Consider the following 230686-nt stretch of genomic DNA (forward strand, 5'->3'; position numbering starts at 1 on the left):
CCAGAGTACCTGCGGGTCGCAAACCGTGACTGGCCCACTGATTGCCATTCCTGTGACGGAGCTGACGACGGTCATAGAAGATAATAAAGAGATCAAAAAAGAGAGCAGATTCATTCGTTACTATCTGCCGGAGAATCTCAGCGTTGTGGGAAAGCAGACCGTTGAACCGCGCCATATTGGTATTTATGAAGGGCAGATTTGGCGAACAGGTTTAATGCTGGATGCCAGTTTTAATCGCCAACAACTGAAAGGTGATGATGGCGTAGAGACCCGTTTCGGGACTCCTTATGTGGTGCTGGCCGTTGGAGACTCACGCGGTATTGGCAAAGTAGGTGAGCTGAATATTAACGGTCAGTCTTACCCCATCGAACCTGGAAGTAACTTACCCGGCGTTGAACAGGGATTGCACGCGAAAATCCCTCTGGAACTGCTTCAGAGCGACAAACTTACGTTACGTTTCACGCTGGATTTAATGGGCACAAAACAGCTTGCCGTCGTGCCGCTTGGGCGCAACAGCCAGTTCAGTCTGACCAGTAACTGGCCGCATCCTAATTTCATTGGCGATTTCCTGCCACAGCAGCGCACCGTTTCTGACAGCGGCTTTACTGCAAGCTGGCAGAGCACATGGTTTGCCAATAACCTCAATACCAGTTTTGCGGATGCCCGTTTGATTGATGTTAGCCGACTGCCGACTTTCAGCGTCACAGTGGTAAATCCCGTTGACCAGTACCAGTTGACGGACCGTGCGGTGAAGTACGCTATTTTGCTGATTGGTTTGACGTTTATGAGTTTCTTCCTGATGGAAACTCTGACCGGTTTACGCGTTCACCCAATGCAGTATTTACTGGTCGGGCTGTCGCTGGTGATGTTTTATCTGGTACTGCTTGCGGTTTCGGAACATACAGGATTTAACGGTGCATGGTTACTGGCGAGTTTGGTCTGCGCGGGGATTAACGGTTTTTATCTTAAAGCGGTTCTGAATAGCTGGAAAGCGAGCGTGATGTTTACTCTGGGGTTGTTGATACTGGATGCGGTGCTCTGGCAACTTCTTCAGTCTGAAGACAGCGCTTTGCTGCTTGGCACGGGAGTCCTTTTCGCTTCGTTGTCAGCCATTATGCTGCTAACGCGAAATATAGATTGGTATCGTATGGGGAGCAAAGTGCAGACTCAGGCCGTAGATGACAGGCAGGAGGATCCCGAGCGTTTCAGGTTGTGGAAGTGACAGTTTTATAGATAAAAAAAGAAAAGGGCGGATATTATCCGCCCTTTCAAATCATGTTTGATTACAGGTTTATTCCTGTAAATCGCCGCAGAAGCGATAACCTTCACCGTGGATCGTGGCGATGATTTCAGGTGTATCTGGAGTCGACTCGAAGTGCTTACGAATACGACGAATCGTAACGTCAACGGTACGGTCGTGCGGTTTCAACTCACGGCCTGTCATCTTTTTCAGCAATTCAGCACGAGATTGAATCTTCCCAGGGTTTTCACAGAAGTGCAGCATGGCGCGGAATTCGCTACGCGGCAACTTGTACTGCTCACCATTTGGGCTAACCAAAGAACGGCTGTTGATATCCAGCTCCCAACCATTGAACTTGTAGCTTTCAACGGAACGACGTTCTTCGCTGATTGCACCCAGGTTCATAGTACGAGACAACAGGTTACGCGCACGGATGGTTAATTCACGTGGATTGAATGGCTTAGTGATGTAGTCATCTGCGCCGATTTCAAGACCAAGGATTTTATCCACTTCGTTGTCACGACCCGTCAAGAACATCAACGCCACATTGGCTTGCTCACGCAATTCGCGTGCCAGCAGCAGGCCATTTTTACCTGGCAAGTTGATATCCATAATGACCAGATTGATGTCATTATCGGAAAGGATTTGATGCATTTCAGCGCCATCTGTCGCTTCGGATACATCATAACCTTCAGCTTCAAAAATGCTCTTTAACGTGTTGCGTGTTACTAATTCGTCTTCGACGATAAGAATGTGCGGGGTCTGCATGTTTGCTACCTAAAATTGCCAACTAAATCAAAACAGGAAGTACAAAAGTCCCTGACCTGCCTAATACATGCCATAAATTAACATGTCTGGCGTAACATGACTAAAGTACGTAATTGCGTTCTTGATGCACTTTCCATCAACGTCAACAACATCATTAGCTTGGTCGTGGGTACTTTTCCCTCTGGACCCGACGGTGTCAAAAACGGTTGTTATCCTAACCATTTTAACAGCAACATAACAGGCAGGACCGCTTTAGACATCTGATAAAACTACGCTTCGTTGACATATATCAAATTCAATTGTAGCACGTTAACAGTTTGATGAAATCATCGTAGCGTTTTGCGAGCTTGCGTCACATTTTTCTAATAATCAATATAGTTACCTGAATTGATTATTAAACAACGCAAATCTGAAATTTCAGCGCTATTTTGTGTATTTTTAATCAAATAAAACAATGCGATAATGCGAATGTGATCACCTTGCGATGCTGGTCTAACCATGAAAATGTATTCAATGTGTTTATGATTCGCATTGAGTGTATTTTATAAATGAATGTTACTTTAATGTAAATTTTTGCCGCGTATTATCATTTGAATTTTGTGATTGTCCGTTTCTGGATACTTTTTTAAAGAGAGCATTAATGCGTTTTTTAATTATTTTGGTCGCTCCAGCTCGAGCTGAGAATGTGGGGGCTGCAGCCCGCGCCATGAAGACCATGGGGTTTGCTGAATTGCGTGTTGTTGACAGTGAAGCTGACCGTCAACCGGAAGCCCGTTGGGTCGCGCATGGTTCCGGTGATGTGCTGGATAATGCCCAGCATTTCAACACGCTGGAGCAAGCGTTGCATGACGTCGATTTTACCATTGCGACAACGGCACGTAGCCGCGCAAAATTCCATTACTACGCCACGCCGCAGCAACTGGTTCCGCTACTCGAAGAAAAGCGCAATTGGGTGGGAACGGCCGCATTGGTCTTTGGTCGTGAAGATTCGGGATTAACCAATGAAGAGCTCGAATTGGCCGATGTACTAACCGGTGTGCCTATGGTGGCCGATTATCCGTCGCTCAATCTCGGCCAGGCCGTGATGGTTTACTGCTATCAGCTGTCAGCTTTGATGCAGCAAGCTGCGCCAGAGCATGATGTGGTGGATGCTCAACAACTGAGTGCACTCCGTGCCAGAATCACGTCACTACTCGAACGAGTGGAAGCCAGTGACGACCAAAAAATGGTCGACTGGTTGCAGCAACGTCTTGGACTTTTGGCACAGCGTGATACGGCAATGTTGCATCGTTTGCTTCATGATATTGAAAAAAAACTACCAGAACAAAATGCTGAAAACTGAGTTGATACTAGTGAAGTTGCGGTGTGTTTTCCCGCTTTTTTCAGCGCAATGATCCCGTTTTTTGATGTTTTATCAGCGTTCAGCGGTAGCCTTGTTCATATCGCTAAAATTAAAAATAAATTGACTTAACCTGCCGGATACTTTAGTCAATATAGGTAAATAAGATTACGAGCACACAACATCCATGATTCGCATCAGCCCAATGACAACAATTATTACAACCACTATTACCACAGGTAACGGTGCGGGCTGACGCATACAGGAAAAACGAAAAAAGCCCGCACCTAAACAGTGCGGGCTTTTTTTTGGACCAAAAACTCAAAGGTAATAATAAATGCGAGTGTTGAAATTCGGTGGTACTTCAGTGGCAAATGCGGAGCGTTTTCTCCGTGTTGCCGATATCCTGGAAAGCAATGCCAAACAGGGGCAGGTCGCAACCGTGCTGTCTGCCCCGGCGAAAATTACCAACCACCTCGTTGCCATGATTGAAAAAACCATCGGCGGCCAGGATGCAGTACCGAATATCAGCGACGCAGAACGTATTTTTGGTGAACTCCTGAAGGGGCTTGCTGATGCACAGTCTGGTTTCCCACTCGAACAACTCAAAGCCGCTGTTGACCAGGAGTTTGCTCAGCTGAAGCATGTTCTGCATGGCATCAGCTTACTGGGCCAATGTCCGGACAGCATCAACGCCGCGATCATTTGCCGGGGTGAAAAACTCTCTATCGCCATCATGGCTGAATTGCTCAAAGCTCGCGGGCACAACGTGACGGTGATTGATCCGGTCGAGAAACTTCTCGCTGTTGGGCATTACCTTGAGTCTACCGTCGATATTACTGAGTCCACTCGCCGCATCGCTGCCAGCCGTATCCCTGCGGACCATATGATTCTGATGGCAGGTTTCACTGCCGGAAACGATAAAGGCGAGTTGGTAGTGTTAGGACGTAACGGTTCTGATTATTCTGCTGCCGTGTTGGCCGCCTGTTTACGCGCTGACTGTTGTGAGATCTGGACTGATGTAGACGGCGTATATACCTGTGACCCACGCCAGGTTCCAGACGCCAGGCTGCTGAAATCGATGTCGTATCAGGAAGCCATGGAGCTTTCTTACTTCGGCGCTAAAGTTCTTCACCCACGCACTATCACCCCCATCGCTCAGTTCCAAATCCCATGCCTGATTAAAAATACCGGAAACCCTCAAGCACCAGGCACCTTAATTGGTGGGGAAAGTGACGAGGACGGTCTGCCGGTTAAAGGCATCACCAACCTGAATAACATGGCGATGTTTAACGTCTCAGGCCCAGGCATGAAAGGCATGGTCGGTATGGCGGCACGTGTATTCGCCGCGATGTCCCGTGCCGGAATTTCCGTCGTGCTGATTACTCAGTCATCTTCTGAATACAGTATCAGCTTCTGCGTGCCGCAAGCCGATTGCGCACGTGCTCGTCGCGCGATGGAAGATGAGTTCTATCTCGAACTCAAAGAAGGCCTCCTGGAGCCGATGTCCATCATGGAGCACCTGGCGATCATCTCCGTGGTGGGTGACGGCATGCGTACCTTGCGTGGTATCTCCGCCAAGTTCTTTGCCGCACTGGCTCGCGCAAACATTAATATCGTGGCGATCGCTCAGGGCTCTTCAGAGCGCTCTATCTCTGTCGTGGTCAGTAACGACGATGCGGTGACCGGCGTTCGCGTTACGCACCAGATGCTGTTTAATACCGACCAGGTCATCGAAGTGTTCCTTATTGGGGTTGGCGGTGTAGGGGCGGCATTGCTGGAGCAAGTCAAACGCCAGCAGGCGTGGCTGAAGAAAAAGCACATCGATTTGCGTGTGTGCGGTGTGGCGAACTCCAAAGCGCTGCTGACAAACATTCACGGCCTGAATTTAGAGAACTGGGAAGAAGAGCTTGCTGCGGCGAAAGAGCCCTTCAATCTTGGGCGTCTGATCCGTTTAGTGAAAGAGTATCACCTGCTGAACCCTGTGATTGTCGACTGTACCTCAAGCCAGGCGGTTGCCGATCAATATGCTGATTTCCTGGGAGAAGGTTTCCACGTCGTGACGCCGAACAAGAAGGCGAACACTTCCAGCATGAATTACTACCATCAGATGCGTAATGCGGCGGAAAAATCGCGCCGTAAATTCCTCTATGACACCAACGTTGGCGCAGGTTTACCGGTTATCGAAAACCTACAGAACTTGCTGAATGCGGGTGATGAATTACAACGTTTCTCCGGCATTCTTTCAGGTTCGCTGTCGTTCATCTTCGGCAAACTTGATGAAGGCATGAGTCTGTCAGAAGCCACCAAAGTGGCTCGCGAAATGGGTTATACCGAACCCGATCCGCGTGATGACCTGTCCGGTATGGATGTGGCACGTAAGCTGCTGATTCTGGCTCGTGAAACAGGCAGCAATCTTGAGCTGTCAGATATTGTCATTGAGCCTGTTTTACCTCAGACATTTGATTCCAGCGGCGATGTTGAATCATTTATGGCACGCATATCGCAACTGGATGACGAGTTCTCCGCGCGTGTGGCACAGGCCCGCGACGAAGGAAAAGTGCTGCGATATGTTGGCGTGATTGAAGCTGATGGGAGCTGCAAAGTTAAAATTGATGCGGTAGATGGTAATGACCCATTGTATAAAGTTAAAAACGGCGAAAATGCCCTGGCATTCTACAGCCACTACTATCAACCGTTGCCGCTCGTGCTTCGCGGTTACGGAGCCGGAAATGATGTGACCGCAGCCGGTGTTTTCGCCGACTTATTGCGCACTTTGTCATGGAAGTTAGGAGTTTAAGATGGTTAAGGTATATGCCCCGGCTTCCAGTGCCAATATGAGTGTCGGGTTTGATGTGCTGGGTGCGGCAGTTGCGCCAATTGATGGCTCGCTACTTGGGGATTTTGTGACTGTCGAAGCGGCAGACACCTTTAGTTTGAGCAACATTGGGCGCTTTGCCAGCAAATTACCCGATGAGCCGCGCGAGAATATTGTGTATCAGTGCTGGGAGCGTTTCTGCCAGGAAATCGGTAAAAATATCCCTGTGAAGATGACGCTGGAAAAGAGCATGCCGATTGGCTCCGGCCTCGGTTCCAGCGCATGTTCAGTTGTCGCAGGCTTAATGGCGATGAACGAATACTGCGGTAAGCCGTTGAGTGACACCCGATTGCTCAGTCTGATGGGCGAGTTAGAAGGGCGCATTTCGGGCAGCGTTCACTACGATAACGTTGCCCCGTGTTTCCTGGGCGGCATGCAATTGATGATTGAAGAAAATGGCATCATCAGCCAGTCTGTTCCGGGTTTTGATGAATGGCTGTGGGTGCTGGCGTATCCGGGGATTAAAGTCTCTACGGCTGAAGCGCGCGCCATTCTTCCTGCGCAGTATCGCCGTCAGGATTGCATTAGCCACGGTCGCCATCTGGCAGGCTTTATTCACGCATGCCACACCCGTCAGCCACTGCTTGCGGCAAAGCTGATGCGTGATGTTATTGCCGAGCCGTACCGTGCAAAACTGCTGCCGCGCTTTAATGAGGCACGTCAGGCCGCAGCGGACATTGGTGCTCTGGCGAGTGGTATTTCGGGTTCCGGCCCAACTCTATTTGCGTTGTGCGATAACACGGATACCGCACAACGTGTGGCTGACTGGCTCAGCCAACATTATTTGCAGAACCAGGAAGGTTTTGTACATATTTGCCGTCTGGACACGGCGGGCGCACGAGTTCTGGGATAACGCATGAAACTGTATAACCTTAAAGATCATAACGAGCAGGTCAATTTTTCCCAGGCAATCGTGCAGGGGTTGGGTAAACAGCAAGGGCTGTTTTTTCCACACGATTTACCGGAATTTGAACTGACCGCAATCGACGAAATGTTGAAGATGGATTTTGTCACCCGCAGCAGCAAAATTCTGTCTGCTTTTATCGGTGATGAAATTCCGCAAGAAATTCTTGAAGAACGTGTTCGTGCCGCTTTTGCTTTCCCGGCTCCGGTGAAAAGCGTTGAACCTGATGTTGGCTGCCTTGAACTGTTCCACGGCCCAACGCTGGCATTCAAAGATTTTGGCGGGCGCTTTATGGCGCAAATGTTGACGCACATCAGCGGCGACAAGCCGGTCACTATTCTGACGGCGACCTCTGGCGATACTGGTGCGGCGGTGGCTCATGCGTTTTATGGTCTGAAAAATGTGCGCGTGGTGATTTTGTACCCGCGTGGCAAAATCAGCCCATTGCAGGAAAAACTGTTCTGTACGCTGGGTGGAAACATCGAAACCGTGGCTATCGATGGTGATTTCGATGCCTGCCAGGCGCTGGTGAAACAAGCATTTGATGATGAAGAACTGAAGGTGGCGTTGGGTTTAAACTCGGCTAACTCCATAAACATCAGCCGCTTGCTGGCACAAATTTGCTATTACTTTGAAGCGGTTTCACAACTACCTCAAGAAGCGCGCAATCAACTGGTGGTTTCCGTACCAAGCGGCAACTTTGGTGATTTAACGGCTGGCCTGCTGGCGAAATCGCTCGGTTTGCCAATCAAACGTTTTATCGCGGCGACTAACGCGAACGATACCGTCCCACGTTTCTTAGCCAACGGCGAATGGGCACCGAAAACCACGGTTGCGACACTCTCTAACGCGATGGATGTCAGCCAGCCAAATAACTGGCCGCGTGTGGAAGAGCTGTTCCGCCGTAAGATTTGGCGTTTGTCCGATCTGGGCTATGCGACCGTGACCGACGAAACCACTAAAGCCACCATGAAAGAGCTGAAAGCCGTGGGCTACGTTTCAGAACCGCACGCGGCGATTGCTTATCGTGCGCTGCGTGATCAGCTCCAACCGGGTGAATACGGCTTGTTCCTCGGGACTGCGCATCCGGCGAAGTTCAAAGAGAGCGTGGAAGAGATCCTCGGTGAAACGCTGCCGTTGCCCGCTGAGCTCGCCGAGCGTGCTGATTTACCGCTGCTTTCCCATAATCTGCCAGCGGATTTTTCCGCGCTGCGCAAATTGATGATGAGCAAAGTGTAATTTTATAAAATTACTCCACTGAATAATGCCGCTCGCTTAACCGCGAGCGGCATTTTTTTGTTATTGCAGCTGGCAGCCCGGTTCCACGCTTTGGCTAACCACGCGCGTGAACGTCGTTAATGGGCAATATCCTTCAGCCGTCTGGTCGCTACAGCCAGGAATTTTTAACTGCACACTTCCCGCGGGTTCTTTAAGGCTAAGGGGCGTTTGCGCGCGTAACTGCTCGAGCGTCTGATACACCATACTTACGCTAACATATTGTTTCCCTGACTTATCAGCCAAACGCTCAAAGACCAGAGCACCGCCTGGTGGGGTGTTATCTGGCTGCCCTGGCAATGTCCAGCTTATGTTGAGCATGCCTGAAATATTGGCGATATTGGTATCGTGCCCGGCAATAAACAGGATCTTATTATCCGGCGAGCTACCAGGCAGTTTGCTTGTGGTGGCGTTCGGCTCCAGCGCGTTGCTGATGGTCTGCAATAAAGGCGTTCCGTTATGTCGGGCGATATAAGGCGTGCGCGCCATCAAATCAAACTGAGCGTTATGCAGTTTCAGCAACGACGCCCACTCTTGCTCTGAATGAATATTTCCCCACGCCGCTTGCGGCATCCCTTGTGCATACTCAAGCAGGAAAATTTCAGCCAGCGTAGATGAAAGGCCAACGGCACCGTCGAGGGCAACTTTGTTGCTATTATCGTTTATCGACAGTTTGCTCGGCATGGATTGCCCTAAATCACAGCTTTTATCCGCGCTATGCTTCTGGCACCAGGGCGATTTCGAAAAGTTGAGAGCCTTATTCATCAAGGCCAGAGAAGGAAGATAGTGCTGGTTCAGGTTATCAACAGGCGTTTTAGCTTGTTTTTCAACAGCCTGTTGGATTTTGGCTTTCTCCATTGAACAAGTACCCGCTTTCACCGGGTGGAACAACGGATCGGCCTTGTCGAGATTTTGCTGGTGGTGAATAGTCAAACCACATTGCGGGGCAAGCCCTGCGAGGAAAGCTTCTCCCGTTTTAAGCGTGCGCTGATCGACATCTGCCCAGACATAAACCGAGTTTGGGGCAGGGCAATCGTCCTGCGATAAAATTCCCTGCTGTTGAAATTTCTCGCGATAAAACTCACCCATCAGGCTAATCAGATGCTCGCCGCGGGGTGTGATGTAACCTAGTTTTACCGGCCATTCGGGCCAGGCATCAGGCGTTACGTCACGGATGGTTTGCGTCATCTTAGTGGGCGCTCGCACGCCGTGGCGGCTGAGTATCACCACTTTTTCAACCTGATACCCTGAAGCGGGCGTTTCGTTGGCATACGCCGTTGAACCTAATGAAAATGTGGCGCTAAGCGCGACGATCAGACTGCTGAGAAGCGTGAGTTTTTGGTGCTTAAAGGCAGAGATTGTCATTTACAGCCTCTATATTTTTGGAATGTTTTAGTCCGACAAATATACTCCAGAAGCAAAGGGGCAACCGCGAGTTCGTCTCGTTGTGGGGGTTTTGGTGTGCAAAAGAAAAATCCACGCTGGCGCGTGGATTTTAAAGAATAGGGATTAGATGCTGAAGAGGACGTTAAAGCCCACGTTTCGCCATCATTTCCGCCAGGTCGACCAGGCGATTAGAGAAGCCCCATTCGTTATCGTACCAAGCCAAAATCTTGACCAGATTGCCCCCAATCACCAGCGTTGAAAGCCCGTCGATGATAGAAGATCGCGGATCGCCCTGGTAATCACTCGATACCAGCGGTTCATCGCTGTAGCCCAAAATTCCTTTTAGCGGGCCGCTTGTTGCAGCTTCCAGGAATGCGGCGTTCACTTCTTCGACGGTGACCGGGCGTTTTAAGGTCACGGTTAAATCCACGATAGAAACGACCGGTACGGGGACGCGTAATGAGTAACCCGTCAGGCGTCCGTCCAGTTCAGGGATGACTTTACCTAACGCTTTCGCAGCACCGCTAGAATAAGGAACAATCGAAAGTGCGGCGGCTCGCGCACCACGCAGGTCCTTTTCCGGCTGATCGTGCAGTGCCTGGCTGTTGGTGTAAGCGTGAGTGGTATTCATCAGGCCGTGTTCAATACCAAACTGCTGATGCAAAACCTGTGCGGCAGGCGCAAGGCCGTTGGTGGTGCAGCTCCCGTTGCTGACTACGAAATGGCGCTCGGGATCGTACTGCTGGTGGTTAACGCCCATCACTATCGTCAGGTCGTCATCTTTACCCGGTGCCGAGATGATGACGCGTTTGGCTCCGCCGCTATTGATGTGTACAGCGGCCTGTTCGCGGCTGGTAAAGAAACCAGTCGCCTCGATAACAATATCGACACCTGCATCACGCCACAGGATCTTTGCCGGATCTCTTTCGCTGAATACCCGAATAAGTTTGCTGTCTACCTGCAATTGCCCGTCGGCCGCCTCAACCGGAACCGGCAAGGTGCCCATCAATGAATCGTATTTCAGCAGGTGAGCGAGGGTTTTACTGTCTGTTAGATCGTTGATTGCTACAATCTGAACGTCAGCGTTACCCAGCGCGGCGCGTAATACACTACGACCAATTCTGCCGAAACCATTAATACCGACCTTAACCATGATTGACTCCCTCTGTGAAATGTCTGAAGTCACTGTAGGCTTCTGTCAAAATGGCGTAAACGACAAAAAAGGATCAATTCACGCCATTTTACGGCAGTGAAAGCGTTCGCGATATTCGCCTGGAGTGAGATGTAACTGGCGCTCAAAGGCGCGGCGCAGGGTGATGGTGTTGCCAAATCCGGCTTTGCTCGCAATTTGATCGAGCGTTTCTTTAGTTTGCTCAAGGCGATGCCGGGCGGCGGCAAGACGAGCTTCTTCAACGTAGCGGGCTGGGGTGACACCCGTTTCTTTGGTGAAAACACGAGTGAAGTTTCGGGGGCTCATCGCTACCCGCTCAGCCAGTTTCTCAACTGACAAATCGGCGGAGAGATTCTCAAGTAGCCAGTTTTGCAATTGGCCTATCGGAGTGGAGGCGTCGCTTTGCTGGAGATGATAACGACTGAATTGCAACTGTCCGCCTGGGCGACGAAGAAACATCACCAGCTCCTGTGCTACGTCGCGAGCGAGCGTAAAGCCATAATCTTCTTCGATAAGCGCAAGGGTCAGGTCAAAGCCTGAGCTTACGCCACCGGAAGTCCAGATGGGACCATCCTGAAGATAGAGCGGGCCACTTTCGACTTTGACCAGCGGCCAGGTGGATTGCATGGTTTCGAGCAATCGCCAGTGGGTTGTTGCACGGCGACCGTTAAGGAGTGCTGCCTGCGCCAGAAGCAGCGCTCCGCCACAGATGGAAACAATGCGCTGGGCGTGAGGTGCTGCAAGCTTTAGCCAGTCGACCACCGACGTACCTTCCTGCTCATTTAATCCTCGTCCCGTGATCATAATGGTGTCTCGGGGTTCATAAGGATCCAGTTCGTGCAGGCGATGGTCGGCCAACAAATTTAGCCCGGACTGACCGTGGATAACCTGGTGAACCTGAGTGGTCGCCAGGCTTATCTGATAGCGAGGTTCTGACAGACCTTCCGTCTGTAAGCGATTGGCCTGCATCAGGATATCGGCAATCCCAGCGGATTCGAACAGCATTCCGCCGTCAGGGACAATAATTAAAAATGTTTTCATGTCCTAAAAAGTACGCTTTTGACAAAATAAGTCAATATGGGAAAAGGGCTGTCAGGCCTTTCACTGTGGGCCTGAATCATGGAGAAATTGTGCAATAAAAAAGGAGGGAAAAAGGAGGGATTCCCATTAAATGCGGGAGATTGCAGATTAGGATTGCGGATAATAACAACACTGACTTATTCGGCATATGCTCTCCTTAACAACCCATAGCGGGTGTGAATGTTGTAAGGAGTGACTTATGTTGAAATCAATGATGTTGGCATTATCGATTCTGGTGGTGACTCCGATGGCTGTGCAGGCTTCTGAAATCACACTTATTCCGGCAGTGAAACTGCAAATTGGCGATCAGGACCGTGGGGGAAACTACTGGGACGGTGACCACTGGCGCGACCGTGGCTGGTGGGATGATCACTATGAGTGGCGTGATAACAGATGGCATCCGCATGATCATCACTATGACAATGATCACCATGACAAGGGGCATCATGATAAAGATCATCATGACAACGGTAATCACAACGGCCACTACAAACATCACTAAATCAAACGCCAGCATAGCGCTGGCGTTTTGTTTTACTGTTCGTGGCGCTTAAACACTAACTCATTTTTACCCGACGCGGCCTCATCAAAGAAGTATCCGTCTGTATTAAAGCCGGTCAGTTGTTCAGGTTTGGTGAGTCGATTTTCGATGATGTAGCGACTCATCAAACCGCGAGCTTTCTTGGCGTAGAAGCTAATCACTTTGAATTTACCGTTCTTCTCATCAAGGAATACTGGCTTGATAATTTCTGCTTTGAGCTTTTTCGGTTTTACCGATTTGTAATACTCATCCGATGCCAGGTTAATCACGATATTATCGCCCTGAGCTGCCAGCGCCTGATTCAGCTGTTCGGTGATAGTGTCGCCCCAGAAGTGATACAGATCTTTGCCCTTCGGATTTTCAAGCTTAATGCCCATTTCCAGACGATATGGCTGCATCAAATCCAGTGGGCGCAACACGCCATATAAGCCGGAGAGCATGCGTAAATGCTGTTGGGCGAAATCGAAATCTGCATCGCTAAACTCTTCGGCTTGTAAGCCCGTATATACATCGCCTTTGAATGCCAGAATAGCCTGACGCGCATTTTGCGGCGTGAAATCTGGGTGCCATTCGTGAAAACGGGTTTCATTCAGCGATGCCAGTTTATCGCTAATGTGCATTAGTGATGAAATTTGCGGTGCGCTAAGTTTGCGCGCCACCGCGATCAACTGCTGCGAATAATCCAGCAGTTCGGGCTGGGTAAAACGATCGGTAGGAAGATCGCTTTGATAATCCAATGTTTTTGCAGGTGAAATTAGAATGAGCATATCTGTTCCTTGCCGCCGCGATGTCACTCGACATATTTTGGCTACATGGTAGCAAATTTACGGATAGTATCCGCCAATGGTTGCGATTAGCGCTTGGTTTCAGGGGGCTTTGGTGTGTCCCAAATACCCGGTGCAAGCTGGCTTTTAATTTCCGGAAAACGGTTCGGGTCAAAAACTGGCGTCACGCCGAGCCGCAGCTGGCGCAGATAATCATTACTCAGCTCGCGGGCGACGGGTGAGAGCAGCAAAATCGCCGTGAGATTGGTGACAGCCATAAATGCCATTGCCACGTCAGCCATTTGCCAGACTAACGGTAATGGCGAAAGGGTGCCAAACATGACCATCACGAGCGCAAGGCAGCGGAATAAAACGGTGGCGAATGGGCTTTTTTGTTGCAGAAACATCAAGTTGTTTTCTGCATAGGCATAGTTAGCGATTATTGATGTGAACGCAAACAGCATAACAATAAACGCAATGAACCCGGCTCCCCACGAGCCAACCACACTGCTCAGTGCTTGTTGAACCAGTGCGATGCCATTCATGTTCGCGTTGGGCGTATCCAGAATTCCTGAAAAAAGGATGATTCCCGCGGTAGCAGAACAGATGATTATCGTATCGATAAACACGCCAAACATCTGCACCAACCCTTGCGAAGCGGGGTGCGGAGGCCATGCCGAAGCGGCTGCAGCCGCATTAGGTGAGGAACCCATTCCAGCTTCGTTAGAGAACATTCCGCGCTGGAAACCGTTGGTGATCGCCTGGCTGATGGTGAACCCCAGAGCGCCAGATGCCGCTTCTTTCCAGCCGAACGCGCTTTTGAACACCAGAGAAACGACATCTGGCAAACGCTCAATGTTTATCGCCATGACCACCAGGCTCATTAACACCCAGATAAGCGCCATAAACGGAACCAGCCATTGTGAGATGCGCGCAGTGCCACGCATCCCTCCCCAAATAACGCCTGCCGTTAAGACAACGAGCCCGATGCCAATCCAGGTTTTAGGGATGCCAAAAGCAATGTTCACCGCGTTGGCGATTGAGTTTGCTTGCACCGCATTAAAAATAAGCCCAAAGGCAATCATCAGGAAGATGGAAAACATCACGCCCATCCAGCGCATTCCCAGACCGCGTTCCATATACCAGGCTGGGCCGCCGCGGTAATTGCCTTCGTCGTCGCGAGTTTTATAAAGCTGGGCAAGGGAGCATTCAACAAAGGACGTCGCCATACCGAGCATGGCAACCACCCACATCCAGAAAATAGCGCCGGGGCCACCAAGCGTTAGGGCAAGTGCGACACCCGAAAGGTTGCCGCTACCCACGCGTGCGGCAAGGCTTGTGCAAAGTGCCTGAAATGAGGAAATTCCGGAAGGATCGGCCTCATTTTTCGACATGATGAGGCTACGTAATTTCGTCAGATAACGAAATTGTACAAAACCGCATCGCCAGGTGAACCAAAGGCCCGTCCCGACTAATAAATAGATGAGGATTGAACCCCAGAGTATTTCATTGATAAACAGAAAAAAATCTGCCATTAACATCTCTCGTTTGCTTGAGTTACAGGCATTGTGGCCGCATATAGTCCTTTACATTGCTGGGGAATAATACACTGGATTTACCAGTTTAGCGTTCAGTTCCTACCGATGTATCACTGCGGTTGCACCTGACTTACGTCGTGATATCATCAGGCCAGACCGGTTACATCCCCCTAACAAGTTCCACCTAACGAGAAACACTATCATGACGGATAAATTGACCTCCCTGCGTCAGCTAACCACAGTTGTTGCGGACACCGGGGATATTGCGGCAATGAAGCTGTATCAACCGCAAGATGCTACCACCAACCCATCTCTGATTCTGAATGCTGCGCAAATTCCAGAATACCGCAAACTGATTGATGATGCGGTTAGCTGGGCGCGTGAGCAGAGCAGCTCTCATGCACAGCAAGTTGTGGATGCAACTGACAAGCTGGCGGTGAATATTGGTCTGGAAATCCTGAAACTGATCCCGGGTCGTATTTCTACTGAAGTTGATGCGCGTCTGTCCTATGACACCGATGCCAGCATCGCTAAAGCAAAACGCCTGATCAAAATGTACAACGATGCGGGCATCAGCAATGACCGTATCCTGATCAAACTGGCTTCTACCTGGCAGGGCATCCGTGCCGCTGAACAGCTGGAAAAAGAAGGCATCAACTGCAACCTGACTCTGCTGTTCTCCTTCGCTCAGGCTCGTGCATGTGCAGAAGCAGGCGTGTTCCTGATTTCTCCATTCGTAGGCCGTATCCTGGACTGGTACAAAGCGAATACTGATAAGAAAGAGTACGCACCGGCAGAAGATCCTGGTGTCGTTTCTGTTTCTGAAATCTACCAGTACTACAAAGAACACGGTTACGAAACCGTTGTTATGGGCGCAAGCTTCCGTAACCTGGGTGAGATTATCGAACTGGCAGGTTGTGACCGCCTGACCATCGCTCCTGCTCTGCTCAAAGAGCTGGCTGAAAGCGAAGGTGCGGTTGAGCGTAAACTGGCTTACACCGGCGAAGTTAAAGCGCGTCCAGAGCGTATGACAGAATCCGAGTTCCTGTGGAGCCACAACCAGGATCCGATGGCTGTTGATAAACTGGCTGACGGCATCCGTAAGTTTGCTATCGACCAGGAAAAACTGGAAAAAATGATCGGCGACCTGCTGTAATCATTCGTGTGGCCGGAGCATTCCGGCCACGCTTTTTAGTGTTTCACCCTGTCTGCAACACACTTCGCCGTGTATCATTCCGTTAAAGTTTTGACTCTCCGGGAATGATATGAATACCTTACGCATTGGCTTAGTTTCCATCTCTGACCGCGCTTCAAGCGGTGTCTATCAAGATAAAGGCATTCCGGCCCTTGTTGACTGGCTGGAAAAAACCTTAACCACTCCTTTTCAAATCGAAACCCGCTTAATCCCTGATGAACAACCGCTTATTGAACAAGCGCTGTGTGAGTTGGTGGATGAGATGGCGTGTCATTTGGTGTTAACCACGGGTGGCACTGGCCCGGCTCGTCGTGATGTAACACCGGATGCGACACTTGCCATCGCTGACCGCGTGATGCCCGGATTCGGCGAGCAGATGCGCCAGATCAGCCTGCAGTTTGTGCCAACAGCGATTCTTTCGCGGCAAGTTGGTGTTATCCGTAAGCAGGCATTGATCCTGAATTTACCAGGCCAGCCGAAATCGATTCAAGAAACGCTCGAAGGCGTCAAAGATGCTGATGGCAACGTTGTCGTGCCGGGAATATTCGCAAGTGTACCGTATTGTATACAGCTTCTGGATGGCCCTTATATCGAGACTGAGAGCAAGGTAGTAGCAGCTTTTCGCCCTAAAAGCGCAATTCGTGAAATAAAGAGCTAAAAATAGGTTGTTTGTGACATAAGATGTAGTGGCTCTGGCATGTCGAGTGGGGATCGTTATAGTAAGTTTTGCTTTACAGCAAAATGGAAACTAAAAACCACACTCATTTTCATGCGCAGGTTCTTATGTCACAACAATTACATTCAACACAACGCACAAGACCTCTGAATCGTCAGGATTACAAAACCCTGACTCTTGCCGCCCTCGGTGGCGCCCTCGAATTCTACGACTTCATCATCTTTGTTTTCTTTGCCACTGTCGTCGGGGCACTCTTTTTCCCTGCGGATATTCCTGAATGGCTTCGCCAGCTACAAACCTTCGGCATCTTTGCTGCGGGTTATCTGGCTCGTCCGTTAGGCGGCATTATCATGGCCCACTTTGGCGATCTTGTCGGTCGTAAAAAAATGTTCACCCTGAGCATTTTGCTGATGGCGTTGCCAACTTTGGCGATTGGGCTGTTGCCAACCTACGAAACTCTTGGCATTGCCGCTCCGGTATTACTGCTTCTGATGCGTGTGCTCCAGGGGGCGGCAATCGGGGGGGAAGTGCCGGGTGCCTGGGTATTTGTTGCCGAGCATGTCCCTTATAAACGAATCGGGATCGCATGCGGTACGTTAACGGCTGGCCTTACGGCGGGGATCTTGCTGGGTTCTGTTGTCGCGACCATTATTAATACCTCGATGACGCAGCAGGCCATTCACGATGGCGGCTGGCGTATTCCCTTCTTCCTGGGCGGTATTTTTGGGCTGGTGGCGATGTATCTGCGCCGCTGGTTGCAAGAGACTCCGATCTTTATTGAGATGCAGCAACGCAAAGCCCTGGCGGAAGAGTTGCCGTTGAAATCGGTCATCGTGAACCATAAAAAAGCCGTGGTGGTTTCGATGCTGTTGACCTGGTTGCTGTCCGCGGGGATTGTGGTCGTCATATTAATGGCGCCAACCTGGCTACAAAAACAATTGGGTATCGCGCCAGCATTGACGCTTCAGGCGAACAGTATTGCGATTGTCATGCTGTGTATCGGTTGTATCGTGGCGGGGCTGATTATCGACCGTATTGGTGCGAGCAAAACCTTTATTATCGGGAGTTTGTTGCTGGCGATATGCAGCTGGATGTTCTATCACCTGACTGCCAGCCATCCTGAGTATCTGTTCTTTTTATATGGCCTGGTCGGTTTAAGTGTCGGAGTCGTCGGCGCTGTGCCGTTCGTGATGGTCAGAGCATTCCCGGCGGAAGTGCGATTTAGCGGGATCTCGTTCTCTTATAATATGTCGTATGCGATTTTCGGTGGCCTGACACCTATCTTCGTCACCATGTTATCGGCTGTATCGCCAATGGCTCCCGCCTGGTATGTGCTGGCACTGTCGATGGTTGGGCTGGGGCTGGGGGTTTGGCTGCGAAATGATTTAACGCATGAAGATAAAGTGGTTCAACGGCCGCTACAGCATTCATAAATAAAAACGCGGAGCTTGGCTCCGCGTTTTGTATTCACACTACCGCTACGCGGGAATTAGTGTTTTTCACCAATTGGCAATACGGTGCGGCCAAACTGCTCATTGAGCACTTCGCCCATCGCCAGGTAAATGGCAGAGGCGCCACAAACCAGACCCACCCAGCCAGCAACGTGAATGATGCTTTCGCTATCAGCAAAGTGTCCGATAGAAAGCAGAGCGAACAGAACGGTCAGGCTTGCAAACACGAACTGCAGCATGCGGGAAGCAACCAGTGTTCCAAAGAACATGAACAGGGTGAAAATGCCCCACAGACCTAGGTATGCGCCCATGAAGTGTGCGTTTGCAGCGTCTGCAAGGCCCATCTTAGGCATGATCAAAATGGCGACCAGAGTCAGCCAGAAAGAGCCATAAGAAGTGAATGCTGTCAGGCCGAAAGTATTACCTTTCTTAAATTCCAACAGGCCAGCAAAAATTTGTGCGATACCACCGTAAAAAATACCCATTGCAAGAATGTTGACATCAAAAGGGAAGATGCCGGTGTTATGCAAGTTAAGCAGGATGGTCGTCATACCGAAGCCCATCAAGCCCAGGGGAGCTGGATTAGCCAACTTAGTGTTGCCCATAGTTCCTCTAAAATTCGTCTGAAAATGGATATATGTAAGCGCCTCGTAGCCGCGAAAGGGCTGCGGGGCGCGGCATCATAATCAGGTGAAGGTCCCGAGTCCATGATCTAAACAGGTGTGAAGATGAAAATTTTTTTTACCTTGCCCCTTGATGGAGAGCTTAGTGACCCCATCTTGTATGCAACCGCAGTTGATGGACCTGAAAAAAAGCGTGTTTGGGCAGTTGAAAGACTCTTGTTTGCCCGCATAACAGGTTCACGACCATATGACGACAAATTTTAAGTGGAGACGTTTAGATGGGTAAAATTATTGGCATCGACCTGGGTACTACCAACTCTTGTGTAGCGATTATGGATGGTACTACTGCTCGCGTTCTGGAAAACGCCGAGGGTGACCGCACCACTCCTTCTATCATTGCGTACACCCAGGATGGTGAGATTCTGGTTGGTCAGCCGGCTAAACGTCAGGCAGTGACTAACCCGCAGAACACTTTGTTCGCGATCAAACGCCTGATTGGCCGCCGCTTCCAGGACGAAGAAGTCCAGCGCGATGAAGCTATCATGCCGTACAAAATCATCGGCGCTGATAACGGCGACGCATGGATTGATGTAAAAGGCCAGAAAATGGCACCTCCGCAGATCTCTGCTGAAGTGCTGAAGAAAATGAAGAAAACCGCTGAAGATTATCTGGGTGAGCCAGTCACTGAAGCTGTTATCACCGTTCCTGCATACTTCAACGATGCACAGCGTCAGGCAACTAAAGATGCTGGCCGTATCGCAGGTCTGGAAGTAAAACGTATCATCAACGAACCAACCGCAGCGGCTCTGGCCTACGGTCTGGATAAAGAAGTTGGCAACCGTACTATCGCGGTTTATGACTTGGGTGGTGGTACTTTCGATATCTCTATTATCGAAATTGATGAAGTTGATGGCGAGAAAACCTTCGAAGTTCTGGCAACCAATGGTGATACCCACCTGGGTGGTGAAGACTTCGATAGCCGTCTGATCAACTACTTAGTGGAAGAGTTCAAGAAAGATCAAGGTATCGATCTGCGTAACGATCCACTGGCTATGCAGCGTCTGAAAGAAGCTGCTGAAAAAGCGAAAATTGAGCTGTCTTCTGCTCAACAGACCGACGTGAACCTGCCGTACATCACAGCAGACGCGACTGGTCCAAAACACATGAACATCAAAGTGACTCGTGCGAAACTGGAATCCCTGGTCGAAGACCTGGTAAACCGTTCTATCGAGCCGCTGAAAGTTGCACTGCAAGATGCTGGCCTGTCTGTTTCCGATATCCAGGACGTTATCCTGGTGGGTGGTCAGACTCGTATGCCAATGGTGCAGAAAAAAGTGACCGAGTTCTTCGGTAAAGAACCACGTAAAGACGTGAACCCGGACGAAGCTGTTGCAATCGGTGCTGCTGTTCAGGGTGGTGTACTTGCTGGTGATGTGACTGACGTACTGCTGCTGGACGTTACCCCGCTGTCTCTGGGTATCGAAACCATGGGCGGTGTCATGACTTCACTGATTAACAAAAACACCACTATCCCGACTAAACACAGCCAGGTGTTCTCCACAGCTGAAGATAACCAGTCTGCGGTGACCATCCATGTGATTCAGGGTGAACGTAAACGTGCTTCTGATAACAAATCTTTGGGTCAGTTCAACCTGGATGGTATCAGCCCAGCACCACGCGGCATGCCGCAAATCGAAGTGACCTTCGATATCGATGCTGACGGCATTCTGCACGTTTCCGCGAAAGACAAAAACAGCGGTAAAGAGCAGAAAATCACCATTAAGGCTTCTTCTGGTCTGAACGAAGAAGAAATCCAAAAAATGGTGCGTGATGCAGAAGCTAACGCAGAAGCTGACCGTAAGTTTGAAGAACTGGTTCAGACCCGTAACCAGGGTGATCACTTGCTGCATAGCACTCGTAAGCAAGTTGAAGAAGCCGGTGACAAACTGCCAACTGATGACAAAACTGCAATCGAGTCTGCATTGAGCGCGCTGGAAACTTCTCTGAAAGGCGAAGACAAAGCTGACATCGAAGCGAAAATGCAGGCACTGGCACAAGTTTCTCAGAAACTGATGGAACTGGCTCAGGCACAGCACGCTGAACAGCAAGCAGGCAACGCGACTGATGCTGGCAACACTGCTAGCAAAGACGACGATGTTGTTGATGCTGAGTTCGAAGAAGTTAAAGACAAAAAATAATCGCCCTTTGAGCGGTTTGTAACTGGCACGGGCGTCGAGGTTTTCCTCTACGCCCGTGCACGCATGTTAGGGGCAGACAAAAAAGATGGCGAAGAGAGACTATTACGAGGTTTTAGGCGTTCCGAAAAGCGCGGAAGAGCGTGAAATCAAGAAAGCCTATAAACGCCTGGCAATGAAGTTCCACCCGGATCGTAATCAGGGTGACAAAGAGTCTGAGGCGAAGTTTAAAGAAATTAAAGAAGCCTACGAAATCCTTACCGACGAGCAAAAACGTGCCGCGTACGACCAGTATGGTCATGCTGCGTTTGAGCAAGGCGGCATGGGTGGTGGCGGTCACGGTGGATTTGGTGGTGGCGGCCAGGACTTTGGCGATATTTTTGGCGACGTATTCGGCGACATCTTCGGTGGTGGCCGTCGTCAACGCGCTTCCCGTGGTGCCGATTTACGCTACAACATGGACTTAACGCTGGAAGAAGCGGTTCGTGGCGTCACCAAAGAGATCCGCATCCCAACGCTTGAAGAGTGTGGCGTTTGCCATGGTAGCGGCGCGAAAGCGGGCTCCAAGCCGCAGACTTGCCCGACGTGTCATGGGCAAGGTCAGGTGCAAATGCGCCAGGGCTTCTTCACGGTGCAGCAAAGCTGTCCACACTGTCAGGGTCGCGGTTCGATTATTAAAGATCCGTGCAATACCTGTCATGGACATGGTCGCGTAGAAAAAACAAAAACACTGTCGGTGAAAATCCCGGCAGGTGTTGATACCGGTGACCGCATTCGTCTTGCAGGCGAAGGGGAAGCGGGTGAGCACGGTGCACCATCAGGTGATTTGTACGTTCAGGTTCAGGTTAAACAACACCCAATCTTTGAGCGTGAAGGTAATAACCTGTATTGCGAAGTGCCAATTAACTTTGCAATGGCTGCATTGGGCGGCGAGATTGAAGTGCCAACGCTTGATGGCCGTGTAAATCTCAAAGTTCCAGGCGAAACGCAAACGGGCAAATTGTTCAGAATGCGTGGCAAAGGGGTGAAATCCGTACGTGGCGGAGCTCAGGGCGACCTGCTATGCCGCGTTGTGGTGGAAACACCTGTCAGCCTGAACGAAAAGCAGAAGCAGTTACTGCGCGATCTGGCTGAAAGTTTTGGTGGGCCAAGTGGTGAGAAGAATAGTCCGCGTTCAAAGAGCTTCTTTGATGGCGTGAAGAAATTCTTTGATGATTTAACCCGCTAAACACCGTTCTCCTTTGTGCAGTTAAAAGCCTGAATCGAATATCTTTGGTTCAGGCTTTTTTATGCGTCATTTTGATTAGCGTAATGAATGGTAAGTTTCGTTTTTTACGATCTATTCATGCAATATAATCTACTTTTATCGATGTGTCATAACCATTACTCTAACAACCTATTAGCGGCTTAACTGTTTTTTGCTGCTTGTTTGGGAGATGAAGGGATGATCAAAACATTACAGCGATTTTTTCACAGTGAGGCCGCAAGCGGCATCTTGCTGATCATTGCTGCCTCGATGGCCATGATATTTGCCAACCTTGACGCGACCAGCGCTTTTTATCACGCGTTTTTAGAAACGCCGGTTGAGGTACGCATTGGCGCGCTGGATATCAGTAAAAACCTGGTGTTATGGGTTAACGATGCGCTGATGGCCATCTTCTTCCTGATGGTTGGCCTGGAAGTAAAACGCGAAATGGTTAGCGGCTCGCTTGCCAGCATGCGTCAGGCGTCGTTCCCGGTGATTGCTGCGTTGGGTGGCATGGTGATCCCTGCGGCAATTTATCTGCTGTTCAACTTCCAGGACCCGGTTACTCGTGAGGGATGGGCGATTCCGGCGGCAACGGATATTGCCTTTGCGTTGGGTATTCTGGCACTACTGGGAAATCGTGTGCCGGTTGCACTCAAAGTATTCCTGATGGCGTTGGCAATTATTGATGACCTGGGCGCGATTGTTATCATTGCTCTGTTCTACACCAACGATCTTTCTGTGCTTTCGCTGGCTGTCGCCGCAGGTGCCATTGCAATCCTGGCCTTGCTGAATATCTGCAACGTTCGCCGTACCGGTTTGTATATCCTGGTCGGTGTGGTGTTGTGGACCGCAGTGCTGAAATCCGGTGTCCATGCAACGCTTGCAGGGGTGATTATCGGTTTCCTGATTCCGCTTAAAGAAGTGAACGGGCATTCACCGGCAAAATCTCTTGAGCACGTGCTTCATCCTTGGGTCGCGTTCTTGATTCTGCCTTTGTTTGCTTTCGCCAATGCGGGCGTCTCTTTGGATGGTGTCACGTTTGCGGGCTTAACCTCATTGTTACCGATGGGAATTATGGCGGGTCTGTTTATCGGCAAGCCTCTGGGCATTAGCCTGTTTTGCTGGGCGGCTCTCAAGCTGAAGCTGGCGACGTTGCCAGAAGGAACCACCTGCAAGGAAATCATGGCGGTCGGTGTGCTGTGCGGGATTGGTTTTACCATGTCGATTTTCATCGCCTCGCTGGCGTTTGACGGGGCAGACCCGGCACTGATTACCTGGGCAAAACTGGGTATCTTATTGGGGTCACTGCTTTCGGCGGTGGTGGGTTACTGCATGTTGAGAAGCCGTTTCAGCTCGCAGTTACAGCATCATTAATTTTGCCACTAACGGCTCCTTAAGGAGCCGTTAGTGAATGGATTGTTTATCAGGGAGCGAATATGTCACACATCAATTACAACCACCTCTACTACTTCTGGCATGTCTGCAAAGAAGGTTCTGTAGTCGGTGCCGCTGAAGCACTTTATTTAACGCCACAAACCATCACTGGCCAGATCAAAGCATTAGAAGAGCGTCTGCAAGGTAAACTCTTTAAGCGCAAAGGGCGTGGCCTCGAGCCTTCTGAACTGGGCCAGCTCGTTTTCCGTTATGCGGATCGCATGTTTACCCTAAGCCAGGAAATGCTGGATATCGTGAACTATCGCAAAGAGTCCAGTCTGTTGTTTGACGTCGGGATTGCGGATGCCTTGTCAAAACGTCTGGTCAGTGGCGTGCTCGATGCGGCGGTCGTTGAAGATGAACAAATCCACCTGCGCTGTTTTGAATCGACTCATGAAATGCTGCTGGAGCAATTGAGCCAGCACAAGCTGGACATGATCATCTCCGATTGCCCGATTGACTCAACCCAGCAAGAAGGGCTGTTCTCGGTGAAAATCGGTGAGTGCGGTGTTAGTTTCTGGACTCAGAATCCAGTACCTGAGCTGCCTTTCCCGGCGTGTCTTGAAACCCGACGTTTATTAATCCCAGGCCGCCGCTCGATGCTGGGGCGCAAGATCCTCAACTGGATCAACACTCAGGGATTGAACGTTGAAATTCTTGGGGAGTTTGATGATGCCGCGTTGATGAAAGCCTTTGGTGCTGCGCACAATGCGATTTTCGTTGCCCCGACGCTGTACGGTCAGGATATCTATAACGATGAGAACATTGTTGAGATTGGGCGAGTTGAGAATGTGATGGAAGAGTATCACGCGATATTTGCGGAACGTATGATCCAGCATCCGGCAGTGCAGCGCGTATGTAACCGGGATTATTCTGCGCTCTTTAAGTGAGTGACAAATTTTAGATATAAAAAAACCGGCATAAGCCGGTTTTTTTCAAGCTAACAACAGAAAGGCGATTAAGCCAGTTTGTTGATTTGCGCTACAAGGTTAGCCTTATGACGCGCAGCTTTGTTTTTGTGGATCAGACCTTTGCTAGCCTGACGATCCACGATTGGTTGCATTTCGTTAAATGCTTTCTGTGCAGCAGCTTTGTCGCCAGTTTCAATCGCTGCGTATACTTTCTTGATGAAAGTACGCATCATAGAGCGACGGCTTGCGTTGTGCTTACGAGCCTTTTCAGACTGTACAGCACGTTTCTTAGCTGATTTGATATTAGCCAAGGTCCAACTCCCAAATATGATCTATGTAGACAATTCAAAGGCCGAGGAATATGCCCTCTTAGCCTTCTTTTGTCAATGGATTTGTGCAAATAAGCGCCGCTAAACTTACGACACCTCTTACGTTGTGATGGTGCGGATTCTACCAGCATCGGGCTTGCGAATACAGCCTTTAGCTAACAAAATTCGTTCAAAAGCGCGTCTTCGCACTGAAACACCCCCTCAGCATAATGAAATCCTTACGGCTTTATATCAAAGGGGGCAATCGCCGGTTAACCTTCACCGCGGTAATTGATATAATCCGCCGATTTCCACTGTTTTGAGCCAGCCATGAAGCTGATACGCGGCATACATAATTTACGCCAGAACCACCACGGGTGTGTCCTCACCATTGGTAATTTCGATGGCGTTCATCGAGGCCACAAATCCCTGCTAAAAGGGCTGTGTGCGGAAGGGCGTGCGCGCAATCTGCCGGTGATGGTCATGATCTTTGAACCGCAACCGCTTGAATTGTTCGCGGGCGATAAAGCTCCGGCGCGCCTGACACGTCTGCGCGAAAAGCTTCGTTATCTGGCCGAATGTGGTGTGGACTACGTGCTATGCGTACGGTTCGATCGTCGCTTTGCGGCATTCACTGCACAAAACTTCGTCAGCGATCTGTTGGTTGACCGCCTCGGGGTAAAATTTCTCGCGGTGGGGGATGATTTCCGCTTTGGCGCTGGTCGTCAGGGGGATTTCTTGTTATTACAGAAGGCTGGGCAGGATATTGGCTTTGATGTCACCAGTACGCAAACTTTCTGCGAGGGTGGCGTGCGCATTAGCAGTACAGCGGTGCGTCAGGCTCTGGCCGAAGACGACTTAGCTCTGGCCGAGAGTTTACTGGGTCATCCGTTTAGCATCTCCGGGCGAGTAGTCCACGGCGATGAACTAGGCAGAACCATTGGTTTCCCAACGGCGAATTTACCGCTTCGTCGTCAGGTATCCCCGGTAAAAGGGGTGTTTGCGGTAGAAGTCGCAGGCCTTGGCGATACACTGCTACCCGGCGTTGCCAACATTGGAACACGCCCAACGGTGGCGGGCTTGCGTCAACAGTTAGAAGTCCATTTGCTGGACGTTGCAATGGACTTATATGGGCACCATATTGATGTGGTGCTGCGTAAAAAAATACGTAATGAACAACGGTTTGCTTCGCTTGATGAACTGAAAGCGCAAATCGCCAAAGATGTGGTAACCGCCCGCGAATTTTTCGGGCCTAATACCTGAGCAAGCTAACAACGGAACCGAGAATCTAATGAGTGACTTTAAATCTACCCTGAATTTACCGGAAACAGGGTTCCCGATGCGTGGCGATCTCGCTAAACGTGAACCGGGCATGCTGGCTCGCTGGAATGATGATGACCTGTACGGCATTATCCGTAATGCAAAGAAAGGCAAAAAATCCTTCATTCTGCATGATGGCCCTCCATACGCGAACGGCAACATTCATATTGGTCACTCAGTAAACAAGATTCTGAAAGACATTATCGTCAAGTCCAAAGGACTGAGCGGTTTTGATTCTCCGTATGTTCCGGGTTGGGACTGCCACGGTCTGCCTATCGAGCTGAAAGTTGAGCAACTTATTGGTAAGCCTGGCGAGAAAGTGTCTGCGGCGGAATTCCGTGCAGCCTGTCGTAAATACGCGGCAGAACAAGTTGATGGTCAACGTGCTGACTTCATCCGTCTGGGTGTGTTGGGTGACTGGTCACGTCCGTACCTGACGATGGACTTCAAAACCGAGGCGAACATCATCCGTGCGCTCGGCAAAATCGTGGGCAATGGCCATCTGCATAAAGGGGCTAAACCTGTTCACTGGTGCGTCGACTGCCGTTCAGCGCTGGCTGAAGCAGAAGTTGAGTACTATGACAAAACTTCGCCGTCCATCTTTGTTAACTTCCAGGCTGTCGATGCCGACGCGGTAAAAGCTAAGTTTGGCGCAACGCAAGTTAATGGCCCGGTATCTCTGGTTATCTGGACCACCACTCCGTGGACACTGCCTGCTAACCGCGCTGTTTCTTTGAATGCAGAATTTGAATACGTTCTGGTACAGGTTGATGGCCAGGCACTGATCGTTGCAAAAGATTTGCTCGAAAGCGTAATGAAAAGCGCAGGTATCGCCGAATGGCAAGTTCTGGGCACCGTGAAAGGTGCAGAACTGGACCTGATGCGTTTCAAACACCCGTTCTTAGATTTCGACGTTCCAGCGATTCTGGGTGAGCACGTTACGCTGGAAGCCGGTACGGGTGCCGTTCATACCGCGCCAGGCCACGGCCCGGACGACTACGTCATTGGCCAGAAATACGGCCTGGAAGTGGCTAACCCGGTTGGCCCGGATGGCTGCTATCTGCCTGGTACTTATGAAGGTCTGGACGGTGTTCAGGTCTTCAAAGCGAACGACCTTGTGGTCAATATCCTGCGTGATAAAGGCGCACTGTTGCATGTTGAAAAGCTGCTGCACAGCTACCCGCATTGCTGGCGCCACAAAACCCCAATCATCTTCCGTGCGACACCTCAGTGGTTCGTCAGCATGGATCAAAAAGGCCTGCGCGAGCAGTCTCTGAAAGAGATCAAAGGCGTGCAGTGGATCCCTGACTGGGGCCAGGCGCGTATCGAATCGATGGTCGCTAACCGTCCGGACTGGTGTATCTCTCGTCAGCGTACCTGGGGCGTGCCAATGTCTCTGTTCGTACACAAAGACACTGAAGAGCTGCACCCGCGCACGTTGGAACTGATGGAAGAAGTCGCTAAACGTGTGGAGCAAGACGGTATCCAGGCGTGGTGGGATCTCGACCCACGCGACATCATGGGCGATGACGCTGATAACTACACCAAAGTGCCAGATACCCTGGATGTGTGGTTCGACTCCGGTTCAACGCACTCCTCTGTTGTTGATGTGCGCCCTGAATTCAACGGCCACGCGGCAGACATGTATCTGGAAGGTTCGGATCAGCACCGCGGCTGGTTCATGTCTTCACTGATGATTTCGACTGCGATGAAAGGCAAAGCGCCTTACCGCCAGGTACTGACTCACGGTTTCACCGTGGATGGTCAGGGCCGCAAAATGTCCAAATCCATCGGTAACACCGTTTCTCCGCAAGATGTGATGAACAAACTGGGCGCGGATATTCTGCGTCTGTGGGTGGCATCTACGGATTACACCGGCGAAATGGCCGTTTCTGACGAAATCCTGAAACGCGCTGCTGATGCTTATCGTCGTATCCGTAACACCGCACGCTTCCTGCTGGCGAACCTGAACGGCTTCAATCCAGAAACCGATATGGTGAAACCAGAAGAGATGGTGAAACTGGATCGCTGGGCCGTTGGCTGTGCGCAAGAAGCGCAGGCCGATATCCTTGCAGCCTATGAAAACTACGACTTCCACGAAGTGGTGCAACGCCTGATGCGTTTCTGCTCCATCGAAATGGGCTCGTTCTATCTCGACATCATCAAAGACCGCCAGTACACCGCGAAAGCCGACAGCGTGGCGCGTCGTAGCTGCCAGACTGCGCTGTTCCACATTGCAGAAGCGCTGGTTCGCTGGATGGCACCAATCATGTCCTTCACCGCTGACGAAATCTGGGCTTACCTGCCAGGTAACCGTGAGAAATACGTCTTTACCGGCGAATGGTACGAAGATCTGTTCGGTTTGGCTGATAGCGAAACGATGAACAATGATTACTGGGACACGCTGTTAACCGTGCGTGGCGAAGTGAACAAAGTTATCGAACAAGCGCGTGCTGACAAGCGTGTGGGCGGTTCTCTGGAAGCCGCAGTGACGCTGTATGCCGACAGTGACCTGGCCGCGAAGCTCAATAGCCTGGGTGATGAATTACGATTTGTCCTGTTGACCTCCGGCGCGGATGTTGTCGATTATGCACAGGCAACTGAAGACGCACAGCAAAGCGAAATCCTCAAAGGGTTGAAAATTGCTCTGCGTAAAGCTGACGGTGAGAAGTGCCCGCGCTGCTGGCATTACACCACCGACGTCGGCCAGGTAGCGGAACACGCAGAAATCTGTGGCCGCTGTGTCACCAACGTAGCCGGCGACGGCGAAAAGCGTAAGTTTGCCTGATGAGTAAATCGATTTGTTCGACTGGTTTACGTTGGCTGTGGCTGGTGGTCGTGGTTCTGATCGTCGACCTGGGTAGCAAATACCTGATCCTCCAGCATTTCATGCTGGGGGACACCGTATCGCTGTTCCCATCGCTGAACCTGCATTACGCCCGTAACTACGGTGCTGCGTTCAGTTTCCTTGCGGATAAAGGCGGCTGGCAACGCTGGTTCTTTGCAGGAATTGCCATCGGTATTTGCGTGATTCTGGCGGTGCTGATGTATCGTTCCAAAGCCACGCAGAAGCTGCATAACATCGCCTATGCTTTAATTATTGGCGGTGCACTTGGCAACTTGTTTGATCGCTTGTGGCACGGTTTTGTGGTCGACATGATCGATTTTTATGTCGGCGACTGGCACTTCGCCACGTTTAATTTGGCCGATACGGCAATCTGTATCGGTGCGGCGCTGATTGTTCTGGAGGGGTTCTTTGTCTCCTCCGACAAGCCCGCAAAGCAAAAAGGGTAATCCATGGCTGAGTCTATCCAGGCCAATAGCAGAGTTTTGGTGCACTTCACGCTGAAACTCGAAGATGGTTCCACTGCCGAGTCAACGCGCAATAATGGCAAACCGGCACTCTTCACGCTGGGCGATGAAACATTGTCACCAGGCATGGAAGACCAGCTTGTCGGTTTGAAAGCAGGGGACAAGAAAGCATTCTCTCTGGCACCGGAGTCGGCGTTTGGTATTCCAAGCCCTGACATGATCCAGTATTTCTCGCGTCGTGAATTTATCGACGCGGGCGAACCGGTGCCGGGTGCAATTATGTTGTTCACCGCAATGGATGGCAGCGAGATGCCTGGCGTCGTGCGTGAAGTTAACGGGGATTCCATCACCGTTGACTTTAACCACCCGCTGGCCGGGCAAACCATTCATTTTGATATCGAAGTACTGGAAGTTAACCCGGTACTGGAGGCGTTGAATGCAGATCCTGTTGGCTAACCCTCGGGGTTTTTGTGCCGGGGTAGACCGCGCTATCAGCATTGTTGAAAACGCGCTGGCCATTTACGGCGCGCCGATTTATGTCCGCCACGAAGTGGTGCATAACCGTTACGTGGTAGACAGCCTGCGTGAGCGCGGGGCTATTTTCATCGAACAAATCAGTGAAGTGCCAGATGGCGCAATCCTGATCTTCTCGGCTCACGGAGTTTCCCAGGCAGTGCGTAGCGAAGCTAAAGGCCGTGATTTAACGGTGTTTGATGCGACCTGCCCGCTGGTGACCAAAGTGCATATGGAAGTCGCTCGCGCCAGCCGTCGTGGTGAAGAATCCATTCTGATTGGCCATGCCGGTCATCCGGAAGTGGAAGGCACCATGGGCCAGTACAGCAACCCGAAAGGTGGAATGTACCTGGTCGAATCACCGGAAGATGTCAGCAAGCTGGATGTAAAAAACGAAGCCAAACTTTCGTTTATGACCCAGACCACGCTCTCTGTGGATGACACTTCTGACGTGATTGACGCGTTGCGTAAACGCTTCCCGAAAATCATCGGCCCGCGTAAAGATGACATTTGCTACGCCACCACTAACCGTCAGGAAGCAGTGCGAGCGTTGGCAGATGAAGCTGATGTGGTGCTGGTTGTGGGTTCGAAAAACTCTTCTAACTCCAACCGTCTTGCCGAACTTGCACAGCGTATGGGGAAAGCGGCGTATCTGATTGATGATGCGACGGATATCCAGGAAGAGTGGGTTAAAGGTGCTGGCTGTGTAGGTGTCACTGCGGGAGCGTCTGCGCCAGACATTCTGGTGCAAAACGTTCTGGCACGTCTGCGTGAACTCGGCGGCAGCGAAGCCCGTGAGCTCGTTGGACGCGAAGAAAACATTATTTTCGAAGTGCCGCGCGAATTGCGACTGGATATCAAAGAAGTCCAGTAATACCGCACTTTTTACACTATTGAATGGGGAGCTTTGGCTCCCCATTTTTTTTGGCTGCTTTTTACCCGGCAAATTGATCAGAGTGGGAAGTCACTCAGGAACCGTTCAATTAACTGCTGATCTTCGGCGGTCAACTGCCAACCGGGACGGCGGCAGTAGTCGGTCGCAATTATCCCGCGCCGCGCGAGAATCGTTTTCTCAACCTGAATGATGTATTCACAATGGGTCATCCAGCGCTGAATGTATGGCAGGAGTTTCTGATGCAAAGCTTCAGCCTGCTGTTGCTCGCCGTTCTTCCAGTGGCGATAAATACGCACGTAGACTTCGGTAAACGAACAGCCAGGCATCACGCCTTTGCCGCCTGCCGCCAGCATTTGCAGCATATACAGCCCGGCGTAACCGTTGAGTACGCTGGCCTGTGGCGCTTTGGCTAAGAACTCGCGAGTGTAATCCACTGGCGGGTTACATTCGATTTTAAATACCGCATGCGGGTAGCGTTCTGCGACGGCGGCCAGCTGTTCTGGTGTGATAGCCAGACCGGTTTCCCCCGGTGCGTACTGCACCATGACCGGAATATCTACCGCTTCCAGCACCGCAAAAATATGCTCCTGAATTGCCTGTGGGCTCGGGCTCAGGAAAAAAGGTGGCAGAAGCATTAGCGCGTCCACGCCTAGTTTTTCGTAGTAGCGTGCACGCTTAACGGCCAGTTCGGTGCTGTGGTCGGTGACCGACATCGCCCGATAAAGCGGGCTGCCTGCCAGCGTTGAGACAAACATTTGCGCCAGGCGGTCACGTTCCATGTCATGCAACTTTGGAAACTCACTGGCGATGCCGAACAGCGTAGTGCCTTGCGCGCCACTGGTGGAGAGATGTTCCAGCAGACGCGCAAAACTGCGTTCGTCAATCTCTCCGCTGGTGGTAAATGGCATCGCGGTAATCGGGTTAACGCCAATAATTTCCTGCGCGGTAAAGTGCTTAGCCATTAGTCATCCTCCCTGTCTGCCAGCACCGCACCTTGCGCGGCGGGCAACGCCCAACGGCGATACAAACGCAGGAAACCACGTGGTACTTCTTTGTTCACTGGCTTCCAGTTTTCGCGACGTGTCGCCAGGATTTCTTCGGAAACGTGTAACGTCAGCATACGCGTTGGGATATCAATCGAGATTTCGTCGCCGTCCTCCACCAGCCCCAACTCGCCACCGTCCACCGCTTCCGGTGAAATATGGCCGACGAACAATCCACGGTTAGATCCAGAAAAACGCCCATCGGTGATCAGCGCACAGGAATCGGAAAGCCCCATACCTTCTAGCGATTTCATTGGTTTGTACATTTCCGGCATGCCCGGCCCGCCTTTTGGCCCTTCATAACGCAACACCAGCACGCTGCCCGGTTGGATTTCCCCGGACATAATCGCATCAACGGATTCTTGCTCGCTGTTGAACACCACCGCAGGGCCACGGAATACCATCAGGTTTTCCGGTACCGCCGCCGGTTTCACCACACAACCCAGCGGGGAGAGATTGCCGTGAAGCACGGCAACGCCCGCTTCGTTACGCACGGGGATCGCGAGCGTATGGATGACTTCCGGGCGGCGGCTGCGTTTTCCTTCGGCATGCAATTCGCGTTTGGTTTTACCCGCGACAGTCAGTGCGTCCAGATGCATCAGTGTGCTGATTTCATGCTCCACTGCCTGCACGCCGCCTGCTTCCCAAAAGTCGATCATGTCGTGCTCAGAAGCTGGGTAAAGTGAGGCAACCAAAGGAACCTTGTGGCTCAGTTTGTCAAAGGCTGAAAGCGGCAGATGGCCCAGCTCGGCTTCGTAATAAATCGCCTGGAGATGCAGAATCGCGTTGGTTGAGCCACCGGTTGCCAGCAGATAAACCATCGCATTATGAATGGACTCTGCCGTAATAATCTGGCGAGCATTCACGCCATTTAGCACCAGTTCCACCGCCTGACGGCCCGTTTCTACGGCGCAATCCCTGCGTTCTTGCGAGACAGCAGGCAAGGTACTGCTCCCCGGTAGGCTCATGCCCAGCACTTCACCAATACAGCACATGGTGTTCGCGGTGCCGTACATGGTGCAGGAACCCGGCCCTGGTTCTGCGATATTTTCTATATGAGCGAACTCTTCTTCGCTGATTTCACCGCGTTTTTTCCAGCCAATGGCTTCGGTAACAATGTTGCCGTCCCAGTGTTTGCCTTTGTATTCAGCTGGATACATTGGGCCGCCGTTGACCATAATCGCCGGGATATCCAGCCGTGCTGCGGCCATGAGCATTGCCGGTACAATTTTGTCGCATGAACCGAGCAATACCATGCCGTCGAAACGGTGGGCGCGCATCATCACTTCGATGGAGGCGGTAATCACCTCGCGGGCGGCGAGAATATAGCGCATCCCCAGATGCCCTTCGGCGATCCCGTCGCATGGCGCGATGGTGCCAAACACCATGCCAACGCCACCGGCTTCTTCAATACCTTCCAACACTTTTGCCGTGAGTTCATTCAGGTTGGCATGGCCTGCGGTGGCATTGGTGTAACTGTTAACCACGGCAATCACCGGTTTGCGTAATTGCTCGTCGGTATGCCCCATGGACTTATACAGCGCCCGTTTCAGCGCGCCGTCGTCACCTTCAAGGATTGGGTTGAAATGCGTGCCACAACTGGCACATCCGCCACATCCGCCACATCCACTCATATGCTTAATCTCTTTCTCGCGTTAACGACTAATGTGATGGGCAGCTTCAGACTGCGCATCGTTCTGTTCAGGTGAAGCGATCACTTTTTTCGGGTTCGCCAGACGTGCGGGTAGCGTCAGGATGAGCGGCACACACAGCAGCAGGAAGCCCGCCAGAATGTATAAGCCGATGTCCGTGCGACCGGTGGTGTCTTTCAACCAGCCCAGTACCGTTGGGCCAAAGAACCCGGCAAGGTTGCCGATGGAGTTAACAAAGGCGATGCCCGCAGCGGCGGCAGTGCCTGATAGCAACGCGCCGGGGAGGCTGATATACGTTGGGATTAGCGCCAGGGTGCCGGACATCGCCACGCAAATCCACGCCATCATCCAGAAGGTGGAACCGCTGCAATACGCGCTCAGCGTCAGCCCAATACAACCAATCAGAGCCGGGATCGCGATATGCCAGCGGCGCTCTTGCTTCAGGTCAGAGTGACGGCTGTTCCACACCATAAATACGGCACCGAAGACGTATGGCAGGGCAGCCAGCAAGCCGATATGGAAATCGTCGCTCACACCGGAGGTTTTGATAATCGACGGCAGCCAGAAGTTGATGCCGTAGTAGCCAATGTTGAAGCTGAAAAATACCAGCGCCAGCAGCCAGACATAGCCATTTTTCAGCATCCCTTTCAGGCTACTGTCCACTTTGCCTTTATTGGCGAGCGCCCGGTTGGCTGCGTCTTTGGCGAGATCATTAATGACGACCTGTTTCTCAGCATCGCTCAACCATTTGGCTGATTTTACGTCGTTATCGAGATAGCGCAGAACCACGAAGGCCAGCAAGAAGGAGGGGATCGCTTCGACCAAAAACAGCCATTGCCAGTTATGCAGATGACCGACACCTTCAAACACTTTGAGGATCAGGCCTGAAAGCGGGCTGCCAATAATGGTCGACAGCGGGGTCACCAGGATAAACAGCCCCAGCGTGCGGGCCGAGCGCCATGACGGGAACCACAGCGTGAGATAAAACACGATCCCTGGGAAGAAACCGGCTTCCGCCACACCGAGCAAAAAACGCACCACGTAAAACTGTGTGGGCGTGGTGACGAACATCATGCCAGCGGAGAGCACCGCCCAGGTTGCCATAATGCGAGCAATCCAGAAGCGCGGACCAAATTTTTGCATCAGCAGGTTGCTTGGCATCTCAAATAGAAAGTAGCCAATAAAGAAAATGCCCGCGCCAAGCCCATAAACCGTATCGCTGAAATTCAGCGCATCCTGCATATGCAGTTTGGCGAACCCGACGTTAACGCGGTCCAGATAGGCGAAGAAATAACACAAAATTAAAAACGGGATCAGCCGCCGGGTAATCTTGTTGTAGACCTTTGATTCAGCAGTGGAGTCCGCTGATTTTCTTTCTATTAATTCACTCATGTTGTTCTCCAGTTGTAGGGGAGGCTGAGTTCAGGGCTCAGACCTTTTATAGTTTTATTGGTAAATTATTGCTGGGTTACTGCACACACTTGCGCCAGGCGTGTTGATAAGCCTGCGCACGTTCACGCAGCAAAGTCAGGCTCATTCCTGCCTGATAAAGCCCGCCGCCAAGGCCAAAACCGTTGGCACCTGCCTGCATGTAGCTACGCATTTGCGCGGCATCAGGCGTAATACCGCCAACCGGTAACAACGCCACTTCACGTGGCACCACCGCGCGAAAAGCTTTGGTTATCACAGGGCTGACATGTTCGGCTGGAAAGAGTTTCAGGGCGCTGGCACCGGCGGCAATGGCGCTGAACGCTTCGCTGGGTGTCATGATGCCCGGCATGCTGATTAGCCCGAGTTTACTGGTGTGGCGGATAACATCAGGGCAGCAGTTTGGAGAAATAATCAGTTGCCCACCGCATTCGGCAACCGCATCAACCTGCTCAACCGTCAGCACCGTGCCTGCGCCTACGTAACCGCGTTCACCCACGACTTTGCGCATCAGGGAAATGGATTCCAGCGGGGAGGGGCTGTTGAGCGGAACTTCAAGATAACTGAAGCCGCATTCCAGCAAGATTTCTGCCGCCTCGGCAGCGTCGGTAGGGGTGATGCCGCGCAAAATGGCGACCAGCGGTAATGGCTCGTTTTGCCAAAGGGCGATGAAATTTTCCGGGATCATGACGGATTTCCTTGAAGCAGGGTAAAGAGGTGCCACAGGCCATGAATGAAGCAGTCATCGCCGTTGGCAGGGGAAAGATTGAGATCCAGCAAGCTTGCCGCCAGCTGATAGCGAGCGCTTAACGACGGGCTGCCCACGATCCAGGACTGTTGCCCAACAGGCAACGCCAGTAATTCGTAGCCAATCGTTAAGCCGGAGAGATAACTGTGGACGCTGGATTCAGGGATTTCACCCGTCAGGCGGCGCGTGCGCGCTGAGAAAATTAAATGGGTAAATGGCGCACCCTGTTTTGCGTTTTTCACGCCCAGCAGAAACGCATCTTTGTCATCCTGCTGTTCCGGCAAAGCGCGGCCAAGAATCGAATGTTGGGATAACAGCGAGAAAATTTCTCCGGTCATATAAGTGGAGAAAGACGTTATTTCGCCGTTGTGCATTTGCGCGTGTTTGCTGTGCGTGCCGGGCAGCAAAGCGCTCAGTTGGTCTGCCGGATGGCGTGCCGCCAGCCCTAACAATTGCACTTCTTCACCACGCATCACATCTGGCTGCCCAAACTGACTGATGCCGTTAGCACCGGGAATTATCCAGGCCTGGCTTCCCCAGGGAGTGGTGAAAGCCAGTGTGCGTGAAGATAAATCGCTTGCGCTGCACGGCAGCGGTGCGTAAGGCACCTCATGCCAGCCTTGCTGCGAACCCACCATCCCCGCCATCACAATCGGCAAATTGCCATATTGCACAAGCCAGTTTTGCAGCAGGCTGTGCAGCGTGGTGGCAAATTGATTTTTTTCTACGGACAACAGCCCGCAGGCTTCACTAATACGGGAAATCGGCTGCGAACCCTGCATTAAAAATGCACGGAAGTTAGTGGTTCCCCAATCGATGGCAATCCAGTTTTTGTTCATTCAAGTAATACAAACCATGCAATCTTGTAATACAAGAATGCTAGAACAAAAAAACGCCACGATGTGTGAGGGAGATCGAAATTACATCAGATGAGGATCAAATAATGTGGTCGAACATTTCCGGCCGATCTTGCCAGATCCGTTTTTTGGCGGCATTGAGCAGAATATTGCGCATTTGCAGGCGAGCATTATCGATTTGTTTAAGGCGAATGGCATCAAACAGCAGGTAGTGTTCATCGACGGCAGCTTTCGTCTGGCGCACGTCTTTTTCAAGCGTTTGCCGGAAGGAGAGCGCCATGGCTGCGGAAAGTGCATTTCCGAGGGCTAAAAGAAAGGGGTTATGCGTGGCGCGTAATAAGGCATGGTGAAACGCCATATCGCCTTCTTCAAACAAGGATTTTTGTGCTTCAAGCTGACCTTTACGCATCAGTAAGAGTGCATCTTCCATTGCTGCCAGATCGTGGCCGTTGGCATTGAGTGCCGCAAGCGTTGCCACGTTTGGCTCGAAGATCAGACGCGTCACGATCAGTTGCTCAACCAGTTTCAGGTCGAGTTCCCCTTCAGCCAGCCAGCCTAATACGTCGATATCCAGCAGGCTCCACTGCTCGCGGCTGTTCACTGTGCTGCGTTTTTTGGCCTGGATCGAGATAAGTCCTTTTGCCGCAAGAACCTGGAGCGCATTGCGCACGGAAGTGCGTGAGACTTCATATTCAACGGCCAGTTCGTTCTCACCAGGCAGTGAAAGCCCCGGCGCGAGATCGCCGTGCATAATTCGTCGCGCAAGATGTTGAGTGACGGATTCTGAAATGCTTGCCTGTGGGGTTTTCATCGTTTTTCTCGACCAGACCAAAAAATAGAAGCGAGCTACATAGTAAGCTAATCGCCACCTATGTACCTAATAAGCTTAAAAGAGAAGAGCGCGATTTATGGACAAAACTTCAATCATTCTCGATACCGACCCTGGCATTGATGATGCCGTCGCGATAGCCGCCGCGATTTTTGCCCCGCAGCTGGATTTAAAACTTCTGACGACAGTCGCAGGCAACGTCAGCATTGAGAAAACAACGCGCAATGCCCTGCAATTAATGCACTTCTGGCAGAAGAATATTCCGGTTGCACAAGGTGCCGCCACCCCGCTGGTGCGCAAACTGCGTGATGCAGCCTATGTTCATGGTGAGTCCGGCATGGAAGGTTATGCGTTCGTTGAACATCAACGCCAGCCGCTGGATAAACCGGCTTTTCAGGCCATTTATGATTGTTTAAATGCATGTCCTGAGCCCGTCACGCTGGTGGCGATTGGCCCGTTGACCAACATCGCTTTGTTGCTCACTCAGTACCCAGAGTGCAAACCGAAGATCAAACGTCTGGTGATCATGGGCGGATCGGCGGGTCGCGGTAATTTCACACCGAACGCTGAATTCAATATGGCTATCGACCCTGAAGCAGGCGCGCGCGTCTTTGAAAGCGGGCTGGAGATCGTGATGTGCGGGCTGGATGTGACCAATCAGGCGATGCTTAGCCCAGCATATCTGGCAACACTTCCTGAACTGAATCAAACCGGGAAAATGCTGCACGCGCTGTTCAGCCACTATCGCAGCGGAAGTATGTCTACGGGTTTGAGAATGCATGATCTCTGCGCTATCGCCTGGTTGGTGAAACCTGAACTCTTCCAGACCCAATCGTGCTTTGTCGCGGTAGAAACCCACGGCGAGTTTACGGCGGGAACCACGGTTGTCGATCTGGAGGGTCGTTTACAACGACAGCCCAATGCGCAGGTAGCAATGGATTTAGACGTAGCAGGTTTCCAGGCGTGGGTGGCAGAGGTGCTGGCGCTGGCCCCGTAATATTTAACGCGATGCAGATCGACTTTCTCCGGTCCAACTATTCGGTTAATCGATTAACCTTGCTATGCTGATTCAGCAGTTCTCCTTGGGCCGGAGAAAAACTATGAGCATTACCTTCAATAAGCCACCGAGCGTGGCGTTCCTTACGGGCCAATTCACGGCTGAAAATGTGATTAAAAAAGTCACCCGCAGCGGTGATTTGAGCGGCGTATTTCACGATATCGCCGCCTGGCAGGCTATTCCATCCGATACTCCGATTTATGAAGTCGAAATGCTCAATTCCCTGCAAGGGGAAGGTGAGTTGTATGTTGGCATGACGCATCTGCATCCGGGCCGTGTGGGCAATGAATTCCATATGACTCGCGGGCATTTCCATCAGCGCCGCGAGCAGGGAGAAGTGTATTTCGGGATACGGGGAAGTGGCTTGCTGCTGTTGCAAAACGAGCAGCGCAAAGCTTGGCTGGAGCATGTCTCACCGGGTTCCGTGCACATTATTCCAGGGGATACCGCGCATCGGCTGATCAATACCGGCAGCGAAGTGCTCTCAGCGCTGGCTGTTTGGCCGAGCATTGCGGGCCATGATTACGGCTCGCTGGCGCAGGGTTTTGCCTTACGCGTTATTTTGCAGGACGGAAAAATTCAGGGCAAAGAGGTGCAAAATGGCTAAGTCGCACCTGCATTTCGGGCTGGATATGCAAGTGCACCACCAGCCAATGGGCTTTAGCTACGGCGAAGAAGTGATCGGGCCGGTGCCGGAGATCCGCAAACTTGAAAGCATCCGCGCTTCGTTACGCGATCCGCACTGTGATGGGCCGGAAGATGTTTATGCCATCGTGATGGATGTGGCGCGTTTGCAGGACAGGGAAGAGCTCAAAAAACGTATGTTGCTGTTTGGCGTGGTGACGTACGCCTCTGGGCGCTTGGGTGATGAACCCATACGTAGCCAGGGACATATTCACCGCATCAGCAGCCATAGCGGTTGGTCGCCGCCTGAGCTGTATGAAATCTGGCAGGGCAAAGCGATTATCTATATGCAGGAGTATGTTGCTGACGATCCGGGGCGCTGTTTTGCCGTTCTCGCAGGCCCCGGTGAAAAAGTGCTGGTACCGCCGGGTTGGGCGCACGCCACGATTTCAGCATCGCCCGATGAACCACTGACGTTCGGTGCCTGGTGTGACAGAGAATACGGTTTTGAATACGAGGCGGTTCGCGCTTACAAAGGGTTGGCGTGGTATCCGTTGTTACAAGATGAACATATTGCCTGGCAGCATAATCGCCATTACATGCCGGGGCGCTTACAGGTGACGTCGCCGCGTTGTTATACCGAGTTTGGTATAACAGATGAGCCGTTATATCAGCAATTTATAGACGATCCTGCGCGGTTTCAGTTTATTTCTAAGCCGGGGATGGTGAGTCAGAAGTGGGTGAATTTTCATCCTTAAAAAATACCCTCACCCTAACCCTCTCCCTGAGGGAGAGGGGACGTACGGTTTCCTCCCTCTCCTTTGGGAGAGGGCGGGGGTGAGGGGGAAAGTAACACGACAATTAACTAAACAATCCAACTGCCACACCTGCCGCTGCCAGCACCAACAACAGCAACATCGCTTTCACCGGCGAAACACCGCGTTTAGCCATCAAATACCAAGTGCCAATCACGACCAGCAACGGTAACAAATTCGGGAAAATTCCATCCAGCATCTGCTGCACATGAATATTCACGCCATCTTTGGTGACAAACTCAAGCCCGGTCCCCAGCTTCACATAACTTGCCGCCACGCCACCCATTACGAATACGCCGAGTAACGATAGCGCTTCCCGCAGGCGCGTTGATTTGCTGCTCACCAGCATTTCAACAGACGTTGAACCCATGCGGTAACCTTTCAGGAACAGGAACCACGATCCGGGAATGATGATCGCAAGCCAGGCAACGCAATAAAACAGCGGTCCGAGGATATTCCCGCCTGCCGCAAGCGCCATGCCGATACTGAGAAGAATCGGGATTAGCATCCCAGGGATCATTGAATCACCAATGCCTGCCACTGGTCCCATCAATCCCACTTTCAGGGTGTTGATGGTTTCGCCGTCAATTGGTTCACCATTGGCGCGCTTTTCTTCCAGTCCCAGCACCATGCCGTTCACTATCGCACCCAACTGTGGCTCGGTGTTATAAAACGACGCGTGGCGCTTGAGCATTTCCTTACGTTGCTCCTCATCGGGATAGAGTTTTTTCGCCACCGGCAGCATGCTCAAACAAAAACCGAATGACTCAAGGCGCTCAAAGCTCATGGACGAGAGGTTGTACATCATCCAGCTACGCCAGCAGCGGCGTAAATCCTGGCGAGTGAGTTTACGTTCTTCCATCAGAATTCATCCTCATCATCAGTGGCGGTTGAGGCTACACGTTCAGCCTGCGGCTCGGGTTTGTAGTTGTAGTGAATTAACGCCAGCAGCGCCCCGACAATCACCAGCGCCACCATGTTTAACTTCAGGAAAACGATGCAGATAAACCCCACCAGGAAGTAAATCAGCATGCTGTAATTTTTGATGATTTGTTTGAGAAGAATCGCGATACCGACCGCAGGCAGAATGCCGCCCAGCACGTTCATCGTGGAAAGGACGATATGCGGCAGGCTGTCCATAAAGGCATTGATATACTGCGCGCCAAAATAGACGGCAATAAACGTCGGCACAAAGCGCATCACAAAATTGGTGGCTTGTGGCCAGATGGCGCTGTTGAGGTACACACCGCGTTCGTCACCTTTCTCAAGTGCCACGTCTGCTCGGTGGTTCCACCATGAGTTCAGTACCATCATGGCGTTGAACAATACAGTCCCTGCAATACCGATAGTGGCGGCTAACGCCACGGCGACTTCCGGGCCTTTATTGGAAAGGATACCCAGCGCGATGGCCGGGAAAGCCACAAAGTTCAGATCGGCAGGCATAGATCCACCGGGGGTTACCATCGCGATGTACACAGCCTGAACCGCCACACCAATGATAATCCCGGTTTGAACATCGCCGAGAATAAATCCTACCAACATTCCTGAAACCAACGGGCGAGTAATCAAATACCAGCCACCAGTAAGCCCCAGCAGCCATGGGCTGCTCAACGCACCGAGGTAACAGAGAATGCCGATCAAAGCCGCTTCAAAAGCCATAATGCACTCCTTTATTTGAGTTTTTGGCGAGCGTCCTGCCAGCTATAGCTGCTGGCATCAGGAACCAGACGAAATTCAATCTGGTGCCCGCGGCTTGAGAGGTAGTCGAACGCGGCTATCTCTTCCGGGTTTACAGACTGATTAGGGCCAATGGTTGTGGTGGTGGCACGTGCGCTCATCGGGCCAACGTTGATTTTTTTATTGCTGTTTTGCAGGCTGATCCCCGCTTCTTCGATGCGTTTTAGCGTGACGGGGGATTTGCCAATCACGAAATACTGCTTTTCGCTGGCGATGATCTTTGGCAGTTTTTCAATCGCCGTTGCGGTATCAAACAGCCAAACTTTGATGTCCTGCACTGCACCTTTCATGACTGAGGAAAGTAGAGGATCCGCGGCGACTGCATCGTCAATCGCGATAATCCCCTGGCATGGCAACTCTTTTGCCCAGCGAGTCACTAACTGGCCGTGGATCACCCGATCGTCGATACGTACAAATGAAATACTCATCGTGCCCCCTTAAAAATCATCCGATTGCGCAGCTTCAGCCAGGCGTGCCTGTACCAGCGTTTCTTGCGTTTGCTCCAGCAATTGCGCGGCAGCGTGCTCAACATCTTGCAGATCTTTTACTTCATCGCTTAACAGCAGCATCGGGAAATTCACCCCACCGAGAACCGCGATTGGTGGCTGTGTTTGTGGGTCGAACGCATGATGACAGGCGATGTTCCACGGCGTACCGCTTTGCAAATCACACAACACCAGCACACCATCGGCTCCTTTGCTTGCCTCTTTCAAAACAGCGGAAAACTCATCAGCAAAACTATTGATGCCTTTGTTTTCCGTGAGCATGACGGGGAAAACATGCGGCAACTCGCCGTATACCATGCGCGAACTGGTGAGAAGCGCCTCTGCCAGTGAGCCGTGTGTTGCCAGAATCACATTAATCATTTTTATCCCCTTACCCAGGCTTTCATGGTGGCGAGTTGTTGATGAGCACCGTGACCGTACGGTGAAATTCGGTATTCCCCAACGGCTGCGGGAATGATGAAGGTTTCGGCGTAGTGCACGACAAACGGTTCGAATGCGCCGCTTGGGCTGTCAACCAGCGCTTCGTCACCTTCTACCAGGTTCAGCACGTTGACCCCGCCGTTGGTATGGTGCGTTACGGGCTGAGTAAACCAGTGGCGACGTGTTTCTATAAACTCCCGTTCATGCAGGCCGGTACGTTCTTCGCGCCAGCCGTCGCCTTCGGCAATCGGCTCGAAATGGTTCACCAGGTGCTCGGTCACCCATTGGGTATCACGTTGCCAGTCAATGACTTGCGCGCCATGTTCCAGATGCACCGGACGCGGCAGACCATCGAGACCTAATCGGCCCCAGTCCCATAATTTAAAGGTGAAAATGTACGGCGTGGCGCTGATTTCCAGCACCATCGCGCCCGATCCTGAACAGTGCACGGTGCCCGCAGGGATCAGGAAATGATCGTGTTTACGGGCCGGGAAGCGGTTAACGAACTTCTCATCATCAAACGCTTTTTCTCCACGCTGTGCGGCGGCAAGGTCATCGAGCATTTCTTGCGGATCGATGCCCGTTTTAGTCCCGAGGTAAACTTCCGCACCCGGTTCCGCTTCCAACAGGTAGTAGCTTTCATCTTGCGTGTAGTGCATCCCGAAATGCTGCTGGATGTACTCCGTTATCGGATGCACCTGGAAACTTAAATTCTGCCCGCCGATGGTATCGAGGAAATCGAAACGGATCGGGAATTCCGCACCAAATCGGGCATGAACGCGCTCACCAAGCAGCGGGCGAGGGTAAAGCAACACCAGATCCTGAGAGGGGATCTCGATCCGCACATCACCAAAACGCAGTAACAGGCTGTTCTCCTCGGGCACACAGTCAAAACACCATGCGTAATTTGGCTTTGAGGGATCGAGATTGAATTTGTCTTTCATCCATTGGCCGCCCCAGACTCCTGGGTCGAAGAAGGGCACCACGCGGAAAGGCTGTTGCGTGGTTTGTTGCAGGCCGTGGCGTAGCGCTTCACCACTGACCATGGCGGGTTGTTCAGGGTTGTTGGTATCGAGCAGGAAATCTGCCCGTTTTAGCAACGGGGTTTTATGGCGGTCAAACACGCGCCACTCAATGAAAAAGGCACGTTTATAGCGGCGCAGAATATCTTCATCACAATTATCTACGCCCCAGTTGCCCAATTCACCCCGACGAAAACGCTGTTGGATTTCCCAGCGCGCAAGATCGGCATAGACCAGCATGTCACCCTGGTGGATCAATGCAGCCCCTGGGCCGTAAATCACGACCAGACCGTTGTTGACTTCAGCAACCTGCTGCTGGGCGTGGGCCAGTTTTTCCGGGCAGAAAAATTCGGGTAGTTCGTGGCAGGAAAGCACGCCGAAGACGCGGTCATCGGTCAGGTTATACGCCAGCAAGTCATGCAGATGTTGCTCGCTCAACCGCGCTGATCCTGCGTTGATAACCAGATCCGGATGCAACTGCGTAATGAGTTGTGAATGCAGTTCGTCAAGTTGAACACCGGGGTAGCAGTCAATGACTAGCACGGTTTTTTCGGTGCGCGTGAGTTGCTTATCAAGCATGTGCTTGATAGCTGACCAGCCCTGAGTTGCCTGATGGTCAAACCCTGAAACCCTGACTTCGGGATACTTATCGTATGATGCCGGATGCATAATATTCTCCCTGTTTCTGATAGATTAAGATTAATCGATTAACCCATTTTGAACAGTGTGGTAAACGCGATTAACCCACCACTTTTAGCAATAGATTGCGAATAATTGAGTTATCTGTGATGGCTTTCACATGGCAGAGAGTAATTTTTTGGTTATTCGATTAATCTATTGGGAAATGCTTAATTGTAAGGAGTGTCGATGAGCACCGTTACCCTTGCCCAGGTTGCAAAACAGGCGGAAGTTTCAACCGCGACCGTTTCGATGGTGTTGCGTAATCGAGGCCGAATATCTGACGCCACCCGAAGTCGCGTACTCAAAGCCCTGGACGATCTGGGTTATGTTTACAACCAGACGGCTGCGAATCTACGCAATCGCACCAGCAACCAGGTCGGATTATTACTGCACGACATCACCAACCCGTTTTATGGCGAAATGACTGCCGGGCTGAGTCAGGAAATGGAGCGCCACGACTTGCTGCTGTTCCTCGCCAATAGCGAGGAATCGGGTGAACGCCAGCAAAAGTTTGTCGATTCTCTGATGCGTAACAACGCCTGCGGAATGGTGTTGTGCGCGGCAAGAGAGACGCCGCCGCTGTTTTTCGAAACTCTGAAGCGGCGGAACATTCCGGCGATTATGGTGGTGCGCCCAATGGACGACGTTGATTTCGATTTCGTCGGCACTGACAACTTTTTGGGTACGCAACTGGCGACACAGCATTTGCTGCGTCTGGGCCACCGGCATATCGCATTTATCGGCGGCAGTGAAAACTCCATCAGCCGCGCCCAGCGTATTGGGGGCTACAGCAGTAAATTGCTGGAACATCGTATCCAACCGAAAAGCGAATGGGTTGTTTCATCGCTCGCCAGCCAAAGTGACGGCGCGCGGGTGGCTGAAGAGTTGTTTAGCCGTTATCCGGAAATCACAGCGGCAGTCTGTTATCAGGATATTGTGGCGCTGGGTGTGATGCAGACGCTACGGAAAATGGGCCGCCAGCCAGGTGTGGATTTTGCGCTGATAGGATTCGACGACATCACCGAAGCGTCTCTGGTACAGCCTGCACTGACGACGGTTTCCGTCGCGGCCAAAGAGATTGGACGCAAAGCGGGGGAGTTATTGTATAGGCGAATTCAGGGCAACGACGAACCGCCAAAACGGATAATCCTTCCGCCTACGTTGGTGGTAAGGGAGTCGTGCGGGTTTGCAAAATGACTGACTTAAAACCCTTTGATTGTCAGGTGATTCATAGGTTTTACTGATAACTTTAGCCGTTTGTCATTAATTTCTTATTATCGGTGTTTTCGAGTGGCGAGGCTGCTTTGGGCTAGTTAACCTGAGTATACCCGACAGGCTTCGAGACGCTGGTGCATAGGTTGCAATCGAGTTATTTGGGTACACGAATGTTTATTAAAGAAAAGAGAGTGAATATGGATGAGTCACAAGTCCGTGTAGCAATCGCGGGTGCGGGTGGTCGCATGGGGCGACAATTGATTCAGGCCGCAATACTGATGGATGGCGTCAAACTGGGTGCTGCGCTTGAGCGTCCGGGTTCATCCTTAGTAGGAAGTGACGCTGGTGAACTAGCAGGCGTTGCCAAAACAGGCGTCATTGTCAGCGACAGCTTGGATGCGGTCGTGAAGGATTTCGATGTGTTTATCGATTTCACTCGTCCTGAAGGCACATTGAATCATCTGGCTTTTTGCCGCCAACACGGCAAAGGGATGGTTATTGGTACCACTGGTTTTGATGATGCGGGCAAGCAGGCGATTACGGATGCCTCAGCTGACGTCCCCATTGTCTTTGCGGCAAACTTTAGCGTGGGTGTGAACGTGATGCTCAAGCTGTTAGAAAAAGCGGCCAAAGTGATGGGGGATTATACCGACATCGAGATCATCGAAGCCCATCATCGCCACAAAGTGGATGCGCCGTCAGGCACCGCGTTGGCAATGGGTGAAGCCATTGCACATGCGATGGACAAAGATTTGAAAGAGTGTGCGGTTTACTCCCGTGAAGGGTACACCGGCGAGCGCGTTCCAGGCACTATTGGTTTTGCTACGGTGCGTGCGGGCGACATTATTGGTGAACATACGGCGATGTTTGCGGACATCGGCGAGCGCATTGAAATCACGCATAAAGCTTCAAGTCGCATGACTTTTGCAAATGGCGCAGTTAGATCTGCTTCATGGCTGAAATCAATGAAAAATGGTCTTTATGATATGCGTGATGTGCTGGATCTGAATAGTTTGTAAATCTTATTACCCATCGTGATGTGGTTATTTCAATCATAAAGTATTGATTGATAGGGCAATATTTTATTGCCCTTTTTATTTTGTAATTTTATTGGTGTATTTCATCGTTATAGCCATCTAACCTTCATTAAATGCGTTCTTCCTGTCTATTTTTGCTGTCTCATGATTAATTTTGACCATTTGGTCCACTTTTCACCCCGGAAATCGTTAGTTTCCTATTCATCCAGGTCCGCAACCGTTTACGCGCTATAAGTTAGTTGTTGATTTCATCGGTCAATTCCACTTTTTCCACTCAGAGTGGCAAAAAACACATAAAAAGTTGCGCTTGTGGTAGACTTTTCCCCGGTCTCTCACTAGAATGCCGCCGTTTGTCAAAAATCCAAATGACAGGCTGTTTTGCATTGATTCAGGAAATGGTTTTGAATTAATATGCAAATAAATTGACTGTTTATTCCCTGGAGGGCGTTTTGATTAAGTCAGCAATATTGGTTCTGGAAGACGGAACCCAATTCCACGGTCGGGCCATTGGGGCATCGGGGTCGGCAGTGGGGGAAGTCGTTTTCAACACTTCTATGACCGGTTATCAAGAAATCCTCACTGATCCTTCCTATTCCCGCCAAATCGTCACTCTTACTTATCCTCATATCGGCAATGTCGGCACCAATGCTGCTGACGAAGAATCCTCCCAGGTACATGCGCAAGGCCTCGTTATCCGTGACCTACCACTGATTGCCAGCAACTACCGCAATACCGAAGACCTTTCTTCCTACCTCAAGCGCCATAACATTGTGGCCATCGCCGATATCGATACCCGTAAGTTGACCCGTATTCTGCGCGAGAAAGGTGCACAGAACGGCTGCATCATCGCCGGAGATAACTTAGACGCGGCATTGGCGCTGGAAAAAGCGAAAGCATTCCCAGGCCTCAACGGTATGGATCTGGCGAAAGAAGTGACCACGAAGGAATCTTACGCCTGGCAACAGGGGAGTTGGACGCTGGAAGGCGAATTGCCTGAAGCGGCTAAAGAAGAAGATTTGCCATTCCATGTTGTCGCTTACGATTACGGCGTGAAACGCAACATTCTGCGTATGTTGGTTGACCGCGGCTGCCGTCTGACGGTGGTTCCGGCACAAACGTCCGCTGAAGATGTGCTGAAGTTAAATCCAGACGGCATCTTCCTGTCTAATGGTCCTGGTGACCCGGCACCATGCGATTACGCCATCAGCGCAATTAAATCTTTCCTAGAAACCGACGTACCGGTGTTCGGTATTTGTCTGGGCCACCAGTTACTGGCTCTGGCGAGCGGTGCGAAAACCGTGAAGATGAAGTTTGGTCACCACGGCGGCAACCACCCGGTTAAAGACCTCGACCGTGATTGCGTGATGATTACCGCTCAGAACCACGGTTTTGCGGTAGACGAAGCCACGCTGCCAGCGAATCTGCGCGTGACCCACAAGTCATTGTTCGATGGCACGCTGCAAGGTATTCATCGCACAGATAAAGCCGCATTCAGCTTCCAGGGGCACCCAGAAGCAAGCCCTGGCCCGCACGATGCGGCGCCGCTGTTTGACCACTTTATCGAATTAATTAAGCACTACCGTCAGTCTGCGAAATAATCAGGAGCTAAGAAAATGCCAAAACGTACAGATATAAAAAGCATCCTGATCCTCGGCGCAGGCCCCATTGTTATCGGCCAGGCGTGTGAGTTCGACTATTCCGGTGCGCAGGCGTGTAAAGCGCTGCGTGAAGAGGGTTACCGTGTTGTTCTGGTGAACTCCAACCCGGCGACCATCATGACCGACCCAGAAATGGCGGATGCGACCTACATCGAGCCGATTCACTGGGAAGTGGTTCGCAAAATCATTGAGAAAGAGCGCCCGGACGCTGTGCTGCCAACCATGGGCGGCCAGACCGCACTGAACTGTGCGCTGGAACTGGAACGTCAGGGCGTGCTGGCTGAGTTTGGCGTCACCATGATTGGTGCGACCGCCGACGCCATTGATAAAGCCGAAGACCGTCGCCGTTTCGACGTGGCAATGAAAAAAATTGGCCTCGATACTGCGCGCTCCGGCATTGCTCACAACATGGAAGAAGCGCTGGCTGTTGCGGCTGACGTGGGTTATCCGTGCATCATCCGTCCTTCATTCACCATGGGTGGCACCGGCGGCGGTATCGCTTACAACCGTGAAGAGTTCGAAGAGATCTGCGAGCGTGGTCTGGATCTTTCCCCAACCAAAGAGCTGCTGATTGACGAATCGCTGATCGGTTGGAAAGAGTACGAGATGGAAGTGGTGCGTGATAAAAACGACAACTGCATCATCGTTTGCTCTATCGAAAACCTTGACCCGATGGGCATCCACACGGGTGACTCCATCACCGTGGCACCGGCTCAAACACTGACCGACAAAGAGTACCAAATCATGCGTAACGCCTCGATGGCGGTACTGCGTGAAATCGGCGTGGAAACCGGTGGTTCTAACGTACAGTTCTCGGTTAACCCGAAAACGGGCCGTCTGATTGTTATCGAGATGAACCCGCGCGTGTCACGTTCTTCCGCGCTGGCATCCAAAGCTACCGGCTTCCCGATTGCGAAAGTGGCGGCCAAACTGGCTGTCGGTTACACCCTCGATGAACTGATGAACGACATCACAGGTGGTAAAACGCCAGCTTCGTTCGAACCGTCCATCGACTACGTTGTGACTAAAATTCCACGCTTTAACTTCGAGAAATTCGTTGGTGCGAACGACCGTCTGACCACCCAGATGAAATCTGTCGGTGAAGTGATGGCGATTGGCCGCACACAACAGGAATCACTGCAAAAAGCGCTGCGCGGCCTGGAAGTGGGCGCGACCGGTTTTGACCCGAAAGTGAATCTGGATGACCCGGAAGCCCTGACCAAAATCCGCCGCGAGCTGAAAGACGCCGGTGCCGAGCGTATCTGGTACGTGGCCGACGCATTCCGTGCAGGTCTGTCTGTTGATGGCGTATTCAACCTGACCAATATTGACCGCTGGTTCCTGGTACAGATTGAAGAGTTGGTTCGTCTGGAAGAGAAAGTGCAAGAAGTCGGTATCACCGGTCTGGACCACGACTTCCTGCGCATGCTTAAGCGTAAAGGCTTTGCCGATGCGCGTCTGGCAAAACTGGCAGGTGTTCGCGAATCTGAAATCCGTAAACTGCGCGAACAATACAAACTGCATCCGGTTTATAAGCGCGTTGATACCTGTGCTGCGGAATTCTCAACCGACACCGCGTACATGTACTCAACGTATGAAGATGAGTGCGAAGCGAACCCGAACAACGACCGTGACAAAATCATGGTACTGGGTGGTGGCCCGAACCGTATCGGACAGGGTATCGAGTTTGACTACTGCTGCGTACACGCCTCTCTGGCGCTGCGCGAAGATGGTTATGAAACCATCATGGTTAACTGCAACCCAGAAACCGTTTCTACCGACTACGACACGTCTGACCGTCTGTACTTCGAGCCAGTGACCTTCGAAGATGTGCTGGAAATCGTGCGTGTTGAGAAACCTAAAGGCGTTATCGTGCAGTACGGCGGCCAGACCCCGCTGAAACTGGCGCGTGAACTGGAAGCCGCAGGCGTACCGATTATCGGCACCAGCCCTGACGCTATCGACCGTGCTGAAGACCGCGAACGTTTCCAGCACGCTGTTGACCGCCTGAAGCTGAAACAGCCAGCCAACGCCACGGTAACCACCATCGAAATGGCCGTCGAAAAAGCGGCGCAGATTGGTTATCCGCTGGTGGTTCGCCCATCCTACGTACTGGGTGGACGCGCAATGGAAATCGTCTACGACGAAGTCGATTTACGTCGCTACTTCCAGACTGCGGTTAGCGTGTCTAACGACGCGCCAGTGCTGCTGGACCGCTTCCTCGACGACGCGGTAGAAGTGGATGTCGATGCCATCTGCGACGGTGAAACCGTGCTGATTGGCGGCATCATGGAGCACATCGAGCAGGCGGGCGTTCACTCTGGTGACTCTGCATGTTCTTTGCCAGCTTATACCCTGAGCCAGGAAATCCAGGACGTGATGCGCCAGCAGGTGCAGAAACTGGCTTTCGAATTGCAGGTTCGCGGTTTGATGAACGTGCAGTTTGCGGTGAAAGATAACGAAGTCTACCTGATTGAAGTGAACCCGCGTGCTGCGCGTACCGTACCGTTTGTTTCCAAAGCAACCGGCATGGCGTTGGCGAAAGTGGCCGCGCGCGTGATGGTAGGGCAAACGCTGGTTCAGCAGGGCATGACCAAAGAAATCATCCCGCCTTACTACTCCGTGAAAGAAGTGGTACTGCCGTTCAACAAATTCCCGGGCGTTGACCCACTGTTAGGGCCAGAAATGCGCTCCACCGGTGAAGTCATGGGTGTTGGCCGTACCTTCGCTGAAGCATTCTCGAAAGCGATGCTGGGTAGCCAGTCTACAATGCGTAAACCAGGTCGTGCGCTGCTGTCGGTTCGTGAAGGCGATAAAAAACGCGTGGTGGATCTGGCAGCCAAACTGCTGAAACAGGGCTTTGAGCTGGATGCGACTCACGGCACTGCGGTTGTGCTGGGTGAAGCGGGTATCAACCCACGTCTGGTGAACAAGGTGCATGAAGGTCGTCCGCACATTCAGGACCGTATCAAGAATGGCGAATATACCTACATCATCAACACCACCGCGGGCCGTCAGGCGATTGAGGATTCCAAGCTCATCCGTCGCAGTGCGCTGCAATATAAAGTGCATTACGACACCACGCTGAACGGCGGCTTTGCCACCGCGATGGCGCTGAATTCCGATGCAACTGAAAAAGTCATTTCAGTTCAGGAAATGCACGCGCAGATTACTAAGTAATCTTCGGGTTGTTTAGTTTAATAAGGCTCACTTCGGTGAGCCTTTTTTTGTTATGTAGATCACACATGTAGGCTGGATATCGTTAAGCGACTACACTGTGATGATTACGCATATGGACAAGCAACCCTATGATTCTGATTATTTATGCACATCCGTACCCGCATCACTCCCATGCAAACCGAAAAATGATAGAGCAGGCTTCACTTTTGCCCGATGTAGAAGTGCGCTCTCTTTACGCTTTATATCCTGATTTCAATATTGATATTGCTGCTGAACAAGAGGCATTGAGCCGCGCCGATCTGGTTATCTGGCAGCATCCAATGCAGTGGTACAGTACGCCGCCATTGATGAAATTGTGGATTGATAAGGTGCTTTCTCACGGCTGGGCGTATGGCCACGGTGGTACGGCATTACACGGTAAAAACGTGATGTGGGCTGTCACCACGGGTGGCGGTGATAACCATTTCGAACTGGGTGACCATCCAGGTTTTGACGTCCTCGGCCAACCATTACAAGCCACCGCGTTGTATTGCGGTATGAACTGGTTGCCGCATTTCACTATCCATTACACCTTTGTTTGCGACGAAAACACCCTCGAGGTTCAGGCTGAAATGTACAAGCAACGCTTGCTCGACTGGAAGGAGGCGAATCATGGATAGCCACAGCATGATTCAGGCGCTGATTTATCTCGGCTCCGCGGCAATCATTGTGCCGATTGCGGTGCGTCTTGGGTTGGGGTCGGTGCTCGGCTACCTGATTGCAGGCTGCATTATCGGCCCGTGGGGGTTGCGGTTAGTGACCGATGCCGAAACTATTCTGCACTTTGCGGAGATAGGCGTGGTGTTGATGCTATTCGTCATCGGTCTGGAGCTGGACCCGCAACGCTTATGGACCCTGCGTGTGTCGGTATTTGGCGGTGGCATGTTGCAAATGGTGGCGTGTGGGTTGCTGCTCGGCTTGTTCTGCATGTTCCTCGGGTTACGCTGGCAAGTGGCGGTCTTAATCGGCCTGACGCTGGCGCTCTCTTCCACCGCCATCGCCATGCAGGCGATGAATGAGCGCAACCTGACGGTTTCGCAAATGGGGCGCAGTGCATTTGCGGTACTGCTGTTTCAGGATATCGCCGCCATTCCGCTGGTCGCCATGATCCCCTTACTAGCCAGCAGTGGCACAACCACGACCTTTGCCGCGTTTTCGATTTCCGCCCTTAAAGTGGTGGGGGCACTGGCGATAGTCATATTGTTAGGTCGCTATGTTACGCGCCCATTACTGCGGTTTGTGGCGCGATCTGGCCTGCGGGAAGTATTCAGCGCCATGGCGTTGTTTATGGTGTTCGGCTTTGGCTTATTGCTCGAGGAAGCCGGGCTTTCCATGGCGATGGGCGCGTTCCTGGCGGGGGTTTTACTGGCAAGTTCTGAGTATCGCCATGCGCTGGAAAGCGATATTGAACCCTTCAAAGGATTGCTGCTGGGGCTGTTTTTCATCGGCGTGGGGATGTCGATAGATTTTGGTACGCTGCTGGATAACCCGTTACGCATCATCGTGCTGCTGTTCGGTTTCCTGGCAATTAAAACTGTTACGCTTTGGACCGTGGCAAAAACCCTTAACGTACCGCGTAAACAGCGTCGTTGGTTTGCCGTTCTGCTGGGGCAGGGAAGTGAGTTTGCCTTCGTCATTTTTGGTACAGCCAGAATGGCAGAGGTGCTGGACGACAGCTGGGCAAAATCGCTCACGCTTGCCGTCGCACTCTCTATGGCGGCAACGCCACTTCTGTTGGTATTGCTTAATCGTCTGGAAAAATCAGGCAAAGAGCAGGCGAGGGAAGCCGATGAAATCGATGAAGAACAACCGCGCGTGATCGTTGCCGGTTTCGGGCGCTTTGGGCAAATCGCTGGGCGCTTGCTACTGACTAGCGGAGTGAAAATGGTGGTTCTCGATCACGATCCAGACCATATCGAAACGCTGCGTAAATTTGGTACCAAGGTGTTTTATGGTGATGCAACCCGTGTGGATTTACTTGAATCTGCAGGTGCGGCAAAAGCCGAAGTGCTGATCAACGCCATCGACGATCCAGATGCCAATATGCAGTTAGCCGAACTGGTGCAGGAGCATTTCCCGCATCTGAAAGTGATTGCCCGCGCACGCGATCTCGACCACTTTATTCGACTTCGTCAGTTGGGGATCGACCAACCTGAGCGTGAGACATTTGAAGGGGCGTTGAAAGTGGGGCGCAGAGCGCTCGAAGGGCTGGGTGTAGGGAGTTACGAGGCACGGGAACGAGCTGACCATTTCCGCCGATTCAATATGCAAATGGTGGAAGAGATGGTGCCAGCTCCAGACTGGTCAGCACGTGCTGATGTTCTCAAGCGCACCAGCGCTATGCTTACTGATGTGATTAACGAAGACCGCGCGCATCTCAATGTGATTCAGCGCCATGGCTGGCAAGGAACGGAAGAGGGCGTTCATTCAGGGAAATTGGCGGATGAGCCACCTGTAAAACCTGAATAGTGATTTTGGGCGGGGTTTAAACCGCCCATAAACTCAGCTCAAAGCCACTTTAATTCCTAGCGCTATCAGCATCCCACCCAGCAACTTATCGACAATCTTCTGTGCTTTCGCCAGACCCCGGCGAACCGGTTCGCTCTGAATCAGCACCACTAAAAGTGGCCACCAGACAACGGACAGAACCAGAATCACCCCCGCGTACCAGAGTTTTTCCATGGTGCCGGAATTGATGCTTAACACCTGGGTGAATACCGAAAGGAAGAACAGTGTCGCTTTTGGATTCAGCAGGTTGCATAAATAACCTTGCAGGAAGGCTTTTTTAAGCGTGGTTTGCTGGCGTTCAACATTACTGACATCCATTTTACTGCTGCCGCGAGCGAGCAGAGCGTGGATGCCAATCCAGATCAGATACACTGCACCGGCGTATTTCAGCAAACCGAATAACCAGGGCGTCGTAGTGATAAGTACGGCCAGGCCTGCCACACAATACGCCATATGGGTCGCCACACCGCTAATCACCCCAATGGAGGTCATCATCGCCGCCGCACGCGGGTAACGGGCTGCATTTTTAATGACCAGGAAGAAATCGGGGCCAGGAGAAAGCATCCCCAGAGTGGCAATGGTGGCGGCAAAAAGTGTGGTTTCCAACATGGGATTGTCCGGCAAAGAGGGATATAGGTGAACTATACCGCAGCTATTACATTGACTCATAGTCGGTGGCGATACGTAGTTAAGAATTTTTTACGTTACTTCTGGCACTTTTACGCTAACTCATTGTTCCTGCTCTATCAGGAAGCAATACGTTACGGGTTTACAGTCGCAGAACAAAAAAATTCTTACAGACAGGCGTGCGGACAGTCGACGAAAGAATATGCTTTCCGTATAGTGGCGGCAAATTTTTCACCATCCTTGGGTTAATAGAATGATCAGTCTGATTGCTGCATTAGCGGTAGATCGTGTAATTGGCATGGAAAACGCCATGCCCTGGGACTTGCCTGCCGATCTGGCCTGGTTTAAACGTAATACACTGAATAAACCTGTGGTTATGGGGCGTTTGACCTGGGAATCTATCGGTCGACCGCTGCCTGGACGCAAGAATATCGTCATTAGCAGCAATCCTGGCGCCGATGACCGCGTTCAGTGGGTATCGTCTGTAGAAGATGCCATTAAGGCTTGTGGCGACGCAGAAGAGATTATGGTGATTGGTGGCGGGCGTGTTTACGAACAGTTCCTGCCAAAAGCACAGCGTCTGTATCTGACGCACATCGACGCAGAAGTGGAAGGCGACACGCACTTCCCGGATTACGAACCGGATGAGTGGCAGTCTACTTTCAGTGAATTCCACGACGCAGATGAAAGTAACTCACACAGTTACTGTTTCGAAGTGCTGGAACGTCGTTAAGTAAAAGTAAAAAGCCCGGTGATATATATCACCGGGCTTTTTTTATGAAGCAATAGCCGTTTCACCGCCGCCGGTATCTTGCTGTCGATTCGATGGCTGAACGAAGACCATTTTATCTTCCCAGCGCAGACAGGTTAAGTCTCCGCCCCAGCAGCAGCCAGTATCTAACCCGTAAATCCCTTCAGGTGTACCTTTGCCTTCCAGTGACGCCCAATGCCCGAAGATAACTGAATACTCATCAGTTACTGGCCCTGGTATCGCAAACCACGGTTTCAGCGGAGCAGGAGCGCTTTCTGGCGAATCTTTGCAGTACATATCCAGTTGCCCGTTTGGGAAGCAGTAACGCATACGAGTCAATGAATTAGTAATGAACCGCAGGCGAGCTAACCCTGATAGCTCAGGCGACCAGTTATTCGGCATATCGCCATACATCGCGTCGAGGAACAACGGGTAGCTGTCGCTGGATAACACCGCTTCGACATCACGCGCACAGGCCATCGCGGTAGTGAGATCCCACTGCGGAGTTACCCCGGCGTGAGCCATCACAATCTTTTTATCTTCATCAACCTGAAGCAGAGGCTGGCGGCGTAACCAGTTAAGCAGTTCGTCGGCATCGGGCGCTTCAAGTAATTGGGATACGCGATCTTTAGGTTTATTGCGGCTGATACCTGCATAAACCGCGAGCAGATGCAGGTCGTGGTTGCCCAGCACAAGGCGCACGCTATCGCCAAGCCCGCGCACAAAACGCAGGACTTCGAGTGAAGCCGGCCCACGAGCGACGAGATCACCCGTAAGCCATAAAATATCTTCGCCAGGCTTAAAATCAACCTGTTGTAGTAGGGCGACCAGTTCATCGTAACAGCCGTGAACATCGCCAATCAGGTATGTAGACATTGTATTAGTGAATGAAGGCTGGAATAGCCAGACGGAACACGGGAATAGCAACGCGGAAAGCGTCGCCCTGAGAGTCAACCATTTCGTAATGGCCTTGCATGGTGCCAAGCGGTGTTTCAAGAACAGCACCGCTTGTATAGCTGTATTCGTTGCCCGGTTCAATATGCGGCTGGACGCCAATCACGCCTTCGCCCTGAACTTCAGTTTCATGGCCGTTGCCATTGGTGATAAGCCAATAGCGGCCAAGCAATTGCACCGGTGTTCGCCCCAGGTTACGAATGGTAACGGTATAAGCAAAGACGAAACGCTCGTGCTCAGGAGAGGACTGGGATTCGATATAGACGCTTTGTACCTGAATACATACGCGGGGCGAATTTAACATCGTTAACTCTCCTTCGGCTGCTGCGGATGCTCAGCCAAATAGTTTGCCAGTTGGCAATACTGTGCGACTGAGATGTTCTCAGCACGCAGGGTTGGGTCGATTCCCAGCCCCGTCATCACTTCAACGCTAAAGAGATGGCCAAGGCTATTACGAATCGTTTTGCGACGTTTATTAAAGGCTTCCGTGGTGATGCGGCTTAAAACACGCAGTTCGTTCACGGGGTGCGGTATTGTTGCATGTGGAACCAGACGAACTACGGCAGAATCCACTTTTGGTGCCGGTGTGAAAGCCGTTGGTGGCACTTCAAGCACTGGGATGACATTGCAATAATACTGCGCCATGACAGATAAACGACCATACGCTTTACTGTTTGGGCCAGCAACTAAACGGTTTACCACCTCTTTTTGCAGCATAAAGTGCATGTCAGCAATGGCATCAGTATAGCTAAAGAGATGGAACATCAATGGCGTGGAGATGTTATACGGCAGATTGCCAAATACGCGCAACGGCTGACCGATTTTTTGCGACAGCTCTCCAAAATCCATGGTCATGGCATCTTGCTGATAAATTGTCAGTTTGGGTGCCAGGAAAGGATGCGTTTGCAGACGGGCTGCAAGATCGCGGTCCAGCTCGATAACGGTCATCTCATCCAGGCGTTCACCCACAGGCTCGGTTAATGCGCCGAGGCCGGGGCCGATTTCAACCATTGCCTGGCCTTTCTGTGGATTAATTGCTGAGACAATACTGTCGATAACGAACTGGTCATTAAGGAAGTTTTGTCCAAAACGTTTACGGGCTAAATGGCCCTGGTGGACACGAGTATTCATTGAGTATTAGTAATCATTTTGATGGCGAGATTAAGCGCCGTAATAAAACTGCCGACCTCAGCTTTCCCCAGACCGGCGAGTTCTAGCGCGGTTCCATGGTCAACTGAAGTGCGGATAAAAGGTAAGCCTAGCGTGATATTTACCGCCCGGCCAAAGCCCTGGTATTTCAGTACCGGTAAGCCTTGATCGTGGTACATCGCCAGTACTGCATCGGCGTTATCAAGATACTTTGGTTGAAACAGCGTATCTGCCGGTAGCGGGCCAGAAAGTTTCATTCCCAGACCACGCATTTCATTCAGTACTGGAATGATGGTATCAATTTCTTCGGTGCCCATGTGGCCGCCTTCCCCGGCATGGGGGTTGAGGCCACAAACCAGCACATGCGGCTGCGCAATACCAAACTTGGTTTGCAGGTCATGATACAGGATGGTGATTATCTGGCGTAATAAATCTGGCGTTATCGCATCAGAAATGGCTTTTAGCGGCAAATGCGTGGTCGCCAGTGCAACCCGCAGCTCTTCGGTTGCCAGCATCATCACGACTTTTTCACTGTGCGAGCGTTCTTCGAAAAACTCGGTATGACCGATAAACGGAATACCCGCATCGTTGATTATGCCCTTGTGAACGGGCCCCGTGATGAGTGCGGCAAATTCACCGTTAATACACCCATCACAAGCTCGAGCCAGTGTTTCAACCACATACTCACCGTTTCTCACATCCAACTGCCCCGGAACGACTGGAGCGCGTAATTCGATGGGAACAACCGTCAGTGTGCCCGCAGGTTGCGGGCTTGCAGGGATATCGGGCTGGTAAGTTCGAAGCTTGAGAGGAAGGCCGAGGAGGGCAGCACGTTCCTTAAGAAGTTCTGGCGAAGCCACGACGACCAGTTCAACAGGCCATTCGCGGCTTGCCAGCGCGATGACCAGGTCGGGGCCAATCCCGGCGGGTTCGCCGGGAGTGATGACCACGCGATGGAAATTAACCATTGCTACCTAAAATTTTCACGTAAGCAGATGCACGCTGTTCCTGCATCCAGGTTTGTGCTTCTTCAGAGAACTTACGGTTGAACAGCATGCGATAGGCACGATCTTTCTGAGCGACATCGGTCTTATCAACCTTGCGAGTGTCCATCAATTCAATCAGGTGCCAACCAAATGAAGAGTGAACAGGTGCACTAATCTGACCTTTTTGCATTTTTGACAGCGCATCACGGAAAGCGGGATCATAAATGTCGGTAGATGCCCAACCTAAATCGCCACCCTGGTTAGCAGAACCTGGGTCTTCAGAGAACGATTTTGCCGCCTCAGCGAAGGTTGTTTTGCCGCTCTTAATATCAGCCGCAATGGCGTTCAACTTAGCACGCGCTTGATCGTCACTCATAATTGGTGAGGATTTCAGCAAAATATGGCGAGCGTGAACTTCGGTCACAGAAATGCTCTGGCTTTGACCACGCAGGTCGTTCACTTTCAAAATGTGGAAGCCCACACCTGAACGAATCGGCCCGATCACATCACCTTTTTTCGCCGTGCTTAATGCCTGAGCGAAAATGGACGGTAATTCCTGAATGCGTCCCCAACCCATTTGACCGCCTTTCAGGGCTTGTTGGTCAGCAGAGTAGGTGATGGCCAGTTTGCCGAAATCAGCGCCGCTTTGTGCTTGTGAAGCAATATCACGCGCTTGTTTTTCCGCATCATCTACTTGTGCAGATGTTGGGTTTTCCGGTAATGGAATCAGGATGTGGCTTAAGTTGAGCTCGGTGCTGCTGTCGTTTTGGCTACCCACTTGCTGTGCGAGAGCATCGACTTCTTGCGGCAAAATAGTGACGCGGCGACGTACTTCGTTATTACGCACTTCCGAAATCGTCATCTCTTTGCGGATCTGAGCACGGTAAGTGTTGTAATTGACACCATCATACGCCAGACGACTGCGCATCTGGTCCATGCTCATTTTGTTTTGTGCCGCGATATCAGCAATGGCTTTATCAACCTGCTCATCGGTCACTTTGACGCCCATTTTTTGACCCATCTGCAGGATGATTTGATCCATGATTAGACGTTCAATAATTTGATGACGCAGCGTGTTGTCGTCAGGAAGTTGCTGCCCGGCTTGTTGGGCACCCGTCTTCACTGATTGCATCATGCCATCAACGTCACTTTCCAGTACTACACCGTTATTCACTACGGCTGCAACTTTGTCGACCACTTGTGGGGCCGCGAAAGAGGTATTCGTCACCAGGACGATACCGAGAAGCAGCGTTCTCCAATTCTTCATACTTTTTCCATTTTTACTTAGCCGCGAAGCGGATTACGTTTTCTAGTCAAAGCGAATTACATCGAGCTTTGATACGGCAGAATGTTCGAACGCAGCATCTGCTGTGTGCCCAGGCCGTAGTTGGAGCTCAGGCCACGTAACTCGATGTTAAAGCTAATTGCGTTGTCGTATATGCTTTCGTTGTTTTCCCAGCCATTAATTTTACGCTCGTAACCCACACGAATCGCATAACAGCAAGAGTTGTACTGTACCGCCAGCATAGAGTCGGCGGTTTGTTGCGCATTAGTGTCGTAGTAATAAGCCCCGACGACAGACCAGCGGTCAACGATCGGCCAACTTGCCGTCATTCCAACTTGCGAGATACCGTCTTTATACTGTGAAGCGTTGGTATTGATGCCAGGTATAGTGGCACTAATATACTCAGGGCTTGCATAGCGATAGTTGAACTGCAACAGACGATCAATATCCTTACGATATTCAATAGCACCATTGCCGGTTGCCACATTATCAAGTCGTGTATCGTACTGCATACCACCGCGTAAACCCCATCGGTCAGTCATGCGCCAATAAGTATCACCAGCCCATACTACCGAGCCAGTTTCGTTATTGTTTTCACTACTAATTGTTTCATCACCAGTACGCGACTGAGTGAAGTAGTAGATTTGACCCACAGAAATGTTAAAACGTTCAACCGCTGCATCATCATAAATACGGGTTGTTACACCGGTTGTGATTTGATTGGCTGAAGCGATACGGTCAAGGCCACCGTAGCTCCGGTCACGGAACAAGCCATAGTAGTCAGACTGCAACAGTGCGGAATCGTAGTTATTAATATTGCTTTGATCGCGATACGGCACATACAAATATTGTACACGTGGTTCCAGTGTTTGCATCCAACCTGCGGCAGAGTCCATATTGCGGTCAAAAATCAGCTTACCATCCATTTTGAACTGAGGTAGAACACGGTTAACTGTTTCATCCAACTGATTATCAGGATTCGCGTTGTTGTATGCATCCAGATTGCTCTGCTGATAATGTGTCGCCATCAGTTTAGCTTCAGTATTCAGACCCGCCCAGCCGTTTGATAATGGCAGGCTAATGACGGGCTCAATATGGAGACGGGTCGCTTCGGGCTGGCTGTCACTGACGTTCGTAAAATGAACGGCCTGGCCATAAATTCGCGTATCAAATGGTCCTACATCATTTTGGTAGTAATTCATATCCAACTGCGGTAATGCGCTGTAGGAATTATTACCTCTTTGCGAATCAAAGACCTGGAACTGCTTGGCCGAAAGCGCGGCGTCGAAGTTTGTGTCAGCATAACCGACGCTAAATTTCTGCGTCGCGTAACCGTCGGTACTGGAGCCGTATTGCGAACTAAGGTCGTTAAAGTAATTAGGATCGCTGACTTTGGTGTAGTCAATGTTGAAACGCCACACCTGATCCATTACCCCACTGTGGTTCCAGTAGAATAACCAGCGGCGCTCATCCCCTTCCGGGTTTTTGGCCGTATCGTTTTTATATTCTTTATCTGAAAGCATGTAATCGAATTCGATGACGCCTGAACCGGCTTTGGTCAGATAACGGAATTCGTTTTGCCACTGCGTACCACGTTCTTCCATGTAGTGCGGAGTGATCGTGGCATCAAAGTTTGGCGCGATGTTCCAATAATACGGCAGCGTGAACTCAAGACCGCTATTGCTACTGTATTTCGCATTTGGGATCAGGAAACCAGAACGGCGTTTGTCACCGATCGGCAGCTGTAAATAAGGGCTGTAAAACACCGGAACCGGACCCACCTTAAAGCGGGCGTTCCAGATTTCCGCAACTTCTTCTTCGCGGTCCTGAATCACTTCACTGCCTACTACGCTCCAGGTGTTCGAACCCGGTAAGCAGGACGTAAAGGTGCCATTTTCCAGAATGGTATAGCGGTTATTTCCACGCTGTTTCATCAGGTCGGCAGTACCGCGGCCCTGACGATCAACCATCTGGTAGTCGCCTTCCCAGACGTTAGTATCTTTGGTGTTCAGGTTTGACCAGGCTTTTGGCCCTTTAAGAATGACCTGATTATCGTCGTAATGTACGTTGCCCACAGCATCGACGGTGCGAATAGGATCAGGTTGACCTTCAACTTGTTTCTGGTGCAGCAGAACTTCGTCAGATTGCAGGCGGCTATTGCCTTGCTGTACATCCACATTGCCACTAAACACCGCATCGTCAGGATAATTTCCTTTTGCGTGATCGGCATTTATAGTGACAGGCAGGTTGTTGGTGTCCCCTTCAACCAACGGACGGTTGTAACTGGGAACGCCAAGCATACATTGCGACGCGAGATCAGCCGCCATGCCTTGTTGACTATACAGCGCTGCGCCAATCAAGGTGGCCAGCAAGGTGGGAATACGTTTTTTCATACGTGTTATTCGTTGTTCCGTCATCAATGGCTTATACCCATCATCATTCGAGATGTAGAGGCGTTGGCGGCACTGAGTTATTTGACTCATCGTGAGCCTCACCCTTTCGGGGCCGCTCTAAGCAGCGTTCAAATCTGTTCCGAACAGATTTGTGGTTCCTGTCATTGGGTTAACTAAATGACGGGATATTTTGTCACTTGCCGCTTTGCTTCGTATTGAATGCTATAGGGTATAGCGTCGGCAAACGGTCAGAGACTAACTTACTCATCACTACAGCGCTAGTGTTAATCCTGCCCGTTCAATAGTCTGCCGTTAGGCACTGCTATCAATGACGGGTATGATAAAGCAAATTCTAGCCGACGACATGACGATTTGGGGAGTATATGCAGTATTGGGGAAAAGTACTCGGTGTCGCAATAGCACTTATTATGGGCGGTGGCTTCTGGGGTGTAGTGATAGGGTTGCTGATTGGCCATGCCATCGACAAGATGCGCAGCCGCCGTCAGTCCTGGTTTTCTAACCAACAGCAGCGTCAATCATTGTTTTTTAGCACCACATTTGAAGTGATGGGTCACCTGACGAAGTCAAAAGGGCGCGTCACAGAAGCGGATATCCAAATTGCATCACTATTAATGGATCGCATGCAATTACATGGTGATGCACGTAGTGCCGCGCAGCATGCGTTCCGGGTGGGTAAAGAAAATGGCTACCCGCTGCGTGAGAAAATGCGTCAGTTACGCAGCGTATGTTTTGGGCGATTTGACCTTATTCGGATGTTTCTTGAAATTCAAATTCAGGCGGCATTTGCTGACGGTTCTCTGCATCCTAACGAACGAGAAGTCCTGTACGTTATTGCTGAAGAGCTCGGCATTTCGCGTATGCAGTTCGATCAGTTCTTACGCATGATGGAAGGCGGCCAGCAATTCGGCGGGGGTTACAGCCAATCGCAAGGTGGATTCCAGCAACAGCGTGGGCCAACGCTTGAAGATGCCTGCAATGTTCTGGGCGTTAAGAGCAGCGATGATGCTACGACCATTAAGCGCGCATACCGCAAATTAATGAGTGAACACCATCCTGATAAACTGGTTGCCAAAGGTTTACCGCCAGAAATGATGGAAATGGCCAAACAGAAGGCGCAGGAAATTCAGAAAGCGTACGATCTGATTAAGACGGCCAAAGGATTTAAGTAAAACGAATGCCCCTCACCCTAACCCTCTCCCCCTAGAGAGGGAATCACTCGGTTTTCCCCCTCGCCCTCAGGGAGAGGGCCGGGGTGAGGGGAAAATCAGAAGTCAGCCGGTGCGCGAAACGTCATCGGCGTTCCATACTCAGGATGAGTGATGGTCAGCATTTCCGCATGGAGCTGCAAACGCGGAGCCATTGCCAGCGCTTCAGGCGTGGCATAGAAGCGGTCACCCAGAATCGGATGACCCAACGCCAGCATATGCACACGCAGTTGATGCGAACGCCCGGTAATCGGTTTTAGCAGCACACGCGCGGTATTGTCCGCGGCATACTCCAGCACTTCATACTCCGTCTGCGCCGCTTTGCCGGTTTCATGACAAACCATCTGCTTTGGCCTGTTCGGCCAGTCGCAAATCAGCGGTAAATCCACCAGACCCGTTTCCGGTTTTGGATGACCCCAAACCCGCGCCACATATTGTTTCTTCGGTTCACGTTCACGGAATTGACGCTTTAACTCGCGTTCTGCGGCTTTAGTCAGCGCTACAGCGATCACGCCGCTGGTCGCCATATCCAGACGGTGTACGGATTCAGCCTGCGGGAAATCACGCTGAATGCGCGTCATCACGCTGTCTTTGTGCTCATCAAGACGCCCAGGCACCGACAACAAGCCCGAAGGCTTGTTGACGACCATAATATGCTGATCCTGGTAGAGAATATTCAGCCAGGGTTCAAGAGGCGGGTTATAGGGTTCCATAATCATTTACTCTGCATCCTTCAAGCCGCAGCGGCGTTGGCTGCTTTCGTTCACCCCAGTCACTTACTTGAGTAAGCTCCTGGGGATTCTCTCTCTTGCCGCCTTGCTGCAACTCGAATGATTTGAGTAAAGCGGAATGGATTTTACTGATGCGTCACCACAATCAAACGCAGCGCATCCAGTCGCCAGTTAGCTTGCGAGAGGCTTTCCAGCACTTGTTTACGATTGCTCTCGATGGCTTCGAGTTCATCATCACGAATGTTTGGGTTGACCGCTTTTAGGGCTTCCAGGCGGGAAAGTTCTGCACTCAATTTCTCATCAGCTTCTTCGCGAGCCGCTTTAATCAGTACTTGCGCAGCCTCTTCCACTTTATCTTCTGCCAACTGCAAAATTGCGTGAACATCCTGCTGCACCGCGTTTACCAGCTTGCTGCCAGTATGGCGATTCACCGTGCTTAACTGGCGGTTGAAGCTTTCAAACTCGACCTGTGCGGCGAGGTTGGTGCCGTTTTTGTCAACCAACATACGAACCGGCGTTGGTGGCAGGAAGCGGTTAAGTTGCAGTTGCTTCGGCGCTTTCGCCTCAACGACATACACCAGTTCCAACAGTAACGTACCCACTGGCAGCGCTTTGTTTTTCAACAGTGACAACGCACAGCTACCGGTATCACCTGAAAGAATCAGGTCCAGACCATTGCGGATGATCGGGTGTTCCCAGGTCACAAACTGCGCGTCTTCTCGGGACAATGCCACATCACGTTCAAACGTAATGGTGCAACCGTCTTCCGGCAGGCCAGGGAAGTCCGGCACCAGCATGTGGTCGCCCGGCGTCAGCACAACCATATTGTCACCGCGATCGTCCTGGTTTATGCCGACGATGTCGAACAAGTTCAGAGCAAAGCTGACCAGGTTGGTGTCGTTGTCCTGCTCAGAAATAGCCTGAGCCAGTGCTTGCGATTTCTCACCGCCGTTGGAGTGGATTTCCAACAAGCGGTCACGACCCTGTTCCAGTTGCAGTTTCAGCGCATCGTGCTGTTCACGGCACTGTTTGATAAGCGCATCGAAGCCATCCGTATTTTCAGGGGCGGCCAGATACTCAATCAGTTGTGGATAGACGTTGTCGTAAATCGCGCGGCCAGTCGGGCAAGTGTGCTCGAATGCGTCCAGACCTTCGTGGAACCATTTCACCAGCACGGACTGAGCGGTTTTCTCAAGGAAAGGCACATGAATCTGAATATCGTGCGCCTGACCGATACGGTCCAGACGGCCAATACGCTGTTCCAGCAAATCCGGGTTAAACGGCAGATCGAACATCACCAGGTTACTGGCGAACTGGAAGTTACGGCCTTCAGAACCAATCTCAGAGCACAGCAGCACCTGAGCGCCAGTGTCTTCTTCGGCAAACCAGGCTGCCGCACGGTCACGTTCAATAATGGACATGCCTTCATGGAACACCGCTGCACGAATACCTTCGCGCTCACGCAGCACTTGCTCAAGCTGCAGTGCGGTGGCGGCTTTCGCACAAATCACCAGTACCTTTTGAGAACGATGGCTGGTCAGATGGCCCATCAGCCATTCCACACGCGGATCGAAGTTCCACCATGTACCGGTATCGCCTTCAAATTCCTGGTAAATTTGCTCTGGATAGAGCATGTCGCGTGCGCGTTCTTCCACCGATTTACGTGCCGCCATAATACCGGACACTTTAATCGCGGTTTGATACTGCATCGGCAGAGGCAAACGAATGGTATGCAGCTCGCGTTTCGGGAATCCTTTCACGCCATTACGCGTATTACGGAACAACACACGGCTGGTACCGTGGCGGTCCATCAGCATGGAAATCAGTTCCTGACGCGCTGCATCGCTCCCTTCACGGTTGCTGTTCGCGGTTTGCAGCAGCGGTTCGATATCCTGCTCGCCAATCAGTTCACTTAACATATTGAGCTGATCGTTTGTCAGGTGATTACCCGCAAGCAGTAACGCAACGGCATCAGCCACCGGGCGATAATGCTGCTGTTCTTCAACAAATTGCTCGAAATCGTGGAAGCGGCTTGGATCCAGCAAACGCAAGCGCGCAAAGTGGCTTTCCATACCCAGCTGTTCTGGCGTTGCGGTTAACAGCAAGATACCAGGAATGTGTTCGGCAAGTTGTTCAATGGCCTGATATTCACGGCTTGGTGCCTTTTCGCTCCACACTAAATGGTGAGCTTCATCGACGACCATTAAATCCCATTCGGCTTCGCACAGGTGCTCAAGGCGTTGCTTGCTGCGACGTACGAAATCCAGAGAACAGATAACCAGTTGTTCTGTTTCGAATGGGTTATCGCTGTCGTGCTGGGCTTCGGCGTAGCGCTCGTCATCAAACAGAGCAAAACGCAGGTTAAAGCGACGAAGCATCTCAACCAGCCACTGGTGTTGCAGGGTTTCCGGCACCACGATCAGCACGCGCTCAGCGCTGCCAGCCAGCAGTTGCTGGTGCAGGATCATCCCGGCTTCGATGGTTTTACCTAAACCAACTTCATCCGCCAACAACACACGTGGCGCATGGCGACGACCCACATCATGGGCAATGTTCAACTGGTGGGGGATTAGGCTTGTGCGCATGCCGCGCAGACCGCTCCATGGCTGACGATACTGTTCGCTTTGGTAAACGCGGGAACGATAACGCAGGGCGAAACGGTCCATCCTGTCAATTTGCCCGGCGAAAAGACGATCTTGTGGCTTACTGAATACCAGTTTGCTGTCGAGGAAAACTTCGCGCAGCATCGTACCCGCTTCTTCTGTGTCCAGACGCGTTCCAATGTAGGCAAGTAAGCCGTTTTCTTCTTTAACTTCATCAACTTTCAGCTGCCAGCCTTCATGGCTGGTAATGGTGTCGCCTGGGTTGAACATCACACGGGTGATAGGCGAGTCATTTCTGGCATACAGGCGATTTTCACCGGTGGCAGGGTAAAGCAGGGTAACCATCCGTGGGTCTAAAGCGACCACAGTTCCCAGTCCCAGTTCGCTTTCAGTATCGCTGATCCAACGTTGACCAAGTGTAAAAGGCATAAGATTTCGGCTCTATTATCAGTTACTAAGATTTGCAGGCAATAGCATAACGACCGCACATAAAAGGGGGGCGGTTGTCAAAAAGTAGATTTAAGGGTACTTCAGGAGGGCGCTATGGTACTGGAACGGAACAATATAGTCACCGTCAAAATAGCCCCAATTGCCCTGTCATCAGTGTAGCAAAGTCATCTTCAAGGAAAGGTAAAATTCCTTCGGCCACCGGCTGGATTTGACGCGTCAGATAGTGATCGTAGTCCAGCGGTGACTCCTGGTAATCCAGCGGTTCAGGGCCATTGGTGGTTATCACATATTTGATAGTGCCGCGGTTTTGATACTGTGGTGCGCGGCCAAGTCGTTGATTATGCTCATCAGCAAGACGTGCGGCACGGACATGTGGTGGCACGTTTTTTTGATACTCGCTTAAAGGGCGGCGCAGCCGTTTACGGTAAACCAGTTGCTCATCCAGTTCCCCGGCCATCAAACTGGCGATGGTTTCACGGATATAATCCTGGTACGGCTCGTTGCGGAACACGCGTAAATAAAGTGTTTGTTGGAAGGTTTGCGCCAGCGGCGTCCAGTCCGTGCGCACGGTTTCCAGCCCTTTAAACACCATGCGCTGCGATCCATTTTCCTGAATCATTCCGGCGTAGCGCTTTTTCGAGCCTTCAACGGTGCCGCGGATCGTCGGCATCAGAAAACGGCAATAATGGGATTCGTACTCAAGCTCAAGCTGGCTTTCCAGTTGTTGAGTCTCTTGCAGATGGGCTTTCCACCACGCATTCACATGGTTCACTAACTGCTTGCCAATCCGGGCGGCATCCTCTTCTGAATGCGCTTTTTTGAGCCACACAAACGTGGAATCGGTATCACCGTAAATCACGTCATAACCCTGAGCTTCAATTAGCGCTTTGGTTTGCAACATGATTTGATGCCCACGCATGGTTATTGACGAGGCCAGGCGAGGATCAAAGAAGCGACATGCGCTGGTGCCTAATACACCATAAAAGGCGTTCATGATGATTTTCAGCGCCTGAGATAACGGCTTATTACCGTGGCGTTTGGCCTCGTCACGACCAGACCAGATTTGCCCGACGATTTCCGGCAGGCAATTTATGGTTCTGGAAAAATGCGCACCAAGAAAACCGTCAACTGAATGTTCAGGTTCCGGGTGCGCCATACCTTCGACCAAACCTACGGGGTCGATAAGAAAAGTGCGGATAATCGACGGATAAAGGCTTTTATAATCCAGCACTAATACCGAGTCATAAAGGCCGGGACGTGAATCCATCACGTAACCGCCAGGGCTGGCCTGTGGTGGCACTTCCCCGAGATTGGGGGCTACATAACCGGCACGGTGCATGCGAGGAATATAAAGATGACCAAACGAGGCGACCGAACCGCCGTGCCGGTCGAGAGGTAAACCGTTGACTGTTGCCCGCTCAAGCAGAAACGGCATCAATTCCGTTTTATGAAAAATCCGCGTCACCAGCTCGCAATCTTTTAGATTGTATTTCGCCAGTGCGGGCTTATCTTCAGCGAAACGCCGGTCAATTTCGTCCATCCGTTGCCACGGGTTATCGATCGCTTTACCTTCGCCGAGCAGTTCCCGCGAAACGGTTTCCAGGGAAAATGAGGAGAAATTCCAGAAGGCAGATCGCAGAGCTTCGATGCCATCGATGATTACGCGGCCCGCAGCCTGCGCGAAAAACACCCCTTGTTTAAAGCCGTGTTCACGCCACTCCAGCAGATTATTCTCGCGACCCAGACGCAGCGGGACTTGATAACGATCGGCCATTTTTTGCAGCACCCGTAAGTCAAACTGCACCACGTTCCAACCGATTAATACATCAGGGTCGTGTTGAGTGAACCACTCGTTGAGTTTTTCGATAAGGAGTGGGCGGCTGGCGACATATTCCAGCGTAAAATCCAGCCCGCTGGCGTCACCATTTTCCGGGCCAAGCATATAAACGATACGCTGCCCGCAGCCTTCCAGCCCGATGCAATAGAGCTCGCCATGGCGGTTAGTTTCGATATCCAGCGACACCCATTTTAGCGGTGGGCGGTAATCCGGCGCGGGTTTCAGCTTTGTTTCAACGAGCAGGTTGTTTTGCCGATCACCGCTAAACCAGACGGGAGCCGTGATAAAGCGCTCCATCAGAAAACGTTCAGGTGGGCGAATATCCGCTTCGTAAACCTGGACTCCTCCATCACGTAGCAGCTTTTCAAACCGCATAAGCTGGCGATGCTGGCGGCAATAAAGCCCGCAAACGGGCTGGCGGTGAAAATCTTTGAGTGGCAGCGGTGTGAGGCGGTACTGGCTTTCATTGGCTAACAAACGCGTGGCTTCGGCTTGTTGCGACTGCGGAATAAACGCTACGGATTCTTGGCGCGGCAGACGCACCTTAACCGGGCCATCGTCCGTTGCCAGCCAAAATTCAACTTCAGTACCGAGCGGGGTGTCTCGCCAGTGACGCGTTAACAAAAACCCCTGACGAGCTTGCGACACGCTGCGTTCTCATAACAGGAAAAGTGGACTGATTATAGACCACTTTGCGGAGATTTACTGATTTTATGTACAGTGCTTGGCCGAGGAGATTAAGCTATCTCGAATGGATAATGATCTCTAAACTCAATGTATGATCATAAGAAACAATAAGGTATTCGTCTCCAGTATTATTCACACTATGTTTTTGTATCCCTTGTTCTGCCAGATAATCTTCTAACACTACCTTGGCAGAAGTAATATTGCTAACTTCTTCCCATGTGACTTTATCTCTGGTAAAGCCATAGTTATCATCACCTTGGGAGTAGTAAGATGCTTTATCAGAAATGTAAGGTGCGTTTTTTATTATCGGAGGTGCAAGAAAATGATAGTCGAAAAAATTCTCTTTTGAATATTCAACGCCATCTAATGAATAGGAAACGACAAAAATTAAAGAAATAAATAAAGCAAACATCAATGTGAATGAAAATGCAAAAAATATTAAAAAGCACTTGTTAAATCTACTCATCATAGATTTTCCTTGTGTAGAATATTAATAATCATTTAAAATAGTAAAAAAATCGATGCTCATTGGTATATGTTCGGCAATGTGAATGTTTTGTGGCATGTTTGTATTCTTTTTTCCATTTGTTATATCCCATCCTTTTTCCCTCATCGAAACATAAAGCTCTTGGTTCATCCTATTTGAGTCATTAAAGAATTTTTGTGAAGGAGTATTTCCATATCTGTTCAGAGTATGGGGATTTTCCAAATTCGGCAGGGGTTTTATATAGTTCAACCATGAAGGTATAAGACCTTTTCGTGGAGAGTTTCCGGTATAAGGGGAGGGTTGTGGAAAAAGCAATGGCCTAAATTCTTTATTTTTAAAATTACCTACAGGTCCATAGTGATCCCAAATCCACAAAGCATATTCTTTGCTTGTGGGTTGAGCGAGAATGATTGGGTCAATTCCTGCTCCAAAGACACGATAAAAACCTACCAAATCGGATACTAAATCTTCACCGCTGAAACCACTATCTGAACGCAGAGTAAAAGGTGGAAATTGCTGAAAGGCTTCAAATCTGTTTGCTGTTTTCATCATGATTGTCAGGGCTATTCTTTGTTTCATGCTCCAACTTAGGCAAGAGCGAACCATTAAAGGGCTATGAACGCCTACTCGCAACTCAATTACATGCCCAAAGGCATCCTTGTTTGCCCCCATTTCTTGATAGTAATCAACAGGGAAGTACCAATCCTTGAACTCAGGAAAAAACGTGCAACCTTTTTCCTCTAGCAGTATAGATTTTAGTCGACGTGCATCGTTTGCTTGAGCATGGCCGAGATCAATCCAACCAAGAATTTTGGTATAGATCAATCCATGACCGAGCGATAATGCTACTGAAGCACTCATTATATCTTGCCGCTTGCTCATTAAGTCCCCTTAATATACGTTCTCTTCCCAAATGCTATACCCAGAAGTGCCCGCTAGATGATGTTGCCAGGTAATGCTTTTAAAACTAAGAATGAGTGTTTCTTCAGGTTGAGCATCATTGTGATCAATTGCGTGTGGAAAATTGATAGAGATATCTGCCAGATGTGCATCTTTTAATTCAATGGAGTAAAATTTTTCACTTAGACCTGAAGCTGACGTGCGATATGCCTCGATAAGACATTGGAGATTCTCATTGTTGGATATCGCTATTCCTAATAATGGAGATGACTTATCTATGGGTTTGGTAATAGTGACGGGTTGATGATTGATATGCTGTTCACGGTGAGTGCCACACGTTAATGCAAGTACAAAAATTTGGTCTTTGTGTAATGCCTGGTATTTGTTACCCATGGAGCTATAAGTTCCACAGTTCTGTGATATGAACCCTTGTTTTTCGCCATTAAGCGTCATGTAGATTAAATTTGCCATATAATTTCTCCTGTGAGAAATTATATAACGCAGAATAATATTAATAACAAATGCTTAATTTGAATGTTTGAAATGAAGTTAATATGTCTGTGTTATGTTTGCAGGGTCTTTATATCAGGTGGTCATAAAATTAAAAGTGGCGCTTATTAGCGCCACTTTTAACTACTGCCCGTAATAAGCCTTTTCGCCATGCTTGCGCAAATAATGTTTATCCAGCAGCGTTTGTTGCATATCGGGTAATTCAGGTGCGAGTTGGCGGCAGAATATGCCCATGTAAGCGACTTCTTCCAACACAATGGCATTGTGTACGGCATCCACCGGATCTTTACCCCAGGCAAATGGGCCGTGTGAATGCACCAGCACGCCAGGCATTTGTGCGGCATCGATCCCACGCTCAGCAAACGTTTTCACGATAACTTCACCGGTTTGCCATTCGTAATCGCCATTAATCTCTTCATCGGTCATTTTGCGGGTGCAAGGAATGGGGCCGTAGAAGTAATCCGCGTGAGTGGTTCCGGTTGCCGGGATGGATTGCCCCGCCTGCGCCCAGATCGTCGCATGGCGTGAGTGGGTGTGCACAATGCCGCCAATATGCGGAAATTGAAGATACAGCAAGCGGTGAGTGGGGGTGTCTGATGACGGTTTTTTATCCCCTTCAACCACTTCACCTGTTTCAAGGCTCACAACCACCATATCTTCGGCAGTCATAATGCTGTAATCGACCCCAGAGGGTTTGATGATCAATACGCCGTGTTCACGATCAACGGCGCTGACGTTGCCCCAGGTCAGGGTTACCAGATTATGTATGGGCAGCGCGAGGTTCGCTTCCAGCACCTGACGTTTCAGATCTTCTAGCATTTTTGATCCTTAACTTGTAAGTCCACCCTCACCCTAACCCTCTCCCTGAGGGAGAGGGGATGGACCGGTTTTCCCCTTACCCTTAGGGAGAGGGGATTGTCCGAGCGAGATTTTGCTTTCCCCCTCTCCTTTGGGAGAGGGCCGGGGTGAGGGGAAATATAACTAGCGTTTAAAACCGTAATAAACCTCGTTCCAGCGCAGTGAATCTTTAAACGCAGGCAAGCGAGTGTCGTTATCAATAACGGTCAGCTCAACGCCGTGCAGTTCGCTGAACAGGCGCATATCGTCAAGTGTTAAGCTCTGGCTAAACACCGTGTGGTGTGCGCCGCCAGCCAGAATCCACGCCTCAGACGCGGTAGGGAGATCCGGTTGGGCTTTCCACAACGCATTGGCGACCGGCAGTTTTGGCAACTGATGTGGGGCTTCGACGGTATCAACGCAGTTCACTAACAGACGGAAACGATCACCCAGATCGATAAGGCTGGCATTCAGAGCAGGGCCGGTTTGGGTGGAGAAGATCAAACGAGCCGGATCGTCTTTGCCGCCAATCCCCAAATGTTGCACATCAAGAATCGGTTTTTCAGCGGTTGCGATCGACGGGCAAACTTCCAGCATATGGGAACCGAGCACCATATCGTTGCCGTTTTCGAAGTGATAGGTGTAGTCCTCCATAAAGGAGGTGCCGCCCTCAAGGCCTGTTGACATCACTTTCATGATGCGAAGCAGTGCGGCAGTTTTCCAGTCGCCTTCGCCCGCAAAACCGTAGCCTTGTTGCATCAGGCGTTGCACGGCAAGGCCAGGAAGTTGTTTCAGGCCATGCAGGTCCTCAAATGTGGTGGTAAATGCGCTAAAACCACCTTGTTCAAGGAACTGTTTCATCCCCAGTTCAATGCGCGCGGCATCAATCACATTCTGACGTTTCGCGCCGTTAATCTGTGCGGCGGCAGTCAAGCGGTAGCTGCTCTCATATTCGTCGATCAGCGCGTTCACATCTCCGTCACTGACGGCATTGACCACTTGAACCAGGTCGCCCACCGCGTAGGTGTTCACAGCAAAACCAAACTTCATCTGCGCCGCGACTTTATCGCCGTCAGTCACGGCAACTTCACGCATGTTGTCGCCGAAGCGAACCACTTTAAGCTGGCGGGTATCTTGTTTTGATACCGCCTGGCGCATCCATGAACCAATACGTTGATGCGCCTGCGGATCTTGCCAGTGGCCTGTCACCACGGTGTGTTGTTGACGCATACGCGCGCCGATGAACCCGAACTCACGGCCGCCGTGCGCGGTCTGATTCAGGTTCATAAAGTCCATATCAATGCTGCCCCACGGGATTTGCGCATTGAACTGAGTGTGGAATTGCAGCAGTGGCTTGGTGAGAATGCTCAGGCCATTGATCCACATTTTTGCAGGCGAGAAAGTATGGAGCCACACGACCAAACCGGCGCATTTATCGCTGTAACTGGCATCACGGCAAATAGCGGTGATTTCGTCAGGGGTTGTACCCAGCGGTTTCAGCACCAGCTTGCACGGCAGTTTGGCGTCTTTGTTCAGCGCATTGACGACCTGCTCGGCGTGCTGATTAACCTGACGCAACGTTTCCGCACCGTAGAGATGCTGGCTACCAATTACAAACCACACTTCATATTGTTCAAAAATGTTCATCGTCATGTCCTTAATGGGCGCTGTTCGCCGCTACAGGGAGATAGTGTTGTTCCGCGCTGACAGCCCACTGCTGATAGCGTTGATAAAGCTGTTCAAAGCGCTCAGCGCGTTGAGGAGTCGGTTGCAAGGTGTTTTCGATTTGGCTCGCCATCGCAAGCTGCGCCTGGGAAATATCAGCGTGTTTTCCTGCGGCTACGGCGGCAAAAATGGCCGCACCCAGTGCGCAACACTGATCCGAGGCGACGATTTGCAATGGACGGTTAAGCACGTCACAGCACACCTGCATGATCACTGGCGATTTACGAGCAATTCCGCCCAGCGCCATGACGTTGGTGACGGGAATACCTTGTTCGGTAAAGCACTCCATAATTGCGCGGGCACCAAAGGCGGTGGCGGCAATCAGGCCACCGAACAGCGCTGGCGCATCGGTCGCCAGATTCAAATCGGTAATCACGCCTTTCAGTCGCTGATTGGCATTCGGCGTGCGACGACCGTTAAACCAATCGAGCACCACGGGCAGATGTTCGAGAGAGGGATTTTTCGCCCAGGCTTCTGTTAGCGCCGGGAGCAGCTGTTTTTTACTGGCATTAATCTGTTCACGCAGCTCGGGATGTTGCTGCGCCAGTTGTTCCAGCGGCCATCCCAGTACGCGTCCAAACCAGGCGTAAATATCGCCAAAAGCAGATTGCCCGGCTTCAAGGCCAATGAAATCAGGCACCACGCTGCCGTCAACTTGCCCACAAATCCCTTTCACCGCACGCTCGCCAACGGTCGGTTTATCAGCGATTAAGATGTCGCAGGTAGAAGTGCCGATGACTTTCACTAGCGTATTGGGTTGTGCGCCAGCCCCAACTGCCCCCATGTGGCAATCAAACGCCCCACCGGAAATCACCACGCTTTGCGGCAGACCCAGGCGCTCAGACCATTCGGCAGAAAGAGTTCCTACCGGAATATCCGCAGTCCAGGTTTCGGTGAACATCGGGTAAGCCAGATTCTGGTTAATGACGGGGTCTAACTCATCAAAGAAGCTGGCTGGAGGCAGGCCGCCCCAGCTTTCATGCCACAGTGATTTATGCCCGGCGCTACAGCGGCCACGGCGAATATCTTGCGGGCGAGTGGTGCCGGAAAGCAGCGCTGGAACCCAGTCGCACAACTCAACCCACGACACCGCAGCTTGCGCCACTTTTGGGTCGGCACGGGTGACATGCAGGATTTTCGCCCAGAACCATTCGCTGGAATAAATACCGCCAATGTAGCGGGAGTAATCATTGTTGCCCGGCTGGTGGCATAAGTGGGTAATCGCTTCAGCCTCTTCAACCGCGGTGTGGTCTTTCCACAGCACAAACATGGCGTTGGGGTTGTCGGCAAATTCTGGATTCAGAGCCAGCACATTGCCTTTGGCATCAATGGGCGCGGGGGTGGAGCCGGTGCTGTCAACGCCAATACCACACACTCGGGCACGTTGCTCAGCGGTCAGTTCAGCAAGAACGGTTTTCACTGCCCGTTCCATGGACTCTATGTAGTCTCGGGGATGGTGGCGAAATTGATTATTAGCAGCGTCGCAGTAGCGATTTTCCTGCCAGCGGGGATACCACTCCACGCTAGTCGCAAGTTCTGCTCCATTTTCGCAATCTACAGCCAGCGCACGAACAGAATCACTACCAAAATCGAGGCCCAGCGCGATCGACATTTTTAAACTCCCTGACCTGGTTATCTATGAAAATGACATTAGTTTTTATGCAGAAAAACCGTCAGGTCGTATTCGCTGTAGTTATGGAGAAATGTGCTGTGCCGTTGAGAAGTGTGACGCCCCGCAAATAATCGATGTGGACATTTCTGCTACTTTTATAAACACTTTGGTTATCTTCGAAAAACCCTCTCATCGACTGATGAAAAGCATGCGACCAGTTAAATTGCGGCTTTATGATATAAATCGGGCTGTTTGTTGTTTAGGCAGCATAGTGCGGGTGTGAAACTGCATGGATATGGACAAATTGTTTCTGTTATCCCCTTTGAAAAGCGAGCTTGATGATGCCTGAAATGCAAAATGACCCCTTGTTGCCAGGGTACTCTTTTAACGCCCATTTAGTCGCAGGATTAACGCCGATTGAAGCTGAAGGCCCGCTGGATTTTTTCATCGACAGGCCATTGGGAATGAAAGGCTACATCCTGAATTTAACGGTGCGGGGTGAAGGTGTTATCAATAACCAGGGGAAAAACTACGTCTGCCGACCCGGTGACATTCTGCTGTTTCCGCCTGGAGAAGTGCATCACTATGGTCGGGAGCCTTCCAGCAAAGAGTGGTATCACCAGTGGGTGTACTTCCGCCCGCGGGCTTACTGGCAGGAGTGGTTAAACTGGGATCCCATCTTTGCGCAAACGGGTTTTTTCCGCCCGGATGACGCGCATCAGCACAGTTTTTCTCAGCTGTTTGGTCAGATTATTGACGCCGGGCAGGCGGAAGGGCGCTATGCGGAATTACTGGCAATTAATCTGTTAGAGCAGTTGCTGTTGCGACGCATGGAAGTCCTGAGCGCCTCACTCAATCCGCCGCTTGATAACCGTGTACGGGATGCCTGTCAGTTCATCAGCGACCATCTGGCCGACCACCGTTTTGATATTGCCAGCGTCGCTCAGCACGTCTGTTTGTCGCCGTCACGCTTGTCACATCTGTTCCGCCAGCAGCTGGGTGTCAGTGTTTTGAGCTGGCGTGAAGACCAGCGCATCCTGCAGGCCAAATTGCTGTTGAGCACCACGCGCATGCCAATTGCCAGCGTCGGGCGCAATGTCGGTTTTGAAGATCAGCTCTATTTTTCGCGCGTTTTTAAGAAATGTACGGGTGCCAGTCCGAGCGAGTTTCGTGCAGGGTGTGAATAGAAACTATTATGTATCTATACAAATGATGGCTTGACGCTTCATTCCACACTCAGGAGAATCGCCCACTCGTTTCTCGACGGACGCTTTATGGAAGCTTTGCTGGAACACTTTATTACTCAGTCAGTAGTGTATTCGCTTTTTGCGGTGATGCTGGTGGCCTTCCTCGAATCGCTGGCGTTGGTCGGGCTTATCCTTCCTGGCACCGTGATGATGGCAGGGCTTGGTGCGCTCATTGGTGGGGGGCAGGTCGATTTTTATCACGCCTGGGCTGCGGGGATTGTCGGTTGCTTACTTGGCGACTGGATTTCATTCTGGCTGGGTGGGCGCTTTAAAGGGCCACTGCATCGCTGGTCGTTCATGAAAAAGAACAAAGCGCTGCTGGATAAAACCGAACATGCACTGCATCAGCACAGCATGTTTACTATTCTGGTGGGGCGTTTTGTCGGCCCGACGCGGCCACTGGTGCCAATGGTGGCGGGCATGCTAGATCTGCCCGTGTCCAAATTTATCATTCCGAATATTATTGGCTGCCTGTTCTGGCCACCGATCTACTTCTTGCCGGGGATTCTGGCGGGTGCGGCGATTGATATTCCTGCGGATATGCAGAGCAGCAACTTTAAGTGGCTCTTACTGCTGGTGGCATTGATTATCTGGCTGGCGGCATGGTTGTGCTGGCGCTGGTGGCGTAGCGGCAAGGCAACATCCGATCGCCTGACGAAATACCTGCCACGTGCGCGTTTACACTGGCTAGCTCCCGTCATGACGGCGCTCGCGGTGGGTGGTTTTGTCGCGATTCAGATGCACCCGATGATGCCGATTTATCGCAGTATTCTGTGGAAAGTGCTCACCGGCCACGCTTAACGGCCGATCCCCAGCAGTGCCGATGCACTGGCTTCTCCGCTCAATAACGTTGCCGTGTCGCCATCCCAGGCGATACGGCCATCAACCACCACCAGGCTTCTTTCGGCGATTCGTGCCGCATCTTCAATACTGTGTGACACCATCAACAGCGTCAATTGTTGCTGGCGACACAGCTCATCAAGCAGCGCGAGCATTTCCTGGCGCAGCGCCGGGTCGAGTGCTGAGAACGGCTCATCAAGCAGCAAAATAGGTTGTTCACGTACCAGACAGCGGGCGAGGGCGACACGCTGACGCTGACCACCTGAGAGTTGTGACGGAAGCCGGTCGAATAAATCGCTAATCGCCATCTGGCTGGCAATCGTCGTGAGCCGCTCTTGTTGTGTCGCGTTGAGTTTAAGCCCTGGATTTAACCCAAGGCCAATATTCTGGCGCACCGTCAGATGGGTGAAAAGATTGTTCTCCTGAAACAGCATCGATACCGGACGCTGTGCCGGAGCGCTGTGCGTATGATCTTCGCCATACAACATAATCTGCCCGCTCGCGGGAGTGAGAAATCCCGCAATCAAACTCAGTAGTGTACTTTTCCCTGCGCCACTCGGCCCCAGCACCGCCACGCGTTCACCGCTGCCAATCTTCATCGAAAAGCGCATTGGCAGATGGTGATAGAGCCAGGTTATATCATTAAGAATCAGCATGGCGTCCCGGAAGTTTTTCAATCAAAGTGAATAAAGCAAAGCACAGTATCAGCAGGATAAGCGCGGTGACGGCTCCGTCCTGGCTGCGATATGAACCAATTTGTTGATAGAGATAAAACGGCAGCGTGCGGAAATCCTCATTGCCAAACAAAGCCACGACACCGAAATCGCCAATCGATAACACACAAGCAAACGCCAGTGCCTGCGCCAGTGGGCGTTTGAGTGCGCGTAACTCGATAAAACGCAGACGGTTTACGCCACTAATATTTAACGACTGGCAAAGCCTGGTATAGCGTTCAGCAACGTCCAGCATGGGGTTTTCCAGCACTTTTAGTGCGTAGGGGATTGCCATCAGCGCATTAGTGAAAATCACGATGCCATCAGCCGTTTGCGGTAAACCCACGGTGCTATTGAGGAGCAGGAAAAAGCCGGTCGCCAGCACGATACCGGGCATTGCCAGAATCAACATTCCGCTAAGTTCCAGCGCCTGGCCTGCAAAGGTGCGGTTACGCAGGCGTAACTCCCGCGAGCTCCACAGCAACATTACCGTAATTATCACGCAGATTAATCCGGCACCTACGGCAATTCGTAATGAGGTGAACAATGCCTGCCAAAGCACCGGCTGTGACAACACAGCGCTAAAGCCACTATTGAGGCCATCAATCATCACCGCCAACAATGGTGGCAGTAACAGTAACAGCGCGAGGATGATGAGCCCCGCGTCGCACAGTTTACGACGCAGGTTATCCTGACGGTCGCGCCAGCCGTGCATCAGGCTATTCCCCACGGGAATTGCTCTGCTAAGTCGCTGGCTTAATAGCACCAACGCTAAACAGCAGACCATCTGGATCATCGCAAGCAAGGCTGCTCGAGCGGGATCGTAGTCGTAGCTCAGCGCCTGGAAAATCGCCAGCTCGATGGTAGTCGCTTGTGGCCCACCGCCTAGCGAGAGCACGGTGGCAAAGCTTGCAAAACAGAGCATAAAAATCAGCGCTGCCGCCGGGAGAATCTGGCGGCGCAGCCAGGGCCATTCCACAAAGCGGAAGAAATTCCAGCCCTGCATCCCGAGTTGTGCGGCAACCTGTCGCTGTTCGCTGGGGATATTTTCTAATGCCTGAAGCAGCAAACGTGTCGCCATTGGCATGTTAAAAAAGACGTGTGCTAATAAAATGCCTTTTAAACCGTAGGGCGAGAAGGTCCACTCGATTCCCAACCCTGCGCATAGCGAGGCCAGCCAACCTTCGCGCCCGTACACTGTCAGAATACCGAATACCGCCACCAGCACCGGCAAAACCAGCGTCATCGCGCACAGCCGTAAAAGGGCTAAACGACCAGGGAAACGGCGACGATAGAGCGCACGAGCCAGAAAAATTGCCGGGAATACGGAAAGTGCGGCGGAGAGAAACGCCTGCCAGAACGAGAAACGCAGTACGTGCCACAAATAGCTATCCTGCATCAGGGCGCGGATATCTGTTTGCGGCGCGTTAAACCACAGCGCCATAAAAGCCGCCAGGGCTACGGCCACCACCAGTGTGGCGGCACAAAGCCCTGGGATCAGCCAGCCGGGAATTAGCGGCTGACGGCGCGTTGCCATTCGCTAATCCAGTTGGCGCGTTGTTTAGAGACTTCTTGCGCGCTGTACTCAAGGGTGTTCTGCGGTTTGACCAGGCCATTAAAGCCTTCAGGCAATTTCACATCGGTCACAGGGTACATCCAGTTTCCCGTCGCAACGGTATTCTGGAAGCCGGGTGAGGTGATAAAAGCCATGAACTTTTCAGCCAGTTCCGGCTGTTTGCTTGACGCCAGACGTCCGGCAACTTCCACCTGCAAATAGTGGCCTTCGCTAAAATTAGCCGCTGCGTAGTTATCTTTTTTCTCTTCGATAATGTGATAAGCCGGAGAAGTGGTGTAACTCAGCACCAAATCGCCTTCACCTTTCAGGAACAGACCATAGGCTTCGCTCCAGCCTTTAGTCACGGTGACGGTTTTCTTCGCCAGTTTTTGCCACGCTTCAGGCGACTTGTCGCCATACACTTTTTGCATCCATAACAGCAAGCCCAGGCCCGGCGTGCTGGTGCGCGGATCCTGATAAATCACTTTCCACTTTTGGTCGCTTTCGACCAGCTCTTTCAGGCTTTTCGGCGGGTTCTTCAGTTTGTTTTTATCGTAGACGAAAGCGAAATAGCCGTAATCGAACGGCACGAAGGTCTCGTTGCTCCAGCCGCCAGGGACTTTCAACGCACTGATGTTTGTTTTGCTCGGTGCAAATAATTTCGTCTGGGTGGCCGCTTCCAGAAGGTTGTTATCCAGCCCCAGAACGACATCAGCTTTACTGTTTTTACCTTCCATTCGGATGCGATTAAGCAACGAAACGCCATCTTCGAGTGCGACGAATTTCAGCTCGCAATTACAGTCCGCTTCAAAGGCCTTTTTCACCGCAGGACCTGGCCCCCAGTCGGCGGCAAAAGAGTCGTAGGTATAAACAGTCAGCAGGGGTTTGGCAAAAACAGGTGCTGCGATGAGCGCAAGCAACGGCAATAATTTTTTGAACACTTTGCACCTCTTGGGATTAGGGGTGGCAAAGGACTTTGAGAAATGAGCCTCAAATCCCTTCGCCGGCGTTATCCGGATCAGGTTCGACGGGTATTATCTCAGCCAGACTTTCGCCTTAGCACCCCGTTGAGAACGCGTGCATTGTAGAGATTTTGTAAATATTACGAAAGAGGTATTGGTTCTGGTGGTGCAAACCATGCCGACTTAAAGTCGAACCATCCCAACGTGTTCATTCTCACACCGCGCATACTGCGTTGTCCTTCAATGCGCAACCAGTGGTGGATTAACGGCAAAATATCATTATTTTCCACGCGACTCTGGCACCACTCAGGCAGAGAAAGCTCTCCGTTATGCCATTTACCCGTATCCGTTTCCCAGTCAATGGCGAGGCATTTTTGAATCAACGGCACTTCATAAAGGTGCGAATAGAGTGAAAACTCTAACGGTAGAGTGAAGTTCGCGCTATTAAGCCAGATATCACTTTCAGCATCCCCCTGATGCCACTCTTCATAGCTCACCTCTTGCACCACAAGCTCTACACCCACGCGCGCCAGCAGCTCTTCCATGAATTTAGCTATCACCCGATGCTCAACGTGATCGCGATAAAATGTCAGCGTAACGGACTCCAGCCCGGCGGGTTTTTCGAGTGTCGGCTGGGGGCGTGCATGGTGCCAGCGCGGTAGCAGTCCGTAGGCTGGGAACCAATATTGCTGATTTTGGGCGCCTGCGCTGTAAAGCAGATGGATCGGTGCCAGAACATGGCTCAACCAACGGCGTACTTCTGTATTGCTACCCAATGTTGAGCGGCTATCGAACAAAATATAGTAGCAGCCTTCTTCGAGACGACTTTCGATGGCTTTCTCACTGTCGGGCATTCCTGACAATTGCACCGCACAACTGATTTCTTCACCAATTTCCGGCAGCACCCAAAAATTGACCTCGTCAATCAATGCCCGATAACCGAAGTAATCATCGTAGGCCTGAATTTTCAGCTGATTGGTGTTGTTGCGTACCACCGAATACGGGCCGGTGCCGACCGGCTGACGAGCAAAATTGGTTAAGGTCTGCCATTCGCGCGGCAGGATCATCGCATTGACGCTGCCCAGTAACCACGGTAGCCATTTGTCGGGTTGTGAGAGGGTGATATCCAGCGTCCAGGCTGTAGGCGAGGTAATTTCCTTAATATGCGAATAAAGCGGCAAAGTGCTGATACGTTGCAAGGATGTCGTCACATCCAGCATATCCAACTCACGCCCATGGTGAAAATGAATGCCGGGGCGAAGATAAAAACGCCAATGTAATGGGGAAATTTGTTGCCAGTGGTGGGCAATATCCGCTTCCAGTTCCCCATTTTCCTCATTTATACGGATAAGCCCGCTGAAAATTTGCCGGGCAATATGAGTTTCTGAACGACGTAGAGCGGAACCGGGTAACAGATTTAGCAGTGGGCGGTAGTAGAGAACGCGCAGTATATGCCGCCCTTGCCGAAAGCTTCGACCAAGATGAGAAATCAGCATCTGGCGAACGGCAGCTTTATCGCCAACGATCTGCACCAGTTGATCAATCCTGTCCTGCTCAAGCAGATCTTCTGCGCGCTGTTGCTGGAGCGCAAGGCCTGTGTACAAAAACTCAAGCTTTGATCGCTTGCCGCGCCCGGCTTCGGCTTGCCAGCTTAACCAGCCATTTTCCTGCATCGCACTGAGTAACGTCCGCATATGTCGGCGGGAGCAATTCAGCAAATCGGCCAAATCATTCAACGTCGTTTCTTGCGGCTTTCCTTCGAAGCTTTGCCACAGACGGATGAACTGTTGTTGTAGACGACCACTAGACATATACCCTTCATCCTTCAAGTTGCAGGGGTGTTGGCTGCGTTTGCTCACCCCAGTCACTTACTCAAGTAAGCTCCTGGGGATTCCCTCCCTTGCCGCCTACCTGCAACTCGAATGCTAAAGGGTAGAAAAGAGGAACTCCCGGCAGAAACTCATCAATTTAACTTTCCTCATATTACGCCAATAATCATCAACGATGAAAGCGAGGAGGTACATATGAAACGGTCACCGGTTGTTAAGTTTTATCAACAGTATTTTGCCGCAACACAAAGTGTTTCTGCTGGATGGCTGGCTCGCCAGACAGCGTCGCAACGTCTGAGGATGCTCGAGGACTTAATGCAGTGGGAAGTGAACACTTCCGCAACCGTGAAGTACTAACTCGTTGATTCATGTGTGACTGAGAATTGGTGATGTTCACCAGGCCAGTGGTTTTTACCGCTGGCTTTTTTATACCCGTCATACTTCAAGCCGCAGGGGTGTTGGCTGCACTCACAAACCCCAGTCACTTACTTTAGTAAGCTCCTGGGAATTTGCTCCCTTGCCGCCTACCTGCAACTTGAATTATTTAGGGTATAGTGGACGGCTTGCACATTTATCACCCGCTCAAGCAAAAGGATCTCTCTGCATGGCCTGGTTTCTGACAAAAGGACGACGCCTGAATCCGGTTTACACAGCATTTATGCTAGTGGCTTTTATGATGGGCATCGCGGGGGCACTTCAGGCACCTACGCTGAGCCTGTTTTTAACGCGTGAAGTGCAAGTGCGGCCATTCTGGGTCGGGTTGTTTTATACCGTCAACGCGATAGCCGGTATTCTGGTCAGTCTGATGCTGGCGAAGCGCTCTGATAGCCGGGGCGACAGACGAAAGCTGATTATGGTTTGCTGTGCGATGGCCGTGGCAAACTGCATTTTGTTTGCTTTTAACCGTCATTATCTGACGCTAATTACCCTGGGCGTCATGTTTGCCTCCATTGCTAACACGGCAATGCCGCAAATCTTCGCCCTGGCCCGCGAGTATGCAGATAGATCCGCACGTGAAGTGGTGATGTTCAGCTCGATAATGCGTGCCCAGCTGTCGCTTGCCTGGGTCATTGGCCCGCCGTTGTCGTTTATGCTGGCGTTAAACTACGGCTTTACCACCATGTTTCTTATTGCGGCGGGGATTTTTGTTATCTCGCTGGCGCTCATCTTCTTCGCACTTCCGTCGGTTGAGCGAATTGAACAGCCCGCCGATCTGGCGCTTACCGAAGTCAGCGGCTGGAAAGACAAGAACGTCCGCATGTTGTTCATTGCCTCAATGCTGATGTGGACCTGCAACACCATGTACATCATTGATATGCCGCTGTGGGTCAGCAGTGATTTAGGGCTTCCGGAATCGCTGGCAGGACTGCTGATGGGGACGGCGGCGGGGCTTGAAATCCCGGCGATGATCCTTGCGGGCTATTATGTGAAGCGTTTTGGTAAGCGGCGCATGATGGTGATTGCGGTGGCAGCGGGCGTGTTGTTCTACGTCGGGCTGATTTTGTTCCACAGCCGCACGGCGCTGTTGTTGCTCCAGTTGTTTAACGCGGTGTTTATTGGCATTGTCGCCGGGATTGGAATGCTATGGTTCCAGGATTTAATGCCGGGCAGGCCGGGGTCGGCAACCACATTATTTACCAACAGTATTTCTACCGGCGTGATTCTGGCTGGCGTGTTGCAAGGGGCGCTCGCGGAGAGTTTCGGGCATTATTCGGTGTATTGGTTAATTGCAGGATTGGCGGTGTTGGCGTTGATTTTGACCAGCAGGGTCAAAAACATTTAAAAGATATCGGGGCGGCTATTCGCCCCGATATTTGATTACTCGGCCAGGAAAATCTCTAATAGCGAATTCAAAAACAGCTTACCGTGCTCGGTTATCTGCCAGTAATCTTCAGTTTCTACCAGATAATTTTTAGCAATTGCTTCATCCAGCTGCGCACGGATCACCGTTTCGTCCAGCCCGGTATACAGGCTAAATTCATTGCGTGGTGCGGCTTCCAGCAGGCGGAAACGGTTCATAAAGAACTCGAACGGTTTATCCGCTTGCTCAACATCGTGCTGGCGATCGAGGTATTTGCCTTCCATATAGCCACGCGGGTGGCGCGTTTTGGCGGTACGCATGATGCGCCCGTCTTCGAACGTCACTTTACCGTGTGCGCCACAGCCAATTCCCAGGTAGTCGCCAAAACGCCAGTAGTTCAGGTTGTGCTGACACTGATAGCCCGGTTTTGCGTAGGCCGAGGTTTCGTATTGCTGATAACCCGCAGCCGTCAGCAGTTTGTCGCCCTGTTCGAAAATATCCCACAGCGCGTCGTCGTCCGGCAGTTTTGGCGGACGTGAGCTAAACAGCGTATTAGGCTCAATTGTCAGCTGATACCAGGAAAGATGCGGTGGATTCAGCTCAATGGCCTGTCGCAAATCATCCAGCGCCTCTTCCAGCGACTGGTCTGGCAAACCGTGCATCAAATCCAGATTGAAACTACGCAGCCCTAATCCGCTAGCCAGATTTGCCGCACGTTTCGCTTCACCGGAATCATGGATTCGGCCCAGGCGTTTGAGTTTTGTCTCGCTAAAACTCTGCACACCGATAGAAATGCGGTTCACGCCAGCACGTTGATAGCCAACGAAGCGGTCGGCCTCAACGGTGCCAGGATTCGCTTCCATGGTAATTTCTGCATCAGCTGCCAGCGGCAGGCGCGCACGCACGCCATCGAGCAACGTTTGCATCGCCTCGCTTGAAAGCAAGCTAGGCGTACCGCCACCAATAAAGATGGTCTTTATTTCACGTCCTTGTGCCATTGGCGCGTCGTTGTCCAGATCGCGCAACAGGTGGGCGACATACTCGTCATGCGGGACGTCGCCTTTTAGTGCATGAGAATTGAAGTCACAGTAGGGGCACTTCTGCACGCACCACGGGATGTGAATATAGAGACTCAGTGGTGGCAAATTAGCCATTTTTCATTGCTTCCAGTAACAGTTTTAGTGCTTGCCCACGGTGGGAAATCGCGCGTTTTTCATCACGAGTGAGTTCAGCCGCAGTTTTGCCCTCGGTAGTGACAAAGAAAATCGGGTCGTAGCCAAAGCCGCCAGCCCCTGCGGCTTCGCGGGTGATCTGACCTTCCCAACTGCCGTGACACACCAGCGGTGTGGGATCTTCTGCATGACGCATATACACCAGCACACAATGGAACCGCGCTTTGCGTTGATCGTCCGGCACATCTTTCAGTGTCGCCAGCAGCTTTTCCAGATTCTGCTGATCCGTTGCCTCAATGCCTGCGTAACGTGCCGAGTAAATACCCGGGGCGCCGCCCAGAACATCTACGGCCAGACCAGAGTCATCGGCAATGGCGGGCAAACCCGTAATCTGCGCCGCGTGGCGGGCTTTCAGAATGGCGTTTTCGATAAACGTCAAGCCTGTTTCTTCGGCAGACTCCACGCCTAATTCAGTTTGTGCCACAACATCCAGACCAAAATCGCCCAGTAAATCGGCAAGTTCACGCACTTTACCGGCGTTACCGGTCGCGAGGACAACTTTTTGCATAGTGAGATAATCCTGTGAAATTCGGTAATTATTCGAGCAATGCCGCGACTTCCGTCGGGATTTGTTGCGGGTCGATAATCTTAACTTGCTTATGACGGCCCAACTCGCCTTTCTCAACCACAACTTGGCTTTTGGCGACGCGGAACTGTTTAGCCAGATATTTTACCAGATGGGCGTTGGCTTTGCCGTCAATTGGCGGCGCGGTGATGGCGACTTTTAGTTCGTCGCCATGCAGCCCAATAATGCTATCCCGGCTGGCTTTAGGCTGAATATACAGCCGTAAAACCAGCCCGTCTGCGGTTTGACTCACTGCACTCACAGCAAATACCACAGCCCCGGGAACAGATCCATGCCAAGGTAATTCAGTGCATACAGAATCAAAATCACGACCATCGCGGAGAAATCAATGCCGCCCATTGCCGGAATAACACGGCGAATTGGCGCCATCATTGGTTCGGTCAATTGCATCAGCACGTATTCAATTGGACTGCGACCCTGGCTAATCCAGCTCATCAGCGAACGAATGATAATGACCCAGAACACCAGCGTACCGGCGGACTTGAGCAACGATAACAGGCCGACCAGCAGATTCATTGGATCAAGCGACAGCGCGCCTACTTGAATCAGCAGCAGAACAGGGTACTTCAGCGTGGTGAGAATAAACGCCACCAGCAATGAAGAGGTATCAATCGGCCCAATCGAAGGGATTATCCGGCGCAATGGGCCAACAATCGGCTGGGTAATTTTGACGATAAATTGGGCAAAAGGATTGTAAAAATCACAACGCGACCACTGCATCCAGATGCGAATTAGCAGCACCATCACATACAGTTCAATCAGTGTTTTGACCAGGAAAGTCAACGTTAGCATGGTGTTCCTCAATAATAAGCCCTTCATCTTTCAGGCTGTAGAAGCGTTGGTTGCCATCTGACAGTCTGAAATCTATTGGGCTACGGTTTAGCTGGCGGAGTAATCCCGCGCGCCGAAAATAGCGGTTCCAATGCGCACCATGGTGCTGCCTGCGGCAATCGCGGCGTCCATGTCATCGGTCATGCCCAGAGACAACGTATCAACCGTTGCATAGCGGTTTTTGAGCGATGTGAAAGCGGCAGCCATTTTCTGGCAAACCGCTAACTGATGCTCGTAATCAGGTTCAGGGGCAGGGATCGCCATCAAACCTCGTAGAACCAAACCCGGTAGTACAGCGACGTCAGCCGCCAGCGTTTCAAGCTCGCTTAACGCAATACCAGACTTGCTTTGTTCATCACTGATATTTATTTGAATCAATACGTTAAGCGGAGGCAGTTCGGCCGGACGCTGTTCGCTTAAACGGGTGGCAATACGAAGCCTGTCGACGGTGTGGCACCAGTCAAAATGTTCAGCGACCAGACGGCTTTTGTTCGACTGTAAAGGTCCGATAAAGTGCCATTCCAGTGTGGCTTCGCTGTTCTCGGCAAAGTAACGAATTTTATCCACGCCTTCTTGCACGTAGTTTTCACCGAAAGCGCGTTGCCCGGCAGCAATCGCTTCTGCGAGCGCGCTCGCAGGCTTCGTTTTGCTTACTGCAAGCAAAGTAACTTCCTCTGGAGCACGGCCGCAGCGTTGAGTTGCCGCTAAGATTTTGTGCTGAACCTGTGCCAGATTGTGCGTTATCTCATTCATAGGTTGGAAAGTGATATGGATATCGAAGAAATTGTGGCCCTTAGTGTAAAGCATAATGTCTCTGATCTACACCTGTGCGCGCACCTTCCTGCTCGCAGGCGTAGGCAAGGGCGGCTGGAACTGCTGCCTGGAGGCGCTCCTGAACCGGATGTATTGCTAGAAGACTGGCTGTCGAAAGCACAAAAGGTGCAACTGCAAGAAACCGGGCAGGTCGATTTTGCCGTGACTCTACAATCAGGGGTGCGATTGCGGGCTAACGCTTTTCATCAGTTGCACGGGCACTCTCTTGCCTTGCGGTTATTGTCTTCAAACTGCCCCAAACTCGAGGCATTAAATGCCCCGCCACTGATACCCGAATTGCTACAGTCGCCAGATGGCCTGATTCTGGTCACAGGTGCGACGGGCAGCGGTAAATCCACCACGCTTGCGGCAATGGTTGATCATCTCAACCATCAGCTTGATGGGCATATCCTGACGCTGGAAGATCCGATTGAATTTGTTCATTCCTCTCATCGCTGTCTGATTCAGCAGCGTGAACCCGGCACGCATTGCCGCTCTTTTGCCGCCGCTTTACGTGCCGCATTACGTGAAGACCCGGACGTGATTTTGCTGGGGGAATTACGCGATAGCGAAACTATCCGTCTGGCGCTCACTGCCGCGGAAACCGGCCATCTGGTACTGGCAACATTGCATACTCGCGGTGCAGCACAAGCGGTGGAACGGCTGGTGGATGTCTTTCCTGCAGAGGAAAAAAGCATGGTGCGCAGCCAACTGGCCGGTAGCTTAAAAGCGGTGCTCGCGCAGAAATTACAACCTGACGCTCAAGGTGGAAGGGGGGCGCTGTTTGAATTATTGGTAAATACTCCTGCCGTGGCGAGCCTTATTCGCGAGGGGAAAACGCATCAGTTACCCGGGCTGATTCAAACCGGCCAGCAATATGGCATGCAGAGTTTTGCGCAAAGCGAGGCGTTGTTTGTTGGGAAAGGTCAGCTTGCAGCGGCGGAGTGCGAGGTTACGAATGCACCTTCCGCCGTAGAGGTAACAATCAAGGGTTATAGTCAAACCAGCTTTCAAGAATGATGACTGCGGAGGCTGAGTCAATGCTACCTTTGTTTAAAGCCCGGAAACCGCCGTGTTCAAACAAGCCAGCACGGGCTTCAACGGTGCTCAGGCGCTCATCTTGCAGAGAAACTTTTACGCCAAAACGCCCATGCAGGCGGTTGGCAAACTTACGCGCACGGGCGGTAAGTGGCTGTTCAGTGCCATCCATATTCAGAGGTAAGCCAACGATGACTTCATCGGGCTGCCACTCTTTAAGGATTTTTTCGATAGCATTCCAGTCCGGCGTGCCATCTTGTGCTTTCAGCGCGGTTAAAGGGCGCGCCGTTCCGGTAATACGCTGCCCGATGGCGACACCAATACTTTTAGTGCCGAAATCAAAGGCTAACAATGTCCCACTGCTCATTATGCGTGCCCCGCTTCGCTTGGCATATTGTGAATATCAATGCCGATTAATTTTGCGGCTTCACGCCAGCGTTCGGAAATTGGGGTGTGGAAAATGATCGATGCATCGGCTGGTGCAGTTAACCAGGCATTGTCCAAAATCTCTTGTTCCAGTTGCCCTTTTTCCCAGGAAGAGTAGCCCAATGCCACAATCACATCCGTAGGTTGTTTGGCTGTGCCGATAGTTTCGAGCACATCACGGGAAGTGGTGATCACCGTTTCATCAGAAATACAGATGCTTGAAGCAAAACAGTCTGGTGGCGAGTGCAAAATAAAGCCACGGTCTTCCGCTAATGGGCCACCGATAAAAACAGGTTTATCAAGACGAATGGATGGGTCGCGTGGTTCTGGTTCGATTTTTAATTTTTCAAGAACACCGTCAACCTGAAGATTTTCGAGGGGTTTATTGATGATTATCCCCATAGCGCCTTCGTCGCTATATTCACAAATATAAACGACTGCTCGCTTAAACAGAGGATCCTGGAGCGCGGGCATGGCAATCAGAAAGTGATGCTGTAAATTCATTGTCAGAGGTTTGATCCCGGTTGAAAAAGCGACAGCACCCAGTATGCGGGGAAAGCAAGATGCTGTCACTCTGGTGTTATTTAGCCAGACGTTTCTCGATAGCGTCGAACAACATTCCGGTGATCGATACCGGGAATTCGGCTTCGATTTCGCGAATACAGGTTGGGCTTGTCACGTTAATCTCGGTCAGGCGATCGCCGATGATATCCAGACCAACAAAGATGAGCCCTTTGGCTTTCAATGTTGGGCCGACGCGACGGGCAATTTCCCAGTCGCTGTCGGTCAGCGGACGCGGTTCACCACGACCACCGGCGGCCAGATTGCCACGGGTTTCGCCACCTTGTGGAATACGAGCCAGGCAATACGGAACGGGTTCGCCATCGACAACCAGAACACGTTTGTCGCCATCGACAATAGCAGGCAGGTAGTTTTGCGCCATGCAGTAACGATTACCGAGTTCAGTCAGCGTTTCAGCAATGACGCCGATGTTAGGATCGCCTTCTTTAACGCGGAAGATTGATGTGCCACCCATGCCGTCCAGCGGCTTGAGAATGATGTCGCCGTGTTTTTGCCAGAACGCTTTAAGCTGCGCTTTGTTGCGGGTTACCAGCGTTTCTGGGGTCAAATCAGCAAACCAGGCGGTGAACAGCTTTTCGTTACAGTCTCGCAGGCTTTGCGGTTTGTTAACGATCAGCGTGCCTTGTTCTTCTGCGCGCTCAAGAATGTAGGTCGCGTAGATAAATTCGGTATCAAACGGCGGATCTTTACGCATTAAAATAACGTCGAGATCGGCAAGCTGAATATCTTGCTCGCTGCTAAATTCGTACCACTTATCGTAGTTCTGCTCGACAGTCAGAATGCGGGTGCGTGCGTGCGCTTCACCATTGATCAAATACAGATCTGCCATTTCCATATAATGGAGTTCGTATCCACGGCGCTGTGCTTCAAGCAACATGGCAAAACTGGAATCTTTCTTGATATTAATATTTGCGATGGGATCCATCACGATGCCGAGCTTGATCATTGTTTTTCTCCTTTAGCCCAGGTCGCCAAAACGCACTTGCAGCGCGGTAATGGCGGTGAGCGCGGTAGTCTCAGTACGAAGAACGCGAGGTCCCAACAGAATATCAGTAAACTGATGGCGTGCGGTCATCGCAATTTCATCAGCCGTCAAACCCCCTTCAGGGCCAATCAACAAACGTACACGCTCAACGGGTTGTGGCAACGTGTTGATACTGGCGCTGGCGCGGGGATGCAGATTTAACTTCAAACTGTCATCAAGTTCTGCGCACCAGTCTTCAAGATCCATCGCCTGGCGAATTTCCGGCACGATATTACGGCCACATTGCTCGCAGGCAGCAATGGCAATTTTCTGCCATTGTCCGAGCTTCTTGTTCAGACGCTCGGCATCCAGTTTTACGCCACAGCGTTCAGAAAACAAAGGTGTAATCACGTTCACGCCGAGTTCGACAGCCTTCTGAATCGTGAACTCCATTTTCTCACCGCGAGACATGACCTGACCAAGATGCAGATGCAGCGGGGATTCACGGTCGTCTACGCTTGCGCTAAGTACTTTTACCCGCACGCTTTTCTTATCAGCCTGTACGATTTCTGCGTCAAAGACCTGATTGCTTCCGTCAAACAATTGCACGGCGTGGCCTGCGCTCATGCGCAATACGCGGCCAACGTGGTTAGCGGCATCTTCGCAAAGAGCCACGTCCTGGCCGACGGTGAGGTGTTCGGGGTGATGAATGCGGGGTATACGCATGATTTAGAAGGATCCACTTGCTAAGGCGAACTGCTTTGATCTCCTCTCCTTTGGGAGAGGGTTAGGGTGAGGGGATATTCGCTAACACATCCCTCACCCCGGCCCTCTCCCTCAGGGAGAGGGAGAAAACATCGCACGGTAATCAATATGACCGCTAGTGTAGGTTAGCTGTTTTGTGCCTGGCAAGCCCGCAGCACATAAGGGTTATGATTGCCCTGAACTTTAGCGATGCGCTCATCGCGTTCACACTCCCAGGCCGTGACCGGATATTGCTTATTCCATGCTTCAAATAGCTGGGTCTGCTGGCGAGAAAGGTTGAGCTGATACTGGTCACGCATGTAGAAGTAGGTGCGAGCAATAGCGCCGCGAGCCCGCGCTGGTGGCTCGGCAATCTTATCTTTAAAGTCGACTTTCATTTCACACTGCCCGTATTGCCCTTCACCGCCGTTCCACTGGCTGTACATGAAGTTGTTACGATCAGCATTCACTTCGCCTACTGCGGGTTGCAGGTTGTGCATATCGCTTTCCATCTTGCGATATTCTGGGTCTTTGGCACAGTTTTTACGGCCGCCATCTTGCCAACACTGGCGCTGATGACCGAACTGCCAGGCCGGTACGACGTGCTCCCACTCGATTCGCGTCGCACGGTTTTCATTCTTCCGGACTTTGTAGCCGCAGGACTCAAGATCGGGAATACCCTTTTTTCCTTCCCAGCTGATTTTACATCCACAATAGAAGTCGCCTGGCGCGTCGGCATTCACTTTGGCGCCAGCAGCTTTGGCTTGAGAGAAATTATTGATACCAGCACTGAGTGCAGAAAAAGAGGAGAGGGCTGCAATAACTGCAACAGCCAAAGAATATTTGCGAGACATTTCCAGAATCCTTACTAAAACGTGCCTGAACCCTACCTGATGCATTATTGGGATTCAATCAGCTAAATCAGGAAACTTTAAGATTAATATTTTTAATTACAGGGAGTTGTAACGTCTGGCTTTAACAGGTCGCCGCATTGAACACAGCGGTATTCCGCTTCACCCCGTATGACACGGTTATGTCGCCTGACCGTAAGTTGGTGTAGTTGGCAGCGGCAGCGATAAGGGAAGGTGTTTTTACGCACTGACTGCACTTCAAATTTGTGTGTGCGCCTTGCGGGAACGCCAAGCACGCTTTCCATCATCCATTTCCACTCTTTGCCGTGGGGGGCAACGCGGCCAAAGTGTTTCCAGACCAACAAATGAGCCAGTTCGTGCGGGACAACTTCATCAATAAAGGTTTGCTGATTTTCCATCAGTAACACCGGGTTTAGACGAATCTCGTAGCTATCCATCCATGCAGTACCCGCAGCGGTGCCACGCTGCTGATAGACCAGTTTCGGTTCGGGATAATTTCGTCCCAGGTGTTGATTGGCCTGTTGCAGTTTTTCACGCAGGCAGCGCATAACGGCCTGTTGGATTGCGATGGGGAGTCTTGGGGATTTCATAGCGGGCAAGAATAGTGCGAGGTGGGGCAGGGTGCAAGCCCCTATCCGCAGTGGATAGGGGCGGGAGTGATTTACTCGTGAGCGCCAATCTCGCGTAAGCGGCGGCCTTTCATTAAGTTACGTTCAATGTGTTCCAGGGAAACGTGTTTGGTTTCTGGAATCAACCACAGCGTCAGCACAATAAAGAACAGGTTTAGCGCCGCATAGACCCAGAAGGTATTCGCGTTGCCCAGCGTGTTAAGCATGGTCAGGAATGTTGCACCGACAATCATGTTCGCAATCCAGTTGGTGGCGGTCGAGCAAGTGATACCAAAATCACGGCCTTTCAGCGGCTGAATTTCAGAACACAGTACCCAAATCAGCGGACCAGCACTCATTGCAAAACCTACGATGAACATCAACAGCATCGCGATGGCGAAGTATTGTGCACCCTGAGAGTGAATCCCGATGTGCAGCATAGTGCCCAATACGCCCATACCCACCGCCATCACCATGAAGCCCAGCACCAGCGTAGGTTTACGACCCCATCTGTCTACCAGACCGATAGCAATAAAGGTCGCCAGTACGTTGATAAGTCCAACGATGACGGTGCCCCACATTTGCTGAGTGGTGTTGGTGAAGCCTGCGATTTCAAAGATCTTCGGTGCGTAATACATAATCACGTTCATACCGGTGAACTGCTGCATCACCTGAAGCAGGATGCCAAGGAACACCGCACGACGGAAGTTGCTGTTGTCTTTAAACAGTGACCAGCCGCTTTGTTTAACCTTCAGGCTTTCACGGATTTCTTCCAGTTCACGTTTTGCTTCTGCACTGGTATCACGCAGACGCATCAGTACGCGTTCGGCATCGTGGAAACGGCGTTTCGCAGCGAACCAGCGCGGGCTGTCCGGGAGGAAGAACACGCCTACCAGTAAAATCAGGGCCGGAATAGTGATAACGCCCAACATCCAACGCCATGAACCGCTGTAGCTGAAGGCGGTATCAGAAAGGTAAGCTCCGAGAATACCGATGGTAATCATCAACTGGTACATCGAAATCATGCTGCCGCGAATTTTTTCTGGAGCAATTTCAGACAGATAAAGCGGTGCGGTATATGACGCAACACCGACCGCCAGGCCCAACAGTACGCGGGAGAGGATCAGGATTTCAGTATTCGGTGCGAATGCAGAGCAAAGCGAACCGGCAACGAACAGTACTGCGCCTATCATCAGGCTGTACTTACGCCCAATGCGGAAGGAGAGCCAGCCGCTACCAACAGCACCAACAGCGGCACCAAACATCATTGAACTGACGACCCATTCTTGCTGGTGCGCGGTTATCTGGAAATCTTTAGCGATAAACGGCAGTGCACCGGCGATAACTCCGATATCAAGGCCAAATAACAAACCGGCCAGGGCTGCAAGGAAACAGACGAAAAAGGTCATGCTTTTGTTCGAGCGCCCTTGTTTTTTTGTATTAGGCATACAGCTCTCCAGTTGAGTGATTCTTCGTATCTGACTCTAGGGTAGGTTAACGCCGCATGAATTTGTGTGATTAAACTCACGTTAGTGTAATCGATTACACAAGTGTCAAGAAGTGTATGTGATATTTTTTAATATAAAACAGTGAGTTAGCAGTGTAAAATTAAATCAAAAATTTATACTCAGGACTATTCTGAAATGATATGTAACTAGCACGGCAATGCTATGTTGCAATAAAGAATCATCTTAATTAACGATTGGTAAATTGCGATGTAACCGCTTTCATTGGTGATTATTTGTTTATGGGGAATGGTCGCAGAGAGGGGAAGAGTGTTTTCGGCAAAAAAAAAGGCCAGCATTAAGCTGGCCCTGAGAGTTTAGCTACAGGCAGGTTATTTCAGACCGGCAGCTTCACGCAGCAATTCTGCTTTGTCGGTTTTTTCCCAAGGGAAATGTTCGCGACCAAAGTGACCGTATGCCGCGGTTTCTTTGTAGATTGGGTGCAGCAGATCCAGCATCTGAATCAGGCCGTATGGACGCAGGTCGAAGAACTCGCGCACTAGCAGGGTCAGTTGTTCGGTAGAGATTTTCTCAGTCCCGAAGGTTTCAACCATGATGGAAGTCGGTTCTGCCACGCCGATGGCATAGGAAACCTGGATTTCACAACGATCTGCCAGGCCCGCAGCAACGATGTTTTTCGCCACATAACGCGCCGCGTACGCTGCAGAACGGTCAACTTTAGAAGGATCTTTACCGGAGAACGCACCGCCACCGTGACGCGCCATGCCGCCGTAGGTATCAACGATAATTTTACGACCGGTCAGACCGCAGTCACCCATTGGGCCACCGATAACGAAACGGCCAGTCGGGTTGATGTGGTATTTGGTGGAAGCGTTCAGCCATTCTGCTGGCAGAACCGGTTTGATGATCTCTTCCATCACCGCTTCTTGCAGTGTTTTAAGCGCAACGTCTTCTGAGTGCTGGGTAGACAGAACCACGGCGTCAATACCGACGATTTTACCGTCGTCGTACTGGAAAGTGATCTGGCTTTTTGCGTCCGGGCGCAGCCATGGCAGTGAGCCATTCTTACGGACTTCAGCCTGGCGTTGAACCAGACGGTGTGCGTAAGTGATTGGCGCAGGCATCAGCACGTCAGTTTCGTTGGTTGCATAACCAAACATCAGACCCTGGTCGCCAGCACCTTGTTCCAGTGGATCGGTACGGTCAACGCCCTGGTTAATGTCCGGTGACTGTTTGCCGATTGCGCTCAGAACAGCACAAGAGTTGGCATCAAAGCCCATATCAGAATGGACATAACCGATTTCGCGAATCGTTTGACGAGTGATCTCTTCGATATCAACCCATGCGCTGGTGGTGATTTCGCCACCGACCAGCACCATGCCGGTTTTAACGTAAGTCTCGCAAGCTACGCGTGCTTTTGGATCCTGCTCGAGGATCGCATCAAGAACCGCGTCTGAGATTTGGTCAGCGATTTTATCGGGATGTCCTTCTGATACAGACTCGGACGTAAAGAGGTGTTTGGCCATGTTTTATTCACCCTAAGAGAATTAGGTTAGTGCAGACTGCTGCTAATTGGCGCTCGTATCAGTGCGATGTACTGATATCTGGAGTTCTAGCCACAGGATTAATTTCAGGCAGTCTAACAGTTAATCGGTATAGATGGATTAACATCTGGACGTCTATTCTAGGTTATCCATTAATCAGATTACCAGTGATTTTTGTGCTCGCAAGTTTCTACCGATAATCTGGCATGGAAATTTTTACTGACAGCGCCGCAAAGTGGGGATTTTTGTTTTGCATTTTTTAGCCGTTGTCGGTATAAAGCGGCGCGCGCGGCTCATTCAACAAGCACACATTTCTTCGTGTTGCCCACTTCCAGCCGGGTTGAGCAAATTTCTTAGCTTTGGCTTGTCGCATGCTTCTGGTATGCGTGGAGGTGTCAGGATTGAAAAACCGCTGTAATTCGCAGAATCTGGCTCACCGTTCTGGTGCGCATTTACTCCTCGCAACCTGCATTCCGTGCATCTATCCCTGCCGATGTTATACCCATCTCGGCGCTTCTCAGGACTCTCGGGCCGGTCATCTCACTCCGTGATAACTGAACAAGGGCTCTCTTGTCTTTGACAGGAGTATTCTCGTGGTTTCACCGACCCGTTAAACGGAGTTCGGTAACGTGTTTACAATGATATGAAAAAGAAACCGGTCGCACAGTTAGTCTGTCAGCGTCTTATGCTGCCGCTACGCGCTGTTAATGGGTTGTTATTGCGGGATACCCCTGCGATAGTAGTCAACTGTTTTGCACATTTGTATAAATTTGAGGTTCGCCATGTCTGACAAAATCTCTTCTGTTTCGGGTTCGTCAGTGGGCGAGCAGGATGTACACCGCTCCATGCAGGAGGTTGCCATGAGCTCCCAGGAAGCCAGCAAAATGCTGCGTACTTACAATATTGCCTGGTGGGGCAATAACTATTACGACGTCAACGAACTCGGTCACATTACCGTTTGCCCGGACCCCGATGTCCCGGAAGCGCGTGTTGATCTCGCTGAACTCGTAAAAGCCCGTGAAGCGCAGGGGCAGCGTTTGCCTGCACTGTTCTGTTTCCCGCAGATTTTACAGCATCGCCTGCGTTCGATTAACGCCGCGTTCAAACGTGCTCGTGAATCTTACGGCTATAACGGTGACTACTTCCTCGTTTACCCAATCAAGGTGAACCAGCACCGCCGCGTCATTGAATCGTTGATTCATTCTGGCGAACCGCTGGGTCTTGAAGCCGGTTCTAAAGCTGAATTGATGGCTGTGTTAGCGCATGCGGGCATGACGCGTTCAGTTATCGTGTGTAACGGCTATAAAGACCGTGAATACATCCGCCTGGCGTTGATCGGCGAGAAGATGGGCCACAAAGTTTATCTGGTCATCGAGAAGATGTCAGAAATTCGCATCGTGCTGGAAGAAGCCGAGCGTCTGAATGTGGTGCCGCGCCTGGGTGTGCGTGCGCGTCTGGCGTCGCAAGGTTCCGGCAAATGGCAGTCTTCTGGCGGCGAGAAATCCAAATTTGGTCTGGCGGCGACGCAGGTTCTGCAACTGGTTGAAATGTTGCGTGAAGCGGGCCGTATCGACAGCCTGCAATTGCTGCACTTCCACCTCGGTTCGCAAATGGCGAACATTCGAGACATCGCCACTGGTGTGCGTGAATCAGCTCGTTTCTACGTTGAATTGCATAAGATGGGCGTCAACATTGAGTGCTTCGATGTGGGCGGCGGTCTGGGTGTTGATTACGAAGGGACGCGTTCTCAGTCCGATTGTTCAGTCAACTATGGTCTGAATGAATATGCTAACAACATCATCTGGGCGATTGGCGACGCATGTGAAGAAAACGGCTTGCCGCACCCAACGGTAATCACCGAGTCTGGCCGTGCGGTGACCGCGCACCATACGGTGTTAGTGTCTAACATCATCGGTGTTGAACGTAACGAATACACCACGCCAACGGCTCCTGCTGAAGACGCATCGCGCGCGCTGCAAAGCATGTGGGAAACCTGGGGCGAAATGCACGAGCCGAATAACCGTCGCTCGTTGCGTGAATGGCTGCACGACAGCCAGAACGATCTGCATGACATCCACACCGGCTACTCGGCAGGGAGCTTCTCGTTGCAGGAACGTGCCTGGGCCGAGCAGCTTTATCTGAGCATGTGCCATGAAATTCAGCGCCTGCTGGATCCAAGTAACCGCGCGCATCGCCCGATTATCGACGAACTGCAAGAACGTATGGCGGATAAGATTTACGTCAACTTCTCGCTGTTCCAGTCAATGCCGGATGCATGGGGTATCGACCAGTTGTTCCCGGTACTGCCGCTGGAAGGGCTGAACCAGATCCCTGAGCGTCGCGCAGTGTTGCTGGATATCACTTGTGATTCCGACGGTGCTATCGATCACTATATCGACGGTGACGGTATTGCGACCACCATGCCAATGCCAGAATACGATGCGGAAAACCCGCCTCTGCTGGGCTTCTTTATGGTGGGTGCTTATCAGGAAATTCTGGGTAACATGCACAACCTGTTCGGCGATACTGAAGCGGTTGATGTGTTTGTCTTCCCTGACGGTAGCGTGGAAGTTGAGCTTTCTGATGAAGGCGATACCGTTGCGGATATGCTCCAGTATGTACAGCTCGACCCGAACACGCTGCTGACTCATTTCCGCGATCAGGTGAAACAGACCGATCTGGATGCTGGCTTACAGCAGCAGTTCCTTGAAGAGTTTGAGGCGGGTTTGTACGGCTATACTTATTTAGAAGACGAATAAACCCCCTCACCCTAGCCCTCTCCCTGAGGGAGAGGGGATCGATCGGCGTTATTGCTTTTCCGAGGGAGAGGGGACAGCATGGTTTTCTCCCTCTCCCGGGGGAAAGGGTCGGGGTGAGGGCGCTAATGAATGTATAAATTACGCACTATTGAACCCGAGCGAAATTACGGCGATAATTCGCGCCAACAAGCAGTCTGAATGAATACAGTCCCTTCCTCGTCGGGTTTAACGACGCGGAAGGGACTTTTTTTTGACATAAATTCAACTATTCACCTACATCACATGAGGTCAGGTAATGAGCACATTAGGCCATCAGTACGACAATTCCCTGGTATCCAATGCCTTCGGTTTTTTACGTTTTCCGCTGAACTTCATGCCCTATGACAGTGATGCTGATTGGGTTATTACTGGCGTTCCTTTTGACGCGGCAACGTCTGGTCGTGCGGGTGGACGCCACGGCCCTGCGGCTATTCGCCAGGTTTCTACCAACCTGGCATGGGAAGGCAACCGCTTCCCGTGGAACTTCGACATGCGTGAGCGCCTGAACGTTGTTGACTGTGGCGACCTGGTGTACGCCTTTGGTGACGCGCGTGATATGAGCGAACGTCTGCAAGCTCACGCAGAAAAACTGCTGGCTGCCGGAAAACGTATGCTCTCCTTCGGTGGTGACCACTTCGTGACTCTGCCGCTGCTGCGTGCTCACGCTAAGCACTTTGGCAAAATGGCACTGGTACATTTTGATGCGCACACTGACACCTACGCGAACGGCTGCGAGTTCGACCACGGCACCATGTTCTACACCGCGCCAAATGAAGGTCTGATTGACCCTAACCATTCTGTGCAGATTGGTATTCGTACCGAGTTCGACAAAGACAACGGTTTTACCGTGCTGGACGCGGGTCAGGTGAATGACCGTACCGTTGACGACGTGCTGGCGCAGGTGAAGCAGATTGTTGGGGATATGCCGGTTTACCTGACATTTGACATCGACTGTATTGATCCTGCTTTCGCACCAGGTACCGGAACTCCGGTCATTGGTGGTCTGACAACTGACCGTGCGCTGAAGCTGGTTCGTGGTTTGAAAGATCTCAACATCGTCGGTATGGATGTTGTGGAAGTGGCTCCAGCTTACGACCAGTCTGAAATTACGGCGTTGGCAGGTGCAACGTTAGCGCTGGAAATGCTGTACATTCAGGCCGCTAAAAAAGGCGAGTAATCGAGCTACGGCATCCTTGTTTTGCACCCTCTCCCTGAGGGAGAGGGTTGGAGTGAGGGTATGGTTATTTCAAGCCATCTGCTGCCATACGATCGCGAATATGCTGCGCGCGTTCAGCAGAAGCCGGGTGGTCGTCAAGCATTGAGCTTTGGCGACCCTCTTCCTCTTTGGCTAATTTCTCAAAGCTGGTTGCCAGACCGATTGGGTTAATCCCACGTTTTTTCAGTAAATCATACGAGTAGTCATCGGCTTCAGACTCCTGGCGCTGGGAGAACTGTGCATTCACCAGTTTTTCACCTAAATCGCCCAACTGTGACTGTGACAAACTACCCACCACACCTCCCGCTGAAGCGGCTGCAACACGCGCGGCATTCGTGCCTAACGCCACTTGCATCCCTTTCTTCACGTGGCCCAGTGCAACGTGGCCCATTTCGTGGCCGATAACTGCTTCGACTTCGTTATCGTTCATCATGTCCATCAGGCCGCTGTATACACGAATACAGCCGTTGGCCATCGCAAAGGCGTTCACGTCTTTGGTGACGTAAACCTTGTAGTTCACCGGCATACCGTTGATGTTGTCGCCCAGCGCTGAGGCTATTTTATTCAAGCGCTGCGTGTATACGCTGTTGGCTGGCGCAATCTGCGCTTTGCTATCCAGCTCGGCGCAGGATTTATCGCTCAGCGCTTTGACTTGAGCATCACTTAATGTGTACGCCTGAAATGCTTCCGCACCGGAAGCCAGCAGGCCACTGGAATCCATATTCTGGCAACCGCTCAGTAGGGCAGCAACGCTCAGGCTCAGTAAAATTGGGCGCATTTTCATGCCGATATCCTTAATAAATGACAACTGCTCAGAAATGTTTTAGCCACACAAAACGGGCTAGTTTCTTTAGTATAAAGAAGTTAGCCAGACTCGCGCAGCTACTTGCGCAACTTGCGAGCAGGTTCCAGAGATTTCTTAACCGGACAAAAGGATGCTCCATGTACATGGCACACGGCTTGCGGTACATTGATGGCAATTTTTTGGGCGTAGCCCATTACGCATAGTAGTCAAGGCCTGACCTTCAACCATCCGATCTGGAGTCAAAATGTCCTCTCGTAAAGAGCTTGCCAATGCTATTCGTGCACTCAGCATGGACGCAGTACAAAAAGCCAAATCCGGTCACCCGGGTGCCCCTATGGGTATGGCCGACATTGCCGAAGTCCTGTGGCGCGATTTCCTGAACCATAACCCGCAGAACCCTGCATGGGCTGACCGCGACCGTTTCGTTCTTTCTAACGGCCATGGTTCAATGCTGATTTACAGCCTGTTGCACCTCACAGGTTATGACCTGCCGATTGAAGAACTGAAAAACTTCCGTCAGCTGCATTCCAAAACTCCGGGTCACCCGGAAGTGGGCTACACCGCAGGTGTAGAAACCACCACCGGCCCACTGGGTCAGGGTGTTGCGAACGCAGTCGGTATGGCAATTGCAGAACGCACCATGGCGGCACAATTCAACCGTCCAGGCCACGATATCGTTGACCACTTCACCTACACATTCCTGGGTGATGGCTGCATGATGGAAGGCATTTCCCATGAAGTTTGCTCTCTGGCGGGTACGCTGGGTCTGGGTAAACTGGTTGCTTTCTATGATGACAACGGTATCTCTATCGACGGCCACGTTGAAGGCTGGTTCACAGACGATACGGCTAAACGTTTCGAAGCTTACGGCTGGCATGTCGTACGTGGCGTTGACGGCCACGATGCTGACGCTATCAAACGCGCAGTTGAAGAAGCCAAAGCAGTTACCGACAAACCTTCACTGCTGATGTGCAAAACCATCATCGGTTTCGGTTCTCCAAACAAAGCCGGTACCCACGATTCCCACGGCGCGCCACTGGGTGATGCAGAGATTGCTCTGACTCGTGAAGCACTGGGCTGGAAACACGCTCCATTCGAAATTCCACAAGACATTTATGCTCAGTGGGATGCGCGTGAAGCAGGCCAGGCTAAAGAAGCGGCATGGAACGAGAAGTTCGCCGCTTACGCAAAAGCCTTCCCACAGGAAGCAGCAGAATTTACCCGTCGTATGAAAGGCGATATGCCTGCTGATTTTGCGGCGAAAGCGCAAGAGTTCATCAAGAACCTGCAAGCTAACCCTGCAAAAATCGCTAGTCGTAAAGCATCCCAGAACACCATCGAAGCATTCGGCCACTTGCTGCCAGAATTCCTCGGCGGTTCTGCTGACCTGGCACCTTCTAACCTGACTATCTGGTCTGGTTCTAAAGCCATTAACGAAGACTTGGCCGGTAACTACATCCATTACGGTGTACGTGAATTCGGTATGACGGCGATTGCTAACGGTATCGCGCTGCACGGTGGTTTCCTGCCGTACACCTCTACCTTCCTGATGTTTGTTGAATATGCCCGTAACGCGGTGCGTATGGCAGCATTGATGAAGCAACGCCAGGTGATGGTGTACACCCACGACTCTATCGGTCTGGGCGAAGATGGCCCAACTCACCAACCGGTTGAGCAATTGGCTGCCTTGCGCGTGACACCAAACATGAGCACATGGCGCCCATGTGACCAGGTTGAATCTGCGGTTGCGTGGAAATACGCAGTAGAACGTCATGACGGCCCAACCGCTCTGATCTTCTCGCGTCAGAACCTGGCACAGCAGGATCGCACTGAGCAGCAACTGGCGGATATCGCTCGTGGCGCATACATCCTGAAAGATTGTGCAGGTCAGCCTGAGCTTATCCTGATTGCGACCGGTTCTGAAGTTGAACTGGCGGTTGCAGCGTGGGATCAACTGACTGCTGAAGGCATCAAAGCGCGCGTGGTTTCCATGCCGTCTACTGATGCATTCGACAAGCAGGATGCGGCTTACCGTGAAGCGGTTCTGCCGAAAGCGGTTGCTGCCCGTGTTGCTATCGAAGCCAGCATCGCTGACTACTGGTACAAATACGTTGGCCTGAACGGTGCTGTTGTAGGCATGACCACCTTCGGTGAGTCAGCACCTGCAGAGCAGTTGTTCGAAGAGTTTGGCTTCACCGTTGAAAACGTGGTGAAACAGGCTAAAGCAGTTCTGTAATTGCTTCAGGTAAAACCAACGGGTCGCTCATGCGGCCCGTTTTTCTTTAGCGTAATTTTCAACTTCTTCACTGTTTACTATTCGTCCTTCCCTTATAATTCGTTGCAGTTATTCCATCAAAAATGTGACCTGTGTCAGAAGTTCAGTTGCCTGTGTGGGGGTAACGTTCCATTTATTCCCTGTATCGCTTACCATAGCTGAAGCGTTTCAGTCGAATAAATGTTCGACAAATAAGCAAACAATTGCAGTTTCGATAGTGCGAGGATTCCCCTCAGACGATTGCTGGATTACTCTGTCAGCCACTTAGTCTCAGGGATTCTGGCAGGAGAGATATGACCGTACGCATAGCAATTAATGGCTTCGGTCGCATTGGGCGCAACGTGGTACGTGCTTTGTACGAATCCGGTCGCCGTGCGGAAATAACCGTCGTAGCAATCAATGAACTGGCTGATGCTGAGGGTATGGCGCATCTGTTGAAGTATGACACCAGCCATGGCCGTTTCGCCTGGGACGTTCGTCAGGAACGCAACCAGTTATGGGTGGGTGATGACACCATCCGTATCTTGCACGAACCGGAAATTGCTCATTTACCGTGGCGTGAGCTGGATGTGGATGTGGTGCTGGATTGTACTGGTGTGTTTGGTTCCCGTGCAGACGGTGAAGCGCATCTGGCTGCCGGTGCCAAAAAAGTCCTCTTCTCTCATCCCGGTGGTAACGACCTCGACGCCACCGTTGTTTTCGGTGTGAATCATGAAAGTGTGGTTGCTGAACATTGCATCGTTTCTAATGCCTCCTGCACCACAAACTGCATTATTCCCATTATCAAATTGCTTGATGATGCATACGGTATTGAGTGGGGTACGGTGACCACCATCCATTCTGCCATGCATGATCAACAGGTTATCGACGCCTATCATCCGGACTTGCGCCGCACGCGTGCCGCCAGCCAGTCCATTATTCCTGTCGATACGCGTCTTGCTGCTGGTATTACACGTATATTCCCGCAATTTAACGACCGATTTGAGGCGATTGCGGTACGTGTTCCGACCATAAATGTCACGGCAATCGATTTAAGCGTGACAGTAAAAAATGCCGTCAATGCCAATGAAGTCAACCGGTTGCTGCAAAAAGCAGCACGTGATTCATTTCATGGTATAGTTGACTATACGGAATTACCGTTGGTCTCGACTGATTTTAACCACGATCCGCATAGTGCCATTGTTGATGGCACGCAAACTCGGGTCAGTGGGCAACATCTGATTAAAACTTTAGTCTGGTGTGATAACGAATGGGGCTTTGCTAACCGAATGCTCGACACGACGTTAGTCATGGCTGCAAGTGGTTTCAGGTAAGGCACATAAAGTGTCTGCAAAACTTTAAGAGTCAATTGAGAGGATTCACCATGTCTGTAATTAAGATGACCGATCTGGATCTGGCTGGTAAACGCGTTTTCATCCGTGCCGATCTGAACGTACCAGTTAAAGATGGTAAAGTGACCAGCGATGCGCGTATCCGTGCTTCCCTGCCAACCATCGAGCTGGCACTGAAACAAGGTGCAAAAGTGATGGTAACTTCTCACCTGGGTCGTCCGACCGAAGGCGAGTACAACGAAGAATTCTCTCTGCTGCCAGTTGTTAACTACCTGAAAGACAAATTGTCTGCTCCAGTTCGTCTGGTTAAAGACTATCTTGACGGCGTAGAAGTTTCTGCGGGTGAACTGGTTGTTCTGGAAAACGTTCGCTTCAACAAAGGCGAAAAGAAAGACGACGAGACCCTGTCTAAAAAATACGCTGCACTGTGCGACGTGTTCGTAATGGATGCTTTCGGTACTGCTCACCGTGCGCAAGCTTCTACTCACGGTATTGGTAAATTCGCAGACGTCGCTTGTGCAGGCCCACTGTTGGCTGAAGAGTTAGACGCGCTGGGTAAAGCCCTGAAAGAACCCGCTCGCCCAATGGTTGCTATCGTTGGCGGTTCTAAAGTTTCTACCAAACTGACCGTTCTGGATTCCCTGTCCAAAATCGCTGACCAGCTGATTGTTGGTGGTGGCATCGCGAACACCTTTGTTGCTGCTCAAGGCCACAACGTCGGTAAATCCCTGTACGAAGCAGACCTGGTTGACGAAGCTAAACGCCTGCTGACCACTTGTGATATCCCAGTTCCTGCTGACGTACGCGTAGCGACTGAGTTCTCTGAGTCCGCAGCAGCAACCCTGAAATCTGTAAACGACGTGAAAGCGGATGAGCAGATTCTGGATATCGGTGATGCATCTGCACAGCAACTGGCTGAAATCCTGAAGAATGCAAAAACCATTCTGTGGAACGGCCCGGTTGGTGTGTTCGAATTCCCTAACTTCCGTAAAGGGACTGAAATCGTTGCTAACGCCATCGCAGACAGCGAAGCGTTCTCTATCGCAGGCGGCGGTGACACTCTGGCAGCTATCGATCTGTTCGGTATTGCAGACAAAATTTCCTACATCTCCACTGGTGGCGGCGCATTCCTCGAGTTCGTGGAAGGCAAAGTTCTGCCAGCAGTAGCAATGCTCGAAGAGCGCGCTAAGAAGTAATGATTACGGGCAGGTTATCCTGCCCGTTGAATTTTTGCCGCCATGAAGTCTTAGGTGGCACAAACGTTTTTTCTAACGGCCGATGATACAGGACAACAAACATGTCTAAGATTTTTGATTTCGTAAAACCAGGTGTGATCACTGGTGATGACGTACAGAAAGTTTTCCAGATTGCAAAAGAGAACAACTTTGCTCTGCCAGCAGTTAACTGTGTAGGCACCGACTCTATCAACGCCGTGCTGGAAACCGCTGCAAAAGTTAAAGCCCCCGTTATCGTTCAGTTCTCTAACGGTGGCGCTGCATTCATCGCGGGTAAAGGCGTTAAATCTGACGTTCCTCAGGGTGCTGCAATCCTGGGTGCTATCTCTGGCGCACACCATGTTCATCAGATGGCAGAACATTACGGCGTGCCAGTCATCCTGCACACTGACCACTGCGCTAAGAAACTGCTGCCGTGGATCGATGGCCTGTTAGACGCGGGTGAAAAACACTTCGCAGCTACCGGCAAACCACTGTTCTCTTCTCACATGATTGACCTGTCTGAAGAGTCTCTGGAAGAAAACATCGAGATCAGCTCTAAATATCTGGCTCGTATGTCCAAAATCGGCATGACCCTGGAAATCGAACTGGGTTGCACCGGCGGCGAAGAAGATGGCGTAGACAATAGCCATATGGACGCTTCTGCTCTGTACACTCAGCCAGAAGACGTTGATTACGCTTACACCAAACTGAATGCAATCAGCCCGCGTTTCACCATCGCTGCTTCTTTCGGTAACGTACACGGTGTTTACAAACCAGGTAACGTGGTTCTGACCCCAACTATCCTGCGTGATTCTCAGGACTATGTTTCTAAGAAACACAACCTGCCGCACAACTCCCTGAACTTCGTGTTCCACGGTGGTTCCGGTTCAACTGCTCAAGAAATCAAAGATTCCGTGAGCTACGGTGTTATCAAAATGAACATCGATACCGACACCCAGTGGGCTACATGGGAAGGTATTCTGAACTACTACAAAGCTAACGAAGCTTATCTGCAAGGCCAGTTGGGTAACCCTAAAGGTGAAGACCAGCCGAACAAGAAATACTACGATCCACGCGTATGGCTGCGTTCTGCACAGACTTCTATGATTACTCGTCTGGAGCAGGCTTTCAAAGAACTGAACGCAGTCGACGTTCTGTAATTTGAAGCAGTAAATGCTTGAATCAAGCCCGCCTCGTGCGGGCTTTTTTTTGCAATGTTGAGAGGGCAATCGTTTTTATCTCAACAATTATTATTGAAATATTTAAGCGGATTCATTTTTATTATTTCATCGATCAAATCTTATACATAACTATTTAAATAAATAGTTATGATTTTTGTATTAATTAATTTTTAAAAACAACAAAATTATTTTAATATATTGAAGTTAGCCTAAGATAAATCTTCTCTTGCTATTGTAAAAAACAGCATAAACAGCGCCTTAATTAAGCTTATATGTTTAAATTATCTCCATAACTTAATTTTATTAGGGCATACAAGGTTGATATTCATCATGTTAAAGGCAAATAGTGATTTTATAACTACATGTTTTTAAATGGTATTTTTTGATTGTTTGCTTTGCGTGCAACTGTGAGTCGAGTATTTGTGAGTCAAGCCACATAACATCTACAGTGCAATTCGTTATGATCTGCTGCATGGAACATTAATTGGGTGCAGAACTTCATGGACAATAATACATTACCTAAAACACAACAGTTGCTTGTCTTTCAGGAAGTGGTAAGGAGTGGTTCATTTGGTTCTGCTGCAAAACAACTTAGTCTGACTCAGCCTGCTGTCAGCAAAATTATCAGTGATATGGAAGCCTATTTTGGCTTAGAACTGATCATCAGAAAAAACACCGGTGTAATATTAACTGAAGCGGGAAAAGTGCTACTGACTTACTCAGAATCCATCACACGTGAACTGAAAAACCTGTGTAGCGAAATGAATCGAATGGTAGGTAACAGCGTGGTCGACGTATCGTTCGGTTACCCTTCTTTGATTGGTTTTACTTTTTTGCCAGGGATGATGAAAGAGTTTAAAGAGGTTTTCCCGCAGGCACAGGTTTCGATGTTCGAAGCCCAATTATCCTCTTTCTTACCTGCTATCCGTGATGGTCGTCTGGATTTTGCCATTGGCACATTGAGCGATGAAATGCTGCTACAGGATTTGCATATCGAACCGCTGTTTGAGTCGGAGTTTATTCTGGTAGCAAACCGAACACGGGCGATTCAAGGGACGAAAACACTCAGTGAGCTGGCTCAAGAGCAATGGGTGTTACCGCAAACGGAAATGGGATATTACAGTGAGCTTCTCACCACGCTACAAAAAAATAATATTAAAAGCGAAAACATTGTTAAAACAGATTCAGTCGTCACCATTTATAATCTCGTATTGAATGCCGATTTTCTGACTGTTATTCCACGAGACATGATTTCACCTTTTGGGTCCAACTTATTTATTAAAGTCCCCGTTGAAGATAAATTACCTATCGCTCGCTATGCTGCCGTGTGGTCTAAAAACTATAGCATTAATCAATCAGCAGCAACATTAGTCGAGCTTGCAAAAAAACATTCATTACGTAGCAGATTCCAATTTAATCAATTAACTGAAGTTGCTTAATTCAATTCAGTAGTTGATAACGAACTCTATAAATAATTTCAGGTGATAATTTAATAATATTGTCACTACCCCTATTTTTGTTTTTAAATGTTGAGGTCAACATGCATATCGACTATGAACTTCCTGTCACTATTATTGATGTACTTGAAGCAAAAAAAAGACTGACTGGTTATATCTATAAAACAGGAATGCCGCGCTCTAACTATCTTAGCGAATGCTGCAAAGGCGAAATATTTTTAAAGTTTGAAAACATGCAGCGTACAGGTTCATTTAAAATACGCGGTGCTTTTAATAAGCTCAGCTCGTTAACCGAAGAAGAAAAAAGCAAAGGCGTTGTGGCGTGTTCTGCAGGTAACCACGCGCAGGGGGTTTCATTATCCTGTGCCATCCTGGGAATTAATGGCAAAGTGGTTATGCCGAATGGCGCACCTAAATCTAAAGTAGCCGCCACATCTGACTACTCTGCACAGGTTGTGATGCACGGCGATAACTTCAACGACACCATCGCTAAAGTGAGCGAAATCGTTGAAATGGAAGGGCGCATCTTTATTCCCCCGTATGATGATGAAAAAGTGATTGCAGGCCAGGGGACGATTGGACTGGAAATACTTGAAGATTTATACGACGTCGATAACGTGATTGTGCCCATTGGCGGCGGCGGATTAATTGCAGGCATTGCGTTGGCGATTAAATCCATCAACCCGACCATCAATATCATCGGTGTTCAGGCAGAAAACGTCCATGGCATGGCGGCGTCATTCTATAAAGGCGAATTAACGTCACATCGTACATCAGGTACTTTAGCTGATGGTTGTGATGTCTCCCGTCCGGGTCGTATCACCTTTGAAATTGTCAAGAAATTAGTCACTGATATTATTTTGGTTAGTGAAGATGACATTAGAAATAGTATGGTTGCATTAATTCAACGTAATAAAGTCGTCACAGAAGGTGCGGGTGCATTAGCCACTGCAGCATTATTAAGCGGTAAATTAGACCATTATATTAAAGGGCGTAAAACAGTTAGCCTTATCTCTGGTGGAAATATCGACCTTTCTCGCGTTTCGCAGATTACAGGCTCAGCAGATATTTGATATATTCGCATGCTTCAAGTTTCATGTGCGTTGGCTGCTCTCGCTCATCCCAGGAACTCACTTTAGTCAGTTTCTGGGGATCATCTTCTTTGCCGCCGTCCTGCAACTCGAATTATTTAGAATATAAAATTACTTAAGGAATTTAATCATGAGTAATGTAGATACCACTGTTATTGGTCAAAAAGTTACATCGCAATGGCGAAAATCTGATACCACATGGACATTAGGTCTATTTGGAACGGCTATCGGTGCTGGGGTTTTATTTTTCCCTATTCGTGCAGGTTATGGCGGTTTAATTCCAATTCTCATCATGTTGTTCCTTGCCTTTCCGATAGCATTCTACTGCCACCGTGCGCTTGCTCGTCTGTGTCTTTCCGGCAGCAATCCTTCAGGAAATATCACTGAAACGGTAGAAGAGCATTTTGGTAAAACCGGCGGTGTGGTGATTACCTTCCTGTACTTTTTCGCCATCTGCCCGTTGTTATGGATTTACGGCGTCACGATAACTAATACGTTCATGACGTTCTGGGAAAATCAGCTCCAGCTTATGCCGCTTAACCGTGGTGTAGTGGCGTTGTTCCTGCTGCTGTTGATGGCTTTTGTTATCTACTTTGGCAAAGATCTTATGGTCAAGGTCATGAGCTATCTGGTGTTCCCATTTATCGCCTGCCTGGTCTTGATTTCCGTATCGCTGATCCCTTACTGGAACTCTGCGGTTATCGATCAAGCCAGCCTCAGTGATATTTCGTTTACCGGAAGCGATGGCATTCTGGTGACCGTGTGGCTGGGCATTTCCATCATGGTCTTCTCCTTTAACTTCTCACCGATTGTCTCCTCATTCGTGGTTTCCAAACGTGAAGAGTATGAGAGTGAGTTTGGCCGTGAATACACCGAAGACAAATGCTCCAAAATCATCTCCCGCGCCAGTATGCTGATGGTTGCCGTTGTCATGTTCTTTGCCTTCAGTTGCCTGTTCACGCTGTCACCACAGAATATGGCTGAAGCGAAAGCACAAAACATTCCGGTGCTTTCATACCTTGCGAACCACTTCTCATCGATGACGGGTACAAAATCGACCTTCGCAACCTCGCTCGAATATGGCGCGTCGATTATTGCGCTGGTGGCCATCTTCAAATCCTTCTTCGGTCACTACCTCGGTACGCTGGAAGGGCTGAACGGTCTGATCCTCAAGTTCGGTTACAAAGGTGATAAAACGAAAGTTTCTGGTGGTCGCCTCAACCTTATCAGCATGATTTTCATCATGGGTTCAACCTGGGTTGTCGCTTACGCGAACCCGAACATCCTTGATTTAATCGAAGCGATGGGTGCACCGATTATCGCATCACTGCTTTGTTTGTTGCCGATGTATGCCATTCGTAAAACACCTGCACTCGCAAAATATAAAGGAAAAACAGAAAACATTTTCGTCACCGTCATTGGTTTGCTGACCATTCTTAATATTGTCTACAAGCTGCTCTAGTTATTTACAATTCATATCAAAAATAATTCGAGTTGCATGAACGTAGCCTACGCGCATGCAGCTTGAAGTATGACGGATAAACTCAGGATGAGTGGAATTTAAAGATGAATGATTACCCAGTAGTGTTGACGATTAACTGCGGTTCTTCTTCGGTTAAGTTTTCAGTGTTAGATGCAGAAACTTGCGATGTACTTTTATCTGGAATTTGTGAAGGTATTAATACTGAGAAAGCATTTTTAACCGTCAATGATGGAGAGCCCGTTATTCTGGCTCACCAGAATTATGAAGAAGCATTATCTGCAATAGCGGCTGAACTGGAGATTCGGAACTTAATCGATAGCGTCGCTTTTGTTGGCCACCGTATTGCCCACGGCGGATCTTTATTTAGTGAGTCAGTATTAATTACCGACGAGGTTATAGAACAAATTCGTCAGGTTTCACCTTTGGCTCCGTTACACAATTATGCCAATTTACATGGTGTGGAATCAGCGCGGCTTCGTTTCCCGGGTATTCCACAGGTCGCGGTATTCGATACCAGTTTCCATCAGACCCTGAAGCCTGAAGCTTATCTGTACGGTTTACCGTATCGCTACTTTGAAGAATACGGTGTGCGCCGTTATGGGTTCCATGGTACGTCGCATCGCTATATTTCTCAGCAAGCACGCGAGTTACCCGGTCTGGAATCAGCAAACTCGGGGTTGGTGATTGCTCACTTAGGAAATGGGGCTTCGGTCTGCGCGGTGCAAAATGGCGAAAGTGTCGATACCTCGATGGGGATGACGCCGCTCGAAGGGCTGATCATGGGCACGCGTTGCGGTGATGTGGACTTTGGCGCAATGGCCTGGCTTGCCCGCCAAACTGAGCAATCAATGGATGACCTGGAACAAGTCGTCAATAAAGAATCCGGGCTATTGGGGCTTTCAGGAATATCTTCAGATTTACGAACTCTGGAAAAAGCCTGGCATAACGGCGATGTGCGCGCGCAATTAGCCATTAGAACGTTTGTCCATCGAATAGCCCGAACTATAGGGGCACATGCCGCTTCGTTAACTCGTTTTGATGGCGTTATTTTTACCGGCGGTATCGGTGAGAACTCAATACTTATTCGTCGCCTGGTGGCAGAACGTTTACGCGTTTTTGGTATTGAGTTAGATATTGAGAGAAATAACCAACCTAATAGAATAGGACAGCGAATTATTTCCAGTGACTTCTCACCCATTGTTTGTGCGGTAATTCCGACTAACGAAGAAAAAATGATAGCGCTTGACGCTCTGCATTTAGGTAGAGAATGCCATCTCGCTGAATACGCCTGATATACCCCTCATCTTTCAAGTTGCAGGGGTGTTGGCTGCACTCACAAACCCCAGTCACTTACTTTAGTAAGTGACTGGGAATTTGCTCACTTGCCGCCTACCTGCAACTCGAAATCTAAAGGTTATATATTAATAATGTGCTTTAAAGGAATGAAGTAATGAATGTGGATGTTTATATTACCAACGATAATTATTCCCATGCCTGGCAACAATTCTCAGGCGTAGAATGGAAAAACAAAATTAATGTTCGGGATTTTATTCAGCAGAACTATACGCCGTATGAAGGTGATGAATCATTCTTAGCGGGAGCAACGCCTGCGACCACCGCGCTGTGGGAAAAAGTGATGGAGGGTATTCGCATTGAAAATGCCACCCACGCACCCGTCGATTTCGATACCAATATTGCCACGACAATTACTGCACATGCTCCCGGTTATATCGTTAAAGAGCATGAAAAAATCGTAGGATTGCAAACCGACAAGCCGCTCAAACGCGCTCTGCATCCGTATGGCGGCATCAACATGATCAAAAGCTCGTTTGAAGCTTATGGTCGTGAAATGGACCCTGATTTCGAATACCAGTTTACTTCGCTGCGTAAGACGCATAATCAAGGCGTCTTTGACGTTTACTCACCGGATATTTTGCGTTGCCGCAAATCAGGCGTGTTGACAGGCTTGCCTGATGGTTATGGACGTGGCCGCATCATTGGCGACTATCGCCGCGTGGCGCTGTATGGCATTGCGTATTTAGTGCGGGAACGTGAATTGCAGTTTGCTGACCTGCAGAATCAGCTCGAGCGGGGTGAAAAGCTTGAGGATGTCATCCGCCTGCGTGAGGAGTTATCGGAGCATCGCCGTGCCTTGCTGCAAATTCAGGAGATGGCGGCAAATTATGGCTTTGATATTTCGCGGCCGGCGAGCAATGCACAGGAAGCATTACAGTGGCTCTATTTTGCCTACCTGGCCGCAGTGAAATCGCAAAATGGCGGGGCGATGTCACTGGGACGTACGACCACCTTTATCGATATTTATATCGAACGCGATCTCAAAGCGGGCTTGCTGACAGAGCTTGAGGCGCAAGAGCTAGTCGATCATTTCATCATGAAGATCCGTATGGTGCGTTTCCTGCGCACACCGGAATTTGACTCTTTGTTCTCAGGCGACCCGATTTGGGCGACTGAAGTTATTGGCGGTATGGGGCTTGATGGACGTACGCTGGTCACCAAAAATGCGTATCGTTATTTGAACACTCTCTACACCATGGGGCCTGCGCCAGAACCGAATCTGACTATCTTGTGGTCCGAAGCGTTACCGAAGCCATTCAAAGTCTATGCGGCCAAAGTTTCTATTGAAACCTCGTCATTACAGTACGAAAACGACGACCTGATGCGTTGTGATTTTGACAGTGATGACTACGCCATTGCCTGCTGCGTCAGCCCAATGGTGATAGGTAAACAGATGCAGTTCTTTGGGGCGCGTGCCAACCTGGCAAAAACCCTTCTGTATTGCATCAACGGCGGTATGGATGAAAAGCTAAAAATCCAGGTAGGGCCGAAAATGCCGATGCTTCTGGATGATGTGCTGGACTATGACAAGGTGATGAGCAGTCTGGATCACTTTATGGACTGGCTGGCCACGCAGTACGTGACCGCGCTCAACCTTATCCACTACATGCATGACAAATATAGCTACGAAGCATCGCTGATGGCTCTGCACGACAGGGATGTTTATCGCACCATGGCGTGTGGTATTGCCGGTTTGTCAGTCGCGGTGGATTCGCTTTCCGCCATTAAATACGCCACGGTGAAACCGGTGCGTGACCATAGCGGGCTGGCGGTTGATTTCGTGATTGAAGGTGAGTATCCGCAGTATGGCAACAATGACGATCGTGTTGATGCCATTGCCTGCGATCTGGTTGAGCGCTTTATGAAAAAGATCCAGGCGCTGCCAACGTATCGTAACGCAGTGCCGACGCAATCGATCCTGACGATCACTTCAAACGTCGTGTACGGCCAAAAAACAGGTAACACACCTGATGGCCGTCGTGGCGGAACGCCATTTGCTCCAGGCGCGAATCCTATGCACGGAAGGGATCGTAAAGGTGCAGTTGCGTCATTAACCTCCGTGGCTAAACTTCCGTTTAGCTATGCGAAGGATGGCATCTCTTACACCTTCTCAATTGTGCCTGCGGCACTGGGGCGAGATGATGCGGTACGCCAGTTGAACCTGGTGGGTCTGCTGGATGGTTATTTCCATCACGATGTGAAAACCGAAGGGGGGCAGCATCTGAACGTGAATGTGATGAACCGTGAAATGCTGATGGATGCCATCGAACATCCGGAAAATTATCCGACGCTAACCATCCGTGTTTCCGGTTACGCGGTGCGCTTTAATGCTTTAACGCGCGAGCAGCAGCAGGATGTTATTTCGCGTACCTTCACGCATTCGATTTAATTCATTCTTTATCTGCCCAGACCGCTGTAACCAGCGGTCTTTTTTATACTTTCTGGCACAGCTCACACTTTTTGTTTACGCTTTAGCAACATGACTTTCTCTTTTGAGAAGGTTCTTTTGCCCCTTTGGGCGAATATTGGGTAAGCATAAGGAACGGTGAATGGAAGATCTCAACGTAGTAGACAGTATTAATAATGCCGGAGGCTGGCTGGTGCGCAACCAGGCTTTGCTGCTGAGTTATGCGGTCAATATTGTGGCGGCGATTGCGATTATTATCGTCGGGATGATCGTGGCCCGTATTGTGTCCAACGCCATCAACCGTGTGATGGTCGCGCGTAATATTGATGCCACTGTGGCTGATTTCCTTTCTGCTCTGGTGCGTTATGGCATTATCGCCTTCACCTTGATTGCCGCATTGGGACGCGTGGGCGTACAAACGGCGTCAGTCATTGCCGTTCTGGGTGCCGCTGGCTTGGCCATCGGTCTGGCGCTGCAAGGTTCGCTCTCGAACCTGGCGGCAGGCGTACTGCTTGTGACTTTCCGTCCATTCCGTGCGGGGGAATATGTCGATCTTGGAGGAATTGCGGGTTCAGTTCTGAATGTGCAGATCTTCTCCACTACGTTACGCACTCTGGATGGCAAAATTGTCGTCGTGCCAAACGGTAAAATCATCGCCGGAAATATTATTAACTTCTCCCGCGAACCGATACGCCGTAACGAATTTATTATCGGCGTGGCATACGATTCAGATATCGACAAGGTTAAGCAGATTTTAACCGACATCATCACCAGTGATGAGCGAGTACTGAAAGACCGTGACATTACGGTTCGCCTCAATGAACTGGGGCCGTCATCGATTAACTTCGTGGTGCGTGCCTGGAGCAATAGCGCCGATTTGCAGGATGTCTATTGGGATGTGCTGGAACGCATTAAAAAAGCGTTGGATGCCAACGATATTGGGATCCCGCATCCGCAGATGGATGTGAATTTCAAACGAGTTAAACAACAGCCTGCGCAAGAGTGATTTTTCAGGGCCAGTTTCGGCTGGCCTTGGTTTTATTAGCAACACTTATAAACCATTAAAATTATCCATTTCCTCTAATAATTTTTCCCCACTACACTCTTCTCAAATGGCTAAATATTGAAGAGTGAATCATCGTGTTATCTTATTTTTTTCAAGGTCTTACATTGGGTGCCGCATTAATTTTGCCACTCGGACCGCAAAACGCTTTTGTCCTGAATCAGGGAATTCGTCGCCAATACCATCTGATGATTGCCTCGCTTTGTGCCATCAGTGATTTACTGCTGATTTGTGGTGGGATCTTTGGCGGTAGTGCGCTGCTGATGCAATCGCCCTGGCTGCTGGCCATTGTGACCTGGGGTGGCGTGGCGTTTTTGCTTTGGTACGGTTGGGGGGCATTGCGCACCGCTTTGAGTAGTAGCGTGGAACTAGCATCAGCGGAGGTTCTGAAGCAAGGGCGCTGGAAAATTGTCGCGACCGTGCTGGCAGTCACCTGGCTAAACCCGCATGTTTATCTGGATACCTTTGTGGTGTTGGGCAGTCTTGGCGGGCAATTGGCTGATGAACCCAAGCGCTGGTTTGCGTTAGGCACCGTAAGTGCGTCGATCCTCTGGTTCTATGGCCTTGCACTTCTCGCCGCCTGGCTTGCGCCACGTCTGCGTACCGCTAAAGCGCAGCGCATTATTAATGGGGTTGTCGGCCTGGTGATGTGGTTTATCGCCTTTCAGCTGGCTCACGATGGTGTTCGCCATATTTCCTCTCTGATGGGTTAATTCGCCTTAATCCGATAGACAAGTTACCATTACACGCTAAGCTTGCTGCCTGGCGTCCGTGTAAACTACGGACGTAATGACAGTGGAATGTAGCATGGAGGAAATACAGTGAAGTTTAAAACCCTGGCATTAGCCGCTTTAGTGGGATTAGGTTCTGTTTCAGCAATGGCTGGTGAACTGCCAAATGGCCCACATATCGTGACATCCGGCACCGCAAGCGTGGATGCTGTTCCTGACATTGCTACGCTTGCTATCGAAGTCAATGTGTCAGCTAAAGATGCGGCATCGGCTAAAAAACAGGCTGACGACCGTGTTGCACAGTATCTGACATTCTTGCAGAAAAGTGGTGTTGAGAAGAAAGACATCAACGCCGCCAACTTACGCACTCAACCAGAATATGAATACCTGAAAGACGGCAAAACACAGCTGAAAGGCTATCGTGCTGTACGTCAGGTCGATGTCACACTTCGTCAACTCGACAAAATGAATGAGTTGCTCGATGGCGCGCTAAAAGCGGGTCTTAACGAAATTCGTTCGGTATCGCTTGGCGTAGCAAACCCTGAGCAATACAAAGATAAAGCGCGTAAAGCGGCTATCGATGATGCCAGCCGTCAGGCGAAGCTGTTAGCTGAAGGCTTTAACAGCAAGTTGGGTCCGGTCTATAGCGTGCGTTATCACGTCTCTAACTATCAACCTGCGCCGATGGTACGCATGATGAAAGCTGATGCAGCGCCGCCGGTTTCAGCTCAGGATACCTACGATCAGCAGACGATTCAGTTTGATGACCAGGTTGATGTGGTGTTTGAACTGGGAAGTGCAGCGGCTCCGGCTGCTCAATAAATGATTGATATCTGAGGTGGATAACGCAAAATTTATCCACCCGATATAACAAAAAGGTCGCTATAAATGAGCGGCCTTTTTTTATTCAGCATCCTGTCGCAACACCCGATGCCCATACTCCAGCAGCGCGTCTGTGACATTTCGCATCATTCGGCTTTCTGGCGCAAAACGGTGCCAGTACAACATACGGCGCTGCATTAAGCCCGGTGTCAGGTCGATCAACTCACCGCTTTTCAGCTCTCTTTCTATTTGCAGATGCGGGATCATGCAACAGGTGGTTCCCTGACGCGCTAATTGTACAAACGCTTCTGATGAGTTAACGATGTGGCACGGAACGCTACCTGGCGATAAATCGAAGTTTTGCTGCAAGAACGCCTGGTGCATGTCGTCGAGATGGTCAAACGCCACGGCAGGTGCTTTCAGCAATGCGGAACGCGTGACGCCATTGGGGAAATAACGGGCCGCAAAATCTTTCGAACCGACAAACAGATAATCCAGCGCACCCAGTCTATCGACCAGGCAACTTGGTAATGGCTGCGGCTGAATGGATACCGCGCCGACCACTTCACCGCGACGCAGACGTTCCTGAGTTCGGGTTTCATCTTCAACCTGAAGATTCAAACGAATAGGTGAGTCGGCCAGAACAGGCGCTAAAGCTGGCAGCAACCAGGTTGCCAGACTGTCGGCGTTGACCGCAAGCGATAACAACAGCGGCGTAGAACCGGTTTGTTCATCACCCAACCACTCTTCTTCAAGCAGTTCGACCTGACGCAATAATGCCAGTAACTTTTGCCCCTGCTCGGTTGGACGAGGGGGAACAGTGCGCACTAACAATGGCTGGCCGAACATATTTTCCAGTTGCTTGATTCGTTGCGAGACTGCGGATTGAGTAATACAGAGTTTTTGCGCTGCGCGCTCAAACCCTCGTTCACGAATCACTGCATCCAACGCCTGTAGCGTTCTATAGTCCGGGCGTTTCATTGTTGTTTGCTAACTCCTATTTTTGTTATGGCTGCACTATGACATAAATTTGACGCTGATCCAGACCAAATCAGCAAAGTTCGTCCGAGTTCTGCGCCATTCGTGGGACATTTTTTGCCTGCTTGCTCTATAATGCGCGTCAGTTTTCACAGCACAGGCAAATAACCATGACGCAGGATGAACTGAAAAAAGCAGTCGGCTGGGCAGCATTACAATACGTGCAACCAGGCACCATCGTTGGTGTGGGTACCGGCTCAACCGCCGCACACTTTATTGATGCTCTTGGCACGATCAAACACCAGATTGAAGGTGCCGTTTCTAGCTCCGACGCTTCCACCGCTAAACTGAAAAGCCTTGGTATCACGGTTTTCGATCTCAACGAAGTCGATAGCCTCGGGATCTATGTCGATGGTGCCGATGAGATCAACGGCCAGATGCAAATGATCAAAGGCGGCGGTGCAGCACTCACCCGCGAAAAGATCATTGCGTCTGTCGCGGAAAAGTTTATTTGTATCGCAGATGCGTCCAAGCAGGTGGGTATCCTGGGCAATTTCCCATTGCCTGTTGAAGTGATCCCAATGGCACGCAGTTGCGTGGCCCGTGAACTGGTTAAACTGGGCGGTCGCCCTGAATACCGTCAGGGTGTGGTAACGGATAACGGCAACATCATTCTCGATGTTTACGGCCTCAGCATCGTTGAGCCAATCGCGCTGGAAAATGCGATTAACGGCTTGCCGGGCGTAGTCACCGTTGGACTGTTTGCTAACCGTGGCGCTGATGTTGCGTTGATTGGTACTGCCGATGGCGTGAAAACCATTGTGAAATGATCGAGTGGGGCGTTTCATGCGCCCCATAACCACATAAAAAAAGACAAAATAATCTAACGGTAAATTTGGTGACATATGTCACATTATTACCAACTGCCTGTTATTCGTTCCTGGTTCTCTCTCCTGTTCAGTATTTTGTGCTGCCTACCGCCTCTTATTCCTTTTTTGCTTAGCAGACTGCGCAATCGTTTATATTGCCCCGCCCGTAATTTTTGATATTTTGACTGAAGGGTGTCTTATCACACAGCACAACATCAGTACTAAAAATAGGGTCGGGAAATGGCAAAAGTATCACTGGATAAAGACAAGATTAAATTCCTGCTGGTGGAAGGCGTACACCAGAAAGCCGTGGATAACCTACGCGCGGCAGGCTATACCAACATCGAATACCATAAAGGCGCGCTGGACAGCGATGCCCTGAAAGAGTCGATCCGTGATGCGCATTTCATCGGTCTGCGTTCCCGTACTAACTTAACTGAAGATGTTCTGGCAGTGGCTGAAAAGCTGGTGGCCGTGGGCTGTTTCTGTATTGGTACTAACCAGGTCGATCTGGATGCTGCCGCGACACGTGGCGTACCGGTATTTAATGCCCCGTTCTCGAACACGCGTTCTGTAGCGGAATTGGTTATCGGCCAACTGCTGTTACTGCTGCGTGGCGTTCCAGAAGCAAATGCCAAAGCACACCGTGGTGTCTGGAATAAGTTGGCGGTAGGCTCTTACGAAGCGCGCGGTAAAAAATTGGGCATTATTGGCTACGGTCATATCGGGACTCAGTTGGGTATTCTGGCTGAAGCGCTGGGGATGCACGTCTATTTCTACGATATCGAGAACAAACTGACGCTGGGCAACGCAACCCAGGTTCAACACCTCTCTGACTTGCTCAATATGAGCGATGTGGTGAGTTTGCATGTGCCTGAAAACGCATCGACCAAGAACATGATTGGTGCAAATGAACTGGCATTGATGAAACCGGGTGCGTTACTGATCAACTGTGCACGCGGTACAGTTGTAGATATTCCTGCTCTGTGTGATTCACTGGCGCGTAAACATCTGGCAGGTGCAGCTATCGACGTCTTCCCAACCGAGCCTGCAACCAACAGCGATCCATTCACTTCGCCACTGTGCGAGTTCGATAACGTGATCCTGACTCCGCACATTGGCGGCTCAACTCAGGAAGCGCAGGAAAACATCGGCCTGGAAGTGGCTGGCAAGCTAGCGAAATATTCCGACAACGGTTCTACCTTGTCTGCGGTAAACTTCCCTGAGGTTTCTCTGCCGTTACACGGCGGAAGCACCAGCCGTTTATTGCATATTCACGAAAACCGCCCGGGTATTTTGACCGCACTGAACCAGATTTTTGCCGATCAAGGCATCAACATCGCCGCACAGTACCTGCAAACGACGCCGAAAATGGGTTATGTGGTGATTGATGTAGATGCTGAAGAAGATGTTGCTGAGGCTGCGCTGAAATCAATGAAAGCGATTCCTGGCACTATCCGCGCTCGACTGCTTTACTAATTTGTTGCATGAGGACCCCGTTCGGGGTCCTCTGTCTGATAGTGTGTTTCCTGCATTGAATTTCCTCCATATCCATCCGATAGTAGCGTTTTTAGCTACACGGCCAATGACATGACCATTCGATTTTCCACTCGCTTAATTCTGCTCGGCGCAGGTATTCTTTTGTTGATTCTTGCCTATACGGGAAGCCAAACCCACGACAGGGTAACCTGGTTGATGGAAGTGCTGCCGGTGGTCATTATCATCCCACTGCTTTTAGCTACCCATTCGCGTTACCCGCTGACCCCGCTTCTTTATACGTTGATTTTCGCTCACGCGATTATTTTGATGGTTGGCGGTTTGTATACCTATGCAAAAGTGCCTATTGGCTTTGATGTGCAGGAGTGGTTTGGCCTGAGCCGCAACCCTTACGATAAGCTAGGGCATTACTTCCAGGGGCTGGTTCCGGCACTCGCCGCGCGGGAAATACTGATTCGTGGCGGCTATGTTCAGGGGCGCAAAATGGTCGCTTTCCTGGTCTGCTGCGTCGCACTGGCAATTAGCGCGATGTATGAGCTGATTGAATGGTGGACGGCGCTGGGATTGGGGCAGGGTGCGGATGATTTTTTGGGGACTCAAGGTGACCCGTGGGATACGCAATCAGATATGTTCTGCGCACTGCTGGGGGCTTTGACGAGCGTTTTATTATTAGGATACTGGCATACGAAGCAGTTAAATCAGTTACGCCGGAGCTGACATTTTACTCATTGCGCGACATTTGAACCTTCTCCCTGGCTTGGGAGAAGGGGATTACCACTCCCAAAGCCGCGACGGCGTGACCACAGCAGGCAAGGGGATATCCCACTCTTCAGCGGGTAATGCAGGAACGTGCTGGCAATCATGCGCCAGCCCAACCGGCCAGATCCCATGCTTCTGCCAATTCTGCAAAGTTCTGTCGTAGAAACCGCCACCCATTCCTAACCTTTGCCCTTGCTCATCGAACGCCACTAACGGTGTGATAAGCACATCCAGTTTATCCAGTGGCAACACGTCACGGACATCAAGCTTCGGCTCAAGGATTTTTAGACGATTCATCACTAAATGGCTGTTTTCCGCATACCGTAGAAACAGCAAATTACCTTTACTGAACGGATGAAGCACGGGGAGATACACGGTTTTGTCGGCTCGCCACAACGCACGAATGAGCGGCGTGGTATCCAGTTCGCCATCAAAAGACAAAAACAGAGCGACCGTGCTTGCGTCGGCTACGGGCTGATAAGCCAGCATTCGTTCGGCTGCAAGATGGGCAAAGTGTTGTTGTTCAGTTGGGGTGAGCGCTCGGCGACGTTGCCGAATATGGTGTCGAATTTCTTGACGAAGTGATGGAATTAACTGAATTTTTGTCATAAGGATGACTGATTGGTAGAAAGAGGGAATCTCCGAGATGCCGCCGCAGGCTGTAACCCTTGAACCCTTGGTTCAAGGTGAATGCAGCGTCAGAATCATCAGGCTTCTCGGACGGACCGAGCATGCTCACAGAATCTGGAGCACCACATTCTTGTGGTATGAAATATCGGCTCAGGGGACTGGCCCGCATGCAAACATCTCAGAGAAATTTGGTCTTCAAAGTCACTCTACCATAGGTAACTGTGAAGTGTTATTCAAAATTTGGACCCTGTCTTTCAGTTATGCGACCTTGCTCAAGCAATGCTTGTTCGATGGTCTGCTGTAACATCCGAATACGCTCTTCCATATTGGAAGCGTAGTCACGGGTTTTCGATTTTTCCTGAGCCAGCTCATAGCAAATGTTCAGTGCTGCGATGAAAACTAGCTGCTCAGTATTTGTGACTCTAGTGCGAACTTTTAAATCTTGCAACCGCTGATCAAGCTCCTGAGCCGCAAGATTCAGTGCATCCTGTTGTTCAGGCGGACAATTCACGCGCAATGAACGACCGAAAATTTGGATATCGACTGGTTGTGCAGACATGCCACCTTCCTGCTGTTAACTCGCCTGCCTTCGTTAACCGTGCCTGGTAACGAAAGGGGCGTCACTATAGCTACCCCGTAATGAAGATACAAGCCCTTTTCTGGTGCCTCGAGGTCCCTGGTGGTAGCATACCATGAACTATCCCTGCCAACGATGGCGAATGCGCATGTCTATACAGAACACAATGCCTGACTACGACTTAGTCGGCCAATTATTGCTCCAACAAGGTGTAGGTCTGACGGCCTCAGAAATGCACGGCTTAATCAGTGGAATGCTGTGCGGTGGCAACAAAGACACCAGTTGGCAACCACTGCTTCATGACCTGACAAACGAAGGCTTGGCCTTTGGTCAAAATCTTGCAGATACCCTGCGCCAGATGCACGGTGCAACGGGCGACGCGCTGGAAGATGACGGTTTTCTGTTCCAGCTTTATCTGCCAGATGGCGACGATGTATCGGTGTTTGACCGTGCAGACGCGTTGGCGGGTTGGGTTAACCACTTCTTGCTAGGTCTGGGCGTGACCCAATCTAAGCTTGATAAAGTCACTGGCGAAACCGGCGAAGCGATCGACGATTTGCGTAACATCGCGCAGTTGGGCTACGACGAAGACGAAGATCAAGAAGAGCTGGAAATGTCGCTCGAAGAGATCATTGAGTACGTGCGTGTTGCAGCACTGCTGTGCCATGACACCTTTACTCGTCCTGTCCCGACGGCGGTCGAAGTGCAGAAACCAACTCTACACTAACAATAAAAACTTCAGGAGGTGTGATGACTCAGCACGAATTTCTCCGGCGCCGCCAGGCGTTGTTGGCCAAAATGGCTCCGGCAAGCGCCGCGCTCATCTTCGCTGCTCCCGAGGTAACACGCAGTGCAGACAGCGAATACCCGTATCGCCAGAACAGCGATTTCTGGTACTTCACGGGTTTTAACGAGCCAGAAGCGGTACTGGTATTGATTAAAAGCGATGAAACGCACAATCACAGCGTTTTGTTTAACCGTCTGCGCGATAAAACTGCTGAAATCTGGTTCGGCCGCCGTCTTGGTCAGGAAGCAGCACCTGAAAAACTGAGCGTAGATCGTGCGTTGGCGTTCTCTGAAATCGGTGAACAACTGCCTCAGTTACTGAACGGGTTGGATGTGGTGTATCACGCGCAGGGTGAATACGCTTATGCCGACACCCTCGTTTTTTCCGCTCTTGATAAACTCCGTCGTGGTTCGCGCCAGAACCTTAGCGCACCCGCAACACTGACTGACTGGCGACCAACGGTACACGAACAGCGCCTGTTTAAATCGGAAGAAGAGATCCTGGCGCTGCGTCGTGCAGGCGAGATCAGCGCACTGGCACATACCCGCGCGATGGAAAAATGCCGTCCCGGGATGTTTGAATATCAGCTCGAAGGCGAAATTCTCCATGAATTTAACCGCCATGGAGCGAGATTCCCCTCTTACAACACCATCGTAGGCAGCGGCGAAAACGGCTGTATTTTGCATTACACCGAAAACGAGAGCCAAATGCGCGTCGGTGATTTGGTGTTGATTGACGCCGGTTGCGAATACAACGGTTATGCCGGTGATATCACGCGCACTTTCCCGGTGAGTGGCAAATTTAGCGCGCCGCAGCGAGCGATTTACGACATTGTGCTCGAATCCCTGGAAACCGCCTTGCAACTTTATCGCCCTGGCACGTCGATGCAGGAAGTCACCGCGCAAGTGGTACGCATTATGGTTACAGGTCTGGTGAAGCTCGGCATTCTCAACGGCGAAGTCGATAAGCTGATTGCGGAAAATGCTCATCGTCCGTTCTTTATGCACGGCCTGAGTCACTGGCTGGGGTTGGATGTCCATGATGTTGGCGGTTACGGCCCGGAGCGTTCGCGCGTACTTGAGCCTGGCATGGTGATCACGGTTGAACCCGGTTTGTACATCGCGCCTGATGCGGATGTTCCTGCCGAGTATCGTGGTATCGGGATTCGTATTGAAGACGATATTGTCATCACTGCAAACGGGAATGAAAACCTGACCGCCAGCGTCGTGAAATCGGCAGACGATATCGAAGCATTAATGGCGGCGGCGCGTCAGTCATGAGCGTGATTATTGTTGGCGGCGGGATGGCTGGGGCAACGCTTGCGCTGGCGATTTCCCATTTGACCCACGGTAAGTTGCCAGTTCATTTAATTGAAGCGTCAGCCCCTGAATCTGCAGCCCATCCTGGTTTTGATGCCCGCGCCATCGCTATTGCCCAGGGCACTTGCCAGCAATTAACCCGTATTGGTGTGTGGCCTGCAATTAAAGATTGCGCGACCGGGATTACCTCCGTTCATGTCAGCGATCGCGGCCATGCCGGGTTTGTTACGCTGGATGCCAGTGATTATCAGATCCCGGCATTGGGGCAGGTAGTGGAATTGCACGATGTGGGGTTGCGTTTATTTGCCCTGCTGCGCAAAACACCTGGCGTGACATTGCATTGCCCGCAGCGAGTCGCTTCTTTTACCCGTGAAACCGATAAAGTCAGCGTTCAGCTTGATAACGGTAAACTGCTTGAAGGCAAATTGCTGGTGGCGGCAGATGGTTCCCGATCGTCACTTGCCACGCAGTGTGGCATCACCTGGCAACAACAGGATTACCGGCAGATTGCGATTATCGCCAACGTTGCTACTTCGCAACCCCACAATGGACGGGCGTTTGAGCGCTTTACCGAACACGGCCCGCTGGCGATGTTGCCAATGTCTGATGGGCGTTGTTCGTTAGTGTGGTGCCATCCGCAAGACGCACAGGCTGATATCGCCCAGTGGGACGATGAGCGGTTCTGCAATGAATTGCAGCATGCGTTTGGCTGGCGACTCGGGCGAATCACGTTTGCCGGTGTTCGTCATCACTATCCATTAGCGCTCACCACATCTTCGCAGTCGGTATCACACCGTGTTGCGTTGGTGGGTAATGCTGCGCAAACCCTTCACCCGATTGCAGGGCAGGGTTTTAACCTGGGTTTACGCGATGTGATGTCGCTTGCTGAAAATTTGGCCGCGGCACACGATTTATCTCAGGACATTGGCAGCTATGCGGTTTTAGCCAACTATCAGCAGCGCCGTAGCGAAGATAAAATCGCGACCATTGGTGTGACAGATGGGTTAGTTCAGTTGTTCGCTAACCGTTGGGCTCCGCTGGTGGTGGGGCGTAACCTGGGACTGATGGCGATGGAACATTTTACTCCGGCACGTGATGTGCTGGCACAGCGCACGCTGGGTTGGGTTGCGCGTTAAATTATGCGTCAGAAAGGTTTACAGGAGAGTCAATTTGCAAAGCGTTGATGTGGCGATTGTGGGTGGTGGTATGGTCGGTCTGGCGGTTGCCTGTGGCCTGCAAGGGAGTGGTTTGCGTGTCGCGGTACTGGAGAACCATCTGCCACAACCGTTGGCACCTGAATCGGAGCCAGCATTGCGAGTCTCGGCCATCAATGCCGCTAGCGAAAAATTGCTGACTCACCTGGGCGCCTGGCCGAAAATCACCGCCAGCCGCGCGAGTTGCTATCACGGCATGGAAGTGTGGGATCAGGACAGCTTCGGGCATATAGCATTTGATGATAAATCCTTTGGCTTCAGCCACCTTGGCCACATTGTAGAAAATGCAGTGATTCATCATGCGTTGTGGCAACGTGCTGAGCAGTGCAGTGATGTCACGCTGATGGCACCGGTTGAATTGCAACAAGTGGCCTGGGGTGAAAACGAAGCGTTTATTACGCTTAAAGATGGCGCAATGCTGACTGCGCGTTTGGTTGTCGGGGCTGATGGCGCGAATTCGTGGCTGCGCAATCAGGCTGATATCCCGCTGACGTTTTGGGATTATCGCCACCATGCGCTGGTGGCCAACATTCGTACTGCTGAACCTCACCAGGCGGTTGCCCGTCAGGTTTTCCATGGCGACGGTATCTTGGCTTTCTTGCCGTTAAGCGACCCGCATTTATGCTCGATAGTCTGGTCGCTTCCCCCGCTGGAAGCCGAGCGTATGCAACAGGTGAGTTCTGAAGAATTTAATCAGGCGTTGTCTGTCGCATTCGATCTGCGCCTGGGTTTGTGCAGCGTAGAAAGTGAACGCCAGACGTTCCCGCTGACGGGCCGCTATGCACGTAGTTTTGCAGCACATCGACTGGCTCTGGTTGGCGATGCAGCCCACACCATTCATCCGTTGGCCGGGCAGGGCGTGAATCTGGGCTTTATGGACGCCGCTGAACTGATTGATGAAGTCCGTCGTTTACATCGTCAGGGTAAAGACATTGGCCAGCATTTGTACCTGCGCCGCTACGAGCGTAGCCGTAAACACAGTGCGGCAATGATGCTCGCCAGCATGCAGGGATTCCGCGACCTGTTTGCCGGAAACAATCCCGCGAAAAAACTGCTGCGTGATATCGGTCTAAAGCTGGCAGATACCCTTCCTGGTGTAAAACCGCAGTTAGTGCGTCAGGCGATGGGGTTGCATGACCTGCCTAATTGGTTGCGCTGATTTATTCTGATAACCGCGTCACATTTCCCTTTTCGCATACAGAAAAGGGAAACGCTCTCCTCATTTGAAAAATTCTAATCTTACCCACTATCTCGGATTACTTTTTCTCATCCCACGATTTTTCTAATGTAGTGAATTTGTTTCTGAAATGGTCGTAAATGTTAGCTAACGCTAAATTCTGGCTTAAACACTTCTTGTTTATGTGTAGTTAATCGCATTTTTGTAGTCGAATACTCTGCATCATTCGCTCCTGATTTTAGTCATAAGCTAATGCTATGGCCGTTTTCGCCTTATGGTTAAGTCCCCCATTCAATGGTAAGTTCAGACAAAAGGTAACGTTTGCGTCGCTATCGTGATCGGTGGCGATGTTGGGTTTCGTCTGACGAACGGAAAAGCGAATAGCGCTTTTCACCGGATGGCTAAAGAGGAAAAAATGACTCAAAAGACTCCTTTGTTTGAACAGCACAATCTCTGCGGTGCGCGAATGGTGGATTTCCATGGCTGGATGATGCCATTGCACTATGGGTCGCAGATTGATGAACACCATGCTGTGCGCAACGATGCCGGTATGTTTGATGTTTCACATATGACCATCGTTGATCTTAAAGGCAGCCGTACCCGCGAATTCCTCCGTTATTTAGTGGCAAACGACGTTGCCAAACTGACCCAACCGGGTAAAGCCCTCTACACCGCAATGCTCAACGCTTCCGGCGGTGTTATCGATGACCTGATTATCTATTTCCAGACTGAAGACTATTTCCGCCTGGTGGTGAACTCCGCCACGCGTGAGAAAGACCTGGCCTGGATTATTCAGCATGCCGAACCGTATTCAGTTTCTGTCACCGTGCGTGATGACCTTTCGCTGATTGCCGTTCAAGGGCCAAATGCTAAGGCAAAAGCCGCGCAGCTCTTCACAGAAGAACAACGCACTGCAGTCGCTGGCATGAAGCCATTCTTTGGTGTTCAGGCAGGCGATCTGTTTATTGCGACTACCGGTTACACCGGTGAAGCCGGTTACGAGATTGCCATGCCGAATGAAAAAGCTGCCGAGTTTTGGGCGCATCTTTTCGAGATTGGTGTGCAACCTTGCGGTCTTGGTGCGCGCGACACGTTACGTCTGGAATCAGGTATGAACCTGTATAGCCAGGAAATGGATGAGAGCATTTCTCCTCTGGCCGCGAATATGGGTTGGACCATCGCCTGGCAGCCAGAAGATCGTGATTTCATCGGTCGCGAAGCTCTGGAGTTCCAGCGTGAGAAAGGAACCGACCAGCTCGTTGGTTTGATCATGACGGAAAAAGGCGTATTACGTAATGAGCTGCCAGTGCGTTTTACCGATGCATCAGGCAACGTTCAGGAAGGCGTAATCACCAGCGGGACTTTCTCACCGACATTGGGTTACAGCATTGCTTTGGCTCGCGTTCCAGCGGGTATTGGCGAAACCGCCATTGTGCAAATCCGTAATCGGGAAGTGCCGGTAAAAGTCACTAAACCTATTTTTGTTCGCGGCGGTAAAGCTGTCGCGCAGTGAATTTCGAAATCAGGAGAACAACAATGAGCAATGTGCCGAACGAATTGAAATACAGCAAAGAACACGAATGGCTGCGTAAAGAAGCTGATGGCTCTTACACCGTAGGTATTACCGAGCACGCACAAGAGTTGCTGGGTGACATGGTGTTTGTTGACCTGCCAGACGTTGGCGCAACAGTAAGCACTGGCGATGATTGCGCCGTGGCTGAATCTGTAAAAGCGGCATCTGACATTTATGCACCGATCAGCGGCGAAATCATCGCTGTAAACAACGAACTGAGCGATACGCCAGAGTTGATCAACAGCGAGCCGTACACCGCAGGTTGGATCTTCAAAATCAAAGCAAGCGACGAGTCTGAACTGGACGGCTTGCTGGATGCTGCGGCATATGAAGCGCTGTTAGAAGATTAATAACCGACACCAAATCAGTCCCCTCTCCCCTTGGGAGAGGGTTAGGGTGAGGGAAAAATTAGCGAATCCCCCCTTACCCCGGCCCTCTCCCTTCAAGGGAGAAGGGGAAAACACCTCAGGAATCATCGCTCATGACCCAGTCTTTACGTCAGCTTGAAAATCACGAAGCGTTTGTCGACCGTCACATTGGACCGAACGCACAACAGCAACATGAAATGCTGGAAACAGTGGGCGCTCGTTCGTTGAATGAATTGATAGCCTCTATCGTTCCTGCTGATATCCAGCTTGCTGAGCCACCACAGGTGGGTGAGGCTGCTACCGAATTCGCGGCCCTGGCTGAATTAAAGACCATTGCCAGCCGTAATAAGCGTTTTAAAACGTACATCGGCATGGGTTACACCGCGGTACAAACTCCGCCGGTTATTCTGCGTAACATGCTGGAAAATCCAGGTTGGTACACGGCATACACGCCGTATCAGCCAGAAGTATCACAAGGCCGTCTTGAAGCGCTGCTCAACTTCCAACAAGTGACGCTGGATTTGACGGGGCTGGATATCGCATCGGCTTCTTTGCTGGACGAAGCAACCGCTGCCGCAGAAGCCATGGCAATGGCAAAGCGTGTCAGCAAACTGAAAAACGCTAACCGTTTCTTTGTTGCAGCCGACGTACATCCGCAAACGCTGGATGTTGTCCGCACGCGTGCTGAAACCTTCGGCTTTGATGTGATTGTCGATGACGCCGCGAAAGTGCTGGATCATCAGGATGTGTTTGGTGTGCTGCTACAACAAGTTGGCACCACCGGCGACGTTCATGACTACAGCGCTCTGATTACCGAACTGAAACAACGTAAAGTCATCGTGAGTGTTGCCGCTGACTTAATGACGCTGGTTCTGTTAACTGCACCTGGCAAACAAGGTGCTGACATCGTATTTGGTTCCGCACAGCGTTTTGGCGTGCCAATGGGTTACGGTGGCCCACATGCTGCATTCTTTGCCGCACGTGATGAATTCAAACGCTCCATGCCTGGCCGTATTATCGGTGTATCACGCGATGCTGCCGGGCGTACTGCGCTGCGCATGGCGATGCAAACTCGCGAGCAACATATCCGCCGCGAAAAAGCGAACTCCAACATTTGTACTTCCCAGGTTCTGCTGGCAAACATTGCCAGCCTGTATGCGGTATTCCACGGCCCGGCTGGCCTGAAACGCATTGCAGGGCGCATTCATCGTTTGACCGATGTTCTGGCCGCTGGCTTGCAACAAAAAGGTTTGGTGCTGCGTCACAAACATTGGTTCGACACCCTGTGTGTTGAAGTAACCGATAAAGCTGCTGTACTGGCACGTGCTGAAGCGAACGAAATCAACTTGCGCAGCGACATCCTGAACGCGGTTGGTATCACGCTGGATGAAGCGACCACGCGCGAAGATGTGCAGGCGCTGTTTAGCGTGCTGCTGGGTGACAACCACGGTCTGGACATTGATAAGCTCGACCAAAACGTGGCGGGCGATAGCCTGTCGATCCCAAAAGCGATGCTGCGTGAAGACGAATTCCTGACGCATCCGGTATTTAATCGCTACCACAGCGAAACTGAAATGATGCGCTACATGCACTCACTTGAGCGCAAAGATCTGGCGCTGAACCAGGCGATGATCCCGCTGGGTTCTTGCACCATGAAGTTAAACGCTGCGGCTGAAATGATTCCTATCACCTGGCCGGAATTTGCTGAGCTGCATCCGTTCTGCCCGGCAAATCAGGCGGAAGGTTATCATCAGATGATCTCCCAGCTTTCTGACTGGCTGGTGAAACTGACGGGTTACGATGCACTTTGCATGCAGCCAAACTCTGGCGCGCAAGGTGAATATGCGGGTCTGCTGGCGATTCGTCGTTACCACGAAAGCCGCAACGAAGGTGGCCGTAATCTTTGTCTGATCCCAAGCTCCGCACACGGTACTAACCCTGCGTCCGCTCAAATGGCTGGCATGGAAGTCGTGGTCGTGGCCTGTGATAAACAAGGCAACATTGATCTGCACGATCTGCGTGCAAAAGCTGAGCAAGCGGGTGATGCACTGTCCTGCATCATGGTGACGTATCCGTCAACTCACGGTGTGTATGAAGAGACGATCCGCGAAGTCTGCCAGATCGTTCATCAGTTCGGCGGCCAGGTTTACCTGGATGGCGCGAACATGAACGCTCAGGTAGGGATCACCTCTCCAGGCTACATCGGCGCGGATGTTTCGCACCTTAACCTGCATAAAACCTTCTGCATTCCACACGGCGGTGGCGGCCCAGGTATGGGACCGATCGGCGTGAAAGCGCACCTGGCTCCGTTCGTGCCAGGTCACAGTGTGGTGCAGATTGAAGAGATGTTGACTCAACAGGGCGCGGTTTCTGCGGCACCGTTTGGTAGTGCTTCCATTCTGCCAATCAGCTGGATGTACATCCGCATGATGGGCGCGCAGGGGCTGAAGAAGGCAAGTCAGGTGGCTATCCTGAATGCTAACTATATTGCAACGCGCCTGAAGTCGGCTTTCCCGATTCTCTATACTGGCCGTAGTGGGCACGTGGCTCACGAATGTATTCTCGACATTCGCCCACTGAAAGAAGAAACCGGTATTAGCGAGTTGGATATTGCTAAACGACTGATTGACTTTGGTTTCCATGCGCCAACCATGTCGTTCCCGGTAGCGGGTACGTTGATGGTTGAACCAACCGAATCCGAAAGCAAACTGGAACTGGATCGTTTTATCGATGCGATGCTGACTATCCGCACTGAAATCGACCGTGTTGCACGTGGTGAATGGCCGCTGGAAGATAACCCGCTGGTTAACGCACCGCACACACAGGACGAAATCGTGGCTGATTGGGGGCATCCATACACTCGCGAACTGGCAGTATTCCCGACAGGCCATGGCAACAAATACTGGCCGACCGTGAAGCGCCTTGACGATGTATTCGGCGACCGTAATCTGTTCTGTTCTTGCGTGCCGATGAGCGAATATCAGTAATTGAGATTGGCGTGATATCTTCCTAAGGGCACTTCGGTGCCCTTTTTTTATCTGTTAATCAGGAGGTTGAGATGGGCGTGGTTCTGGTAACCGGCGGAAGCCGTGGAATTGGTAAAGCAACCTCATTATTGCTGGCGCAGACGGGTTACAAAGTGGTTGTAAACTATCAACGCGATAAACCAGCGGCCGACGAAGTGGTGAATGCCATTCGGGGAGCCGGTGGAGAGGCGATAGCCATCAAAGCGGATATTGCTGATGAACTGCAAGTGATGGCGATGTTCGTGGAAATTGACAACGCTTTCGGCCCGATTACCGCGCTGGTCAACAACGCCGGGATCCTGTTCCAACAATCCACCATCGAAGAACTCACGGCTGAACGTATTAATCGTGTCATGGCCACTAACGTTACGGGTTACTTTCTCTGTTGTCGTGAAGCGGTAAAACGTATGGCGTTTCGCCACGGCGGGAAAGGCGGGGCGATTGTTAACGTTTCATCGGCGGCAGCACGCTTAGGTTCACCAGGTGAATATGTGGATTATGCCGCGTCAAAAGGAGCGGTGGATACGCTGACAACCGGGCTTTCTGTGGAAGTGGCAGCGCAGGGCATTCGCGTCAATGGCGTGCGTCCAGGCTTTATTTACACCGACATGCATGCATCTGGTGGGGAAGCGGGGCGAGTCGATCGCGTAAAAGACCTGTTACCAATGAAGCGTGGTGGTCAGCCTGAGGAAGTCGCGCAGGCCATCGTCTGGCTACTTAGCGATAAAGCCTCGTATGTGACGGGGAGTTTTCTCGATTTGGCGGGCGGTAAATAAAAAAGGTCGTTCGCCTGAAAGTGCAGACGAACGGCCATTATCCTGGTGTCAGGCGCGACTGTTATTTTTTACCCATCTCGTCTTTAGCCATACTGTCTTTGGACATTTTATCTTTGGACATATGGTCCTTCGCCATGCCGTCTTTAGACATATGATCCTTAGACATTGAATCTTTCTTCATTTCATCTTTAGCCATACAGTCTTTTTTCATGCTGTCTTTAGAACAGTCATGGGACATTTTTCCCATGTTATCTTTAGCCATATTGTCTTTCGCCATATTATCGGCAGCATTTGCTCCTGCGGCACCAAAGAATAAAGCCGAGCACATCAGAGCAGTGTAGAGTTTTTTCATTTTTTATTTCCTCGTCGTTTAATAAACTACAGATGGTAAAACCATGTTACTAACTTCCGCCAAACCAGTTATACCCCTGATCCTCCCAATAACCTCCGGGATAGCGGTTCGTGACTTCGATAACTAAAATATGCTTTGGATTTTTATAACCCAATTTGGTTGGCATTCTTAACTTCATCGGGAAACCATATTTACGTGGCAATATTTGACCGTCGTAAGTCAGCGCAATAATGGTTTGTGGATGTAGCGCGGTCGCCATATCAATACTGGTGTAGTAATCATCAGCACATTTGAAGCTAACGTAACGGGCATTCAAATCGGCACCGATCGCTTTTAGAAAAAGGGAAAACGGTACGCCGCCCCATTTGCCAATGGCGCTCCAACCTTCCACGCAGATATGGCGTGTCACTTGGCTGACCTGGGCCATTTGGTGAAGTTGCGCCAGTGTCCATGGGCGTTTATCTGATACTAGTCCCGCAACCTCCAAACGATAATCGTCACCTTTTATATTGGGTGCTTCATCCTCACTATAAAAAGCATTAAAAGGAAACGGGCGCGTCATCATGCTTTCGGGATAAACCGGTGCCAGGTCGTTGGCATTAAATAACCAGCCCTGAATTCGGTCATTAAATCGTGATATCCGACTTAAGGTATTTTCTACCGATTCATTGCTGCTAATATCACAGCCCGTTAGCATTATTAACCCGCCGAGCGTTAAACCTTGTTTTAAAAAACGACGGCGTCCTTCAGATGATAACTGTTTATTAATTTGCCCAGTCGCATCCTGAATGATCGCGTTTTTATCGGCATCAGAAAAAATCTTATTTTTATTGTTCATGTTTTTCCCTTATCGCCCACGCAGCATGGCGAGTAAAGTTCGAGGAACCAGCGCCACCATAATGAGATGAACGACAACAAATCCGACCATCCCGGACATGGCATAAAAATGAATGAAGCGCGCCATGTCATACCCGCCGAATATTTCCCGTAACAGCGGAAACTGCACTGATTTCCATACCACAAGGCCTGAGCAAACCAGAATGATCCCGTCGATCATGACAAACAGATACGCCAATTTCTGTACCGTGTTGTAATGACTGAGATCGTTATGAGCCAGTTTCCCCCGCAGCGCGGCGATAAAATCATTGATCAACTCTCGCGGCGACAGAGGCCAAAATTTGCGTTTCAAGCGGCCACTAAAAATATTAATCAGCAGGTAAAGCACGCCGTTAATACCAAACAGCCACATCCCGGCAAAATGCCACTGCAACGCACCGCCCAGCCAACCACCGAGCGTTAGCTCATTTGGGAAACTGAAATTAAATAAGGGTGATGCGTTATAAATCCGCCACCCGCTGGCCACCATGATGAGTATGGCGAAGGCATTCAACCAGTGGCAAATCCTCAGCCACAATGGATGGATTGTGACGGGTTTAATCTGAAACGTTGGCGTATCCATCGTTTTATATCCGTTATTGCGATGAAATGAGTGTGCGCTAAATCTGTTCTCCAAAGCCTCACGAAAAGTTAAATTAAATGTGATAACTCGACCGACGAATGTTGTATAGACTTCCAGTAACTGGTGGATAAAAGGCGAAGTGATGAAGCCCAAAAAGTTATTAATTGTTGAGGATGACGAAAATATTGCGGAACTCTTGCAGCTGCATTTGCGAGAAGAAGGCTATGAAATTGTTCATGCGGCTGATGGCTCTCTGGGACTCGAACTGCTCAAGCAGGGCGGTTGGGATGCGCTGATACTGGATCTTATGCTGCCAGGCGTCGATGGCCTGGAAATCTGCCGCCATGCCCGCACGATGACGCGTTACACGCCGATCGTGATGATCAGCGCCCGCTCGAGTGAAACACATAGGGTTTTGGGACTGGAACTGGGAGCCGATGATTACCTGGCGAAACCCTTCTCAATGCTGGAGTTGGTGGCACGCGTCAAAGCACTTTTCCGTCGCCAGGAGGCGATGAGCCAGAACCTGTTGCAGGATGCAGGAACCCTCACGTTTGAAAGGTTGACTATCGACCCTCTGGCCCGCGATGTACGCCTCAGACAACAGCCTGTTGAACTGACGCCTCGCGAGTTTGACCTGCTGTGGTTCTTTGCTAAAAACCCGGGCAAGGTGTTTTCCCGCCTCAACCTGCTTAACCAGGTTTGGGGATATCAACATGAAGGTTACGAACACACGGTTAATACCCACATCAACCGGTTACGCATCAAGATTGAAGACAACCCCGCAGAGCCTGAATTCATTCTTACGGTGTGGGGAAAAGGGTATAAATTCATCGCACCGCGAAACGGGTAAACCATGCGAAAACTCTCTCTATCACAGCGCCTGACTCTGGTTTTTGCGTTGCTGCTCATCACTTCTTGCTCCCTGCTGGGGTGGTTGCAAATTCGCACCAGCACCCAGTACAGCCAGGCGGTTATTCAACAGCTTTCGGGCTCTCTTGCTGAACACATCGACCAGAGCTACCCGCTGCTTGGACAAGACGGCCTGAACAATGAATCTGTGCGTAACTTGTTTGATCATCTGATGACGGTAAACCCAAGCGTTGAGGTTTATCTACTTGATGATAAAGGCAATATCATTGGTGATGCTGCACCGCCTGACCATATCAAACGTCATCGTGTCGATTTGGCACCTATCCAGGCTGCGCTAAATGAACGCCAGTATCCGATCTACGGTGACGATCCTCGAAGCCTTGATGGGAAAAAAGTATTTAGCGTGGCCCCGATGCGGCAAAACGGCCAAATCAAAGGTTATCTGTACATCGTTTTGCTGGGTGAAAATTACAATGCGCTGGCCAGTGACGCCCAGTTTAATGCGATTTCTAAGGTGGTTTTGCTTTCTATTATCCTGATTACGCTACTGGGATTAATTGTCGGTGGCCTGGCATTTCGTTGGATTACCCGGCCACTGCGTTCGCTCTCGCGGCAGGTTAATGCGCTGGAAACCGGCGGGATGGCTGAAATGCAGGCGATGGCTGCGCTGCCGCTGGAAAAAGTGCAGAGCCATGATGAAATCAGCCTGTTGCGCCAGGGGGTGATCATGATGGCGCGACGGATTTCGGAACAGTGGCACCGGCTTTCACAACAGGATCAACTTCGCCGCGAGTTTATTGCCAATATCTCCCATGACTTACGCACGCCGTTAACCTCGCTGCATGGCTACCTGGAAAGCTTATCCGTGATGTCATCGACGCTTTCTGACGCGGAGAAAAAACGCTATCTGGAAATCGCGTTAGCGCAGAGCCAGAAAGTGCGCACGCTTGCTCAATCTCTGTTTGAGTTAGCTCGCCTCGAATACGGCGTAGTGAAGCCGCAGAAAGAACATTTCTGCCTCGGCGAATTATTGCAGGATGTCTTCCAGAAATTCGAACTGATGACGCAAACGCGGAAGTTGCAATTAGTGGCCGATATCCAGCCGGGCTTGCCCTTGATTGATGCAGATTTAGGGATGATTGAACGAGTGCTGACCAACCTGCTGGATAACGCGATTCGTCATACGCCGGAGCAGGGGACTGTTGCAGTTCGGCTGTGGAAAGAGAGCGAAAAAGTGATGGTGCAAATAAGCGATAGCGGGCCTGGGATCCCACAGGAACTTAAAGAGGGATTGTTTGTGCGCCCTTCGATTGTTAACCAGTCCCATGTGAGAGTCGGGGGGTTAGGGCTAATGATTGTGCGCCAGATGTTGCAGTTACACGGCAGTGATATTTCGCTGGTAGAAAGACCAGAAACCGGGGCCTGTTTCCGTTTCGCGTTACCGACATGAAAATAATAAACCCCGCAAGCGGGGTTTATTATCATAATGATTAATCAGATATTTTCGCCGTTGCTGGCTATCACTTCTTTGTACCAGTTGAAGCTCTTCTTACGTGAGCGAGACATATCGCCGGTGCCGTCATCATGCTTGTTCACATAGATAAAGCCGTAGCGTTTGCTGTACTGGCCAGTGGTGAACGAGACACAATCGATGCAGCCCCACGGGGTGTAGCCCATCAGATCCACGCCATCGTAAGTGACCGCTTTCATCATCTCGGCAACGTGAGCTTTCAGGTAATCAATGCGGTAGTCGTCATTGATTGAGCCGTCTTCTTCTACTTTGTCGTAGGCACCAAAACCGTTTTCGACGATAAACAGCGGTTTTTGGTAGCGTTCGTACAACTCGCACAGCGCGTAACGCAGGCCTACCGGATCAATTTGCCAGCCCCAATCGGATGCCTTAACGTGCGGATTTGGCACGCTGCCCTGGAAGCCAGATAATGCGTCGCCGCTCCCACCGTCCGCTTTCACGGCGTTGGTCATGTAATAGCTGAATCCGAGGTAATCGCACACGCCTTCACGCAGAATTTGCTCGTCACCGGCTTCCATTTTGATGTTGAACTCGCGGCGCTCCCACTCGTTTAATACGTATGACGGGTAGTAACCACGCAACTGTACATCGGTAAACACATAACGTTCGCGCATAGATTCTTGCGCATACATTTGGTCTTCTGGTTTGCAGGAGTACGGATACAGCGGCACCATCGCCAGCATGCAGCCGATTTGCATTTCAGGATTGATGCGATGACCAATCTTCACCGCCATCGCGCTGGCGACGAACTGATGGTGCAGAACCTGGTACATCACCTCTTCTGGATTATCGTGCTCGGTATAAACTACGCCGGAGCAGCAATAACCGAACAGCGGCGCACGCCAGTTACGCTGATTGTTGATCTCGTTAAAGGTCATCCAGTACTTCACTTTGCTCTTGTACCGTTCAAACACCACTTCGGCAAAGCGTACAAAGAAATCAACCACTTTACGGTTGATCCAGCCGCCGTATTCGGTCACCAGATAATGTGGCATTTCAAAGTGGGAGAGGGTGATGACCGGCTCGATGTTGTATTTCAGTAACTCATCGAACATATCGTCGTAGAACTTCAGCCCTTCTTCATTCGGTTGCAGCTCATCGCCTTTTGGGAAAATACGCGTCCAGGCAATGGAGGTACGGAAGCATTTGAAGCCCATCTCGGCAAACAGCGCGATGTCTTCTTTGTAATGGCCATGGAAATCGATGGCTTCATGGTTGGGATAATATTTTCCAGGGACGACTTCTTGAGTGATTTCACGCGGCACACCATGTGCGCCACCGGTCAGCACATCACAAATACTTGGGCCTTTACCTTCTTTGTTCCAGCCACCTTCTACCTGATGCGCAGCTACAGCGCCGCCCCATAAAAAGTCTTTTGGTAAGGTCAGTTTCTTCATATTTGTTAATCTCACGGTTAGCGCCGAATATAATGTGGGATACATCACACTTTAGCGTTAAGTTAATAATCTCTGCTCTGGAGTCTAACAAATGAGATTTAATTGTCACGATATAACAAATCACCGTTAATGTGATTTGTTACATAGAAAAAACAGGCTGTTTTTTTATGCCATTTTCTTAGCCAATTTACGGCCGATGGTTTCTAAAATATAAATAACAGGGATTTGCGTGGTGATGTCATAAACACCCCCAACGCGGGTGAGGGGAATGTGCCAGGAGATATTAAAATCGGCAAGCTTAGCCAGCGCTGAGTTTTCGTGGCTGGTGATAGAGAGCACCTTGCAGTTATGCAAGCTGAACTGGCTGGCAAAGCGCAGGATCTCTTCGGTTTCACCAGAAACTGAAAGGACAATAGCCAGTGCATTTTTCGCCATATCATTAGTGACCGGGAAATAAGGGTCATCAATATGGTTACTGAATTTCCCCACATTCGAAAAGAAACGTGCACCATATTTTGCTAATGCACCTGATGTTCCTGCACCGACAAATATAATACGTTCGGAAGAACAAATAATATCAACGGCCTGGTCAATTAAATTATCAAACTCTTCGTTGTTCGTACTTTTAAAAAAACTAATAATTTCGCTGGGGCCAAAATTAACCAGTTGTTCATCATTTTGCTCAAGATATAATTTAAAGCGCACGCGAAACTCAGAGTAACCTTCACAATTTAACTTGCGGCAGAAACGCAGTACGGTGGTGGTGGACACACCCGCTGCATCGGCTAACTCGCGGATAGTCATATACATCACTTTGTCACGATTTTTAATGACAAAGTTGTAGACCATCATTTCTAGTCCGTTGAGATTAGCAACTGCCGCATGAGTAAACATCTACTTCTTCCTGAGTCTTTAAAGGGGCTGGCGACATGTTGCCATAATTTGGGGCAACTCAGCCATCCATGAACCTGGCCTGAGTAAACAACCGACAGATTTATTTTAGCGTACATGTGTTCGCTGGAATCGTTCTCAGTTATGCTAGATGCGATGAATTTTCCATCTATAGTTTTACCTGGAGTAGCTATATGGCTGACAAACCATTGATCACTAAAGGATATTCACTGGCGGAGGAAGTCGCCAACAGTATTAGTCACGGTATCGGATTGGTTTTTGGGATTGTCGGGCTAGTTTTGTTACTGGTACAAGCCGTTGAATCTAATGCAAGTGCGACCGCGATAACCAGTTATAGCCTGTATGGCGGCAGTATGATTTTGCTGTTTCTCGCCTCAACGCTGTATCACGCTATTCCCCATCAACGTGCTAAACGGTGGCTAAAGAAGTTTGACCACTGCGCCATTTATTTATTGATAGCCGGGACGTACACGCCATTTTTACTCGTTGGGCTGAATTCACCTCTGGCGCGTGGGCTGATGATTGTTATTTGGGGGCTGGCGCTGGCCGGTGTTCTCTTTAAGCTGACGATCGCACATCGCTTTAAAGTTTTGTCGTTAGTGACTTATCTGCTGATGGGCTGGCTTTCACTGGTGGTGATTTACCAGATGGTGATGAAACTCGCGCCGGGCAGCGTAACGTTATTGGCCGCTGGAGGTATCATTTACTCGTTAGGTGTTATTTTCTACGTCTGCAAACGCATTCCTTACAACCACGCAATCTGGCATGGCTTTGTGTTGGGCGGCAGCGTTTGCCACTTCCTCGCGATATATCTGTATATCCACTGATGAAAGCCGGTCGCCCCCAGAGTCGGGAGCGACGGTTAATGATTACTGCTCGTCTTCTAACGAATAAGGCAACCGCTCAATAACAAGATGGCTGCCGTTATCATCGCGCACGCGTAACACGCTGTCGGCTTCCAAATCGTTGTTCATCACGACTTGTACTAAGACGCGGCCATCATCGAGTTGGCTGGCGGCGAGCACGGTGCCGGTACGACGCCAGTTGTCACCCATTTTCAGTTCCAGATCCTCACCTGCTTCCGGTAAGCGGCTGGCTTTCCCTGCAAGGAACCACAGAGCACGCTTATTCGCGCCACGGAACTTCGCGCGTGCCACCATTTCCTGACCGGTATAACAGCCTTTTTTGAAGCTGATGCCGCCCAGAGCCTGAAGGTTTGTCGCCTGCGGAATAAACTGTGCACTGTTCACCGGTTCGATGACGGGAATACCCGCTTCAATCTCTAAAGCCAGCCATTGTTGGCTGTCATTACGCTGCGCTTCGCCCCGTAATTTTTCCGCCAGTGTCTGAGCAGTGGCTTCATCGGTAACCAGCATGAAGCGCTCTGCGGGCAGGTTAAACCACAACAGTGTCGTCACGCCTTCCTGAACCACAGGGTTTTCCGCATCCGGCAATGTCGTGAAAACATTGGCGAGAGCCGCACGAGCCTGGAAACCTGCAAGACCCAGAAGCACACTTTCATCATCAGGCGTGATGGTCACTTTGGAAAACACAGCATACTTTTTGAGTTCGATAAGCTGTGCGTCACGCAGATTACGTCGTTCAATCAACGCGTAACCTTCACCGCGATGGAACAGACGCAGGTTGCTCCACATTTTCCCTTTGGCGTCACAATGCGCGCAAAGCGTGTGTTGGTTTGCCGCCAGTTGTGCAACATCAGCCGTGACCTGACCTTGCAGGTAAGTTTCTGCATCTTTACCCGTTACGCTTGCCAGTGCCCAATCATCAAGCGTCATGAGTGTCAGCGGCAGACGGGCTGCAGCCGTTGGCTGACGAGGAGGAAATGGATTGAAAGCCATAGTGATGTTCCTGGGTTTTGAGCCTATGAATTGGCTCAATGGTAAAAGAGTCATTTGCCAATGCAAGCAGTTTGATCTATCCGTCATACTTCAAGTTACAGTTGCGTTGTCTGCATTCACTCACCCCAGTCACTTACTTTAGTAAGCTCCTGGGGATTCGCTCATTTGCCGCCTTACTGTAACTCGAATTATTTTGGATAGTAGGTGAATTGTGCACTTACGGGATTTCTCGCAAGGTTAATGTAACTGCAACACACAATAAAAATTTCTCACGATAAAGCGCGCAAACGGTAACATTCATTTAATGCGTGCAAAGAAAACACGTTACACTAAGATTTGTACCTTCTTTGTCAGAGAATCAGGAAAGAGCACATGGATATCAATAATAAAGCCCGAATTCATTGGGCGTGCCGTCGGGGAATGCGTGAGCTTGATATTTCGATTATGCCATTCTTCGAATATGAATATGACTCGTTAAGCACTGAGGATAAGCAGTTGTTTGTCCGCTTGCTGGAAAGCGATGATCCTGACCTGTTTAACTGGTTAATGAATCATGGCAAACCGGCAGATACAGAGCTGCAGCGGATGGTGACACTGATTCAGACACGGAATAAAGAACGTGGTCCTGTGGCAATCTGATCTTCGCGTCTCCTGGCGTGCGCAATGGATATCTCTTTTGGTCCACGGGATGATTGCACTGTTTGTGCTTTTAATGCCGTGGCCGATGAGCTACACGCTAATTTGGATGCTGCTGCTTTCGTTGGTGGTCTTTGACAGCGTGCGCAGCCAGCGCCGTATTCATGCTTGCCAGGGCGAAATGAAACTTCTGACCGATTACCACCTGCGGTGGCAAAACCAGGAGTGGGAGATTGTCGGTGCGCCTTGGGTCTTACGCAGTGGCATGATGCTGCGTTTACGCCGTCTTGGACGTAAACGCTGCCAACATCTATGGCTGTCTGCCGACAGTATGGATATTGGCGAATGGCGAGATTTACGCCGCCTGATGCAGCAACAACAGGCAAGCGGGAGTGGGGAAGTTTAAGCGGCTGTCAGGCAAATTTCTCGGCCATTTCTGCGAGAATTTGCTCACACCAGTTCTGGATTCGCTCTTCGCTTAAGTCGTACTGATTAGTTTCATCAAGCGCCAGACCAACGAACAACTGCCCATCAGCAATGACAGGTTTCGGGCTAGTAAATTCATAACCTTCTGTTGGCCAGTAACCAATAAACTGAGCGCCTCGTGGGGCGAGTTTATCGTGCAGCATGCCGAGCGCATCAAGGAACCATTCGCCATAGCCGAGTTGGTCGCCCATGCCGTAAAGCGCTACCGGTTTGCCCTCGAGATTCAGATTATCCAGTTGATCCCAGACGGCTTCCCAGTCTTCCTGTAACTCGCCGAAATCCCAGGTCGGAATGCCGAGAATCAACACATCGTACTGTTCCATCATGGCTGGAGCATCATCTTTAAGATTGTGCAGTGTCACCAGTTCGGGGCCAATGATGTCACGAATTTTTTCGGCAGCCATTTCGGTGTAACAAGTGCTGGAGCCATAAAAAAGGCCAATGTTCATCGTATTAACAACTCTTTTAAAAACGTGCAGGCCGCAAGTGTACCAGATCCCGTTGTGCATCATGCATAATGGACACAATTCGCCAAAGTTGGGCAGGTAAGTGAGGCTGTAGTGGGACAAGAGGTGGGACAAGACGTGGAACAAGATCTGGCCCGAATCGAACAATTTCTTGATGCGCTCTGGCTTGAGCGGAATCTGGCACAGAACACGTTAGACTCCTATCGCCGTGACCTTAAAATGGTCGCGGAGTGGCTGGAACGCCATGACCTAAACTTGCTGAATGTACAAACCAGCGATTTGCAGTCGCTGTTTGCTGAACGCCTTGAAGGTGGTTATAAAGCGACGAGTTCGGCACGAATGCTGAGTGCGATTCGTCGATTATTTCAGTATATCTACCGCGAAAAATTGCGTGATGACGACCCGAGCGTCATGCTTTCATCGCCAAAATTGCCGCAGCGTTTGCCAAAAGATCTCAGCGAAGCGCAGGTTGATCGTTTGTTGCAAGCACCTTGTATCGACCAACCCATCGAGTTGCGTGATAAAGCGATGCTCGAGTTATTGTATGCTACTGGTCTGCGCGTATCGGAGTTGGTGGGACTGACCATGAGTGATGTCAGCTTGCGCCAGGGCGTGGTACGGGTCATCGGTAAAGGCAATAAAGAACGCCTGGTGCCGATGGGGGAAGAAGCGGTTTACTGGCTGGAAAACTACCTCGAACATGGGCGGCCATGGTTGCTCAACGGTGTGTCGATTGATGTGGTCTTTCCCAGCAATCGCGCCCAACAAATGACGCGACAGACATTCTGGCACCGCATCAAACATTACGCCGTGCAGGCAGGCATCGATAGCGAAAAGCTTTCTCCGCACGTACTTCGACACGCATTTGCCACGCATTTACTGAACCATGGCGCGGATTTGCGAGTCGTACAAATGTTGCTTGGACATAGTGATTTGTCCACAACCCAAATTTATACGTATGTAGCGACAGAACGTTTACGTCAGCTGCATCAACAACACCACCCGCGAGCGTGAGTGGTAGAAGATAAAGGAATCATCATGAAAAAGCGTTTCTGGCTGCTGCCATTTTTAGCGGCTTCTCTGTCCGGTTTTGCTCATGCAGACGACGCAGCAATTAAGCAGTCTCTGGCTAAGTTAGGCGTACAAAATGCTGATGTTCAGTCTGCACCTGTGGCGGGCATGAAAACGGTATTAACCGATAGCGGTGTTTTGTACGTGACGGAAGATGGGAAACACGTTATTCAGGGGCCACTGTACGATGTCAGTGGCGCGCAGCCGGTTAATGTCACCAACAAACTGCTGGTGGGTAAACTGAACGCGCTCGAAAAAGAGATGATTGTCTACAAAGCCCCACAAGAGAAACATGTGATTACGGTGTTTACCGATATCACCTGCGGTTATTGCCATAAGCTGCACGAAGAGATCAAAGACTACAACGCACTGGGGATCACCGTGCGTTACCTGGCCTTCCCGCGCCAGGGTCTGCAAAGCCAAACTGAAAATGACATGAAAGCCATCTGGTGTGCGAAAGACCGCAATAAAGCGTTCGATACCGCCATGAAAGGTGAAGCTGTAGCAGGGGCAACTTGCGATACCAATATCGCTAACCATTACAATCTTGGCGTGCAGTTTGGCATCCAGGGAACTCCGGCGATTGTACTAAGCAACGGCACGGTCATTCCTGGCTATCAGGGGCCGAAAGAGATGAAACAAATGCTGGATGCACATCAACAGCTTACCAACTTAGGCGGGTAGTTGACGGGTGAAACAGCAAACACAACTTCGCCGTCGAACGGTTGATGAGTCCGTGGTGTTACCCCAGCAACTGCATCCTCTTTTAAAGCGCCTTTATGCCAGTAGAGGCGTGCGCAGTGCACAAGAGATCGAACGTGGCGTGGTAGGGATGCTACCGTGGCAGCAACTCAATGGCATGGATAAAGCCGTCGAGATACTGCACAACGCCTTCCGTGAAGGCTTGCGCATTATCGTGGTGGGTGACTTTGATGCCGATGGCGCGACCAGCACCGCACTAAGCGTGCTCGGGTTGCGCAGCCTCGGTTGCCAAAACATCAACTATCTCGTTCCCAACCGTTTTGAAGATGGTTACGGCTTGAGTCCAGAAGTGGTGGATCAAGCACATGCGCGCGGTGCGCAGTTGATTCTGACTGTTGATAACGGCATCTCTTCTCATAGTGGTGTTGAGCGTGCTCATGCACTGGGCATTCCGGTGATAGTGACTGACCACCACTTACCAGGGCCGGAACTGCCTGCGGCAGAGGCCATCATCAATCCGAATCTGGTCGATTGCGCGTTCCCGTCTAAATCTCTCGCGGGTGTCGGCGTCGCTTTTTATCTGATGTTGGCTATGCGTGCGCATTTACGTGATTGCGGCTGGTTCGAACAACAGGGTCTGGCGATCCCAAACATTGCCGAACTGCTGGACTTGGTTGCGTTGGGCACCGTGGCGGACGTTGTTCCACTCGATACCAATAATCGTATCCTGACCTGGCAAGGTCTGAGCCGCATTCGAGCGGGCAAATGTCGTCCAGGCATTAAAGCGCTGCTTGAAGTCGCCAACCGTGACCCACAAAAGTTGGCGGCCAGCGACTTAGGGTTTGCTTTGGGACCACGCCTGAATGCGGCAGGGCGTCTGGACGATATGTCCGTTGGCGTGGCGTTATTGCTCAGTGAAAACATTGGCGAAGCGCGCATGCTGGCCAATGAACTGGACGCATTAAATCAGACGCGTAAAGAGATTGAGCAGGGCATGCAGGTTGAAGCGCTGGCGCTGTGCCAGCAGCTTGAGCATAGTCATGATGAGTTGCCGTATGGCCTCGCGATGTACCACCCAGAATGGCATCAGGGCGTCGTCGGTATTCTTGCTTCTCGCATCAAGGAGCGGTTTAACCGCCCGGTTATTGCCTTTGCACCCGCAGGCGACGGCACTCTGAAAGGCTCCGGTCGTTCGGTGCAAGGCTTGCATATGCGTGATGCCCTCGAACGACTTGATACTTTATATCCAGGCTTGATGCTGAAGTTTGGTGGCCATGCGATGGCAGCGGGGTTGTCCCTCGAAGAAGCGAAGTTCGAAGAATTCCGTCAACGCTTTGGCGATCTGGTCGGTGATTGGTTGGATCCGGCACTGCTACAAGGCGTGATTTGGTCTGATGGACCTATTACCGCACAAGAAATGACGTTGGAAACGGCTGAAATGTTGCGTGATGCCGGACCGTGGGGGCAGATGTTCCCGGAGCCGCTGTTTGACGGTAAATTCCGTCTGTTACAGCAACGGCTGGTGGGCGAGCGCCATTTAAAAGTGATGGTTGAACCTGTCGGTGGCGGGCCACTGATTGACGGTATTGCTTTTAACGTGGATACCGCATGCTGGCCGGATAACGGCGTACGAGAGGTTGAACTGGCCTTTAAACTCGATGTAAATGAGTTTCGCGGCAATAGAAGCGTGCAGTTACTCATCGATCATATTTGGCCGATATAGCCCAATTACTTGGCTATAAAATGGCTACGAAACTATAAAAAGCGGCGTAATTCCGGTAAACTTTCCGGTTTACGACCGCATTTTCGTCTTCTGTCATCAACATAAGATAATACAGACCATGTTTGAAATTAACCCGGTAAAAAACCGTATCCAGGACCTCACTGAGCGCAGTGACGTTCTTAGGGGGTATCTTTGACTACGATGCCAAGAAAGAGCGCCTGGAAGAAGTAAACGCAGAGCTGGAACAGCCTGATGTGTGGAACGAACCTGAACGCGCGCAAGCGTTGGGTAAAGAGCGTTCTGCACTGGAAGCGATTGTCGAAACACTCGATCAAATGACTCAAGGCCTGGAAGATGTTTCCGGTCTGCTGGAATTAGCCATCGAAGCCGACGACGAAGAAACCTTCAACGAAGCCGTTGTTGAGTTAGATCTGCTGGAAGCCAAACTGGCGCAGCTGGAATTCCGTCGTATGTTCTCCGGCGAGTACGACAGCGCTGATTGCTATATTGATATTCAGGCAGGTTCTGGTGGCACCGAAGCGCAAGACTGGGCCAGCATGCTCATGCGAATGTATCTGCGTTGGGCGGAATCGCGTGGCTTCAAAACTGAAATCATTGAAGAGTCTGAAGGCGAAGTGGCGGGCATTAAGTCCGTAACTATCAAAATTCAGGGTGAATATGCCTTTGGCTGGTTGCGTACTGAAACTGGCGTCCATCGCCTGGTACGTAAGAGCCCATTCGATTCCGGTGGCCGTCGCCACACCTCCTTTAGTTCGGCCTTTGTTTACCCAGAAGTGGATGACGATATTGATATCGAAATCAACCCGGCCGATCTGCGTATCGACGTTTACCGTGCATCCGGTGCCGGTGGTCAGCACGTTAACCGTACAGAATCTGCGGTACGTATTACCCACCTTCCGACCAACACCGTGACCCAGTGCCAGAACGATCGTTCGCAGCATAAGAACAAAGATCAGGCGATGAAGCAGATGAAGGCGAAGTTATACGAGCTGGAAATGCAGAAGAAGAATGCTGAGAAGCAGTCGCTGGAAGACAATAAATCGGATATCGGCTGGGGCAGCCAGATTCGTTCTTACGTGCTGGACGACTCCCGTATCAAAGACTTGCGTACCGGTGTAGAAACCCGTAACACGCAGGCGGTACTGGATGGCGATCTGGACAAATTTATCGAAGCAAGTTTGAAAGCAGGGTTATGAGGAACCAACATGTCTGAAGAACAAGTACAGGGTACCGAAGCGGTCGATCTCAATAATGAACTGAAAGCCCGTCGCGAGAAGCTGGCTAGCCTGCGTGAGCAGGGTATCGCTTTCCCAAATGATTTCCGTCGCGATCATACCTCTGACCAATTACATGCAGACTTCGGCGCTAAAGAGAACGAAGAGCTGGAAGAATTGGGCATCGAAGTTGCCGTTGCTGGCCGTATGATGACTCGTCGTATTATGGGTAAAGCGTCATTCGTTACCCTGCAAGACGTCGGTGGTCGCATCCAGCTTTATGTTGCGCGTGATGATCTGCCAGAAGGCATCTACAACGATCAATTCAAAAAATGGGACCTTGGCGACATCCTCGGTGCACGTGGCAAGCTGTTCAAAACTAAAACCGGTGAGCTTTCTATTCACTGTACTGAACTGCGCCTGCTGACTAAAGCGCTGCGCCCACTGCCGGACAAATTCCACGGTCTGCAGGATCAAGAATCTCGTTACCGTCAGCGTTATTTGGATCTGATTTCCAACGACGAATCCCGCAACACCTTTAAAGTGCGTTCCCAGATCATGTCTGGTATTCGTAACTTCATGGTTGGCCGTGGATTTATGGAAGTTGAAACGCCAATGATGCAGGTTATTCCTGGCGGCGCGTCTGCTCGTCCGTTCATCACTCACCACAATGCGCTGGACATCGATATGTACCTGCGTATTGCGCCGGAACTGTATCTGAAGCGTCTGGTAGTGGGTGGCTTCGATCGCGTATTCGAAATCAACCGCAACTTCCGTAACGAAGGTATTTCCCCACGTCATAACCCAGAGTTCACCATGATGGAACTCTATATGGCGTATGCGGATTACAAAGATCTGATTGAGCTGACTGAATCTCTATTCCGTACTCTGGCGCATGAAGTGCTGGGGACTGCGCAGGTTAAGTATGGCGAAGAGGTGTTTGACTTCGACCAGCCGTTCGCAAAACTGACTATGCGTGAAGCTATCAAAAAATACCGTCCTGAAACCGATATTGCGGATCTGGACGATATGGCTAAAGCACTGGAAATCGCAGCGTCTATCGGCATCAAAGTTGAGAAGAGCTGGGGTCTGGGCCGCGTAGTCACAGAGATCTTTGAAGAAGTGGCAGAAAGTCATCTGATTCAGCCGACCTTCATCACTGAATACCCGGCAGAAGTCTCTCCACTGGCGCGTCGTAACGATGAGAACCCTGAAATTACTGACCGCTTCGAGTTCTTCATCGGTGGCCGTGAAATCGGTAACGGCTTCTCTGAGCTGAACGATGCAGAAGACCAGGCTCAGCGCTTTGCTGATCAGGTTTCAGCTAAAGATGCTGGCGACGACGAAGCGATGTTCTTCGATGAAGACTACGTTACCGCGCTTGAGCATGGCTTGCCGCCAACAGCAGGTCTGGGCATCGGTATCGACCGTATGGTTATGCTGTTCACCAACAGCCACACCATCCGTGACGTCATCCTGTTCCCAGCGTTGCGCCCGGTTAAGTAAGTTGTTGTGATTCCTCCCTTCGGGGAGGAATATTTACCTTTCAGTTAACGTATTCAGAGGATTAGTTTGCGCAAGGAAAGCACAGTCAGAAAGTGGGCACCGAATGCCATCGTCCTGCTAATCAGCCTGTTTCTCGTCGCTTGCTCATCAAATAAAGCGAGCACCACAAAAGCATCCGCAGGAAACTACAGCGGTCCTGTTTACACCGTAAAACGTGGTGACACTCTCTATCGAATTTCGCGTATGACTGGCTCAAGTGTCAGTGAACTGGCGCGCCTGAACGGTATCTCATCCCCCTATACGCTGGAAGTTGGGCAGAAAATTCGGATCAAAAGTAGCTCTGGCTCATCAAACTCTTCGAAAAAAACAGCCGTTGCGAAAACCTCTAAGCCACGTTCCACTTCGACCAGCAGCATTGCAAAAGTTGCACCACCGCCTGTTGGCTCAAAATGCTGGCGTTGGCCAACGACCGGTAAGGTGGTTGTACCGTTCTCCGATAGTGATGGCGGCAACAAAGGCATCGATATTGCGGGTAGCCGTGGACAACCGATTTACGCATCGGCCGCCGGAACCGTGGTATACGTCGGCAACCAGCTTCGTGGTTATGGCAACTTAGTGATGATCAAACACAGCGAAGACTACATCACTGCCTACGCTCACAATGAAACGACGTTGGTCAACACCAGCCAAAAAGTCACCGCAGGGCAGAAAATTGCCACCATGGGCAGCAGCGGTTCCGACTCTGTGAATTTACACTTCCAGATTCGCTATCGTGCGACCGCGATTGATCCGCAGCGTTATCTCCCACCGCAAGGCAGTAAGCCATCCTGTTAATTAATAAAGGCCAGACGGGTTCTGGCTTTTATTAAACGCAATTATTTGTGATCTATATCACGCAGTATGAGTTAAACCGCCTGATAATAACAATTGAGTTATTATAAGAAAGGATAATTTTATATTTTTCAGATGCTTAATAATATTTTTTATACCTTGTTAAAATTAAACTAATTAGCGCTATTAATCATATTCAAATCACTTAAAGATAAAGAAGAAGATTTTAATGCTACTTTTTTTATGAGGTTGATTTATATGAAAAGCTACTCATTAGTCCTTGGAATTATTTCATGCTTGTTCTTCCTGACGGCGGTGGCATATCTCCTGTTAAAGATAAGCTTGATATGAGCATGCAGGCATAAATAAAATCTGTGCGATGCTAAGTAGCCGCGCCTGATACCGCGACACTTTTGCCAGCCCATGCTTGCCTTCAAGGGTAGGCTCTCGGTGCCACATAAAATGTTGAGCCTTTCTCAGCGACGACCGCAGCAAACTAAAACAATCGCTTAATAATCCATCACATAAATTCAAAATGCGCTTGCCAGCATAAGCTGAACGTCTATAATGCCTACGCACTTCAAAGCGGGTGTAGTTCAATGGTAGAACGGCAGCTTCCCAAGCTGCATACGAGGGTTCGATTCCCTTCACCCGCTCCAGCTCTCCCCCTGAATCTCCCTAAGTCTAAATCACAAAGCTCATCATCACGTACCGTGCCAGGTAAACCATTGCCCATTCTTTGGATAGTTAACAACAAAAAAGCCCCTGCAAGATTTCACAGAGGCTCAATATCATGGGTAACAGATTTATCTGTTAGCGATAGAAACAGGTCGAACCGTTATCTGCCTGACTACCCCCGACCGCTTCACAATCCGGCAGAGTGACACCATCACGTGTAATCATACGCACGCCGTCGGAGCTTTCATAATCGGCCGCGGGTTGATTACCATCATTATCATACCGCTTATGGCCATGCTTATGGTGGTGGCTTGAGTTTTCGCTATTATCGTAATCATTATTGCGGTTATCAGGTGGTGGGATAATACAGCCAGATAAAGAAGCGACAACAGCAGCAGCCATAAACCATTTAATGATTTTCATATTTTACCCTGTGACAAGAAATAATATTATTAGATTTGTAAATACGTAATAAAAATTTTAAATTTATTCTTAATGTCTAAATTACTCACCATCATCCGGCTGTATCGCTACTTTTGTGATTATATTATCTTCACGAGTGACACGTAATGATGCGCCTGCACCAGGCTTAATAAATAATGATGGGTCCTCGCTCTGTTTCCAGCCGTCGGCAAGCAATCTGCTGTATGCGATATCAAGGGGCATTCCTTCAACTCGATTAATCAATGCCTGTAGCTGTTGATTATTTGTTGGTTTATGGGCGGCATTTTGGGCGCGGGTTTTGTGAATATCGCACGTCACTCCGGCACTCAATTCCGTACAGCCACTTCGTTCAAGCTGCGCGCGATACGTGTGGTTAATTGCCCAGGCACTGGTGCTGGTCGCACTGGCAACTAATAGCAAAATAAATGCAGAGCTAATTTTAGTCTTCATTGTGATCTCCTTAATACAGAATGCTTTTAATGTACGCTCACACCCATGATCTGGCCGCTGTTCTGGTTAATATCAAAATCAGCAATAAACCCTGCTTTTCTCCAGCGGGTACGTTCATCATTCAAGGATTCCCATCCTTGATCTTCCATGTAATCGACAGCCCGTCCCTGGTATTTACCGGCAATATGGCGGTCGATACCTCGTGCTACATCATCTGCGGCGTCCGGGTCTGCACGATGATGATGGTGATGATGGCGTGCTTCGGATGAATCGTCTGATGTGTCGTATTGGTTAGAATCCTCAGAGTTACACGTTCCGTTTGCTTCACTAACTTGTGTACAGCCAGAGTTTTCCAGTTGTGCGCGGTAAGCGTCACTGATGGCAAAGGCATTGTGAAAATACAAGCCGCTCAAGCATAACGTTAGCGCCAGAGTGATATTTTTTCTTTTCATTCTTAAAGATCCTGGGGTTTATCGTTCAAATACAGAAATTAAATAATTCTTATTGCACTTCATTCACTGCTGTATCGTTTTTCGGCTTTCCCCTCGTCATCCAGGAAAATAAAAACAGCAAAGCGCCAATAAGCAGCAGTGGTATAAATACGATGGCTCCACCGACTGCAAGTCCGACATCGGTCGCGAGTTCATCACCTGGTGCTGGATGTATATCTCTTACAGCCTGAAATACACGAAAACCTTCTACAATAAAGAACAGGCAATAGGCTCTGAAAACCCAAAGAGCGACGATTCCGAGAGCCTTGCGTGGTGGATTAATTTGTTTCATATAATTATTTCACACTCAGTTGGTTTAGGTTTGCACGCAACTTCCGTATTGCAAATAACCAATCCAGTGGTCTGATGAGCTCATTCTATTTAAAGGTGATGATTGTTCAAGAAATATATATGAAATTATATATTGTTTTAAGTGATTGATTTTAAAAGTAAATAATCTTTGCTGCTAATTTATGTGGAAAAATTGTTGTAATGTTGTTCTTTTTCGATGTGTATTGCTTGAACTTTAGTGTTAATTATTATTTATATGTAATTTAATTGTCATTCCAGGAGGGGGTGCTTTTTGTTTGTTATCTAAGATTAATCTAATGTCATAATTTAATAATTATACTTAATGGTTGTTTTTAATAAAAGCATACCTGGTTTTAGGTATGCCAGATAACTCCCGATATCACACACAATCTATTGGCACAGGTTTGCCGATTAAATAGCCCTGAACATAATCAATGCCCATGCGATAAAGTGTGTGGCGAATCTCTTCGGTTTCAACAAACTCAGCGACCACGGCCATATTCTTCATTCTGGCAAGCTCGCAAATGGATTGCACAATTTTGCAGTCTATTTCACTGGCGTTCATGCTATGAATAAAACTCCCGTCAATTTTGAGAATATCCGCGGGCATTGTCTTTAATCGCGCGTAGCTGGCATATCCGGTACCAAAATCATCAATTGCGATTTTACAGCCCAGGTGCTGTAAGGTTTTCAGGGTCTTCTCTGCCTGGATATTGTTTGTTAATTCATCGGTTTCTGTGACTTCCAGCACCAGTTGCGCAGGTGAGATGCTGTACTTAATCATCAACTTCTCAATATGATTTGCCATATCCGTGCGACAAATTGATGCCGGTGCCAGGTTAATAGCGTAACGCTGGTTTGGCCGCAAATGTCGAGTCTCATCCATATATTCCATTGTTTTATGCAATACCCATAAATCAATGCTTGAGGACATACCAAACTCATTTGCCAGTGGCAGGAAGGTATCGGGGAGAATGAGTTCATCGTTACTTCCCCGCATTCTCAACAGGACTTCGTGATAGCGGTCTCCGTCCTTGCTTTCAATCGGCTGCACCATTAAAACAAAACGATCCAACTCCAGTGCCCGCTGCAGTTGGTTCATCATGTCGACTTTTGCTTTTACCTGGTTCTGCACCTTTCGACTGCTTGGCTTTCTCAGGTCTACAGGCAGGTGAGTCGTGAGTGAAATTTCTGCCAGAGTTCGTAACTCACCAATCAATAAATACAGGTGGCCAACGGGGTAATTAATAATGCAATAGCTACAGCCGATTTGTGGATACAGTTTTACCCCATCACGGATAAAACGAAATTCTTTGGCTTTGCTATAGATCTCCGCAATACGAATTTCTGCATGTAACGGGCTGGTTCGTACGATTAAATCATGGCCTGAACTCATATAAATAAGTTCGTCACGATCCAGAACGGGTGCCAGATACAATGCAAGTTGCTGTTTATATTGTACTTGCATCAGCAGGCCATAGTGACGCCCCAACAGCTCAAGGTCTGGCATATACAGCTGGCATAATGCGGATACGGTGTTTTTCTTTAAGTCTGCTTCCAGTGCCAGTAAGTTTGGCAAATGGACAAGCGGGTCAATATGCATCAATCGCTGAGTTTTTAAATTGAGTGCGCGTTGACGGGAAATATTGATGGCCAGCAGAGTGAGCGTTATCGAAAATGCTGAGAAGGAAGAGGTCGCCACGGCAAGATGCAATTTATAATTAGCATCATGTGGGATGAAACTCTGAATATGATCGCATAACACAATCAACACGACCCACCACACTATCGAAATAGCGGCATGACCAAGACGCAATGTGCCCCAAATCATTAACGGCAGTAATAACGTCAGCGTGTAAATCGAATTCATTAGTGGCAACGAATGGTTTAGCGGGGTAATCATCAGTATCGTGAGTAAAGACAGGGAACCGAACAAACACACGAGTTCCGGTAAGCGCAAATCATCTGCCACCTGATGTCGAATCTTCTTAAAGTATTTCACCAGGTACAAAGGGTTTCTAATCGAACGAATAACCAGATACAACATCGGCAACCCAACCATATTCCCAACTAACATTCCCTGATAGTTAATTAATGTGCGGGCCGTTAAGGGGCTGATGTACATCATGGTCTCATGAATGCCAAACAATCCCAAATAGAGCTCGGCATGGAAATAATTAAGGAATAGGGTAGCGTTAATAAACACCAACCAAAAAATGCGTTGCCACGTTAGATTGTATCGCCCAAAACTTGTGCGGCCTCTCATGCCCGTGAAGTAGTAGTATCCAGCGCAGCTAATGGCGACCGACGTAAAATAGTGCAACATCGCCATTAATGCAGGTTCCAAACCACGGTCTGGGTAAATACGGTAAAATAAGCACAGAAGAATTCCGGGCAATGCCTTAAAACCATAAATCATGGTCAGGATGGTGATCAGAGCCATGTTCAGGTAAAGGAAAGGGATTTCAAAGCCATCTATCGTGACGTAGGCACTCAAATACTGTGTTATGGGATAGAGCAGGAACGGCAGAACCAATGGAAGCGCCCACCATCTATCTTTAACTCTGTTATACGCGGTAGAAAGTTGCATCATCAATGTTTGCTTTTATTCACTAGTTCCAGGTTTGGAGTGATTCACAAGCATCCATTGCTTAAGAATGAGTATTTTATCGATCGGCTGTTATCGTTTTTTAATGTCTGTGAATTAAATTAACCATTAGCTCGGTAATGACATCTCTATTTCATCATAAAATGTGATGCTTTTTTTCCCTCGATTTTTAATGTAATACATGGCTACATCCGCTTTTTTAAGCAACGTGGCGACATCATTGCCATGTTCTGGGTAAATGGATATCCCGATGCTGGCAGAGATAAAGTCTACTGTTGTTGCAGAGAGTTCATAACTACCCGCAATCTTTGAGAGCAATTTTTGAGCGAGTTGGATAACAACGTCTTTATCTTTTTGGCAAATAACGGTGATGAATTCGTCGCCACCAATTCTGGCGACAAACCCTTCGTTGCTGACGCTTTCTTTGATGGTGTGAGAAATTTTCACCAGAAGCTCGTCCCCTACGGCATGCCCCCAAACGTCGTTCACGCGTTTAAACCCATCAAGATCGATAAACATGATAAATAAGGGATCGGTCTGGTGAGTGAAAAGGGTATTAAGATGTTTTTGCAGATAGAGACGATTGGGTAATTGTGTTAATGAATCATGCTGCGTCATTTGCTTCAGCATTAAATTCTTTTTAATTAGCTCACGCTTGAGCTGTTCATTGCTTAAGTGTTCTTTAAAATTAACAAACCAAATGAAGATCGCCAGTAAAAAGACCAATGCGACAAGCCCGGTTAATGTCATGGTGATGATACTTTCGATGTAATCATCCTGGCTTGAAGGCATTGCAGACGAAGGGATAGAAGCCATGTTTATTTGACATGATCCTAAAAAATGCATTATTGCGACACCCGAACTCAGGGTAAGAGTGGCACCAAGTCGATAGAAGTTGGCATAAATATCGTTCCTGCTCGTCATGACCAGCATCATATGGGTGAAGCGCAACATGATTAGCGATGTGATGAAAATAACGGCCAGTGACAGGATGATGTCCGTTGTGCTGACACTCATGTCGCCTGCATTGACGATGGCTGCCATTCCCAAATAGTGCATGGACGCAGCGCTTGCAGAAAAGAGTAAAGCAGGGAGGAGATAGTGTTGGCTGCGCAGTTTTTTGAATAAAAAACAAACAAAACCTAAAGAGCAACCAACAATCGCGATCAGTAATGAGGCCAGAGTTTTTTGAATGTTATAATTAATAGCATGACTATGATGATGTGCCTGTATCACCATATAGTGCAAAAGCCATATCCCACACCCCATCGTTGGGCCGCTAAATAAAGGCCAACAATAATGTTTTTTACGCGAGCCCGCCTTACATAGCCAAAAAGAGACATAAAAAGCCATGCACGCGATAATTATGGCGAGTAAGACTAATGAAACATCATAATTAAATAACATATTTAACTTAAAATTTACTCTTGAGAGGCATGCTTGTTTTTCTAATCAGAAATAGCCGAGTGAATAATAACGATGTGTTTATTATCTTCAAGGGGTTTTTATTCTTTTAGAAAAATAATAGACAACCAAACCAGTGGTTGTCTATTAATGGACAATAACTCTCGCGGTACTTCTGTTTATTACTGCTGAGTGTGCATGTTGAGCACATTTTACTCGTCGTCAGGAAGCATAAACTTCTGACAGTACAAGTAAGGGATCCCTTCTCGGGTGATGAGATCTGCGTCTTTGTTCAGCGAAAAAATATCGATGTCCGTTACGCCAGCACTTTTAAGATAAAAGTCGGGTAGAAATTGCTGAAGTATCCCTGATGGAGTTGTTTCGCGGTTCGAGATGATAATCTGGCGAGATACCCAAACTGGGCTGAGTCCGTAATCAGCATGGGTAAAGAGAATAGTACGCTGAACGGTGTACTCTTCCTGAGCACTGACATTAATGATGCCGTTAATGTGAGCAATACCTTTGCCGTCGCCAGATTTAAAATCAATGATCCCTCGAAAGGACGCCTTGTCTCTGACTATTTGTAAATTCGCACGGCAGGCAAGATTGTGTCGTGCGTCATTGGAAGGCTGATGAAGATACAGCGCCAGGCTGGAAAGAATAGCGACGCAGACTAAAAAAATGACGCGTGTCTGAGTTCGAATTGAGGCAATCGCTGTGAATATCTTCATTGACTATCGTACCGAGGATAATAGACGGTTTGACAAGAGTTACCTTGTGATAACTCCATACTGGTGGTACAGAGAATGACAGAAATATTTTTTGTTTCAGTGTACGCCGTTATATAGAGATAGTTATCGTCCTTGCACAATTCAGGATGCTCTTTGATGAACGCCTCATGGCGGAGATGGTTACTGGTATCACCATTGAAAAAGTAGTGGCATTGACCATCATATTTCTTCGGGGAAACATAACCTGAAAAATATTGCTCGCTATATACACGGGGATAGAGGACGACTCCCATTATTAACACGGTGGCGATAATCATCAGCCATTCTGTCAGGTTTAAAAAAGAGCGCTTTTCATTTATGGTTTTATAAGGCGTCGATTCCCGCGTTATTTCTATGGGTAATGCTTCAGGCTGCATCTCAGGTACAGGATCATGCTGCACCTCCACACTTATTTCTTGCTGGATGATAAGTCCCTTGCGTGGAACCGTCGTGATGATTTGTTTCTCTAGATTCATTTGTACAAAGGACTTTCGTAAAGAAAGAATACTTTGATAAAACGCGTTAAAACTTACCTGCCGATGGCTGTCTCCCCATGCAAAAGCGAGCAGCTCATTCTGCGTGACAATTTCACCATGGTTTCTGAGTAGCAACAAAAGGCATAAAGAAGCTGTAGGCTTGAGTTTTATCTGTTCATGGCTATCCGTATGCACCAGACACTGCTTTGAAGGGATAAATAATATTTTATTTTCAATAAGATAAAACAGTTTGTCTGCTTCGGACATGTTGCCAATACTCTCGTTAGCTCAGGCAGGTTTTTGACACATGCCATGGTAAGCATTTGGGGCAGGGAATGACGGTATGTCATCGCTGGCCTGTCCCGTCTTGCGCTTTATTTTAGCTTTTCACAATACTTCTAACAAATGATAAACACACCACAAACAATAAAAATTCACTAAAATCAATGTCATACATATTTTTGATGTTTCTTTTTTAATGACAAAGAGAAAGATCCCGGTGCAAAGATAAAAAACATTACCTTAGCCCTGGAGATAAATATACTCAGTGGCAAAGATGTGAGCGAGTTGATGCCAGGGTGATGTCCTTCACTGCCAAAAACGCGATACGATAAATAAAATGATTCTCTGAGTTGTCTGGTCGTTTTTCTATCATCATTGATGATGCTTTTACATAACAATGGGCGTTAGCCATTGAGAGCGCAAAGCGAGCGTGCTTTAGAGACTATCCCTTTTGGCTCTTAGTTGCTAAGGCAATTATTTACTTGAGCAATCAATGGAATATATTGTTTTATCAATTAACTGGCCATTTTATTTAATGTGTTTTACTTTTCAAGCTGTTTTTAATACCTTCAGATTATTGAAGGGAAATCGTGAAAACGTTAAAGATAACACACCTTAAAGTCAGCTTTGGTAAACTCTTGTGAGCATAGCGAAATAATATGAAGCAGTACGGCGCTTGCCTTTCATGAAGAATATTAATTTTGCATGTAAACTATAAGGTTCCTTATCTAAAGCCATCATCCACAGATGTTAAGAACGTTGGCTTATTAAGTACAGGTTTCTCCTTATATCCTATATTGATATAAGCGATGAGTAATGAGTTATAAAAATGCTTAAGGGCTTTCTCCTTCACTGGGTGAATGGAGATAATCTATATCCACAATCTAAGTAAGAGAAATTGATGTCCAGCCTGAACGTAAATGAATCTGTAATGCTCATTGGCGATGAAATAAAAAAATCAGAAAATGCGTATTTTTCGTTGCGAAAAAAACGTCAACGCATTGAGCTGAGAAAGGATGGCAATTTATTTTTCCTGGAGAAAGGAACCGTCTCCGTCTACAGAGTCGAAAATGACCTGGTAACGATAAGCCTCACCGCTCCGGCAATATTAGGATTGGTGCAAATGCGCAGTGAAGTGGCATCGCATTATTTACGATGTGATTCGGACTGCGAAATGTGGGTGATGAGCACCGCGAATGCCAATGAGTTGCTGACAAAGAAAAACTTGTGGATGCATGCGTTTGATATTTTAACCAGCCATCTTCAGCGCTACTTCCAGCGTGAAAATATGCGTTCTCACAAAACTATCCGCGAAATTGTGACGGAGCATGTGAAGCATATATGGTCTCTTGATCCAGAAATTCGCGATAAAACGTCGGTTTATACTTTTATCCTGAGCCGAAATCATATCTCGCGAAGTGCTATCCATAAGGTGCTACAAGAATTAGTTAATGAAGAAAAGTTAACGCTAAAACGTGGCAAGTTAGCTTCTTTTCATTGCCAGTAAGCTTTCTGCCAGTTTGTCGGGTGGATAAGCGATAGCGCAATCCACCATTAACGACGTATCGAGAGAAAAAAGATTCAGCCGCAACGTTATCCGTTGCGGCTTTTTTTATCTTTCGCGCAGTGCTTCCGCTTTGGCTCGAATAATCGGCTTCAGCAGATAACTCAGAATCGATTTCCTGCCCGTTAAAATATCAACCGATGCGACCATCCCCGGAATAATCAGCATCGGGTGTTCTTCGCTGCCCAAATAGTTTTTATCGGTTCTCAGACGGGCAATGTAATAACTATGCCCTTCTTTATCCGTCACGGTATCAGGGCTAATCTGCACCAACTCACCATTCAGGCCGCCATACGTGGTGTAATCGTAAGCGGTAAATTTCACCACAGCATGCTGACCAGGGTGCAGGAATGCGATATCGCGTGGCTGAATTTTCACTTCAATCAGCAGTTTGTCATCAAGCGGAACAATCTCAACTAAATCGCTGCCAGGCTGGATAACGCCGCCAATCGTATTCACCATCACTTGTTGGACGATACCGCGAACCGGTGACACCACCATCGTTCTGTTCACCCGATCTTCCAGTGCTTTGCCCGTCGCTTCGGCCTTGCTCAGATTGGTGCGCGCTTCATTAAGCTGTGACAACGCATCGCTCTGGAAGCGGTTACGGCTTTCCCCAATCTTATTCTCAATCTCTTTGGCTTCGGATGCGGATTTCGGCAGCGACAAGGTGATGGAATCCAATTGACCTTTGGTTTCCACTTCCGTGCGGCGCAAACGCAGGATCTCGACTTTAGAAATTGCACCAGACGCCAGCAGCGGTTCTGACATTTTGATTTCTTGTTGCAACAAACTCAGGCTGTGCCTGAATTGATCCTGCTTGGATTTAAAATCAAGTAGCTCCTGTTTCTTCTGCACTAACTGCTCTTGCAGACCTTCGATTTCATTCTGGAATTGGCTGCGACGGCTATTGAACAAATCAGTTTCACCCCGTGCTACATCTGGTGCCTGTTTCACGATGTCGTCAGAAATAATGAAATCTTTGCCTTCCGCTTCGGCTGTCAGGCGGTCAATTTTTGCCTGTAAACCGAGTTTGTCCGCTTCAGTCTCACCGACGTTTGAGGCAAAACGCGTATCATCCAGGTGCAGCAACGGCGCGCCAGCATTGACAATTTGCCCTTCATGAACAAACAGTTGTGTGACAATACCGCCTTCAAGGTTTTGTATTTTTTGCAGACGTGAAGAAGGAATCGCCTTGCCTTCGCCGCGCGTCACCTCATCAAGCTGTGCAAATCCGGCCCAAACGAAGGCCAGAACGACTAAAAACAAAATCGTCCACAGCGTCAGGCGAATAACGCGTGGTGAATCATCAATAAGTGCATGACTGACTTCATTGATGTTTTCGGCCTGATTCTCATCGCGCCCCTTAAAGTAGGGGCCGAGGTGCTGGCGCAAACGGGTAAATAAATCAGCGAGACGCATTGATTTGCCCCTTCTTCAGCGCATCCATAACGATGGCTTTTGGGCCATCAGCGATAATGCGCCCTTTATCAACAATAATCAGGCGATCAACCAAAGACAGCATCGACGCTTTGTGAGTCACCAGCAGTAAGGTTTTATCGGCGACGAATGGCACCAGCGCCTGTTTGATTCTGTCTTCACTGGTGTTGTCCATTGCACTGGTGGGTTCATCCAGTAACAAAACTGGTGGCTCCAGCAACAATGCGCGCGCCAGTGCTACGGCCTGGCGTTGGCCGCCCGACAGTTGCATTCCACGTTCACCGACTTGTAGGTTGTAACCGTCAGGATGAAGACGAGCGAACTCGTTGACTCCCGCGAGTTCTGCGGCCCGCAACATTGTTTCGTCATCCACATAACGCGCACCCGAAATCAGGTTATCGCGCAGTGTCCCGTTAAATAGCTGAATGTCCTGTGGCACGTAGCCAATGCTATGGCGCAGATCGTTCACGTCCAGCTGACGCGCATCGACATCGTCGATCAAAATGTTACCGGCGGTCGGCTGATACAGATTGATAATGAGCTTGCTGATGGAGCTTTTTCCCGACCCGCTGCGGCCGATGATCCCTACACGTTCACCGGGTTTTATCGTCAGATTTATCTTTTGCAGCGAAGGATTTTTCTGCTCGGGATAACTGAAATCGACATCTTTGAATTCGATGCTGCCGCGGAAGTTTTCGCGTTTCAGAGGGTGTTCATGCTCGCGTCGTTCCTGCGGCATCGACATCATTTTCTCTGTGCTGTTGATGGTCAGTCGCGCTTGTTGGTAACGGGCGATTAGCCCCGTGAGTTGCCCCATGGGCATCAGCGCACGGCTATTGAGCATGTAACAAGCAATCAGGCCGCCCATACTCAACTTGCCGTCAATAATCATGTATACGCCTACGATAATCATGATGACGCCAGACATTTGCTGGAACCAACCGGTCAGGTTACTGGCAAAGCTGGATAACGTTTTTACACGTAATTCCAGGCGGCTCAGGCTACCCAGCGTCTGTTCCCACTGATACTGACGTTCGCTTTGGGCATTGTTCACTTTAATGGCATCGAGGCCGCTGAGCGTTTCAATCAGCAACGCCTGGCGCTCGCTTGCCAGACTCATTGTCTTGGCGACGGCGGCATTGACCGGTTTTTGCAACGCCCAGCTAATCAGCAAAGCGATGGGGAAGGTGAGCAAAGGGATCCAGGCAAGCGTGCCGCCAATAATGCCGATAACCAACAGCAGCACCAGCGTAAACGGTAAATCGATAAGCGTGGTTAGCGTGAGAGATGAGAGGAAATCGCGCAACGACTGAAATTCGTGAATATTCTGTGCAAAGCTGCCCACGCGCGCAGGGCGTGCTTTCATCTCCATGCCGGTGATACGTTCAAACAGCGTGGCGGAAATAATCAGGTCACTCTTTTTCCCGGCAATATCGAGGCAGATACCGCGTAACATTTTTAATATCAAATCAAAAATGAACGCCATGCAAATACCCACCGCCAACACCCACAGCGTGACGGTCGCATGATTGGGCACCACCCGGTCATACACGTTCATGGTGAACAGCGGTGTACCCAGCGCGATAAGGTTGATCAGCAGGCTGGCCAGCACCGCATCCATATACAGGTAGCGCGAAAGCTTAAGCGTATCTTTGAACCACGATTTTGTGCGCGGCAGGAAGGACTCAGATTGCAGATCAAACTCATGGCGCGGGTGAGCGAAAATAACCTGGCCCGCATAGCTTTGCTCAAGTGTTTTGGCGTCAATGCAGATTTCGCCGCCTTCGCTTTCACTGGGCATCACGCGTGCAGAGCCGTCTGCATTCCAGCCCAACAATACGGCCGCACCGCCATCACGTAGCAGGAGAATGGCCGGGAGCGACATCGCAGGAATTTTATCCAGCGCACGTTTAATGACGCGGGCTTTTAACCCCGCTCTGGCGGCGGCACGCGGTAAAATAGCCAGCGTCAGGCGGTCGTTTTCCAGCGGCAAGCCACTGCTTAATGTTGAGCGGCTGGCCGATTTACCCTGCAATGAGCAAAGGACCAGCAAACAATCGAGCAACGGATCGTCATTGCGGCTACGCGGGTCATGATAATGCGACTCCTCAATCGGAGGAGCCTCAGACATGGTATTCATGTTGTCGACGTGTGAATTCATTTATATGAATGTTCCTGACGCATTTATCCTGCTCGAATTGTTTTAGTCTTATTATTACTTGAGTTCGGGTAATGCATTGTTATCAGCGGTGTCAATTGGCTGACCCGCTGGAGTTGGATTAATTTTCAATGCTTTTAATAATTCACCCGTGCGTGCAAGAATTCGGTAACCAGAAGATATTTCCAGATAACGTAATTCAACCAGTCGACGCTTAGATGAGAACACTTCGTTTTCGCTGTCTAATAAATCCAACAGAGTACGTTCACCCAGGCTGAATTGGTCCTGATAAGCCGTGCGGACTTTTACTGTGCGATCGGCATATTCTGCTGCCGCGGGTAATTGGTCTTTTGCACTTTTTAATGCAGACCATGCCAGCCCCATTTCCTGGTTCATTTGGCGCAGGGTATTATTTCTCACGTCTTGCGCTTGTTTTTCCAGATAAGCACGGGAATCCATTGCGGCTTTATCGCTACCGCCCTGATACAGGTTGTAATGGAGTTTCACCATCGCTTGCCACTCTTCTGCATGGGCGCGCGTCGTATCCGTGTCGTTACTGATACTGTGGGAAACCGAAACATCAACACGTGGATAAAACGTGGATTTCGATGCTTCGTATTGCTGATGCGCCGCTTCAATATCGGAATTAGCAGACTTCAGCAGCGGGTTATTGGATTCCATTATCCGCTTCGCGTCTTCCAGCGATTTCGGCAGCCTGCCATCAATTTGTTCAGGCAGACTCAGGTTTTCAGGGGCTTCTCCCGTCACACTGACAAACGTGGTATGGGCATCTTCAAGGTTAGTTTGTTCGGTCAGCAAGTTATTGCGAGCCTGCGCCAGGCGGGCTTCCGCCTGCATCAAATCACCAGAACGCCCAACACCCTGATCGGTACGCAAACGAATTTGGTCGTAGATGCGCTCATGATTTGCCAAATCATCCTGTGCCAGGCGCACATATTCCTCGCGTTGCAGCACGTCGAGATAGGCCTGAACCACGTTTAATGCGGTGGTTTCGCTCACGTTCAACACGGTAAATGCGCGGGAATCAACGGTTGCTTTCTGGCGACCCACTTCGCTGGTCGTTGCGAAGCCATCAAAGACGTTTTGATCGAGGCTCACCGTGGCATCGTTCGGGGAAAGATTCATCCCGCTATCATTGCCGCCAGCACGCGTCGTCGCATCATTCAGGTTTTTTTGTCCCGCTTCAGCATTTAAATTCAATGAAGGGAGATACCCTCCGCGTGCGGCGCGTAAATCTTGTTCCGCCGAATAGCGGCTATTTACCGAAGCATTAACTTCAGGGTGGCTGGACAGGGCATGTTCTACGGTATTTTGTAAGCTTTCTGCGTTAACAGATTGTATTGATAAAACACCAAAAATAAACAAGAGGAACTTCTGCATTTAATGAAGCCTTATTATGCGCGTTAATGATATCCCTATATCACGCCTTATATCCCTTTGTGCTTTTAACACAAAACATCATACTAATTAACAAGTGCAGAGATGATTATCTGATTGCATTAAATGACTTTCATTCGAAATGAAATTTGATGTTTCTTAATGTGATGTTTCACTTTGCGTTATTTTTGATTATATTTAATACTCAGTCAAGCTTGTGAGAATAGAAATATAATAACTGTGTTTTTTTCTACATTTATTAATTAACGATAAAAAAGGAATGTCCATTAATGGGCATTTCTATTATTTCGTTGTATTCGATGAGTGAAAAAATAATGTTATTAATTATTTAAATTATCGCGACATTCATAAAAATAAGATATTCAAGAGAGGGAACGGTGAGCAATTTACTCGGTGTCATCAGAGCAGTAATTGGCCAGGTTTATGTAATCGAAGCAGATGGCTCACAGCGTCTCTTGAAAGAAGGTGACCGAATCTACAGCGGTGAGGAGATTGTCACAGGCAGTAGCGGCGCGGTCAGCGTCTCTTTGCCCGATGGAAAAACGTTGGATCTCGGGCGCAATAGCCACTGGAGTGAACACGGTCTAACCGCGGTAAATAGCACGGAACATGAAGCCCAGGATGTCGCTTCGTTACAAAAAGCCATTGCTGATGGTGCTGACCCGACCCAATCCTTAGAAGCTACCGCCGCAGGTAACCAAACCCCAGAGCCCATTGTTGGCGGCGGCGGGGGTCATACCCACGTCCAACTGGAGTTAACCGGGAAGATAATCGATCCGACTGCCGGTTTTAACACTCAGGGCCTGGGCGCGCCAACATGGACGCATGAGTTGCCCGAAGGTGCCAGGACGGCGGGTTCTCCTCCCGTTCTCCCTCCGTTAGTTCAGATTGATGATTTTGCGGGTAACGATGGCTTCATTAACAAAAATGAAATAAATCACACCACTATCAACGGCACCAGTAATCAGAATCATGTGACGCTGACGTTTACCGATAGCCAAAAAAACACATTGACGATTGAAGTGGATGTCAAAAATGGTCACTGGACAACACAACCTGATTTAAGTGGTCTTGCTGAAGGCGAGATTACTGTTATCGCAACCGCCACAGATGTCTCTGGCCGCAGCGCGCACAGTACCGTCAATGCGGTTATTGATATTACCGATCTCCATGACAACATCACCATTGATAACGTGACGGCAGATAACGTTATCAATATTGCCGAATCCCACCATGCGCAGACGTCCGTTCATGGCACGGTCTCCGGGGATGCCAGAATCGGCGATAAAATTACCCTCACCGTGAATGGGCATGAATACACTGACGTGGTTATCGACTTGGGAAATGGTGTGTTGGGATATCGCATTGATGTTTCCACCCAGGGGCTGCTGGCTGACCCGAACATCCATGCCACTGTTACCTCAACGGATGAAGCCGGTAACACGACTCAAGCCTCTTCTGACCATCACGTTGAAATCGATCTCGACGTTCATAACAGCCTCACAATCCAAACCGTGGCAGGCGATGACATCGTTAATACTGCCGAATCCCGTATGCCAACCATGATAACGGGTGTGGTCGGTGGCGATGCTAAGGCAGGCGACCCGGTTACCGTGACGGTAGGTGGCCGCGATTTCTACGGTGTTGTCGTGAACGATAACGGCCAGTTGCACTACGAAGTGCCGGTTCCAACCCGCCTTCTCAAAGAAGGGGCTAATGGCGTACAAGTCCAGCTCGTCAGCCACGATGCGGCGGGTAACGAAGCGATCTCCATTGAGCACAAAACCATCGTCCTCGATACCCAGGCACACAACACCCTGAGCATCGACACTGTAGCCAGTGATAACACCGTGAATACCGCTGAATCCCGCATGCCGACTCTTATCAGCGGTGAAGTCACGGGTGATGCGCAGGTCGGCGATCACGTGGTGGTCAGCGTCAACGGTAAAGAGTTTTATGGCGCTGTCACCGTCGATGAAAACGGCCACCTGCGCTATGAAGTGCCGGTGCCGACCGATGCGCTGGCTGAAGGCAGTAATGCCGTGCAGGTGATGGTGACGGGTGTCGACGCCGCCGGTAACACGGCGATTGCGGTGGAACACAAAACTATCGTGCTCGATACCCTGGCGCACAATGCCCTGACCATCGACACCGTGGCCAGTGATAACACCGTGAATACCGCCGAATCCCGTATGCCAACCCTGATCAGCGGCGAAATGACCGGTGATGCGCAGGTCGGCGATCACGTGGTGGTCAGCGTTAACGGCAAAGAGTTCTACGGCGCGGTCACCGTCGATGAAAACGGCCATCTGCGCTATGAAGTGCCGGTGCCAACCAGTGCCCTGACCGAAGGCAGCAACGACGTGCAGGTAATGGTCACCGGAGTGGATGATGCCGGTAATACCGCGATTGCGGTGGAACACAAAACCGTGGTGCTCGATACCCAGGCACATAACGCGCTGACCATCGACACCGTGGCTGGGGATAACGTGGTCAATGCTGCCGAATCCCGCATGCCAACATTGATTAGCGGTGAAGTCACGGGTGATGCGCAGGCAGGCGATCACGTGGTGGTCAGCGTGAACGGCAAAGAGTTCTACGGTGCGGTCACCGTCGATGAAAACGGCCACCTGCGCTATGAAGTGCCGGTGCCGACCGACGCGCTGCTCGAAGGCAGCAACGACGTGCAGGTAATGGTGACGGGCGTCGATGATGCGGGTAACACGGCGATCGCTGTCGGGCACCAGACCGTGGTGCTTGATACCCAGGCACATAACGCTCTGACCATCGACACCGTGGCCGGTGATAACACCGTCAATACCACCGAATCGCGCATGCCAACTCTTATCAGCGGTGAAGTCACCGGCGATGCGCAGGTCGGCGATCATGTGGTGGTGAGCGTGAATGGCAAAGAGTTCTATGGCGCGGTGACCGTCGATGAAAGCGGCCATCTGCGCTATGAAGTGCCGGTGCCGACCGACGCGCTGCTCGAAGGCAGCAATGCCGTGCAGGTGATGGTGACGGGCGTCGATGATGCGGGTAACACCGCGATTGCGGTGGAACACAAAACCGTCACGCTCGACACCCAGGCGCACAATACCCTGACCATCGACACCGTAGCCGGTGACAACACCGTGAATACCGCTGAATCCCGTATGCCAACTTTGATCAGCGGTGAAGTCACCGGTGATGTGCAGGCGGGCGATCACGTAGTGGTGAGCGTTAACGGTAAAGAGTTCTACGGTGCGGTCACCGTCGATGAAAACGGCCATCTGCGCTATGAAGTGCCGGTGCCGACCGATGCGCTCCTCGAAGGCAGCAATGCGGTGCAGGTGATGGTCACCGGTGTCGATGATGCGGGTAACACCGCGATTGCGGTGGAACACAAAACCGTGGTGCTCGACACCCAGGCGCATAACACTCTGACCATTGATACCGTGGCGACTGACAACGTGGTCAACGCCAGTGAATCCCGCATGCCGACATTGATTTGTGGCGAAGTGACCGGTGATGCGCAGGTCGGCGATCACGTAGTGGTGAGCGTCAATGGCAAAGAGTTCTACGGTGAAGTGACCCTCGATGAACATGGCCATCGACGCTACGACATTGCGGTGCCGACAGACGCTCTGTCCAAAGGCAGCAATGACGTGCAGGTGATGGTGACGGGTGTCGATAATGCGGGCAACACCACCATTGCCGTCGAGCACAAAACTATCGTGCTCGATACCCAGGCGCACAATGCCCTGACCATCGACACCGTCGCCGGTGACAACACCGTGAATACTGCCGAATCCCGCATGCCGACTCTTATCAGCGGAGAGGTCACGGGTGATGCACAGGTTGGCGATCACGTGGTGGTGAGCGTCAATGGCAAAGAATTCTACGGTGAAGTGACCCTCGATGAACATGGCCATCGGCGCTACGACATCGCGGTGCCGACAAACGCCCTGACCGAAGGCAGCAATGACGTGCAGGTGATGGTGACCGGCGTCGATGATGCCGGTAACACCGCGATTGCCGTCGAACACAAAACCATCGTCCTCGATACCCAGGCGCATAACGCGCTGACCATTGACACCGTAGCCGGTGACAACACCGTGAATGCAGCCGAATCGCGCATGCCAACCTTCATCAGCGGTGAGGTCACCGGTGATGCGCAGGTCGGCGATCACGTGGTGGTCAGCGTCAACGGCAAAGAGTTCTACGGTGAAGTGACCCTCGATGAACACGGCCATCGACGCTATGACGTGGCCGTGCCAAACAGCGCCCTGTCCGAAGGCAGCAATGACGTGCAGGTGATGGTGACGGGTGTCGATGATGCGGGTAACACCGCAATAGCTATTGAGCATAAAACCGTCACGCTCGACAGCCAGGCTAAAGCGACCATCACGATTGATGATGTCACTAAAGACAATGTGCTAAACCACACGGAACTGGATAAAGCGCACCAGTTGATCAGCGGCGTGGTGGATGGCGATGCGCGTAAAGGCGACGTGGTTGAGCTCGACATTAACGGCCATAAATACACCGGCAACGTGATTGAGCTGAGCGACGGCACGCTGGGCTATCACATCCCGGTGGACTCCTCGGCGTTCAGTAACAATCTGGGTGAAATCGACACCGACGTTAAATTCACCGCCCGCGTGACGTCCCACGACAAAGCGGGCAACGAGGTGATTCAGACCACCGATCACACCGTACACATTGATAACCATGCCAACAACGGCGTGACCATCAACACCGTTGCGGGCGATAACGTAGTCAACAAAATCGAGTCCGAAGGGCCGACGCACATCACCGGTATCGTCAACGGGCCGGATGCGAAAGCGGGTGATCATGTGGTGGTGCGCGTGGACGGGCACGACTTTAAAGGTGACGTGTTCGCGGATGCGCGCGGCAGACTGCACTACGACGTGGCGGTGCACAGCGACCTGTTGCACGAAGGGCAAAACGACGTGCAGGTGACGGTCACCAGCCATGACGGCGTGGGTAACGAAGCGGTTGCTACGGAGCACAAAACCGTCACGCTCGACAGCCAGGCTAAAGCGACCATCACGATTGATGATGTCACTAAAGACAATGTGCTAAACCACACGGAACTGGATAAAGCGCACCAGTTGATCAGCGGCGTGGTGGATGGCGATGCACGCAAAGGCGACGTGGTTGAGCTGGATATTAACGGCCATAAATACACTGGCAACGTGATTGAGCTGAGCGACGGCACGCTGGGCTATCACATCCCGGTGGACTCTTCAGCGTTCAGTGATAACCAGGGTGAAATCGACACCGACGTTAAATTCACCGCCAGCATCACCGCCCACGACAAAGCGGGCAACGAGGTTATCCAGACCACCGAACACACCGTACACATTGATAACCATGCCAACAACGGCGTGACCATCAACACCGTTGCGGGCGATAACGTAGTCAATAAAGCCGAGTCCGAAGGGCCAACGCACATCACCGGAATCGTCAACGGGCCGGATGCGAAAGCGGGTGACCATGTGGTGGTGCGCGTGGACGGGCACGACTTTAAAGGTGAAGTGTTCGCGGATGCGCGCGGCAGACTGCACTACGATGTGGCAGTGCACAGCGACCTGTTGCACGAAGGCCAGAACGACGTGCAGGTGACCGTCACCAGCCATGACGGCGTGGGTAACGAAGCGGTTGCGACGGAGCACAAAACCGTCACGCTCGACAGCCAGGCTAAAGCGACCATCTCGATTGACAGCGTCACCGACGACAACGTGCTAAACCACAGCGAAACTGGATAAAGCGCACCAGTTGATCAGCGGCGTGGTGGATGGCGATGCACGTCAAGGCGACGTGGTTGAGCTCGACATTAACGGCCATAAATACACCGGCAACGTGATTGAGCTGAGCGACGGCTCGCTGGGTTACCAGATCCCGGTGGACTCCTCGGCGTTCAGTGATAACCAGGGTGAAATCGACGGTGATGTGACGTTTACCGCCAGCATCACCGCCCACGACAAAGCGGGCAACGAGGTGATTCAGACCACCGATCACACCGTACACATTGATAATCACGCCAATAACGGCGTGACGATTAACACTGTTGCGGGCGATAACGTAGTCAACAAAATCGAGTCCGAAGGGCCGACGCACATCACCGGTATCGTCAACGGGCCGGATGCGAAAGCGGGTGATCATGTGGTGGTGCGCGTGGACGGGCACGACTTTAAAGGTGACGTGTTCGCGGATGCGCGCGGCAGACTGCACTACGACGTGGCGGTGCACAGCGACCTGTTGCACGAAGGGCAAAACGACGTGCAGGTGACGGTCACCAGCCATGACGGCGTGGGTAACGAAGCGGTTGCTACGGAGCACAAAACCGTCACGCTCGACAGCCAGGCTAAAGCGACCATCACGATTGATGATGTCACTAAAGACAATGTGCTAAACCACACGGAACTGGATAAAGCGCACCAGTTGATCAGCGGCGTGGTGGATGGCGATGCACGCAAAGGCGACGTGGTTGAGCTGGATATTAACGGCCATAAATACACTGGCAACGTGATTGAGCTGAGCGACGGCACGCTGGGCTATCACATCCCGGTGGACTCTTCAGCGTTCAGTGATAACCAGGGTGAAATCGACACCGACGTTAAATTCACCGCCAGCATCACCGCCCACGACAAAGCGGGCAACGAGGTTATCCAGACCACCGAACACACCGTACACATTGATAACCATGCCAACAACGGCGTGACCATCAACACCGTTGCGGGCGATAACGTAGTCAATAAAGCCGAGTCCGAAGGGCCAACGCACATCACCGGAATCGTCAACGGGCCGGATGCGAAAGCGGGTGACCATGTGGTGGTGCGCGTGGACGGGCACGACTTTAAAGGTGAAGTGTTCGCGGATGCGCGCGGCAGACTGCACTACGATGTGGCAGTGCACAGCGACCTGTTGCACGAAGGCCAGAACGACGTGCAGGTGACCGTCACCAGCCATGACGGCGTGGGTAACGAAGCGGTTGCGACGGAGCACAAAACCGTCACGCTCGACAGCCAGGCTAAAGCGACCATCTCGATTGACAGCGTCACCGACGACAACGTGCTAAACCACAGCGAACTGGATAAAGCGCACCAGTTGATCAGCGGCGTGGTGGATGGCGATGCACGTCAAGGCGACGTGGTTGAGCTCGACATTAACGGCCATAAATACACCGGCAACGTGATTGAGCTGAGCGACGGCTCGCTGGGTTACCAGATCCCGGTGGACTCCTCGGCGTTCAGTGATAACCAGGGTGAAATCGACGGTGATGTGACGTTTACCGCCAGCATCACCGCCCACGACAAAGCGGGCAACGAGGTGATTCAGACCACCGATCACACCGTACACATTGATAATCACGCCAATAACGGCGTGACGATTAACACTGTTGCGGGCGATAACGTAGTCAACAAAATCGAGTCCGAAGGGCCAACGCATATCACCGGTATCGTCAACGGGCCGGATGCGAAAGCGGGTGATCATGTGGTGGTGCGCGTGGGCGGGCACGACTTTAAAGGTGAAGTGTTCGCGGATGCGCGCGGCAGACTGCACTACGACGTGGCGGTGCACTCAGACCTGTTGCACGAAGGGCAAAACGACGTGCAGGTGACGGTCACCAGCCATGACGGCGTGGGTAACGAAGCGGTTGCGACGGAGCATAAAACCGTCACGCTCGACAGCCAGGCTAAAGCGACCATCACGATTGATGATGTCACTAAAGACAATGTGCTAAACCACAGCGAACTGGATAAAGCGCACCAGTTGATCAGCGGCGTGGTGGATGGCGATGCGCGTCAAGGCGACGTGGTTGAACTGGATATTAACGGCCATAAATACACCGGCAACGTGATTGAGCTGAGCGACGGCACACTGGGCTATCACATCCCGGTGGACTCCTCGGCGTTCAGTAATAACCTGGGTGAAATCGACACCGACGTTAAATTCACCGCCCGCGTGACGTCCCACGACAAAGCGGGCAACGAGGTTATCCAGACCACCGAACACACCGTACACATTGATAACCATGCCAACAACGGCGTGACCATCAACACCGTTGCGGGCGATAACGTAGTCAACAAAATCGAGTCAGAAGGGCCGATGCACATCACCGGTATCGTCAACGGGCCGGATGCGAAAGTGGGTGACCATGTGGTGGTGCGCGTGGGCGGGCACGACTTTAAAGGTGAAGTGTTTGCGGATGCGCGCGGCAGACTGCACTACGACGTGGCGGTGCACAGCGACCTGTTGCACGAAGGGAAAAACGACGTGCAGGTGACGGTTACCAGCCATGACGGCGTGGGTAATGAGGCGGTTGCGACGGAGCACAAAACCGTCACGCTCGACAGCCAGGCCAAAGCGACCATCTCGATTGACAGCGTCACCGACGACAACGTGTTAAACCACACGGAACTGGATAAAGCGCACCAGTTGATCAGCGGCGTGGTGGATGGCGATGCGCGTAAAGGCGACGTGGTTGAGCTGGACATTAACGGCCATAAATATTCCGGTAACGTAATTGAGCTGAGCGACGGCACACTGGGCTATCAAATCCCGGTGGACTCCTCGGCGTTCAGTCATAACCAGGGTGAAATCGACACTGACGTTAAATTCACCGCCCGCATCACCGCCCACGACAAAGCGGGCAACGAGGTGATTCAGACCACCGAACACACCGTACACATTGATAACCACGCCAACAACGGCGTGACCATCAACACCGTTGCGGGCGATAACGTAGTCAACAAAATCGAGTCCGAAGGGCCAACGCACATCACCGGTATCGTCAACGGGCCGGATGCGAAAGTGGGTGATCATGTGGTGGTGCGCGTGGACGGGCACGACTTTAAAGGTGAAGTGTTCGCGGATGCGCGCGGCAGACTGCACTACGATGTGGCAGTGCACAGCGACCTGTTGCACGAAGGCCAGAACGACGTGCAGGTGACGGTCACCAGCCATGACGGCGTGGGTAATGAGGCGGTTGCGACGGAGCACAAAACCGTCACGCTCGACAGCCAGGCCAAAGCGACCATCTCGATTGATGATGTCACTAAAGACAATGTTCTAAACCACAGCGAACTGGATAAAGCGCACCAGTTGATCAGCGGCGTGGTGGATGGTGATGCGCGTAAAGGCGACGTGGTTGAGCTCGACATTAACGGCCATAAATACACCGGCAACGTGATTGAGCTGAGCGACGGCTCGCTGGGTTACCAGATCCCGGTGGACTCCTCGGCGTTCAGTGATAACCAGGGTGAAATCGACACCGACGTTAAATTCACCGCCAGCATCACCGCCCACGACAAAGCGGGCAACGAGGTGATTCAGACCACCGAACACACCGTACACATTGATAACCATGCCAATAACGGCGTGACGATTCATACCGTCGCGGGTGATGACATCGTTAGCTTTAAAGAGTCCCGGCACGACACCCTCATCAAGGGCGATGTCACCGGGCCGGATGCGAAAGCGGGTGACGTTGTGGAAGTGCGCCTGGATGGGCATGTTCAGCCGTTCTTCGGCAAGGTGTCTTATGAAAACGGCCATCTTGTCTATAAAGTTGCCGTGCCGAGTAGCGCACTTAAAGAAGGTGGAAATAATGTCACCGTGACGGTGACCAGCCACGATAAGGTGGGTAACGAAGCGATTGCGACCGAGCATCATAACGTCACGCTGGATACTCATGCGGATGCTTCTATCACCGTTGATCGTGTCACCAAAGATAACACCCTGAGCCATGCTGAAATGGCTGAGCAAAAGCAGTTGATCATCGGAACGGTCGGGGGTGATGCGCATAAAGGCGATGCCGTCATTCTGGACTTTAACGGGAACAAATATACCGGCCACGTTATCGAGATGGGTGACGGCACGCTGGGCTATAAAATCCCGGTGGACTCTTCGGCATTCGGTGATAACAACACCAAAATTGACGGGAATGTGAAATTCACCGCGTCCGTCACCTCCCATGATGCCGTCAACAATGAAGTGACGGTGACGACTGAACACACGGTTCATGTCGATAACTTCGCGGTTACTGGTCTGACGATTAATACCATATCAGACGATGGCTATGTCAACGCCGTAGAGTCAGCGGACGATACGCTGATTACCGGCGGCGTGAGGGGTGATGCAAAAGAAGGTGATCCGGTTGTAGTGACCGTCAATAACCAAACTTTCACTGGCGTAGTGGTGAACGACCACGGCAATTTGCGCTACGAAGTTCCGGCGCCAACAAGTGCGCTGCACGAAGGCAAAAATGATGTGGTGGTGACGCTAACCAGCCACGATGCGTTGGGTAACGAAGCCATTGCGACGGAGCATAAGCACGTCACGCTGGACACCCACGCTGATGCGAGGATTACGCTTAATGGTGTCACCGAGGACAACATACTCAATCACCATGAGCTGGCCCAGCCTAAGCAGACCATCACTGGTACGGTGGATGGCGATGCCAAAGTGGGTGATATTGTCACCATCGAGATTAACGGGCACACATACTCAGATACGGTTGTTGATCTGGATGGCAAAGGCCATCTGGGTTACCACATCGCCGTTGATTCCTCGGCGTTTGGCAAAAATAGCGAAGGCGAAATAGACCGGGACGTTAACTATACCGCCTCGGTGACCTCTCATGATGCGGCGCACAACGAAGTCACAGTGACCACCGATCACACCGTTCATATCGATAACCATGCCAATAACGCGATAACGATCAACACCGTGGCAGGTGATGACTGGGTTAGTGCTGCGGAATCCAACAGCGCCACGTTTATCAGTGGCGATGTGAGTGGCACGGATGCAAAAGTCGGTGACCCGGTGGTGGTGAATGTTCAGGGCCACAACTACAACGGCAAGGTCGTGGCTGATGCTAACGGCAACCTGCATTACGAAGTGGCGATCCCGCGCGGAGTCCTTCATGAAGGCGATAATGCGGTGAAGGTGACGGTGACCAGTCACGACGCGGCACACAACGTTGCACATGCGGTGCTCACGCATAATGTCTCGGTTGATACCCACGCGAATGCCACGATTTCGATTGATTCGGTTACCGACGATAACATCCTGAACCACGATGAGCTGGCGACACCAATGCGACTGGTTAGTGGCGGTGTTGACGGTGATGCGAAGCTGGGTGATATGGTCAACCTGGATATTAACGGCCACCATTACAGCGGTAGCGTTATCGATTTAGGTAACGGCAAGCTGGGTTACCAGATCCCGGTTTATTCCTCGGCGTTCAGTGATAATCAAGGCAAGATTGATACAGATGTTAAATTCATCGCCTCCGTTACCTCGACTGACCACTTAAACAACGTTGTGACCGTGACCACCGAGCATACGGTGCATATCGATAATCATGCCGAGGCGGGTATCACCATGGACATCGTCTCGGGTGATAACACCATCAACCAACTGGAAGCTAAACAACACACGACCAAAGTTTCCGGTACCGTTAGCGGCGATGATGTGCACGCGGGCGATAAAATTATCGTCACGGTGAATGGGCATAACTATGAGATAACCGTGGAGCCGCAGCCGCATCTCAATGGCGCTCTCGGCTATAGCCTGGATGTTCTTACCAAAGATGTGCTGGCGGATCACAGCATTACCGCCCATGTTGTCGGCCATGACAGTGTCGGTAACGAGCAACTGGCGGAAGTGACCACCACCATGACGGTGGACCGGGAAGCGGTGGCGACGATTACCATCGATCCGGTGACCGCCAATCATGACAATATGATCAATGGCAAGGAGTCGCAGAACGAATTCACCAACGTGACCGGCAGCGTCGATGGTGATGCCAAAGAAGGTGATCTGGTCACGCTGAATATCAACGGTATTGACTACACGGGCAAGGTGGATGCGAACCACCAATACAACATTCCGGTCAGCACTCATGATTTGATGGCGGGTAAGCACATCACGGCAAGTGTGACGGCGACTGACCAGGCCAACAACGTGACAACGGCACACGCGACGCAGGATATTATTGTTGATACTCAGGCGATTGCGCATATCTCCGTGGATTCAGTCACTGACGATAACACCCTGAATAATGCTGAACTGAAGCATGGTTACACCTTAGTCAGCGGAACGGTGACAGGAGAAATGCATGTCGGCGATCCGCTGAAGCTGGAAGTGAATGGCCATGAATACAATGGATTAGTGGAAGACCTGGGGAGTGGCAAGATGGGTTACCACATTCCGGTGAACACGGCTGATATTCAGGCCAACTCCACCATCCACGCCAGCATCAGCGTGACCGATACGGCGGGGAACAGCGTTACGGCCACCGACAATCATCAGGTGATTATTGACGACCACGCCGATGCGTCGGTGACGATCAATATCGTCTCTGGCGACGATGTTCTCAATCACCACGATCAAAAATTTAGTACTACCACGATCAATGGTCGGGTTAGCGGCGACGTTAAGATTGGTGATGTGGTAGATGTGACGGTTGATGGCCATGTTTACCACGCGACCGTTGGGCCGCAGAGCTTCCTCGGTGGTGGGCTTGGCTATTCCATTGATGTTTCTACGAAAGGTTTGCTACACGATCCGCATATTGTGGCTACCGTCAATGCCTCCGATACGGCTGGAAATACCATCACAGCGGGTGCGACTCACGATGTCTCAAGAGATGACCGTGCGAACGCAACCATCACTATCGATCGCGTCACCGACGACAACACGATAAACAATGCTGAAGCCCATAAAGACCACACCGCGATCACCGGCCATGTCACGGGCGATGTGCATTCGGGTGATCAGGTTGAACTGACAGTCAACGGGCAGCACTACTATGGGAATGTGAGCGATAAAGGCACTTACAGCATTGATGTCAGCACTGCCGATTTGATTTCCGGTGGTCATAAACCGGATATTCATGCCTCAGTAATGGGCTCAGATCTGGCTGGGAATACGGTATTGGCTGAATTCGATCGCGTTGTGAATATTGATACGCGCGCGGATTCTGAGATAAAAATCGGTTCATTGGAACTTAACAGTTCCAGAGATTTTTGGGTGATTGAAGGAACCGTCGGCGGTGATGCGAAAGAAGGGGATGTGGTCAAGATCTTCGCTGGTGGCAAAACCTATGAAACGCTGGTTCAGCGCTTCCCGGATGGCCATCTTGGTTTTAACGGCGATCATTTAATTGACACTACGACCGGTCAACCTGTCTACATCAATGCTCATGATTTAGACAATAATGCGGATGTTAGCGTACAGATAACCAGTACCGATCCGTACGGTAATACTGAAACGGCAACCGCTCAGGTTCATGCTAACGTGCCAGGTGGTACTAACAATAACAACGGTACCGATCATAACGGTGGCACCACGACACCACATTACAGCGATCCGCATGCGACGATCACCATCAACACGGTTGCGGGTGACAACACCATTAACCAAACCGAGTCTGGCTCTCCAACGACGATCGTGCGCGGCACCGTGTCAGGTGATGTTCAGGCTGGCGATCATGTGACGGTGCATATTGGCAATGTAGATTATGACTGCATCGTTACTGAGCGCCCAAATCTGCCGGGTGAATTGGGATATGAAGTCAGCGTTGATACCAAAGACCTCATGGCAAACCCGAACATCACGGCAAGCGTCACGGCACATAATGGCGGTACGGTGACTCATGTCGTTGATGCACAGACAAAAGTGCACGTTGATACTGATGTTAGCGCCACGATCCACCTGGATAAGATTGCCGGCGACAACACCATAAACATCGCAGAAGCGAAGAACGGCACCACCACCATTAGCGGAACCGTAACGGGTGATGGCGTGCATGATGGCAGCAATGTCACGTTGACGGTTAACGGGCACAAGATCACAACGCAAGTACACGAAGATCCGAACACGGGTGTGATGACATTCAGCAAAGATGTCAGCATCGACGATTTGCGCCAGCATCCTCAGGTCACTGCCAGCGTGGATGGACACGATGAACACGGCAACGTGATTACGGTGACGGATAACACAACCGTTACCGTTGATACCGATGTTTCTGCGCATGTCACCATCGATAACGTAACGCCTGATAACGTCCTTAACCTGAGTGAAACACGCAACGTGAATACCGACATTACCGGTACAGTTTTAGGTGATGTGGAGCAGGGCGATCATGTGACGATCACCGTCAATCATCATAAGTATGATGCCGTGGTGGACGGCAGCAAGAATTACAAAGTGAGTGTCCTCACCAGCGATCTGGTACAGGGGAAAACGATCACCGCTGAGGTCACCGGACACGATGCGGCGCAAAACAGCATCACCGTGACGGAAACTCACGGGCTTTCTGTTGATACCACCGCCGAAGGCTCCATCACCATAAACACGGTGTCGGGCGACAATATCCTCAGTGCCAATGATCTCAGCGCCAAAACGACGGAAATAAGCGGCACGGTGGGTAAAGATGCGCGTATTGGTGATGAAGTAAAAATCACGCTCAATGGCCACGAAACTGTTGTAAAGGTGGCTGAACTGCCTGATATGAACGGGCAGTTAGGCTACACAATGAAGGTCAATACCGACGATTTAAAAGCGGAATTAGACGCTGTATTAAAGGCTCATCCAAATGAACAGCCACATATTACCGTGACGGTCTCAGGCAAAGATGATGCGGGTAATGACTTTAGCCAAAGTGAATCCAGAACGGTAACTATTGACGATCATGCCGTTGTTGCTTTGAACATCAATGACGTGACTGACGATAACGTGCTGAATAGCGCTGAAAGCAAACAGGCGCTTACGGAGATTAGCGGTACGGTCAGCGGTGACGTGCATGTTGGCAATAATGTGATTGTGCACGTTAATGGCAACGACCTGATTGTCCCAATTGAAAAAGATGCGAGTGGCAATCTTACCTTTAGCGTGAAAGTGCCGACCTCAGATCTGCTCCAGAACCCGCAGATCACCTACACGGTGACCGGAACCGATGCGGTGGGAAACACCGTGACTGTTTCTGAAAACAACACCATTACCGTTGATCAGAAGGCATCAAACAGCATTCATATCGATACCGTGGCGGGTGACGATAAAGTGAATATTAAAGAGTTCGGCCAACCGACAACGCATGTTACGGGCACGGTAACGGGCGATGCCCATGCCGGGGACCCGGTCACGCTTACCGTTAATGGCAATACGTTCACTGGCGTTGTTGCCGATCATGACGGCAAGCTCACATACGATATTGCTGTTGATAATAGTGCACTTAAAGAAGGCCCGAACAGTGTGGAGGTATCGGTAACCGGGAAAGACGCCGCAGGTAACACGGCAACGTCGACTGATACGCATAACATTACACTCGATACCCATATTGACGGGTCGATAACCATTGCCCCTGTCGCGGGCGACAACGTGATTAATGCCAAAGAATCTGCTCATGTTTCCGTCGCTGGCACGGTTGATGGTGATGCGCGGGATGGTGATAAGGTCACCCTGAATGTGAATGGCCACACCATCCAAACGAAAGTGAAGATGATTGATGGCCATTTGGGTTACGACGTTAAAGTTGACAAAGACTGGCTGCACGAAGGGACGAACAGCGTCCATGTGAGTGTGAAAGTCCGGGATGATGCAGGCAATACCACCACCGCGTACCAGACTCAGCATGTCAAAATGGACACCCACGCGGACGCGACGGTGACCATCGATCCTGTAGCAAAAAACGACGTTGTGAATGCGCAAGAGGCTAAACATCTTTCTGTTACCGGCACGGTGGAGGGTGATGCGAAAGTGGGGGACAAGGTGACCCTGGAAGTGAACGGCCATACTGTCATCACTGACGTGAAACTGATGGGCAATCACTTAGGCTACGACGTGAGTGTTGATAAAACGTGGCTGAAAGAAGGTGGAAACGACCTGAAAGTGAGCGTGGACGTCACCGATGGCGTGAAGAACCATTATACGGCACTGGCGACTCACCCTATTTTCGTCGACACCAAAATCGATGCCTCTATCAGTATCGATCCCGTCGCCCAAAACAACATCATCAACGCGAAAGAATCTGAGCACATCTCTATTACCGGCACGGTGGAGGGTGATGCGAAAGACGGTGATTTTGTTACGTTGCAAGTCAACGGTCACAGTATCCAGACCAAAGTTGTGCCGGTGGGTAACCACCTGGGTTACGACGTTAAAGTCGATAAAGACTGGTTGCACGAAGGGACTAACAGCGCCCATGTGAGTGTGAAAGTCTCGGACGGTGCAGGCAATACCACCACCGCGTACCAGACTCAGCATGTCAAAATGGACACTCACGCAGACGCGACGGTCACCATCGATAAAGTCACCGGCGATAACCACCTCAATGCCCATGAATTACTTCAACAACAGACTCATATTACCGGGCAGGTTGAAGGGGATGTTCATGATGGTAGCCGGGTCACCGCCACTGTTAATGGGCATGAATACAGCTCACTTGTTCATGACGTCAATGGCCACTTAACGTATGACATTGCGATGGAAACGTCGGCACTTCATACCGGGCATAACAACGTCAATGTTTCAGTGACGGCGAAAGATAGCAATGGCAACACAACACCTGTCTCACATGACGTGGATGTGACTGTGGCGGCCGAACATCACAAGCACCACGATCATGGTTTAAGTAACCTGTTTGACGACAGCCATGATTCGCTGACTTTCGATCTCCATCACTCTGAAAAAGGCCATCACAGCAGCGATGATCATCAACTCTTCAGCGGAAAAGCGAGCGACGATCATGAGAAAATTGATCTGAGCGATCTGGCGCATGAGCTGCATGAAGGGGCGGATATCACGCAGCTTATCAAAGGCGGCGATGCTCATGACGGAAAGGGCGATGTCGCGCATTCCGTCCACACGGGCGGTGATCCTTCTCATTTAGTGAATCATGATTCTCATGGTTCATCGAGCTATTCACTGGATCATTTGATAGCCAAACCCGAGCATTACTCACATTAATTGACTCACACCGCCCTCACCGGGCGGTGTGTTTCGCATGCAATTCAAAGGGTGCAACAATGTATTACGTACAACGAAATGATGATGGCCAGTTGATCCGGGTTGAGAACGCGCCGTTTAGTGGTATGACGGGGGAAGTTTTGGCTGAAACGGCTGAAATTTCAGCCTGGAAAAATGCCGGTAGTGTCGTGGACGAAAGCATGCACAATCGCGAGTTGCTGCAAAAAAGTGACCTGGAAATGGTGCGCGTATTGGACGACCTGATTTTTCTGTTAATCCAAAAAGGCGTGATTACGATTACTGACTTGCCAGAAATGGCGCAGGTTAAGCTGATGAATCGCGCGCAGGCTCGCCAGGGGTTAGGCGGATTAGAAGGACTTCTGAACAGCGACGATCAAGGCATTTTCTAAATAGCCGTCATAGTTCAAGTTGCAGGGGTGTTGGCTACGTTCACTCACCCGAATCACTTACTTTAGTAAGCTCATCGGGATTCGTTCTCTTGCCGCCTACCTGCAACTCGAACTATTTAGGCTATTCATTTTTTAGTGAGGTATTTATACCCAAAATAATTCGAGTTGCTTGAAGGCGGCAAAGCCGTAAATCCCCAGGAGCTTACTTGAGTAAGTGACTGGGGTGAGCGGGTGCAGCCAACGCATAAGCAGCTTGAAGTATGACGGGTATAGATGCCTCAGAAGGGCGCTGGCTCCCCCAGTAACTGCCCCATCGCCCCATAAATCCCCACTTCTTGCAGAACCCGCAACTCACCTTCCGTTTCAACGCGTTCGGCAATCAACGGCAAATCAATGTTGTGGGTCGCGCTGTGCAGCACATCAATAAACAGCCGCTTATCATTCTCGATATCAATATGACGGATGTAGCTGGAATCGATTTTCAGGTACGCCAGTCCCCACTGCGAGAAGTGGCCAATCATATCGAAGCGGCTACCAAAGTGTTGCAGACCCAAACCACAGCGGTGTTGATTAAGCATTTTCACAAACACTTCCATCATTTCTGGCTTCGGCATCTGGTTCTCATCCAGCTCCAGAATTAAACGACGGGCAAGCTGGGGATGGTGCTTCAACGGACTGAGCAATTGCTTAATGGTGGTTTCATTGGTCAGAGAACTGCCCGACAAACTCAGCGCAAGTTGCCCCGAATAGCTTTTCAACTGCTTCAATGTCAGACCTAACATCACCTGATCCAGACGGTGGCTCCAGCCAAATCGATGGATCCACGGCAGGAAACGGCCTGCGGTAATGCTATTGCCATCTTCATCCAACATTCGTGATAACACCTTGTAATGAATGATGTTTTTTGGATTTTTGCAATCCACCACGGGCTGGAAGAATAACTGGAACTGTCCGTTACTCAACGCATTATCCAGACGGGTGAACCACAGATGCTGATCTTCAGTCGCTGCGCTGTCGGGGACAGGTAAATCGTTAGTCTGATGAGTGGTACGTGTTTCGGCTTCCACTAACACGCGATCCGCCTGGACGAGCAGCGATTGCGGCGTATCACCGGAATTAAAGGGCACCATCCCGGTATGGGCGACAGGGCTGATATCTGACATGCCCGTCGCATAAAACGCGGAAAGCTGCTGTGTCAGCGAGTGTTGCAGATTCACCATTTCGCCGCGCGTGACGCCTGGGCAAAGCAGGGCGAATTCACCCCCACGGATACGCGCCAAAATACTGTCTGCCTTGGCATGCTGGCTTTTCACCACGCTCATCATGTCAGCAACATGCTTGAGCAGATTATCGGTATGCGGGCCGCCAAAACGTTGGTTCAGGCCACTGAGATCCTGAATACGCAGCAACAGCAAATAACCGGGTGCTGTCTCTTCATCGCTTAATCGGGACTGCATTTGCATATCGAATGCACGACGGTTAGCAATACCGGTTTGGCTATCAAGATAGGCTTCATTGTGCAGACGTTCGCTGTGCTCTGCCTGATCCTCAAACAGCGATTTGAGCTTGGTGACCATCAGGTTCATGGCTTCGACGACGCGGCGTAACTCAGGGGTCTTTGGCAAATCGAGTTGCGTCAGATATTCGCGTCGGGTAATTGCTTGCGACTGCTTAACCATATAATTGAGCGGGCGTAACTGGCGGCGTAACAACATGGCACCTGCCAGAATACACACGGCGCTGCACGCCAGCATCCAGAGTAAATTCGCCAGCGTGCTGTCCCATAAACGTTTTATGGCAAAAACTGGGTTGCTGACCACTTCGACGCGCGCCGCTTGCTGCCAGCCGCGCATAATCGTCGCTTCACCCGCTTGTGGTTTCACATCGACCAGGCTGATGAACCAATGAGGAACATCCGGGATTGATGCCGTAGTACTGCGCTCAAAAAGAGGTTTATCGTTACTCTGATCAACAATGCGGATCGAATTGTAATAGCCGCTATCAAAAATCGAGCTGACCATCAGTTCGATCATCGCCGGATCGTCAACGTGGGGTGTCAGCGACAGACCTAATGCGGTTGCGGCATCCTGAGCATGTGATAGCAGCTGATTCGTGTACTGATCCCGCGAACTTTCGAGATTAACCACAAAGCTGCCGCTGAAAATAATCAGCATAAAAAGAAAAATAGCTATCAGAAGCTGTTTGAAAAGTGACACAGGCTCATCCTATTCATCAATCGGGAATCCTTCTTCCCGCATTTTTTTTAATACATCTTGCCAGCGAGAAAGGTGCTTACTATCCCCGACACGTTTATTATTTTGACTGCCTGGTAACCACAGCCCACTATCATTAAAAGAGTAAACCGGTAATAAATCTGCGCGTTGTGTGGCGGGCAAGAGTTTATTTGTCAAACTGTCAAGAACCACCGGGATCGCATCGGGTGTTTCATACCAGGTTAACACCATATGCGCGCGATTAAGCCGAATGGCTTTAACGTAGGTAATTCGCAGTTTTTCCCCTGAAATACCTAAATGGCGTAATGTGAAATATTTAGCGAGCGCATAATCTTCACAATCCGCTTCCCCTTTACGGAGTGATTCCACCGGCGTTGCCCAATAATCAATGGTATTCCAGATTTCGCTATCTTCGCGGTAGTGCAGTTGTTGGTTAAAAAATAGATTAACCGCATTTAATTGTTCAGATTCACTTTTATTTCTCTGCTGCAAAAGCAGTTGCTGCCAGGCATCAATACGTTTTTTTGCATCAGAACTGGCAGGGCCATATAGCTGGTCGGCGCGTTGCTGAATGCTGGTAAAGTCCCAGGCGGCACGTAACGAGTTCCCCAGGAATAATAACAACAGCCCCCCTGATAATATAAGGTTCGTTGATAATCTTCTGGCGCTGTGCTTGCTTGTCCTGGGAAAGAACGTTGTCATCTAACTGTTTAATCTTTCTGTTTGTTTTTAATGACGACTTTCTGTGACAGCCACTTGTTGGTCATCTGAGCATGGAGTGGAGATTCGAAAATGTGCTCCAGGGTTTTATCAACAAACGCAACAAATAACGGATCCTGTTTTCTCATCATAATGGCGTACTTCATTTTTTCACCCACATCGTCATGCAAAATGGTGAATGCTTCAGGATCCTCGCTCTGATTGATGAGGGGGTAGGCCAATATATCATCCAGAATTAATGCAGCCGTGCGCTTTTGCGCCATCATATTGAAAGCATCTTCCGTTGTATCTGACGTAATAATTGAAAGGCTCAGGTGTTTTTCACGATTTAAGCGGTTAAGTTCCAATAAATCTTTAGAACCGCGAGGAACACCCACGGTACGGCCTCTTAAATCTTCAAGCGTATGGATATTATTTTGGCGCAACGAAATGATTCGCATAGTGGAGGCAAAGTAATCTGTCGAAAAAGAGACGCTCTTTTTTCTTTCCGGGGTATCGGCATTCACGCTGCAATCTAAATCTATTCTGCTGCTGTTTAGTGCGGCAACTCGCTCAGTAAACAGAACGGGAATGTAATGAACCTCGAGCTGTTTTAAGCCCAGAGACAGCCGCAGTTCATCGGCAATCATATTACATAGCGAAATAGTGTAACCGTTGACCTTGCCGCTTTTATCCCGAAAAGAGAATGGCGCGAGCTGACGGTAGCCGATATTAAGAGTATGGGTTGATTTAATATGCTCAAACGTCGCAGAAGTCTGTTCTGCTGAAAGCTGGCGAGAAAACAAGGCCAGGGGAAACAACGTCAACACGCTGAACAGATGTTTAAGCTTGTTATTTAATAATTTTTTCATTTTCGTTCGCATGGTTTGATGTTGTTGCGATCAATGCTTTTAGTGCAGTCGACATCGGTATATTGAGATTAATGGCTTTCGGCGGTATCGGCGACATGAACCACTTTTGATAAAGTTTGGCAAAGTCTTTGCTGGTAAGAATCTTACTCATTGAATCGTCGACGACGCGTTTAAACTCGGGATCATCCAATGGCAAAAGTAACCCGGCAGGAATCGGTTGGCTAAAAACCTCATTCGATATTTCAAAGTCTTCAGGGTCGGGTGAGAGCGCGATCATTCCTTTAAGCAGCACGTAACTGGAAATAAGGGCCGGTAACTCGCCCGTTTGTATGCTGTGGAAGGCGGCGTTATTACTATTATCAAGCTCTATATTGAGGTTGAGATCGTTTGTTTTATTCAGTTGATGCAGTTGTTCAACATAAATGGTGCCACTTTTCACTAACACACTATGGCCTGCTAACTCTTTAATGGTGTTAGTGCTGTTATTTTTACGTGTAATAAAGCGCGTACTTGAGAAAAAGAAGGGAAGGGTGAACTCCGCTTGTTGATGACGTAATTCCGAGTAAAAAGCAGGGATGCACATCATGTCCGTGGCATGATTTTTAATTAAAACAAACTGTGAGGCCGTGCTGCTTTTGATCCAACGAACGGTAAGATCTTTGATCTTCAGTTTAGCTTTAATGTCATCGACGATTTTATTACAAATATCGATGGAATAGCCCGCCGGTTTTTGAGACTCGACATAGGAAAACGGGAAGGCATCATCTTGATAACCGAGAGTAATGGTCTTCGTTTCAGCGATCCGCTCAAGGGTTTTCTTGCTATGCGCGCCGTGTGCATAGCACGCTGTGGTGCTAAACCCTATCAGCATCAATAGTGAGATTAATTGATAACAGATTGATTTACAGCGCATCGCAAACCTCCCCGTCGATAACTTTATTACCAAACGTCGGCTCGAGATCTTTTTCTGGCAACGGTCGGCTGTAATAGTAGCCCTGGACATTCTGGCAAGAAATACGACGCAAAATCGAACGTTGTTGCTCGGTCTCCACCCCTTCCGCTGTCACGCTCATGCCATATTTCCTGGCAAATTGAATCAGCATCACCACCAGATATTGGCTGGCACTCTCTTGCTCCAGTTTCATAATCAGCGTGCGGGCAATTTTAATACGCGTAAATGGATAAATAAGCAGGTAATCCAGCGCCGCATATCCAGTACCAAGATCATCCATGGCAATGGAAATACCCATTTTATGAATTCTCTTAAATACCGGCAGCGCAATGGACTGATCGAGTTTTTCCGATTCTGTCACTTCAATTTCAAGGCGATTTGCGGGCAGACCGCTTTGCTTCAGAGCATCAACAATAATATCAATCAAACCTGGGCTATGTAATTGATAAGCAGAAATATTAACTGCAACTTTCGTTGACTCTGGCCACTTCGCGGCGGCTCTACAGGACTCTCGGATAATCCACTCACCCAGACGGATAATCAGGCCTGACTCTTCGGCAATATTGATAAAGTAGTCAGGATAAATAAGACCCTTGGTCGGATGGTTCCAGCGGATCAGCGATTCATAACCGCAAACCGTTTCACTTTCCAGATCGATAATCGGCTGGTAGTGCAGCACGAACTCATTGTTATCAATACCGTTAATGATTTCCTGATTCACAAACACACTATTGGTGTGCTTCATCATCATGCCGTCTTCAAAGAAGTGGTAGCAGCCACGTCCGCTATGTTTTGAGGCATACAAGGCGAGGTCGGCGTTAATCATCAGCGTTGTCGCACTCATCCCCTGAGACGGAGCGGTGACAATTCCGACGCTACAACTAATGGCGAAAGAGTTGGAACCGTAGGTAAATGGAATACTCAATGCTCGTACAATTTTTTGCGACAGCGCCCCGGCTTCCTGGCAATTGTCTGACTTCACGTACTGCAAAATGGCAAATTCATCACCGCCTAGGCGTGCGGCAAAATCCATAGGGCCTAACAGCAGGGACAGGCGCTGTGCAACGCCGATAAGAACTTCATCCCCGGCAGAGTGGCCGAAGGTATCATTCACCGGTTTAAAGTTATCAAGGTCAATCAGCAGCAGATTGAATAACTGCCCGTTCTGACTCATTTCACGGATACATTTATCCAGCGCCTGACTAAAGGAAGCGCGGTTCGGGAAGCCCGTCAGCGAGTCATGGTGCGCCATGTATTCCATTTTTTGCGACATATCCTGCATGCGTTGCAGGTAATCACGTTCCACCATCGCAATACGGAGCTTTTCAATGGCTGCCGCTAATCTGCCGATTTCGTCATCTTGATCTAAATAAGGGGTAATGTGATCGGTCTGCTCATGAGCAATGCGCGTCAAAGAGTTAATCAGCAGTGGGACGGGGCGGAAAAGTCGACGCATAAACAAGGTCACCAGTGCCAACGTTCCCAGTAAAATCAGCGCCAGGATAACCAGGGTTTTCTTCAGCATTGCGTCATAAGCCGCATACAGCTGGCTTTTATTGCCAATGCTGCTGACCAAACTGCCCAGGATTTCGCCGGAAGGCGCGAGAATGGGGACGGCGCTGATAAAGCACTCTTTTCCATCAATGGAAGCAAAACCGATGTAGTAATTCGCCAGGACATCGGTGGCTCGGTGTCCCTTGAAGGTAATCTTCGCTTCCTGGGATTCGGAGCTGTTACTGATGCCCTGGAAGCCGACTTCAGGCGTATAAAGGAAAAGCCAGGTCGGGTTACGGGTTTGTACCGAAGCCAGTGCAAGCACATCGACAGGGTTATAACCTGTTTGAATGACGGAATCCGCATCACCCAATTTGTGTTCAGAAACAATCCGCGTAATTTGCCCGGTTGAACTGGTTCCTACTGCGACATTGGTATAAACGTTACGCACGATGTACGTCATTATCTGCGCATTCGCTTCAGCCTGGTGGACCCATTGCTGGTAAGAGAAGCTGTTAATCAGCCCCCAACCGGCACAGGCGCCTGCACCAAACGCAATAAGGATACCTGCCAGCAAAAACTGGGTAATTTTCCCTGCAATAGAATGGTGCCAACCTTTTACGCTTTTCAGCGACAAAAAACTTTTAGCCACGAATTGTCGGTTTCCTAAAAAATAAGAAAAACTTATGAATGAAGCTTATGGAATTAACGGAATACTCTATATTGTCTGGCTGTTGCTTTTATGTGAGTTTTTTATGAAGAGAGTCAGACGTCGCGTCAACAATAATGAACCGTTATGTTACATAATTGCTGAGTGAATAAATAAAGGTAAAAACACGCGGCGGGACTATAGATAACAGAGGGGGGCAAGTCAATCATAAAGTATGTATATTAAACGCTAATTGTAGTGTTGATTGATTCTCTTTAGTGTTGCCATTAAATAAACATGTTAAGTACGGTGTGCCTTTGTCCTTCAATAATCAAAATAAAAGAATGACTGGTTATTGGTTTGTTTGTATATTTATATGTTTTTCAATGTGTTATGTTTTTATTTTGAGTGAATTTAATATAAATATCATACGGTGGAAATGTCCATTTTTACCTATAAGTGGCTGTTCTTTTTTGAGTGGAAACTGCATACAATTAAAAATGATTAAACAATGACTATGGTTTTTACTCGTTATCAGGTCACCATAAAATATTAAAAATAACCAATGATGATTGTTAATGATTTGTTTGTATTCAGGCTGATATAAAAGTATGAGTGTCCACTTTATTTTTATCGTGGATGTTAATTTATTACGGTATTTGTTTTATTTAATTATGTCACCTGCAAGATTTTATCCAACAAGAAATACACTCTCCAAATCACATAAATAGCACACTGAAGCATACAAAACGGGTTAAATTCTTGGACTCTATAGCGAGCGATAGTACAGCGCATACCAATAAACGGTGGGGTTTACCGTTAATTCTCCCTTGCCTGCTTTACGCACTAGCGCAGCTGCTCAGCAGCCATATTATTGCCGATGGGCGAGTTCTGGTGGTCTATGACCTGGAATTAGCCGCCATCTCCGCGGTGTTGGTGCTGTTCGGCTACCGGGCCATCCCCGGCCTGATTCTACTCATTGTTTGCTCTGTATTATTCCGCCCACTCGCCGACACCCGGGAACTGCTCGTCTATCTGGCCGCAGCGCTGATTAGCTACGCCATCTATGCCAAAAGCACCGGTTGGCGTAGCCCATCAAGCTTTGGTTTCATAACGCTGACCACCCAAAGAATCATCTGGCTGTGCTTGTGTAATGCGTTGCTCTATACCGGTTTCAGGGAAGTGATTTTTCTGGTTACCCGGACGCATCTTTATCCGGGGATGGTGTTTGAACATGTCTTTAACGCGCAGACGCTGGTCAGAATCCAGGGCGTGATGAACGGTTGTGTCACGGGGATTCCCTTGTTTTATACCGTGTTAAGGGTTATCTGCAGCCCGAAATATGCAGCGATGTGCCTGAAGTCTATCGCGGCGCAATTCTCTGAAAACGTCGGTTACACCCGTTTTCTTGCCTGGGCCGCATCGCTGCTTATTTTAATGGTCTGTCTCAACATGCCATTAAAAAATAACGTCTTTTTTACCTTCTACAGCCTGATTCTTATCTTCCCGTTGATGCTCTGGAGCGCGGTTCGTATCGGCTATATCTTCACCGTCCCATTCTGGACGGTGATGCTTATCGTGTTGGGCAAGAATAACGAAAACTATATCGCCCTGAACGATGATTACATGCTGCACCAGGTGCTGGTTTCTACGGCTATTTTTGTCTTTACGCTGACCATCGTCATCATGGGCGTATTGTCCAGATTCAATAAGTTACGTATTGATCAGCTGTTGGATATGGGGTTAACCGACCCGATGACCAACATGCCGAACCTTCGCGCATTAAAGGCGGATATCAAAGCGTCGCCACACTCTACGGTTTGCCTGATTCAGGTACCAGAAATGGAGCTGTTCTCACGCCGTTACGGTTTGCACTTTCGGGCGAGATACCAAAAAAAGCTTGCCGATTTTTTGCGTAACCAACTGAAGGGCGAAGAAAAAATTTATTACCACGCGGGTTATGGTCTGCTGCTTAAACTCAACGAGCCGAGTTGGGGAAGACTCAGTCTGCTGTATAAATCAGCCAATACTTTTCGTTATTCACATAATAATCAGCAGCTTGGTTTTCGCAGTGGGCTCGGTTATTGCCGGGCAACGCAGTTCTGTAATGACGTTTACAGCCTGACCGGTAAGCTTGGAATTGTGTCGGGACTGTCGCTGGTTAATGGCAAACCTGAAAACCTCGAAGCGCAGTCCAGCCGCATTCTGGAGAGCACAATCGTGGGGCGAACGGACATTCGCACGGTGCTTCAGAAAACACTGGATAACGATGCATTCGTGTTAATGGCGCAACCCATTGTCAGCACGCGTGGGGAAGAGCGCTATCACGAGATCCTGCTGCGTATGCTGGATGAAGAAGGGCGCTTTATTCCGCCGGACAGGTTTTTGCCAGTGGCGACTGAAGCAGGACTGGCACCGGACATCGATTTTTGGGTGATCAGAAACACGCTAAAAACCATGCAGCAGCACCCGGATCGCTGCTTCTCCATTAACCTGGCTCCGGTCACGGTGTGTCGTGCCAGTTTTGTTCACGACGTTCAGTTACTGCTAACCCAGTTTGGCGTCGATCCGCATCGGATCATCTTTGAGATAACCGAAGCTGACGCGCTATCCGATACCGAACAGTCGCAGAACACGGTGCGCGCGCTCAAAAGCCTCGGCTGTCGGGTGGCGATAGACGACTTTGGCACCGGCTTTTCCAGCCACGCCCGATTGCGTGATGTCAGCGCGGATATTTTGAAAATAGACGGTTCGTTTATTCGTGAAATTACCGAGAGTGAAGTCAGCCACTACATTGTTGAGTCTTTTTGCCATGTGGCAAAAATGAAAAATATGCAGGTGGTGGCAGAGTATGTTGAAAATGAAAATATTCAGCGTTGCCTGGAAAGAATGAACGTGGATTGGCTTCAGGGTTATCACATTGGTAAGCCTGTGCCCTTGCTCTCACTAGCATGACAGCAATAACAGAAACTTCTTACATCATCATAAAAATGGAAACCCATGAGTAACTTTTTTAAATTCAATCGCCATGGCGAAGTTGAATATTCAAATAATGCGGACCGTGGTCTGAAAGCATGGTTGCGTACGTTTCATGTTGGTGTCGCCATGAAGCTAGGGCTCGTGCTGGTATTTTTTATTTCAATACTGTTGATCGGCGCATCTTTTATACTTTCTTCCTATTTATCCACGCAGTTGCAAAACAATGCGTTGGAATCCATTGCGGCCAATACGCGCATCTTCCACAACGATATCAACACCGAATATAAAAGGTTGATGGGCGATGCTGAACGTTATAGCAATATTTATATTAACAATTATCAGAACGTCAGTTCCAAACCGCTACGCACGATGGATGCCGAAGAATTAAAAGCGTTATTAAGTGATGGGCATACCAATATTAAATTTAGCGAATTAACCACCATTTTTACCTCAACATTTGTACGCCAGGGCGAGGAGTTTGTTCGCGTCAACACGTCCTTGCAGGGCAGTGAAGGCAGAATGGCGACATCAACAGTCTTGAGCCATGACAACCCCGCGATGGCCGAACTGATAAAGAATAAACCTTATTCGGGTGTCGTCGTGTTGTATGGCAAACAATTTATAAGCCACTACGAACCTATTGCAGATAAATATGGTCAGGTCGTTGGCGCTGTCGCGATCGGTTTTGATGTCAAACTCGCTTTGCAACCCGTGATTAAACAACTGCTGGCTGTTCATATTGGCGATGATGGCTTTGCATTTGTATTAGATGCCGGATTCATGCCCGGGATGATGATTGCGCACCCGACATTGGCTAATCAGCAAGTGCAAAATATTACCGATGCCCATGGTTTTAAATATTTTGGCGATATGCTGGCGCGTAAAGCGGGAACCATTTATTACGATACGGTAAATACCTATGGAGCGGCACCGCGTAAAAAACTGACGGTATTTGAGCATATTGACGGCATCAACTGGATAATCGGTACCACGTGTTATGTCGATGATGTCGCCAGAAGTAGCATTCTTGTGCGTAATGCGTTGTTGGTTTTCAGTGTGATATTGATGCCAATTATTCTGCTGTTAATTGCGATCGCTAGCCGTTTCCTGATTTCAGACCGTCTAAATAACGTGCTTAAAATTTCGCAATCTATTGCTCAGGGCGATCTCACTGCGGATATTCACGTTGATCATAATGATGAAATTGGTGACCTGCTTCTCGCCAATGAAAAGATGCGATATTCATTGCATTCGCTGGTTGGAGATGTGGTTTCCCACGCGAAACATGTGCATAAGGCGGCTTTAAAAATTACCGAAGCGGTCGACGGCCAGGCCTCTACCAGCGTGCAAACGTCATCATCGGTTGCTGAAATTACGTCGACGATGGAAGAGCTTTCCGCTTCTTCAACGCAGATTGCAGAACATTCTCGTGCGGTGGTTGATATTGCCAATGTCACGCTTGATGACTGTAACAACGGTTCTGAGTCGATGGCCGAGTTACTCAATCGCATGGCGGATATCGACAGCGATAACGAGCAAAGCATGCATGAAATCATGAGGCTCGGTAATAAGTCTAAAGAAATCAGCCGTGTCATGGTCATTATCAATAGCGTTGCGGATCAAACTAAACTCATCGCATTCAATGCGGCACTTGAGGCGTCCAGCGCCGGTGAATCAGGTAAGCGCTTCTCCGTGGTTGCAGCAGAAATCCGCCGTCTGGCCGATTCGGTGACTGAATCGACGTATGAGATTGAGAATAAAATCAGCGAAATTCAGAACGCCATTAATCGACTGGTTCTCAATGCGGAAAAAGGCAGTAACAGCATCAAAGCCGGCACGACGGCCTGTAAAATTAGTGCCGATCGTTTACACGATATTGTGGCTCATGCAGGGCAAACCTCTACGGCTGCGATGCAAATATCTCTGTCAACACAGCAGCAGAAAACCGCAAGTAATCAAGTTGTTATGGCGCTTCGAGAAATCGTGGTTGCCAGTAATTATACCTCGCAATCCATTAATGACATTCTGTCTATCAGCCAGGATATGACTCAGCTTTCCCAGGAGCTGAACCAGGCTTCTCAGTCATTCAAGTTGACGGATAATCCTGATGAACAGGCCTAAAATTCGTGTGCTGATTGTCAATCATGGCAACTCGTCGCTGGATGAATTGATCCTGCAACTTGAGAACAATAAAAATATTGAAGTTGTCGGGCTGGCGCTACATCGCGAATTGGCTGTGAGCTTGATCCAAAAGATGGCTCCGGATCTGCTGATTTTGGCTCTGGGTGAACCCGATCGTCGTCACGTTGACACCATTGAAACGATTATGGCGACCTGTGCTATCCCCATTCTGGTGATGCGCTATTTCCCCGATTCACAGTGGGATATGGAGTTTATCGCGCATGGCGCACTCGCAGTGGTCCCTAATCAGGGTGCATCGGCAAATGCTGTCAGGGACTTACATCGGCAGGTTGAAATTTTGGTCGGTGTGAAAGTGATTCGCCATATCCAGGGGTTGCGAAACACGTTAACCGCGTCATCAAGGATTTTGCCTGTTCACGAAAATGCCGCAGCCCCCGATCGTGCGTGGCCCTACGTTCTGGCGATCGCGTGCTCAACGGGCGGGCCGCAGGCACTGAGCAAATTACTGCAGGCGCTGCCTGCGGTTTTCCCTTGTCCGATTCTTATCGCCCAGCATATTGCAGACGGCTTTGCGAAAAGCATGGTGCAGTGGCTGGACCGCATCACCGAACTGGACGTGTGCCTTGCTCAGGAGAATGACATTTTGGCGGCAGGCCGCGTGTATGTCCTACCGCCGGAGCACCATCTTGTCGTGAAAAAACACCATCGGTTAGCTGCCATTCCTCGCCAGGAAAGCGATGTCTATCACCCGAGCTGTAACTTGCTGCTGGAGTCGGTGGCGGAAGTGTATGGCGAAAAATCGGTAGGACTCATCATGACCGGCATGGGCAGCGACGGATGCCGTGGCATCGATGCCATCTTTCAAAAAGGTGGCAGAACGTTCGCTCAGGATGAAGCCACGTCTGTGGTGTTCGGCATGAATAAATTTGCCATCGATAAAAACGTCATCCACAAAATTCTGCCGCTGGACAAACTGGCGGGCGCATTGCTGGCGATGGCCCATTACGGGAAATTCGAGGGCAAATTGCCATGATCCCCAATATTGCGGACTTCAAAAATCTGATCAAAGACAGAGTTGGTCTGCATTTTTTTAACGGCATGGAAGGGTTGCTCAATACGGCTTTATTGCAGCGTATGGGCGAGCGCGGGAAAGAGAGTAGTGAAAAATACTATGAAGTGCTCTGCGTTTCGACCACCGAGTTCGACAAGCTCCTCAGCCTGCTGACGATTAACGAAACCTACTTTTTCCGTGAGCCGGAAGTGCTGGATTTTGTCTGTGACAAGCTGGTGCCCAAAATACTTGAACGGCGCGACGGCCCGGTACGCATTTTAAGCGCGGGCTGTTCATCCGGTGAAGAAGCTTACTCTCTGGCCATCAAACTCCACCAGAGATACCACGAGCAGTTTGCTGCTCGCGTAGAGATTCACGGTTGCGATATCGACACAAAGATTCTCGATAAAGCGCGCACCGCGAACTATTCCAGTTACTCGTTTCGCGGTGTTGATCCGCTTTTGCAGCAAACCTGGTTCACGCGCAATGGCAACCAGTTCCAGTTGCATGACGTGATCCGCAATAAAGTGACGTTCCACCGCTCAAACATTGTTAAAGAGCACCTGCAACCGAAGTTCGACATCATTTTGCTGCGCAATGTCTCCATTTACTTTGATGACGACACGCGGCGTCTGCTGCACTTCAATTTGCTGAATATGCTGGAACCCGATGGCGCGTTGTTCTTCGGCAATGCGGAAACGCTGGCGAATAACTTTGGCATCCTGAAACTCAAGCAGGAACATGGCCTTTTTTACTTCTGCCAACCGAAAACGTCACGTGCTCCGGTTGCCACGGCCAGTCTACAACCCACCGCGGAATCTTGTGTCGCCGCTCCGGATCTCTCCACGCAACAGTGCGGAAGCTGGATTAACAAGGCGCTCGACTGTGTGTCTGAAAAACGCTTTGCGCAAGCTGAAGAGTGGATAACCAAAGTGCTGGATTGCGATATCCATCATCAGGAAGCGCTGGTTATCAAAGGTGTGATTGCGCTGGAAAAATGCGAGTTCGAGCAAACCGCGCAAAGCGCACAACACGTGCTGGAGCTGGATGAATGGTCTGCGGAAGCGAAAATGCTCCTTGGGTTGGCGATGATGTGGCAGCACCACACGCAGCAGGCGATCGCCTGGTTTAAACAGGTTGTTTATCAACAGCCTGGCTACTGGCCTGCGCATTACTATCTGGCGGAAATGTATCGCCAAAGCGAGCTATATCGCCCGGCACTGCGTACCTATCGCATCACACTGCAATTGCTCAACGCAGAAATGAACAGCACCGGCAACGCCAGCGCTCTGCGGCTACCCCTCTCATTTCCGAGTAATTCGTTTCGTTTTCTTTGTGAACATCAGTTGGCGCAGTTCACCCATCAGGATGGGCTGTAGAGAAACGTATGGCTATTGATCTTAAAAAATTTGTGCTGCGCTTTATTGATGAAGCAAATGGCCATTTGCAGACCGTGAAAGAGGGGGCGTTTTTGCTCTCGTCCGGTGAAAGTACGGACACACAAATCGGCGAGATGTTTCGTGCAGCACACACCCTGAAAGGGGGCGCGCGCATGCTGAAGCTGCAAAGCATCGCCGACGTCACCCATCAGCTTGAAGAGATTTTAAGCGAGCTGCGCGATAAAAAACTCGCACCTGACCAAAACCTTGGCACGTTGATTCTCCAGGCTTGTGATTATATTTCGGACCAGCTGGCACAGCTGTTGGCGACTGACGGTCACAATCAGCTGCCGCCAGCGGATGAAGCCTTGTGCGAGCGACTGGCTCGCGCCAGCCGTGGCGACATGGACAGCAGCGCCGGGGAAGGCACGCCGCCAGCGGTGGAAATCCTTGTGAGCGCGCTGAACCTCGACACCGTGGATATCGGCTTAAAACAGGCGAGTTCGGTGCGGGTCAAACTCGAGAAACTCGATGACCTGATTAACATTTTGGGTGAAGTCGTCGCCACGCATGACCGCCTGGAGCAGCAGGTTCAAAGCCTGGCGAACCTCGGGCCGCGCCTGGCAAAAATGGATGCCGGGCAGCTCCGTCAGCAGATTGTGCAGCTGGGTCGCAAATTAAAAGACGATTTTCAGGTTCAACATTTGCAGATGTTTGAGCTGTATGACGTAGCAACCACCATTCGCATGCTGCCGGTCTCCATGCTGTTTGAGCCAGTTTCGATGCAGGTTCGCGATCTGGCCGCCTCGCTCAATAAGCAGGTGGATTGCCGTATTTTGGGAGGGGAAATCGAAATCGACAGGCAATTAATTGATCGTCTGTCAGAACCCCTGACTCATCTGCTGCGTAACGCAGTCGATCATGGCATTGGCGACGTCGCGGAACGGCTTGCGTTAGGTAAATCGGCGCGCGGGACGATAACGCTGTCCACCCAACAAGATGGGCGCGGAATATTGCTGCGCGTGGAAGATGATGGCCGTGGTCTGGATTATCCGGGCATTCGTGCCAAAGCGGTGGCGCGGGGATTGGTGGACGCTGCAGTCGCCGATCAGCTGTCCGAGCAGGAGTGCAACGAGCTTATTTTCCATCCTGGTTTTTCAACCAGCAAGATTGTGACCGAATTATCCGGTCGCGGTGTTGGGCTGGATATCGTGCGTAAGACCATTGTTTCGGATCTGCAAGGGACTTTGCAGGTACACAGCCGCGCAGGATTGGGCACCACCTTTATTATCCGCTTGCCGATTTCGCTGGCGATGATGCGCATTTTGCAATTCGAACAACAGAACCATCTGTTTGGCCTCGCCGCGCAGTATGTCGTTGAAGTGGTGAAATATTCACGCGATGACATTCGCGATATTGCGGGCTGCCCGGCCATTATTCTGCATAACGAATTTATCCCGGTGATTTCCGCCGCCGAGTTGCTGCGGATCCCTGACCGGCCTGGCAGCCAGACGACGACCGTTGCGAGTAGCTTGTTGCTTATCGTGATTCAGAACCAGTTTGGCAAGATGGCAATGCGGGTGGATAACCTGCTCGACGAACGCAACATGATGATTAAGCCGCTGCCGAAACATATGCAGCAGCAAGCGTTAGTCTCCGGCATGGTGCTTTCGCCGGATAACCAACTGGTGAGTATTCTGCAAGTTCCGGTGCTGATGGAGATGGCGCAGAAGCGCGGCCAATCGCGGATCAGCGCGGCGAAACCAGAAGTCAGGCCGAACGCGTGGCATGTGCTGATCGTCGACGATTCAATGAACACTCGTGAAATTGAAAAGAACGTGCTCGAAGCCCACGGCTACCAGGTGACGCTTGCCGAAGATGGTTACTCGGGCCTACAAAAAGCGCGTCTGACGCAGTTTGACGCGGTGTTGACGGATGTCGAAATGCCGGTGATGGACGGTTTCTCGCTCACCAAAGCGCTGCGAGCCGAAGAAAATTACCAACATATTCCTATTATTATCGTGACATCACGAGCCAAAGAAGAAGATCGCCGTCGCGGGATCCAGGTCGGTGCGGATGCTTATATCGCCAAGGGTGATTTTGAGCAGGATAGCCTCATAGAAACATTAAAAATGCTTTTGTGCTAACGGCTTAAAATACCCAAGCGACTTCAAGACACAGGTAGGCGGCAATCGAGTGAATCCCGATGAGCTTACTGAAGTAAGTGATTCGGGTAAACGAGAGCAGCCAACAACCCTGCGTCTTGAAGGGCGACGGGAATAAGTGAGAAAAGAGATGCGTGTATTACTAGTTGATGATGATTTGTTCGCGGCAGAACTGGCTTCAGTGTTTCTGGAAATGAGTGGTTATGAAGTGATTATTGCCGAAAGCGCAATGACTGCATTAGCCAATATAGATTCTGACAACGATATCGATTTGGTTATCAGTGATTTCCATATGCCGGACATTACCGGGCTGGATCTATTAGAAATGTTGCGGGCTAACGGCTGGTCCAAACCGTTTATTTTACTCAGCGCCAGCGAGTTGACAGACATTACCGTTATTCCCGATTGTTGGGTGCAGAAAGACGAAAATATGGCTGAGCGATTGGTGGCTGTAGTTAATGACATATTAGTTAATGAAATATTAGTTAATCAAATCGTCGCGAATGAAGAACGGTTGCAAGCCAACGCGGCTGAATAGCTGACTCACTTATGATGAAACAAGAATTGACGCAAACCACGATGAATACTGCTCAGGATAAAATTGCCCGCTTACGCCAGCGCTTTTTGGAACGCATTCCCACGATGCTGAATCAGTCGGAAGCACTGTTGGGCAAATTAATTGCCCAACCCACTGAAACCGACAGCAAGCAACTGCATCTGCTGTTGCACAGTATTCATGGAACCAGCGCTTCGTTTGGCTTTAGCAAAATCTCCAGCCTGGCGGCTGAAGGTGAACATTTGTTAGTCAATCATGCCCTTGAGCAGCTGTTGTTCCAGAAGCTTGAACAGCTCATTAAACAGTTGTATGCGTTGACGGAAGAGCAGGCGGAAAGCGCACGTCGTGGAGGCGATGCGCTGGTTAAATTCCCGATTGCCGCCTCAGGTGAGGAAGAGGTCGCGATTAACCGTACGATCAAGCCTGTCTACCTGTGTGATGATGAAAGCGAACAGGCTGAACTGCTGGCGACGCAGTTACGCTGTTTTGGCTTTATTTGTTATGTCTTCACCAACACGGCTGATTTTACTAAGGCGGTCATTTCGCAGCCTCCGTCGGTGGTGATTATGGACGTCAGTTTCCCCGATAACGCTTACGGCGGCCCGCTGGCGATGTCCGATCTGAAAAATAAAGTTGGGACACCTTTCCCGGTGCTTTATCTTTCCTGCCACAGCCATTTCCATGCCCGTATCAATGCGATCAAAGCCGGGTGTGATGGTTACTACGTGAAGCCCGCGGCCACCACCGATTTGGTACAGGAGCTGCATCGTTTAACCCAGCCTGCGCTGAAAAAACCGTATCAGGTTTTGTTGATTGATGATGAACCGGAAGTCGCGCAGTACAACGCAGAAATGTTGCGGATGGCGGGCATGGAGGTCCACGTTCTGACGCGAGTGCCTCTTCTGCTGAATGTGCTCAATACACATCCGATCGACATTGTGCTGATGGATTTCCATATGCCGGAATTCAGCGGCGAAGAGCTGACTAAACTTATCCGCCAGATCCCGCAACACATCGGTTTACCCATCGCCTATCTGTCTAGCGAAACCAATAAAAAGACCCAGTTTGGCGCGATGAGCACCGGGGCGGAAGATTTCATCATTAAGCAGGCTGGCCCGCAGGAACTGATTAACGCGGTCTCTATTCGGGCGGAAAGAATGCGCACCCTGCGTGCGCGTATGTCGCAGGACAGTTTGACCGGGCTGTATAACCACTCGACCACCACCCATTATCTGGAAAGCGCGATTACCGAGTCCAACTATAGCGGCGTGCCTTTCAGCCTGGTGATGGTCGATTTGGATCACTTCAAAAGTATCAATGATACCTACGGCCATGTGGCTGGCGACCAGGTGATCCTCGGGATTTCACAGCTATTTTCACATCGCCTGCGCAGCACCGATATTGTCGGGCGTTACGGCGGGGAAGAGTTTGCGATAATTATGCCAAAGACGACGAAAGAGCAGGCGGCGGCGGTGGTGGAACGGCTACGTCTGGGGTTTGAAAAAATCCACTTCTCGGTGAACCAGACCCGCTTTAGCAACACGTTCAGCGCCGGAATTGCGTCCTGGCTGCCGGGCGACGAAATCGAAACCATTCGCGAGCGTGCCGATCAGGCGTTGTATTGTGCCAAACAGCAAGGCCGCAATCGTTATTGCCTGGCTGACGATAAGGATGTCGCATGAGCGAGCAGTTAGAGCAAATCCTCAGTCACTATCAGGATGAAAACCGCGAAATTGCTAATGTTGACGAGCCGCAATGCAGCCTGGTGTTATTTAAAGTCGCGGATAAAAATTTTGCTTTTTATGGCGCACAAATCAAAGAGATCCTCGCTGATCGTCCGGTGTCCTGGGTGCCCGGTTGCCCGCCAACGCTTGAAGGGGTGATCAATCATCGGGGGCGCGTTGAGTCAGTGATTAACATTAATCAACTGGTTGAAGCGCCTGCGTCGGATAGCGTGGGTAAGCGCTCGATCCTGATGGGACGCGGGCAGAAAATGCAAAGCGGGATCCTGGTCGATAAGTTAGTGGATGTGCTGGATGTCGCTGAAAGCCTGATTCATCCTGCCGCTGACCCTTTATCGGCCGCGATGCAGGAAGTTGTGGTAGGAATTGTTCCGATAGGGTCTGAATATTACGCCCTGCTGGATTTGAATTTAATTTTTGAGTGTTATCTGGAAACCAGTGGTTATGGCCCACTCTCTTAAACTTGCCGCAGTGCGCATCACACTTGGGGCGCAGTACTTCTATATTCCTGCCGCCCAGGTACAGCGTTGTGCGCTGGTGGATGATGGAACCCCTGATCTTCCACGATTTAGCCAATGGTTAGGGCTGCCTGATGAACCCGAGCAGGGGTTGCATCTTCATTTATGGGTGCCTGCCAGCAAGGTGGGCGAAGGATGGCATTTCTGGGGCGAACTGGAAAATGTGACGCTACAGGCGAGTGATATTTTCCCTTTGCCTGAACTGGTACAGCTTTGCAGTACGTTACCGGCGTTACGTGCATTAGTGAAGGATAAGAGTTTTAGCCCATTGCTAAGTTGGTAGGCCATTGCGTTTGCAGCGCTTGCTTATCTCCCCGATAGCAGCAATGTGCCACATCTCAAATGTCATATCCGGTAGGGGAAGTTGTATTTAAAATATGTTAGAAACGAGCCTGAACCACGCTTTCGTCTATGCATAATTTTAAAAAGGTAATTCTGCTTTATGTCCGACAATCTTATCGAGCGCATTTCCACGGCGTTAGAATCTGAATATACCCTCGAAGGTCTTGTCCGACAGCTGCTTGAAATGCTCGAACTGGTCACCAATATGGAGTCAACTTACCTGACCCGTATTGAACCGGATGGCAGCTTCCAACATATCCTCTTTGCCCGTAACACCCGTCAAATGCAGATCCCTGAAGGGCTTTCTGTGCCCTGGGGCGATACGCTTTGTAAGCGTGCTCTCGACGAAGGAAGGCGCTATACCAGCGATGTCGCCAATATTTGGGGCGATTCCCAGGCTGCGAAAGCATTGGGGATCACGACGTATGCCAGTACGCCAGTGACGCTGGCTGACGGCTCCCTTTATGGCACGCTTTGCGCGGCAAGCTCAGAAACCCGAGTGTTGAACGAGCGCAGTGAACAAGTGCTGCAACTCTTCGCGCAGCTGATTGCTCAGCAGATTCAGAATGAGCGGCTGTTGCAGCAGCTACAGCAGGCAAATATCGCGCTGACAGCCGCCAGTTATACTGATGAGCTGACGGGTTTGCCCAATCGCCGCGCGGTGTTTGAGCAGCTCCCTCAACTTTTCTCCAGGGCGAGGAAGGATGCGCATTACGTGCTGCTGGCCTTTGTCGATCTTGATGATTTCAAACAGATAAATGATGTTTACGGCCATGACGCTGGCGATGATTTCTTGCTGGCTGTTGGGCAGCGATTGAAAGACGGCTCGCGTATGCATGAGGTTTTAGCCCGGGTCGGCGGCGATGAATTTGTGGTGGCTGGTATCGGACCGGGTGAGTTTGACCTGGCGCAGCAAGCGGCTAACGCCTTCAAAATTCGCCTCGCAAACTTGCTGGCTGGCGAGTATCAGCTACATTCCACTGTGATTAATTATGCCGGTCCAAGTATTGGGGCGATCGCGGTGAATCCGGCGCTCACTGACCATGACCTGGCGTTGCGCGAAGCGGATGCCGCAATGTATCTCGAAAAGGAACGTCGCAGAAAACCTCTCCCGGACAGCAGCAAAATTGCCTGAAGCTGCGGGTCCTGGCGTCCACTATTCCTGAAAAGCAGTCCATCGTTGCGGAGATAACAATGAAAGATGTCGTCATCGTGGGGGCTGCGCGTACGCCCATAGGCTGCTTTCAGGGGGCATTAGCCCCACGCAGTGCCTCGGAACTAGGCAGTGCGGTAGTGAAAGCGCTGCTCGAACGCAGTGGAGTTAGCGAGCAAGAAGTTGATGAAGTGATCCTCGGCCAGGTGTTGACCGCAGGCGCGGGCCAAAATCCCGCTCGACAAACCGCGCTCAATAGCGGTTTACCGTGGTCAGTTTCGGCTATCACCATCAATGATGTGTGTGGTTCTGGCCTAAAAGCGTTGCACCTGGCAACCCAGGCCATTCAATGCGGTGAAGCTGATGTCGTGATTGCCGGGGGCCAGGAGAATATGAGCCGGGCACCGCACGTGCTGGCTGACAGCCGCAATGGCGCAGGTTTGGGAAATAGCCAGCTTATCGACAGCCTGGTGCATGACGGGCTGTGGGATGCCTTCAATGATTACCATATGGGCGTCACTGCAGAAAACCTCGCCCGTGAGTACGGAATTAGCCGCGAAAGCCAGGATGCCTATGCGTTGGCGTCGCAGCACAAAGCGCGGGCAGCCATTGATGCCGGGCGTTTTAAAGATGAAATTGTGCCGGTGACGGTTGAGCTTAATGCCGGTCAATCGGTGATTGTCGATACCGACGAACAGCCGCAAACCGATGCCAGCGCGGAAGCCCTGGCGCAGTTGCGCCCAACGTTTGATAGCCTGGGCAGTGTGACTGCCGGAAATGCCTCTTCGATTAATGATGGCGCAGCCGCCGTGTTAATGATGTGCGCCAGTAAAGCGGAAGAGTTGAATTTGCCGGTTTTGGCGCGCATCCGGGCATTTGCCAGCGTCGGTGTCGACCCCGCCTATATGGGGATTGCGCCCGTGACGGCAACACGGCGTTGCCTTGATCGTGCAGGCTGGACGCTTGATGAATTGGATCTTATCGAAGCCAATGAAGCGTTTGCGGCACAAGCGCTTTCTGTTGGCAAAATGCTGGAATGGGATGAGCGTAAGGTCAACGTTAACGGTGGTGCCCTGGCGCTTGGACATCCGATTGGTGCGTCAGGCTGCCGTATCCTGGTTTCGCTGGTTCATGAGATGATCAAACGCGATGCCAAAAAGGGACTGGCAACATTGTGTATTGGTGGTGGGCAGGGTGTGGCTTTGGCCATAGAGCGCGATTGATCAGGCTCCTTCAAGATGCAGGGGTGTTGGCTGCTCTCGTTCACCCAAATCACTTACTTTAGTAAGCTCATTGGGATTGATGAGCCTCATTCATGAGGCTCACCCTACGGGCCAGCGCAAGCGCTGTTCAAATCTGTTCCAGACAGATTTGTCACTCCATTGCCGCCTACCTGCATCTTGAAGTAGCTATTTTACATTAAATTTTCTTACCTAAATAAAAAAGCACCTTTATCGCAAAGGTGCTTTTTATTTTTAATACGTCACATTCTGCTGTGGTTTTATTTAATTCGATCACATTATTTCCACTTAATATCCTTCCTGACTCATTATTTTACCCTCTCATGCTTTGTGGTTATCTGTCTTTTTTATAAGAAAACAGACAGTATTCCACGCGGTATTATTTCAATTCTAATAGCTTCACACTCATTTCCTTACTAAAGTCAAATCAAGATTGTGCTTATGTAAATTAAATAAAACACTATTGAAATAATGTTTTATTTATGTTTTTGAGCGATTTGTTGTGATGTTGATCGCTAAATAAATGGATTTGATCTTTGTTTTGTTGATAGTCGTCACGAAGATTGCCAAGTGTGTATTTTGACATAAGTATTTACGATCTTGATCACTAAAATATTGTTTAATTATAAATAAAATTCAGTTTCATAAAAATGAAACAATATTTCAATAAAGGGAATGCGATTATGTTGAAGAAAGCTCTGGGCGTGGTTGTTCTCTGTGGTGTGAGTATTGCTGCGCAAGCCGTTACTGTTGATTTACGTCACGAATATGTTGATGCTGGCTCGAATGGCGACCGTGTAGCGGTATCTCACCGTTTCGCTAACGGCCTTGGATTCGGTGTAGAAGCTAAATGGAAATCTGGCGGTACGGATAAAGACCAACCATTTAGTGACATTGTTGGCAGCGGCCATGAAGAATCCATTAACTGGCGCTGGAAAGCGACAGAGAATATTGCTCTGACACCAGGTTTAAATATTGACAGTAACGACAGCAAAACCACCTGGAAGCCTTACTTACATGCGCAATATAGCTTCGATAATGGTTTTTATGTTGCGGCACGTTATCGTTTTGAATATACCCGTTATCCGAATGACAATACTAAAAATGAAGACGATAAAGTGAATCGTGGCGATCTCTGGGCTGGTTTTGCTCTCGGTGACTGGCGTACAGAGTTGAACTATGTTTATGCGAAGAGTGAGCATCAAATTCGTTCTAATAACGACAAAGACTCAGATGAATATAACGTGAAGGTGGCTTATAAAATCGATAAGAACTGGGCGCCGTATGCAGAATTAGGTAACGTTGCGGGGAGTAAATCTACTGATGAACGCCAGACGCGTTATCGTGTAGGTGTGGCATACTCATTTTAATTTTTAATTTTTAATTTCTAATTTCTCTCAAGGCCTCCGCAAAACGCGGGGGCTTTTTTATTGTTTTGTAGTACGAGTGAATATAAAAAAGCCCTCCCGATTAAGGGAGGGCAAAGGCCTACACAGGGCACATCTATTATTTGGCTGAGATTAATTCTGGATTAGCGGGCATTTTCGCAATATACAGCGCGGGCTTACCGTCTTTATCAGAGCTGAAAAGAATTGCGCTATCATCCGGTGTAAATGAAGGATGTGGATGTGTGACCTGGCGGCTATTAGCAAATGTTGCCCAGGAGGTATCGTGGCGTGCGACGCGGAAATACGCTTTTTTCGCCACATCGAAGGCATACAAATACGGGTCGTTGTCGATGGTGTAACCGCCGGTGTCTTTCACATCCACTGGCGTACCGGAACCATCACCGACTAACAACGTGCCATCAAAGTTACTCATCAGATGGGAACACGCTGGCATCTGCATCACTTCTGCGTTAACACCCGTTTCTGGGTTGTAGCTATAAATGGTACGACCTTGCTGACCTTTCAGGTAAGAAACGTATATCAAAGATGAACCGTTTGGCACCCAGAACTCATGCGTGCAGCTTTCACCTTCCGCATGTTCTTTTACTTTCCGTACGTTGCTGCCATCTTCGTTGACCATCCACATACGCGCATCAACCAGATCGTGTGGACCTTCATGGCAGAATGCGACGGTATTGTCATCGAATGGACGATAAATTGGATGGCCGAGCCAGTTTTTCTCCTGGTGGATCACCGCACTTTCGCCGGTTTGCAGATCAACTCGCAGCAGACGGCAGTGGGGTCCTTTGTGGAAGAAGTCGTGGAAGATTTTCCAGTCGTTCAACGGAACCCAATCGTCCTTAGAAATTTCGATACCGACTAACTTGGTGCAATCGCTGTTAGCAACCCAGGTGCCGTAACCGACCCAATCCGCCGGTACGCGATAAACTTCTCGTTCAACCTGCGTCTCAAGGTTGACTTCCAGTAACGTGCGCTCGTTTTTCACATAATAGAGGGATTTGTCATCCGGGGAGAGGAAACCACCAAACGTATTGTCGCCGGTGCCTTCAGTTAATTGCACCGCTTCGCCCGCCGCGATATCCAGCAGATAGTAGTTCCAGTTGCCATCAAATTCCCCGGCAAACAGTAACTTACTGCCATCATTGGTAAAGCATTTTTGATAGAAGTAATTACGATGACACGTCACTTCTGGTGGCGTTAGGCGGGTAACTTCGACGCCTGTGTCTGGGTCCTGGCTCACTTCGTAAACCAGTTTAACCCGCATACCTTTAGCCATAACTTCCTCCATGTAATCTGTTGAAATTCATGTTTGAACAATTGGTGTCAATTTATCAAAACATTGTTTCAAAGTGTGTGATTGCATTCACTAAACCGCAACTCATCTCACAATTCATCAGGAATACAAAGAGGTCGGCAGGAGGGGAGCGAAGACTAACCGTGATCCCAATATCAAATTTGACAAGTATTCTCTCAAAGTTGAAACAACGTTTCATTTATATTTGAAAAGCAGTTTCAACAAGATTACTATTAACCCATCAAAGATTACGGAACAGTATTTTTACCGTAAGTGATTTCTGAAACGCGCAGTTAGCGCAAATAAAATTTTCCCCAAAATGCTTGCGCTAACAGCAGGCCCGTATAAAAAAGGAAACCTACATGATTTTGGATTCGTTCTCCCTGGAAGGTAAAGTTGCTGTTGTTACTGGCTGTGATACAGGTCTGGGCCAGGGTATGGCTATCGGTCTTGCTGAAGCGGGTTGTGACATCGTTGGTATTAACATCGTTGAGCCGGCTGAAACTATCGAGCGTGTTACTGCTCTGGGTCGCCGCTTCCTGAGCCTGACCGCTGACCTGCGTCAGATCGATGGCATTCCAGCGCTGCTGGAACGTGCTGTTGCTGAATACGGCAAAATCGATATCCTGGTGAACAACGCCGGTTTGATTCGTCGTGAAGATGCGATCAACTTCAGCGAAAAAGACTGGGACGATGTCATGAACCTGAACATCAAGAGCGTATTCTTCATGTCTCAGGCTGTTGCTCGCCAGTTCATTGCTCAAGGCAAAGGCGGTAAAATTATTAACATCGCTTCCATGCTTTCTTACCAGGGTGGCATCCGCGTTCCTTCTTACACCGCGTCTAAAAGCGCAGTGATGGGCGTGACCCGTCTGCTGGCGAACGAGTGGGCACAACACGGTATCAACGTGAATGCTATCGCTCCGGGCTATATGGCAACTAACAACACCCAGCAATTGCGTGCTGATGAAGAGCGTAGCGCTGCTATTCTTGAGCGTATCCCAGCGGGCCGTTGGGGTCTGCCAGAAGATCTGAAAGGGCCAATTGTGTTCCTGGCGTCCACTGCTTCTGATTACATCAACGGTTACACCGTTGCTGTTGATGGCGGCTGGTTAGCGCGTTAATTCTGCCTACGCTGTATTGTTTGAAGGCCCCCAGTCCTGGTTGGACTGGGGGCTTTTTTATTGGCTATTTATCAGGGTTATCTCTGCGTACTCTGTTGTTTTCCGTTCACCCGCAGGGCTGATTATCTCTTTAACCGTTGTTAACGGTGAACGTGCCAGGGGAATTACGGCATTCCCCTGGCGACCCCGCCGCCCGGTTTTAAATTGCCGCTGCGCGGTAAACCCCAGCTTATCCCCAACGTTCAGGGTCGTTCGCGACGCGCTCCCGGCGATCGCTCACTGGCGTGGTTCCCGACCACGCCACCCTGACTTATGGGGAACGCTGGGGCAATTTATACCGGGAACAAAGTCAAAAGCGGTTTGGCATTTGACCTTAGGTTTTGACGTTGACTTTAGGTCCGGCTTAAATCGCGCCGTTTTTTGCCCTTCAGTCGTGGTTGAGCCGCCGGGAGCGGCGAAAGAGAGCGATCGTCGGGAACGAATCGCGAACGACCGCGAATGTTGGGTAAAAAACGGTGTTTACCGCGCAGCGGCGATTTATTTGCCGGGAGTCGGGGTCCATAGGGGAGCGACGGCGGCTCCCCTATGACGTTCACCGGTTCGGTGGTTCCATATAACGGAGTACTTCTGGTGAACGGAACCTTCGCTAATTCCAATATAAATCACGTTCTTCAGAACTAAAAAAGCCCCGCATGCGGGGCCATACACAACACCTGAAACCAGAATTAATTAACGCATCGCGCGCTTCAGAATACGGTTACCCTGGCGCTCAAACTCAGCAGCCGTTTCTTCTACCGTTTTCTGACCATAATCGATGTACTGCAAAGAGGTGCCGAACAAGGACACAATTTGCGGGTCGTCAAAGTACGGAGACGTAGGCAGTTTGTTTGGCAGAGATTGCGCCAGTTTCAGACCTGCAACCGCCGGATCGTTATCTTTGATCACGCCGTCAGCAGTCAGCTGAGTCACAGCGGCTTTGCTTAACGGAACACCACGCTCCAGACCCAGCGCTTCTACGCCCGCTTTCTCGTTGAGCAAGAAGTTAATCAGCATAGCGGCTTCTTTCGGATGCTTTGTCGTTTTACTGATAGAGAACATTTGCGCAGGTTTGAAGAACAGACCGGCGTCAGTGGCACCTGGCAGCATTGGGTAAGAGCCCAGTTCCAGTTTCGCTGGTGGCTTCAGGTTGTCGGAATACTTCTTAATGGTGGAGTTCCACATGTAAGTACCAGCCCACTCACCCTCAATCCAGGGCTTCATCTCATACATGTTGCTCTTACCAAATGAGGCATAGTATTTGGTGTCAGGCATCACGTGGCTGTCGATGAGTTTCTTATACATTCCAAAGAACTCAACCCACTGTTCTTTGCTGTAACCAAACTGTTTTTTCGTCGTGTCGATTTCTGGAATATTGTATTTCTGCACCATGTAAGAGCGCAGTAAAGACAGCGTATCCTGATGTTCTAACACCACAGGGAAGTACTGCTTGCCCAGTTTGGATTCGAAGGTTTTACCCGCCGCCATCAGCTCATCCCACGTTTTCGGGTAAGCGATGCCTGCTTTTTTCCAGGTTTCGTCGTTGAAATAGAACACTCGCGCGGTGACGGAAATCGGAATACCGTTCAGCTTTCCATCGACGGTCGTCGATTGCAGCTCTTTAGGATCAAACTGCGCTAAATTCAGCTCATCTTTCACGGTATTCAGATCGTAGAAGCCGGTGCCGGTTTTAGAGAAAATAGGCAGCCAGTTCCAGTTTGTTTGCATCACGTCTGGTTCAGTACCGCCAGCAATCTGGGTGGTCAGACGGGACAGATGGCCGTCCCAACCAGTGTATTCAGACTTCACCTTAATGTTTGGATGTTGTTTCTGGAACTCTTCAACTGCCTTCAGAGTCACCTGATGGCGTCCGTTACCGCCCCACCAGGACATACGTAAATCAACTTGATCTGCCGCAAACGCCGAGCCAGCAGCCATGCCGAGTGTGGAGGCAATCAGGGTACTTAACAGCACTTTTTTCATTATCATAGACTCCTGTCAGAGAGAGATGTTCTGTTCTGTTTTTGCGTCGAAAATATGACATTTTTCCATGTCAAATTTGAAATACACCTTGCGGTGAAGACCCTTTTCAATCATCGGCTTAGCTTCATCGGAAGGGATGCGGCAGGTCATTTCGAAATCAGCTACTTTCAGGTAGATGAAGAACTCATGGCCCATGTTCTCCACACGTACCATTTCACCGCTGGAGTGGCTGTCAGCGAACGGTTCATCTGAGAGAGAAATAAATTCAGGACGGATGCCGAAGAAGATGTCCTGACCTTTGTATTCAGCACAACGCTTCTGCTGACGCTCATTCAGGGCAAGCGTGTCATGACCGACGCTGATTTGCAGACGGCCATCTTTTTCAATCAGCTTACTCGGACGAATGTTCATTTCTGGCGCGCCAATAAAGCCTGCCACGAACATATTTTTCGGGTAGTGATAGAGGTTATCTGGCGTGTCCACCTGCATGATGTGACCGAGTTTCATCACGCAGATGCGGTCGCCCATGGTCATCGCTTCGGTCTGATCGTGGGTCACATAAACGGTGGTGGCCGGTTTGCCGCTCTTCTTGAGTTGCTTATGCAGGTCAGAGATACGAATGCGCATCGACGCACGCAGTTTGGCATCAAGGTTAGACAGCGGTTCGTCAAACAAGAACACGTCGGGTTTTTTCACAATCGCACGGCCTACGGCCACACGTTGTGCCTGGCCGCCTGACAGCTGGCGCGGCAGGCGGTCCATCAGCTCATCGAGTTCAAGAATTTTTGCAGCGTCATTAACTTGAGTTTCAATCTGATCTTTTGGCAATTTGCTCAGCTTCAGACCGAACGCCAGGTTCTCACGCACCGTCATGTGCGGATACAAGGCGTAGTTCTGGAACACCATCGCAATTCCGCGAGATTTTGGAGCCAGGTTGTTGACGACACGGTCGCCGATGCGGACTTCACCGCCGCTGATGGTTTCGAGGCCCGCCAGCATACGCAGGGTGGTTGATTTCGCGCAGCCAGATGGGCCGACGATAACCATGAACTCACCGTCTTCAATTTTCAGATCGATACCATGAACCGCCTGGAAGCCGTTGGAGTACACTTTTTGCAATTTGTTGAAAATAACTTCAGCCATGATATTCCCTCACTTAACCTTTAATTCCGCTGCTGGTCACGCCTTGTACGAAGTAGCGTTGAGCCAGGAAGAAGATGATGATCGATGGCAGAATGGAGATGCTCGCCATTGCCAGAATTTCGTTCCATGGAGCGCCTTCCGTCACGTCGATAGACATTTTGAGCGCCAGTGCAATTGGGTATTTGTCTACGCTGTACACATAAATCAGCGGCCCGATGAAGTCGTTCATTGACCACATGAACTGGAACAGGGCGACGGAGATAATGGCCGGTTTCAGAATCGGCACGACCACATACCACAGCACCTGGAAGGAGTTGCAGCCATCAATTTGCGCGGCTTCTTCCATATCGCGTGGAACACCACGCAGGAACTGGATCAACATGAAGACAAAGAACCCTTGGGTTGCGAACGCCATTGGCAGCCACAGCGGCAGGTAGCTATTCAACATGCCCATTTCACGGAACATCAGGTATTGCGGGATTAACAGCACGGTGTTTGGCAGCAGCATGGTAGTAATCAGCGTTGCGAACCAAAACTTCTTGAACGGGATTTCGAAACGGGCGAAGCCGTAAGCGACAATCGTTGAAGAGATAATGGTCAGCAGAACCTTTGGAATCACATACTGCATGGTGTTCCACATGTAGTGACCAAAGGTGTACTCAGTACCGGTTTTCCAGCCGTTGACGAAACCGTCGCTGGTTGGGTTTGACGGCCACAGACCCAGAGTGGTGAAGATCTCGTGGTTCGGTTTAAATGCCGCAGAGAACATCCACACCAGCGGGTAGAGCATTAACAGACCAACAAATATCAGCACCACATAGCGGATGGTACGGCTGATTTTTTCGCGACGTAACGTACGTGCGACTTCTTGCTCGGCCAAATCTGTCTGGCTTGTAGACCCGAGCTGGTTATTTGAAATATCAGCCATTTTTGCCTCCCTTATCTGCGGAGTAGAACACCCAGTATTTCGATGACTTAAAGGCGATGGAGGCAAAGACCGCCACGACCAGGAACAGAACCCACGCCAGTGCTGCGCCATAACCCATATCGAAGTATTTGAACGCGGTGTCGTAGATGTAGAGTGAGAACAAGTAGGTGTAGTGAGTCGGGCCGCCACCGGTAATGATGTACGGTGCGGTAAACTCCTGGAACGCCTGCGTGGTCTGCATAATGAAGTTGAAGAAAATAACCGGTGTAATCAAAGGCACCGTGACTTTCATAAACATCTGCCATTTAGACGCACCGTCGATCATTGCCGCTTCATACTGTGATTGCGGAACGTTTTGCAACGCGGCAAGGAAGATGACCATGGCAGAACCGAACTGCCAGACACGCAGTAGCGTAACGGACATCAGGGCCAGAGAAGGCTCGCCCAGCCAGTTCACCGGGTCCAAACCAAACACGCCGATAAAGCTGTTGAGCAGTCCGTCGATGGCAAACAGTGCACGCCATAAAACTGCGATTGCTACCGAGCTACCCAGAATGGATGGGATGTAATACGCAGTACGGAAGAAGCCGATGCCGCGCAGTTTAAAGTTCAGAACAAAGGCGATACCCAGTGCGAAAGCGAGTTTTAACGGGATAGTTAAAAACACGTACGCAAACGTCACGCCCATGGATTTCCAGAAGAGTGAATCTTCGGTCAACATGTAGCGATAGTTTTCAATACCGGTGAACACCGGCGGGTTCATCAAATCGTACTCAGTAAAACTGAGGAAGAAAGATGAAACAAACGGGAAGGCAGTAAAGATAAGCAGCCCAATTATGTAGGGCGATATCCATGCCAATCCCAGCATTTTGTTTTCATTCATACATACCTACCTGGCGATCAATGGTTTAAAAATTGTTTTTACAAAATTGTTCTTGAAACTCATTGCCTCACCCGTAAATCCATACGGCTGGGTCGGAAAGCGGTTGGCGTAGATATCATATTCATTCCCTGATAATTGATTGATAATTAAGTGTTAAATCACCGTTGCCTGTTTTTGGTTTCTGTGGGGGATGTACAGATTTCATAAACATGCGAACCGTGGTTCCTGATTTGTGAAACATTGTTTTAAATAATCTTATTACTATTTGTAAATGAGTCATTCGATTAATCATGGAAATGTGATCAAAGTCGAAACGCTGTTTCGATTGTTTGATGCATGTGGCGTTTTTCTCTTTGCGGCTAAAAAATGACCTAAAATAAGTCAGGGTATAGGAACGAATGAGTGATGAATAAATTTCTTATGGATTGGCGAGAGTTGCAGAAGAGGGCAATGATTTTATTGTTTAAATAATCATATAAATCATGTTGTTATTGTTTTATCAATAATGAGGTTTTCTTATTTGTTTCGTGTGTAAATATTAACGGAGAGGGGCTTTTGTTAAATGCAGGCTGGAGTGTCTTATATTTATGCTGAAATTAAATAATGAATAGGGAGAAAGAGATTACGGAAGGAAAGGTTTGAGTGTTGCCGGTATTATTAGCAACCTAATATATTTATTACAGTGATGAACTGCTCCCGACTTTCGCGTCTGTTCAGAGCAGTTCATTCAGCAATTATTTCTTCAGGAAGTCTTCACGTATTGGGGTAAAGGTATCCAACAGCGTGCCTGCGGCAAGGCAAACGCAACCGTGCATCACGTGAGGTTCTTTATACAGGGTGTCGCCTGCGCTAACGCGCTGGGTTTCTTCACCGATAGTGAATTCAAATTCGCCAGACAGCACATACGTTAACTGCTCATGCGGGTGATTATGCATCGGGCCGATGGCACCTTTTTCAAAGTTAACCTGCACCGCCATCATTTTACCGTCGTGCGCGAGAATGCGGCGGCTGACGCCCGCACCTAAATCTTCCAATTGAGTATCTTTAATAAAAGTGAACATTTCTCGATTCCTTATCATGTGAAACGACGTTTCATTTAAATAATCGTATCCTGAAAAATTCCTTTGCGATAGTTGGTTCCGGCGTTTTGTCGTGCCGATCACGCTTTCGCATTGCGTCATCTCTCTGATATAACCAATGAAATAAATATGAACAGGTGGCACGTGATGAAAACAATCGGTCTGCTGGGTGGGATGAGTTGGGAATCGACAATCCCCTATTATCGTTTGATAAATGAAGGGATTAAGCAGCGCTTAGGTGGGTTGCACTCGGCCAAAATCGTGCTGCACAGCGTGGATTTCCATGAAATCGAAGCGTGTCAGGCCAGTGGTGAGTGGGATTTAGCAGGCGATATGCTGGCACAAGCGGCGCTCGGCCTGCAAAAAGCCGGTGCCGAGGGCATCGTACTTTGTACCAACACCATGCACAAAGTGGCACACCACATTGAGTCACGTTGCACGCTGCCGTTCTTGCATATCGCCGATGCAACAGGGCGCGCCATCACCGCGCAAAATGTACAGCGTGTTGCGCTACTGGGCACACGTTACACCATGGAGCAGGATTTCTACCGGGGCCGCCTGCATGCCGAGTTCGGTATTGAATCGTTGATCCCAAATGAAGAACAGCGTTTGCGTATTAATCAGATAATCTTCGAAGAACTGTGCCTGGGAAAAATCACTGCCGAGTCTAAGCACTTTTATCAGCAGGTGATCGAGGAACTGCAGGGGCAGGGTGCGCAGGGTGTGATTTTTGGCTGCACTGAAATCGGTTTGCTGCTTACTCAGCAAGATTGCACGCTACCGGTATTCGATACAGCGGCTATTCATGCGGCTGATGCAGTTAATTTCATGTTGGCAGAGTAGTCTTTTTTTTATTTTAAAGTTCAAATGGTTAATGGATAAAGCAGAGTATCCTTAGCGCTCGCCGGGTCACCTCCTGCGTTTTGTGTGTTATAAATTTGTTAAGCAGCGCACAGTTTTTCATACAAGCTGCACCTCTGACATCCCCGAAATCTGGCGGTTGAGCTTCGCTCTCCCGCCTTTTGTTATTTGCAACCTGGAGTTATTCCATGCCTGTTTCCTTACTCGCGCTGGCGATGAGTGCGTTTGCCATCGGCACGACGGAGTTCGTTATTATGGGCCTGCTGCCCGATGTTGCGGGGGATCTGGCGATTTCTATTCCCTCGGCCGGCTGGCTGATTAGCGGCTACGCGCTCGGGGTGGCCATCGGCGCACCGATCATGGCGTTACTGACGGCACGATTGCCGCGTAAACTTTCGCTGATTCTGCTGATGGTGATTTTTATTGTCGGTAACATTCTGTGTGCGCTGGCGCTGAATTACTCGTTCCTGATGCTGGCTCGCATTATTACGGCATTGTGCCACGGCGCCTTCTTCGGCATTGGCGCGGTGGTGGCGGCAAGTCTGGTCGCGCCAAATCGCAAAGCTTCGGCTGTGGCGTTGATGTTTACCGGCCTGACATTAGCGAATGTGTTGGGCGTGCCGATTGGCACCTGGTTCGGGCAGTTGTTCGGATGGCGTTCGACGTTCTGGGGCGTGGCGATTATCGGCGTTGTGGCATTTGTGGCGCTGATTGTCAGTTTACCTGCGCAAAAGGAAGAGACGCCTACCGACCTGAAACGCGAAGTCAGCGCGCTGGCGAATGGCAAACTGTGGCTTTCTCTTTCTATGACGGTGTTTTTTGCCGCTGCGATGTTTGCCCTGTTTAGTTATATTGCGCCAATGCTGCTACAGGTCACGGGAGTAACGCATCAGGGCGTGAGCTGGACTTTGTTCCTGATTGGCGCGGGTTTAACCGTCGGGAATATCCTTGGTGGACGCCTGGCTGACTGGCGCGTTTCCTTCAGCTTGATCCTGAGCTTTAGCCTGATTGCTCTCTTCTCGTTGCTGTTCCACTGGACCAGCCATGGCATGTGGCTTGCGGAAATCACGCTGTTTCTCTGGGCGATGGCGGCGTTTGCGACCGTTCCTGCGCTGCAAATCAACGTCGTGCTTCACGGCAAAGATGCGCCTAATCTGGTCTCCACGCTCAACATTGCTGCATTTAATGTGGGCAATGCGCTAGGCGCATGGGTAGGTGGCTCCGTGATTGCCCACGGTTTCGGCCTCACTGCCGTTCCGGTTGCAGCGGCTGGGCTTGCGGCTATCGGGCTGATTATTTGCCTGATTAACTTCAGCAATGGCACCGGGCATCAACAACCTGCAACCGAGCAGTAACTCAGGCGTCAAGCAGCGTACTCAGCGGTTCGAGGTAGATTTGCATACTGTTTTGCAGATGTTCGCTAAACGCGCTGACGAGCGCGGAAGCAGGCCGGTGCAGCGGCCTGATCAGGCTTACGGTAAACGGTACCGCCACGCTAAAGCGCCGTGCGACAACGCCACTCGAAGCATAATCCAGTGCGGTCAAAGGATTGACCACGGAGACACCGACACCCGCCCTCACCATCGCACACACGGACGCCGCGCTGTGTGTTTCCATCACCATCCGTCGTTTAACGTCGTGCTCCTGAAACAGCGAATCCAGTAGCTGGCGATAGCTGTCGGTACGCGACAAACTGATGTAGTTTTCCCCTGCGAAATCTTGTGGCGTAAGCACTTTTTTATCCGCAAGGCGGTGCCCGGTTGGCAGTACGCAGACTTCGTTGAGTGTCAGCAAGGTTTGGCGTTCCGTTCCGGCGGGCGTGACCGTATTTTCGGTCAACCCAAGATCGTGGCGCTGAGCAGACAACCACTCCTCCAACAACGGGGATTCTTGCGGCACAATATTCAGGCTTAATTCTGGATAACGCGCCAGAAACGGTTGGACTAATACCGGCAGGAAAGATTGCGAAAACACCGGCAGGCAGGCAATCGACAGTTCGCCCTGGCGGAACTCACGCAGGCTTTCAGCGGCACTCAAAATTCTATCCAGCCCGTACCAGGATCGCTGCACCTCTTCAAATAGCCGTAAACCCTGAACTGTGGGATGTAGCCGCCCGCGACTGCGCTCGAACAATCGCAGACCAATCAGCTTCTCAAACCTTGCCAGTTCACGACTGACGGTAGGCTGCGAGGTATGCAACAGCCCTGCGGCCTCGGTGAGATTACCGGCGGTCATGACGGCGTGGAAAATTTCGATATGGCGTAAGGTAATTGAGGGCATGATTGTCTCCTTTATCCATATCATATATGAATAGACTTGCGAGAAATCGATATTTTTTCTCCATCTCACTCTATGGCGTAATGAAGAAAATGAATGATTATCGGAGCTCGTCATGCCACGCCCACTGAATAACACCAACACTGCTTTGAACGCGCAAAATTTACTGACACTGCCTGCGGAATTTGGTTGCCCGGTCTGGGTTTACGACGCGGATATTATTCGCCAACAGATTGCCCAGTTGCGCCAGTTTGATGTCATTCGTTTTGCCCAAAAGGCCTGTTCGAATATTCATATTTTGCGCTTGATGCGCGAGCAGGGTGTGAAGGTTGATTCGGTATCGCAGGGCGAAATTGAACGTGCGTTGGCGGCAGGATATAAGCCGTTGGAAAACCCCGATGACATCGTATTCACCGCCGATATGATTGACCAACCGACGCTTGAACTGGTGGCTGAGCAGCAAATTCCGGTCAACGCCGGTTCCGTGGATATGTTGCAGCAGCTGGGCGAAGTCTCGCCAGGGCATCGCGTGTGGCTGCGCGTTAACCCAGGTTTTGGTCATGGGCATAGCCAGAAAACCAACACCGGTGGCGAGAATAGCAAGCACGGGATTTGGCACGCGGATTTACCGCAGGCGCTGGAAGTTATCCAACGCTACAAACTGCAATTAGTCGGCATTCATATGCACATTGGTTCTGGCGTTGATTACGGTCATCTGGAACGTGTTTGTGGCGCGATGGTGCAACAGGTGATTGATTTCGGGCAGGATTTGGAGGCGATTTCAGCGGGCGGCGGTTTGTCGATTCCTTATCGCGAAGGCGAAGAAACCATCGATACCGATCACTATTACGGCCTGTGGAACGCGGCGCGTGAAAAAATAGCTCATCGCCTGGGGCATCCGGTAAAACTCGAAATTGAACCAGGCCGTTTCCTGGTAGCAGAATCGGGCGTGCTGGTGGCTCAGGTCCGTTCCGTTAAAAATATGGGGTCACGCCACTTTGTGCTGATTGACGCCGGTTTTAACGATTTGATGCGCCCTTCAATGTATGGCAGCTACCACCATATTTCTGCTTTGGCGGGCGATGGGCGTGATCTGGAGGCGCAACCATGGGTCGAAACCGTCGTTGCCGGGCCATTGTGTGAATCGGGTGATGTGTTTACCCAGCAAGAAGGCGGCAAAGTGGAAACACGCAAGTTACCGCCAGTGCAGGTCGGCGACTATCTGGTGCTGCATGATACCGGCGCGTACGGCGCGTCCATGTCGTCCAACTACAACAGCCGCCCGCTGCTTCCTGAAGTACTGTTTGATAAAGGCGAGGCGCGGCTGATTCGCCGTCGCCAGACTATTCAGGAGTTGTTAGCACTGGAACTGTAATAAGGCCCAGGCTCTACTGACTCACGCAACACCAGCTTGCCAACAAACGGTGGAATCGCTTCGATCGGTTCGCCGTTTGCCAGTTTTATCGCCTGATCAATGGCCGTGGTAATCATGCTATCGATTGGCAAATAAACGCTGGACAGTGCAGGCTCCAGCCACTGCGCGCTCGGCGCATCATCAAAACCAAACAACGAAATATCCTGCGGTATCCGCCGGCCTGCCTGATGCAGCGCTTTTGACGCACCTAGCGCCATATCGTCGTTGCAGGCAAACAACGCGGTAAATGGCACGCGGCTTTCGAGTAATTCCTGACACAGCTTGTGGCCGAGTGTCATGGTGGAATCGCCGTATTTGACGCGATCTTCGCTATAGGCAATACCATGTTTTTGCAGCGCTTTCCGATAACCCATTAATCGGGCCTGGCCGGTTGGCGTAGAGATCGGCACCGTAATGCAGGCAATCTCACGATGCCCTTGCTGAATTAAATAGTCGGTCGCTTTAAAGGCGGCATCCTGTTGCTCAAAGAAAACGCAGCGATCCCGGGCAAGGCTGATATCCCGGTTAATCACGACCAGCGGCACCTTGATGCTGTTCATGAGCGAAAGCAACGTGCGTTCATTCATAAAACGGGTGTACAGCACGATGGCATCGCAGTGACGATCGACCAGCATTTGGACGGCTTCGAGCTCCTTTTGCGGCGTATCGTGCCCGTCGGTGACAATCAGCTGTTTTCCCCATGCTTCAGTCTGACGTGAGGCTTGCCGTAGTAAGCGGCCAAAGTAAAAGCCATCAAAAGTCGATACCACCAGACCCACGCTATTGCTGCTGCGATTCGCAAGCGATCGCGCCAAAAAATTAGGCCGGTAACCTAACTCTTCCATGGCGTTAAAAACCTGCTCGCGCGTGCTCTCTTTAACTTGTCCAATTCCATTGAGCACGCGAGATACCGTTGCTTTGGAAACGCCTGCGCGTAGCGCGACATCCAGCATTGTGACCATCAATTCATTCCTGATTAAGACGCTTGCGGCGCGGTCGCATAATTTCGCTAGTTTACCATGCTGCGAAGGTGAAACATCGGGCTTGCGGCTTCGTTATGCCATTTGTCGTACCGGATCACGCTTTTTCCCCGTCATACTTCTCGTGTCGCTTTTTGGTATACCAAAATGATGAAATTGGTTGGTATTGGAATTCCAATATAGCAACCTGGGACTTTTATCACAGAAATGTTAAGGAGTTGGTTCTATTTTTGGTATACCAAAAATACCCGTCGACTTCAAAGATGCAGGGGTGTTGGCTGCTTTCATTCACCCGAATCACTTACTTGAGTAAGCTCATCGGGATTCATTCGATTGCCGCCTGGCTGCAACTTGAAGTCACTCGGGTATCGTTAGTTATCCATCGCCCTAAATAATAAAAAACGACATAACTGAGGTATACCCTATGGCATTGCAGGAAAAGTTAATTGATTCGCTGGGGAGTTTTGCGACTAAATTCAACAGCTACCGTTACATCATGGCAATCAAAGCCTCGTTCATCACCCTGATGCCAGTGATTATTGTCGGGGCATTTTCGGTACTGATTTCAAACATGGTGTTGGACCCGAAAAACGGCCTCGCCAGCTTTTCCGCATTGTCATTTCTTGCACAACTAAAACCGATTACCGCGGCGATTAACTACGCCACACTTAACTTCCTGAACATTGGTGCCGTCTTTCTGATTGGCATAGAACTGGGGCGAATTAACGGTATTAAAAGCCTGTTTCCCGGTTTACTGGCGGTCATTTGTTTTATTTGCGTCACGCCGACCACCATTGAAATGATGGTCGATGGGCAAATGCATATGGTGAAAGACATTCTGGCACGCCAGTTTTCTGACACTCGCAGCCTGTTCCTCGGCATGTTTATTGCCATTTTGTCGGTTGAAGTTTACTGCTGGCTGGAAAAGCGCGAAGGGCTGAAGATAAAGATGCCCGACACGGTTCCACCGAATGTTTCCGCTTCATTCTCAGCGCTAATCCCTTCAATTATTACCGTCACGGCAATTGCGACATTTGGCTTTATCTTCCACCAAACCACCGGGATGTATCTGTATGACGCGGTGTATCAGGTGGTGCAGCAACCGCTGGAAAAAGTGGTACAAAGCCTGCCGGGTATCCTGTTGTTGATGTTTGTCGCGCAGCTTTTCTGGGTTATCGGTATTCACGGCAACCAGATGATTAAACCTATCCGCGAACCGCTGTTGCTCGGGGCGATAACCGTCAACATGAGTGCGTTTGAGCAGGGCAAAGAGATCCCCAACATCATCACCATGCCTTTCTGGGATGTGTACATGAGTATTGGCGGCTCGGGTTTAACCATCGGGTTACTGATTGCAGTCATGATCGCGACTAAACGCAAAGAAATGAAAGAGATAGCAAAACTCTCTTTTGGGCCGGGGATCTTCAATATTAACGAACCGGTGATTTTTGGTATGCCGATTATGCTAAATCCAATTTTGGCTATTCCTTTCATCATCACGCCGCTGGTCACCGGGACTATTGGATATTTCGCAACGGTGATGGGTTTTGCGGGGAAAGCGGTCGTCATGGTGCCGTGGACGACACCGCCATTGATTAACGCCTGGCTTTCCACTGCGGGTTCTATGGGCGCAGTCGTCACGCAATTGGGCTGCATTCTGGTTTCCGTTCTGATTTACCTGCCGTTTGTGAAAATTGCCTCTCGCCGTGCTGAACAGGCGCAGTTGCAGGCTGAACAGCAACAAATTGCCAATAACGCGTGAGGAAGGCATGAGCAACGTAAAAGTCACCATTCCAAAAGATTTTATTCTCGGTGCTGCGGCTTCGGCCTGGCAAACTGAAGGTTGGAGCGGCAAAAAAGAAGGGCAGGATTCCTGGCTTGATGCCTGGTACAAAAACGACCGACACGTCTGGCACAACGGTTATGGCCCGGCAGTCGCGACGGATTTCATTAACCGATACCGCGAAGACGTGTGGCTGATGAAACAGGCAGGACTGACGCACTATCGCACCTCAATCAACTGGTCACGTTTTTTCACCGATTACGAAAATGGCATCATCGATGAAGATTACGCGCAGTATTACGATAATCTTTTCGACGAAATGCTGAGTACCGGTATTGAACCGATGATCTGCCTCGAACACTACGAATTGCCTGCCACGCTATTCGAAAACTACGGCGGCTGGGCATCGAAAAAAGTCGTTGAGCTATATGTGCTGTATGCGGAAAAAGTCTTTGCCCGTTACGCCCACAAGGTGAATCGCTGGTTTACCTTCAACGAACCGATTGTGGTGCAAACGCGCGTGTATCTGGATGCTTTGCGCTGGCCGTATGAGCAAAACACCCATAAGTGGATGCAGTGGAATCACCATAAAATCCTCGCCACGGCGAAAGTCGTGAAACTGTTCCGCGAGAAAGGTTATCGCGGGACTGTTGGTTGCATTCTCAACCCGGAAGTCACCTATGCGCGATCCAGTGCGGCACACGATCAGCAAGCCGCGCAGATTTACGATCTGTTCTACAACCGCGTTTTTTTAGACCCTTTGGTGCACGGTGAATACCCGCAACAACTGATTGAACTGCTGGAAAAACACCATGTGGAGTGGGATTACACGGAAGAAGAGCTGGCGATCATCCGTGAAAACACGGTCGATGAATTGGGGATCAATCTGTATTACCCGCACCGTGTTAAAGCGCCGTCGCGTGCGTGGAATCCAGAAACACCTTTCCATCCCGCCTATTACTACGAACCGTTTGAACTGCCTGGGCGGCGCATGAATACGTCACGGGGCTGGGAAATTTATCCGCGCATTATTTACGACATGGCGATGCGGATTAAAAACGAGTACCGCAATATTTCCTGGTTTGTCGCAGAGAGCGGCATGGGGACGGAAAATGAAGCGCAGTTCCGCAATGCAGACGGTGTGATTGAAGATGACTATCGCATTGCGTTTATCAGTGAACATCTGTACCAGACACTGCGTGCACGCGAAGATGGTGCAAACTGCCAGGGTTACATGCTGTGGGCGTTTACAGATAACGTTTCACCCATGAATGCGTTCAAAAACCGCTATGGTCTGATTGAAATCAACCTGCAAAACAACCGCGAGCGTCGTGCGAAAAAATCGGCCCATTGGTATCGGGCGCTGAGTGAGTCTCGAGTCCTACAGCTCGATATTGATGATGAATGGAAATAATCTTTTCAGATGGATAGTTTGATAAGCTAACGGATATTAATCAGCGGCAGAACACTATGCCGCTGAGAATCAACAATGCGGGTGATATTGTGGACAAGGTAGTGATTTCGCCAGAGAAAAAACAATACCAGGAAATTGGTGAGGATCTGCGCGCACAAATTATGCAGGGTTTGTATCCGGTTGGCTCACGTTTGCCGCCCGAACGTAATATTGCTGAGACTTATGGTGTCAGCCGCACCATTGTTCGTGAAGCTTTGCTGATGCTTGAGTTACAAGGCACGGTGGATATTCGCCAGGGCTCGGGAGTGTACGTCACGCGTGTTCCGGCAGAAAACGAAGCGGAAGAAGAAGCCTTTTTCAGTAGCGATATTGGCCCGTTTGAAATGCTACAAGCGCGCCAACTCCTGGAAAGTAACATTGCGGCATTTGCCGCAAAAATGGCGACCAAAGCCGACATCGATAATCTCAAACGTATCCTTGAGCAAGAACAGCGAGCCATCGCGATAAACGACCTTAGTCAGGATAACTGCAAGATGTTTCATTTGGTTTTGGCAGGCGCTTCGCAAAACCAGATGTTGCTGGCGACGGTTGAGAGTATCTGGCGTCATCTTGATAGCAGCCCGATGTGGCAGAAGTTACGCGCGAATATTGACTCTCGTAGCTATCGCCTGAAATGGCTTGGCGACCTGCAAACAATACTGGCGGCTCTGCGCCGCCGTGATGTGATGGGGTCGTGGCAGGCGATGTGGCAACACTTAGAAAACGTCAAAAACAGCCTGCTGGAGCAGTCTGATTCTGATGCGCCGGATTTTGACGGCTATCTTTTCGAGTCGGTCCCTATTTTCCAGGGAAAGTTAATGTGAAAATCCTGCCGCTTTACGCCGTACCTCAGCATGCACAGCAAGTCATTGACTGGCAGTGGCAGGCGTTCGGCACTGAAGACAGCCGTGACTTTTTCGCCTCGATTGTCGCAACAAGCCAGCGAGAAGGAGAAATGCCGCTGACATTTGTTGCTGTAGAAGGGGCGAAATTGCTGGGGACGGTGGGACTGTGGCGCTGCGATTTGATCAGTCGGCAGGATCTCTATCCGTGGCTTGCTGCGTTATATATCGATGAAAACCAGCGTGGGCGCGGGCTCGGAGCAAAACTTCAGGAACACGTTATCCAATACGCCCGCACGCTCGGCTATCCACAACTTTATCTCTATTCTGCCTGCAAAGATTACTACGAGCGTTTTGGCTGGCAGTACATCGGTGACGGGCTGGATTATCCGAATAAACCCGTTCACATGTACCGTTTTATTCTTTAAACATCACTCTTCAGAATGTGAAATTACCGAATGTCGGCGCACCAGTGTTGGGCTAAACATATTGGTTATTTCCGGCAATTCACGTTTTTCGGCCAGTGCCAGCGCTAATTCTGCAGCTTGCGCAGCCATGGTGATTATCGGATAACGAACGGTGGTCAGACGAGGTCGGACATAACGTGAAATCAATACATCATCGAAGCCAATCAATGAAATCTCTTTCGGAACATCAATGCCGTTATCGTTGAGTACACCCATTGCCCCGGCGGCCATGGAATCGTTGTAACACGCCACCGCACTGAAATGCCGGCCGCGCCCAAGCAGCTCCGTCATTGCTTGCTCACCACCGCTTTCGTCGGGCTCGCCATAAGTCACTAACCGATCGTTGACTGGTAAACCGTGTTCAGTCAGCGCGTCGTAATAACCTTGCAAACGGTCTTCGGCATCTGAAATCTGGTGGTTGGAACAAAGATAGCCAATTTTGGTATGGCCTTGCTGAATCAAATGACGCGTCGCAAGCCACGCGCCGTAACGGTCATCCAGAGCCACACATCGTTTTTCGAAACCGGGAAGAATACGGTTGATAACGACCATGCCTGGCATCTGTTTCATTAATGAAATCAATTCGCTATCAGGGATTTTTTTTGCATGTACCACCAGGGCTGCGCAACGATGGCGAATAAGCTGCTCAATAGCCTGACGTTCTTTTTGTTCGTTGTGATAGCCGTTACCGATCAACAAAAAGTTGCCGGTACGATAGGCCACTTGCTCGACGGCTTTGACCATCGCGCCGAAGAAGGGGTCGGACACATCTCCCACAATCAAGCCAATGGTTTCAGTGGTTTGCTGGGCAAGGGCTCTCGCGTTAGCGTTGGGATGGTAGTTAAGTTCTTCCATCGCGCTGGTCACAGCCTGACGCGACGCATCGCTGGCTTTCGGTGAATCATTAATGACACGAGACACCGTGGCGACAGAAACGCCTGCCAGTTTTGCTACATCCTTTATGGTCGCCATCGAAAGTGTTCCTGAGTGGGTAAGCGTTTACACAATTTTAAGTGTTACGGAAAAGGCGCGCTACTTCAAGGGCGCAACTGTAGTTCACATCGCAAACCAAGGCAAAATGCAGCCATTTTTAGTGTAATCGTTACACTTTTGTAGCCTTGAAATTCAAGCGCAGCGGCATTAAAAGGCATGTTCTGGATTTTTAATGATTTCAGGCCAAATCTTTGCTTACAGTTTGCATCGCGCTGTTGCTATTTCGAAATGGCGAAAACTCACAAGCCACTGCTACATTTGAAGTCCCAGAGGTATTGATAGGTGATGTCAGCATCTAATGCTGATCACATGAATTACACCAACCTGCGCGGATGCGCAGGTTTTTTTTGCCCAAAATTCACCAGCCTGTAACAGGAAAAGATGTTTTAAACACCTGGTTGCACTTTCCGCTAATTCCCTTGCTTTTTCTCACTGGTGAGCCTGCTAAGAGTGCGCCACAATTCAAATCCCAGAGGTATTGATTGGTGAGAATTCTCGGTACGTTGTTAAGTACAATTCTTTTGCACCAACCTGCGCAGATGCGCAGGTTTTTTTTGCCTTTTTTTCAGACCTTACATTCACACACACTATCGCTCCTTTAATGTTACTCATGTAATCTGCAGGCATTACACTTAACTGTCTGCGGCTTATTCACGACAAAGGGAGTTGCTATGCTATTTGGTTTTTTCCGGACGCTATTTCGTATTTTGTTCAGAGTACGACTTTATGGCGATCAAAACGTTCTTTCCCAATCGCGCACTCTGATCGTCCCCAATCACGTATCCTTCATTGACGGAATTTTATTAGCGCTATTTTTACCGGGCCGCCCGGTGTTTGCCGTCTATTCTTCCATTAGCCAGCAGTGGTATATGCGCAGGCTTAAATCGCTGATTGATTTTGTGCCGCTGGACCCCACCAAACCGATGTCGATTAAGCATCTGGTGCGTCTGGTTGAGCAGGGCCGTCCGGTGGTTATTTTCCCGGAAGGACGTATCTCGGTGACCGGTTCTTTGATGAAAATCTATGAAGGGGCCGGGTTTGTCGCTGCTAAATCGAATGCGACGGTTATTCCGATTCGTATTGATGGTGCTGAACTGACGTTCTTTAGCCGCCTGAAAGGGTTAGTCAAACGCCGCTTATTTCCACGCATCAGCCTGCATATTCTGCCACCGACTTCGCTTCCGATGCCGGATGCGCCACGTGCGCGTGAACGCCGCAAAATGGCCGGAGAAATGCTGCATCAAATAATGATGGAAGCGCGTATGGCTGTGCGCCCAAGAGAGACGTTATACGAAGCGTTACTCGCCGCGCAATATCGTTATGGTGAGCGCAAAAACTGCATCGAAGACATTAATTTCAAACCCGACACCTACCGCAGTTTGCTGACCAAAACGCTGTTTGTCGGGCGTATTTTGAATAAATACACCGCTCCTGGTGAAACGATTGGCCTGATGTTGCCGAATGCGGCAATCAGCGCGGCGGTGATTTTTGGTGCTTCTTCGCGCGGACGCATTCCGGCGATGATGAACTACACCTCGGGTGTAAAAGGACTGACCAGCGCGATTACGGCCGCGCAACTCAAAACCATTTTCACCTCCCGCCAGTTTCTCGACAAAGGCAAGTTATGGCATTTGCCAGAGCAACTTTCACAGGTACGTTGGGTGTTTCTGGAAGATTTAAAAGCCGATGTGACGCTCGCCGATAAAATTTGGATTTTCAGTCACTTATTTATGCCGCGCCTGGCACAGGTTAAACAGCAACCCGAAGATGCGGCGATGGTGTTATTTACATCCGGCTCGGAAGGAAATCCCAAAGGTGTGGTGCACAGCCACAAAAGCTTACTGGCGAACGTTGAGCAAATTCGTACTATCGCGGATTTTACCGCCAACGACCGCTTTATGTCGGCGCTGCCGCTGTTCCACTCGTTTGGTCTGACAGTCGGCTTATTTACCCCGCTACTCACGGGGGCAGAAGTATTCCTCTATCCAAGCCCGCTGCATTACCGCATTGTGCCGGAATTGGTTTATGACCGTAATTGCACGGTGCTGTTTGGCACTTCGACCTTCCTTGGCAACTATGCACGTTTCGCCAATCCATATGACTTCTACCGTCTGCGTTACGTGGTTGCGGGAGCAGAAAAGCTTCAGGAAAGCACTAAGCAGCTTTGGCAGGATAAATTTGGCCTGCGTATTCTGGAAGGTTATGGCGTGACGGAATGCGCGCCAGTCGTTTCAATTAATGTCCCTATGGCGGCAAAAGTAGGCACTGTGGGGCGTATTTTGCCCGCGATGGATGCGCGTCTAATGGCGGTACCCGGTATTGAAAACGGTGGGCGGTTGCAACTGAAAGGGCCGAACATCATGAAAGGCTATCTGCGAGTCGAAAACCCAGGCGTGCTGGAAGCGCCGAGTGCTGAAAATGCGCAGGGCGAAGTGGAAGCGGGTTGGTATGACACCGGTGATATCGTCAGTTTCGATGAGCACGGTTTTTGTGTGATTCAGGGGCGCGCTAAACGCTTCGCCAAAATTGCGGGTGAAATGGTTTCGCTGGAAATGGTCGAGCAACTGGCGCTGGGTGTTTCACCAGAGAAAATGCATGCAACCGTTATCAAAACGGATGCGGCGAAAGGTGAAGCATTGGTGATGTACACCACGGATAACGAACTCAATCGAGAAAAACTGCTGCAATATGCTCGCGCCCATGGTGTGCCTGAGTTGGTTGTCCCACGAGATATCCGCTTCCTGAAACAGTTACCTGTGTTGGGCAGTGGTAAACCTGATTTTGTCAGCCTGAAAGCACTGGTAGACCAACTGGAGACAAAGCATGCGTGATAGCGCCGTGAACGATACCTCCATTTGGTCCAGGGGCATGATGGCCGTCACCTGTGCGCAATTTTTATCGGCGTTTGGTGATAACGCATTACTGTTTGCCACCCTGGCGGTATTGAAGCAGCAGTTCTATCCCGACTGGAGTCAGCCCGTTTTGCAGATGGTGTTTGTCGGCGCTTACATTTTATTTGCTCCCTTTGTCGGTCAGGTGGCTGATAGCTTTGCCAAAGGACGAGTGATGATGTTTGCCAACAGTCTTAAGCTAATCGGCGCGGCGGTCATCTGTTTTGGGCTCAATCCCTTTATCGGTTACACGCTGGTGGGGATAGGTGCTGCGACGTATTCACCGGCTAAATACGGAATTCTTGGTGAGTTAACGACCGGCGACCGTCTGGTGAAGGCAAATGGCCTGATGGAATCATCTACCATTGCTGCCATTCTGCTGGGTTCTATGGCGGGTGGCGTGCTGGCTGATTGGCATATCGTTGCGGCACTTGGCGTCTGTGTGCTGGTGTATGCCGGGGCGGTCGTGGCGAATATTTTTATTCCGAAACTTGCGCCAGCCCGTCCTGGGCAGTCCTGGCGCTTTACCCCGATGACCCGCAGTTTCTTCAACGCTTGCCGTACACTTTGGTTAAACGGCGAAACGCGCTTCTCGCTAGTCGGCACCAGTTTGTTCTGGGGCGCGGGCGTGACGTTGCGTTTCTTACTGGTTTTATGGGTGCCGGTGGCGCTGGGAATCACCGATAACGCAACGCCAACGTATCTGAATGCCATGGTTGCAGTGGGCATCGTGGTTGGCGCGGGGGCTGCGGCAAAACTGGTGACACTTAAAACGGTGGCACGATGCATGCCAGCGGGGATTTTGATCGGCGTTGGCGTTTTGTTCTTTGCCATGCAAAACGCGTTGCTGCCGTCTTACATGCTGCTCGTGCTGATTGGTGTTTTGGGCGGGTTCTTCGTTGTTCCGCTTAACGCACTTCTTCAGGAGAGAGGCAAACATTCGGTTGGCGCGGGGAATGCCATTGCGGTGCAGAATCTCGGTGAAAATACCGCGATGTTGCTGATGTTGGGGCTTTACTCGCTGGCGGTAAAAACCGGTGCGCCGATTGTCGGTATTGGCATTGGCTTCGGGGCGGTGTTTGCGCTGGCTATCGGTGGGTTGTGGGTTTGGCAGATTCGTCAGAAATAGGGTGTTTCCTCCTCCGCTCAGAGAGTCTGTAAGGGAGACCTGTAAGTTTCGCTGTTTTCCGTTCACCCGTGCGGTTGATTATCCCTGTAACCGTTGCTAACGGTGAACGTGCCAGGAGGGTTACGCCACCCTCCTGGCGACCTCGGCGCCCGGTTTTAAATTGCCGCTGCGCGGTAAACCCCAGCTTATCCCCAACGTTCAGGGTCGTTCGCGATTCGCTCCCGGCGATCGCTCACTGGCGTGGTTCCAGACCACGCCACCCTGACTTATGGGGAACACTGGGGCAATTTATACCGGGAACAAGGTCAAAACCGCTTCGGCTTTTGACCTTAGGTTTTGACGTTGACGTTCACCGGTTCGGTGGCTGCATATAACGAGAGACTTGGGGTGAACGGAACCTTTCCGATACAGGCAAAGTATCACGTCCACCAGGAGAGCGAATCCCACATTACGGTGCTGGATAGGTATAAATACGATTCACGGCTTCCAGCTCTTCAAGCACATCTTCACTCAAATCTAAATGCAGGCTCTCAAGGTTGGTTTTCAGTTGCTCAAGCGTGGTTGCACCTAATAGCGTGCTGGCGACAAACGGTTGGCGACGGACAAAAGCCAGTGCCATTTGCGCCGGGTCGAGATTGTGTCGCTTCGCAACATCGACATAAGCGGCAACCGCTAGCTGCGTTTGCTCACCGCTGTAACGGGTGAAACGGCTGAACAGGGTATTGCGCGCACCAGCAGGTTTTGCACCGTTGAGGTATTTGCCGGTCAGAGTACCAAACCCCAGGCAAGAATAGGCCAACAACTCCACGCCTTCACGCTGAGTAATTTCTGCCAGACCCACTTCAAAGCTACGGTTTACCAGACTGTACGGGTTCTGGATGGTGACGATACGCGGTAAATCATGCTTCTCTGCCAATTGCAGATAACGCATCACACCCCACGGAGTCTCGTTGGAAACACCGATGTAACGAATTTTCCCGGCGCGCTGAAACTCAGTGAGTGCTTCAAGTGTTTCAAGCAGCGTGACCGGCACGGCATTATCAGTCCACGTATAACCCAGTTTGCCAAAACAGTTAGTGGCGCGTTGCGGCCAGTGAACTTGATAGAGATCGATATAGTCGGTTTGCAGACGCTTCAAACTGGCATCCAGAGCATCACGAATATTTCTACGATCCAGTATCTGATTCGGTCGAATGCCTGCGTCGTTATTGCGGCTTGGGCCGCTGACCTTGGTGGCAATAATCAGTTTCTCGCGATTAGCGCGCTGTTTTAGCCAGTTGCCGACATAGGTTTCGGTGAGTCCTTGTGTCTCCGGGCGTGGCGGGACCGGGTACATTTCAGCGACATCAATGAGGTTAACTCCCTGATGGACTGCGTAATCCAGCTGTTCATGCGCGTCGGCTTCGCTATTT

The 230686-nt window shown here is 50.3% G+C and carries 189 protein-coding genes, 1 tRNA gene, 1 other RNA gene, 1 pseudogene, 1 riboswitch and 1 other annotated feature (2 of these 194 running past the window's edge); of the genes and pseudogenes, 102 read left to right on the plus strand and 90 right to left on the minus strand.

What is annotated here, in order from left to right; translation table 11 throughout:
- A protein-coding gene (creD, locus tag OH773_RS03025) for a cell envelope integrity protein CreD (RefSeq protein WP_270142894.1) crosses the window boundary here: on the plus strand, window positions 1–1222 show its 3' portion. The gene continues 137 nt to the left of window position 1, outside the view; the window shows 1222 of its 1359 coding nt (coding positions 138–1359); its start codon lies off the left edge, out of view; it ends in the stop codon at window positions 1220–1222.
- 69 nt (window positions 1223–1291) lie between these two features.
- Here the strand turns inward: creD and arcA are convergent, their stop codons facing one another.
- A complete protein-coding gene (gene arcA / locus OH773_RS03030) occupies window positions 1292–2008 on the minus strand; it encodes a two-component system response regulator ArcA (RefSeq protein WP_120064781.1) in 717 nt (238 codons plus the stop codon).
- A gap of 96 nt (window positions 2009–2104) precedes the next feature.
- Here arcA and yjjY point away from each other — a divergent pair.
- The 6 genes and pseudogenes from yjjY (at window position 2105) to thrC (ending at window position 8368) form a co-directional block, all read left to right on the plus strand.
- Window positions 2105–2246: pseudogene (yjjY, locus tag OH773_RS03035) on the plus strand (protein YjjY).
- Between the two features lie 402 nt (window positions 2247–2648).
- Complete coding sequence (locus OH773_RS03040) at window positions 2649–3350, plus strand: tRNA/rRNA methyltransferase (protein WP_270142898.1); 702 nt, start codon at window positions 2649–2651, stop codon at window positions 3348–3350.
- Window positions 3351–3534: 184 nt separating this feature from the next.
- Window positions 3535–3603 (plus strand): thr operon leader peptide, encoded by a 69-nt coding sequence (thrL, locus tag OH773_RS03045; protein ID WP_072009468.1) that lies wholly within the window; start codon window positions 3535–3537, stop codon window positions 3601–3603.
- Window positions 3542–3658 (plus strand) — a sequence feature (Thr leader region). It overlaps the preceding gene by 62 nt.
- 26 nt (window positions 3659–3684) lie before the next feature.
- Entirely contained in the window at window positions 3685–6147 is a 2463-nt protein-coding gene (gene thrA, locus OH773_RS03050; protein WP_270142900.1) for a bifunctional aspartate kinase/homoserine dehydrogenase I, read from the plus strand.
- A 1-nt stretch (window position 6148) separates the two neighbouring features.
- Complete coding sequence (thrB, locus tag OH773_RS03055) at window positions 6149–7078, plus strand: homoserine kinase (protein WP_270142902.1); 930 nt, start codon at window positions 6149–6151, stop codon at window positions 7076–7078.
- A 3-nt stretch (window positions 7079–7081) separates the two neighbouring features.
- A complete protein-coding gene (thrC, locus tag OH773_RS03060) occupies window positions 7082–8368 on the plus strand; it encodes a threonine synthase (protein ID WP_270142904.1) in 1287 nt (428 codons plus the stop codon).
- A gap of 60 nt (window positions 8369–8428) precedes the next feature.
- Here the strand turns inward: thrC and OH773_RS03065 are convergent, their stop codons facing one another.
- The 3 genes from OH773_RS03065 to OH773_RS03075 all read right to left on the minus strand — a co-directional run bounded on the left by OH773_RS03065 (window position 8429) and on the right by OH773_RS03075 (window position 12002).
- Window positions 8429–9769, minus strand: coding sequence for an AppA family phytase/histidine-type acid phosphatase (locus OH773_RS03065; RefSeq protein WP_270142906.1), 1341 nt, complete (start codon window positions 9767–9769; stop codon window positions 8429–8431).
- A gap of 163 nt (window positions 9770–9932) precedes the next feature.
- Entirely contained in the window at window positions 9933–10943 is a 1011-nt protein-coding gene (gene gap, locus OH773_RS03070; RefSeq protein WP_270142908.1) for a type I glyceraldehyde-3-phosphate dehydrogenase, read from the minus strand.
- A 78-nt stretch (window positions 10944–11021) separates the two neighbouring features.
- The gene (locus OH773_RS03075; protein ID WP_270142910.1) at window positions 11022–12002 is read right to left on the minus strand and encodes a GlxA family transcriptional regulator; all 981 of its coding nucleotides are present in this window, start codon (window positions 12000–12002) and stop codon (window positions 11022–11024) included.
- 238 nt (window positions 12003–12240) lie between these two features.
- On the opposite strand from OH773_RS03075, the gene OH773_RS03080 reads away from it, so the two are divergent.
- Window positions 12241–12543, plus strand: coding sequence for a DUF2502 domain-containing protein (locus OH773_RS03080; RefSeq protein WP_270142912.1), 303 nt, complete (start codon window positions 12241–12243; stop codon window positions 12541–12543).
- 32 nt (window positions 12544–12575) lie between these two features.
- On the opposite strand, the gene yaaA is transcribed toward OH773_RS03080, so the two are convergent.
- Entirely contained in the window at window positions 12576–13349 is a 774-nt protein-coding gene (gene yaaA, locus OH773_RS03085; protein WP_270142914.1) for a peroxide stress protein YaaA, read from the minus strand.
- A gap of 86 nt (window positions 13350–13435) precedes the next feature.
- The gene (locus tag OH773_RS03090) at window positions 13436–14881 is read right to left on the minus strand and encodes an alanine/glycine:cation symporter family protein (RefSeq protein ID WP_270142916.1); all 1446 of its coding nucleotides are present in this window, start codon (window positions 14879–14881) and stop codon (window positions 13436–13438) included.
- A gap of 205 nt (window positions 14882–15086) precedes the next feature.
- Between OH773_RS03090 and tal the strand changes: the two genes are divergently transcribed.
- The 3 genes from tal to OH773_RS03105 all read left to right on the plus strand — a co-directional run bounded on the left by tal (window position 15087) and on the right by OH773_RS03105 (window position 18188).
- Window positions 15087–16040 carry a transaldolase gene (tal, locus tag OH773_RS03095; RefSeq protein ID WP_270142918.1) on the plus strand — a complete coding sequence of 318 codons (954 nt, stop codon included), beginning with the start codon at window positions 15087–15089 and terminating at the stop codon, window positions 16038–16040.
- Window positions 16041–16149: 109 nt separating this feature from the next.
- The gene (gene mog / locus OH773_RS03100; RefSeq protein ID WP_270142920.1) at window positions 16150–16737 is read left to right on the plus strand and encodes a molybdopterin adenylyltransferase; all 588 of its coding nucleotides are present in this window, start codon (window positions 16150–16152) and stop codon (window positions 16735–16737) included.
- 125 nt (window positions 16738–16862) lie between these two features.
- The gene (locus OH773_RS03105; protein ID WP_270142922.1) at window positions 16863–18188 is read left to right on the plus strand and encodes an MFS transporter; all 1326 of its coding nucleotides are present in this window, start codon (window positions 16863–16865) and stop codon (window positions 18186–18188) included.
- Window positions 18189–18244: 56 nt separating this feature from the next.
- Here the strand turns inward: OH773_RS03105 and satP are convergent, their stop codons facing one another.
- A complete protein-coding gene (gene satP, locus OH773_RS03110) occupies window positions 18245–18811 on the minus strand; it encodes an acetate uptake transporter (protein WP_270142924.1) in 567 nt (188 codons plus the stop codon).
- Window positions 18812–18934: 123 nt separating this feature from the next.
- Between satP and OH773_RS03115 the strand changes: the two genes are divergently transcribed.
- From OH773_RS03115 to nhaR, 5 genes are all read left to right on the plus strand, one after another.
- A complete protein-coding gene (locus tag OH773_RS03115) occupies window positions 18935–19093 on the plus strand; it encodes a hypothetical protein (protein WP_270142926.1) in 159 nt (52 codons plus the stop codon).
- A 14-nt stretch (window positions 19094–19107) separates the two neighbouring features.
- Entirely contained in the window at window positions 19108–21027 is a 1920-nt protein-coding gene (gene dnaK / locus OH773_RS03120; protein ID WP_270142929.1) for a molecular chaperone DnaK, read from the plus strand.
- Between the two features lie 85 nt (window positions 21028–21112).
- The gene (dnaJ, locus tag OH773_RS03125) at window positions 21113–22252 is read left to right on the plus strand and encodes a molecular chaperone DnaJ (protein ID WP_270142931.1); all 1140 of its coding nucleotides are present in this window, start codon (window positions 21113–21115) and stop codon (window positions 22250–22252) included.
- Window positions 22253–22471: 219 nt separating this feature from the next.
- Entirely contained in the window at window positions 22472–23647 is a 1176-nt protein-coding gene (gene nhaA / locus OH773_RS03130) for a Na+/H+ antiporter NhaA (protein ID WP_270145661.1), read from the plus strand.
- 62 nt (window positions 23648–23709) lie between these two features.
- Window positions 23710–24597: a transcriptional activator NhaR gene (nhaR, locus tag OH773_RS03135; protein WP_270142933.1), complete on the plus strand. Its 888-nt coding sequence runs from the start codon at window positions 23710–23712 to the stop codon at window positions 24595–24597.
- Between the two features lie 68 nt (window positions 24598–24665).
- On the opposite strand, the gene rpsT is transcribed toward nhaR, so the two are convergent.
- Complete coding sequence (gene rpsT, locus OH773_RS03140; RefSeq protein ID WP_034459390.1) at window positions 24666–24929, minus strand: 30S ribosomal protein S20; 264 nt, start codon at window positions 24927–24929, stop codon at window positions 24666–24668.
- A 327-nt stretch (window positions 24930–25256) separates the two neighbouring features.
- Here rpsT and ribF point away from each other — a divergent pair, with 327 nt between their 5' ends.
- Genes ribF through ispH form a run of 5 tightly spaced genes read left to right on the plus strand, consistent with a single transcriptional unit; the run spans window position 25257 to window position 30945 of the window.
- Window positions 25257–26189 carry a bifunctional riboflavin kinase/FAD synthetase gene (gene ribF, locus OH773_RS03145; protein WP_270142939.1) on the plus strand — a complete coding sequence of 311 codons (933 nt, stop codon included), beginning with the start codon at window positions 25257–25259 and terminating at the stop codon, window positions 26187–26189.
- A gap of 28 nt (window positions 26190–26217) precedes the next feature.
- Entirely contained in the window at window positions 26218–29034 is a 2817-nt protein-coding gene (gene ileS / locus OH773_RS03150) for an isoleucine--tRNA ligase (protein ID WP_270142941.1), read from the plus strand.
- Window positions 29034–29540: a signal peptidase II gene (lspA, locus tag OH773_RS03155; protein WP_183270658.1), complete on the plus strand. Its 507-nt coding sequence runs from the start codon at window positions 29034–29036 to the stop codon at window positions 29538–29540. Before ileS ends, lspA begins: the two co-directional genes overlap by 1 nt.
- Before the next feature lie 3 nt (window positions 29541–29543).
- Window positions 29544–30014: an FKBP-type peptidyl-prolyl cis-trans isomerase gene (fkpB, locus tag OH773_RS03160; RefSeq protein ID WP_183270657.1), complete on the plus strand. Its 471-nt coding sequence runs from the start codon at window positions 29544–29546 to the stop codon at window positions 30012–30014.
- Complete coding sequence (gene ispH, locus OH773_RS03165) at window positions 29995–30945, plus strand: 4-hydroxy-3-methylbut-2-enyl diphosphate reductase (RefSeq protein ID WP_270142944.1); 951 nt, start codon at window positions 29995–29997, stop codon at window positions 30943–30945. Before fkpB ends, ispH begins: the two co-directional genes overlap by 20 nt.
- Before the next feature lie 77 nt (window positions 30946–31022).
- Here the strand turns inward: ispH and OH773_RS03170 are convergent, their stop codons facing one another.
- The 6 genes from OH773_RS03170 to OH773_RS03195 all read right to left on the minus strand — a co-directional run bounded on the left by OH773_RS03170 (window position 31023) and on the right by OH773_RS03195 (window position 37505).
- Window positions 31023–31928: a dihydrodipicolinate synthase family protein gene (locus OH773_RS03170; RefSeq protein ID WP_270142946.1), complete on the minus strand. Its 906-nt coding sequence runs from the start codon at window positions 31926–31928 to the stop codon at window positions 31023–31025.
- Entirely contained in the window at window positions 31928–33643 is a 1716-nt protein-coding gene (ilvD, locus tag OH773_RS03175; protein WP_270142948.1) for a dihydroxy-acid dehydratase, read from the minus strand. The genes OH773_RS03170 and ilvD overlap by 1 nt, the downstream gene beginning before the upstream one ends.
- 21 nt (window positions 33644–33664) lie before the next feature.
- Entirely contained in the window at window positions 33665–35053 is a 1389-nt protein-coding gene (locus OH773_RS03180) for an MFS transporter (protein WP_270142950.1), read from the minus strand.
- 76 nt (window positions 35054–35129) lie between these two features.
- On the minus strand, window positions 35130–35777 hold the full coding sequence (locus OH773_RS03185; protein WP_270142952.1) for a 2-dehydro-3-deoxy-6-phosphogalactonate aldolase: 648 nt from the start codon (window positions 35775–35777) through the stop codon (window positions 35130–35132).
- Window positions 35774–36676: a 2-dehydro-3-deoxygalactonokinase gene (locus OH773_RS03190; protein ID WP_270142954.1), complete on the minus strand. Its 903-nt coding sequence runs from the start codon at window positions 36674–36676 to the stop codon at window positions 35774–35776. The genes OH773_RS03185 and OH773_RS03190 overlap by 4 nt, the downstream gene beginning before the upstream one ends.
- 97 nt (window positions 36677–36773) lie before the next feature.
- Complete coding sequence (locus tag OH773_RS03195) at window positions 36774–37505, minus strand: FadR/GntR family transcriptional regulator (RefSeq protein ID WP_183270647.1); 732 nt, start codon at window positions 37503–37505, stop codon at window positions 36774–36776.
- Window positions 37506–37602: 97 nt separating this feature from the next.
- On the opposite strand from OH773_RS03195, the gene rihC reads away from it, so the two are divergent.
- The 3 genes from rihC (at window position 37603) to OH773_RS03210 (ending at window position 39962) form a co-directional block, all read left to right on the plus strand.
- A complete protein-coding gene (gene rihC, locus OH773_RS03200; protein ID WP_270142957.1) occupies window positions 37603–38520 on the plus strand; it encodes a ribonucleoside hydrolase RihC in 918 nt (305 codons plus the stop codon).
- A gap of 103 nt (window positions 38521–38623) precedes the next feature.
- Window positions 38624–39187 (plus strand): glucose-6-phosphate isomerase family protein, encoded by a 564-nt coding sequence (locus OH773_RS03205; RefSeq protein ID WP_270142959.1) that lies wholly within the window; start codon window positions 38624–38626, stop codon window positions 39185–39187.
- On the plus strand, window positions 39180–39962 hold the full coding sequence (locus tag OH773_RS03210) for a glucose-6-phosphate isomerase family protein (protein ID WP_270142961.1): 783 nt from the start codon (window positions 39180–39182) through the stop codon (window positions 39960–39962). Before OH773_RS03205 ends, OH773_RS03210 begins: the two co-directional genes overlap by 8 nt.
- Before the next feature lie 103 nt (window positions 39963–40065).
- Here the strand turns inward: OH773_RS03210 and OH773_RS03215 are convergent, their stop codons facing one another.
- Genes OH773_RS03215 through OH773_RS03235 form a run of 5 tightly spaced genes read right to left on the minus strand, consistent with a single transcriptional unit; the run spans window position 40066 to window position 44373 of the window.
- Window positions 40066–40881 carry a PTS system mannose/fructose/sorbose family transporter subunit IID gene (locus OH773_RS03215; protein ID WP_183270643.1) on the minus strand — a complete coding sequence of 272 codons (816 nt, stop codon included), beginning with the start codon at window positions 40879–40881 and terminating at the stop codon, window positions 40066–40068.
- A complete protein-coding gene (locus OH773_RS03220) occupies window positions 40881–41678 on the minus strand; it encodes a PTS mannose/fructose/sorbose/N-acetylgalactosamine transporter subunit IIC (protein WP_270142964.1) in 798 nt (265 codons plus the stop codon). Before OH773_RS03220 ends, OH773_RS03215 begins: the two co-directional genes overlap by 1 nt.
- 11 nt (window positions 41679–41689) lie before the next feature.
- The gene (locus OH773_RS03225) at window positions 41690–42184 is read right to left on the minus strand and encodes a PTS system mannose/fructose/N-acetylgalactosamine-transporter subunit IIB (protein WP_270142966.1); all 495 of its coding nucleotides are present in this window, start codon (window positions 42182–42184) and stop codon (window positions 41690–41692) included.
- 9 nt (window positions 42185–42193) lie between these two features.
- Window positions 42194–42622, minus strand: a complete 429-nt coding sequence (locus OH773_RS03230) for a PTS sugar transporter subunit IIA (protein ID WP_270142968.1) — start codon at window positions 42620–42622, stop codon at window positions 42194–42196.
- Between the two features lie 2 nt (window positions 42623–42624).
- The gene (locus OH773_RS03235) at window positions 42625–44373 is read right to left on the minus strand and encodes a class I mannose-6-phosphate isomerase (protein ID WP_270142970.1); all 1749 of its coding nucleotides are present in this window, start codon (window positions 44371–44373) and stop codon (window positions 42625–42627) included.
- 198 nt (window positions 44374–44571) lie between these two features.
- Here OH773_RS03235 and OH773_RS03240 point away from each other — a divergent pair, with 198 nt between their 5' ends.
- The 6 genes from OH773_RS03240 (at window position 44572) to kefC (ending at window position 53983) form a co-directional block, all read left to right on the plus strand.
- Window positions 44572–45582, plus strand: a complete 1011-nt coding sequence (locus OH773_RS03240) for a LacI family DNA-binding transcriptional regulator (RefSeq protein ID WP_270142972.1) — start codon at window positions 44572–44574, stop codon at window positions 45580–45582.
- A gap of 215 nt (window positions 45583–45797) precedes the next feature.
- Entirely contained in the window at window positions 45798–46619 is an 822-nt protein-coding gene (gene dapB / locus OH773_RS03245) for a 4-hydroxy-tetrahydrodipicolinate reductase (RefSeq protein ID WP_270142974.1), read from the plus strand.
- Window positions 46620–47086: 467 nt separating this feature from the next.
- Entirely contained in the window at window positions 47087–48235 is a 1149-nt protein-coding gene (gene carA, locus OH773_RS03250; RefSeq protein ID WP_270142976.1) for a glutamine-hydrolyzing carbamoyl-phosphate synthase small subunit, read from the plus strand.
- 15 nt (window positions 48236–48250) lie between these two features.
- Window positions 48251–51475 carry a carbamoyl-phosphate synthase large subunit gene (gene carB, locus OH773_RS03255; protein WP_183270635.1) on the plus strand — a complete coding sequence of 1075 codons (3225 nt, stop codon included), beginning with the start codon at window positions 48251–48253 and terminating at the stop codon, window positions 51473–51475.
- Window positions 51476–51603: 128 nt separating this feature from the next.
- Window positions 51604–52134 (plus strand): glutathione-regulated potassium-efflux system oxidoreductase KefF, encoded by a 531-nt coding sequence (gene kefF, locus OH773_RS03260; protein WP_183270634.1) that lies wholly within the window; start codon window positions 51604–51606, stop codon window positions 52132–52134.
- Entirely contained in the window at window positions 52127–53983 is a 1857-nt protein-coding gene (gene kefC / locus OH773_RS03265) for a glutathione-regulated potassium-efflux system protein KefC (RefSeq protein WP_270142980.1), read from the plus strand. The genes kefF and kefC overlap by 8 nt, the downstream gene beginning before the upstream one ends.
- A gap of 33 nt (window positions 53984–54016) precedes the next feature.
- On the opposite strand, the gene OH773_RS03270 is transcribed toward kefC, so the two are convergent.
- Entirely contained in the window at window positions 54017–54631 is a 615-nt protein-coding gene (locus tag OH773_RS03270) for a LysE family transporter (protein ID WP_270142982.1), read from the minus strand.
- A gap of 271 nt (window positions 54632–54902) precedes the next feature.
- On the opposite strand from OH773_RS03270, the gene folA reads away from it, so the two are divergent.
- Entirely contained in the window at window positions 54903–55382 is a 480-nt protein-coding gene (folA, locus tag OH773_RS03275; RefSeq protein WP_183270631.1) for a type 3 dihydrofolate reductase, read from the plus strand.
- A gap of 42 nt (window positions 55383–55424) precedes the next feature.
- Here the strand turns inward: folA and apaH are convergent, their stop codons facing one another.
- Genes apaH through lptD form a run of 6 tightly spaced genes read right to left on the minus strand, consistent with a single transcriptional unit; the run spans window position 55425 to window position 62167 of the window.
- On the minus strand, window positions 55425–56276 hold the full coding sequence (gene apaH / locus OH773_RS03280) for a bis(5'-nucleosyl)-tetraphosphatase (symmetrical) ApaH (protein WP_270142985.1): 852 nt from the start codon (window positions 56274–56276) through the stop codon (window positions 55425–55427).
- A 4-nt stretch (window positions 56277–56280) separates the two neighbouring features.
- Complete coding sequence (apaG, locus tag OH773_RS03285) at window positions 56281–56658, minus strand: Co2+/Mg2+ efflux protein ApaG (RefSeq protein ID WP_183270629.1); 378 nt, start codon at window positions 56656–56658, stop codon at window positions 56281–56283.
- Between the two features lie 2 nt (window positions 56659–56660).
- On the minus strand, window positions 56661–57485 hold the full coding sequence (gene rsmA / locus OH773_RS03290) for a 16S rRNA (adenine(1518)-N(6)/adenine(1519)-N(6))-dimethyltransferase RsmA (RefSeq protein ID WP_270142987.1): 825 nt from the start codon (window positions 57483–57485) through the stop codon (window positions 56661–56663).
- Window positions 57482–58471 carry a 4-hydroxythreonine-4-phosphate dehydrogenase PdxA gene (gene pdxA / locus OH773_RS03295; RefSeq protein ID WP_270142989.1) on the minus strand — a complete coding sequence of 330 codons (990 nt, stop codon included), beginning with the start codon at window positions 58469–58471 and terminating at the stop codon, window positions 57482–57484. The genes rsmA and pdxA overlap by 4 nt, the downstream gene beginning before the upstream one ends.
- Window positions 58464–59756: a peptidylprolyl isomerase SurA gene (gene surA, locus OH773_RS03300; RefSeq protein ID WP_270142991.1), complete on the minus strand. Its 1293-nt coding sequence runs from the start codon at window positions 59754–59756 to the stop codon at window positions 58464–58466. Before surA ends, pdxA begins: the two co-directional genes overlap by 8 nt.
- Window positions 59757–59812: 56 nt before the next feature.
- Window positions 59813–62167 carry an LPS assembly protein LptD gene (lptD, locus tag OH773_RS03305; protein ID WP_270145663.1) on the minus strand — a complete coding sequence of 785 codons (2355 nt, stop codon included), beginning with the start codon at window positions 62165–62167 and terminating at the stop codon, window positions 59813–59815.
- 383 nt (window positions 62168–62550) lie between these two features.
- Between lptD and djlA the strand changes: the two genes are divergently transcribed.
- Window positions 62551–63357, plus strand: coding sequence for a co-chaperone DjlA (gene djlA, locus OH773_RS03310; RefSeq protein WP_183270625.1), 807 nt, complete (start codon window positions 62551–62553; stop codon window positions 63355–63357).
- Window positions 63358–63452: 95 nt separating this feature from the next.
- Here djlA and rluA read toward each other — a convergent pair whose 3' ends face one another.
- The 9 genes from rluA to araB all read right to left on the minus strand — a co-directional run bounded on the left by rluA (window position 63453) and on the right by araB (window position 75772).
- Window positions 63453–64112, minus strand: a complete 660-nt coding sequence (gene rluA, locus OH773_RS03315; protein WP_270142994.1) for a bifunctional tRNA pseudouridine(32) synthase/23S rRNA pseudouridine(746) synthase RluA — start codon at window positions 64110–64112, stop codon at window positions 63453–63455.
- Window positions 64113–64249: 137 nt separating this feature from the next.
- Window positions 64250–67156: an RNA polymerase-associated protein RapA gene (gene rapA, locus OH773_RS03320; protein WP_270142996.1), complete on the minus strand. Its 2907-nt coding sequence runs from the start codon at window positions 67154–67156 to the stop codon at window positions 64250–64252.
- A 145-nt stretch (window positions 67157–67301) separates the two neighbouring features.
- A complete protein-coding gene (gene polB, locus OH773_RS03325; RefSeq protein WP_270142998.1) occupies window positions 67302–69662 on the minus strand; it encodes a DNA polymerase II in 2361 nt (786 codons plus the stop codon).
- Window positions 69663–69756: 94 nt separating this feature from the next.
- Entirely contained in the window at window positions 69757–70170 is a 414-nt protein-coding gene (locus tag OH773_RS03330; protein WP_270143000.1) for a hypothetical protein, read from the minus strand.
- 21 nt (window positions 70171–70191) lie between these two features.
- Window positions 70192–71070: a hypothetical protein gene (locus OH773_RS03335; RefSeq protein ID WP_270143002.1), complete on the minus strand. Its 879-nt coding sequence runs from the start codon at window positions 71068–71070 to the stop codon at window positions 70192–70194.
- 9 nt (window positions 71071–71079) lie between these two features.
- Entirely contained in the window at window positions 71080–71559 is a 480-nt protein-coding gene (locus OH773_RS03340; protein WP_270143004.1) for an Hcp family type VI secretion system effector, read from the minus strand.
- A gap of 162 nt (window positions 71560–71721) precedes the next feature.
- Window positions 71722–72417, minus strand: coding sequence for an L-ribulose-5-phosphate 4-epimerase (gene araD / locus OH773_RS03345; protein ID WP_270143007.1), 696 nt, complete (start codon window positions 72415–72417; stop codon window positions 71722–71724).
- A 162-nt stretch (window positions 72418–72579) separates the two neighbouring features.
- On the minus strand, window positions 72580–74082 hold the full coding sequence (gene araA / locus OH773_RS03350) for an L-arabinose isomerase (protein WP_270143009.1): 1503 nt from the start codon (window positions 74080–74082) through the stop codon (window positions 72580–72582).
- Window positions 74083–74092: 10 nt separating this feature from the next.
- Window positions 74093–75772 carry a ribulokinase gene (gene araB / locus OH773_RS03355; protein ID WP_270143011.1) on the minus strand — a complete coding sequence of 560 codons (1680 nt, stop codon included), beginning with the start codon at window positions 75770–75772 and terminating at the stop codon, window positions 74093–74095.
- A gap of 341 nt (window positions 75773–76113) precedes the next feature.
- Between araB and araC the strand changes: the two genes are divergently transcribed.
- Window positions 76114–76959, plus strand: coding sequence for an arabinose operon transcriptional regulator AraC (gene araC / locus OH773_RS03360; RefSeq protein ID WP_183270874.1), 846 nt, complete (start codon window positions 76114–76116; stop codon window positions 76957–76959).
- An 87-nt stretch (window positions 76960–77046) separates the two neighbouring features.
- The gene (locus OH773_RS03365; RefSeq protein WP_270143013.1) at window positions 77047–77820 is read left to right on the plus strand and encodes a DedA family protein; all 774 of its coding nucleotides are present in this window, start codon (window positions 77047–77049) and stop codon (window positions 77818–77820) included.
- On the opposite strand, the gene thiQ is transcribed toward OH773_RS03365, so the two are convergent.
- From thiQ to sgrR, 4 genes are all read right to left on the minus strand, one after another.
- Window positions 77817–78515 carry a thiamine ABC transporter ATP-binding protein ThiQ gene (gene thiQ, locus OH773_RS03370; RefSeq protein WP_270143015.1) on the minus strand — a complete coding sequence of 233 codons (699 nt, stop codon included), beginning with the start codon at window positions 78513–78515 and terminating at the stop codon, window positions 77817–77819. The two genes, OH773_RS03365 and thiQ, sit on opposite strands and share 4 nt — an antisense overlap.
- Window positions 78502–80109, minus strand: a complete 1608-nt coding sequence (gene thiP / locus OH773_RS03375) for a thiamine/thiamine pyrophosphate ABC transporter permease ThiP (RefSeq protein ID WP_270143017.1) — start codon at window positions 80107–80109, stop codon at window positions 78502–78504. Before thiP ends, thiQ begins: the two co-directional genes overlap by 14 nt.
- Window positions 80085–81068, minus strand: coding sequence for a thiamine ABC transporter substrate binding subunit (gene thiB, locus OH773_RS03380; protein ID WP_270143019.1), 984 nt, complete (start codon window positions 81066–81068; stop codon window positions 80085–80087). The genes thiP and thiB overlap by 25 nt, the downstream gene beginning before the upstream one ends.
- A 36-nt stretch (window positions 81069–81104) precedes the next feature.
- A riboswitch (TPP riboswitch) is annotated at window positions 81105–81204 on the minus strand.
- Window positions 81205–81229: 25 nt separating this feature from the next.
- Window positions 81230–82900, minus strand: coding sequence for an HTH-type transcriptional regulator SgrR (gene sgrR, locus OH773_RS03385; RefSeq protein ID WP_270143021.1), 1671 nt, complete (start codon window positions 82898–82900; stop codon window positions 81230–81232).
- Between the two features lie 213 nt (window positions 82901–83113).
- Here sgrR and sgrT point away from each other — a divergent pair, with 213 nt between their 5' ends.
- Window positions 83114–83275 carry a glucose uptake inhibitor SgrT gene (gene sgrT, locus OH773_RS03390; protein ID WP_270143023.1) on the plus strand — a complete coding sequence of 54 codons (162 nt, stop codon included), beginning with the start codon at window positions 83114–83116 and terminating at the stop codon, window positions 83273–83275.
- A 247-nt stretch (window positions 83276–83522) separates the two neighbouring features.
- Entirely contained in the window at window positions 83523–84701 is a 1179-nt protein-coding gene (locus OH773_RS03395) for a sugar efflux transporter (protein ID WP_270143025.1), read from the plus strand.
- 35 nt (window positions 84702–84736) lie between these two features.
- Here OH773_RS03395 and hemW read toward each other — a convergent pair whose 3' ends face one another.
- The 5 genes from hemW to OH773_RS03420 form a co-directional block, all read right to left on the minus strand.
- Window positions 84737–85873 (minus strand): radical SAM family heme chaperone HemW, encoded by a 1137-nt coding sequence (hemW, locus tag OH773_RS03400; protein ID WP_270143027.1) that lies wholly within the window; start codon window positions 85871–85873, stop codon window positions 84737–84739.
- On the minus strand, window positions 85866–86459 hold the full coding sequence (locus OH773_RS03405; protein WP_270143029.1) for an XTP/dITP diphosphatase: 594 nt from the start codon (window positions 86457–86459) through the stop codon (window positions 85866–85868). The genes hemW and OH773_RS03405 overlap by 8 nt, the downstream gene beginning before the upstream one ends.
- Before the next feature lie 28 nt (window positions 86460–86487).
- Window positions 86488–86778 (minus strand): DUF167 family protein YggU, encoded by a 291-nt coding sequence (gene yggU, locus OH773_RS03410; protein WP_183270609.1) that lies wholly within the window; start codon window positions 86776–86778, stop codon window positions 86488–86490.
- Entirely contained in the window at window positions 86775–87329 is a 555-nt protein-coding gene (locus tag OH773_RS03415) for a YggT family protein (protein WP_183270608.1), read from the minus strand. The genes yggU and OH773_RS03415 overlap by 4 nt, the downstream gene beginning before the upstream one ends.
- A gap of 87 nt (window positions 87330–87416) precedes the next feature.
- Complete coding sequence (locus OH773_RS03420) at window positions 87417–88121, minus strand: YggS family pyridoxal phosphate-dependent enzyme (protein WP_270145664.1); 705 nt, start codon at window positions 88119–88121, stop codon at window positions 87417–87419.
- 15 nt (window positions 88122–88136) lie between these two features.
- On the opposite strand from OH773_RS03420, the gene OH773_RS03425 reads away from it, so the two are divergent.
- Complete coding sequence (locus OH773_RS03425) at window positions 88137–89201, plus strand: type IV pilus twitching motility protein PilT (protein WP_270143032.1); 1065 nt, start codon at window positions 88137–88139, stop codon at window positions 89199–89201.
- Here the strand turns inward: OH773_RS03425 and ruvX are convergent.
- The 8 genes from ruvX to metK form a co-directional block, all read right to left on the minus strand.
- Window positions 89167–89586, minus strand: a complete 420-nt coding sequence (gene ruvX, locus OH773_RS03430; protein ID WP_270143035.1) for a Holliday junction resolvase RuvX — start codon at window positions 89584–89586, stop codon at window positions 89167–89169. The genes OH773_RS03425 and ruvX overlap by 35 nt on opposite strands.
- On the minus strand, window positions 89586–90149 hold the full coding sequence (locus tag OH773_RS03435) for a YqgE/AlgH family protein (RefSeq protein WP_270143037.1): 564 nt from the start codon (window positions 90147–90149) through the stop codon (window positions 89586–89588). Before OH773_RS03435 ends, ruvX begins: the two co-directional genes overlap by 1 nt.
- Window positions 90150–90225: 76 nt before the next feature.
- Window positions 90226–91173, minus strand: a complete 948-nt coding sequence (gene gshB, locus OH773_RS03440; protein ID WP_270143039.1) for a glutathione synthase — start codon at window positions 91171–91173, stop codon at window positions 90226–90228.
- Between the two features lie 12 nt (window positions 91174–91185).
- A complete protein-coding gene (rsmE, locus tag OH773_RS03445; RefSeq protein ID WP_270143042.1) occupies window positions 91186–91917 on the minus strand; it encodes a 16S rRNA (uracil(1498)-N(3))-methyltransferase in 732 nt (243 codons plus the stop codon).
- A gap of 164 nt (window positions 91918–92081) precedes the next feature.
- Window positions 92082–92789, minus strand: a complete 708-nt coding sequence (gene endA, locus OH773_RS03450) for a deoxyribonuclease I (RefSeq protein ID WP_183270602.1) — start codon at window positions 92787–92789, stop codon at window positions 92082–92084.
- 92 nt (window positions 92790–92881) lie between these two features.
- Window positions 92882–93397: a SprT family zinc-dependent metalloprotease gene (locus OH773_RS03455; RefSeq protein WP_270143045.1), complete on the minus strand. Its 516-nt coding sequence runs from the start codon at window positions 93395–93397 to the stop codon at window positions 92882–92884.
- A 71-nt stretch (window positions 93398–93468) separates the two neighbouring features.
- On the minus strand, window positions 93469–94863 hold the full coding sequence (locus tag OH773_RS03460; protein ID WP_183270600.1) for a sugar porter family MFS transporter: 1395 nt from the start codon (window positions 94861–94863) through the stop codon (window positions 93469–93471).
- 389 nt (window positions 94864–95252) lie between these two features.
- Window positions 95253–96407 carry a methionine adenosyltransferase gene (gene metK / locus OH773_RS03465; RefSeq protein WP_270143047.1) on the minus strand — a complete coding sequence of 385 codons (1155 nt, stop codon included), beginning with the start codon at window positions 96405–96407 and terminating at the stop codon, window positions 95253–95255.
- A 389-nt stretch (window positions 96408–96796) separates the two neighbouring features.
- Between metK and OH773_RS22395 the strand changes: the two genes are divergently transcribed.
- The 4 genes from OH773_RS22395 (at window position 96797) to speB (ending at window position 100400) form a co-directional block, all read left to right on the plus strand.
- On the plus strand, window positions 96797–96976 hold the full coding sequence (locus tag OH773_RS22395) for a hypothetical protein (protein ID WP_442865644.1): 180 nt from the start codon (window positions 96797–96799) through the stop codon (window positions 96974–96976).
- 134 nt (window positions 96977–97110) lie between these two features.
- A complete protein-coding gene (locus OH773_RS03470; RefSeq protein ID WP_442865669.1) occupies window positions 97111–97215 on the plus strand; it encodes an acid stress response protein YqgB in 105 nt (34 codons plus the stop codon).
- Window positions 97208–99184, plus strand: coding sequence for a biosynthetic arginine decarboxylase (speA, locus tag OH773_RS03475; RefSeq protein ID WP_270143052.1), 1977 nt, complete (start codon window positions 97208–97210; stop codon window positions 99182–99184). The genes OH773_RS03470 and speA overlap by 8 nt, the downstream gene beginning before the upstream one ends.
- A 295-nt stretch (window positions 99185–99479) precedes the next feature.
- Window positions 99480–100400, plus strand: a complete 921-nt coding sequence (gene speB, locus OH773_RS03480; protein WP_270143054.1) for an agmatinase — start codon at window positions 99480–99482, stop codon at window positions 100398–100400.
- Window positions 100401–100464: 64 nt separating this feature from the next.
- Here speB and OH773_RS03485 read toward each other — a convergent pair whose 3' ends face one another.
- On the minus strand, window positions 100465–101223 hold the full coding sequence (locus OH773_RS03485) for a M48 family metallopeptidase (protein ID WP_270143056.1): 759 nt from the start codon (window positions 101221–101223) through the stop codon (window positions 100465–100467).
- 265 nt (window positions 101224–101488) lie between these two features.
- Here OH773_RS03485 and tkt point away from each other — a divergent pair, with 265 nt between their 5' ends.
- The 12 genes from tkt (at window position 101489) to OH773_RS03545 (ending at window position 117658) form a co-directional block, all read left to right on the plus strand.
- On the plus strand, window positions 101489–103480 hold the full coding sequence (gene tkt, locus OH773_RS03490) for a transketolase (protein ID WP_270143058.1): 1992 nt from the start codon (window positions 101489–101491) through the stop codon (window positions 103478–103480).
- A 332-nt stretch (window positions 103481–103812) separates the two neighbouring features.
- Window positions 103813–104832: an erythrose-4-phosphate dehydrogenase gene (gene epd / locus OH773_RS03495; RefSeq protein WP_183270592.1), complete on the plus strand. Its 1020-nt coding sequence runs from the start codon at window positions 103813–103815 to the stop codon at window positions 104830–104832.
- A gap of 50 nt (window positions 104833–104882) precedes the next feature.
- The gene (gene pgk, locus OH773_RS03500) at window positions 104883–106046 is read left to right on the plus strand and encodes a phosphoglycerate kinase (protein ID WP_183270591.1); all 1164 of its coding nucleotides are present in this window, start codon (window positions 104883–104885) and stop codon (window positions 106044–106046) included.
- 101 nt (window positions 106047–106147) lie between these two features.
- Window positions 106148–107227: a class II fructose-bisphosphate aldolase gene (gene fbaA / locus OH773_RS03505; RefSeq protein WP_270143061.1), complete on the plus strand. Its 1080-nt coding sequence runs from the start codon at window positions 106148–106150 to the stop codon at window positions 107225–107227.
- Between the two features lie 521 nt (window positions 107228–107748).
- Complete coding sequence (gene tdcA / locus OH773_RS03510) at window positions 107749–108687, plus strand: transcriptional regulator TdcA (RefSeq protein WP_270143063.1); 939 nt, start codon at window positions 107749–107751, stop codon at window positions 108685–108687.
- 101 nt (window positions 108688–108788) lie between these two features.
- Window positions 108789–109778: a bifunctional threonine ammonia-lyase/L-serine ammonia-lyase TdcB gene (gene tdcB, locus OH773_RS03515; RefSeq protein WP_183270872.1), complete on the plus strand. Its 990-nt coding sequence runs from the start codon at window positions 108789–108791 to the stop codon at window positions 109776–109778.
- 148 nt (window positions 109779–109926) lie between these two features.
- On the plus strand, window positions 109927–111258 hold the full coding sequence (tdcC, locus tag OH773_RS03520; RefSeq protein ID WP_270143066.1) for a threonine/serine transporter TdcC: 1332 nt from the start codon (window positions 109927–109929) through the stop codon (window positions 111256–111258).
- Between the two features lie 104 nt (window positions 111259–111362).
- On the plus strand, window positions 111363–112571 hold the full coding sequence (tdcD, locus tag OH773_RS03525) for a propionate kinase (protein WP_270143069.1): 1209 nt from the start codon (window positions 111363–111365) through the stop codon (window positions 112569–112571).
- A gap of 158 nt (window positions 112572–112729) precedes the next feature.
- Window positions 112730–115024 carry a formate C-acetyltransferase gene (pflB, locus tag OH773_RS03530; RefSeq protein ID WP_270143071.1) on the plus strand — a complete coding sequence of 765 codons (2295 nt, stop codon included), beginning with the start codon at window positions 112730–112732 and terminating at the stop codon, window positions 115022–115024.
- Between the two features lie 160 nt (window positions 115025–115184).
- The gene (mscS, locus tag OH773_RS03535) at window positions 115185–116048 is read left to right on the plus strand and encodes a small-conductance mechanosensitive channel MscS (RefSeq protein ID WP_270143073.1); all 864 of its coding nucleotides are present in this window, start codon (window positions 115185–115187) and stop codon (window positions 116046–116048) included.
- 134 nt (window positions 116049–116182) lie between these two features.
- Window positions 116183–116818: an arginine exporter ArgO gene (gene argO, locus OH773_RS03540; protein ID WP_270143075.1), complete on the plus strand. Its 636-nt coding sequence runs from the start codon at window positions 116183–116185 to the stop codon at window positions 116816–116818.
- Window positions 116819–116926: 108 nt separating this feature from the next.
- Window positions 116927–117658 (plus strand): oxidative stress defense protein, encoded by a 732-nt coding sequence (locus OH773_RS03545; protein WP_270143077.1) that lies wholly within the window; start codon window positions 116927–116929, stop codon window positions 117656–117658.
- An 81-nt stretch (window positions 117659–117739) separates the two neighbouring features.
- Here the strand turns inward: OH773_RS03545 and argP are convergent, their stop codons facing one another.
- Window positions 117740–118639: a DNA-binding transcriptional regulator ArgP gene (argP, locus tag OH773_RS03550; RefSeq protein WP_270143079.1), complete on the minus strand. Its 900-nt coding sequence runs from the start codon at window positions 118637–118639 to the stop codon at window positions 117740–117742.
- A 167-nt stretch (window positions 118640–118806) separates the two neighbouring features.
- On the opposite strand from argP, the gene rpiA reads away from it, so the two are divergent.
- The 3 genes from rpiA (at window position 118807) to OH773_RS03565 (ending at window position 121719) form a co-directional block, all read left to right on the plus strand.
- Window positions 118807–119466, plus strand: coding sequence for a ribose-5-phosphate isomerase RpiA (gene rpiA, locus OH773_RS03555; RefSeq protein WP_270143081.1), 660 nt, complete (start codon window positions 118807–118809; stop codon window positions 119464–119466).
- Between the two features lie 279 nt (window positions 119467–119745).
- Window positions 119746–120984, plus strand: a complete 1239-nt coding sequence (gene serA / locus OH773_RS03560; protein WP_183270580.1) for a phosphoglycerate dehydrogenase — start codon at window positions 119746–119748, stop codon at window positions 120982–120984.
- Window positions 120985–121095: 111 nt separating this feature from the next.
- The gene (locus OH773_RS03565; protein WP_270143083.1) at window positions 121096–121719 is read left to right on the plus strand and encodes a DUF2238 domain-containing protein; all 624 of its coding nucleotides are present in this window, start codon (window positions 121096–121098) and stop codon (window positions 121717–121719) included.
- A 54-nt stretch (window positions 121720–121773) separates the two neighbouring features.
- Here the strand turns inward: OH773_RS03565 and OH773_RS03570 are convergent, their stop codons facing one another.
- The 3 genes from OH773_RS03570 to zapA all read right to left on the minus strand — a co-directional run bounded on the left by OH773_RS03570 (window position 121774) and on the right by zapA (window position 122950).
- Window positions 121774–122370, minus strand: a complete 597-nt coding sequence (locus OH773_RS03570) for a 5-formyltetrahydrofolate cyclo-ligase (RefSeq protein ID WP_270143085.1) — start codon at window positions 122368–122370, stop codon at window positions 121774–121776.
- A 25-nt stretch (window positions 122371–122395) separates the two neighbouring features.
- Window positions 122396–122579, minus strand: a non-coding RNA gene (gene ssrS / locus OH773_RS03575) — 6S RNA.
- A 41-nt stretch (window positions 122580–122620) separates the two neighbouring features.
- Complete coding sequence (gene zapA, locus OH773_RS03580) at window positions 122621–122950, minus strand: cell division protein ZapA (RefSeq protein ID WP_034498319.1); 330 nt, start codon at window positions 122948–122950, stop codon at window positions 122621–122623.
- Window positions 122951–123116: 166 nt separating this feature from the next.
- On the opposite strand from zapA, the gene OH773_RS03585 reads away from it, so the two are divergent.
- From OH773_RS03585 to OH773_RS03620, 8 genes are all read left to right on the plus strand, one after another.
- The gene (locus OH773_RS03585; protein ID WP_270143088.1) at window positions 123117–123695 is read left to right on the plus strand and encodes a YecA/YgfB family protein; all 579 of its coding nucleotides are present in this window, start codon (window positions 123117–123119) and stop codon (window positions 123693–123695) included.
- A gap of 23 nt (window positions 123696–123718) precedes the next feature.
- Entirely contained in the window at window positions 123719–125035 is a 1317-nt protein-coding gene (gene pepP / locus OH773_RS03590) for a Xaa-Pro aminopeptidase (RefSeq protein WP_270143090.1), read from the plus strand.
- A complete protein-coding gene (ubiH, locus tag OH773_RS03595; protein WP_270143092.1) occupies window positions 125032–126210 on the plus strand; it encodes a 2-octaprenyl-6-methoxyphenyl hydroxylase in 1179 nt (392 codons plus the stop codon). The genes pepP and ubiH overlap by 4 nt, the downstream gene beginning before the upstream one ends.
- Window positions 126211–126244: 34 nt before the next feature.
- Entirely contained in the window at window positions 126245–127447 is a 1203-nt protein-coding gene (ubiI, locus tag OH773_RS03600) for an FAD-dependent 2-octaprenylphenol hydroxylase (RefSeq protein ID WP_270143094.1), read from the plus strand.
- Between the two features lie 433 nt (window positions 127448–127880).
- Window positions 127881–128978 (plus strand): glycine cleavage system aminomethyltransferase GcvT, encoded by a 1098-nt coding sequence (gene gcvT, locus OH773_RS03605; protein WP_270143096.1) that lies wholly within the window; start codon window positions 127881–127883, stop codon window positions 128976–128978.
- Window positions 128979–129001: 23 nt separating this feature from the next.
- On the plus strand, window positions 129002–129388 hold the full coding sequence (gene gcvH / locus OH773_RS03610; RefSeq protein WP_183270571.1) for a glycine cleavage system protein GcvH: 387 nt from the start codon (window positions 129002–129004) through the stop codon (window positions 129386–129388).
- Window positions 129389–129519: 131 nt separating this feature from the next.
- Entirely contained in the window at window positions 129520–132393 is a 2874-nt protein-coding gene (gcvP, locus tag OH773_RS03615) for an aminomethyl-transferring glycine dehydrogenase (RefSeq protein WP_270143098.1), read from the plus strand.
- Between the two features lie 71 nt (window positions 132394–132464).
- On the plus strand, window positions 132465–133208 hold the full coding sequence (locus OH773_RS03620) for an SDR family oxidoreductase (RefSeq protein ID WP_270143100.1): 744 nt from the start codon (window positions 132465–132467) through the stop codon (window positions 133206–133208).
- A gap of 61 nt (window positions 133209–133269) precedes the next feature.
- Here the strand turns inward: OH773_RS03620 and OH773_RS03625 are convergent, their stop codons facing one another.
- Genes OH773_RS03625 through OH773_RS03635 form a run of 3 tightly spaced genes read right to left on the minus strand, consistent with a single transcriptional unit; the run spans window position 133270 to window position 135019 of the window.
- Window positions 133270–133560, minus strand: coding sequence for a pentapeptide MXKDX repeat protein (locus OH773_RS03625; protein ID WP_270143102.1), 291 nt, complete (start codon window positions 133558–133560; stop codon window positions 133270–133272).
- A 49-nt stretch (window positions 133561–133609) separates the two neighbouring features.
- Window positions 133610–134398, minus strand: coding sequence for a molybdopterin-dependent oxidoreductase (locus tag OH773_RS03630; RefSeq protein WP_270143104.1), 789 nt, complete (start codon window positions 134396–134398; stop codon window positions 133610–133612).
- A 9-nt stretch (window positions 134399–134407) separates the two neighbouring features.
- A complete protein-coding gene (locus OH773_RS03635) occupies window positions 134408–135019 on the minus strand; it encodes a cytochrome b/b6 domain-containing protein (protein WP_270143106.1) in 612 nt (203 codons plus the stop codon).
- A gap of 142 nt (window positions 135020–135161) precedes the next feature.
- Here OH773_RS03635 and OH773_RS03640 point away from each other — a divergent pair, with 142 nt between their 5' ends.
- Window positions 135162–135872 (plus strand): response regulator transcription factor, encoded by a 711-nt coding sequence (locus OH773_RS03640; protein ID WP_442865645.1) that lies wholly within the window; start codon window positions 135162–135164, stop codon window positions 135870–135872.
- Window positions 135873–135875: 3 nt separating this feature from the next.
- The gene (locus OH773_RS03645; RefSeq protein ID WP_270143111.1) at window positions 135876–137342 is read left to right on the plus strand and encodes a sensor histidine kinase; all 1467 of its coding nucleotides are present in this window, start codon (window positions 135876–135878) and stop codon (window positions 137340–137342) included.
- Between the two features lie 44 nt (window positions 137343–137386).
- Here OH773_RS03645 and OH773_RS03650 read toward each other — a convergent pair whose 3' ends face one another.
- Both OH773_RS03650 and OH773_RS03655 read right to left on the minus strand, forming a co-directional pair.
- Window positions 137387–138820, minus strand: a complete 1434-nt coding sequence (locus OH773_RS03650) for a 6-phospho-beta-glucosidase (protein ID WP_270143113.1) — start codon at window positions 138818–138820, stop codon at window positions 137387–137389.
- Window positions 138821–138985: 165 nt separating this feature from the next.
- Window positions 138986–139714, minus strand: a complete 729-nt coding sequence (locus OH773_RS03655) for a MurR/RpiR family transcriptional regulator (protein WP_183270561.1) — start codon at window positions 139712–139714, stop codon at window positions 138986–138988.
- Between the two features lie 191 nt (window positions 139715–139905).
- Here OH773_RS03655 and trhA point away from each other — a divergent pair, with 191 nt between their 5' ends.
- Window positions 139906–140559, plus strand: coding sequence for a PAQR family membrane homeostasis protein TrhA (gene trhA / locus OH773_RS03660; protein WP_270143116.1), 654 nt, complete (start codon window positions 139906–139908; stop codon window positions 140557–140559).
- Between the two features lie 42 nt (window positions 140560–140601).
- On the opposite strand, the gene ygfZ is transcribed toward trhA, so the two are convergent.
- Window positions 140602–141591 carry a tRNA-modifying protein YgfZ gene (gene ygfZ, locus OH773_RS03665; RefSeq protein WP_270143118.1) on the minus strand — a complete coding sequence of 330 codons (990 nt, stop codon included), beginning with the start codon at window positions 141589–141591 and terminating at the stop codon, window positions 140602–140604.
- A 372-nt stretch (window positions 141592–141963) separates the two neighbouring features.
- Here ygfZ and sdhE point away from each other — a divergent pair, with 372 nt between their 5' ends.
- The gene (sdhE, locus tag OH773_RS03670) at window positions 141964–142230 is read left to right on the plus strand and encodes an FAD assembly factor SdhE (RefSeq protein ID WP_064513590.1); all 267 of its coding nucleotides are present in this window, start codon (window positions 141964–141966) and stop codon (window positions 142228–142230) included.
- Entirely contained in the window at window positions 142211–142633 is a 423-nt protein-coding gene (locus OH773_RS03675; RefSeq protein ID WP_270143122.1) for a protein YgfX, read from the plus strand. The genes sdhE and OH773_RS03675 overlap by 20 nt, the downstream gene beginning before the upstream one ends.
- Window positions 142634–142640: 7 nt before the next feature.
- Here OH773_RS03675 and fldB read toward each other — a convergent pair whose 3' ends face one another.
- The gene (gene fldB, locus OH773_RS03680) at window positions 142641–143162 is read right to left on the minus strand and encodes a flavodoxin FldB (protein WP_183270557.1); all 522 of its coding nucleotides are present in this window, start codon (window positions 143160–143162) and stop codon (window positions 142641–142643) included.
- A gap of 135 nt (window positions 143163–143297) precedes the next feature.
- Between fldB and xerD the strand changes: the two genes are divergently transcribed.
- From xerD to OH773_RS03715, 7 genes are all read left to right on the plus strand, one after another.
- On the plus strand, window positions 143298–144194 hold the full coding sequence (gene xerD / locus OH773_RS03685; protein ID WP_270143124.1) for a site-specific tyrosine recombinase XerD: 897 nt from the start codon (window positions 143298–143300) through the stop codon (window positions 144192–144194).
- Between the two features lie 24 nt (window positions 144195–144218).
- On the plus strand, window positions 144219–144935 hold the full coding sequence (dsbC, locus tag OH773_RS03690; RefSeq protein WP_270143126.1) for a bifunctional protein-disulfide isomerase/oxidoreductase DsbC: 717 nt from the start codon (window positions 144219–144221) through the stop codon (window positions 144933–144935).
- A 7-nt stretch (window positions 144936–144942) separates the two neighbouring features.
- Complete coding sequence (gene recJ / locus OH773_RS03695; protein ID WP_270143128.1) at window positions 144943–146676, plus strand: single-stranded-DNA-specific exonuclease RecJ; 1734 nt, start codon at window positions 144943–144945, stop codon at window positions 146674–146676.
- 118 nt (window positions 146677–146794) lie between these two features.
- Window positions 146795–147893 (plus strand): peptide chain release factor 2 gene (gene prfB, locus OH773_RS03700; protein WP_183270553.1). Its coding sequence is split into 2 segments (ribosomal slippage): window positions 146795–146869 and window positions 146871–147893, totalling 1098 coding nucleotides; the frame shifts between segments, so codons are not numbered across the junction.
- A 9-nt stretch (window positions 147894–147902) separates the two neighbouring features.
- Complete coding sequence (lysS, locus tag OH773_RS03705; RefSeq protein WP_270143130.1) at window positions 147903–149417, plus strand: lysine--tRNA ligase; 1515 nt, start codon at window positions 147903–147905, stop codon at window positions 149415–149417.
- A gap of 66 nt (window positions 149418–149483) precedes the next feature.
- The gene (gene actS, locus OH773_RS03710; RefSeq protein WP_270143133.1) at window positions 149484–150251 is read left to right on the plus strand and encodes an amidase activator ActS; all 768 of its coding nucleotides are present in this window, start codon (window positions 149484–149486) and stop codon (window positions 150249–150251) included.
- 582 nt (window positions 150252–150833) lie between these two features.
- Window positions 150834–150907, plus strand: a tRNA-Gly gene (locus OH773_RS03715).
- A 154-nt stretch (window positions 150908–151061) separates the two neighbouring features.
- On the opposite strand, the gene OH773_RS03720 is transcribed toward OH773_RS03715, so the two are convergent.
- The 8 genes from OH773_RS03720 to OH773_RS03755 form a co-directional block, all read right to left on the minus strand.
- Entirely contained in the window at window positions 151062–151349 is a 288-nt protein-coding gene (locus tag OH773_RS03720) for a hypothetical protein (protein WP_270143135.1), read from the minus strand.
- 81 nt (window positions 151350–151430) lie between these two features.
- Window positions 151431–151820: a hypothetical protein gene (locus tag OH773_RS03725; protein ID WP_270143137.1), complete on the minus strand. Its 390-nt coding sequence runs from the start codon at window positions 151818–151820 to the stop codon at window positions 151431–151433.
- A gap of 26 nt (window positions 151821–151846) precedes the next feature.
- Entirely contained in the window at window positions 151847–152272 is a 426-nt protein-coding gene (locus OH773_RS03730; RefSeq protein WP_270143139.1) for a hypothetical protein, read from the minus strand.
- A gap of 49 nt (window positions 152273–152321) precedes the next feature.
- Window positions 152322–152603, minus strand: a complete 282-nt coding sequence (locus tag OH773_RS03735) for a hypothetical protein (RefSeq protein ID WP_270143141.1) — start codon at window positions 152601–152603, stop codon at window positions 152322–152324.
- 399 nt (window positions 152604–153002) lie between these two features.
- A complete protein-coding gene (locus tag OH773_RS03740) occupies window positions 153003–155216 on the minus strand; it encodes a sensor domain-containing phosphodiesterase (RefSeq protein ID WP_270143143.1) in 2214 nt (737 codons plus the stop codon).
- Window positions 155217–155339: 123 nt separating this feature from the next.
- A complete protein-coding gene (locus OH773_RS03745; protein WP_270143145.1) occupies window positions 155340–156470 on the minus strand; it encodes a diguanylate cyclase domain-containing protein in 1131 nt (376 codons plus the stop codon).
- Window positions 156471–156847: 377 nt separating this feature from the next.
- Window positions 156848–157366, minus strand: a complete 519-nt coding sequence (locus tag OH773_RS03750; RefSeq protein WP_270143147.1) for a hypothetical protein — start codon at window positions 157364–157366, stop codon at window positions 156848–156850.
- On the minus strand, window positions 157363–158148 hold the full coding sequence (locus OH773_RS03755) for a winged helix-turn-helix domain-containing protein (protein ID WP_270143149.1): 786 nt from the start codon (window positions 158146–158148) through the stop codon (window positions 157363–157365). The genes OH773_RS03750 and OH773_RS03755 overlap by 4 nt, the downstream gene beginning before the upstream one ends.
- Window positions 158149–159064: 916 nt before the next feature.
- Here OH773_RS03755 and OH773_RS03760 point away from each other — a divergent pair.
- Entirely contained in the window at window positions 159065–159670 is a 606-nt protein-coding gene (locus tag OH773_RS03760) for a helix-turn-helix domain-containing protein (protein ID WP_270143151.1), read from the plus strand.
- Between the two features lie 105 nt (window positions 159671–159775).
- Here OH773_RS03760 and OH773_RS03765 read toward each other — a convergent pair whose 3' ends face one another.
- From OH773_RS03765 to OH773_RS03775, 3 genes are all read right to left on the minus strand, one after another.
- Window positions 159776–161149, minus strand: coding sequence for an HlyD family type I secretion periplasmic adaptor subunit (locus OH773_RS03765; RefSeq protein WP_270143153.1), 1374 nt, complete (start codon window positions 161147–161149; stop codon window positions 159776–159778).
- Window positions 161136–163307, minus strand: coding sequence for a type I secretion system permease/ATPase (locus tag OH773_RS03770; RefSeq protein ID WP_270145665.1), 2172 nt, complete (start codon window positions 163305–163307; stop codon window positions 161136–161138). Before OH773_RS03770 ends, OH773_RS03765 begins: the two co-directional genes overlap by 14 nt.
- Window positions 163308–163382: 75 nt before the next feature.
- Window positions 163383–164726, minus strand: a complete 1344-nt coding sequence (locus OH773_RS03775) for a TolC family outer membrane protein (RefSeq protein WP_270143155.1) — start codon at window positions 164724–164726, stop codon at window positions 163383–163385.
- 395 nt (window positions 164727–165121) lie between these two features.
- On the opposite strand from OH773_RS03775, the gene OH773_RS03780 reads away from it, so the two are divergent.
- The 3 genes from OH773_RS03780 to OH773_RS03790 are packed head-to-tail and all read left to right on the plus strand — an operon-like array spanning window position 165122 to window position 182137.
- Entirely contained in the window at window positions 165122–170518 is a 5397-nt protein-coding gene (locus tag OH773_RS03780; protein WP_270143157.1) for a retention module-containing protein, read from the plus strand.
- A 10-nt stretch (window positions 170519–170528) separates the two neighbouring features.
- Entirely contained in the window at window positions 170529–181727 is an 11199-nt protein-coding gene (locus tag OH773_RS03785; RefSeq protein WP_270143159.1) for an Ig-like domain-containing protein, read from the plus strand.
- Window positions 181728–181786: 59 nt separating this feature from the next.
- Window positions 181787–182137, plus strand: a complete 351-nt coding sequence (locus OH773_RS03790; RefSeq protein WP_270143161.1) for a tryptophan synthase subunit beta — start codon at window positions 181787–181789, stop codon at window positions 182135–182137.
- 278 nt (window positions 182138–182415) lie between these two features.
- Here OH773_RS03790 and lapD read toward each other — a convergent pair whose 3' ends face one another.
- The 5 genes from lapD to OH773_RS03815 are packed head-to-tail and all read right to left on the minus strand — an operon-like array spanning window position 182416 to window position 189040.
- Entirely contained in the window at window positions 182416–184353 is a 1938-nt protein-coding gene (lapD, locus tag OH773_RS03795) for a cyclic di-GMP receptor LapD (RefSeq protein ID WP_270143163.1), read from the minus strand.
- A 9-nt stretch (window positions 184354–184362) separates the two neighbouring features.
- A complete protein-coding gene (gene lapG, locus OH773_RS03800; RefSeq protein WP_270143166.1) occupies window positions 184363–185073 on the minus strand; it encodes a cysteine protease LapG in 711 nt (236 codons plus the stop codon).
- A gap of 8 nt (window positions 185074–185081) precedes the next feature.
- On the minus strand, window positions 185082–185942 hold the full coding sequence (locus OH773_RS03805; protein WP_270143168.1) for an amino acid ABC transporter substrate-binding protein: 861 nt from the start codon (window positions 185940–185942) through the stop codon (window positions 185082–185084).
- Window positions 185923–186855: an amino acid ABC transporter substrate-binding protein gene (locus OH773_RS03810; protein WP_270143170.1), complete on the minus strand. Its 933-nt coding sequence runs from the start codon at window positions 186853–186855 to the stop codon at window positions 185923–185925. The genes OH773_RS03805 and OH773_RS03810 overlap by 20 nt, the downstream gene beginning before the upstream one ends.
- The gene (locus tag OH773_RS03815) at window positions 186845–189040 is read right to left on the minus strand and encodes a putative bifunctional diguanylate cyclase/phosphodiesterase (RefSeq protein WP_270143172.1); all 2196 of its coding nucleotides are present in this window, start codon (window positions 189038–189040) and stop codon (window positions 186845–186847) included. The genes OH773_RS03810 and OH773_RS03815 overlap by 11 nt, the downstream gene beginning before the upstream one ends.
- A 759-nt stretch (window positions 189041–189799) precedes the next feature.
- On the opposite strand from OH773_RS03815, the gene OH773_RS03820 reads away from it, so the two are divergent.
- The 12 genes from OH773_RS03820 (at window position 189800) to OH773_RS03875 (ending at window position 205675) form a co-directional block, all read left to right on the plus strand.
- The gene (locus tag OH773_RS03820) at window positions 189800–191992 is read left to right on the plus strand and encodes a sensor domain-containing phosphodiesterase (protein WP_270143174.1); all 2193 of its coding nucleotides are present in this window, start codon (window positions 189800–189802) and stop codon (window positions 191990–191992) included.
- A 45-nt stretch (window positions 191993–192037) separates the two neighbouring features.
- Window positions 192038–194137, plus strand: a complete 2100-nt coding sequence (locus OH773_RS03825) for a methyl-accepting chemotaxis protein (protein WP_270143176.1) — start codon at window positions 192038–192040, stop codon at window positions 194135–194137.
- Window positions 194124–195191, plus strand: coding sequence for a chemotaxis protein CheB (locus tag OH773_RS03830; RefSeq protein ID WP_270143178.1), 1068 nt, complete (start codon window positions 194124–194126; stop codon window positions 195189–195191). The genes OH773_RS03825 and OH773_RS03830 overlap by 14 nt, the downstream gene beginning before the upstream one ends.
- Complete coding sequence (locus tag OH773_RS03835) at window positions 195188–196588, plus strand: CheR family methyltransferase (RefSeq protein ID WP_270143180.1); 1401 nt, start codon at window positions 195188–195190, stop codon at window positions 196586–196588. Before OH773_RS03830 ends, OH773_RS03835 begins: the two co-directional genes overlap by 4 nt.
- Before the next feature lie 8 nt (window positions 196589–196596).
- Complete coding sequence (locus OH773_RS03840) at window positions 196597–198735, plus strand: hybrid sensor histidine kinase/response regulator (protein ID WP_270143182.1); 2139 nt, start codon at window positions 196597–196599, stop codon at window positions 198733–198735.
- Between the two features lie 148 nt (window positions 198736–198883).
- Window positions 198884–199291, plus strand: a complete 408-nt coding sequence (locus tag OH773_RS03845) for a response regulator (protein WP_270143184.1) — start codon at window positions 198884–198886, stop codon at window positions 199289–199291.
- An 11-nt stretch (window positions 199292–199302) separates the two neighbouring features.
- Window positions 199303–200991, plus strand: coding sequence for a diguanylate cyclase (locus OH773_RS03850; protein WP_270143186.1), 1689 nt, complete (start codon window positions 199303–199305; stop codon window positions 200989–200991).
- Window positions 200988–201512 (plus strand): chemotaxis protein CheW, encoded by a 525-nt coding sequence (locus OH773_RS03855; protein WP_270143188.1) that lies wholly within the window; start codon window positions 200988–200990, stop codon window positions 201510–201512. Before OH773_RS03850 ends, OH773_RS03855 begins: the two co-directional genes overlap by 4 nt.
- Window positions 201496–201852 (plus strand): hypothetical protein, encoded by a 357-nt coding sequence (locus tag OH773_RS03860; RefSeq protein ID WP_270143190.1) that lies wholly within the window; start codon window positions 201496–201498, stop codon window positions 201850–201852. The genes OH773_RS03855 and OH773_RS03860 overlap by 17 nt, the downstream gene beginning before the upstream one ends.
- Before the next feature lie 159 nt (window positions 201853–202011).
- The gene (locus OH773_RS03865) at window positions 202012–203046 is read left to right on the plus strand and encodes a GGDEF domain-containing protein (RefSeq protein ID WP_270143192.1); all 1035 of its coding nucleotides are present in this window, start codon (window positions 202012–202014) and stop codon (window positions 203044–203046) included.
- A 59-nt stretch (window positions 203047–203105) separates the two neighbouring features.
- Window positions 203106–204287 (plus strand): acetyl-CoA C-acetyltransferase, encoded by a 1182-nt coding sequence (locus tag OH773_RS03870; protein ID WP_270143194.1) that lies wholly within the window; start codon window positions 203106–203108, stop codon window positions 204285–204287.
- A gap of 701 nt (window positions 204288–204988) precedes the next feature.
- Window positions 204989–205675, plus strand: a complete 687-nt coding sequence (locus tag OH773_RS03875) for an oligogalacturonate-specific porin KdgM family protein (RefSeq protein WP_183270507.1) — start codon at window positions 204989–204991, stop codon at window positions 205673–205675.
- Between the two features lie 136 nt (window positions 205676–205811).
- On the opposite strand, the gene OH773_RS03880 is transcribed toward OH773_RS03875, so the two are convergent.
- A complete protein-coding gene (locus tag OH773_RS03880; RefSeq protein ID WP_270143197.1) occupies window positions 205812–206990 on the minus strand; it encodes an oligogalacturonate lyase family protein in 1179 nt (392 codons plus the stop codon).
- Between the two features lie 380 nt (window positions 206991–207370).
- Here OH773_RS03880 and kduD point away from each other — a divergent pair, with 380 nt between their 5' ends.
- Complete coding sequence (kduD, locus tag OH773_RS03885) at window positions 207371–208132, plus strand: 2-dehydro-3-deoxy-D-gluconate 5-dehydrogenase KduD (protein WP_270143200.1); 762 nt, start codon at window positions 207371–207373, stop codon at window positions 208130–208132.
- A 729-nt stretch (window positions 208133–208861) separates the two neighbouring features.
- Here the strand turns inward: kduD and OH773_RS03890 are convergent.
- The 5 genes from OH773_RS03890 to OH773_RS03910 form a co-directional block, all read right to left on the minus strand.
- Window positions 208862–210151: an ABC transporter substrate-binding protein gene (locus tag OH773_RS03890; RefSeq protein ID WP_270143202.1), complete on the minus strand. Its 1290-nt coding sequence runs from the start codon at window positions 210149–210151 to the stop codon at window positions 208862–208864.
- A gap of 15 nt (window positions 210152–210166) precedes the next feature.
- Window positions 210167–211294 carry an ABC transporter ATP-binding protein gene (locus OH773_RS03895; RefSeq protein ID WP_270143204.1) on the minus strand — a complete coding sequence of 376 codons (1128 nt, stop codon included), beginning with the start codon at window positions 211292–211294 and terminating at the stop codon, window positions 210167–210169.
- A 13-nt stretch (window positions 211295–211307) separates the two neighbouring features.
- Window positions 211308–212222, minus strand: coding sequence for a carbohydrate ABC transporter permease (locus OH773_RS03900; protein WP_270143206.1), 915 nt, complete (start codon window positions 212220–212222; stop codon window positions 211308–211310).
- The gene (locus tag OH773_RS03905) at window positions 212215–213105 is read right to left on the minus strand and encodes a carbohydrate ABC transporter permease (RefSeq protein WP_183270500.1); all 891 of its coding nucleotides are present in this window, start codon (window positions 213103–213105) and stop codon (window positions 212215–212217) included. The genes OH773_RS03900 and OH773_RS03905 overlap by 8 nt, the downstream gene beginning before the upstream one ends.
- A 734-nt stretch (window positions 213106–213839) precedes the next feature.
- A complete protein-coding gene (locus OH773_RS03910; protein ID WP_183270499.1) occupies window positions 213840–214166 on the minus strand; it encodes a cupin domain-containing protein in 327 nt (108 codons plus the stop codon).
- Window positions 214167–214331: 165 nt separating this feature from the next.
- Between OH773_RS03910 and OH773_RS03915 the strand changes: the two genes are divergently transcribed.
- Both OH773_RS03915 and OH773_RS03920 read left to right on the plus strand, forming a co-directional pair.
- Entirely contained in the window at window positions 214332–215027 is a 696-nt protein-coding gene (locus OH773_RS03915; protein ID WP_270143209.1) for an aspartate/glutamate racemase, read from the plus strand.
- 206 nt (window positions 215028–215233) lie between these two features.
- Window positions 215234–216400: an MFS transporter gene (locus OH773_RS03920; protein WP_270143211.1), complete on the plus strand. Its 1167-nt coding sequence runs from the start codon at window positions 215234–215236 to the stop codon at window positions 216398–216400.
- A 1-nt stretch (window position 216401) separates the two neighbouring features.
- Here the strand turns inward: OH773_RS03920 and OH773_RS03925 are convergent, their stop codons facing one another.
- Window positions 216402–217325, minus strand: a complete 924-nt coding sequence (locus tag OH773_RS03925; RefSeq protein WP_270143213.1) for a LysR family transcriptional regulator — start codon at window positions 217323–217325, stop codon at window positions 216402–216404.
- Between the two features lie 112 nt (window positions 217326–217437).
- Between OH773_RS03925 and lysA the strand changes: the two genes are divergently transcribed.
- Window positions 217438–218697 (plus strand): diaminopimelate decarboxylase, encoded by a 1260-nt coding sequence (gene lysA, locus OH773_RS03930; protein ID WP_270143215.1) that lies wholly within the window; start codon window positions 217438–217440, stop codon window positions 218695–218697.
- Here the strand turns inward: lysA and OH773_RS03935 are convergent.
- Window positions 218670–219698 (minus strand): LacI family DNA-binding transcriptional regulator, encoded by a 1029-nt coding sequence (locus OH773_RS03935; RefSeq protein WP_270143217.1) that lies wholly within the window; start codon window positions 219696–219698, stop codon window positions 218670–218672. The two genes, lysA and OH773_RS03935, sit on opposite strands and share 28 nt — an antisense overlap.
- Window positions 219699–220140: 442 nt before the next feature.
- Between OH773_RS03935 and OH773_RS03940 the strand changes: the two genes are divergently transcribed.
- The 4 genes from OH773_RS03940 to OH773_RS03955 are packed head-to-tail and all read left to right on the plus strand — an operon-like array spanning window position 220141 to window position 224222.
- Window positions 220141–221478 carry a PTS sugar transporter subunit IIC gene (locus tag OH773_RS03940; RefSeq protein WP_183270493.1) on the plus strand — a complete coding sequence of 446 codons (1338 nt, stop codon included), beginning with the start codon at window positions 220141–220143 and terminating at the stop codon, window positions 221476–221478.
- A gap of 7 nt (window positions 221479–221485) precedes the next feature.
- Window positions 221486–222913, plus strand: coding sequence for a glycoside hydrolase family 1 protein (locus OH773_RS03945; RefSeq protein ID WP_270143220.1), 1428 nt, complete (start codon window positions 221486–221488; stop codon window positions 222911–222913).
- A gap of 56 nt (window positions 222914–222969) precedes the next feature.
- On the plus strand, window positions 222970–223776 hold the full coding sequence (locus OH773_RS03950; RefSeq protein ID WP_442865647.1) for an FCD domain-containing protein: 807 nt from the start codon (window positions 222970–222972) through the stop codon (window positions 223774–223776).
- Window positions 223773–224222 (plus strand): GNAT family N-acetyltransferase, encoded by a 450-nt coding sequence (locus OH773_RS03955; protein ID WP_270143222.1) that lies wholly within the window; start codon window positions 223773–223775, stop codon window positions 224220–224222. Before OH773_RS03950 ends, OH773_RS03955 begins: the two co-directional genes overlap by 4 nt.
- A gap of 3 nt (window positions 224223–224225) precedes the next feature.
- Here the strand turns inward: OH773_RS03955 and galR are convergent, their stop codons facing one another.
- Window positions 224226–225233 carry an HTH-type transcriptional regulator GalR gene (galR, locus tag OH773_RS03960; RefSeq protein ID WP_270143225.1) on the minus strand — a complete coding sequence of 336 codons (1008 nt, stop codon included), beginning with the start codon at window positions 225231–225233 and terminating at the stop codon, window positions 224226–224228.
- Window positions 225234–225925: 692 nt separating this feature from the next.
- Between galR and aas the strand changes: the two genes are divergently transcribed.
- Window positions 225926–228085 (plus strand): bifunctional acyl-ACP--phospholipid O-acyltransferase/long-chain-fatty-acid--ACP ligase, encoded by a 2160-nt coding sequence (gene aas, locus OH773_RS03965; RefSeq protein WP_270143227.1) that lies wholly within the window; start codon window positions 225926–225928, stop codon window positions 228083–228085.
- A complete protein-coding gene (lplT, locus tag OH773_RS03970) occupies window positions 228078–229274 on the plus strand; it encodes a lysophospholipid transporter LplT (protein ID WP_270143229.1) in 1197 nt (398 codons plus the stop codon). The genes aas and lplT overlap by 8 nt, the downstream gene beginning before the upstream one ends.
- Before the next feature lie 448 nt (window positions 229275–229722).
- Here lplT and OH773_RS03975 read toward each other — a convergent pair whose 3' ends face one another.
- Window positions 229723–230686: the 3' portion of an NADP(H)-dependent aldo-keto reductase gene (locus OH773_RS03975; RefSeq protein WP_270143231.1), read on the minus strand. Its footprint extends 77 nt past the window's final position; the window shows 964 of its 1041 coding nt (coding positions 78–1041); its start codon lies off the right edge, out of view; its stop codon occupies window positions 229723–229725.

The organism is Buttiauxella sp. WJP83 (assembly GCF_027594725.1).
Lineage (GTDB): Bacteria > Pseudomonadota > Gammaproteobacteria > Enterobacterales > Enterobacteriaceae > Buttiauxella > Buttiauxella selenatireducens.

Bases quoted from the DNA above. Each gene is read 5' to 3' on its own strand.
- OH773_RS03880 (WP_270143197.1), bottom strand. From the start codon at position 206,990: ATGGCTAAAGGTATGCGGGTTAAACTGGTTTACGAAGTGAGCCAGGAC.
- OH773_RS03185 (WP_270142952.1), bottom strand. From the start codon at position 35,777: ATGATCCCGGAAAATTTCATCGCCCTTTGGCAAAACGAGCCATTACCG.
- OH773_RS03945 (WP_270143220.1), top strand. From the start codon at position 221,486: ATGAGCAACGTAAAAGTCACCATTCCAAAAGATTTTATTCTCGGTGCT.
- OH773_RS03230 (WP_270142968.1), bottom strand. From the start codon at position 42,622: ATGATTAATGTGATTCTGGCAACACACGGCTCACTGGCAGAGGCGCTT.
- nhaR (WP_270142933.1), top strand. From the start codon at position 23,710: ATGTCACACATCAATTACAACCACCTCTACTACTTCTGGCATGTCTGC.
- OH773_RS03765 (WP_270143153.1), bottom strand. From the start codon at position 161,149: ATGCGTCTCGCTGATTTATTTACCCGTTTGCGCCAGCACCTCGGCCCC.
- gcvT (WP_270143096.1), top strand. From the start codon at position 127,881: ATGACTCAAAAGACTCCTTTGTTTGAACAGCACAATCTCTGCGGTGCG.
- OH773_RS03915 (WP_270143209.1), top strand. From the start codon at position 214,332: ATGAAAACAATCGGTCTGCTGGGTGGGATGAGTTGGGAATCGACAATC.
- OH773_RS03065 (WP_270142906.1), bottom strand. From the start codon at position 9,769: ATGACAATCTCTGCCTTTAAGCACCAAAAACTCACGCTTCTCAGCAGT.
- pdxA (WP_270142989.1), bottom strand. From the start codon at position 58,471: ATGGTTAATTTCCATCGCGTGGTCATCACTCCCGGCGAACCCGCCGGG.
- rsmA (WP_270142987.1), bottom strand. From the start codon at position 57,485: ATGAATACTCGTGTCCACCAGGGCCATTTAGCCCGTAAACGTTTTGGA.
- OH773_RS03570 (WP_270143085.1), bottom strand. From the start codon at position 122,370: ATGACAAAAATTCAGTTAATTCCATCACTTCGTCAAGAAATTCGACAC.
- OH773_RS03170 (WP_270142946.1), bottom strand. From the start codon at position 31,928: ATGGCTAAGCACTTTACCGCGCAGGAAATTATTGGCGTTAACCCGATT.
- OH773_RS03755 (WP_270143149.1), bottom strand. From the start codon at position 158,148: ATGTCCGAAGCAGACAAACTGTTTTATCTTATTGAAAATAAAATATTA.
- OH773_RS03625 (WP_270143102.1), bottom strand. From the start codon at position 133,560: ATGAAAAAACTCTACACTGCTCTGATGTGCTCGGCTTTATTCTTTGGT.
- yaaA (WP_270142914.1), bottom strand. From the start codon at position 13,349: ATGCTCATTCTAATTTCACCTGCAAAAACATTGGATTATCAAAGCGAT.
- OH773_RS03870 (WP_270143194.1), top strand. From the start codon at position 203,106: ATGAAAGATGTCGTCATCGTGGGGGCTGCGCGTACGCCCATAGGCTGC.
- rapA (WP_270142996.1), bottom strand. From the start codon at position 67,156: ATGCCTTTTACACTTGGTCAACGTTGGATCAGCGATACTGAAAGCGAA.
- OH773_RS03040 (WP_270142898.1), top strand. From the start codon at position 2,649: ATGCGTTTTTTAATTATTTTGGTCGCTCCAGCTCGAGCTGAGAATGTG.
- ribF (WP_270142939.1), top strand. From the start codon at position 25,257: ATGAAGCTGATACGCGGCATACATAATTTACGCCAGAACCACCACGGG.
- OH773_RS03770 (WP_270145665.1), bottom strand. From the start codon at position 163,307: ATGAATACCATGTCTGAGGCTCCTCCGATTGAGGAGTCGCATTATCAT.
- tdcB (WP_183270872.1), top strand. From the start codon at position 108,789: ATGCATATCGACTATGAACTTCCTGTCACTATTATTGATGTACTTGAA.
- fkpB (WP_183270657.1), top strand. From the start codon at position 29,544: ATGGCTGAGTCTATCCAGGCCAATAGCAGAGTTTTGGTGCACTTCACG.
- OH773_RS03830 (WP_270143178.1), top strand. From the start codon at position 194,124: ATGAACAGGCCTAAAATTCGTGTGCTGATTGTCAATCATGGCAACTCG.
- OH773_RS03220 (WP_270142964.1), bottom strand. From the start codon at position 41,678: ATGGCTTTTGAAGCGGCTTTGATCGGCATTCTCTGTTACCTCGGTGCG.
- OH773_RS03420 (WP_270145664.1), bottom strand. From the start codon at position 88,121: ATGAATGAGATAACGCACAATCTGGCACAGGTTCAGCACAAAATCTTA.
- OH773_RS03935 (WP_270143217.1), bottom strand. From the start codon at position 219,698: ATGGTCACAATGCTGGATGTCGCGCTACGCGCAGGCGTTTCCAAAGCA.
- surA (WP_270142991.1), bottom strand. From the start codon at position 59,756: ATGAAGAATTGGAGAACGCTGCTTCTCGGTATCGTCCTGGTGACGAAT.
- OH773_RS03335 (WP_270143002.1), bottom strand. From the start codon at position 71,070: ATGAGCAAGCGGCAAGATATAATGAGTGCTTCAGTAGCATTATCGCTC.
- OH773_RS03740 (WP_270143143.1), bottom strand. From the start codon at position 155,216: ATGATGCAACTTTCTACCGCGTATAACAGAGTTAAAGATAGATGGTGG.
- pepP (WP_270143090.1), top strand. From the start codon at position 123,719: ATGACTCAGCACGAATTTCTCCGGCGCCGCCAGGCGTTGTTGGCCAAA.
- OH773_RS03270 (WP_270142982.1), bottom strand. From the start codon at position 54,631: ATGTTGGAAACCACACTTTTTGCCGCCACCATTGCCACTCTGGGGATG.
- OH773_RS03180 (WP_270142950.1), bottom strand. From the start codon at position 35,053: ATGAGTGAATTAATAGAAAGAAAATCAGCGGACTCCACTGCTGAATCA.
- tdcC (WP_270143066.1), top strand. From the start codon at position 109,927: ATGAGTAATGTAGATACCACTGTTATTGGTCAAAAAGTTACATCGCAA.
- kefC (WP_270142980.1), top strand. From the start codon at position 52,127: ATGGATAGCCACAGCATGATTCAGGCGCTGATTTATCTCGGCTCCGCG.
- trhA (WP_270143116.1), top strand. From the start codon at position 139,906: ATGGCTGACAAACCATTGATCACTAAAGGATATTCACTGGCGGAGGAA.
- OH773_RS03650 (WP_270143113.1), bottom strand. From the start codon at position 138,820: ATGAAGAAACTGACCTTACCAAAAGACTTTTTATGGGGCGGCGCTGTA.
- lapG (WP_270143166.1), bottom strand. From the start codon at position 185,073: ATGACAACGTTCTTTCCCAGGACAAGCAAGCACAGCGCCAGAAGATTA.
- OH773_RS03215 (WP_183270643.1), bottom strand. From the start codon at position 40,881: ATGGAAGAACGTAAACTCACTCGCCAGGATTTACGCCGCTGCTGGCGT.
- ruvX (WP_270143035.1), bottom strand. From the start codon at position 89,586: ATGAGCAGTGGGACATTGTTAGCCTTTGATTTCGGCACTAAAAGTATT.
- ispH (WP_270142944.1), top strand. From the start codon at position 29,995: ATGCAGATCCTGTTGGCTAACCCTCGGGGTTTTTGTGCCGGGGTAGAC.
- OH773_RS03760 (WP_270143151.1), top strand. From the start codon at position 159,065: ATGTCCAGCCTGAACGTAAATGAATCTGTAATGCTCATTGGCGATGAA.
- hemW (WP_270143027.1), bottom strand. From the start codon at position 85,873: ATGGCTAATTTGCCACCACTGAGTCTCTATATTCACATCCCGTGGTGC.
- OH773_RS03940 (WP_183270493.1), top strand. From the start codon at position 220,141: ATGGCATTGCAGGAAAAGTTAATTGATTCGCTGGGGAGTTTTGCGACT.
- OH773_RS03775 (WP_270143155.1), bottom strand. From the start codon at position 164,726: ATGCAGAAGTTCCTCTTGTTTATTTTTGGTGTTTTATCAATACAATCT.
- OH773_RS03470 (WP_442865669.1), top strand. From the start codon at position 97,111: ATGCTGCCGCTACGCGCTGTTAATGGGTTGTTATTGCGGGATACCCCT.
- pflB (WP_270143071.1), top strand. From the start codon at position 112,730: ATGAATGTGGATGTTTATATTACCAACGATAATTATTCCCATGCCTGG.
- OH773_RS03405 (WP_270143029.1), bottom strand. From the start codon at position 86,459: ATGCAAAAAGTTGTCCTCGCGACCGGTAACGCCGGTAAAGTGCGTGAA.
- OH773_RS03925 (WP_270143213.1), bottom strand. From the start codon at position 217,325: ATGCCCTCAATTACCTTACGCCATATCGAAATTTTCCACGCCGTCATG.
- serA (WP_183270580.1), top strand. From the start codon at position 119,746: ATGGCAAAAGTATCACTGGATAAAGACAAGATTAAATTCCTGCTGGTG.
- folA (WP_183270631.1), top strand. From the start codon at position 54,903: ATGATCAGTCTGATTGCTGCATTAGCGGTAGATCGTGTAATTGGCATG.
- thrA (WP_270142900.1), top strand. From the start codon at position 3,685: ATGCGAGTGTTGAAATTCGGTGGTACTTCAGTGGCAAATGCGGAGCGT.
- OH773_RS03090 (WP_270142916.1), bottom strand. From the start codon at position 14,881: ATGGCAGATTTTTTTCTGTTTATCAATGAAATACTCTGGGGTTCAATC.
- metK (WP_270143047.1), bottom strand. From the start codon at position 96,407: ATGGCCAAACACCTCTTTACGTCCGAGTCTGTATCAGAAGGACATCCC.
- OH773_RS03225 (WP_270142966.1), bottom strand. From the start codon at position 42,184: ATGAGTATTTCATTTGTACGTATCGACGATCGGGTGATCCACGGCCAG.
- araC (WP_183270874.1), top strand. From the start codon at position 76,114: ATGCCTGAAATGCAAAATGACCCCTTGTTGCCAGGGTACTCTTTTAAC.
- arcA (WP_120064781.1), bottom strand. From the start codon at position 2,008: ATGCAGACCCCGCACATTCTTATCGTCGAAGACGAATTAGTAACACGC.
- OH773_RS03075 (WP_270142910.1), bottom strand. From the start codon at position 12,002: ATGAAAACATTTTTAATTATTGTCCCTGACGGCGGAATGCTGTTCGAA.
- dnaK (WP_270142929.1), top strand. From the start codon at position 19,108: ATGGGTAAAATTATTGGCATCGACCTGGGTACTACCAACTCTTGTGTA.
- ubiH (WP_270143092.1), top strand. From the start codon at position 125,032: ATGAGCGTGATTATTGTTGGCGGCGGGATGGCTGGGGCAACGCTTGCG.
- OH773_RS03730 (WP_270143139.1), bottom strand. From the start codon at position 152,272: ATGAAAAGAAAAAATATCACTCTGGCGCTAACGTTATGCTTGAGCGGC.
- OH773_RS03875 (WP_183270507.1), top strand. From the start codon at position 204,989: ATGTTGAAGAAAGCTCTGGGCGTGGTTGTTCTCTGTGGTGTGAGTATT.
- lspA (WP_183270658.1), top strand. From the start codon at position 29,034: ATGAGTAAATCGATTTGTTCGACTGGTTTACGTTGGCTGTGGCTGGTG.
- thiP (WP_270143017.1), bottom strand. From the start codon at position 80,109: ATGGCAACGCGCCGTCAGCCGCTAATTCCCGGCTGGCTGATCCCAGGG.
- gcvP (WP_270143098.1), top strand. From the start codon at position 129,520: ATGACCCAGTCTTTACGTCAGCTTGAAAATCACGAAGCGTTTGTCGAC.
- speB (WP_270143054.1), top strand. From the start codon at position 99,480: ATGAGCACATTAGGCCATCAGTACGACAATTCCCTGGTATCCAATGCC.
- fbaA (WP_270143061.1), top strand. From the start codon at position 106,148: ATGTCTAAGATTTTTGATTTCGTAAAACCAGGTGTGATCACTGGTGAT.
- OH773_RS03620 (WP_270143100.1), top strand. From the start codon at position 132,465: ATGGGCGTGGTTCTGGTAACCGGCGGAAGCCGTGGAATTGGTAAAGCA.
- araA (WP_270143009.1), bottom strand. From the start codon at position 74,082: ATGAACATTTTTGAACAATATGAAGTGTGGTTTGTAATTGGTAGCCAG.
- OH773_RS03920 (WP_270143211.1), top strand. From the start codon at position 215,234: ATGCCTGTTTCCTTACTCGCGCTGGCGATGAGTGCGTTTGCCATCGGC.
- speA (WP_270143052.1), top strand. From the start codon at position 97,208: ATGTCTGACAAAATCTCTTCTGTTTCGGGTTCGTCAGTGGGCGAGCAG.
- zapA (WP_034498319.1), bottom strand. From the start codon at position 122,950: ATGTCTGCACAACCAGTCGATATCCAAATTTTCGGTCGTTCATTGCGC.
- thrB (WP_270142902.1), top strand. From the start codon at position 6,149: ATGGTTAAGGTATATGCCCCGGCTTCCAGTGCCAATATGAGTGTCGGG.
- rihC (WP_270142957.1), top strand. From the start codon at position 37,603: ATGGACAAAACTTCAATCATTCTCGATACCGACCCTGGCATTGATGAT.
- gap (WP_270142908.1), bottom strand. From the start codon at position 10,943: ATGGTTAAGGTCGGTATTAATGGTTTCGGCAGAATTGGTCGTAGTGTA.
- rpiA (WP_270143081.1), top strand. From the start codon at position 118,807: ATGACGCAGGATGAACTGAAAAAAGCAGTCGGCTGGGCAGCATTACAA.
- OH773_RS03645 (WP_270143111.1), top strand. From the start codon at position 135,876: ATGCGAAAACTCTCTCTATCACAGCGCCTGACTCTGGTTTTTGCGTTG.
- rluA (WP_270142994.1), bottom strand. From the start codon at position 64,112: ATGATTATGGAACCCTATAACCCGCCTCTTGAACCCTGGCTGAATATT.
- OH773_RS03735 (WP_270143141.1), bottom strand. From the start codon at position 152,603: ATGAAACAAATTAATCCACCACGCAAGGCTCTCGGAATCGTCGCTCTT.
- rsmE (WP_270143042.1), bottom strand. From the start codon at position 91,917: ATGCGTATACCCCGCATTCATCACCCCGAACACCTCACCGTCGGCCAG.
- OH773_RS03810 (WP_270143170.1), bottom strand. From the start codon at position 186,855: ATGCGCTGTAAATCAATCTGTTATCAATTAATCTCACTATTGATGCTG.
- araB (WP_270143011.1), bottom strand. From the start codon at position 75,772: ATGTCGATCGCGCTGGGCCTCGATTTTGGTAGTGATTCTGTTCGTGCG.
- epd (WP_183270592.1), top strand. From the start codon at position 103,813: ATGACCGTACGCATAGCAATTAATGGCTTCGGTCGCATTGGGCGCAAC.
- OH773_RS03105 (WP_270142922.1), top strand. From the start codon at position 16,863: ATGTCACAACAATTACATTCAACACAACGCACAAGACCTCTGAATCGT.
- OH773_RS03415 (WP_183270608.1), bottom strand. From the start codon at position 87,329: ATGCTAACGTTGACTTTCCTGGTCAAAACACTGATTGAACTGTATGTG.
- OH773_RS03460 (WP_183270600.1), bottom strand. From the start codon at position 94,863: ATGCCTAATACAAAAAAACAAGGGCGCTCGAACAAAAGCATGACCTTT.
- tal (WP_270142918.1), top strand. From the start codon at position 15,087: ATGACGGATAAATTGACCTCCCTGCGTCAGCTAACCACAGTTGTTGCG.
- OH773_RS03585 (WP_270143088.1), top strand. From the start codon at position 123,117: ATGTCTATACAGAACACAATGCCTGACTACGACTTAGTCGGCCAATTA.
- OH773_RS03330 (WP_270143000.1), bottom strand. From the start codon at position 70,170: ATGATGAGTAGATTTAACAAGTGCTTTTTAATATTTTTTGCATTTTCA.
- fldB (WP_183270557.1), bottom strand. From the start codon at position 143,162: ATGAACATTGGCCTTTTTTATGGCTCCAGCACTTGTTACACCGAAATG.
- OH773_RS03805 (WP_270143168.1), bottom strand. From the start codon at position 185,942: ATGAAAAAATTATTAAATAACAAGCTTAAACATCTGTTCAGCGTGTTG.
- dnaJ (WP_270142931.1), top strand. From the start codon at position 21,113: ATGGCGAAGAGAGACTATTACGAGGTTTTAGGCGTTCCGAAAAGCGCG.
- endA (WP_183270602.1), bottom strand. From the start codon at position 92,789: ATGTCTCGCAAATATTCTTTGGCTGTTGCAGTTATTGCAGCCCTCTCC.
- gshB (WP_270143039.1), bottom strand. From the start codon at position 91,173: ATGATCAAGCTCGGCATCGTGATGGATCCCATCGCAAATATTAATATC.
- OH773_RS03850 (WP_270143186.1), top strand. From the start codon at position 199,303: ATGATGAAACAAGAATTGACGCAAACCACGATGAATACTGCTCAGGAT.
- mog (WP_270142920.1), top strand. From the start codon at position 16,150: ATGAATACCTTACGCATTGGCTTAGTTTCCATCTCTGACCGCGCTTCA.
- OH773_RS03395 (WP_270143025.1), top strand. From the start codon at position 83,523: ATGGCCTGGTTTCTGACAAAAGGACGACGCCTGAATCCGGTTTACACA.
- OH773_RS03840 (WP_270143182.1), top strand. From the start codon at position 196,597: ATGGCTATTGATCTTAAAAAATTTGTGCTGCGCTTTATTGATGAAGCA.
- OH773_RS03640 (WP_442865645.1), top strand. From the start codon at position 135,162: ATGAAGCCCAAAAAGTTATTAATTGTTGAGGATGACGAAAATATTGCG.
- sdhE (WP_064513590.1), top strand. From the start codon at position 141,964: ATGGATATCAATAATAAAGCCCGAATTCATTGGGCGTGCCGTCGGGGA.
- lysA (WP_270143215.1), top strand. From the start codon at position 217,438: ATGCCACGCCCACTGAATAACACCAACACTGCTTTGAACGCGCAAAAT.
- mscS (WP_270143073.1), top strand. From the start codon at position 115,185: ATGGAAGATCTCAACGTAGTAGACAGTATTAATAATGCCGGAGGCTGG.
- sgrR (WP_270143021.1), bottom strand. From the start codon at position 82,900: ATGTCTAGTGGTCGTCTACAACAACAGTTCATCCGTCTGTGGCAAAGC.
- kduD (WP_270143200.1), top strand. From the start codon at position 207,371: ATGATTTTGGATTCGTTCTCCCTGGAAGGTAAAGTTGCTGTTGTTACT.
- OH773_RS03860 (WP_270143190.1), top strand. From the start codon at position 201,496: ATGGCCCACTCTCTTAAACTTGCCGCAGTGCGCATCACACTTGGGGCG.
- OH773_RS03910 (WP_183270499.1), bottom strand. From the start codon at position 214,166: ATGTTCACTTTTATTAAAGATACTCAATTGGAAGATTTAGGTGCGGGC.
- apaG (WP_183270629.1), bottom strand. From the start codon at position 56,658: ATGTTAAATTCGCCCCGCGTATGTATTCAGGTACAAAGCGTCTATATC.
- lysS (WP_270143130.1), top strand. From the start codon at position 147,903: ATGTCTGAAGAACAAGTACAGGGTACCGAAGCGGTCGATCTCAATAAT.
- OH773_RS03210 (WP_270142961.1), top strand. From the start codon at position 39,180: ATGGCTAAGTCGCACCTGCATTTCGGGCTGGATATGCAAGTGCACCAC.
- OH773_RS22395 (WP_442865644.1), top strand. From the start codon at position 96,797: ATGCTTCTGGTATGCGTGGAGGTGTCAGGATTGAAAAACCGCTGTAAT.
- lptD (WP_270145663.1), bottom strand. From the start codon at position 62,167: ATGAAAAAACGTATTCCCACCTTGCTGGCCACCTTGATTGGCGCAGCG.
- OH773_RS03365 (WP_270143013.1), top strand. From the start codon at position 77,047: ATGGAAGCTTTGCTGGAACACTTTATTACTCAGTCAGTAGTGTATTCG.
- OH773_RS03855 (WP_270143188.1), top strand. From the start codon at position 200,988: ATGAGCGAGCAGTTAGAGCAAATCCTCAGTCACTATCAGGATGAAAAC.
- apaH (WP_270142985.1), bottom strand. From the start codon at position 56,276: ATGTCTACATACCTGATTGGCGATGTTCACGGCTGTTACGATGAACTG.
- OH773_RS03635 (WP_270143106.1), bottom strand. From the start codon at position 135,019: ATGGATACGCCAACGTTTCAGATTAAACCCGTCACAATCCATCCATTG.
- OH773_RS03895 (WP_270143204.1), bottom strand. From the start codon at position 211,294: ATGGCTGAAGTTATTTTCAACAAATTGCAAAAAGTGTACTCCAACGGC.
- gcvH (WP_183270571.1), top strand. From the start codon at position 129,002: ATGAGCAATGTGCCGAACGAATTGAAATACAGCAAAGAACACGAATGG.
- argP (WP_270143079.1), bottom strand. From the start codon at position 118,639: ATGAAACGCCCGGACTATAGAACGCTACAGGCGTTGGATGCAGTGATT.
- lplT (WP_270143229.1), top strand. From the start codon at position 228,078: ATGCGTGATAGCGCCGTGAACGATACCTCCATTTGGTCCAGGGGCATG.
- OH773_RS03340 (WP_270143004.1), bottom strand. From the start codon at position 71,559: ATGGCAAATTTAATCTACATGACGCTTAATGGCGAAAAACAAGGGTTC.
- OH773_RS03725 (WP_270143137.1), bottom strand. From the start codon at position 151,820: ATGAAGACTAAAATTAGCTCTGCATTTATTTTGCTATTAGTTGCCAGT.
- OH773_RS03565 (WP_270143083.1), top strand. From the start codon at position 121,096: ATGACCATTCGATTTTCCACTCGCTTAATTCTGCTCGGCGCAGGTATT.
- OH773_RS03435 (WP_270143037.1), bottom strand. From the start codon at position 90,149: ATGAATTTACAGCATCACTTTCTGATTGCCATGCCCGCGCTCCAGGAT.
- ilvD (WP_270142948.1), bottom strand. From the start codon at position 33,643: ATGAGTGGATGTGGCGGATGTGGCGGATGTGCCAGTTGTGGCACGCAT.
- tdcA (WP_270143063.1), top strand. From the start codon at position 107,749: ATGGACAATAATACATTACCTAAAACACAACAGTTGCTTGTCTTTCAG.
- aas (WP_270143227.1), top strand. From the start codon at position 225,926: ATGCTATTTGGTTTTTTCCGGACGCTATTTCGTATTTTGTTCAGAGTA.
- OH773_RS03235 (WP_270142970.1), bottom strand. From the start codon at position 44,373: ATGCATCCGGCATCATACGATAAGTATCCCGAAGTCAGGGTTTCAGGG.
- OH773_RS03905 (WP_183270500.1), bottom strand. From the start codon at position 213,105: ATGAATGAAAACAAAATGCTGGGATTGGCATGGATATCGCCCTACATA.
- ileS (WP_270142941.1), top strand. From the start codon at position 26,218: ATGAGTGACTTTAAATCTACCCTGAATTTACCGGAAACAGGGTTCCCG.
- OH773_RS03080 (WP_270142912.1), top strand. From the start codon at position 12,241: ATGTTGAAATCAATGATGTTGGCATTATCGATTCTGGTGGTGACTCCG.
- OH773_RS03655 (WP_183270561.1), bottom strand. From the start codon at position 139,714: ATGTTTACTCATGCGGCAGTTGCTAATCTCAACGGACTAGAAATGATG.
- OH773_RS03485 (WP_270143056.1), bottom strand. From the start codon at position 101,223: ATGAAAATGCGCCCAATTTTACTGAGCCTGAGCGTTGCTGCCCTACTG.
- OH773_RS03195 (WP_183270647.1), bottom strand. From the start codon at position 37,505: ATGAAAACCCCACAGGCAAGCATTTCAGAATCCGTCACTCAACATCTT.
- OH773_RS03835 (WP_270143180.1), top strand. From the start codon at position 195,188: ATGATCCCCAATATTGCGGACTTCAAAAATCTGATCAAAGACAGAGTT.
- OH773_RS03900 (WP_270143206.1), bottom strand. From the start codon at position 212,222: ATGGCTGATATTTCAAATAACCAGCTCGGGTCTACAAGCCAGACAGAT.
- OH773_RS03190 (WP_270142954.1), bottom strand. From the start codon at position 36,676: ATGAACAAAAACTGGATTGCCATCGATTGGGGAACCACTAACTTCCGT.
- OH773_RS03950 (WP_442865647.1), top strand. From the start codon at position 222,970: ATGCCGCTGAGAATCAACAATGCGGGTGATATTGTGGACAAGGTAGTG.
- galR (WP_270143225.1), bottom strand. From the start codon at position 225,233: ATGGCGACCATAAAGGATGTAGCAAAACTGGCAGGCGTTTCTGTCGCC.
- satP (WP_270142924.1), bottom strand. From the start codon at position 18,811: ATGGGCAACACTAAGTTGGCTAATCCAGCTCCCCTGGGCTTGATGGGC.
- thiQ (WP_270143015.1), bottom strand. From the start codon at position 78,515: ATGCTGATTCTTAATGATATAACCTGGCTCTATCACCATCTGCCAATG.
- OH773_RS03115 (WP_270142926.1), top strand. From the start codon at position 18,935: ATGAAAATTTTTTTTACCTTGCCCCTTGATGGAGAGCTTAGTGACCCC.
- OH773_RS03790 (WP_270143161.1), top strand. From the start codon at position 181,787: ATGTATTACGTACAACGAAATGATGATGGCCAGTTGATCCGGGTTGAG.
- OH773_RS03750 (WP_270143147.1), bottom strand. From the start codon at position 157,366: ATGAAGATATTCACAGCGATTGCCTCAATTCGAACTCAGACACGCGTC.
- dapB (WP_270142974.1), top strand. From the start codon at position 45,798: ATGGATGAGTCACAAGTCCGTGTAGCAATCGCGGGTGCGGGTGGTCGC.
- OH773_RS03865 (WP_270143192.1), top strand. From the start codon at position 202,012: ATGTCCGACAATCTTATCGAGCGCATTTCCACGGCGTTAGAATCTGAA.
- OH773_RS03205 (WP_270142959.1), top strand. From the start codon at position 38,624: ATGAGCATTACCTTCAATAAGCCACCGAGCGTGGCGTTCCTTACGGGC.
- pgk (WP_183270591.1), top strand. From the start codon at position 104,883: ATGTCTGTAATTAAGATGACCGATCTGGATCTGGCTGGTAAACGCGTT.
- OH773_RS03455 (WP_270143045.1), bottom strand. From the start codon at position 93,397: ATGAAATCCCCAAGACTCCCCATCGCAATCCAACAGGCCGTTATGCGC.
- OH773_RS03425 (WP_270143032.1), top strand. From the start codon at position 88,137: ATGGATATCGAAGAAATTGTGGCCCTTAGTGTAAAGCATAATGTCTCT.
- sgrT (WP_270143023.1), top strand. From the start codon at position 83,114: ATGAAACGGTCACCGGTTGTTAAGTTTTATCAACAGTATTTTGCCGCA.
- thrC (WP_270142904.1), top strand. From the start codon at position 7,082: ATGAAACTGTATAACCTTAAAGATCATAACGAGCAGGTCAATTTTTCC.
- dsbC (WP_270143126.1), top strand. From the start codon at position 144,219: ATGAAAAAGCGTTTCTGGCTGCTGCCATTTTTAGCGGCTTCTCTGTCC.
- kefF (WP_183270634.1), top strand. From the start codon at position 51,604: ATGATTCTGATTATTTATGCACATCCGTACCCGCATCACTCCCATGCA.
- OH773_RS03745 (WP_270143145.1), bottom strand. From the start codon at position 156,470: ATGGTGATACAGGCACATCATCATAGTCATGCTATTAATTATAACATT.
- tdcD (WP_270143069.1), top strand. From the start codon at position 111,363: ATGAATGATTACCCAGTAGTGTTGACGATTAACTGCGGTTCTTCTTCG.
- djlA (WP_183270625.1), top strand. From the start codon at position 62,551: ATGCAGTATTGGGGAAAAGTACTCGGTGTCGCAATAGCACTTATTATG.
- OH773_RS03630 (WP_270143104.1), bottom strand. From the start codon at position 134,398: ATGAACAATAAAAATAAGATTTTTTCTGATGCCGATAAAAACGCGATC.
- OH773_RS03825 (WP_270143176.1), top strand. From the start codon at position 192,038: ATGAGTAACTTTTTTAAATTCAATCGCCATGGCGAAGTTGAATATTCA.
- ygfZ (WP_270143118.1), bottom strand. From the start codon at position 141,591: ATGGCTTTCAATCCATTTCCTCCTCGTCAGCCAACGGCTGCAGCCCGT.
- carB (WP_183270635.1), top strand. From the start codon at position 48,251: ATGCCAAAACGTACAGATATAAAAAGCATCCTGATCCTCGGCGCAGGC.
- araD (WP_270143007.1), bottom strand. From the start codon at position 72,417: ATGCTAGAAGATCTGAAACGTCAGGTGCTGGAAGCGAACCTCGCGCTG.
- OH773_RS03720 (WP_270143135.1), bottom strand. From the start codon at position 151,349: ATGAAAATCATTAAATGGTTTATGGCTGCTGCTGTTGTCGCTTCTTTA.
- OH773_RS03890 (WP_270143202.1), bottom strand. From the start codon at position 210,151: ATGAAAAAAGTGCTGTTAAGTACCCTGATTGCCTCCACACTCGGCATG.
- OH773_RS03240 (WP_270142972.1), top strand. From the start codon at position 44,572: ATGAGCACCGTTACCCTTGCCCAGGTTGCAAAACAGGCGGAAGTTTCA.
- OH773_RS03845 (WP_270143184.1), top strand. From the start codon at position 198,884: ATGCGTGTATTACTAGTTGATGATGATTTGTTCGCGGCAGAACTGGCT.
- tkt (WP_270143058.1), top strand. From the start codon at position 101,489: ATGTCCTCTCGTAAAGAGCTTGCCAATGCTATTCGTGCACTCAGCATG.